The sequence below is a fragment of the Akkermansiaceae bacterium genome, from assembly GCA_024233115.1.
Lineage (GTDB): Bacteria > Verrucomicrobiota > Verrucomicrobiia > Verrucomicrobiales > Akkermansiaceae > Oceaniferula.
Genome location: JACKQB010000004.1, coordinates 461,372 through 667,366, shown reverse-complemented (window position 1 = coordinate 667,366; position 205,995 = coordinate 461,372). Strand labels below are relative to the sequence as shown.

Sequence of the window (205,995 nt, the reverse complement as noted above, 5' to 3'; positions counted from 1 at the left end):
TGGGCCTTCAAACTCGATTTGCACCTTGTATCGTGCGGCAAAATCCGCATGAGATACTACTGATACGGCAAAGAACATTATTAGGGAGTAGAATAGTGATTTCATTTTCTTATTATTGGCTAACGTAGAGCTCAACCGCCGGTGGGTCAACCGCCGCAAACCTGAGATGGTCAATACCTCTCACTCTTGGCAAACTGCTGGACGGTTAACGGTCGGATGAAGCGCCTTGTTCGGCCACGTGATTCGTAAACCTATGGAGCAACAGGAAGTCGTTGGATCGGAATACGCTTGCGAGGTGTAATTGATCGAGCCTCCTCAAAGAGCCGTATATTCAAGTCCCTCGATTTCAATATCTGAATAGCCTTATCTCTACTTGGCATAATCTTATCCAGAGCCTCATGCGACCGTGATTCTTCGATTAGTGTAATAACCTTAGACTCAAGATCAGAGCCTTGCAAAATCTCAACGGCATCAGGATCATTATAGCTCTCCTGTAAAAAGCAACGGCGATAATCATACTTCTCACCACCAATGGAAAAATCGAACCAGACGTAGATGATCTCTCCATTACCATTAATGAAACCCATGATTACTGAACCACCATCAGCAAACATATCGGATGTCCGGTAACTCCAATACTTCCCTCTATCAAGCAACTCTATAGCTCCTTCCTTCTCAAGGACTGGCTCCTCCTCTGCATCTCGGCAAGCAGATAGAACCAACAATACAGACATCAATGTTAGATAACGAGTCTTCATATTATTATTGCCGAACGTAGAGCTCAACCGCCGGCGTGTAAATGTCAGAAACCAGAAATGGTCATAAGCAAGCCGCCCGCAACAAACTCGCGGACGGTTAACGGTCGGATGAAGCGCCTTGTTAGACTAATATTCCTGTGATTTAGAGACCACTTGAATATCGTCTTCATATACAATCATACCTGGACGATTGGTCGTCAAGGTTCGAACTTGTATGTCTGAATCTTGCAGAATAGCTATAATATCTCGAAACACTGAAATCCATTCCTGCGCAGTATCTTTGAACCAGCATACACAGTCACTACTCCAATTACTCTCATCAAAGGGAGGACACGGCATATCGTTGTTAAGCTTCTCAAAGATTGTTGCAGCGTACTGCTTATGGTAATCTTCTAGTTTACCCTCTTCGCCCAAAATACGCAGGCTAGCTACTACACCGGTGCATCGCGTGGCACTTTCATGATCCGTGTTAACGATGAATCGGATGTATTTCATTATTCTTGTCTAACGTAAAGCTCAACCGCCGCTGAATCAACGGTCATAGACTGAGCATGGTTGTTTCGTCATTTACCGAGCGGAAGTCGAGCGCGGTTAGCGGTCGGATGCAGCGACTTGTTCGACCAGATTCTTCGCAAACTTACTCCGCCCCTGTGCGTGGTTCTCGCATGACATCTCTGATCCACTTAAAGAAGTAGCCCAAGCCCACACCAGCGAGCAATCCCCCAATCAAAGAAGCTATAGCGGGTCCGGCACCCTCTCTAGCTTCCACCGGGGTTACCGCTATAAAATCCACTCCGATCACAAGAAACCCAAGAGCCATTAAGCTGAAAAGTATTCTAAACTTTGGCAGCGGAATCCACATCAGCATCACAACGAAGCCGACCGATATACCAAGAAATGCGAACATAAGGATTCTTATTATTGTCGAACGTAGAGCTCAACCGCCGGTGGGTCAACCGTCGAAAATCAAGAATGGTCATAAGCAAGCCGCCCGAAACAAACTCGCGGACGGTTAACGGTCGGATGAAGCGCCTTGTTCGACGGCGATTCTGAATAGTCAGGATGTGCCGACTCGTGATCGCATCGTGCTGGCTCTCTCGCAACCCCGCCAAGAACCGCCGACAGCAAGTTTCTGGCACCGGAGGAAGCCGCGCTTAGTGAATCGACGCGATGTGCCAGTATCTTGCGAAACCCTTGCACGAACCACGCCCTTGCGCCCAAAAGTGTCACCTGGAGAATCTCATCCGCCGGAACCTGTGCCCTGCACGATGATGCCGTTCAAGACACCAGAGACGGATCAAGCAACCTGAGATCATCAGCGAAACCTTCCATCATGGTGCATCGAGAACCGCCAACTTCAGAAAATTCTTATTATTGGCGAACGTAGAGCTCAACCGCCGCCGGGACAACCTCCGAATCACCAAAAACGATTTTTCTCTCTATCAGGTTACGGAGTCGCGGACGGTTAACGGTCGGATGAAGCGCCTTGTTCGGCCACTTTTTATAACGAGCCTGCTGCGCTTGGATCTTTCTTCATTCTATATTCTCTATCCTTTACCGGATTCTTCACCTCTAATGTGTGATATCCCCTCATTAATAACAATCCGCCTTGAGAGTGTAGATAAATGCGTCCATCTGTATTAGAGTGTCTTGACCCTCTTCCCATCATATATTGGGGGACAGGTGCAACTCCATGTATAGGACTACCACTCTCATCGATAACTTTGATGCGTGTGAGCGGCTCTGATGCGCAACTTACCAAAATCATAGGAACGATATACAGGAATGTGGGTAAACGCCTCATTATTCAGATGTTAAAGGTTATTATTTATTCTTATAATTGCCGAACGTAGAGCTCAACCGCCGGTGGGTCAACCGTCGAAAACCTGAAATGGTAATAAGCAAGCCGCCCGCAACAAACTCACGGACGGTTAACGGTCGGATGAAGCGCCTTGTTCGGCCACATTTTTTGGATTAATCGATGAAAATGTCTAGTAGCGTTCCTGCCACAGAGCTGTCACGAAGCATATCGGCATCATAAAACTCTGTGAAACCACACTTGCGACAAGAAAGGGAAATATACGTGTTGTGCTGTATGTCTAACATCTTAGATAAACCAGTTCCCGTAGTGGCTATTCGCTTAGATTCCGCCCCCGTGGAGGAACACTTGGGACATGTAAACCTCCGAGCTAACTTCTCATCGATGGATTCCTCCCTTGCGTAGGTCTCCGGTGAAACACCAACCCCAGGCGATTCTCCTTCATCTGCTGAGCACTTCCAGCACGATGTAAACTGGTCTTCGTGCTCTTCACCGCATGTATCACATTTCCACATATTCTTGGGTCTTATTATTATTGCCGAACGTAAAGCTCAACCGCCGGTGAGTCAAACGCGACAAACCTCGAACGGATGATTGCTGTAAAACTGTGTGAAGTCGAGGACGGTTAACGGTCGGATGAAGCGACTTGTTCGGCAACCATTCTCTCAAACACCACCCGGCTCCCTTAAACGTCCCCCATCATTCACACCGACCGTCTCTGCAAGCGTGCGAAAGCCAGGCATGTCGACCGAAGCCGGAAACGCCAGAGTAACGATCACGGAGAGAACCGATGGGCAACATGGATCAAACCACCCTCAAACTATAAACCGACATCGATGGATCAAGGTAGAGCGAGCGCGGCAGCAGGAACATCCGGCATCGAACCTGATGACCATGATCAACCAATAACCCATTCATCTAACCAACGCGACAACATGCAACACAATGCGTGCATTCTTATTATGGCCGAACGTAGAGCTCAACCGCCGGTGAGTCAACCGCCGCAAACCTGAAATGGTCAATACCTCTCACTCGCGGCAAACTGTGGGGCGGTTAACGGTCGGATGAAGCGCCTTGTTCGACGGGGATTCTGAATAATCAACCCAAGCCGACTCGGAATAGTCCAGCACTCTGTCAGGGGAACGCCCGGAAACAAACCAAGGTGGCAATCGTATCAATCTAAATCTGTGTGCGCGAACGATCGATGATAGCCGGCTCTTGAAGTCGACTGAGCGGGATGATGAACGCGGAGACTCAATTCTTATTATTGGCGAACGTAAAGATCAACCGCCCGTGTGACAACGCTCAATAATCATTAACGCAAGATCGCTCTCGCCAGTCATCATGAAGTCGGGGGCTACAAGGGGTCGGATGCATCGCCTTGTTCGATCTACACAGATCAATGCGCCTTTAAACTGCCGTGGGTAACGTAGATCCTGAACCATTGGATGTGTCCATCACCGCCGCGTGAATCGAATCGTGCATCACACCGAAAACGGAATGCGAAACCAATCCAAACCATTCACGACAGATTCTTCTAAAATGTTATCAATGGCAGCGAACGAGAACCAAACCATCAATATCGAGCCAAATGAGCTAGAAACTCAAGCCGTTCCAGGAAGCGTTCATCGATCCAAAATCATTCAATAATAGCGGCATATCGGCGATGCCCCAGGGCAATACTGAACACGAAGAATCAATAATTATCGAACGTAAAGCTCAACCGCCGGTGGGTCAAACTCGATAAATCTAAAAGGGTTTTTTGCTCTATAACTCCGTGAAGTCGTCAACGGTTAACGGTCGGATGCAGCGACTTGTTCGACCACATTCTTCGCCAAAGCCACCTTCAAATATCACTTCGCCATCGCAGTCTCCCGACCGTCTCTGCCAGCCTCCGCGATAGCGCTGGAATCATCGATGCCAAACTACCGTTATACCTGAGAGTGATGAATTGAATGTCTGAATCTGTATAATCTCAATACCTGGATTCTGGTTAATCCATTCTTCAGCCTTGCGATGTGAGGCTTCAATCAAACCGTAATCGAATGTAACATTACCAAGGCGAGCACGTCTAGATTCGGTAAATACAGCCCTCCTAATAGGCTTCAATTTCTCGTCACTTTCCTTTTTAGGTGGGAATGGGGGGGGTGATGGCAGTTCCATATTCTTTATTATTGTCGAACGTATAGCTCAACCGCCGGTGGGTCAACCGTCACAAACCAGAAACGGTCATATGCAAGCCGCCCGTCGCAAACTGTCGGACGGTTAACGGTCGGATGAAGCGCCTTGTTCGGCCACATTCTTGCAAACACCGCATGCACGCAAAAACGTCACCGACCATTAGTCCCGACCGTCTCTGCAAATGTGCGATAGCCTGGCATATCATGCATCGAAGCCTGAAACCGCTGACCAACGATTATGGGGAAAGCCGATGAGCAACATGGATCAAACCAGCCTCAACCATCACATCTCCATCGAGGGATCAAGCAACGGCGAATGCGGCAGCAGGAACATCCGTCATCGAAACCTGAAGACAACGAGCAACCCCAAAACTCATTCGCCTAAGATACACGGAAACACGAAACACAATGCATGCATTCTTATTATTGCCGAACGTAGAGCTCAACCGCCGGTGGGTCAACCGTCGAAAATCAAGAATGGTCATAAGCAAGCCGCCCGCAACAAACTCACGGACGGTTAACGGTCGGATGAAGCGCCTTGTTCGGCCACTATTCTCAAATTGGGGACCACTCGCTATGCTTTAATTAATCTGAGAACTCAGCGAATGTTGCGATATGAAGCACTTAGACCCACATCCCGAGAGAAAATACGATTCGATCAACAAAATCATAATCCAGCTAATACGAATTATACTCAAGATCTACTGTTTCGACCCTGATTCCGCGACAAATTGGTATTTAGTGATTATTGATTTCATCATTGATAGTGGAATCCTGAACACCGCAATCTCAAGATTTAAAAAATTTACCAAGGAACGACGTAAAGTTAAAAAGTGTAGTAAAAGCCCTAAATAGAACAGCAGCTTTTATTATTCTTATTATTGCCGAACGTAAAGCTCAACCGCCGTCTGTAAAACCGCAATCAAACGAAAATGTCTCATTCCTGTAAAACCGGCTGGAGTCGAGCGCGGTTAGCGGTCGGATGCAGCGACTTGTTCGGCCAGTTTTATTGGAACCGTCAATGTCACTATTATGGGTAAAATCAAAACAAAAAGTATGCCTATCATCTGACCAGTTGAAAACAGCATGAATGATATTCCATCTCGCGAAAACGGCAAAACAACCCATGCTCCACAATATAGAAACAAGACCAGATAGAAATATAATCGCCGTCGTCTTTCAACAACAACGCCCTTCCAACCAAACCGTAACATCATTCGAATCGCCCAGATCACCAGAAATATGGGTATCACTAAAATCAATAATGCTGCAAAAAGATTCCAAGAAAACCCATGCGTATATTCTGTGCATATAGCGGCTAACCCTAACAATCCCGAGAAACACGCACAAGGTAATAGAAACAGCAGGAAGATCCCCAATATTGAATCGTGAACACGCATCATATTATTATTGCCGAACGTAGAGCTCAACCGCCGCCGAGTCAACCGCCGCAAACCAAAAACGGTCATCAGCAAGCCGCCCGTCGCAAACTCTCGGACGGTTAACGGTCGGATGAAGCGCCTTGTTCGGCAACTATTCTCATAACCCATCACCAGCACCTCAAACCGATGTCCAACCATTAACACCGACCGTATCTAGCCATGTTCGTTAGCCTGGCATGTCGACCGAAGCCGGAAACACCAGAGCAACGATCACGGAGAGAACCGATGGGCAACATGGATCAAACCACCCTCAAACTATAAACCGACATCGATGGATCAAGGTAGAGCGAGCACGGCAGCAGGAACATCCGGCATCGAACCTGATGACCATGATCAACCAATAACCCATTCATCTAACCAACGCGACAACATGCAACACAATGCGTGCATTCTTATTATGGCCGAACGTAGAGCTCAACCGCCGGTGAGTCTACCGTCGCAAACCATAAACGGCCATAAGCAAGCCGCCCGCAACAAACTCGCGGACGGTTAACGGTCGGATGAAGCGCCTTGTTCGGCCGAATTCTTCCACTTCATCATCAACTCAAAGAACGCTAAAGTATTCTTATTCATGCTCCATACGGGTGTTAGCCAAGGTGACTTGTTGGGTATCCATGGAACCACATAAACAGAATTAGAAGATACATCCGAAGAGTAACTAACATCTATATAATGCAGTGGGATGGGCTTTGCTGTTCTTGGAAACGTCCCAATCGAGATTTTACTGATGTCTGACTTCAATACATTCAGCGTAAGTGGGCCACCAGAAATTCGAATTTGGTCATCGGTAATATCCATCCATCCCTTACCACGGTAAATCCAACACCATCGACCAGAAAATGATCGATTATGTTCAGGGTCTGAGATGTAAATCTGGCGTTTCATAATTATTATTGCCGAACGTAAAATTCCATGGCCGCGTGTAGAACACCCGCCTACCATTCATGAGTTTAACTGTAAAACGTTCTCGGACTGCGAACGGTTAACGGTCGATGGCAATGACTTGTTAGGCCGCATTATTCTTCAGCTTACGATTCATTAGGGTGATCACAGCTGGAAGCCCCAAAAGAGGCAGCAATAAACTTAGCCTACTTGTCGAAAATAGCACAAAACTACCAGTTGAAGAAAACTGTTGTATGAGGATGTAACTAAGTCCTATAGCGGCTAACACTGCTAATGTTGTGCCAAGAAGCAAATGCTGTGCTGCCACTCTTTGACGCAGATACGTCGTAGCCACATAGAGAGGTGCTGCATAAATTAACCCCCTAAGTAGCTCTGGCGGGTGTATGATGCCAAACAGTAGGGAATAGCTATTCAACATGGAATAAACCAACCCTTGGAGTAATACTAGAAAGACTGCTCCAAGGCACACCGAAATAGCTAGGATGATGTATAATTGCGTATTTCTTATCATTTTATTGCCTAACGTATAGCTCAACCGCCGTCTGTAAAACCGAAAAGCGACCGAGAACGATTATCAACTGTAAACCCGAGCTGGAGTCGAGCGCGGTTAGCGGTCGGATGCAGCGACTTGTTCGACTGCAATTCTTGTTTCATCGTGCTGGAGATCAACCAAAATTAGATGATCTTAAAAACACCGTAAATTATTAATCCTGCGGAAAAAAGCATCTGCGTAGTGATTGCAAGCCAATATATGAATGGGTGTTCCATCTTGGTAACCTCGAATGGCCCCATTAGATCTGAAAACCATAACGGGTCCGATTCTTCACCACGGATGCTCCATAGCGTGAAAAGGAAGAAACCAATGCCAACTATCAGTGCAATCATATTATTATTGGCGAACGTAGAGCTCAACCGCCGGTGAGTCAACCGCCGCAAACCGAAAACGGTCATAAGCAAGCCGCCCGCAGCAAAATCTCGGACGGTTAACGGTCGGATGAAGCGCCTTGTTCGGCCTCATTCTTCTTATGATAAGGCCTTCAAACCCTTGCTAACATAGGCAATCCATTCGTCATTGTTGAGGATTCTATCTTGTCCGCTAGCACGCTTAGTGATGACTATCCTGCCATCTGACATGGCCTTAAGAACAACTTGATCGTCTGCATCAATAATACCAAAACCAGAATCTTGTGCCGCCAAACGAGCATCGCCCAACCATCGTTCGCGGAGAGACTCCTCCTTTCGATGCTTTGTCTTTCGCCATTGAATATGCTCAATAACTTTGTCTATCAATTCGTCTAGCATACGGATATTCTTATTATTGCCGAACGTAAAGCTCAACCGACCGCCCAAACCGAAAGGGCAAATCTCTGAGCAAAATTAAATCTCCGCTACGCCATCGAGTCTGAAGCGGTTAGCGGTCGGATGCAGCGACTTGTTAGCTTCATTTTTTGAAATTGAACTGTTTAAGCATATCATCCAAGTAACCACTACCGTTAAACTTCCATCGATCATTCTCATAAACGAAGAATGCCACATAATCTCCTTCGACATCACAAGAAACGACGATAATTCCTTTATTATTAACCTCCAATACACATCTCACACTGTGTGGATTATGGGGGTGGGTCAATGCGTAGATAATTCCAGCCCTACTCATCTTAGGGCATCGTATATCCTCAGCATCTTCATGCCAACTTTCAATTGCCATTCGCGGAGCATCATGCAAATCCTCTGGTAATTCGAGAGCTGGCTTTAAATAGTAACATCGTAATGCATACAAGATATACGCACACGTTAAGGCTACCAACCCCACGTATATCGCCAGTGCTCGCTTGCGCTTCATTATTATTAGCTAACGTAAAGCTCAACCGACCGCCCAAACCGTAAGGGCAAATCTATGAGCAAAGTTAAATGGTGACTACGCCCCGGACTCTGAGCCGGTTAGCGGTCGGATGCAGCGACTTGTTCGGTCACATTATTCACGCTAACCTTGTTTGTGTAAATTCACAGCTGATTTATATGTAGATCGCTCAATTCTAAAACGCCATATACTTGTGATAGACATAAATAACATGACGAGCGCACAGATAGGGATAAGTATTGATCCGGAATCAGACCAGATGGGCCGCGCAATGTTTTTTCTGTAAAAGTGGCTGATGGCTTTTGTTGAAGATTCGGTTTTTGTTTCTGTTTGTTTTTTTGTTAGTTGAGCTTGAGGTAGGATTTTCCTGTTTCCCAAGTCTCGGAGATTTCGACCAATACAGCGGTCACGAGCCGCAGTAGCGAGTCTTCGTTTGGAAAGAGTCCGACGACCCGAGTGCGGCGTTTGATCTGGCTGTTGAGTGTTTCGCAGGCATTGGATGTGCGCAAGCGCTTGCGATGTGCCTCAGGCAAGGTAAACACGGCAAAACCTTCAGGAATGTTCTCTTCGGCCCAGGCTGCGAGCTTTGGCTGGTCTTTGCGATAAGTGTTGACGAAGTCCTTGAGGCGTTCTTCTGCGTGCTCCCGACTGTCTGCATTGAAAACGGCTCGCAGATCTGCCGCGACCTTGCTTTTGAGGTGCTGTTTGGTGATGTAGTTCTGGGCGTTCTGCTGAAGGTGGAACTGGCAGCGTTGCCACGGACTGGCATTGAACGTGGCTTTGAGGGCTGCCCTGAGACCTGTGTGTGCATCGGATGTGATCATGTCGGGAATGCCGATGCCGCGCTCCTTGAGGTCGGTCAGGAACTCTCGCCAATGAATCTCTGCCTCGGAGAGGGCGCAGGAGACGCCAAGGATCATGCGTTTGCCGTCGTCACGTCTCACCCCGATGGCTTTCAAGGTGGCGCAATCCCTTACAGTGCCGTCGATGCGGACCTTGTAGTAGGTGGCGTCGAGCAGCAGATAGGCGACTTCGGGTAGAGGGCGTGAACGCCATTTTTTGAACTCGGCATCAAGCTCAGAGGTGAGCTTGGAGACCTGTGCTGATGAAACGTCAAAGCCGCAAAGTCCCTTCATGACCTGGGTGACACGGCGTGTACTGACTCCCTGCACATACATGGTGGCGATGGCGGCCTTGAGTGATCGGTCACTGCGCGAACCCTTCTCAAGCAGTGAGGTGCGGAATGTCGTGTCACTGTCACGAACCTGGGGAACCTGCAGGTTGATTTTGCCTACGGCAGTCTGGAAGGACCTCGGCTTGAAACCGTTGGCATATCCATTGCGCTCAACGGCGTCCCTTTCATAGGGGGCGGCTCCGATGTGGTGGATGCGCTCAAGCAGCATGGCGGTGTTCATGAGGAGTTCAGCGATCTTTGAGAGACTGTTTTCGAGTCCGTCGGCGAGAAGAAGGTTGATGATTTCGTCGTTATGGCTAGGATGTGTCTGTTCGTTCATTGCTTTTGTTTGGTTGTGTTAGAACCTTCATTCAAAAGCATTGGGCGGACGCTGGCAACCCCTGAGGGGGGATGGCGCGCCGCCGCAACGGCAGCCGATTCCGCTACGCTCCATCGCCTGCCGTTGCGGCGGGGTCAGGGTATAGCAGCTTTTACAGACAAATATTTACACTACCACCAGATGAAAAAAACGGAAAGCGCAGATATAAATATCGTCGTCAAAATTGAAAATATCATCTTACTTTTTAAGAGCACGAGGTTCGCTCTTTGCTCCTTTAAATACTGATCCATGTGAAGATTATCGCTCATGTTGTATTTATATTTTATTACCGAACGTATAGCTCAACCGCCGCCTCGTAAATGGTGAAAGGCTCTAAATAGTCGATTCGTGTAAACCCAAGCGGAAGTCGAGCGCGGTTAGCGGTCGGATGCAGCGACTTGTTCGGCCACTATTCTTTGTAGTAACCGTGTTCATGCCTGAAGAAGATCCTATGTTCTAATTCGTTAACTCTATCAGGAAATGGGGTAATGATCGCCTCCTGTTCGATGGTGATAGGCAATTCGTAATCAGCAATAATCTCTGTTCCTGCCATACTTGCTAATTCAAGGTCATCTTCTGATGCACCAGTATCAAACACACATCGCCACTTTATTGTATCACCCGTGCGCTCAATCGAAGCAGATCTTAAAGTGGGCGAAACATGTCCCCACAATGCTCTCAACGCTGATAGCTTGAGTATGGTGATCTCGTCTTCCATATTGTTATTGCCGAACGTAGAGCTCAACCGCCGGTGGGTCAACCGTCGAAAACCTGAAATGGTCGTCAGCAAGCCGCCCGTCGCAAACTCTCGGACGGTTAACGGTCGGATGAAGCGCCTTGTTCGGCCACTTTCTTATCTGTGTAGGTAGAACAGCAGAAACAGGATGCAAGGAACTAAAAGCAGCAAAAACCACCCTCCCCATCTAAGAAAGGTTGGATTTGATGGCTTGTCAATATACCGACCTCGGCCCAACAGAATACCTTTGTACTCACTCATAGCATCTGGAAACCAAATACATGCCATCGGGAGTGAATAGTAAATAAGTGATCGAAATACACCCGCTAAATGATCGGACCTAAAAGCCAAGATCACCCACACCGAGAGAACACATATTGATGCAATCCGGTGAATTCTCTGCCTTTTATCTACAGCGTAATTTGCCTCTTTGAACATGAATTCACGGTTTCTTATTATTATTGCCGAACGTATAGCTCAACCGCCGGTGAGTCAAACGCGACAAACCTCAAACGAATGGTGAGCTGTAAAACTCTGTGAAGTCGAAAACGGTTAACGGTCGGATGCAGCGACTTGTTAGCCCGATTTTTTGGATCGCATAGAATTAAGAAATGCATCCTTCTCCTTTCTCTCGCGCAGTAATTCCGCCTCGGAAAAAAACACGGATAAGTATTTGGGTTGTCCTGTCTTAGGGTCGATAGAATACACATAAATGCCCTTGGCAAATCTATGGCGGTGCTTTGATTCTACATATAGGTAGCACGTTCTACCGTGATATGCTCCCCAGACCCGAGTGGGCCAACCTACCTCCTTGAGCTTACCGCAAAAAAGTCGCTTCTTACCTCTATATACATCTATCACGGGTGAATTCCACCCCGGAAACCTCTTATAAATCGGATCCCAACATTGCACCTTCAAATCCACATCAGTAGATTCATGCCCAAATGATATTGTCAGAAGATCACGGAAGGAGCCCATGAACCTAGGAACTTTCTTTGCCGGCTCCTGGCCAGTAATCTCCTCATACGTCTTTGATGCAGCACCTTTCTTTGCTTTCTCAATACGCACAAAATCTTTAGCATGAGTGATACCGAACCCAAAGAGCAGAAATATCACGATGCGAGTGTAGTTTTTCATATTATTGGCTAACGTAGAGCTCAACCGCCGGTGTGTAAATGTCAGAAACGAGAAATGATCATAAGCAAGCCGCCCGTCGCAAACTGTCGGACGGTTAACGGTCGGATGAAGCGCCTTGTTCGGCCACTATTCTCGCAATAGGTTAGTGACTCGGTGTAGACGATGCAACCATAGCATGTAACAACGCTATGAGAACAAACAGCGGAAGTATAAACAGCACTCTCCATCTCACAAATAACTCTGTGTGACGGCCTCTAAAAAATTTGATGCGTGATACACCAAATATCACAATCATGTATAACAAACTAGATTCGTATATTGAAGCTGCAAATGGTGCCCACACATATCGAGGCAGGAAATCATGAATCTCTGCATAGCCATCAACAACGGACATGCGCCATACGAAGAAATATGCCACCTCGAACGCCAAAAATATAAACAGGAGGCGAACAATATCTAGGCGCTTGTATGTCACTAACGCGATAGCCGCAAACCTCAGAAAAACAAATAGATACCACGACGGCATATATCGGTTAAATGTGCATTGCGGACAACCTAGGATAGATGATAGATCTTCCATTCTTTTATTATTGCCGAACGTAAAGCTCAACCGCCGCCGAAGCAACCGTCAAACAATCTTAAAAGGTTCTTTCGCGTGTGACCGAGCGGACGTCGAGCGCGGTTAGCGGTCGGATGCAGCGACTTGTTCGACCACATTCTTATCTTAGGAGAGGTTCATGCCCAGCCCATAAAACATCAAGAATAGCTGCCGTCGTCATCCACGAAATGATCAGTATTCCGATCAAAGCAACGACTAAACTTATTCGATCCCACTTAGGGCCGCGAAATAAAATATATAATGCCATGAGTTGTAACGGGCCAAGAACATAAAGCGTCATGGCACTGAAATGACCACAAAGGCACATCGTGACACTACCCCAAACAAACCCAATGAAGACCAACGCCCATATGATCATCGAGCGATTAGAATTCAGGCGAACTAAGGATGATTTACCCCTGCTCTTTGCTTTCCTTGGCATTTATTATTATTGTCGAACGTAAAGATCAACCGCCTACGAACAATGTTAAAATACCGAAAATAGGTATACGCTCCGAAACAGATGCCCGACTATTAAACGGTAACGGGTCGGATGCATCGCCTTGTTCGATCAACACAGATCAATGCGCCTTTAAACTGCCGTGGGTAACGAAGATCCTGAACCATTCGATGTGTCCATCACCGCCGCGTGAATCGAATCGTGCATCACACCCAAAAAGGAATGCGAAACCAATCCAAACCATTCACGACAGATTCTTCTAAAACGTTATCAATGGCAGCGAACGAAAACCAAACCATCAATATCGATTCAAATGAGCTGGAAACTCAAGCCGTTCCCGGAAGCGTTCATCGATCCAAAATCATTCAACAATAACGGCATATCGGCGATGCCCCAGGGCAATACTGAACACGAAGAATCAATAATTATCGAACGTAAAGCTCAACCGCCGCCGAATCAACCGCTGAGAAATCTAAAATGGTCTTTCGTGAGTGACCGAGCGGAAGTCGAGCGCGGTTAGCGGTCGGATGCAGCGACTTGTTCGACCACTATTCTTGGGATTTACCCTTATCATGCCTCGATGCCGTCACGCCAACCTGACGCCCTGCTACACGTAGCTTTGTGATCTTGCGACTAGCTAAACGGCAAAAAATAATGGCAACACCTAACATAACTGCATACATGCCAGGGATCTCCAGAAAATAGGTTATCGCAAATAAAGAAACCACCACCGGCACACAAACACTGGCAGCAAAAAGAATAAGACGGGACTCTTCCTTCGATCTAGCATCACGATAGTATGTATATGCTACACCCAAACAGGCTAGGAGTGCCAAAACGGTCGCGGCAATACCAATGATAGAGGTGATATTCATTTCTTATTATTGTCGAACGTAAAGCTCAACCGACCGCCCAAACCGAAAGGGCAAATCTTTGAGCAACTTGAAATCTAAACTACGCCATCGACTTCGAGCAGGTTAGCGGTCGGATGCAGCGACTTGTTAGGCTGATTTTTTGTCTGTTGCATCAATATGAATTGCCCTTTCGTCATTAGGTATATGCAGCGGAATCAGCAGAGTCAATTGGCTGCCGTCATCAAAGATCAACCTCACACAAAGGTTTTTGGCGCATATATATTTGGCTGTCTCACCAGCAAGAAGCGATTTACTGCCAATCTTAATGTAGAATATCTCAGCGAAATATCGATCTTTGGTTCGGCTATTACCCATCCACTTATTTGAATCAAGATCTCTCCACCGGATGGAATCGTTATCCATCCCTTCATCGTCATCGACTAGCTTGTATTCTGCATCAACGATCAATTTATCTGACTTAATCTTTACCGGAACCTTGAATGATCCATGACGTTCTTCACCAATCGTGAACGTTACTACAAATAACACGCCCAAGATAAGTATGATTATGCCTACCGCTTTCTTCATTATTATTGCCTAACGTAGAGCTCAACCGCCGGTGGGTCAACCGTCGAAAACCTGAAATGGTCGTCAACAAGCCGCCTGGCGCAAACTGTCGGACGGTTAACGGTCGGATGAAGCGCCTTGTTCGGCCACATTTTTGTGTGCAGCCAACCAGTGCTGATTGCCCTCTAACTGACGATCAAAACCAGACGGTTCGAGCTCAGGATAATGCTCAAATACTCCGTCACCGTAGGAAGCTATCGAATGCATCCAATAGACCTCACGGTCAGTCTTCAGGTCCTGAGCAACCTTCTGAAATAGTCTAGGATTCTGGGAAAATGCCTCACCGACTAAAGCCATATGGTAGTATGCGTATGCTCCGTCTGATGGATAATTCAGAAAATCTCTCAATCGGTCTTCTGATGGGTTAGCCTCGTAGTCCTGTGCTAACTCATCAAGCTCCACATAGTGGTTAACATCGCCATAATACACGACAAAGGAAATAGGCAGAGCAACAAATATTACCACGAATAAAGCAATTGCAACTTTGACCTTTGATGCACTCATTCTTCTTATTATTGCCGAACGTATAGCTCAACCGCAGCTGAAACAACCGTTGAATATTTATATGGGTTTTTCGCGTGTGATCTCCGCGACTGTGGGACGGTTAGCTGTCGGATGCAGCGACTTGTTAGGCTGTTATTCACGGCGCTTCAATATATTGAGAACCTTTAGAATCGACGATAGTAAGATCATACACGAAATGCAATCTCTCGGCTTGAATATGAGCCCTTAGGTCAGACATTCTATCTTGGTAATAATCTTTATAGGACCGCCCGGGCCTGGGATCTTCTGGCTTAACAATATTCAGCGATATAATTGAATTACCCGAAGTCGAGTTGGAATAGCTCACTATATTATTTGGCCCTGCGTAATTTCCTAGATGAAGGCTTAACCTCTCCTTAGATGCTTGATCGATATTTTTATCGAACCGCAACACATATGAATAACCAGTCGACGGTACTACGACTTCGTCCTTAGTATGACAGCTGGTAAGCGTTAATAGAGTTAAACAAACGATATTTTTCAGTAAGGATGTCATGCTCTTATTATTGCCTAACGTAAAGATCAACCGCCCGTGTGACAACGATCAATAATCATTAACGCAAGATCGCTCTCGCCAGACATCATGAAGTCGGGGGCTACAAGGGGTCGGATGCATCGCCTTGTTCGATCTACACAGATCAATGCGCCTTTAAACTGCCGTGGGTAACGAAGATCCAGAACCATTGGATGTGTCCATCAGCGTTGCGCGGCCATGAATCGTGATCTACCAAACATCCTCTTTCGTTCCGCCTGGCAATCGCAGGGATGTTCCTGAGGAACGAAGGATCTTCCCGGAGAGCAGCCAGGCTAAACCCTTGCGCGTTCCATCGAGGAAATTATCAAATGTCACTTCACGTCATCACCGATCCCGTGGTGATGTGAGTCAGCGATACTGAACTCGCCAAATCGGGTGCCGAACATCACGACGAAAACCCTTGTATGTCCCACCGGAGATCCTGAATGCGTAGAATCCGAATTATTATTATCGAACGTAAAGCTCAACCGCCGGTGTGTAAACGACACAAACCACAAACGGATGATTGCTGTAAAACTGTGTGAAGTCGAAAACGGTTAACGGTCGGATGCAGCGACTTGTTCGGCCACTTTCTTCGCTTACGTGAGCTTCGCACAAACAAACCAGAAACAACCACTCCATGTGATTACAGCTAAAAGTATCAATGCAAGCGGTCGATAAAGGAAAACTCTGGTTATAGCCAAACAGAGTATTAAGAGCAGCAGAAATGCCAGAATCGCGAACAATATCAGGCACCATGCATGGTCTGTAATGTATCCATCCCAGATCCGGTTCAACCGGCGCATCAGAGCCGAAGAACCCAGTATCCATATCGGTAAGATAGCAAATGAACCAAGCCAATGCGCGGTATCTCGCTTGGTCGAAGATTCCATCTGGTAGTGTAAATATTTGTCTGTAAAAGCTGCTATACCCTGACCCCGCCGCAACGGCAGGCGATGGAGCGTAGCGGAATCGGCTGCCGTTGCGGCGGCGCGCCATCCCCCCTCAGGGGTTGCCAGCGTCCGCCCAATGCTTTTGAATGAAGGTTCTAACACAACCAAACAAAAGCAATGAACGAACAGACACATCCTAGCCATAACGACGAAATCATCAACCTTCTTCTCGCCGACGGACTCGAAAACAGTCTCTCAAAGATCGCTGAACTCCTCATGAACACCGCCATGCTGCTTGAGCGCATCCACCACATCGGAGCCGCCCCCTATGAAAGGGACGCCGTTGAGCGCAATGGATATGCCAACGGTTTCAAGCCGAGGTCCTTCCAGACTGCCGTAGGCAAAATCAACCTGCAGGTTCCCCAGGTTCGTGACAGTGACACGACATTCCGCACCTCACTGCTTGAGAAGGGTTCGCGCAGTGACCGATCACTCAAGGCCGCCATCGCCACCATGTATGTGCAGGGAGTCAGTACACGCCGTGTCACCCAGGTCATGAAGGGACTTTGCGGCTTTGACGTTTCATCAGCACAGGTCTCCAAGCTCACCTCTGAGCTTGATGCCGAGTTCAAAAAATGGCGTTCACGCCCTCTACCCGAAGTCGCCTATCTGCTGCTCGACGCCACCTACTACAAGGTCCGCATCGACGGCACTGTAAGGGATTGCGCCACCTTGAAAGCCATCGGGGTGAGACGTGACGACGGCAAACGCATGATCCTTGGCGTCTCCTGCGCCCTCTCCGAGGCAGAGATTCATTGGCGAGAGTTCCTGACCGACCTCAAGGAGCGCGGCATCGGCATTCCCGACATGATCACATCCGATGCACACACAGGTCTCAGGGCAGCCCTCAAAGCCACGTTCAATGCCAGTCCGTGGCAACGCTGCCAGTTCCACCTTCAGCAGAACGCCCAGAACTACATCACCAAACAGCACCTCAAAAGCAAGGTCGCGGCAGATCTGCGAGCCGTTTTCAATGCAGACAGTCGGGAGCACGCAGAAGAACGCCTCAAGGACTTCGTCAACACTTATCGCAAAGACCAGCCAAAGCTCGCAGCCTGGGCCGAAGAGAACATTCCTGAAGGTTTTGCCGTGTTTACCTTGCCTGAGGCACATCGCAAGCGCTTGCGCACATCCAATGCCTGCGAAACACTCAACAGCCAGATCAAACGCCGCACTCGGGTCGTCGGACTCTTTCCAAACGAAGACTCGCTACTGCGGCTCGTGACCGCTGTATTGGTCGAAATCTCCGAGACTTGGGAAACAGGAAAATCCTACCTCAAGCTCAACTAACAAAAAAACAAACAGAAACAAAAACCGAATCTTCAACAAAAGCCATCAGCCACTTTTACAGAAAAAACATTGCGCGGCCTTCCATCTTTTCACCCATCGCAATACGAGTGAGGATGCTGAATAATGCATTCATTATAATTATTGCCGAACGTAGAGGACAACCGCCGCGTGTAAAATAGTGGTGGTCCAAGTGAAATTCTTAACTGTAAAATGGCTGCGGACTACGAACGGTTAACGGTCGGATGCTCCGCCTTGTTCGGCCACTTTCTTGAGCACGAGGGTAGCTCCAATATTACTAAGAAAATCCAGCTCCAGTTTTTCGTTTCTTATGCGCCACTTAAAAGTATTAGTCCAATCTGAAGTCTGGTTCTTAAGATCATATAATACGATGATATCTTTTGAAATAGCGTAACGATGTTCGGATGCGGCCCCCTTAACTCCATCTTTACCTGCGGTCATTGTGGCAGTCCCATCGGGTCTTATAATCAATTCAAAGGTTACATTAGGGATAGGAGTATCCTTTGGCGTATTCTTGTGAAGCACAAACTTACCTTCACCCCAAGTACCAACTAGTTTTGCGGCTATGGCATTCCATTTCACTGTTTCGCCAGCATTACAAATGGTCATCAACGCTATTAATATTATTGTAGTATATGTTTTCATAGTTTTTTCTTATTATTGCCGAACGTAAAGCTCAACCGCCGTCGGGTCAACAGTCATAGGCTAAGCATGGTTGTTTCCTGTAAACCCGAGCGGAAGTCGAGCGCGGTTAGCGGTCGGATGCAGCGACTTGTTCGGCCACATTCTTTCTTCAATCATAGAGTCACCGTTACTACATGCATATCGCCAACAACAATAGGATATTGAATATTATCGGCAGCACCAGTAAAACTCTCCACATGCTCTTTATCGTAAAGTATGATCGAAACAGTATCCAGGTGTGAACTACAGACCAACATATTAGCACAATAGCTCGGTAAACTTCACCATGCGCATGATGCCTCATTCGAGCCGAAAAAAAGAGCGTAAATATCAGTATTACGGGTGTTAACCAGACAGCAATACTGAGAAATCTTCGCTCACACGATGAGAGCTTGCGCCCATATAACATGTCACTTGGATTCATATTATTATTGCCGAACGTAAAGCTCAACCGCCGGTGAGTCAAACTTGATAAATCTAAAAAGGGTCTTTCGCGCTAAATCTATGTAAAGTCGTTAACGGTTAACGGTCGGATGAAGCGCCTTGTTCGGCCACATTCTTTGAAAAGTGCGGTCAAAACTACAGGCTCTCAGCTTCTCTCCCTGCAAAATCTAATGCAGACGATCACTGAGTATACTAATGTCAGTATGGAGAATAGGATAAAAAGGTAAGATAACCAATTCAACTGAACCTCACCTACCCAATCGTCCTCCAACATAGAATGATCGATCTGCGAAACATCATCAGGAATAATATATCCATCTTTAGCCTTCACTACAGTCGCTGGAATAGCTGTAAATCCACCAAGAATGAATAACATAAATGATATTCCAATAAGCATTACGCCTTGCCGCAGTGTCTTCATATTATTATTGCCGAACGTAAAGATCAACCGCCCGTGTGACAACGCTCAATAATCATTAACGCAAGATCGCTCTCGCCAGTCATCATGAAGTCGGGGGCTACAAGGGGTCGGATGCATCGCCTTGTTCGATCTACACAGATCAATGCGCCTTTAAACTGCCGTGGGTAACGAAGATCCCGAACCATTGGATGTGTCCATCAGCGTTGCGCGGCCATGAATCGTGATCTACCAAACACCTATTTCGTTCCGCCTGGCAATCGCAGGGATGTTCCTGAGGAACGAAGGATCTTCCCGGAGAGCAGCCAGGCTAAACCCTTGCGTGTTCCATCGAGGAAATTATCAAATGTCACTTCAGGTCATCACCGATCCCGTGGTGATGTGAGTCAGCGATACTGAACTCACCAAATCGGGTGCCGAACATCACGACGAAAACCCTTGTATGTCCCACCGGAGATTCTGAATGCGTAGAATCCGAATTATTATTATCGAACGTAAAGCTCAACCGCCGCTTAATCAACAGCTGAGAAATCTAAAATGGTCTTTCGTGAGTGATCGAGCGGAAGTCGAGCGCGGTAAGCGGTCGGATGCTGCGACTTGTTAGGCTCATTCTTCTTGCTGCGGAAAATGTCTCTCTAGTGCATCCATATCAAAATGCTTCAGGTTATTCCTGATGTATTCTTGAACATTTGCAGGTGTAGCCCCACACTTCTTGATGCTCAATAACAACGATATTCCTGAGCCAATCCAATATGCCAGCATTCTATCGCCAAGCCACAACGACATCCCCCACGTAATCAGGGCGTAAATAATTGGAAGAATGATTAACGATAGTAAATATGAAGGAACCGGACCATTCCCAACAATTATCCCCATGCTCCTCAAGCGTGTAGAAAAGGGCATCCCAAATACCAAGATAATTATACATGGGACTATGAAAAACGCGCAAGCTAGAGATCCAACTAGCCATCCTATTATTATTTGTGTCATGTTCTTATTATTTATTGCCTAACGTAGAGGTCTGCCGCCGGTGGGTCAACGGTCGAAAATCTTAGATGGCCTTAACTGTAAAACGTCTCTCGACTACGAACGGTTAACGGTCGTCAGCACCGCCTTGTTAGGCATAGTTTTTGGTGAATCGGTAAATACGATCTTCGTCACCGTGAACCCTAAATACCGTGCTCCGGTGCAGGGTGACTTGCTCGCCCTTCTTAAATCTCAGAAAGATATAGAGAAACCCTTCATAATCGGGGTCTTCATCCTTCTGGAAGCCAATATCGAACTTATCATGAGTATCTATTATCTCACCAATCGGCACACCATCTACGAGAAACGCACCTGGGAGAATTACATCAACATCAGATTCAGCGATCAAAGTCTCCCCAGACATCCAACGATACTCTTCACCGTTCACACAAGAAATCGTGTTATTCTTAACTTTGCGTTTCCAGAACATATTCTTATATTGCCTAACGTAAAGCTCAACCGCCGGTGGGTCAAACTTGATAAATCTAAAAGGGTTTTTCGCTCTAAAACTCCGTGGCGTCGAGAACGGTTAACGGTCGGATGCAGCGACTTGTTCGGTTAGTTTTTTAGATCTTGCCGCTTAGACGTAGACACCGCCCTCCATATTATTAATGGAACAACTAAAGTTAAATATACTGCGACTAAAAACCAAGAGGCAATATATGTAAGTGTTCTAACGGAAAAGTCTTCGGATGTAGCCTCAACACTATAAGGCTTAGCAAACACAAACCAATTATCATTAAGTCGTTCGACGTAGTAAATCGAATCTCCAGGGTAGTTTTGGTCATCATGTATATCATATCCAAAGCCAAACGATCCTTCATATAATTCAACACAACCTACAAACCTCCCCCAACAGAACTCAAAGCTGCGATACATACTAGAGGAATCAAACCAAACCCATACTAAAAACATCAATGGGAATAGGGCAAACCATGCTAATCGGGACTTCAATACGCATAGAGCATAGCACCTTAATGTCATATTACTCATATCTAGATGACACTTCACCGAAGAGATTCTTATTTTTTACCGAACGTAGAGCTCAACCGCCGACAGGACAATCTTCGAATCACCAAAAATGGTCTTTATCTCTATCAGGTCGCGAGTCGTGGACGGTTAACGGTCGGATGAAGCGCCTTGTTCGATCCGCACAGATCAATACGCCATTCACAGGGCGTAGGTGAAAATGATCCAGAAACAATTCACCGTGACCAAATTCGCGAATTCACCAGAAAATGATTCCAACCATTCGACGACAAGAACCGCTCGCCTCCAGATACCATCACCATGCTCTCAACCGAAAAATTATGTAGGCGAAGAACCGATGTCACCCACCCCTTGCAATCGACTGAGCGAGATAATCAAACCGATCAACGGAACCATTCAACGATCACAACCAAAAACCACCAGCGGCATATCTAACGAAACATAAGGAAATTCTTTCTTATTATTATCGAACGTAGAGCTCAACCGCCGCCGAGTCAACCGCCGCAAACCAAAAATGGTCATCAGCAAGCCGCCCGTCGCAAACTCGCGGACGGTTAACGGTCGGATGAAGCGCCTTGTTCGGTCAATTATTATCTATAGCTGGCTTCCACTTCACCACCCTAATTAGATCCTTTAATTTAATCCAATCATTATTCCAGCGAAAAACTTTTTCGCCATTACGATCACGGATAACATAAAACTTCACACCATGATCACCTCGTAAACCAAGATAAATATGACCACGTATCTCATCTCCACTTGCCTGTGCACTTCGGCAACTCGCCTTAATCGCAATCTCCATCATTTGTGATGTGTCCTTATCTAGAGGTATCCCCAATGAGGTCTTCTTCTTAAACGAATCTTTGGTCGCATCATATTCTTCATAAATCACGATATAATCGTAATTCCGGAATTCCTCTAATCCTGCGAGAATATGGAGATTGCTAAATATCACCAAAAAAAATGTTATACCTGTAATCTTGGTCTTCATAATTCTTATTATTACCGAACGTAAAGCTCAACCGCCGGTGGGTCAAACGTGATCAATCTAAAAAGGTTTTTCACTCTCAGACTACGCGCGTCGAGAACGGTTAACGGTCGGATGAAGCGTCTTGTTCGGCCACTATCCTTGATTAGGCTAGTCATGTAAGGCTTTGAGGTGCTTCTTCGATAATGGCGTGCCGATAGGCTGCTTAGAATACCAATACCTCGTCTCAAGAAACCTTATCGGGGTATATAGTTGAGATGTGATGTTCTTGACCACAGCGCCAATGAACTTCCCCTCACCAGCGACGACAGAATGTTCTAAATAATTATTGGAGTGGTCGCGAACAACGGAATGAACAATGAATTCGCTCTTCCGTGCACCAACATATCCGATCAGGTAAATTCCCAGGATTAACGCAAGAACGGCACATCTCTTTCGACCAAACATCACGAGTTCTTATTATTATTGCCGAACGTAGAGAACAACCGCCGCGTGTAAAACAGCTGCCGATCATTCATGTTTTTAACTTAAAAAAGGTCTCGGACTCAGGACGGTTAACGGTCGGATGCTTCGCCTTGTTCGGTAAATTTTACTCTAACAAACGCCCAACACGGAAGACGATCACTGGCCATTCACTCCGACCGCTCTAGCCATGTGCAGAGGATATGCGGCAACGTCTGAAATGTCAAAATAGGATGGTGCCAAGTTCGGTGATGAAAGTTCCGGGGTGAACCGCCAAGCCATCAGGCACTTCTCAGAAGGATGTAGCTTATTCGACCATTCACCGCCATTCCGCATCATTTGTCCAACGACTGGAGGCTCGATAAACCAAAAATCCCTTCACTCTTCACCAACGCGAACGATCTGATCAAAAGGTCTTATTATTGACCGAACGTAAAGCTCAACCGCCGCCTCGTAAATGGTGAAAGGCTCTAAACGGTCAATTCGTGTAAACCCGAGCTGGAGTCGAGCGCGGTTAGCGGTCGGATGCAGCGACTTGTTCGGCCACATTTATCGCAAAACATGTTAGTTTTCAGAATGACTTTTGCATGACCTCAGCAACATCAATCCTTGTAAAAAGGCAACACACATGGCGAACACACCAATCTCCTTCGTATGCCTCAGATTAGAGATCATAGTAACCTTGTTAAGCTCGCGATTACTCGCCGCCATACTGCACATTGAGACAACTTCTGTATGCATATGAATTGTGTATTCCTTGCCAACCTCACGTATAAATCGCTCCTGAACCGCTTTAGAATCATAATCTGCTATTGCCTCAACTTGAGATGTAACCCTATATGCATCCCATCCCTCATACGCTAAGTATAGCAAAAAGGATAGAGTCAAAAGGTGTGCTGTAAACCGAAACATTCTAAATTTACCACTCATTGTTAGTATGCGTTTTTATTATTGCCGAACGTAAAGCTCAACCGCCGCCCCGTAAATAGTGAAAGGCTCTAAGCGGTCGATTCGTGTAAAACAGAGCTGGAGTCGAGCGCGGTTAGCGGTCGGATGCAGCGACTTGTTCTGCCGTATTATTCTTACGCGACTCGTGTAATCGCTCGGCAATCCATATTTTGATCAAAGCCTGTCGCGCTACGCCAACACGATCCGCTTCATGATCCAAGCGTGAAACCATCCATATAGGAAAATCGACGTTCACACGCTTGGCTTGATGACCTGGGCGAACGGCTTTACTCAAATCCAGATAAGGAAGAATGTCCTCCTCTCCGTCATCAAAAATCTTATCTAGTTCTTCAGCTTTCATATACTTCTATCTCCTTTGTTCTTGCTCGTCTTACAGAAATGATCCGAATTCTTTCTTCTCTCATCGTGTAGAATGCGGCCCACACCTTGCCACCAAAGCTTGCAAGCAAGGCAAACCGCTGTTCTGTCTCGCTATTAGCGGGAAAGACAACTCTGTCTTCGTCCTGCCACAAGGCTTGGGCTGATGTAAAATCGATTCCATGTTTTGATTCATTGCTCCGGCTTTTTTCTGGGTCAAACTCGAACGTCACGGTATACTTAATATACCGTAAATCGTTGTGTTTGCAACTATTATTATTATTGCAGAACGTAAAGCTCAACCGCCGGTGTGTAAACGACACAAACCACAAACGGATGATTGCTGTAAAACTGTGTGAAGTCGAAAACGGTTAACGGTCGGATGCAGCGACTTGTTCGGCCACTTTCTTCGCTTACGTGAGCTTCGCACAAACAAACCAGAAACAACCACTCCATGTGATTACAGCTAAAAGTATCAATGCAAGCGGTCGATAAAGGAAAACTCTGGTTATAGCCAAACAGAGTATTAAGAGCAGCAGAAATGCCAGAATCGCGAACAATATCAGGCACCATGCATGGTCTGTAATGTATCCATCCCAGATCCGGTTCAACCGGCGCATCAGAGCCGAAGAACCCAGTATCCATATCGGTAAGATAGCAAATGAACCAAGCCAATGCGCGGTATCTCGCTTGGTCGAAGATTCCATCTTTTCACCCATCGCAATACGAGTGAGGATGCTGAATAATGCATTCATTATAATTATTGCCGAACGTAGAGCTCAACCGCCGCCGAGTCAACCGCCGCAAACCAAAAACGGTCATAAGCAAGCCGCCCGCAGCAAACTCACGGACGGTTAACGGTCGGATGAAGCGCCTTGTTCGGCCGATTTTTTTGACCAGCATATAGCTTCGGATTCGCGTGGAAATGCCCCTTCTATCTGTGCTATCACTGCTCGATCAATATCAGGGAAATTTGTGTATACGTGCATACTGAATTCGTCCCATTGGTCATCGAGGTCTGTAATGAAAATGCCATTCACATCATCAACTATTAGGCGAAAGCCAAATGCATGAACAGAGAAGCAATCTCGTAACTCGGCCTTGATTACTCGAATGTCCTTCCATTCGGTAAATACACACCGCTCAAGTATGAGCCAGCGCCTCTCGCAAAGTGTGATCCCATGAGAAGAAAATTTGTAACGTATATGACGAGTTCCAGACACTAAATTATGCTGAGGGGATTCTTGTTATATTATTGCCGAACGTAGAGCTCAACCGCCGGTGAGTCAACCGCCACAAACCTGAAATGGTCAATACCTCTCACTCGCTGCAAACTGTGGGGCGGTTAACGGTCGGATGAAGCGCCTTGTTCGGCAAGATTATTTGGTAAGAATGCTCTCAACGATCTTCCCCGTCTCCAGAGAAACGCTACACGTCATACCTCCCCAACTAGCACATCTAAAGAAGTCCCCTTCCACAATAATGGGATTTGCATATACATCTCCATACATGGGCAACTCCGCCTCCCACAAAATGCCATCATCGCTTAGTAGGTAAATGTTCGATACACCTTTGGGATGGCCGTGGTATGCCTCACGGACTAATACACCATACTCTGTCTTGATGGCTTCTACTATCTCGGTGTGACGTGCGATCATGTCTTATTATTATAGCCGAACGTAGAGCTCAACCGCCGGTGTGACAAGGTCCAAGGCTATGCGTGGTTGATTCCGTGAAATGGTTTCTGGCCTGGGAACGGTTAACGGTCGGATGAAGCGCCTTGTTCGGCCACAATTCTTGTCTTCCGCTAGAGAAAGGCACTACCTTCAGCGCTTGAGCTTACAGATCCATTCGTCCCTCCAGCTCTATCATTTGGCACCCGATACAGGCAGAAATATAAAAATGGCCCGATAAACGGAAACCAGACCAATATCGACCATACAGTGCGCCGCAAAAACGGTATCTCACGGTGCTTGGGCAGCAGGAATAAGCCTAGGCAAACTCGTAATGAAACTACAAAGCTAATTGCTATCATCGCGCTAAACAATGGATTCTGTGTGATGTATTCATGCATTATATTATTATTGCCGAACGTAGAGCTCAACCGCCGCCGGGTCAACCGTCACTAGCCAAAAACGGTCTTTCACTCTTAAACTACGCGAGTTGAGAACGGTTAACGGTCGGATGAAGCGCCTTGTTCGGCCACATTCTCTGTCAGCGCGTTATCGTGACCAAACACCCGGTAGCCTATACGTGTCAGGGTTCCAAACATTAGAGGCAGTATCGGAATCAGCATGGCATACCAAAATGGCAGGCTTGCAGGTGTGCCGTCCGATGCCTTGGGAACATAATCCAACCAGTATAAATAAGAATATCCCAATACAGGCACAAGAGCCAAACCCATGAAACAGTATTGAAGCCTCCTATGCAGCCTATTATAGCGACCATCAATCCTGACCATCACCCAAACCATAAATATCCCAATAAATGCCAAGCACCAAGATAGCTGAAGCATGGTTGAAAATGATTCAGGCATCCCTTCGGAGGGATAAGCTGTCGCAATCGGATTCATTCTTATTATTGCCGAACGTAGAGCTCAACCGCCGGTGAGTCAACCGCCACAAACCTGAAATGGTCAATACCTCTCACTCGTTGCAAACTGTGGGACGGTTAACGGTCGGATGAAGCGCCTTGTTCGGCCACATTCTTGCAAACACCGCATGTACGCAAAACCGTCACCAACCATTAGTCCCGACCGTCTCTGCAAATGTGCGATAGCCTGGCATATCATGCATCGAAGCCAGAAACCGTTGACCAACGATCATGGGGAAAGCCGATGAGCAACATGGATCAAACCAGCCTCAACCATCACATCTCCATCGAGGGATCAAGCAACGGCGAATACGGCAGCAGGAACATCCGTCATCGAAACCTGAAGACAACGAGCAACCCCAAAACTCATTCGCCTAACATACACGGACACACGAAACGCAATGCATGCATTCTTATTATTGCCGAACGTAAAGATCAACCGCCCGTGTGACAACGATCAATAATCATTAACGCAAGATCGCTCTCGCCAGTCATCATGAAGTCGGGGGCTACAAGGGGTCGGATGCATCGCCTTGTTCGATCTACACAGATCAATGCGCCTTACAACTGCCGTGGGTAACGAAGATCCTGAACCATTGGATGTGTCCATCACCGCCGCGTGAATCGAATCGTGCATCACACCGAAAACGGAATGCGAAACCAATCCAAACCATTCACATCAGATTCTTCTAAAATGTTATCAATGGCAGCGAACGAGAACCAAACCATCAATATCGAGCCAAATGAGCTAGAAACTCAAGCCGTTCCAGGAAGCGTTCATCGATCCAAAATCATTCAATAATAGCGGCATATCGGCGATGCCCCAGGGCAATACTGAACACGAAGAATCAATAATTATCGAACGTATAGCTCAACCGCCGTCGGGTCAACGGTCATAGGCTAAACATGGTTGTTTCGTCTAAACCCGAGCAAAGTCGAGCGCGGTTAGCGGTCGGATGCAGCGACTTGTTCGGCCACTTTCTTTGCAGCGCGTCGCACCCCACAAGATATACTTGTGTTAAAAACATACGTGACGGCAATGAAGATGAATATAGTGCTTCTGAGGTATTCTCCTTCGAAGATTCTCAGTAGTGAATGCACACACAATGCTACCGCGACGATAGACATCACAAAAATTGCAGGAGCACTTAGAATATAGCCTCTTCTGTCATTAAGAACACCGTCTAACTGCACTTCAGATAGACCGACCCTAAGTTGACGTTTATAGCTGTGCGCCTCAATAACCATAGAGAATAAAAGCAACACAATGATCACCCCTGCTGTTATATACACGATCATATTATTATTGCCGAACGTAGAGGTCTGCCGCCGCATGTAAAACGGTGAGCAATCGAGGGAGGTCTTAACTGTAAAATGGCTTCCGACTACGAACGGTTAACGGTCGTCAGCACCGCCTTGTTCGATCTATTTTATTGCCTGTGCAAAAATAAGGTCGTCTCCTTCTCCTGGCACCTCTGAAAACTTACGATCCCTACCTGCCGACCAAACAATCATCTCACCATTGCCGATATATACACGGAATTTTGTCCCCCACGCGTCTTCAACATCGCGGTCGTCTAGGAACCTGATCTGCTTAGGTCCACCTTGGTTGAGAATATCCACCATCGGCTGATCTGTCGCAGATGGTCTCTCTCCATACTCAGACATCCAATTAAGGTAAGCTATGGCTATAGCATTAGACTTATTGTAAGTTCTTACCATCGAATGATCATGATGATGTGAGAATGATCTTATTATTGGCCATGCAACAAACATTGCTGCTCCCAAAAGCAGTAGCCCAACCAATAATTTCGTTTTCATAGTATTTATTCTTATCGAACGTAGAGCTCAACCGCCGGTGAGTCAAACGCGACAAACCTCGAACGGATGATTGCTGTAAAACTGTGTGAAGTCGAGGACGGTTAACGGTCGGATGAAGCGACTTGTTCGGCAACCATCCTCTCAAACACCACCCGGCTCCCTTAAACGTCCCCCATCATTCACACCGACCGTCTCTGCAAGCGTGCGAAAGCCAGGCATGTCGACCGAAGCCAGAAACGCCAGAGCAACGACCACGGAGAAAACCGATGGGCAACATGGATCAAACCACCCTCAATCTATAAACCGACATCGATGGATCAAGGTAGAGCGAGCGCGGCAGCGGGAACATCCAGCATCGAACCTGATGACCATGATCAACCAATAACCCATTCATCTAACCAACGCGGCAACACGCAACACAATGCGTGCATTCTTATTATGGCCGAACGTAGAGCTCAACCGCCGGTGTGTAAATGTCATAAACCAAATATGGGGCATCAGCAAGCCGCCCGCCGCAAACTCACGGACGGTTAACGGTCGGATGAAGCGCCTTGTTCGACGGCGATTCTGAATAGTCAGGATGTGCCGACTCGTGATCGCATCGTGCTGGCTCTCTCGCAACCCCGCCAAGAACCGCCGACAGCAAGTTTCTGGCACCGGAGGCAGCTGTGCTTCGTGAATCGATCCGCCGTGCCAGTATCTTGCGAAACCCTTGCACGAACCACTCCCTTGCGCCCAAAAAGTGACACCTGGGAATCTCATCCGCCGAAACCTGTGCCCTGCACGATGATGCCGTTCAAGACACCAGCAACGGATCAAGCAACCTGAGATCATCAGCGAAACCTTCCATCATGGTGCATCGAGAACCGCCAACTTCAGAAAATTATTATTATTGGCGAACGTAGAGCTCAACCGCCGGTGAGTCAACCGCCGCAAACCTGAAATAGACGATACCTCTCACCCGCGGCAAACTGTGGGACGGTTAACGGTCGGATGCAGCGCCTTGTTCGGCAACTATTCTCACTTCCCATGCCAGCGCCTGAAACCGATGTCCAACCATGAACCTCGACCGCACTTCTCAGCACACGCCTGCATGAAATAATGTGCCGGAAACCGCAGAGCCACGACCGAACCAGCCCAGGTGACAAAAATTCATGGATGAGTGGCTCAGTCATCGGACAGGTGGCGACGGGCAATCCAGATCGATCAACGGAAACCTAAACCGAACAGCACCGCCACAACACCAGAAATCTCGACCAGCCAAATCCCCCATCGACGTCACCGAAGCGAACAATCCATGGAACATCCATCTAATTATCGCCGAACGTAGAGCTCAACCGCCGCCGAGTCAACCGCCACAAACCGAAAATGGATCATACCTCTCAATCGCGGCAAACTCTCGGACGGTTAACGGTCGGATGAAGCGCCTTGTTCGGCCACATTCTTCTTATGATAAGGCCTTCAAACCCTTGCTAACATAGGCAATCCATTCGTCATTGTTGAGGATTCTATCTTGTCCGCTAGCACGCTTAGTAATGACTATCCTGCCATCTGACATGGCCTTAAGAACAACTTGATCGTCTGCATCAATAATACCAAAACCAGAATCTTGTGCCGCCAAACGAGCATCGCCCAACCATCGTTCGCGGAGAGACTCCTCCTTTCGATGCTTTGTCTTTCGCCATTGAATATGCTCAATAACTTTGTCTATCAATTCGTCTAGCATACGGATATTCTTATTATTGCCGAACGTAAAGCTCAACCGCCGGTGGGTCAACCGCCGCAAACCAAAAACGGTCATCAGCAAGCCGCCCGTCGCAAACTGTCGGACGGTTAACGGTCGGATGAAGCGCCTTGTTCGGCCACGTTCTTCTTCATCACAATATCCCGCAGGACATCATTCATCGCATCTTTCGGTATCTGTATGTGAGTCCTGTCTCGTGTATATAAGAATACATCACAGGCATCCTCTCTGACCTCACGCAAATCATCCTCGGTTCCGCTGAAGAGGATCTTACTATCCTTCTGTATCTTCACTACGCCACTACAGTTATCAATCTGCCATGTGACTTTCATCTTCTTGAACGCAGATATTCCGCCACCGACCAAGATTATAATGCCAAACACGACCAAAAGGTTAAAACCATGCTGATGCCAATATCGTAATAACTGAGACAGATAAAGCATCATCAGCACAATAGATATCACAAACTTCCAATGATGTGTTACTGTCATCTTCATTATTATTGCCGAACGTAGAGCTCAACCGCCGCCGGGTCAACAGTCGAAAATCAAGAATGGTCATAAGCAAGCCGGCCGTAGCAAACTCGCGGACGGTTAACGGTCGGATGAAGCGCCTTGTTCGGCAACTATTCTCACTGCCCGTGCCAGCGCCTGAAACCGATGTCCAACCATTAACACCGACCGTATCTGCAGATGTGCGACAGCCTGAATGAGTATGCCGGAAACCGCAAAGTCAGGACAGAGCCAAAGCGGGATGCAAAAATTCATGGATGAGTGGCTCAGTCATCGGACAGGTGGCGACGGGCAATCCAGATCGATCAACGGAAACCCAAGCCGAACAGCACCGATGCAACGCCAGGAATCTCAACCCGCCAAATCCCCCATCGATGTAACCGAAACGAACAATCCATGACACATCCATCTAATAATCGCCGAACGTAGAGCTCAACCGCCGGTGGGTCAACCGCGACAAACCTCGAACGGATGATTGCTGTAAAACTGTGTGAAGTCGAGGACGGTTAACGGTCGGATGAAGCGCCTTGTTCGGCAACCATCCTCTCAAACACCACCCGGCTCCCTTAAACGTCCCCCATCATTCACACCGACCGTCTCTGCAAGCGTGCGAAAGCCAGGCATGTCGACCGAAGCCAGAAACGCCAGAGCAACGACCACGGAGAAAACCGATGGGCAACATGGATCAAACCACCCTCAATCTATAAACCGACATCGATGGATCAAGGTAGAGCGAGCGCGGCAGCGGGAACATCCGGCATCGAACCTGATGACCATGATCAACCAATAACCCATTCATCTAACCAACGCGGCAACACGCAACACAATGCGTGCATTCTTATTATGGCCGAACGTAAAGCTCAACCGCCGTCGGGTCAACGGTCATAGGCTAAGCAAGGTTGTTTCGTGTAAACCCGAGCTGGAGTCGAGCGCGGTTAGCGGTCGGATGCAGCGACTTGTTCGGTCAGTTTTGATAGATATACGTAGGACTGACCTTTCACCCTCCCCTTCTCAAGGGTCAGTTGAATATTATGGGTCTTCGCGTATACTCGAATCTTCTCAAAATACGACGCGTCTGTCACACACCAAAAATGTAGTGAATGCTTGACCTTCTTCAGTGAAGAAAACTCTTGGGAATACACCCCTGTAGCTTTCGGAGGAAGTGGAAATGAATACACACACTTAACAAGGGGCAATGGAAATTTATCTCTATCCTCTAATGCTAGCTCCCATCGCTTGAGTTGCGATTCATACGCATACCCACCCTTCTGACAAATATAAGACCCCTTGCCATAAAAAAGGCTAGCACAACTGCTGCGATTCCAAACCGCTATGTTCTTACTCGGCTTTGATTCGTCATCCTTCTGACTAGAAACAGCCACCGCAAGGTTCTTACATACAGGGCAACTAACTTGGGCTTGTGCAACTATTGTAGTTCCAACCATTAGCAGTAGCATTAGCGTCTTCATATTATTATTACCGAACGTAAAGCTCAACCGCCGCCATGTAAAACGTCAAAGGCTCTAAACGGCTGATTCGTGTAAAACAGAGCAAAGTCGAGCGCGGTTAGCGGTCGGATGCAGCGACTTGTTAGCCCAAAGTTATTGTTTCTTGGGACTATTGGGAACTCGGTCTAAATCATTCGGAGCACGTCCATAGGCTAATCGGTCTAGTGCAATCGGGACTCGTCCAACCCCCTCGACAATCAAATCCGCATAAATCAATTCCAGCTTATCCATGTCAATTAGAAGCTTAAAAATAGCATTCTTATTCTTTGGCCTTACCACAGTTATAAGTATATGTGGCGGTATATCTCTCGGCAGGTCGCCCCAGGCTCCTTCAAATATGTAGGTATATGGGTAAGGTTTCATCTGTGGTGGTTCGTTACCAAATGGGCTATCGCTTGCATCATACATTAACAGCTCTCGGAGAGAGTTCGGAAAAACCAGCTTCTTCTTCCCAATACTCAGAGACAGTTTCTTCAAATCGAACGATGCTGGAGAATACTCCTTGGGCAACCCGATAAGCCTACCATTCTTAAGACTAAGTACTGCCTCTTCATGCCGAGGCGGACTTTCACGGGCAGTCACTATTGCACTCGAAGCGATAAGACACAATAGAGCTAGGTGTTTTATTATGCGTTTCATTTCTTATTATTGGCTAACGTAGAGCTCAACCGCCGGTGTGTAAATGTCAGAAACCTAAAATGGTCTTTCACTCTCAAACTGCGCGCGTCGAGAACGGTTAACGGTCGGATGAAGCGCCTTGTTCGGCCACATTTATTGAGGAAATGTAATTGCGTAAACAAGCTTTTGAGTACGGCTATAACTCCAATAGAGATTATACCCTTCATGCGACGACTTACAATAGATCCAATCTTCGTCAGAGGTCCAGCCATGTGAAATACTGCCAAAACTCACACCTCCCTCTTGCCAATCAGAATAGCCTTCGCTTCTGAGAATCCTATCTAAAGCCTCAAATTGTGCATCAGAAGCATGAAACCGATACTTGGGTGATTCAAACGGCTGCCAACTCATCAGCGGCTTAGTATCAAGTTCAAGCTGCTCTATCTCAGGCAACCCGAATACCTGACCACAGCCTACTAACCCCCCACGATCAGGCTTACTCAAATAACCAACCCCAACAACGAAGAGAAATACCGCTATCCAAATGAATACTGATTTTCGCATCTTATTATTATTGCCGAACGTAAAGCTCAACCGCCGCGCCCCACCGAAGGGAACAGCTCTGAGCAACATTAAATCTCAACTACGCCATCGACTCCGGGACGGTAAGCGGTCGGATGCAGCGACTTGTTGGGCTTATTTTGTTGCGGGCATCGCCATAGACAGCTCTTGTGTCCTGACTCTCGTCATCGATTCATGAACAGGTTGGCTATACTGACGATACTCGATACAAAAATATCTGTGAGCTATGCGCATAGGTAGACGAACTCTCACAGATATACTACTCTCTGGTTTAACCTCGCTAAAATCTATACCAGTGCCACAGTAACCAGTTGCTTGTTCTTCCCATATCTTAGACCTAGGTGCTCGTGTATAAATCCGAGGGTGGACATTCTGCAATCCATGTGCATATATCCAAAAGGATTTATTCGTAGTGTTCTTAATTTTCACTTCCCTATACATCAGCTTATGGATTTTACCTGAATTGGTATTGGTGACCTCGACTTCCTTCGCCTCTCCAAGAATTATATTTTCGGCGGCAACGGGAACCGCGGGAGCATCTCTCTCCAACCTAATAATGTTGTTCGAGCCTATCTCGGTGTAAAAGCTACGACATATGAGATAGCTAATACCTATTACAAGCAAGCCGCATACAATCGTGATATTAAGGTAACGACTTATTTTATCTGCAACGGTCATAATTTTATTGCCCAACGTAAAGCTCAACCGCCGTCGGGTCAACGGTCATAAGCTAAGCGTATTTGTTTCGTGTAAACCCGAGCTGGAGTCGAGCGCGGTTAGCGGTCGGATGCAGCGACTTGTTCGGCCAAATTTTTCGGCATTAGTACTGAGCCTGATGAAAGAAACACTTATTACTATTCTTAGAGAGATAGAGATAAGAATCGCTGAGGGACTCATCATTCTGTCTATAGGTTTCAACGCTTCCAATATTCTCAAACGGGACAACAGGCAGACGGCCTCCCGATGACTCATCTAGCTTCACAAAGGAACCGCCAGAAAGAAGATCATCTCTATCAGAAGCGTCCATAGTAAATTCTATATAAACATTACCACCTGCAAACGCAATACTACCATCCACGCTAATAATCTTAACCGAGCTTGGTATCGGTGAGCATACGAACTCCCTAAATACCTCTTCAGGGTTTTGTTGTGACATGTCCCGGGGCGTTAACACCAGATAGATACCATAGGCAAAGTATGCTATAACCACCGTTGTAAGGACTAGCGCTATGCCACAACCTAGACGCTTCTTCTTCATATTTTTATTGCCGAACGTAAAGATCAACCGCCCGTGTGACAACGCTCAATAATCATTAACGCAAGATCGCTCTCGCCAGTCATCATGAAGTCGGGGGCTACAAGGGGTCGGATGCATCGCCTTGTTCGATCTACACAGATCAATGCGCCTTGAAACTGCCGTGGGTAACGTAGATCCTGAACCATTGGATGTGTCCATCAGCGTTGCGCGGCCATGAATCGTGATCTACCAAACACCTCTTTCGTTCCGCCTGGCAATCGCAGGGATGTTCCTGAGGAACGAAGGATCTTCCCGGAGAGCAGCCAGGCTAAACCCTTGCGTGTTCCATCGAGGAAATTATCAAATGTCACTTCACTTCATCACCGCTCCCGTGGTGATGTGAGTCAGCGATACTGAACTCGCCAAATCGGGTGCCGAACATCACGACGAAAACCCTTGTATGTCCCACCGGAGATCCTGAATGCGTAGAATCCGAATTATTATTATCGAACGTATAGCTCAACCGCCGCCTCGTAAACAGTGAAAGGCTCTAAACGGCTGATTCGTGTAAAACAGAGCAAAGTCGAGCGCGGTTAGCGGTCGGATGCAGCGACTTGTTAGGCTCTTTCTTGTCTTTGACGCTAAATAGAAGATCTGCAATACAACCCCAACGCTAGACCAATCACGACACAAGACCACCACACCACACGCCCAGTATATGAAGCATTGCTGCTGTATTCGTCCATCCTATAAAATAGCCAACCGCAGACAAATACACCGCCAGCAAGGAAGGTAAATAGCATCGCCTCGCTATTGAAGCTCGAAAATATACGCTTCCCCATCAACCATCCAGATACTTGAAAAGTTAAAAATCCGACAAGTATCGGCAGAGGATTCCCCTTGGTGCTCATCATTACGATATCAGTGTCTTTTCTTATTATTGCCTAACGTAAAGATCAACCGCCTACGAACAATGTTAAAATACCGAAAACAGATATACGCTCCGAAACAGATGCCCGACTATTCAGCGGTAACGGGTCGGATGCATCGCCTTGTTCGATCAACACAGATCAATGCGACTTTAAACTGCCGTGGGTAACGAAGATCCTGAACCATTCGATGTGTCCATCACCGCCGCGTGAATCGAATCGTGCATCATACCGAAAACGGAATGCGAAACCAATCCAAACCATTCACGAGAGATTCTTCTAAAACGTTATCAATGGCAGCGAACGAGCACCAATCCATCAATATCGATTCAAAAGAGCTGGAAACTCAAGCCGTTCCCGGAAGCGTTCATCGATCCAAAATCATTCATCAATAACGGCATATCAGCGATGCTCCAGGGAAATACTGAACACGAAGAATCAATAATTATCGAACGTAAAGCTCAACCGCCGTCGGGTCAAACTCGATAAATCTAAAAAGGTTTTTCGCTCTTAAAGTCTGCGCGTCGAGGACGGTTAACGGTCGGATGCAGCGACTTGTTCGGCAACTATCCTTGGAACAGCTCCCGGAATGTAAAACCATCACCAACCAATAATCCCGACCGTATCTGGCAATGTGCGATAGCCTGATTTGAATAGTCCAGCACTCCATCCAAATTTCCGCTGCAAATCACACGGGCTTAATTCGTCTCAATCTCTAGCAATGTGCGCGAACGAACGATATGGCACCGATGACAAAGGTAAACTGAGCGGGATCAGAATAATCATCTGGGAAATATCTTATCAACCAAACCACCATCGCTCTCACTACGCCTAACAAACACCGATGAAAAAGTATTATTATAGCCGAACGTAGAGGACAACCGCCGCGTGTAAAATAGTGGTGGTCCAAGTGAAATTCTTAACTGTAAAATGGCTGCGGACTACGAACGGTTAACGGTCGGATGCTCCGCCTTGTTCGGCCACTTTCTTGAGCACGAGGGTAGCTCCAATATTACTAAGAAAATCCAGCTCCAGTTTTTCGTTTCTTATGCGCCACTTAAAAGTATTAGTCCAATCTGAAGTCTGGTTCTTAAGATCATATAATACGATGATATCTTTTGAAATAGCGTAACGATGTTCGGATGCGGCCCCCTTAACTCCATCTTTACCTGCGGTCATTGTGGCAGTCCCATCGGGTCTTATAATCAATTCAAAGGTTACATTAGGGATAGGAGTATCCTTTGGCGTATTCTTGTGAAGCACAAACTTACCTTCACCCCAAGTACCAACTAGTTTTGCGGCTATGGCATTCCATTTCACTGTTTCGCCAGCATTACAAATGGTCATCAACGCTATTAATATTATTGTAGTATATGTTTTCATAGTTTTTTCTTATTATTGCCGAACGTAGAGCTCAACCGCCGGTGTGTAAATGTCAGAAACCTAAAATGGTCTTTCACTCTCAAACTGCGCGCGTCGAGAACGGTTAACGGTCGGGATGAAGCGCCTTGTTCGGCCACATTTATTGAGGAAATGTAATTGCGTAAACAAGCTTTTGAGTACGGCTATAACTCCAATAGAGATTATACCCTTCATGCGACGACTTACAATAGATCCAATCTTCGTCAGAGGTCCAGCCATGTGAAATACTGCCAAAACTCACACCTCCCTCTTGCCAATCAGAATAGCCTTCGCTTCTGAGAATCCTATCTAAAGCCTCAAATTGTGCATCAGAAGCATGAAACCGATACTTGGGTGATTCAAACGGCTGCCAACTCATCAGCGGCTTAGTATCAAGTTCAAGCTGCTCTATCTCAGGCAACCCGAATACCTGACCACAGCCTACTAACCCCCCACGATCAGGCTTACTCAAATAACCAACCCCAACAACGAAGAGAAATACCGCTATCCAAATGAATACTGATTTTCGCATCTTATTATTATTGCCGAACGTAAAGCTCAACCGCCGCCGGGTCAAACTCAGATAAATCTTAAATGGTCTTTCGCTCTAAAACTCCGTGGCGTCGAGAACGGTTAACGGTCGGATGCAGCGACTTGTTCTGCGGAGATTATTGCCATATCAACCCGAGCGCGCAAGGAATAGTCCAGCACTCTGTCCAAATTTCCGTTGCAAATCATTCGGGCGGCATCCGTCTCAATCTCTGCAAATGTGCGCGAACGAACGATAAGCCACCGCTCACAAAGGTAAACTGAGCGGGATCAGAATAATCAACTGGGAAATCATTCATCCGATGTGCCAGGGAAAGCGAACCAACGCCAGCAATGCCGGGCAAAAAAATTATTATTGCAGAACGTAGAGCTCAACCGCCGGTGAGTCAACCGCCGCAAACCTGAAATGGTCGATACCTCTCACTCGTGGCAAACTCACGGACGGTTAACGGTCGGATGAAGCGCCTTGTTCGGCCACTTTATTCGAATGGTGGCTTCGCTATAAGTAGTCGAACTACACCATCTTCAGTCTTCGACCAATATCCCATATAAACCTTATCATTAACCGTAATCTTCAATACCTCAGCGGGTCGACCCCTAACAGACCCCGAGATGATATTTGGATATTTTGGGTATTGTTCTTCCAGCGGAGGCACGTCAGAAGGCCATGTAAACCAAGTATCAACTGGAACAGTATGACCAGAAGGCAACACCAACTCATCCCCATGAAAAGTTATACGCGTATCCCTCCATAAACGCTTCTTTGAAACGTATAAGCCAAGGTTGATTATGCCAATTACGACCACTACGACTAACCATCGTTTTTTCATATTCTTATTATTGCCGAACGTAGAGCTCAACCGCCGGTGTGTAAATGTCAGAAACCTAAAATGGTCTTTCACTCTCAAACTGCGCGCGTCGAGAACGGTTAACGGTCGGATGAAGCGCCTTGTTCGGCCACATTTATTGAGGAAATGTAATTGCGTAAACAAGCTTTTGAGTACGGCTATAACTCCAATAGAGATTATACCCTTCATGCGACGACTTACAATAGATCCAATCTTCGTCAGAGGTCCAGCCATGTGAAATACTGCCAAAACTCACACCTCCCTCTTGCCAATCAGAATAGCCTTCGCTTCTGAGAATCCTATCTAAAGCCTCAAATTGTGCATCAGAAGCATGAAACCGATACTTGGGTGATTCAAACGGCTGCCAACTCATCAGCGGCTTAGTATCAAGTTCAAGCTGCTCTATCTCAGGCAACCCGAATACCTGACCACAGCCTACTAACCCCCCACGATCAGGCTTACTCAAATAACCAACCCCAACAACGAAGAGAAATACCGCTATCCAAATGAATACTGATTTTCGCATCTTATTATTATTGCCGAACGTAGAGCTCAACCGCCGCCGAGTCAACCGCCACAAACCGAAAATGGATCATACCTCTCACTCGCGGCAAACTCTCGTACGGTTAACGGTCGGATGAAGCGCCTTGTTCGACGGCGATTCTGAATAGTCAGGATGTGCCGACTCGTGATCGCATCGTGCTGGCTCTCTCGCAACCCCGCCAAGAACCGCCGACAGCAAGTTTCTGGCACCGGAGGCAGCCGCGCTTCGTGAATCGACGTGATGTGCCAGTATCTTGCGAAACCCTTGCACGAACCACACCCTTGCGCCCAAAAAGTGACACCTGGGAAATCTCATACGCCGGAACCTGTGCCCTGCACGATGATGCCGTTCAAGACACCAGCAACGGATCAAGCAACCTGCGATCATCAGCGGAACCTTCCATCATGGTGCATCGAGAACCGCCAACTTCAGAAAATTATTATTATTGGCGAACGTAGAGCTCAACCGCCGGTGAGTCAACCGCCGCAAACCTGAAATGGTCAATACCTCTCACTCGCGGCAAACTGTGGGGCGGTTAACGGTCGGATGAAGCGCCTTGTTCGACGGCGATTCTGTATAATCAGGATGTGCCGACTCGTGATCGCATCGTGCTGGATCTCTCGCAACCCCGCCAACAACCGCCGACAGCAAGTTTCTGGCACCGGAGGCAACCGTGCTTCGTGAATCGATCCGATGTGCCAGTATCTTGCGAAACCCTTGCACGAACTACGCCCTCGCGCCCAAAAAGTGACACCTGAAAAATCTCATCCGCCGGAACCTGTGCCCTGCACGATGATGCCGTTCAAGACACCAGCGACGGATCAAACCACCTGCGATCATCAGCGGAACCTTCCATCATGGTGCATCGAGAACCGCCAACTTCAGAAAATTATTATTATTGGCGAACGTAGAGCTCAACCGCCGGTGAGTCAACCGCCGCGAACCTGAAATGGTCAATACCTCTCCCCTGCTGCAAACTGTGGGACGGTTAACGGTCGGATGAAGCGCCTTGTTCGACGGCTTTTCTGAATAGTCAGGATGTGCCGATTCGGAATAGTCCAGCACTCTGTCAGGGGAACGCCTGGATACGAACCAAGGTGGCAATCGTCTCAATCCTGATCCATGTGCGCGAATGATCGATAATAGCCGGCTCTGGAAGGCGACTGAGCGGGATGATGAACGCGGAGACTCAATTATTATTATTGGCGAACGTAGAGCTCAACCGCCGGTGGGTCAACCGGCGAAAATCAAGAATGGTCATAAGCAAGCCGCCCGCAACAAACTCTCGGACGGTTAACGGTCGGATGAAGCGCCTTGTTCGGCCACATTATTCAACAACCCGCGTGACCAACTTGCGCTTCTTCGCACTATCGCTGGGGAAAAACCCGCACACGACAACTACAGCGAAGCAAACAAATGGAATGACACCTAATATGGTAAGCCAGGGGGAATATCCACAGTCACGAAAACGCTTGGCCGTAACGGCGGCGAGAATCCATATCGTAGCCCAGGCGACTACGCCCAGAGCAATAGAGGCAAAGATATTCCTACCGGTCTCAAAAGAGGAAAACGCCAAAAATATAATTGATAGTTGGGACACTAATCCGGTTACCACAGATGTGACCCACCACTCAAAACGATCTGACTTCCCTGAAAATTTGAATACAGAAATCATATTATTATTGCCGAACGTAGAGCTCAACCGCCGCCGAGTCAACCGCCGCAAACCTGAAATGACCGATACCTCTCACCCGCGGCAAACTGTGGGACGGTTAACGGTCGGATGAAGCGCCTTGTTCGATCACATTATTCAGCAGAGCCCATGTCTTCCCCACAAGAAAAACAGATGTCAAAATTGCCCGGGTTAGACTCTCCACAGATGGCACATGTAACCTCGACCTCGGCATCCTTCGAGTTAGTCTCCATGGTGCGCTTCATGATCTCCCATGCTCTAGGATAATCCTCATCGTTCATTACACAGATATTCGGGTAGAACTCAGGAATAGGGATCTCCGATAATCCTGCCATTGTGGTGTGTTCATTCCGAAGCATAGTAGGAATACCTTCTGACTCTAAAATCGATTTGTAGTATGCCACAGTGGAGTGGTCTTTATGGCGATATATCTCTTTCATGCTCTTTTTTTATATTATTATCGAACGTAGAGCTCAACCGCCGCCGGGTCAACCGCCACAAACCTGAAATGGTCAATACCTCTCACTCGCTGCAAACTGTGGGACGGTTAACGGTCGGATGAAGCGCCTTGTTCGACGGCTTTTCTGAATAATCAGGATGTGCCGATTCGGAATAGTCCAGCACTCTGTCAGGGGAACGCCTGGATACGAACCAAGGTGAAAATCGTCTCAATCATGATCCATGTGCGTGAACGAACGATGATAGCCGGTTCTCGAAGGTGACTGAGCGGGATGATGAACGCGGAGACTCAATTCTTATTATTATTGGCGAACGTAGAGCTCAACCGCCGGTGAGTCAACCGCCGCGAACCTGAAATGGTCAATACCTCTCCCCTGCTGCAAACTGTGGGACGGTTAACGGTCGGATGCAGCGCCTTGTTCGGCAACTATTCTCACTTCCCGTGCCAGCGCCTGAATCCGATGTCCAACCATGAACCCCGACCGCACCACTCAGCACACGCCTGCATGAAATAATGTGCCGGAAACCGCAGAGCCACGACCGAACCAGCCCAGGTGACAAAAATTCATGGATGAGTGGCTCAGTCATCGGACAGGTGGAGACGGGCAATCCAGATCGATCAACGGAAACCTAAACCGAACAGCACCGCCACAACACCAGAAATCTCGACCAGCCAAATCCCCCATCGATGTCACCGAAACGAACAATCCATGAAACATCCATCTAATTATCGCCGAACGTAGAGCTCAACCGCCGGTGAGTCAACCGCCGCAAACCTGAAATGACCGATACCTCTCACCCGCGGCAAACTGTGGGACGGTTAACGGTCGGATGAAGCGCCTTGTTCGACTGCGATTCTGAATAGTCAGGATGTGCCGACTCGTGATCGCATCGTGCTGGATCTCTCGCAACCCCGCCAAGAACCGCCGACAGCAAGTTTCTGGCACCGGAGGAAGCCGCTCTTAGTGAATCGACGCGATGTGCCAGTATCTTGCGAAACCCTTGCACGAACTACGCCCTCGCGCCCAAAAAGTGACACCTGAAAAATCTCATCCGCCGGAACCTGTGCCCTGCACGATGATGCCGTTCAAGACACCAGCGACGGATCAAACCACCTGCGATCATCAGCGGAACCTTCCATCATGGTGCATCGAGAACCGCCAACTTCAGAAAATTATTATTATTGGCGAACGTATAGCTCAACCGACCCCGGGTCAACGGTGATCAATCAAAAGAGGTCTTCCGCTCAATCGGGTTGCAAAGTCGTGGACGGTGAGGGGTCGGGTGCAGCGACTTGTTAGCTTTGTATTATTGCTTTAGCCTCCTTGGCGTGAATTAAAATTATCGCGCCAGACTGAAACTCAAAAGCTCGCAACCAATTAGGCTCAGGCTCCCCCGATATAGTAAAAACGCCATCCGCCCAGTCGTCATCGCTCCAGAAACCAGCATCGGCTAAACAGTCATCCTCCGTAAATGGCATTTCCGGATCACGACGATGAAACTCGTAGCGATGAACTTCGCTGTAGATTAATTCAACTCCCTTGGGATGTGTAATATCCACCCAATCCCCATCACCACGACTCCACTTAAGCCTGACGGAGCGATTCTGTACCGAATATTCAATCTCGCTAAAATTATAATTATTATGCAGATCTAACGTCAATTCACCAATGACAAGATAAATCGAATCTTTGAGGGAAAAGTGTTCCTTCATATTATTAGCTAACGTATAGCTCAACCGCCGCGCGTCAACAAAACGTACGACTCCAAGCAACATTAAATCTCAACTACGCCCCCGACTCTGGGACGGTAAGCGGTCGGATGCAGCGACTTGTTCGATTTCTTATTTTGTGTCTTTGGTCAATTTGAAGACAATGACATGTAGATGATATGGGGTATCGTAACCCACATGATCTGTGACAGCTTCCTTATCAACAACAACCGCGCCAGACCCTTTGTATTCCTCCACTACATTTCTTATATATTCACGTGAATCTATGGTTAATTCATCTGCCGACATTAAAGAATACTTAGTGCTGATCACTTTAAGTCTTAAGATATCAGATACATATTCTACTCTATAACCCCAGCCGGAAAATCTCTTAACAAGCGCTTCTGGCACGCAGAATATCAGTAAGTTACTTTGGTTCTCTTTCATGGTTTTTTTGTATTATATATTTTTATCGAACGTAGAGCTCAACCGCCGGTGAGTCAACCGCCGCAAACCGAAAACGGTCATCAGCAAGCCGCCCGCGGCAAACTGTGGGACGGTTAACGGTCGGATGAAGCGCCTTGTTCGGCCACTATTCTTAGCTACGGTCGAATGGCCATTCCACAGATAAATGAGGTCTTAATCGTAACTTGAGCAAACCTCTGGCGCTATCAGTAGGAAACGTGAACATCATAACCGCTTCATTGGGATTCTGCTGTATCGTCACACCTTGAATCTCAAATATATGAGTATCAAACAGCCTCTGATCATCGGTATAAATACTGATCTCACATTCACCATCAGCGGGTTGCAATCTTACCATATAATGAATATCGCCCTTGCTGCCACGAAACGTAATACAGTTATAGAACCATGGTGTGCTCGCGGCCTCCACATCAGGTGCATGCTCAAAAAATGATACCAGATCGTGATCTTCGGGGAATGGTTCCATGCGATTCATTTCTAATTATTGCCGAACGTAAAGCTCAACCGCCGCCTCGTAAATGGTGAAAGGCTCTAAACAGTCGATTCGTGTAAAACAGAGCAAAGTCGAGCGCGGTTAGCGGTCGGATGCAGCGACTTGTTCGGCTTGATATTGGCTATATCTACTCTATCGCATTACCTGTTAAAACATCAACAGATCTATTAACTAGCAGGTATGTAGTCTCGCCAGATTCACGATACAACAATATAGGCTGGTAGGATACACCTCGCACCTTTGGCCCATAAATCTTCTCCCACTTCATGTCACCAATCTTATACTCAGAGGACTCACCCAAACCAAGAATATCCCCAGTAGGATATACCAGCCAATCACCTGTCACGCCATAGGGGTTGCTAATCTTAGCCTTGGCATACTTAGCTTTATAATGTGCAATAATATAGGATACCTCCTTAGCTTCACCAAATACTGATTCTATACGAAAATCGCTGTCTGTAGCATTCTTACTGCACGAGCAAACGACCATACTCATTAGAACTGCCAGCATTAGCTTTGTGGATATTTTGTTCATATTTTTATTGCCGAACGTAGAGCTCAACCGCCGCCGAGTCAACCGTCACAAACCTGAAACGGTCGATACCTATCACTCGTGGCAAACTGCGGGACGGTTAACGGTCGGATGAAGCGCCTTGTTCGACGGCGATTCTGAATAGTCAGGATGTGCCGACTCGTGATCGCATCGTGCTGGAACTCTCGCAACCCCGCCAAGAACCGCCGACAGCAAGTTTCTGGCACCGGAGGCAGCCGCGCTTAGTGAATCGACGCGATGTGCCAGTATCTTGCAAACCCTTGCTCGAACCACGCCCTTGCGCCCAAAAAGTGACACCTGAAATATCTCATCCGCCGAAACCTGTGCCCTGCACGATGATGTAGCCCAAGACACCAGCAGCGGATCAAACCACCTGAGATCATCAGCGGAACCTTCCATCATGGTGCATCGAGAACCGTCAACCTCAGAAAATTATTATTATTGGCGAACGTAGAGCTCAACCGCGCCGTGTAAACCAGTTTCGCATCATTAATGTTTTTAGCTCTGCAAGTTCATCGGACAACGAACGGTATCGCGTCGGATGAAGCGCCTTGTTCGGTCACATTATCCTCTTATATCGATCTGCGCCTCAATACTCCAACAACTACCTTGTGAGCTATCAACCAGACGATAAAGCCTAGAGCCAATGAGGTAACGACCAAGCTTAGTAGAAAGAGTGGCAGTCCATCCCCAAGAATATGACCGTAATCTATACCAGGCAAACGCTCAGCCAAACTGAATATAACCTCGCCGAGCCAGAAACCGGGTTCTCGAAAGATTGCAATGTCCCACCAAGGTGAAAAATCGCCTTCTGCCTCACCAAATCGCAGAGTTCCAAATGCTACGGCAAAAGATATCAACCAATATGTGGCGACGGCTATGCCCAATATAGATGGTATGCTCTTCATTCTTATTATTACCGAACGTAGAGCTCAACCGCCGGTGTGACAAGGTCGAAGGCTGTGAGTGGTTGATTCCGTGAAATGGTTTCTGGCTGAGGGCGGTTAACGGTCGGATGAAGCGCCTTGTTCGGCCATATTTTTCAGTGGTGTGGAACTTCTCGAATACGATCTTGATGCCACTCACCATCACATTCGATCAACACAGAAGTAGTAGGCAATTGTAGCATCAGTTGACCTTCAGACCACGACTCCACCTCGAAAGAAACCCTACCTTCGTATGGGTGAGTAAGTCTATAAAATATGTCATATGACGTTGGGGATACTGGCTTAGCATACTCTGATTCAGCATACCACTCTTCAACTGCACGCCGAGCATCAGCTTCTACATATGTATCAAAGAAAATTTTAGGTGCCATGTAAAAACTCCGCAAACAATACACAACGTATACCATGCAAGCGCAGAGAATGACAGCCAGCCATCCTATAAATTTTCTTCTTTTCATTCTTAATTCTTGCCGAACGTATAGCTCAACCGCCGTCGGGTCAACGGTCATAGACTGAGCATGGTTGTTTCGTGTAAACCCGAGCGGAAGTCGAGCGCGGTTAGCGGTCGGATGCAGCGACTTGTTAGCCTAAATTATTTGGGGATTAGGGTGACTGTGCACTTCTTGAAACCACTCTTGTCAGACATGGGGATATCGAACTTCAGGGATTTGGGCACAGCTAAAAATTTCACTTCGCCTATCGAGTATGAATTACCAGCTTCTTCGCTCTTGAGCTTCTTGCTAGCCCACATCGAAATGGTGCAATATAGCTTGCCCTTCTTCGGATAGACCACTCCAGCAATAGAACCAACAGTGTAACCCTTCTTCAGAGGGGCATTATCTAGAAAGAAATGAAAGTCATCACGAAATTTTACCGTTCTGTGCCATTTGTATTTAGGGCCTTCAAACTCGATTTGCACCCTGTATCGTGCGGCAAAATCCGCATGAGATACTGCTGATACGGCAAAGAACATTATTAGGGCGTAGAATAGTGATTTCATTTTCTTATTATTGGCTAACGTAAAGATCAACCGCCTACGAACAATGTTAAAATACCGAAAACAGATATACGCTCCGGAACAGCTGCCCGACTATTAACCGGTAACGGGTCGGATGCATCGCCTTGTTCGATCTACACAGATCAATGCGCCTTTAAACTGCCGTGGGTAACGAAGATCCTGAACCATTCGATGTGTCCATCACCGCGGCGTGAATCGAATCGTGCATCACACCGAAAACGGAATGCGAAACCAATCCAATCCATTCACGACAGATTCTTCTAAAATGTTATCAATGGCAGCGAACGAGAACCAATCCATCAATATCGATTCAAATGAGCTGGAAACTCAAGCCGTTCCCGGAAGCGTTAATCGATCCAAAATCATTCAACAATAGAGGCATATCGGCGATGACCCAGGGCAATACTGAACACGAAGAATCAATAATTATCGAACGTAGAGCTCAACCGCCGCCGGGTCAAACTTGATAAATCTAAAATGGTTTTTCGCTCTAAAACTCCGCGCGTCGAGGACGGTTAACGGTCGGATGCAGCGACTTGTTCGGCCACTATTCTGGATAAATCTCACGGTCACGCCTTGTCAGCCAATATGTCACACCCAAGATTATGACTGCCAAAATAGAGGTTATCACTGCACTACTATGATAGCCGACTCTAATAGTTATAAAGAAGGACAACGACAGTATGACCATTAAATCAGAACCAGTATTATCGTTAGTCATAAATCGGATCAACTTGTAGGCAAAAACCATAATTAGCGGGACTGCAACCAAACCCCACCAACCACTGAAAAATGCTACTATGACCAAATAGAAGGGGAAAAATAGAACCTGCCACGCTAGTAATTCCAGAGCTTCAAACCCACCACCAATAAAAACAGGTATAAATGCGCCGATACTACCGGCCACCCATACAGCGAGCACTCTCACGGGTGTCAGCGCGATAGAATTTACGAATACTTCTGACGGGTCCCACTTCATTTTTTATTATTGCCGAACGTAGAGCTCAACCGCCGGTGAGTCAACCGCCGCAAACCGAAAACGGTCAAAAGCAAGCCGCCCGCGGCAAACTGTGGGACGGTTAACGGTCGGATGAAGCGCCTTGTTCGGCCACTATTCTTAGCTACGGTCGAATGGCCATTCCACAGATAAATGAGGTCTTAATCGTAACTTGAGCAAACCTCTGGCGCTATCAGTAGGAAACGTGAACATCATAACCGCTTCATTGGGATTCTGCTGTATCGTCACACCTTGAATCTCAAATATATGAGTATCAAACAGCCTCTGATCATCGGTATAAATACTGATCTCACATTCACCATCAGCGGGTTGCAATCTTACCATATAATGAATATCGCCCTTGCTGCCACGAAATGTAATACAGTTATAGAACCATGGTGTGCTCGCGGCCTCCACATCAGGTGCATGCTCAAAAAATGATACCAGATCGTGATCTTCGGGGAATGGTTCCATGCGATTCATTTCTAATTATTGCCGAACGTAAAGATCAACCGCCTACGAACAATGTTAAAATACCGAAAATAGATATACGCTCCGGAACAGATGCCCGACTATTAACCGGTAACGGGTCGGATGCATCGCCTTGTTCGATCTACACAGATCAATGCGCCTGAAAACTGCCGTGGGTAACGAAGATCCTGAACCATTCGATGTGTCCATCACCGCCGCGTGAATCGAATCGTGCATCACACCGAAAACGGAATGCGAAACCAATCCAAACCATTCACGAGAGATTCTTCTAAAATGTTATCAATGGCAGCGAACGAGCACCAATCCATCAATATCGATTCAAATGAGCTGGAAACTCAAGCCGTTCCCGGAAGCGTTCATCGATCCAAAATCATACATCAATAACGGCATATCGGCGATGCTCCAGGGCAATACTGAACACGAAGAATCAATAATTATCGAACGTATAGCTCAACCGCCGTCTGTAAAACCGCAATCGGCGGAAAATGTCTCTATGTGTAAAACCGGCTGGAGTCGAGCGCGGTTAGCGGTCGGATGCAGCGACTTGTTCGGTCACTTTTTTGGAGAAACCGTCTCGTCCCATTTGCGCTTCGATAAAGGCACTACCGTTCCATCGAGCAAAATGATGACAATGTCTTTGCTCGCAAACATATCCCCTAATAGTTTCCGCCCATCACGATTCTGTGCCGTAACAACGTAGTACCAATATATAGGCTGCTCTCTCTTATCTTTGGGCTCATATAAATGCTCTACTGGCTGTAAAGTAATCGACCACACAATATAGCTTTGTGAAGGATCTCTCTTCCGCAGGTGGCCGCGCAATGTTTTTTCTGTAAAAGTGGCTGATGGCTTTTGTTGAAGATTCGGTTTTTGTTTCTGTTTGTTTTTTTGTTAGTTGAGCTTGAGGTAGGATTTTCCTGTTTCCCAAGTCTCGGAGATTTCGACCAATACAGCGGTCACGAGCCGCAGTAGCGAGTCTTCGTTTGGAAAGAGTCCGACGACCCGAGTGCGGCGTTTGATCTGGCTGTTGAGTGTTTCGCAGGCATTGGATGTGCGCAAGCGCTTGCGATGTGCCTCAGGCAAGGTAAACACGGCAAAACCTTCAGGAATGTTCTCTTCGGCCCAGGCTGCGAGCTTTGGCTGGTCTTTGCGATAAGTGTTGACGAAGTCCTTGAGGCGTTCTTCTGCGTGCTCCCGACTGTCTGCATTGAAAACGGCTCGCAGATCTGCCGCGACCTTGCTTTTGAGGTGCTGTTTGGTGATGTAGTTCTGGGCGTTCTGCTGAAGGTGGAACTGGCAGCGTTGCCACGGACTGGCATTGAACGTGGCTTTGAGGGCTGCCCTGAGACCTGTGTGTGCATCGGATGTGATCATGTCGGGAATGCCGATGCCGCGCTCCTTGAGGTCGGTCAGGAACTCTCGCCAATGAATCTCTGCCTCGGAGAGGGCGCAGGAGACGCCAAGGATCATGCGTTTGCCGTCGTCACGTCTCACCCCGATGGCTTTCAAGGTGGCGCAATCCCTTACAGTGCCGTCGATGCGGACCTTGTAGTAGGTGGCGTCGAGCAGCAGATAGGCGACTTCGGGTAGAGGGCGTGAACGCCATTTTTTGAACTCGGCATCAAGCTCAGAGGTGAGCTTGGAGACCTGTGCTGATGAAACGTCAAAGCCGCAAAGTCCCTTCATGACCTGGGTGACACGGCGTGTACTGACTCCCTGCACATACATGGTGGCGATGGCGGCCTTGAGTGATCGGTCACTGCGCGAACCCTTCTCAAGCAGTGAGGTGCGGAATGTCGTGTCACTGTCACGAACCTGGGGAACCTGCAGGTTGATTTTGCCTACGGCAGTCTGGAAGGACCTCGGCTTGAAACCGTTGGCATATCCATTGCGCTCAACGGCGTCCCTTTCATAGGGGGCGGCTCCGATGTGGTGGATGCGCTCAAGCAGCATGGCGGTGTTCATGAGGAGTTCAGCGATCTTTGAGAGACTGTTTTCGAGTCCGTCGGCGAGAAGAAGGTTGATGATTTCGTCGTTATGGCTAGGATGTGTCTGTTCGTTCATTGCTTTTGTTTGGTTGTGTTAGAACCTTCATTCAAAAGCATTGGGCGGACGCTGGCAACCCCTGAGGGGGGATGGCGCGCCGCCGCAACGGCAGCCGATTCCGCTACGCTCCATCGCCTGCCGTTGCGGCGGGGTCAGGGTATAGCAGCTTTTACAGACAAATATTTACACTACCCCGCAGGTGTGCCAACGCAATCTTGGAAATCGAAGATATATCCTTTGGTGGAGCCTTATCTGTGAGAGGATTATACCTCGACTTCTTTTTGATGATTTTCTCATCAATCTCCCATACCTTATTTACATTGGGATTACTATTTAAAGGTATTAGCTCTGCCATCAAAAGAGGGCTTATGATGACGCTCAATATAACTATTATGTATGTGTTTTTCATTTTTCTTATTATTACCGAACGTAAAGCTCAACCGCCGCCTCGTAAATGGTGAAAGGCTCTAAACGGTCAATTCGTGTAAACCCGAGCTGGAGTCGAGCGCGGTTAGCGGTCGGATGCAGCGACTTGTTCGGCCACATTTATCGCAAAACATGTTAGTTTTCAGAATGACTTTTGCATGACCTCAGCAACATCAATCCTTGTAAAAAGGCAACACACATGGCGAACACACCAATCTCCTTCGTATGCCTCAGATTAGAGATCATAGTAACCTTGTTAAGCTCGCGATTACTCGCCGCCATACTGCACATTGAGACAACTTCTGTATGCATATGAATTGTGTATTCCTTGCCAACCTCACGTATAAATCGCTCCTGAACCGCTTTAGAATCATAATCTGCTATTGCCTCAACTTGAGATGTAACCCTATATGCATCCCATCCCTCATACGCTAAGTATAGCAAAAAGGATAGAGTCAAAAGGTGTGCTGTAAACCGAAACATTCTAAATTTACCACTCATTGTTAGTATGCGTTTTTATTATTGCCGAACGTAGAGCTCAACCGCCGCCGAGTCAACCGTCACAAACCAAAAATGGTCATAAGCAAGCCGCCCGAAACAAACTCGCGGACGGTTAACGGTCGGATGAAGCGCCTTGTTAGCCTAAATTATTTGGGGATTAGGGTGACTGTGCACTTCTTGAAACCACTCTTGTCAGACATGGGGATATCGAACTTCAGGGATTTGGGCACAGCTAAAAATTTTACTTCGCCTATCGAGTAAGAATTACCAGTTTCTTCGCTCTTGAGCTTCTTGCTAGCCCACATCGAAATGGTGCAATATAGCTTGCCCTTCTTCGGATAGACCACTCCAGCAATAGAACCAACAGCGTAACCCTTCTTCAGAGGGGCATTATCTAGAAAGAAATGAAAGTCATCACGAAATTTTACCGTTCTGTGCCATTTGTATTTAGGGCCTTCAAACTCGATTTGCACCTTGTATCGTGCAGCAAAATCCGCATGAGATACTGCTGATACGGCAAAGAACATTATTAGGGCGTAGAATAGTGATTTCATTTTCTTATTATTGGCTAACGTAGAGCTCAACCGCCGGTGAGTCAACCGCCACAAACCTGAAATGGTCAATACCTCTCACTCGCTGCAAACTGTGGGGCGGTTAACGGTCGGATGAAGCGCCTTGTTCGGCAAGATTATTTGGTAAGAATGCTCTCAACGATCTTCCCCGTCTCCAGAGAAACGCTACACGTCATACCTCCCCAACTAGCACATCTAAAGAAGTCCCCTTCCACAATAATGGGATTTGCATATACATCTCCATACATGGGCAACTCCGCCTCCCACAAAATGCCATCATCGCTTAGTAGGTAAATGTTCGATACACCTTTGGGATGGCCGTGGTATGCCTCACGGACTAATACACCATACTCTGTCTTGATGGCTTCTACTATCTCGGTGTGACGTGCGATCATGTCTTATTATTATAGCCGAACGTAAAGAACAACCGCCGCGTGTAAAACAGTCGCAAATCATTCGTGGTTTTAACTCTTAAAGTTCTCGGATTGCGAACGGTTAACGGTCGGATGCTTCGACTTGTTAGCCCAAATTATTCTGTGGTTCTGTCGATTAAAGATTCGGGGCTATCAAATTTAACATCGACCACCTCGTCTTGTAACTCTTCAATTCGTCTGACGAAGATGTGTAAATCATCAACTTGAATATTCCTCGGTTCGATACCTGGAGCCAACCATGTAACACTGCCCTTAGCAGGGACAAAATCGTGAACTGTTCCATCCTTAAATCCTACCGTCAACTGACCAGTTCTTCCCTTGTGGCTCTGGCTATCTGGTATCTCTGCACAAATTATGACCCAATCGATCTCCTCCGGTCTATGACCATCCTTGCTCCAATGATGTTCAACGTACATGTTACCGAACCCTAGACCTGAAGACCCAGTCGAGTAACCACCGTTCTTACAGGCGGGAGTAACTATAGTGAGTAGTGCTATACCTACGATAATCGATAAATTGTGCATTTGTGGTCTTATTAATGGCTAACGTAAAGCTCAACCGCCGTCGGGTCAAACGTGATAAATCTCAAACGGTTTTTCGCCTCTGACCGAGCGGAAGTCGAGCGCGGTTAGCGGTCGGATGCAGCGACTTGTTCGGCCACATTCTTCTCTTCAAGGTCTGCCTTCAGTGTGGCATTCTGATCAGCGATCCTCTCAAACCTTCTAAGGAGACGCAAAGAATACAGAAGCGCCCCGATAGCTACCATCCAACCTGCTGACAGAACATTCGAGTAGTAATCACTAAATCTAAGCGCCCTCTGCTGAACTTTCAAAACGCGATTATGCCTCTCAATCTCATCGGGCGACTCATTCAGCGCCATCGTAGTTAATCTACGAACATCCTTCGATGCGTAGCCGCTAAGAAGCAAAGTCGTTAGCAGACCAACGACACAAAACGCTGTCAAAAATAGTAGCAGTGCTTGTCTCATCTTATTATTGCCGAACGTATAGCTCAACCGCCGTCGGGTCAACCGCTGCAAACCTGAAATGGCCAATACCTCTCACTCGCTGCAAACTGTGGGACGGTTAACGGTCGGATGAAGCGCCTTGTTCGGCCACGTTATTTGTAACTGGATGGCAACTTCTCTAGCACAAATGCAGGCGAACTTCGGTTAATCGCAATCTCGATAATCCCGCCAGATCTCTGAAAGCGAAGAAGATACTTATCGTCTACCTCGCGAATGAATCCAGCAGCAAGCAACTTGGGCATATCGAGTTCATACTTCCCCACAAGATGTGACTTCGACTGCTTCTCCTTCTTCCAGGTCAACGTCAATGAGACCTTGTGCTCAGTATGTGGCACACCTCCCAAATAGTGCTGGGAAATATCATCTCTGCCATTCCAGCAGCGATGCGTCTTAGATTCACCTGATATCTTTGTAATCATTTCTTATTATTGCCGAACGTAGAGCTCAACCGCCGCCGAGTCAACCGCCGCAAACCAAAAACGGTCATCAGCAAGCCGCCCGTCGCAAACTCTCGGACGGTTAACGGTCGGATGAAGCGCCTTGTTCGGCAACTATTCTCATAACCCATCACCAGCACCTCAAACCGATGTCCAACCATTAACACCGACCGTATCTAGCCATGTTCGTTAGCCTGGCATGTCGACCGAAGCCGGAAACACCAGAGCAACGATCACGGAGAGAACCGATGGGCAACATGGATCAAACCACCCTCAAACTATAAACCGACATCGATGGATCAAGGTAGAGCGAGCGCGGCAGCAGGAACATCCGGCATCGAACCTGATGACCATGATCAACCAATAACCCATTCATCTAACCAACGCGACAACATGCAACACAATGCGTGCATTCTTATTATGGCCGAACGTAAAGCTCAACCGCCGTCCGGTCAAACTCAGATAAATCTTAAATGGTCTTTCGCTCTAAAACTCCGTGGCGTCGAGAACGGTTAACGGTCGGATGCAGCGACTTGTTCTGCGGAGATTATTCCCATATCAACCCGAGCGCGCAAGGAATAGTCCAGCACTCTGTCCAAATTTCCGTTGCAAATCATTCGGGCGGCATCCGTCTCAATCTCTGCAAATGTGCGCGAACGAACGATAAGCCACCGCTCACAAAGGTAAACTGAGCGGGATCAGAATAATCAACTGGGAAATCATTCATCTGATGTGCCAGGGAAAGCGAACCAACGGCAACCATGCTGGGCAAAAAAATTATTATTGCAGAACGTAGAGCTCAACCGCCGGTGTGTAAATGTCAGAAACCTAAAATGGTCTTTCACTCTCAAACTGCGCGCGTCGAGAACGGTTAACGGTCGGATGAAGCGCCTTGTTCGGCCACATTTATTGAGGAAATGTAATTGCGTAAACAAGCTTTTGAGTACGGCTATAACTCCAATAGAGATTATACCCTTCATGCGACGACTTACAATAGATCCAATCTTCGTCAGAGGTCCAGCCATGTGAAATACTGCCAAAACTCACACCTCCCTCTTGCCAATCAGAATAGCCTTCGCTTCTGAGAATCCTATCTAAAGCCTCAAATTGTGCATCAGAAGCATGAAACCGATACTTGGGTGATTCAAACGGCTGCCAACTCATCAGCGGCTTAGTATCAAGTTCAAGCTGCTCTATCTCAGGCAACCCGAATACCTGACCACAGCCTACTAACCCCCCACGATCAGGCTTACTCAAATAACCAACCCCAACAACGAAGAGAAATACCGCTATCCAAATGAATACTGATTTTCGCATCTTATTATTATTGCCGAACGTATAGCTCAACCGCCGACTGTAGAACCGACGAAAAGCATTAACGATTGATTACTGTAAAACCGAGCTGGAGTCGAGCGCGGTTAGCGGTCGGATGCAGCGACTTGTTCGGCCACATTGTTGGAAAAATAGTACTCAACCCAACGACTCTTGTTCAAGTATATGTAGATAATTACAGCGGCTATGATTCCTGCAAAAAAATCCATTGTCCACAGCTCCCCAGTGTCAAAATAATGCAATGGTGAAAGGCTCGCAAGCGCGAGAGGTATAAGAATACGCACGACCTTCTTCCTGCAATAGATCATCAACGCCAAGCAAACTAAAATCAATCCCGTCGCTAATACCTCATACGCCCTACCGCTCTCCCACATCTGGTTATGGGTGATCATCTCGCCTGTCGCTTCATCTTCAAAATCAGAGCCAAAGATAATTGCAACAGTCAGTAGTGATCCACCAAACAAACCGAAAAAGAACATACCCTTCAGCCCGAAGGTCATCTTTCGAATACGAGTGATGATTCTTCTGATCATATTATTATTGCCGAACGTAGAGCTCAACCGCCGGTGGGTCAACAGTCGAAAATCAAGAATGGTCGATACCTCTCAATCGCGGCAAACTGTGGGGCGGTTAACGGTCGGATGAAGCGCCTTGTTCGGCAACTATTCTCACTTCCCATGCCAGCGCCTGAAACCGATGTCCAACCATGAACCTCGACCGCACCTCTCAGCACACGCCTGCATGAAATAATGTGCCGGAAACCGCAGAGCCACGACCGAACCAGTCCAGGTGACAAAAATTCATGGATGAGTGGCTCAGTCATCGGACAGGTGGAGACGGGCAATCCAGATCGATCAACGGAAACCTAAACCGAACAGCACTGATGCAACGCCAGGAATCTCGACCCGCCAAATCCCCCATCGATGTCACCGAAACGAACAATCCATGAAACATCCATCTAATTATCGCCGAACGGAAAGCTCAACCGCCGCCCAAATTAACTTATGAAACCAGAAACAAACAATACATCTAACCCGTCACCAAGTCGCGGACGGTTAGCGGTCGGATGCAGCGACTTGTTAGGCTTATTGTTATTGATGTGGGGATGGGTTAAAAAGAATGACCCCATGCTGATAATCTTGCGCCCAATATGTAGATTGCGAATCCCGTCATGGTGTAAATTAGTCATATCAATGGTCGTAGGATGGATAATTGGAGCATTCATTGCCGGTGTTATTATTACGGCGATGAAGTCAAAAGGTATCCTAAGTAAACACCACCAAGAGACCCCGCCAAAGTGCCAAGCACTCCCAGCCACGCAAAGAAGCGGCCACTACGAAGCTGTCTCTCCAGCAATCGACGATTCCACTCATGACAAGCCAGAATAAATTGAGCCGAGTCAACATCCTGATGACGCTGCCACAATGCCAGGTCTTTATCACTAAGGGCGGAGATGTCATCTGGGTTAAGATCAAGGAATGCTTGGTCATTCTCGGACTGCCGAAGATCATCAATGATTTGGTGTATTCGCATATTATTATTATTGCCTAACGTAGAGCTCAACCGCCGGTGAGTCAACCGCCGCGAACCTGAAATGGTCAATACCTCTCCCCTGCTGCAAACTGTGGGACGGTTAACGGTCGGATGAAGCGCCTTGTTCGACGGCTTTTCTGAATAGTCAGGATGTGCCGATTCGGAATAGTCCAGCACTCTGTCAGGGGAACGCCCGGAAACGAACCAAGGTGAAAATCGTATCAATCCTGATCGATGTGCGCGAACGAACGATGATAGCCGGCTCTTGAAGGCGACTGAGCTGGATGATGAACACGGAGACTCAATTATTATTATTGGCGAACGTAGAGCTCAACCGCCGCCGAGTCAACCGCCGCAAACCAAAAACGGTCATCAGCAAGCCGCCCGTCGCAAACTCTCGGACGGTTAACGGTCGGATGAAGCGCCTTGTTCGGCAACTATTCTCATAACCCATCACCAGCACCTCAAACCGATGTCCAACCATTAACACCGACCGTATCTAGCCATGTTCGTTAGCCTGGCATGTCGACCGAAGCCGGAAACACCAGAGCAACGATCACGGAGAGAACCGATGGGCAACATGGATCAAACCACCCTCAAACTATAAACCGACATCGATGGATCAAGGTAGAGCGAGCGCGGCAGCAGGAACATCCGGCATCGAACCTGATGACCATGATCAACCAATAACCCATTCATCTAACCAACGCGACAACATGCAACACAATGCGTGCATTCTTATTATGGCCGAACGTAGAGCTCAACCGCCGGTGAGTCTACCGTCGCAAACCATAAACGGCCATAAGCAAGCCGCCCGCAACAAACTCGCGGACGGTTAACGGTCGGATGAAGCGCCTTGTTCGGCCGAATTCTTCCACTTCATCATCAACTCAAAGAACGCTAAAGTATTCTTATTCATGCTCCATACGGGTGTTAGCCAAGGTGACTTGTTGGGTATCCATGGAACCACATAAACAGAATTAGAAGATACATCCGAAGAGTAACTAACATCTATATAATGCAGTGGGATGGGCTTTGCTGTTCTTGGAAACGTCCCAATCGAGATTTTACTGATGTCTGACTTCAATACATTCAGCGTAAGTGGGCCACCAGAAATTCGAATTTGGTCATCGGTAATATCCATCCATCCCTTACCACGGTAAATCCAACACCATCGACCAGAAAATGATCGATTATGTTCAGGGTCTGAGATGTAAATCTGGCGTTTCATAATTATTATTGCCGAACGTAAAGCTCAACCGCCGGTGAGTCAAACGCGACAAACCCTAAACGGATGGAAAGCTGTAAACTGTGTGAAGTCGAAAACGGTTAACGGTCGGATGCAGCGACTTGTTCGGCCACATTATTTCTTCTCCGGCTCAGCAAAAGGGTCATCGTCATCATTTTTATGGACTCTAACATTACTGAGATCGAAATTAAACATTCCATCACCACCCCACATTCCACCACTCCTTGTAAACATAGAGAACCGTGCCCTCTTGAGCAAGGACCGCTTAATCGTGAAATAGTAGTGGATCTTACCGTCTTTTGCCCGTCCTTCGACTTCCACGGAAAAAACAAGCTGCCTATCTTCCCATGCTTCTAGGGTCGGGCCAAACTTGGCGCTCATGAATTTCTTATCAACGATCAGCTCCCCCCTAACACGATAACCGTCTTCCTTTAAGATGCAGCGAACAGCTGGATTATCCGTCTTCCCGGTCTTACTTGAGGGGTCACCCTTGATTTTGGGCGTGATATGGTCCGCGCTACTGTTCCCTATTAATACAACAAACAAGAGGATAGATGTCAGTATTGTCTTCATATTATTATTGCCGAACGTAAAGCTCAACCGCCGTCGGGTCAAACGTGATCCACCAAGAATGGTCTTTCACTCTGAGTCTCCGCGAGTCGTGGACGGTTAACGGTCGGATGCAGCGACTTGTTAGGCTCATTTTTTAGGGGTTCTCGTGAACTTCGCTACCCTACCTTCTGTAAATTTAGTTGGCCTTGCTCCACCATCCTTGATCTCCCACTTGATATGTAATTCATCACCTACAAAGCGAAATATACCTAAACGCTTATCTTTCTTATTACCAGTGAGGCTATCTGACACATTCGCGGTAATCCAATGAGGGGTCTTCGATGTATCAATAACATAGGTCATTCTGCTTGCCTCCTCTCTTGTGTCAGTTGCAGTCACTACTACCTCGGACTTATCGAAAGTCCAGAAAACCTTCATCTTAGCTGCTACATCATACTTAACCCCTTCCAGCTTCTTTAACTTCCACTCACCAATAAGGGGATTCTTATTCTGCTCGCCATGAGCAAACCCGATCAGTAATATACCAGCCAATGTTGTTTCGCGAATGTATTTCATATTATTGCCTAACGTAAAGCTCAACCGCCGTCGGGTCAACGGTCATAGGCTAAGCATGGTTGTTTCGTGTAAACCCGAGCTGGAGTCGAGCGCGGTTAGCGGTCGGATGCAGCGACTTGTTCGGCCACATTCTTCGCCCTTCGGATAGGCTTAGGTAACACGATCAGAATCAACAACACATATAACACGAGACCTATCGGATATACAACCAGGCCTATCATCTCATACATGCCAGACATATCGTGCTCAGTCATATCTCTAGGTCCCCTATCACGCTGAACGAAAGCCGTAACGATGCTGCGGCACAGCCTGAATACCGAGGCCATCATCGCGATAGCAGCCGCAAAAATTACGATCTTCTCGAAGCGAATAGATATACGGCATCCATTATTACCTCTGGTGTAGATCAGACGGGAAAGGACGACCAACAATATAGCGATGATATAGGTCATTCTTATTATTGCCGAACGTAGAGCTCAACCGCCGGTGGGTCAACAGTCTAAAACCTGAAATGGTCGTAAACAAGCCGCCCGCAACAAACTCTCGGACGGTTAACGGTCGGATGAAGCGCCTTGTTCGACGGCGATTCTGAATAGTCAACCCAAGCCGACTCGGAATAGTCCAGCACTCTGTCAGGTGACCGCCTGGAAACGAACCAAGGTGGCAATCGTCTCAATCCTGATCGATGTGCGCGAACGAACGATGACAGCCGGCTCTTGAAGGCAACTGAGCGGGATGATGAACACGGAGACTCAATTATTATTATTGGCGAACGTATAGCTCAACCGCCGCCGGGACAACCTCCGAATGACCAAAAATGATCTTTCTCTCTATCAGGTTTCGGAGTCGCGGACGGTTAACGGTCGGATGAAGCGCCTTGTTAGGCCGCATTATTGTCTTATAGACTCCACTAGATGAATATCCCTTCCAGCAACAAAAACACGAAACTGAGCCGTTCCCATAATACTCTCGGGAAGATCGTTACGTATTGGTGTAGCCCCAAATCTAGATACCTCCCTTTCGTATGCCTTGGCCTCCAGTTCGGATTGAAAGACACCCACTAGATGCCAGTTCGATTGCTTGAGCATATGCTGAAGGAAGAAATCACATGCTTCCGATTCAGATTCAGAGGTGAAAATCGGATCGAAATCATATCCACGCTCGGTGTAATATACCTTCCATTGAGCGCCATCGTTATTCAGACAATATACGTCTGAACCACTAGATTCGATAGCGTAGTTGCATGGCGAACACCCCTCATCATAGAGTTTTTGTTTAAGCTCGGGTATTGTCATCTTATTATTGCCTAACGTAAAGATCAACCGCCTACGAACAACGTTAAAATACCGAAAACAGATATACGCTCCGGAACAGATGCCCGACTATTAAACGGTAACGGGTCGGATGCATCGCCTTGTTCGATCTACACAGATCAATGCGCCTTTAAACTGCCGTAGGTAACAAAGATCCCGAACCATTTGATGTGTCCATCACCGCCGCGTGAATCGAATCGTGCATCACACCGAAAACGGAATGCGAAACCAATCCAAACCATTCACGACAGATTCTTCTAAAACGTTATCAATGGCAGCGAACGAAAACCAATCCATCAATATCGATTCAAATGAGCTGGAAACTCAAGCCGTTCCCGGAAGCGTTCATCGATCCAAAATCATTCATCAATAACGGCATATCGGCGATGCGCCAGGGCAATACTGAACACGAAGAATCAATAATTATCGAACGTAAAGATCAACCGCCTACGAACAATGTTAAAATACCGAAAACAGATATACGCTCCGAAACAGATGCCCGACTATTAACCGGTAACGGGTCGGATGCATCGCCTTGTTCGATCTTCACAGATCAATGCGCCTGAAAACTGCCGTGGGTAACGAAGATCCTGAACCATTCGATGTGTCCATCACCGCCGCGTGAATCGAATCGTGCATCACACCCAAAACGGAATGCGCAACCAATCCAAACCATTCATGAGAGATTTTTCTAAAATGTTATCAATGGCAGCGAACGAGAACCAACCCATCGATATCGATTCAAATGAGCTGGAAACTCAAGCTGTTCCCGGAAGCGTTCATCGATCCAAAATCATTCATCAATAACGGCATATCGGCGATGCCCCAGGGCAATACTGAACACGAAGAATCAATAATTATCGAACGTAGAGCTCAACCGCCGCCGGGTCAACCGTCACTAGCCAAAAACGGTCTTTCACTCTTAAACTACGCGAGTTGAGAACGGTTAACGGTCGGATGAAGCGCCTTGTTCGGCCACATTCTCTGTCAGCGCGTTATCGTGACCAAACACCCGGTAGCCTATACGTGTCAGGGTTCCAAACATTAGAGGCAGTATCGGAATCAGCATGGCATACCAAAATGGCAGGCTTGCAGGTGTGCCGTCCGATGCCTTGGGAACATAATCCAACCAGTATAAATAAGAATATCCCAATACAGGCACAAGAGCCAAACCCATGAAACAGTATTGAAGCCTCCTATGCAGCCTATTATAGCGACCATCAATCCTGACCATCACCCAAACCATAAATATCCCAATAAATGCCAAGCACCAAGATAGCTGAAGCATGGTTGAAAATGATTCAGGCATCCCTTCGGAGGGATAAGCTGTCGCAATCGGATTCATTCTTATTATTGCCGAACGTAGAGCTCAACCGCCGGTGTGTAAATGTCAGAAACCTAAAATGGTCTTTCACTCTCAAACTGCGCGCGTCGAGAACGGTTAACGGTCGGATGAAGCGCCTTGTTCGGCCACATTTATTGAGGAAATGTAATTGCGTAAACAAGCTTTTGAGTACGGCTATAACTCCAATAGAGATTATACCCTTCATGCGACGACTTACAATAGATCCAATCTTCGTCAGAGGTCCAGCCATGTGAAATACTGCCAAAACTCACACCTCCCTCTTGCCAATCAGAATAGCCTTCGCTTCTGAGAATCCTATCTAAAGCCTCAAATTGTGCATCAGAAGCATGAAACCGATACTTGGGTGATTCAAACGGCTGCCAACTCATCAGCGGCTTAGTATCAAGTTCAAGCTGCTCTATCTCAGGCAACCCGAATACCTGACCACAGCCTACTAACCCCCCACGATCAGGCTTACTCAAATAACCAACCCCAACAACGAAGAGAAATACCGCTATCCAAATGAATACTGATTTTCGCATCTTATTATTATTGCCGAACGTAGAGCTCAACCGCCGCCCAATCAATGGTGAAAGGCTCTAAACGGTCGATTCGTGTATACCCGAGCAAAGTCGAGCGCGGTTAGCGGTCGGATGCAGCGACTTGTTCGGTCTTATTTTTTGTTAAGTGCAATGACACCTAACCACGAATAATTACAGCTTGATTGATCGCCTCCACCGCAGAGATGACAAACTCACGGGAATAAGAGCTTAAAATATCAACTTGCCCTCCGGCTGTAGATATCTTGACAGAATAAACAGCTTTCACACGAGTACACAACCAGATGCCCAATACCGCAACCAGAAATGATACGAAACCCAAAAACCAAGAACCATTCATAACTGACATGAGAAAAACAATGGAGCCTAGAATTATCAACGTAGAAGGCAGTCCATATGTCTTTGGGTGCTGATAACTGGAAACGGCAGTAATTCCGTTCAACGGGTAAGTCGTATTACCAGTTACTATTCGTGAAGAGGTCACCGTTATGAGATTATTGGAAAATATTGTCTGCTCAGTTGTTTGAGTAGGTGGCATGGCTGGTGGTGGTGTATTCATGATTCTTATTATTACCGAACGTAAAGCTCAACCGCCGCCGGGTCAAACTTGATAAATCTTAAAAGGTCTTTCGCTCCTAACATCCGCGGCGTTGAGAACGGTTAACGGTCGGATGCAGCGACTTGTTAGCCCCGTATTCTTGCTTCAGTTATAATCGCATCAACATCGGCAAACATCAACGTAAACTCGCCATCTATATCTAGCTTCTTAGCCAGAGTAAGATCTGACTCTACATCTTCAATCTCACAGCAAAGCCCCGCTGGCCACTCGTGAATAGCGTAGTTAAGACTACGACACGCTCGACCAAGGAGCTGCACTCTTACATCTCGAAAGTTCGGAGCGACTCGATAACAGGTTAACAATAGCGAGTAGTCCGACTGCCATTCTAGTCGTTCGTGAAATTCGCGAACATCGTAAACGTTCTGTATCGTGTCCGCGAGGAAGTATAGACACCATGGATCACCGGTTCGATAGCCAACAAGCAATTCTGGAAAAACAAGATCCCTGTAGAGTTCGTGGCGTATCTTGTGTCCATACTCTCCGTGCTCTAAAAACTCGCGAACCCAGGCACGTCGCTCGGCCTTACCCTCAAAAGAATCGACAAATTTACGAACGCATTCTGCTGCGCTACGCCGATCTCCTATATCTGCGAAATTGCGAAACTCGTTATAGAACGCGGCATTCATTATTATTGGCTAACGTAAAGAACAACCGCCGCTCAAACAACTCATGAAAAATGACCATATTCCCGACACCAGGAAAAAGGTAGCTGACTCGAAACGGTTAGCGGTCGGATGCTTCGACTTGTTGGCTGTTGCTTTCGGCGGAGGAACGAACAGCACGGCCATGCTCTGCGGATTCCGTGAAAGAGGGATCAAGCCCGACCTGATCCTGTTCGCGGACACGGGCGGGGAACTGCCGGAAACCTACGAGCATGTGATGGAGATGGATACCCAATGCCGCATCTGGTGGGGCGTTGGGATCGAGACCGTTAGGAAGAACTATCAAGGCAAATTCGAGGGGCTGGAAGGAAACTGCATACGAAAGAAGATGCTCCCGAGTCTCGCCTACGGACGTAAATCGTGCTCCATGAAATACAAGGTGCAACCGCAGACGGAATATATGATTCGATTCATGGATGCTCGCGGAGAAACGGAATGCGTGAAAGCCATCGGCTATGACGCAGGTGAAAGCCATCGCCAGATAACTAAAGGTCACCAAGTCCATGCCAAAGGCCGCATCGAGCGGTTCTGGTACCCGCTGGTCGAATGGGGATGGAGACGGCAAGAATGTATCGAAGCCATTGCCCGCCACGGACTCACGCAGCCGGGAAAAAGCGCGTGTTACTTCTGCCCGGCGATGAAGCGCGGCGAAATCCTCAAGCTCAAGCGTGAGCACCCCGACTTATTCGCCCGAGCCTTGAAAATAGAAAGCAACGCGATCCTCAAAAGCCCCGGTCGCGGACTAGGCGGGCAGTCTCTCCGTTGGGAGAATGTGGACGCCGAGGACGAGTCGCAGGGGAAGCTATGGGACTACCTCGACGCGAACGATGAATCACCAATACCGTGCGGATGCTTCGACGGGTAATTTTTTTTCAGCCAACGTAGAGGTCAACCGCCGGTGGGTCAACGGTCGAAAATCTAAAATGGTTTCAACTGTAAAACGTCTCTCGACTACGAACGGTTAACGGTCGGATGCACCGTCTTGTTCGGCCGCATTTTTGTATCCAGACCGAAACCCCGTAAAAGTGTTTCTAGCTATTACAAGAAAACCACAATACATCGGGCAAAAAATACCAGCTATCACTGCGCCAACTCCGATCATTCTGACATACGTTGAAGTAGGCAATCCGCCCCAATTCAAATTCGAGCCACCAAGCGCTAAATCACAAACCGACAATACACCAACAGCTACAACTAAGAACCAACACCAAAATACAGCATTCCAGTATGCCCTCTTGCGGAAAACCAAAAGCATCGGTACTAAAATGGCACCACAGAGACACGCATATGCAAAACTACCTAAGATTACAGGGTTATTCATGTCGCATCATGTCTTTATTATTATTGCCGAACGTAGAGCTCAACCGCCGGTGAGTCAACCGCCGCAAACCTGAAATGGTCGATACCTCTCCCCTGCTGCAAACTGCGGGACGGTTAACGGTCGGATGAAGCGCCTTGTTCGACGGCTATTCTGAATAGTCAGGATGTGCCGATTCGGAATAGTCCAGCACTCTGTCAGGTGACCGCCTGGAAACGAACCAAGGTGAAAATCGTCTCAATCCTGATCGATGTGCGCGAACGAACGATGATAGCCGGCTCTTGAAAGCGACTGAGCGGGATGATGAACACGGAGACTCAATTCTTATTATTGGCGAACGTATAGCTCAACCGCCGCCCGAGTGACGGCACAACAACATAAAAATATGACTACACCAAATAACGAAACAAACCATGAAGCGGTTAGCGGTCGGATGCAGCGACTTGTTAGCCTTATTGTTGAGCAGGATGATGGGATGCGAAGGAGAAGGGGTGGATTACTTGCTCTTGCCGGCCTTATCGGGATCGAAGGGGTAATCGCAAAAAGTGACAGGATACCAGTGGGGTGTCTTATATCCACCGCTCGGGGGTCTCTTGATTACAGGAAGATCGATGGTGCCGCCATCAATAGTATAAAGCAGCGAGTTAGTGGGATGGACGAATATCTCGCCAGCGTAGAGGAGAGCCGTGAGTGCTTCATAAGCATCTTTAGAAAGGGAATGCCAAAGAATAATGTTCGGGTCGTCGCCGTGAACCATGGTGATGTCACCGGAGAAGCCCGGAATGGCATGTGTCAGTTCAAGGAAGCTGACGTGCTGCCGCTCCCTGATGAGGTCGATGATGGATGTCTTCATATTATTGGCTAACGTAGAGCTCAACCGCCGCCGAGTCAACCGCCGCAAACCAAAAACGGTCATCAGCAAGCCGCCCGTCGCAAACTCTCGGACGGTTAACGGTCGGATGAAGCGCCTTGTTCGGCAACTATTCTCATAACCCATCACCAGCACCTCAAACCGATGTCCAACCATTAACACCGACCGTATCTAGCCATGTTCGTTAGCCTGGCATGTCGACCGAAGCCGGAAACACCAGAGCAACGATCACGGAGAGAACCGATGGGCAACATGGATCAAACCACCCTCAAACTATAAACCGACATCGATGGATCAAGGTAGAGCGAGCGCGGCAGCAGGAACATCCGGCATCGAACCTGATGACCATGATCAACCAATAACCCATTCATCTAACCAACGCGACAACATGCAACACAATGCGTGCATTCTTATTATGGCCGAACGTAGAGCTCAACCGCCGGTGGGTCAACAGTCGAAAATCAAGAATGGTCGATACCTCTCACCCGCGGCAAACTGTGGGGCGGTTAACGGTCGGATGAAGCGCCTTGTTCGGCAACTATTCTCACTTCCCATACCAGCGCCTGAAACCGATGTCCAACCATTAACACCGACCGTATCTAGCCATGTGCGTTAGCCTGGCATGTCGACCGAAGCCGGAAACACCAGAGCAACGATCACGGAGAAAACCGATGGGCAACATGGATCAAACCACCCTCAATCTATAAACCGACATCGATGGATCAAGGTAGAGCGAGCGCGGCAGCAGGAACATCCGGCATCGAACCTGATGACGATGATCAACCAATAACCCATTCATCTAACCAACGCGGCAACACGCAACACAATGCATGCATTCTTATTATGGCCGAACGTAGAGCTCAACCGCCGGTGAGTCAACCGCCGCAAACCTGAAATGGTCGATACCTCTCCCCTGCTGCAAACTGCGGGACGGTTAACGGTCGGATGAAGCGCCTTGTTCGACGGCTATTCTGAATAGTCAGGATGTGCCGATTCGGAATAGTCCAGCACTCTGTCAGGTGACCGCCTGGAAACGAACCAAGGTGAAAATCGTCTCAATCCTGATCGATGTGCGCGAACGAACGATGATAGCCGGCTCTTGAAAGCGACTGAGCGGGATGATGAACACGGAGACTCAATTCTTATTATTGGCGAACGTAAAGATCAACCGCCTACGAACAATGTTAAAATACCGAAAACAGATATACGCTCCGAAACAGATGCCCGACTATTAACCGGTAACGGGTCGGATGCATCGCCTTGTTCGATCTACACAGATCAATGCGCCTTTAAACTGCCGAGGGTAACGAAGATCCAGAACCATTAGATGTGTCCATCAGCGTTGCGCGGCCATGAATCGTGATCTACCAAACACCTCTTTCGCTCCGCCTGGCAATCGCAGGGATGTTCCTGAGGAACGAAGGATCTTCCCGGAGAGCAGCCAGGCTAAACCCTTGCGTGTTCCATCGAGGAGATTATCAAATGTCACTTCAGGTCATCAGCGATCCCGTGGTGATGTGAGTCAGCGATACTGAACTCGCCAAATCGGGTGCCGAACATCACGACGAAAACCCTTGTATGTCCCACCGGAGATCCTGAATGCGTAGAATCCGAATTATTATTATCGAACGTAGAGCTCAACCGCCGGTGGGTCAACCGTCGAAAACCTGAAGTGGTCAATACCTCTCACTCGCTGCAAACTGTGGGACGGTTAACGGTCGGATGAAGCGCCTTGTTCGACGGCGATTCTGAATAGTCAGGATGTGCCGACTCGTGATCGCATCGTGCTGGATCTCTCGCAACCCCGCCAAGAACCGCCGACAGCAAGTTTCTGGCACCGGAGGAAGCCGCGCTTAGTGAATCGACGCGATGTGCCAGTATCTTGCGAAACCCTTGCACGAACCACGCCCTTGCGCCCAAAAAGTAACACCTGGGGAATCTCATCCGCCGGAACCTGTGCCCTGCACGATGATGCCGTTCAAGACATCAGCAACGGATCAAGCAACCTGAGATCATCAACGGAACCTTCCATCATGGTGCATCGAGAACCGCCAACCTCAGAAAATTATTATTATTGGCGAACGTAGAGCTCAACCGCCGGTGGGTCAACCGCCGCAAACCGAAAATGGTCGATACCTCTGACTCGCAGCAAACTGCGGGACGGTTAACGGTCGGATGAAGCGCCTTGTTCGCTTAGATTATTCGAGTTCAACGCAACCAGATCGAGCTGCTGCTACTCGCATCAAACCAGCCACAAACGTATCGATCTCAGCTGGAGTAACTGCAAATGAAAATGAGGCTGACGCTTCCGTGTAATTGCGATTCATATCATCTGTCATTCTAATGCCAATGGCAGCGTGACCAGCTCCATCTGTACAGTAAAATCGGAACTCGATGTATCCTCCAGCAAAACCATCTTCTTCCGTTCCCAAAACGTAGTTTCGCGTATCACTCGCAGCCGAGGGAAAGCCCTCTATCACACGACCGAACTCGCTCAACTCATCCTCACTAGTGTATATCCTAGTCGAACCAGCATAACGCTCACTCGCTGCGTAAATCTCGATACCTAGATAATCGGGATCGGGGTCGACAACTGAAATTCGTAATATGCGGGGCATTTTCTTATTATTAGCGAACGTAGAGCTCAACCGCCGGTGAGTCAACCGCCGCAAACCTGAAATGGTCGATACCTTTCCCCTGCTGCAAACTGTGGGACGGTTAACGGTCGGATGAAGCGCCTTGTTCGGCAACTATTCTCACTTCCCATGCCAGCGCCTGAAACCGATGTCCAACCATGAACCTCGACCGCACCTCTCAGCACACGCCTGCATGAAATAATGTGCCGGAAACCGCAAAGCCACGACCGAACCAGCCCAGGTGACAAAAATTCATGGATGAGTGGCTCAGTCATCGGACAGGTGGCGACGGGCAATCCAGATCGATCAACGGAAACCCAAGCCGAACAGCACCGATGCAACGCCAGGAATCTCGACCCGCCAAATCCCCCATCGATGTAACCGAAACGAACAATCCATGACACATCCATCTAATAATCGCCGAACGTAGAGCTCAACCGCCGGTGGGTCAACAGTCGAAAATCAAGAATGGTCGATACCTCTCACCCGCGGCAAACTGTGGGGCGGTTAACGGTCGGATGAAGCGCCTTGTTCGGCAACTATTCTCACTTCACATGCCAGCGCCTGAAACCGATGTCCAACCATGAACCTCGACCGCACCTCTCAGCACACGCCTGCATGAAATAATGTGCCGGAAACCGCAAAGCCACGACCGAACCAGCCCAGGTGACAAAAATTCATGGATGAGTGGCTCAGTCATCGGACAGGTGGCGACGGGCAATCCAGATCGATCAACGGAAACCTAAACCGAACAGCACCGCCACAACATCAGAAATCTCGACCAGCCAAATCCCCCATCGATGTCACCGAAACGAACAATCCATGAAACATCCATATAATTATCGCCGAACGTAAAGATCAACCGCCTACGAACAATGTTAAAATACCGAAAACAGATATACGCTCCGAAACAGATGCCCGACTTTTAACCGGTAACGGGTCGGATGCATCGCCTTGTTCGATCCACACAGATCAATGCGCCTGAAAACTGCCGTGGGTAACGAAGATCCAGAACCATTGGATGTGTCCATCAGCGTTGCGCGGCCATGAATCGTGATCTACCAAACATCCTCTTTCGTTCCGCCTGGCAATCGCAGGGATGTTCCTGAGGAACGAAGGATCTTCCCGGAGAGCAGCCAGGCTAAACCCTTGCGTGTTCCATCGAGGAAATTATCAAATGTCACTCCGCATCATTACCGATCCCGTGGTGATGTGAGTCAGCGATACTGAACTCGCCAAATCGGGTGCCGAACATCACGACGAAAACCCTTGTATGTCCCACCGGAGATCCTGAATGCGTAGAATCCGAATTATTATTATCGAACGTATAGCTCAACCGCGCCGGGATTAAACGCTGAAAAACCAGAAATCATTCCATCCCTGAAACCGAGCGGAGTCGCGACGCTGTCAAGCGTCGGATGCAGCGACTTGTTCGGCCACATTCTTCGCCTACCATCCACTTGTATCTGTAGGATTATGATGCTTGTGCGAACATCGTAAATACGGGGTTCCGATAGGTGCTGAATACTTCTTCACCCAAGTATATACTCCCCCTGAAGGGCATTCAAATTCCTCATCAACCCCCCATTCTCGACAGACCTCATTAAAATCTACTGATTCACCAGATTGATATTTACTCGTCACACTCTCATACGATCTCAGTAATTGATGTGCGTTGCGTATATTTAGCATGCATTGAGCCCGATCTTTGCCTCGCTTATGCCAGCCATAAATTCCACATGATATTGCCGCTAGAGAAACAACAACGGTTATCATGACGAGTCGAGATTGCTTCATAATTATTATTGCCGAACGTAAAGCTCAACCGCCGCCTAAGCAACAGTCAAATATCTAAAATGGTTTTTCTCTCTATCATGCCGTGAAGTCGTGGACGGTTAGCGGTCGGATGCAGCGACTTGTTCGGCCACATTCTTGCTTCGAGATAAGCATCTTCCAAGAGTGTATGCTAGAAAAAGTGGCACCAAAGCAGTGATAACCCATGATGCGCTGACATTAGGGCCATCACCAAATGCCATCATATCATCTTCTGTGCGCGGCAACCCACCATGCACATCTATCCAGTGCACCTGGTGCTGAGTCAACGATGCCTGCAGGAATAAAAAGCCACTAATCCACATTAACGGCCAGTAAATAGACTTCACCATAAAACCCGAAGCGTGCCCAGTCCTCCAGAACCGACGAAAGATGAATACGAAAAGGAACGGTCCCAAATATGCAGCCGCTATGAAAAGCCATTTCAGTATCAATGCAGTCATTATTCTTATTATTGCCGAACGTAAAGCTCAACCGCCGCCATAGCAACAGTCGAATATCTAAAAGTCTCAATCCTGTAAACCAGATCGGCGTCGAGGACGGTTAGCGGTCGGATGCAGCGACTTGTTCGGCTTCGTTTTTGGTTTCATCGTGCTGGTATCATATCAACCGAGCAACACGATTCCATCTATCTAGCGCGCTGCAACGGCGATCAACTGGGAAAAGAATTTCAGGTCAAGCAACCATCATCGCCACAATTCATTCATCGATCGAACCAGAGAATATTCTTCTTAAGCGGTGCCAAATATCAGATGGAATTACGTAGGCCGATCTAACACGAGGCAACGATGAAGCAGGAAAAATACTAATATTGCCGAACGTAGAGCTCAACCGCCGGTGGGTCAACAGTCGAAAATCAAGAATGGTCGATACCTCTCACTCGCGGCAAACTGTGGGGCGGTTAACGGTCGGATGAAGCGCCTTGTTCGGCCACGTTCTTGGAAACCGCTCCCAGAATATCAAACCGTCAGCAACCAAGAATCCCGACCGTATCTGTAAGTGTGCGAAGCCTGATCATGAAACTCTCACTTCGTCATAACACCCGAGAACAGCGTATCTCATATGCGACCCTATGGAATCAGAATCAATTAGGCTCTGGTAAGCCTCTTTCGGAAAATTATGATACTCCCATATGCCTCCTCTAGTAAATACAGCTTCTAATATCTGATTCTTCTCATCGTAACCGATAGCGTATATCATACTGGAATCAACTTTCGTTAATGTGGTGATGTTACTCATGATTCTTATTATTGCCGAACGTAGAGCTCAACCGCCGGTGGGTCAACAGTCGAAAACCTGAAATGGCCGTAAACAAGCCGCCCGCAACAAACTCACGGACGGTTAACGGTCGGATGAAGCGCCTTGTTCGGCCACATTCTTGGTTTACTCTACAGCCTGTATGAGAGTGGATCCAGCCCTTCCCATACAAATCAGCATATATCCACCAAGAGCTATCAGAAGCACGATACCCGTTGAGACCGTCCACCGCTTAGAAAACCACTCGGCACGATTACGCTCGAACCAAATGGTGCAACAAACCCATGTCAACGGAATTAGAATTAGTAAAAATCCCCAATTGCGGATGACCACTAACTGAAAGGGCAACTCGGTAAAACGATCAGGATAACCCATCGTCTTGAGGATCGTAGCCGTAAGCAAACATCCACCAACAATGACCAAAGATTGTAGAGCTGCCAAGATACACTGTGCCGTATACTCTCCGTGGTGTTTCATGTCTTTCTTATTATTGCCGAACGTAGAGCTCAACCGCCGGTGAGTCAACCGCCGCGAACCTGAAATGGTCGATACCTCTCACCTGCGGCAAACTGTGGGGCGGTTAACGGTCGGATGCAGCGCCTTGTTCGGCAACTATTCTCACTTCCCGTGCCAGCGCCTGAAACCGATGTCAAACCATGAACCCCGACCGCACCACTCAGCACACGCCTGCATGAAATAATGTGCCGGAAACCGCAGAGTCACGACCGAACCAGCCCAGGTGACAAAAATTCATGGATGAGTGGCTCAGTCATCGGACAGGTGGCGACGGGCAATCCAGATCGATCAACGGAAACCCAAGCCGCACAGCACCGCCACAACACCAGAAATCTCGACCAGCCAAATCCCCCATCGATGTCACCGAAACGAACAATCCATGAAACATCCATCTAATTATCGCCGAACGTAAAGCTCAACCGCCGCTTAATCAACAGCTGAGAAATCTAAACTGTCTTTCGCGTGTGACCGAGCAAAGTCGAGCGCGGTTAGCGGTCGGATGCAGCGACTTGTTAGCCTAATTTTTTTTGTTCATGCGATATAGTTCACGCTTCCAAACTATGGGTAACGTCTTTGATAAAGCCGATGACTTCATTAACCATTCATCGTTGTGCTTAATAAACACACTTACCCCGGGTTGTCTAAATCTAATAGTTGATTCCTCTGCTTCTTCCCTTACAGCATATTCATAAATGATAAAAGCATCTCCCCTCTCACTATGGATTATACCATGAACAAAAATAGGTAGATACTTTTTATCCCCAGCAAAACTGGGCTCCAACTCAGCAGCCTTGTTACAGATGTTAACAAATACATCTTTATCGCTAAGAGGGGATGTCTTTGGATTACCGTTAATACCTATAACCTTAGACAGCGTTGCTGCCGAATAGGTCTTTCTCAACTTTTCATATTCGATACCCATGCGCTGCCTAAAAAAACGCAATGTAATGGGATGCTGTATATCCGCTAATTCAACAAACTTATGATTAAGTTGCGCCTCTAGGGCAGCGTTGAATTGATGCTTTATGATCGAGTCTTTGTCCTGTGCTACAAGATGAGATATTGATAACAGTAGAATAATGAATAGTCGTTGTTTCATATTATTATTGGCTAACGTATAGCTCAACCGCCGGTGTGTAAATGTCAGAAACCAAAAACGGTCTTTCACTCTCAAACTACGCGCGTCGAGAACGGTTAACGGTCGGATGAAGCGCCTTGTTCGGCCTCATCGGGGCAAGCTATCCATCCTGAAACGGGTCAAAGTCAACATTAACACCGACCGTTGGTTGCTGGCTGAAAACCTCCGCGTGAATCAATGACGCTGCGAAATACACAACACGAAATGTAGATCAAACCAGGAACGAAGGAAAACGGGATGCGAAAATTAATGGTTGAACAGTTCAGTCATCAGACAGGTCGCTGCAAAACATCCAGATCAATTAACGAGAATCTAAAACGAACAGTGCCGATCCAACACCTCAAATCGCAATCCACCAAATATCCAATCGATGTGACCGAAACGCAACATGCTAAGTCGCAATCTTCATAATAATTGCCGAACGTAGAGCTCAACCGCCGCCGAGTCAACCGCCGCGAACCTGAAATGGTCGATACCTCTCACTCGCTGCAAACTGTGGGACGGTTAACGGTCGGATGAAGCGCCTTGTTCGACGGCTATTCTGAATAATCAACCCAAGCCGACTCGTGATCGCATCGTGCTGGCTCTCTCGCAACCCCGCCAAGAACCGCCGACAGCAAGTTTCTGGCACCGGTGGAAGCCGCGCTTAGTGAATCGACGCGATGTGCCAGTATCTTGCGAAACCCTTGCACGAACCACGCCCTCGCGCCCAAAAAGTGACACCTGAAAAATCTCATCCGCCGGAACCTGTGCCCTGCACGATGATGCCGTTCAAGACACCAGCGACGGATCAAACCACCTGCGATCATCAGCGGAACCTTCCATCATGGTGCATCGAGAACCGCCAACTTCAGAAAATTATTATTATTGGCGAACGTAGAGCTCAACCGCCGCCGAGTCAACCGCCACGAACCTAAAATGGTCGATACCTCTCACTCGTGGCAAACTGCGGGACGGTTAACGGTCGGATGAAGCGCCTTGTTCGACGGCGATTCTGAATAATCAACCCAAGCCGATTCGGAATAGTCCAGCACTCTGTCAGGGGAACGCCTGGAAACGAACCAAGGTGGCGATCGTCTCAATCCTGATCCATGTGCGCGAACGAACGATGATAACCAGCTCTTGAAGTCGACTGAGCGGGATGATGAACGCGGAGACTCAATTCTTATTATTGGCGAACGTAGAGCTCAACCGCCGGTGAGTCAACCGCCGCAAACCTGAAATGGTCAATACCTCTCACTCGCGGCAAACTGTGGGGCGGTTAACGGTCGGATGAAGCGCCTTGTTCGACGGCGATTCTGAATAATCAACCCAAGCCGATTCGGAATAGTCCAGCACTCTGTCAGGGGAACGCCTGGAAACGAACCAAGGTGGCAATCGTCTCAATCCTGATCCATGTGCGCGAACGAACGATGATAACCAGCTCTTGAAGTCGACTGAGCGGGATGATGAACGCGGAGACTCAATTCTTATTATTGGCGAACGTAGAGCTCAACCGCCGGTGTGTAAATGTCAGAAACCTAAAATGGTCTTTCACTCTCAAACTGCGCGCGTCGAGAACGGTTAACGGTCGGATGAAGCGCCTTGTTCGGCCACATTTATTGAGGAAATGTAATTGCGTAAACAAGCTTTTGAGTACGGCTATAACTCCAATAGAGATTATACCCTTCATGCGACGACTTACAATAGATCCAATCTTCGTCAGAGGTCCAGCCATGTGAAATACTGCCAAAACTCACACCTCCCTCTTGCCAATCAGAATAGCCTTCGCTTCTGAGAATCCTATCTAAAGCCTCAAATTGTGCATCAGAAGCATGAAACCGATACTTGGGTGATTCAAACGGCTGCCAACTCATCAGCGGCTTAGTATCAAGTTCAAGCTGCTCTATCTCAGGCAACCCGAATACCTGACCACAGCCTACTAACCCCCCACGATCAGGCTTACTCAAATAACCAACCCCAACAACGAAGAGAAATACCGCTATCCAAATGAATACTGATTTTCGCATCTTATTATTATTGCCGAACGTAGAGCTCAACCGCCGGTGTGTAAATGTCAGAAACCTAAAATGGTCTTTCACTCTCAAACTGCGCGCGTCGAGAACGGTTAACGGTCGGATGAAGCGCCTTGTTCGGCCACATTTATTGAGGAAATGTAATTGCGTAAACAAGCTTTTGAGTACGGCTATAACTCCAATAGAGATTATACCCTTCATGCGACGACTTACAATAGATCCAATCTTCGTCAGAGGTCCAGCCATGTGAAATACTGCCAAAACTCACACCTCCCTCTTGCCAATCAGAATAGCCTTCGCTTCTGAGAATCCTATCTAAAGCCTCAAATTGTGCATCAGAAGCATGAAACCGATACTTGGGTGATTCAAACGGCTGCCAACTCATCAGCGGCTTAGTATCAAGTTCAAGCTGCTCTATCTCAGGCAACCCGAATACCTGACCACAGCCTACTAACCCCCCACGATCAGGCTTACTCAAATAACCAACCCCAACAACGAAGAGAAATACCGCTATCCAAATGAATACTGATTTTCGCATCTTATTATTATTGCCGAACGTAGAGCTCAACCGCCGGTGGGTCAACAGTCGAAAACCTGAAATGGTCGTAAACAAGCCGCCCGCAACAAACTCTCGGACGGTTAACGGTCGGATGAAGCGCCTTGTTCGGCAAATTTTTAGAATGTTCCTCCATTACTAATCGCGTAGAAAATCCTTAAGATGAAAAGTAAAAAGATTGCTACCGAAGTATGCAGAACACCAGCAATAAACTTAAGCCACCATGGCCATTCGAAGGGCTGCAAAATAATCGAGTAAACGAAAAACCCCACCATACTCATCCAACAAATCAATAAGTTTATCCATCCTTCATTATCAAGCTGTGACTGTGCTGCGCCACTCTGACCTCGAATTACCCAATCCACCGTCAGCAAAACAAGATGTAATAGGATGAATACAACCCACAGCTTAACCAACCCTTTCGCTGCGCTTTGTTGTGACGCATTCATTATATTATTATAGCCGAACGCAAAGCTCAACCGCCGCCCAAAATAACTTATGAAACCAGAAAATATAAATAACTCGCAACCCGTCGAGAAGTCGCGGACGGTCAACGGTCGGATGCAGCGTCTTGTTAGCTAAATTATTGAAATATCATGAATATTAAAAAACCCAGTAAAAACCGAGGATGTGAGTGTAAGATGCGTATCGGTTCAAAAGAATCCCCTCACGCGAAGGCGCGAGAATTGGCTAAAAAACACAAAAAGGATTACGGCGTCTATGAGTGCCCTTGGTGCGGCAAGTTTCATCTAACAACGAAGCTGGACAACAAAGAGCGATACAAACCCCTGATATATCAAACGCATTACTATTCTTAGCTAACGTAGAGCTCAACCGCCGCCGAGTCAACCGCTGCACACCGAAAATGGTCATAAGCAAGCCGCCCGCAACAAACTCTCGGACGGTTAACGGTCGGATGAAGCGCCTTGTTCGACGGCGATTCTGAATAGTCAGGATGTGCCGACTCGTGATCGCATCGTGCTGGCTCTCTCGCAACCTCGCCAAGAACCGCTGACAGCAAGTTTCTGGCACCGGAGGAAGCCGCGCTTAGTGAATCGACGCGATGTGCCAGTATCTTGCGAAACCCTTGCACGAACCACGCCCTTGCGCCCAAAAAGTGACACCTGAAAAATCTCATCCGCCGAAACCTGTGCCCTGCACGATGATGCCGTTCAAGACACCAGCGACGGATCAAGCAACCTGCGATCATCAGCGGAGCCTTCCATCATGGTGCATCGAGAACCGCCAACTTCAGAAAATTATTATTATTGGCGAACGTAGAGCTCAACCGCCGGTGGGTCAACCGCCGAAAACCTGAAATGGTCAATACCTCTCACTCGTTGCAAACTGCGGGACGGTTAACGGTCGGATGAAGCGCCTTGTTCGACGGCGATTCTGAATAATCAACCCAAGCCGACTCGGAATAGTCCAGCACTCTGTCAGGGGAACGCCCGGAAACGAACCAAGATGAACTCTCTCAACCCTGATCCATGTGCGCGAACGAACGATGACAGCCGGCTCTTGAAGGCAAGTGAGCGGGATGATGAACGCGGAGACTCAATTATTATTATTGGCGAACGTAAAGCTCAACCGCCGCTGAATCAACGGTCAAAAATCTAAAAGGGTTCTTTCGCGTGTGACGAGCGGAAGTCGAGCGCGGTTAGCGGTCGGATGCAGCGACTTGTTAGCCCAAATTCTTAGCAATACGCTTTCTAGAGATATAACCCAATCCACCAGATACCCCAAGCAGCGCTCCCACAATTATGATGCAGATACCAAACGCCATAAGTAATACGTATTGTATGCCATCAAATGGCCCCATGGGAATATGCGATTCATTCAGCGAGTAAGCTCGTACATATACAATAAATCCTCCGACTATGCCTAGTGAGCCAACTATGCCAAGCGCTCTGTAAATCCAACTGATACCATGAATACGTCGGTGCAGGATCAGAACCAATACACCGCCACACAAAAAGCCCACAAAATTGAGTATATTCCCATCAATGGGAAGATCGTCCCACCCGTATTGAACCAGTATAAAGGAAGTAACGCCCAGAGATATACCTCCAACCACCAGGGAAAGACATACTGTGGATAACGCTCTGTATAACGTATGCATTTATTATTATTGGCTAACGTAAAGCTCAACCGGCCGCCCAAACCTAACGGACAACCTCTGAGCAATGTAAAATAGTGACTGCGCCCTCGACTGTCGGACGGTTAGCGGTCGGATGCAGCGTCTTGTTCGACCAATTTTTGGTACTCAAGCAATGCCGAATCACCATTCGTAAGACGATGTGGTGAAAAAACGAATACACCTCCGTCTTGATTCTTCAGCACCACGTGTAGCTTGTCACCGATGATCTCATGCTCAAATACATCATCCGGCAGATGGAAAGCATCCTCGCTTCCCTTTGAATATCTCACAACCATTCTCTTAGTCTCGATCAACAGATCATAACACCAGAAACAGTGACGCACTAAAGATATCATCCATACCATAAACCCGCCCATGAAGACAGAGATGCCTAGCATACCCCAGAGTATGCCGTCACCATTAGTCAGCGAGAAGTATGCGGTGCATACAGACAAAAGAACCATCAACGACATCAGGGAGCATACAAGGTAATCCCGTAGCCAAGGCTTGTAGTGATAGATTTTCATTATTGTCGAACGTAGAGCTCAACCGCCGCCGGGACAATCTCCGAATCACCAAAAACGATCTTTCTCTCTATCAGGCTGCGGAGTCGCGGACGGTTAACGGTCGGATGAAGCGCCTTGTTCGGCCACATTTATGGCTTTTCGGTAGCATCACCTGAGTGCTTACTCAATGTGTATCGCAATACTACGCGATTACCGTCAGAAGATGTTATACCGTTAGTATCGATGAGTGACTGAATTCGCTCAAAAACCTGCGTTAATACATCTCCGATAGGCTCCAAATGCTCAGGCTCAAGCGCGTCGTTCCAACACTGAAAATTCACATCACCCGAAAATTCCGTATTAGTCCAATTCTCAACATGTCCATCCAAGATAGTGGCTAAATGCTCTTGCATCAAATCCGGACTGCTCACCTCAAGATAGGTAATATACCTCAATTGAGATTTACCGTCGATTTCCATTAACAAACCAGAGGGCATGTGGAATTCATTTTCATTACCTTGGGGCTGTTCTGAGCTGATGTCTTCATCCTTACTCAAAGTATAGCTCAACAATATGCGATTGCCCTCAGCTGAATCAGCTTCATTTGAATCTAGCATATCTTGTATCGCAGTGATGATTTCTGCTAGTGCATCGTTGACTGGATTCATACTCTCTTGTTCAAGCTGATCATTCCAACATTGGAAATGGACGTGACCTGAAAAACTGGTGTTAACCCATTTGTCTATATCTGCTTCTAAGATTGAGCCAATATGCGCTTGCGTCGCGTCAGTGCTACTAACATCCAGAAGTAGTATATAACGCAATTGTGTCTCACCTTCAATGTCAACGAGAAGGCTGGTTGGAATGTGAAATTTATCGTCACTCATGATTCTTTGTATATGTGTCGTGCTTATCGTGTCTAGATTATTATTGCCGAACGTAAAGCTCAACCGCCGCCTAAGCAACAGTCAAAAATCTAAAATGGTTTTTCTCTCTGACACGTTGTGAAGTCGAGGGCGGTTAGCGGTCGGATGCAGCGACTTGTTAGCCCTATTTTTCTTCTAACGTTCCCAAGTAGGACATGTCTGACATATCCTTCTCAGTCATAGAATCAGGGAACTTGACATAATCATGTCGAAACGTGCTAATGGGTTTCAGCTTCTTCTTAAGGTTAAGATATTCCTTGCTATCTCCCATAATACCAAGAACCCAATTTCCACTATTGATCCGACGGTTCTGATCGTTGACCAGAACATCGGGCAACTTGATTAGAACAAAAACAATTCCTGTCTTAGTAACAAAATATCTCTCACCCTTCTGCGTCAACTTCGATTTGTATATAACCTGCGTTTCGTCTACAGCTTTAGGATAAACTTTAATCTCAATCTCTTCTTCTCCGCGAGTCGTGTTCAGTTGGATATCACAAAATCGATGCACCTGAAATTCGTATTTCTCAGCATGTAAAAGGTTTGTGAACACCATTGATGCTAAAATGGCTATTATTGTTTTCATTATTGGCTAACGTATAGCTCAACCGCCGGTGTGTAAATGTTACAAACCTTAAACGGCTAATTGCTGTAAAACTATGTGAAGTCGTTAACGGTTAACGGTCGGATGCAGCGACTTGTTAGCTTTAATTATTCAGTAGCGAAGAACCACAATCACTGACTCCCTAGATCCTGTGTAGAGGCATAAAATACCTCTTTCAATTGATCTTTCATGATCGAAATACCGCGAGAATTCATGTGGGTTGTATCCAGCTTGGCTTAGCGTTCTATCACAAAGTTCACCTGTGTTCCCTCCTGGCGCTCCAACCGAAAGCTTCAGCCGTTCAATAATCCTTTCGGTGCCACCCTCTTCCAACGATCTGAATGATATTACACTATTACCATCTACTATCTTATGAGTCACAGAAGAGTATGCTGACCAATCACCATCAACATAGCCGTGAAAAATCTGCCGTGGTCGTAGCCAAAAAGTCCATACGAGTGATGCTATGCACACAACAACTACCGCGAGAACCATTAATTTATGACAGCGAGTCTTCATTATTATTAGCTAACGTAAAGCTCAACCGCCGTCGGGTCAACGGTCATAAGCTAAGCATGGTTGTTTCGTGTAAACCCGAGCAAAGTCGAGCGCGGTTAGCGGTCGGATGCAGCGACTTGTTCGGCCACGTTCTTGTTATTTAAGAATCGCTCCATGACCAAACCACAGAATATTCGCAAGATTCAGAGCCAGCACAATAGTGAGTAAAGCTATACCAATAAGAGCTAATATCGACCCTAAACTATTGCGTCTTGGGCCTCTGCGATAGAGCATCAACCCAAATATCCACGAGGGAATTGTTATTAATAAATGAAACCACTGTAGCCCACCTGATATAGGCATGGTCATAGAGCAGACAACTGCCGTGACTAATACTGTGACCCAAATACCTACAGTATGCTCACTACTACTCTTTGGTTCTGCTTTGGCCATAATGTAAGCAATCGTGGTCTTAATAATTATTGCCGAACGTAGAGCTCAACCGCCGCTGGGACAACAGCCGAATACCCTCAATGGTTTTTCATTCGCAAAAGTTCGCTGGCTAAGTACGGTTAACGGTCGGATGCAGCGCCTTGTTAGGCTTATTATTCCAGTGAATTAATGTCTTCATGCAGACAAACCCAGACACCATCTTCTATGCCAAAACCGGCAAAATAGTTATCATGGATCATGGAATAAATCAAAATCTCATTGGAATCATAGATCGCCAAACATTCCATGTCAGTCGGTGCATGTGGGTGTATTAGTGCATACAAGACGCTCTGTGAATTCATTGATAGCGTTGGGATATCTGCACTCTCATACCACTGATCGACTGCAACTTGCGCTTCTACTGGTACGGGTCTTATATATCTTAGCGACGGCTTAACGTAGAAGCAACGAAGAGAGTAGCTACAGTATGCTACAACCAGTGCAGTTAATACGCCGATTATTTTATATGCGCGATAGCGTTTCATATTATTGCCTAACGTAGAGCTCAACCGCCGCCGAGTCAACCGCCGCAAACCAAAAACGGTCATCAGCAAGCCGCCCGTCGCAAACTCTCGGACGGTTAACGGTCGGATGAAGCGCCTTGTTCGGCAACTATTCTCATAACCCATCACCAGCACCTCAAACCGATGTCCAACCATTAACACCGACCGTATCTAGCCATGTTCGTTAGCCTGGCATGTCGACCGAAGCCGGAAACACCAGAGCAACGATCACGGAGAGAACCGATGGGCAACATGGATCAAACCACCCTCAAACTATAAACCGACATCGATGGATCAAGGTAGAGCGAGCGCGGCAGCAGGAACATCCGGCATCGAACCTGATGACCATGATCAACCAATAACCCATTCATCTAACCAACGCGACAACATGCAACACAATGCGTGCATTCTTATTATGGCCGAACGTAAAGATCAACCGCCTACGAACAATGTTAAAATACCGAAAACAGATATACGCTCCGAAACAGATGCCCGACTATTCAGCGGTAACGGGTCGGATGCATCGCCTTGTTCGATCTACACAGATCAATGCGCCTTTAAACTGCCGTGGGTAACGAAGATCCTGAACCATTCGATGTGTCCATCACCGCGGCGTGAATCGAATCGTGCATCACACCGAAAACGGAATGCGAAACCAATCCAATCCATTCACGACAGATTCTTCTAAAATGTTATCAATGGCAGCGAACGAGAACCAATCCATCAATATCGAGCCAAATGAGCTGGAAACTCAAGCCGTTCCCGGAAGCGTTAATCGATCCAAAATCATTCAACAATAGAGGCATATCGGCGATGACCCAGGGCAATACTGAACACGAAGAATCAATAATTATCGAACGTAAAGATCAACCGCCTACGAACAATGTTAAAATACCGAAAATAGATATACGCTCCCAAACAGATGCCCGACTATTAAACGGTAACGGGTCGGATGCATCGCCTTGTTCGATCTACACAGATCAATGCGCCTTTAAATTACCGTGGGTAACGAAGATCCTGAACCATTCAATGTGCCCATCACCGCCGCGTGAATCGAATCGTGCTTCACACCGAAAACGGAATGCGAAACCAATCCAAACCATTCACGAGAGATTCTTCTAAAATGTTATCAATGGCAGCGAACGAAAACCAATCCATCAATATCGATTCAAATGAGCTGGAAACTCAAGCCGTTCCCGGAAGCGTTCATCGATCCAAAATCATTCATCAATAGCGGCATATCGGCGATGACCCAGGGCAATACTGAACACGAAGAATCAATAATTATCGAACGTAAAGCTCAACCGCCGTCGGGTCAACGGTCCTAGGCTAAACATGGTTAATTCCTGTAAACCCGGGCTGGAGTCGAGCGCGGTTAGCGGTCGGATGCAGCGACTTGTTCTGCGGAGATTATTGCCATATCAACCCGAGCGCGCAAGGAATAGTCCAGCACTCTGTCCAAATTTCCGTTGTAAATCATTCGGGCGGCAACCGTCTCAATCTCAGCAAATGTGCGCGAACGATAGAAGATCACACTGATGAAAAAGGATGACTGAGCGGGATCAGAATAATCATCTGGTAAATCATTCATCCGATGTGCCAGGGAAAGCGAACCAACGCCAGCAATGCCGGACAAAAAAATTATTATTGCAGAACGTAAAGCTCAACCGCCGCCTAAGCAACAGTCAAGATATCTAAAATAGTTTTTCTCTCTATCACGCTGTGAAGTCGCGGACGGTTAGCGGTCGGATGCAGCGACTTGTTCGGCCACTATTGTGCATTATGGAGACGCGGTCGAATAGACTCAAAAAGCCTAATCTCCTCTTCAAGGGCTGATCTCATCTCTGTAAGTGTTGCATCAACACCCGCCAGTGACCCCCTAACCGAAGATCCGATAGAATTAGCTAACGGCTCATCCCAAGATCCGTCCTTTAACAACGCGGCCTCAAACCTGTCAAGCATAGCATTCGTGTGCGCTGTATCTCTAAATGTTCGAGTAAGAACCAAAAATATATGTGGTGCTCTTTGATGCTGGATAATCTGTTCGCGAGCAGACCGAAAAAGATCGTCGTTAAATCGCTTAGTAATCGCTCCAAATTGCTTGCGCTGAAGCATCTGCTGAAAACCATCCTGCATCTCAGCTAGCGATGATAGTTGATGCTCTACTTCATCGTTCAATGCCGTGATCCAAGAAACCCAGTGTTCATATCTATCTAAGCTTCTACGATACCTGTCATAGTGCCAAGCCCAGGCTACGGGTATTAAAGCCGCACATATAGCCACGGACACAGTCATAAAGTTCCAAAATGCATTCATTGTTATTTGAGGTGTTTAATTATTATTGCCGAACGTAAAGCTCAACCGCCGGTGAGTCAAACGCGACAAACCTTGAACGGATGATTGCTGTAAAACTGTGTGAAGTCGAGGACGGTTAACGGTCGGATGAAGCGCCTTGTTCGGCAACCATCCTCTCAAACACCACCCGGCTCCCTTAAACGTCCCCCATCATTCACACCGACCGCCCCTGCAAATGTGCGATAGCCTGGCATGTCATGGACCGAAGCCGGAAACGCCAGAGTAACGACCACGGAGAAACCCGACGGCCAACATGGATCAAACCACCCTCAATCTATAAACCGACATCGATGGATCAAGGTAGAGCGAGCGCGGCAGCGGGAACATCCGGCATCGAACCTGATGACCATGATAAACCAAAAATCCATTCATCTAACCAACGCGGCAACACACAACACAATGCGTGCATTCTTATTATGGCCGAACGTAAAGCTCAACCGCCGGTGAGTCAACCGCGACAAACCTTGAACGGATGTTTGCTGTTAAACTGTGTGAAGTCGAGGACGGTTAACGGTCGGATGAAGCGCCTTGTTCGGCAACCATCCTCTCAAACACCACCCGGCACTCCTAAACGTCACCCATCATTCACACCGACCGCCCCTGTAAATGTGCGAAAGCCTGGCATGTCGACCGAATCCAGAAACACCAGAGCAACGACCACGGAGAAAACCGATGGGCAACATGGATCAAACTACCCTGGAACTCGTAATCGCGGACGATGGATCAGCCAACGACGCGCTCGATAGCAGGACCAACCAACACCGAAACCTGATGACCATGATCAACCAATAATCCATTCATCTAACCAACACGACAACACGCAACACAATGCGTGCATTCTTATTATGGCCGAACGTAGAGGTCAACCGCCGGTGGGTCAACGGTCGAAAATCTTGAATGGTTTCAACTGTAAAACGTCTCTCGACTACGAACGGTTAACGGTCGGATGCACCGCCTTGTTAGACCAATTTATTGTGTAGTGTCGATGTGAATTTCTGCATTGTCGTCGGGTAAGTTCAAAGGACAAATCACAGACAATTTGCGGCCATCGTCAAAAGACAATCTGATACAAATCTTTCTAGCACAAGTGTAATTATCCTCTGATAACATGCCACCTCTCATTACGTATGATACTGTGGCGACATAATTGCCTGTGCCGTTCTTCACGATCTCTCTCCAGTGACCAGACTCCTCAAGACTCTTTCCCTCGTACATAGATATATACTCAAGCTTAACTAGCGGCACATCGCTCTTTATCCGAATTGGTATATAGAATGCCCCACTGCGAAGATGCACTGGTATTAACATTAGAATTACTGAAATCGTCAAAATTGCGAATATAACGCCGATGATGATTTTTTTCTTCATTATTGTCTAACGTAAAGATCAACCGCCTACGAACAACATTAAAATACCGAAAACAGATAAACGCTCCGGAACAGATGCCCGACTATTAAACGGTAACGGGTCGGATGCATCGCCTTGTTCGATCAACACAGATCAATGCACCTTTAAACTGCCGTGGGTAACGTAGATCCTGAAGCATTCGATGTGTCCATCACCGCCGCGTGAATCGAATCGTGCATCACACCGAAAACGGAATGCGAAACCAATCCAAACCATTCACGAGAGATTCTTCTAAAACGTTATCAATGGCAGCGAACGAAAACCAATCCATCAATATTGATTCAAAAGAGCTGGAAACTCAAGCCGTTCCCGGAAGCGTTCATCGATCCAAAATCATTCATCAATGACGGCATATCAGCGATGCTCCAGGGCAATACTGAACACGAAGAATCAATAATTATCGAACGTAAAGCTCAACCGCCGTCGGGTCAACGGTCATAGGCTAAGCGTGGTTGTTTCGTGTAAACCCGAGCAAAGTCGAGCGCGGTTAGCGGTCGGATGCAGCGACTTGTTCGACCGATTTCTTTGCTCGAAACAACTCTATAATATGATTATTCGCGACCGATTTAGGGATCGCGATACCGTTCCCTTCGATGGGATAAATATAGAAACATTGGCTATCTTCTCTTACTTCCGAAAGATCATCAGAAGTGCCATAAAAAAGCTCTTCCCTGTCCACTATAATTCTACACTTGGAGCCTTCCTTGGTAATGTCCCATGTGTGCTTATAGCTCCTTGTAGCACGATATAAATACCAAGTTCCAGTAAGTAAACCCAGTAGACCTATAGCAATCTTACCTTGAGAATATTTGTCATACCCAGTGTAAACGAAAGAGGCTCCTAAAAGAAATAGCAGCACAAACAACCCTTTGTGGATACTCACAGATTTCATATTATTATTGTCGAACGTAGAGCTCAACCGCCGGTGAGTCAACCGCCGCAAACCTGAAATGGTCAATACCTCTCACTCGCGGCAAACTGTGGGGCGGTTAACGGTCGGATGAAGCGCCTTGTTCGACGGCGATTCTGAATAATCAACCCAAGCCGATTCGGAATAGTCCAGCACTCTGTCAGGGGAACGCCTGGAAACGAACCAAGGTGGCAATCGTCTCAATCCTGATCCATGTGCGCGAACGAACGATGATAACCAGCTCTTGAAGTCGACTGAGCGGGATGATGAACGCGGAGACTCAATTCTTATTATTGGCGAACGTAGAGAACAACCGCCGCGTGTAGAACACCCGCCAATCATTCATGGCTTTAACTCAAAAACGGTCTCGGACTCAGGACGGTTAACGGTCGGATGCTTCGCCTTGTTCGGCCACATTCTTCTTGTTAGGCCACCACCAAACTATTGCTGTCGATATCATCGAAGGCAGCATAAAGATAAAATTCAGACCGATGTAGAGCCATAAACGGCCAGGATTAGTCGCACGTGAATCCTCATAGTAAATGAAGTGACCATGGTTGACAGCAAACGATTCAGCCTCAGATGGTGGCGGCGGTGACGGATCTTCATATGAGGATATCTCAGAAATATTCTGAGCCGTTAACCACGGGATCGTCTTCATAAAAACATACATAGCTGACACAATCAAAATAGCCTGAATAACCAAGATTAACTTTCCGTATCGCAACGACAAAGCGCGCTTAAAATACTTGTGACTCAATATCATGTCTTTCTTATTATTGCCGAACGTAGAGCTCAACCGCCGGTGGGTCAACAGCCGAAAACCTGAAATGGACGATACCTCTCACCCGCGGCAAACTGTGGGACGGTTAACGGTCGGATGCAGCGACTTGTTCGGCCACATTTATTGGGGTAGCGGTGCGCCTTCCTTATACTTGGTCGCTACCAAAATCCAGTCACCATCAATAAGCTCTAGTTCAAAAATAACCCCATGTGTCAGAAAGTCCTGCTGGGTTGTAAATATACCGTTATGACTCTGCCAGCGCTGTATAGCCCACTGCTTATAAGTTCCTTCTGCCATATCGGGAGATCCAAATTCTTCAGTTGCAGCGTCGAGATATACAGCATAAGCATCACCCTCTATTATCGATGCCCAAATCTTGTCATCTGAGAGGCAACGACGCCAAATTCCTGAGATGCCGATAAGCACCATAGCCGTTAGTGCCGTTACGGTTAGAATTACCACACAGCGATAATTGCATTTCTTCATCATTATAGCCGAACGTAGAGCTCAACCGCCGGTGTGTAAATGTCAGAAACCGATAACGGTCTTTCACTCTCGACTCGTCTCGCGTCGGGACGGTTAACGGTCGGATGAAGCGCCTTGTTCGACCACATTCTTCTGCAATACCGTCATCCAACATTTAGTTAATATACCGAGAAATATGATGCAGGCTATAAAGGCTAAGGGGAATTGGCTAATCAAAACTAATACAGCTAACACGCTCATATACAGAAAACAGATGTGAGCAATCCATGCTAAAACGATGCGTGTTCTACGCCGGGATGACATAGCAGCTATAACACTAGCGATAAAATATACAACGAATGGGACCGTTAGCAAAACCGCGACCAACAATGGCTCTCCTACAGCATTCCCCGTTGATCCGTCACCCCAACCTGCAAAACTACAGAACAACCATGAGAAGCCCCCAACAGCGAGACATACCGCTACACCAGAGAGAGCAAAAAACGATGCCACACCACGAAGAGGTGGCATTTCAATGTGTGCTTGATCTGGGTTCATATTATTATTGTCGAACGTAAAGATCAACCGCCCGTGTGACAACGATAAATAATCATTAACGCAAGATCGCTCTCGCCAGTCATCATGAAGTCGGGGGCTACAAGGGGTCGGATGCATCGCCTTGTTCGATCTACACAGATCAATGCGCCTTTAAACTGCCGTGGGTAACGAAGATCCTGAACCATTGGATGTGTGCATCAGCGTTGCGCGGCCATGAATCGTGATCAACCAAACACCTCTTTCGTTCCGCCTGGCAATCGCAGGGATGTTCCTGAGGAACGAAGGATCTTCCCGGAGAGCAGCCAGGCTAAACCCTTGCGTGTTCCATCGAGGAGATTATCAAATGTCACTTCAGGTCATCACCGATCCCGTGGTGATGTGAGTCAGCGATACTGAACTCGCCAAATCGGGTGCCGAACATCACGACGAAAACCCTTGTATGTCACACCGGAGATCCTGAATGCGTAGAATCCGAATTATTATTATCGAACGTAGAGCTCAACCGACCGCCCAAACCGTAAGGACAAATCTCTGAGCAACTTGAATTGGTGACTACGCCGTCGACTCCGAGCCGGTTAGCGGTCGGATGCAGCGACTTGTTCGGTCAGATTCTCGCTACTAGCAATCTTAAGCCTCTCTATCTCGTCGTGTGCTTCTGATAGCCTGTATGAGAGAAACCAGTTCATGCCAATCGCTATAACGGTGAAAGCAGCCAAAATTACCAGACTCCATGTTAAAAGCGTTAGTTGGCTCTCAATCTTGGTAGCATATGATACTACGTAGCGCTTAAAACTGTCATCTGCTCCTTGAGAATCGAGCGTCCGTAAAAGCATATCGATGCCCTTTTGTGCGTATCCACCAAAAAGCAGCAACGAGAAGTATGAGAAAACCAATACTCCCATTATGCCCATTAAATATATGAAACTTCTAATGGTGTTCATCACATCAATTATTATTACCGAACGTAAAGATCAACCGCCTACGAACAATGTTAAAATACCGAAAACAGATATACGCTCCGAAACAGATGCCCGACTTTTAACCGGTAACGGGTCGGATGCATCGCCTTGTTCGATCCACACAGATCAATGCGCCTGAAAACTGCCGTGGGTAACGAAGATCCAGAACCATTGGATGTGTCCATCAGCGTTGCGCGGCCATGAATCGTGATCTACCAAACATCCTCTTTCGTTCCGCCTGGCAATCGCAGGGATGTTCCTGAGGAACGAAGGATCTTCCCGGAGAGCAGCCAGGCTAAACCCTTGCGTGTTCCATCGAGGAAATTATCAAATGTCACTCCGCATCATTACCGATCCCGTGGTGATGTGAGTCAGCGATACTGAACTCGCCAAATCGGGTGCCGAACATCACGACGAAAACCCTTGTATGTCCCACCGGAGATCCTGAATGCGTAGAATCCGAATTATTATTATCGAACGTAGAGCTCAACCGCCGGTGAGTCAACCGCCGCAAACCATGAACGGCCATAAGCAAGCCGCTCGTCGCAAACTGTCGGACGGTTAACGGTCGGATGAAGCGCCTTGTTCGATCACATTATTGTTAGGATATTAATCTGTCATACTGAGCATGACTTCCTATCCAGAACCACACCATAGCAGAGCCATCCTGAATTCCAAGGGCTCGATACTGAATGCCGACTCTCACAGACCAATAACTACCCACCTTCTTGAAATGCAAAGACGGATGAAATGGATCGCCCTTCAACAGCTCAAAATTGCGATCTGCTGCCTTCTGCACAGATGTCGGCAAAGAACCATATGCCTTCCAAAACTTTGAGGTCGCTACGTGCTTCATAGCTCCTTAGCACGACCGGCTCTGAAATCTGCCAAGGCTTCAGAAGCCAAGCCCTCTAGCTTCCCACTCACGATATCTCTCTCAATTTGGGCGTCCCACGTCGCTGCCTCGTAACTGGAAAACCAATCACGAAAAGCGGCGAGCTCATTCTTGCTGAGTCGCTCTACTGCTTCTTCAATGGCCTCTATGGTGCTCATGATCGTAATTTTACTCTATAATCCCGAATCGTCAATTTTTCTTATTCTTATCGAACGTAGAGCTCAACCGCCGGTGGGTCAACCGCCGCAAACCAGAAACGGTCATAAGCAAGCCGCCCGGCGCAAACTGTCGGACGGTTAACGGTCGGATGAAGCGCCTTGTTCGGCCACGTTCTTCTTCATCACAATATCCCGCAGGACATCATTCATCGCATCTTTCGGTATCTGTATGTGAGTCCTGTCTCGTGTATATAAGAATACATCACAGGCATCCTCTCTGACCTCACGCAAATCATCCTCGGTTCCGCTGAAGAGGGTCTTACTATCCTTCTGTATCTTCACTACGCCACTACAGTTATCAATCTGCCACGTGACTTTCATCTTCTTGAACGCAGATATTCCGCCACCGACCAAGATTATAATGCCAAACACGACCAAAAGGTTAAAACCATGCTGATGCCAATATCGTAATAACTGAGACAGATAAAGCATCATCAGCACAATAGATATCACAAACTTCCAATGATGTGTTACTGTCATCTTCATTATTATTGCCGAACGTAGAGCTCAACCGCCGGTGAGTCAACCGCCGCAAACCTGAAATGGTCGTAAACAAGCCGCCTGGCGCAAACTCTCGGACGGTTAACGGTCGGATGAAGCGCCTTGTTCGGCCGCTATTCTTTCGGGTATTCAACCACACCATCATACTCCCACTTGCCGCTTACCCTAGAAAAATGCACCGCCCCCTCCCATGGCTTCCAATAGAATTCTAGCGAGATCAATCTTCCCTCCCAAGAAATAGTATTATACTTCACCGGAACGGTTGGTCTCTCCGCATGAGGATGCATGAGTATATAAATATAATTAGCTGATTTAATCGAAGGGGGTCTTTTATACTTAGAATCGTTATACCACGTATCGATTACTGGACGGGCTTCTAGCGGCACGTCTGCATCATACGCTAATTCAGGTGTCAGATAAAACGGACGAAATGCATACGCGCAATACCCAACGAGTATCATAATTAACGTCAAAGCCAGATAGACTGCTTTCCTGCGTTTCATATTATTATTGCCGAACGTAGAGCTCAACCGCCGGTGAGTCAACCGCCGCAAACCGAAAATGGATAATACCTCTCACCCGCGGCAAACTGTGGGGCGGTTAACGGTCGGATGAAGCGCCTTGTTCGACGGCGATTCTGAATAATCAACCCAAGCCGATTCGGAATGGTCCAGCACTCTGTCAGGTGACCGCCTGGAAACGAACCAAGGTGGCAATCGTCTCAACCCTGATCGATGTGCGCGAACGAACGATGATAGCGAGTTCTCGAAGGCGACTGAGCGGGATGATGAACGCGGAGACTCAATTATTATTATTGGCGAACGTAGAGCTCAACCGCCGGTGTGACAAGTTCGAAGGCTGCGAGAGGCTGATTCCGTGAAATGGTTTCTGGCTGAGGACGGTTAACGGTCGGATGAAGCGCCTTGTTCGATGTCTTTTTTGTATTGTGGCAGCTCCTAAATATCTGGATCCAATAACACCGTTACTGGAATATTGTCGGTAACAGACTTCATCAATACTCGTCTTAAGTCATCAATCTTTTCTTGCTCAATGTGTAGATCCCCCAAATCAGGAATTAGCTTATCTAATATCGTTTGCGAACCGGGCGGATCAATAATATTGATTGATTTCAGATTCGTTGAAAGAAAGTGCTTTCTAAATTCAGCGTAGGCGGATACCAGCAAGTTAATTTCTTCATCCTCGAAATAGATATAGTCAGTTATTTGACCTGGGTGACCGATAGGGGTGATGTCTACTTGGAACTCGATTGGCATATATATTATTCTTATCGAACGTAGAGCTCAACCGCCGACGGGTGCGGGTCATAGGCTGGGCATGGTTCAATGTGTCAAAAGTTCGCTGGCTCAGGACGGTTAACGGTCGGATGAAGCGTCTTGTTCGGTCTGATTATTTTTTAGTAGTGTCCCACTTAAACTCTGAACTTCTAAGACATACGCCACCCCCACCATATACTAAACGTATTCTTGTAGCTTTACTTGAAACAAGACTGGGCAAATTCTCAACAACAAACCACCAATAATCCTTGTGTAGTTTAAATTCTTTGCTTTGACCCTGCTTGACTAACACATTGATACCACCAAAAGACCCCGGGAGCCGAGGAGGGCTTCGCCACTCCTTTAAATGGGGATCGTAATACTCGATCTCGAAATCAGGATATCCGACGGCACCACTCTTGGGGGATGTTAGTATATGTAGAGTTTCTTTAAACGGGTTTTTTAATTGAACCGACGTAGGCAATTTGGCTTTGTCATTCCAAAATAATTTTAAGTGTTCCTCAATTGTCATACCCTCTACAATCGGATCAGTCGCATTTGCATTGGGGTGTCTCTTCTCTTCGTCAGTTTCGTCAACCCGATCAACAGGCTTCGGCGAATCATTCTGAGCATACGAAGGAATTGTAAGCATAATAGCTAGGGCGACGATTATTTTCATATATCTGGTCATAGTATCATTACCGAACGTAGAGCTCAACCGCCGGTGAGTCAACCGCGACAAACCTTGAACGGATGATTGCTGTAAAACTGTGTGAAGTCGAGGACGGTTAACGGTCGGATGAAGCGCCTTGTTCGGCAACCATCCTCTCAAACACCACCCGGCTCCCTTAAACGCCCCCCATCATTCACACCGACCGTCTCTGCAAGCGTGCGAAAGCCAGGCATGTCGACCGAAGCCGGAAACGCCAGAGTAACGACCACGGAGAAAACCGATGGGCAACATGGATCAAACCACCCTCAATCTATAAACCGACATCGATGGATCAAGGTAGAGCGAGCGCGGCAGCGGGAACATCCGGCATCGAACCTGATGACCATGATCAACCAATAACCCATTCATCTAACCAACGCGGCAACACGCAACACAATGCGTGCATTCTTATTATGGCCGAACGTAGAGCTCAACCGCCGGTGGGTCAACAGTCGAAAATCAAGAATGGTCGATACCTCTCAATCGCGGCAAACTGTGGGGCGGTTAACGGTCGGATGAAGCGCCTTGTTCGGCAACTATTCTCACTTCCCATGCCAGCGCCTGAAACCGATGTCCAACCATGAACCTCGACCGCACCTCTCAGCACACGCCTGCATGAAATAATGTGCCGGAAACCGCAGAGCCACGACCGAACCAGTCCAGGTGACAAAAATTCATGGATGAGTGGCTCAGTCATCGGACAGGTGGAGACGGGCAATCCAGATCGATCAACGGAAACCTAAACCGAACAGCACCGATGCAACGCCAGGAATCTCGACCCGCCAAATCCCCCATCGATGTCACCGAAACGAACAATCCATGAAACATCCATCTAATTATCGCCGAACGTAAAGCTCAACCGCCGTCGGGTCAACGGTATAGGCTAAACATGGTTGATTCCTGTAAACCCGAGCGGAAGTCGAGCGCGGTTAGCGGTCGGATGCAGCGACTTGTTCGGCCTCAATTTTTGTTAGCAACCAAGCTGGGCTACTTGGGTAAGGCTTACCGAGATTCCAAAGTATAGCAAACTGCTCATCACTTATGCTAAGCGTCTTCTGTCCTGAATCTACGACAATTACTAAAACGTTATCAGCCTTCTCAAGCTTAATCTGACCTGAACGATGTTGAACTTCGATATTGTCCCTATAAATCCCCCAACCATCATAAGACTCACCCTTCTCACCAAGATAACTAACAACGGCATAGTTCAGCGAGTCATCACAATATATTACAACCCCATTATCATCATAGTCGATCCTATGACTCATAGTCTTGTCCTTACACGAGGTTGCAATGAATACCACGTTAGAAAGGAGAAGCAACACGCGCAGGTTACCCATGATGTAATCTTTAATCATAATTTCGAGTTTTGTTATTATTATTGCCGAACGTAAAGCTCAACCGCCGTCCGGTCAAACGTGATAAATCCAAAAAGGTCTTTCGCTCTAAAACTCCGTGGCGTCGAGAACGGTTAACGGTCGGATGCAGCGACTTGTTCGGCAACTATCCTTGGAACAGTTCCCGGAACGTAGAACCTCGACCAACCATTAATCCCGACCGTATCTGACAATGTGCGATAGCCTGATTTGAATAGTCCAGCACTCCGTCCAAATTTCCGCTGCATATCATTCGGGCTGAATACATCTCAATCTCGATATATGTGACGTGAACGATAACAGATCACATTGATGACAATCGATGACTGAGCGGGATCGGAATAATCATCTGGGAAATATCTTATCAACCAAACCGCCATCGAACTCACTACGCCTAACAAACACCGAGGAAAAAGCATTATTATAGCCGAACGTAAAGCTCAACCGCCGCCATGTAAAACGTCAAAGGCTCTAAACGGCTGATTCGTGTAAAACAGAGCAAAGTCGAGCGCGGTTAGCGGTCGGATGCAGCGACTTGTTAGCCCAAAGTTATTGTTTCTTGGGACTATTGGGAACTCGGTCTAAATCATTCGGAGCACGTCCATAGGCTAATCGGTCTAGTGCAATCGGGACTCGTCCAACCCCCTCGACAATCAAATCCGCATAAATCAATTCCAGCTTATCCATGTCAATTAGAAGCTTAAAAATAGCATTCTTATTCTTTGGCCTTACCACAGTTATAAGTATATGTGGCGGTATATCTCTCGGCAGGTCGCCCCAGGCTCCTTCAAATATGTAGGTATATGGGTAAGGTTTCATCTGTGGTGGTTCGTTACCAAATGGGCTATCGCTTGCATCATACATTAACAGCTCTCGGAGAGAGTTCGGAAAAACCAGCTTCTTCTTCCCAATACTCAGAGACAGTTTCTTCAAATCGAACGATGCTGGAGAATACTCCTTGGGCAACCCGATAAGCCTACCATTCTTAAGACTAAGTACTGCCTCTTCATGCCGAGGCGGACTTTCACGGGCAGTCACTATTGCACTCGAAGCGATAAGACACAATAGAGCTAGGTGTTTTATTATGCGTTTCATTTCTTATTATTGGCTAACGTAAAGCTCAACCGACCGCCCAAACCGTAGGGGCAAATCTCTGAGCAAGATTAAATGGTGACTACGCCCCCGACTCTGAGCCGGTTAGCGGTCGGATGCAGCGACTTGTTAGCTCAATTTTTTAGGGTGCTGTGTGCGGCTTACCCAGAGGTCTACCTCGAAACACCCACTTCGGATCATTAGCATCAATACCGGCGATATTCGTCTCATCAGTCACGCAAATCTCATATGCCGGCTTAAGCTTCTTGTCGGCTGGAAATAACGAATAATATATCCATCCCACCCCTGGGTTATTGGCCGACCACTCGATAGAATATACTGAAAATTCCACTTTCGAGGCATCTTTCACGATGCTGGAGGTTACAGCGGGTTCTGTAATATTAAATGTTCCTGCTCCATCTGATCTTGAGAACCACTTATAATCAGTGGTCTCAGGAGTAGTAGTCTGATTGGTAAGTATAAATGCTCCACGATAAAGACCCTGCCGAACAAGAACTACTTGCCCATCAGCAATAGGGGTTCCATGCGCGCGCGATTGTCCAACGTGTGCGCTTCGAGTTATTCTCTTACAACCGCTAACAAATGTTAAAGCGACGATTATTAAGACTAACCTTAGAGTGGTGATCATATTATTATTAGCTAACGTAAAGCTCAACCGCCGGCTGTAAAACCGAAAAGCGACCGAGAGTGATTATCAACTGTAGAACCGAGCTGGAGTCGAGCGCGGTTAGCGGTCGGATGCAGCGACTTGTTCGGCCACTATCCTTCTATAAAACTTCCATCAGGACAAATCAAAATAGACTCGCCAACGCTCGATAGGTAAACAGGAATAAATCCAAAAAGTGGCCGATGAGGAGATCTGTCTCCTACTCCATATACTCTAATAACCCCATCTGGCTCATCATCCCAATAGACTTGAATCTCAATCTGATAGCCCTCTCCTGAATCAAGATAACCTTCGTGAACATCTGGGTCAGATCGATCTACCATAGACTTAAGCTCCGCATAACTAAGCTGCCGATACGGCTCCAACAAATGCGAAAGTTTCTTGAGCAGTTCAGTCTTGATGCTGGTCTTCATTATTATTGCCGAACGTAGAGCTCAACCGCCGGTGAGTCAACCGCCGCAAACCTGAAATGGTCGTAAACAAGCCGCCTGGAGCAAACTCTCGGACGGTTAACGGTCGGATGAAGCGCCTTGTTCGGCCATTATTCTCGATGACCAGTGTAGCCACCCCATACGATCGCCAAACCGAGAATTAGTGGACCAAACGTGAATATGTATAACCCATGACCCAAGGCTAACAACGTAAATGGAGTAACTAAACCAACGACCACCATAATCCAACCGATTAATTTAAGAGGAAAGGTATATCGAAAAACATTATTTTTACCTTCATCCATTATTTCTTGAGCAACTCGTATTGCGTTAGATTCTTCTACGCCTTTTGAAATCAGAAACTGGGAAATTGTTACCACGCTTTTGCCGTTCTCTGCTTTTTGCAGAGCCTGTGGTCGCCAAAGCCGTATTAACTCATCCTGAGTGTATTCGGGTGTATTCATCTCTTATTATTATTGCCGAACGTAAAGCTCAACCGCCGGTGAGTCAAACGCGACAAACCCTAAACGGATGGAAAGCTGTAAAACTGTGTGAAGTCGAAAACGGTTAACGGTCGGATGCAGCGACTTGTTAGCTTAAATAGTGCTCACGCTTCTGTATCCAAAAGCAATATAGCCGATCTTCACCTGAGTGCGATAATACAGTATCTCTCATTCTTATAACCAAGGCGTCACCCGTCTCAGACCAGGCATCGATAACGACAATGTCTTCAGCCAACCTAGCATCTCCAACTACAATTACTCCATCATCAACCAGTGAGGAAATCATCGAAATTACCACATCTAGACGATCATCGTCTGAAAGAGGAGCAAAATACTCTATGGCTGTTTGATCAATCCAGTCATAATATAAGATGTCGCTTTCTAGTTGGTCACAGATGTCACCTTTCAGGGCAATCGTTGCACCTCGCGAAGCGTTATTCATATTATTAGCTAACGTATAGCTCAACCGCCGTCGGGTCAAACTTGATAAATCTAAAAAGGTCTTTCGCTCTAAATCGCCGTGGCGTCGAGAACGGTTAACGGTCGGATGCAGCGACTTGTTCGGCAACTATCCTTGAAACAGATCCTGGAACGTAGAACCTCGACCAACCAATAATCCCGACCGTATCTGGCAATGTGCGATAGCCTGATTTGAATAGTCCAGCACTCCGTCCAAATTTCCGCTGCAAATCACACGGGCTTAATTCGTCTCAATCTCTAGCAATGTGCGCGAACGAACGATATGGCACCGATGACAAAGGTAAACTGAGCGGGATCAGAATAATCATCTGGGAAATATCTTATCAACCAAACCACCATCGCTCTCACTACGCCTAACAAACACCGATGAAAAAGTATTATTATAGCCGAACGTAAAGCTCAACCGCCGGTGTGTAAACGACACAAACCACAAACGGATGATTGCTGTAAAACTGTGTGAAGTCGAAAACGGTTAACGGTCGGATGCAGCGACTTGTTCGGCCACTTTCTTCGCTTACGTGAGCTTCGCACAAACAAACCAGAAACAACCACTCCATGTGATTACAGCTAAAAGTATCAATGCAAGCGGTCGATAAAGGAAAACTCTGGTTATAGCCAAACAGAGTATTAAGAGCAGCAGAAATGCCAGAATCGCGAACAATATCAGGCACCATGCATGGTCTGTAATGTATCCATCCCAGATCCGGTTCAACCGGCGCATCAGAGCCGAAGAACCCAGTATCCATATCGGTAAGATAGCAAATGAACCAAGCCAATGCGCGGTATCTCGCTTGGTCGAAGATTCCATCTTTTCACCCATCGCAATACGAGTGAGGATGCTGAATAATGCATTCATTATAATTATTGCCGAACGTAGAGCTCAACCGCCGGTGGGTCAACAGTCGAAAATCAAGAATGGTCGATACCTCTCACTCGCGGCAAACTGTGGGGCGGTTAACGGTCGGATGAAGCGCCTTGTTCGGCCACGTTCTTGGAAACCGCTCCCAGAATATCAAACCGTCAGCAACCAAGAATTCCGACCGTATCTGTAAGTGTGCGAAGCCTGATCATGAAACTCTCACTTCGTCATAACACCCGAGAACAGCGTATCTCATATGCGACCCTATGGAATCAGAATCAATTAGGCTCTGGTAAGCCTCTTTCGGAAAATTATGATACTCCCATATGCCTCCTCTAGTAAATACAGCTTCTAATATCTGATTCTTCTCATCGTAACCGATAGCGTATATCATACTGGAATCAACTTTCGTTAATGTGGTGATGTTACTCATGATTCTTATTATTGCCGAACGTAGAGCTCAACCGCCGCCGAGTCAACCGCCGCAAACCTGAAATGGTCGATGCCTCTCCCCTGCTGCAAACTGTGGGACGGTTAACGGTCGGATGAAGCGCCTTGTTCGGTCAGTTATTTGTCTTTGCTGTCACAAATTGTCTACTTAGTTTCATAATTGAACCCTATGTCAATTCCCAGGTCATCCGATTGGATTTGATGAGCTAGTAGAAGGTTGTTGAGCGTCTCTAAGTCTCCTTCAGCGTGAAGTTTCTGACATGTAATCGACAGCGCATCGGAAACTAACGGTTGATGACTTGCTTGAGTTGCCCACGACAAGAGGACATACATGACGAGCATTACGTCGTGTTGGTCGCGGCATGTGTGATCGGGAAGAAAGTATACGCCTCGTCCGGTAAGGGCTTCATGAATATGGCCGCTTTCAATCCACTCAACGATTTCAGGGTTAAGGGTGTATGTTTTCATTCTTATTATTACCGAACGTAGAGAACAACCGCCGCGTGTAAAACAGCTGCCGATCATTCATGTTTTTAACTTAAAAAAGGTCTCGGACTCAGGACGGTTAACGGTCGGATGCTTCGCCTTGTTCGGTAAATTTTACTCTAACAAACGCCCAACACGGAAGACGATCACTGGCCATTCACTCCGACCGCTCTAGCCATGTGCAGAGGATATGCGGCAACGTCTGAAATGTCAAAATAGGATGGTGCCAAGTTCGGTGATGAAAGTTCCGGGGTGAACAGCCAAGCCATCAGGCACTTCTCAGTAGGATGCAGCTTGTTCGACCATTCACCTCCATTTCGCAGCATCTGTCCAACGCCTGGAAACTCGATGAACCAATAATCCCTTCACGCTTCATCAACGCGATCGATCTGATCAAAAAGTCTTATTATGACCGAACGTAGAGCTCAACCGCCGGTGAGTCAACCGCCGCAAACCTGAAATGGACAATACCTCTCACCCGCGGCAAACTGTGGGACGGTTAACGGTCGGATGCAGCGCCTTGTTCGGCAACTATTCTCACTTCCCGTGCCAGCGCCTGAAACCGATGTCAAACCATGAACCCCGACCGCACCTCTCAGCACACGCCTGCATGAAATAATGTGCCGGAAACCGCAGAACCACGACCGAACCAGCCCAGGTGACAAAAATTCATGGATGAGTGGCTCAGTCATCGGACAGGTGGCGACGGGCAATCCAGATCGATCAACGGAAACCTAAACCGAACAGCACCGATGCAACGCCGGGAATCTCGACCAGCCAAATCCCCCATCGACATCACCGAAGCGAACAATCCATGGAATATCCATCTAATTATCGCCGAACGTAGAGCTCAACCGCCGGTGGGTCAACCGTCGAAAATCAAGAATGGTCGATACCTCTCACTCGCGGCAAACTGTGGGGCGGTTAACGGTCGGATGAAGCGCCTTGTTCGACGGCGATTCTGAATAGTTAGGATGTGCCGACTCGTGATCGCATCGTGCTGGCTCTCTCGCAACCTCGCCAACGACCGCCGACAGCAAGTTTCTGGCACCGGAGGCAGCCGCGCTTAGTGAATCGACGCAATGTGCCAGAATCATGCGAAACCCTTGCACGAACCACGCCCTTGCGCCCAAAAAGTGACACCTGGGGAATCTCATACGCCGGAACCTGTGCCCTGCACGATGATGCCGTTCAAGACACCAGCAACGGATCAAGCAACCTGAGATCATCAACGAAACCTTCCATCATGGTGCATCGAGAACCGCCAACTTCAGAAAATTATTATTATTGGCGAACGTAGAGCTCAACCGCCGCCGAGTCAACCGCCACAAACCTGAAATGGTCAATACCTCTCACTCGTTGCAAACTGTGGGACGGTTAACGGTCGGATGAAGCGCCTTGTTCGATCTATTGTGATATCAGCTTTGCCTCTGCTTTTGTCCCATCACCTGAATTAATTATCAGGTATGGGTAGAGTGGGTTCTTACTGCTTGCGATTATTACATTATCAATAGCAAGCCATAAAGCGGTATCAATCTTTGACATAGGAGATACTTCCCATATTGATCCGTCTTCAAGCTGAATCATTGACCCGTTATCGATCTTCTTCTGAATCCAATGACCTTTTGCGCCTCCACGGTATAAACCTACTACTCTCTTAGCTGGTTGGGCGATAGGCTTTTTAGCTGCCTGCATTGCACGCAAGGTAAATTTTGTTAGCCAAATTTCAAGATTGGCTTTTTCTTCTTTCGTTAGCATGTTGATCCCACATTTTTTCTGGTCTTCTTTGGACATGACTTTGTCTAGTGACAAAGCCTGAGAGAATAGTGACGATGATAGAGCTACTAAAAGTGATATAATGAGTGTGGTTTTCATGGCATTTATTATTTTAATCGAACGTCAAAGGACACCAACCCCATACCGAGGGCGTCCGTTGACGAAAGATTATGTGGTTGTAGTTGTGGGAAGACTCGACTGCGTGGCGGGTATGGGGTTGGGTGCTCCGCCTTGTTGGCTGTTTACCGTTTCAGTGGTTGCCCCATCTCATTCATATTATCTGGGACATTTTCGGTCAGAACTCCTCGGACATCTCCTGGGTCGCCGTATTGCCACACCTTTACAGAAGCTACGGATACCTTGGATTCAGCCCAAGGTGCAGCTCCAGCCCAATCGGGAAACCAAGCTCCTATGCTAAGCTGTGCCGCCATCGCTGGAACGTGAGTTGGATTATTACCTACATACTTACCATCAATGTAGTGATCGACCTCCTTGCCCGCATAGACGGCATAGTGATCTTTTCCTAGTCTTTTAAGTGGATTGCCACGGTAAGATGCAAAGGGGATTGACTTGTCCTGAATCCACCAGAAGCCATCTGACTTAACCACTTGTTTGTCAGTGACTCCTTTGATAGGAACAAGATGCGTGCGCCAAATTGAGGTGAAGGTATGATATTTACCGTCAAGGACATGTTTGACAGGATACGTTCTGCTTTGGTGGTTAGCATTTAGAAAAACGTTATAGAGTCCAGTTCCCAGATCCTGATTCTTGCCGAATTCCGGCATATCGATTTCGGACCAGTATTCGTTTCTCATATGAGGATTGAACATGGGTTTGGCTCGGTTAAAAGATTTTGGAGAACCTTTCCCTGCTCCAACCCACTTGTAGGAATACGTCCAAATCGCTGGAACCATTCCAATCGGGCGTTTTGGGTCTTTTGGACCATTAGGGCTTATGTCGGTAGATCCGATTTTCATGACTACTTCATAACGCCCGGATGCAAAGAACTTCTTGGTTGCAAGCACTCCGCCAACTCTCGTTCCTTTGCCATTCCAGCCTACTACATCCCCCTTATACTCGTCTCCGTGACCTCGGCATACTAGGACATTCTGTTTTTTGCCATTCACCATGTCTTGGGCGATAAAGACATTTTTTCGCACCACCCCATGGTTGCCTTTTCCCCAACGTTTGTGGAGTGCATACCACTTGTCGGGGTTAATTCTTCCCGTCGACCAGTCTTCCTCAAAAACGAGTTTCGCTGTAGTGGGCATTTTGATCTCCGAAGCATTTGTGAGATTAGCAAGCATGGCTATAACGCCAACTGATATAATATATACTTTCTTTAGTTCCATCGTGTTTGTTTTTTGGCCAACGTATAGCTCAACCGCCGGTGTGTAAATGTTACAAACCTTAAACGGCTAATTGCTGTAAAACTATGTGAAGTCGTTAACGGTTAACGGTCGGATGCAGCGACTTGTTAGCTTTAATTATTCAGTAGCGAAGAACCACAATCACTGACTCCCTAGATCCTGTGTAGAGGCATAAAATACCTCTTTCAATTGATCTTTCATGATCGAAATACCGCGAGAATTCATGTGGGTTGTATCCAGCTTGGCTTAGCGTTCTATCACAAAGTTCACCTGTGTTCCCTCCTGGCGCTCCAACCGAAAGCTTCAGCCGTTCAATAATCCTTTCGGTGCTACCCTCTTCCAACGATCTGAATGATATTACACTATTACCATCTACTATCTTATGAGTCACAGAAGAGTATGCTGACCAATCACCATCAACATAGCCGTGAAAAATCTGCCGTGGTCGTAGCCAAAAAGTCCATACGAGTGATGCTATGCACACAACAACTACCGCGAGAACCATTAATTTATGACAGCGAGTCTTCATTATTATTAGCTAACGTAGAGCTCAACCGCCGGTGAGTCAAACGCGACAAACCTCGAACGGATGATTGCTGTAAAACTGTGTGAAGTCGAGGACGGTTAACGGTCGGATGAAGCGCCTTGTTCGGCAACCATCCTCTCAAACACCACCCGGCTCCCTTAAACGTCCCCCATCATTCACACCGACCGTCTCTGCAAGCGTGCGAAAGCCAGGCATGTCGACCGAAGCCGGAAACGCCAGAGTAACGACCACGGAGAAAACCGATGGGCAACATGGATCAAACTACCCTGGAACTCGTAATCGCGGACGATGGATCAGCCAACGACGCGCTCGATAGCAGGACCAACCAACACCGAAACCTGATGACCATGATCAACCAATAATCCATTCATCTAACCAACACGGCAACACGCAACACAATGCGTGCATTCTTATTATGGCCGAACGTAGAGCTCAACCGCCGCCGGGACAATCTCCGAATCACCAAAAACGATCTTTCTCTCTATCAGTCTGCGGAGTCGCGGACGGTTAACGGTCGGATGAAGCGCCTTGTTCGCTTTGATATTCGATGATTACATCTCTTACCGATTTGAGCCATGAAACATATGCATCACCAGAAATAGTTCTAGGTATGGAATAACTAATACGATCCGTGCCCAGAAAAACCCCAGCGCTCTCATTCAGGAAGATTATGTGATGCGTGTCTCTGGATCTAGTGACATAAGGTTCTTCATTCTTGTAGTCGCCAATCCCAGGTAACTCATGAAAGGCATTCCAAATCGCCTCACACCTCACAGAACTGATTGGGTAGAGCAACCTATTAGCGTTGGAGTCACTACGTCTGATATATGCAAGACTGCCATATAAATGCAGCTCGTAGGATTCATCCTTCGTCCAGATACCGAGCTTCCTATTCGGAAATTCATCTACGATTTTTTGCATCGCTTGAGCATTCAATCGATCCTTATCATCCAAGGATTTCTTGTGTTTATTGCATGAGCCACAGAACGTTGCAGCTAAGAGTAGAGTTGGAATAAGGAATTTCATTTATTATTAGCGAACGTAAAGCTCAACCGCCGTAGGGTCAACCGTGATAAATCAAAAAAGGTCTTTCGCTCTAAAACTCCGTGGCGTCGAGAACGGTTAACGGTCGGATGCAGCGACTTGTTCGGCAACTATCCTTGGAACAGATCCCGGAACGTAGAACCGTGACCAATCAATAATCCCGACCGTATCTCGCAATGTGCGATAGCCTGTTGAATAGTCCAGCACTCCGTCCGAATTTCCGCTGCAAATCACACGGGCTTAATTCGTCTCAATCTCTAGCAATGTGCGCGAACGAACGATATGGCATCGATGACAAAGGTAAACTGAGCGGGATCAGAATAATCATCTGGAAAATATATTTTCGATCAAACAGCCAGCGATCTCACTACGCCTAACAAACACCGAGGAAAAAGTATTATTATAGCCGAACGTAGAGCTCAACCGCCGGTGTGACAAGGTCGAAGGCCGTGCATGGTCGATTCCGTGAAATGGTTTCTGGCTTCGAAACGGTTAACGGTCGGATGAAGCGCCTTGTTCGGCCACTATTCTTCGTCATCGCAGCCTAGCTCGTATACCGCCATGCCGCCTTTATATATACCGACACCATTCTCCATGTAATCACCAACTGTCACAGCGGGCTTCCCTTCTGCATCACGAATGCAAAGGCCGTGCTTACTTATGGATACTCCATGAGGATTATGTAAACCATCCATACCGATCGTGACGTAACCATCTGGCTGTTCTTGAATCTGAAGGATCTTTCCTTTCTTGGTGGTTAAGACGATGTTGGTACCCACATCATTATCACCACCGTTCAATGTGATTCTTGGGTTACCGTCTGAATCCACCACGGTGATAGATCGAGCGATGATATGATCAGGATTATCTTTCATTCTTATTATTGCCGAACGTAGAGCTCAACCGCCGGTGGGTCAACCGCCGCAAACCTGAAATGGTCAATACCTCTCACTCGCGGCAAACTGTGGGGCGGTTAACGGTCGGATGAAGCGCCTTGTTCGACGGCGATTCTGAATAATCAACCCAAGCCGATTCGGAATAGTCCAGCACTCTGTCAGGGGAACGCCTGGAAACGAACCAAGGTGGCAATCGTCTCAATCCTGATCCATGTGCGCGAACGAACGATGATAACCAGCTCTTGAAGTCGACTGAGCGGGATGATGAACGCGGAGACTCAATTCTTATTATTGGCGAACGTAGAGCTCAACCGCCGCCGGGACAACCTCCGAATTACCAAAAACGATCTTTCTCTCTATCAGGTTGCTGAGTCGCGGACGGTTAACGGTCGGATGAAGCGCCTTGTTCGGCCTGATTTTTCTTAGGAGTAGCTTATAAATTTAACGGCTTGTGTGATTGAATATGACGAATGCTATCAATAGTAAAAATACTATACCTAGAATACAGTAGCTTATATGGAATGCTTTCATCTTACTGCCTTTGGGTCTGAATAAAGCGACGGCAGCTGAAACTCCAAGTGGTATAAAAAGAATACCCAATGTATACCCGATAGATCCAGATATTAAAGAGACCAAATTTCCGCTATACGAGCCACTTTGTGCTGATCTAATAAATCCACATATCAGGGCTAGACTGGATATTAATGTTGTTGTTTCTTTGTTCATGTTTATTTAGTGTATTGTGGTTGTATTATTGCAGAACACCTAATCCGTATTCTTGATGGCAAATAGCTATTCCTCACGATAATAGTTGTCTTCAGAAGATCCCTCACGCTCTGGATGAAACCAACCGTCATTCGATGACCTAGCAAAATTCTCACGATATGAACCTATCTCATCCCAGTAGTCGTTGATTCGATCTCTCATATCCATCTCATCTAACTCCTCGTCATCAGAGTCATCTTCTTCCTCATCTTCGGTTGGTGCATCATCATAATGGTCGAAGTATTCGTAGTCATGATTATGAGTTGGAGGGTCAGGAGAGATTGGTCCAGTGCGTCTAAATCGAGTTGGTGACTGGCATGCGCTTTGAGTTAAAGACTCAGGCGATAGACTAGACACCACCCACAGATCACCGTTGCGAACGATCTTCGTGGTGATTCGATTGATCATAGCCATATGCTTCGCAGCCGCCGAAGCATCCTTGAAGGTATTGTATGATTGCTGCTCCATATTATTATTGCCGAACAGTTAAATGGACGAACGGGGGTTGTTTATGGGATAGACGGTCGTTCGTCTATCCTGTGGAAAAGTAGGGGGTTTGGCTAGAATAGCAACTCTTATGGGCTGGTTTTCTTTGTTTTTGGTGTCCTAGGCTGGGGGAATTGGACTGCGGTACTGTGTGGAATTTCTCGGGAGATACTTATCCTGGTTACTTGTGAGCCCACACAACTGGTAGAACCTACTGGTAAGATCCGCTTGGCCTCTGAGCCGATGCCGGTGTTGTCAATCTCATTACGATATACCCGTATTACAATGGGTCGACGCCCAGGCCTGGCTGATAGATAAGCGGTCCGGGTTCTGCGGGTAACCGGATTTCGATTCATACGGGTTCTCACGGGTTGGTCTGCAGCTGTTTGTGGCAGGCTGTGGCTCTTTGTGACGGGTGACGGGTGACGGGTGACGGGTTTTTTGGGGGTAATTAGTTGTTGACTTGGGATGTTTTTGAACTATTCTAGTGAACATGTGTTCGTATGAGTATTTTCCTTCGACTGAAGCATTGGATCTTGGCTCGCCTCTGGTGAATGAGGTCGAGCAGTGGATTTTTCATCACAGGGTTCGTGAAGAGCGTGGGTTGGTGGCGGCTTTTTCCCAGGTATTTGGCATGGACTGGGTCCGGGTAAATGTCGATTTACCAAGGTGTTATGATCATTCTGGCAAGTCTCAAGATACGCTGGATGCGGATGATTTTAATGATACCCCTCATTGGGGAGATCGAGCTTGGTCTGTTGGGGAGGGTGCTGTGTCGGATGGGTTTTTATGTGAGGGGAGAGTGCCCTACGGATACACGGGGTCTGACGAGAGCAAGGGGGGAAGGGTGGCGGATGGGAGCAAGGGGGGACACCGGGGTATTGGTGATGGTGATGGTGTGGCAGGGAAGGGTGGTGTGGCAGGGAAGGGTGGTGTGGCAGGGAAGGGTGGTGTGGCAGGGAAGGGTGGTGTGGCAGGGAAGGGTGGTGTGGCAGGGAAGGGTGGTGGGGGTGAGGCGGCTGAGGGGGGTAATGATGTGGCGGAGCGTGCTGGCGGGAAATTGGGGGGGTCTGCTGCCGGCCGTGGGGGGGCGGGTGTCGAAGGTTTATCCGCTTCGCTGCGGGGCAGTGAGTTCTGGCAGGATTATCTGGTGTTGCTGGCCAAACGGAGGGTGCCACAGAGTTCTTATGTCTTTTTTGGCAGGCACCTGGAACGATGGGCCGATTTTTACCGGAACGAGGCGAGGTATGATATTGAATCACAGGGCGCGGTCGGCAAGATAGGGGAGCGGGAGCGGGAGCGCGAACGGACAGGTGCGCGTGTGCAGGAGGGGGCACGGGTGCGCGGTCGGGACAAAAGGTGGTGTGAAATGGCGGGTGACGAGCGGTTGATGGAGTGGGTGGACTTTATGGGTCGGGTGATGGAGCCGTGGCAGATGAAGCAGGCGGTGCAGGCGGTTTGTTGGGCACACCGTGATATTTTAAAAAGCAGCTGGGCGGTGGGGATGAATTGGAACCTTGTGTATGCCAGGATTGACCAATTTGAGCCTCTCCACAGTGAGTTAAGCAGGGAGCTGACGCGCGAGGAAAGGTTGAAGATCCTGGCGAAGGCCGGGTTTAAGGTTAGGAAACCGAGTGCTGGAATGCGGGGGGCAGGTGACGGGGGCCGGGGGGCAGGGCAGGGGAAACAGGAGACAGGTATCGGGTGCCAGGTATCGGGCGGAGATGGTGATTCATCACAACGAACAACTGGTGAATCGAGGGATACAGGTGTACGCGCTGGCGACCTTGAAGGGGGTGGCGGGCTACGAGGGGGTGGTGGAAGTGAGGCGGCGGGGGATGACGTTGTGGGGTGGCTGGAAGAGTTGATTATGAAATTGCGGGTGCGGAGGTATGCATTGCGGACGGAGGAGACTTATGTGAAGTGGGCGGTGGATTTTTTCCGGTGGTATCATGCGGAGGGGTTTGGTGATAAACCGGATGTTGATGCGGCGACGAGGTTTTTGACGTATCTGGCGGTGGACCGTCGGGTGGGTGCGAATACACAGAAGCAGGCGGTGAATGCGTTGTCGTTTTTGTATAAAGCGGTTTTCCTGGAACAGGATTTCAACCTCGGGGAATTTTGCAAGGGGTCGGGTAGGAGGGCCTTACCGGTGGTGATGACGGAGGCTGAGGTTGTGAGGGTGTTAGGGGAGATGCGGGGTGTACCTTTATTGATGGCGAAGTTGATGTATGGTGCCGGGTTGAGATTGATGGAGTGTATGCGTCTACGGGTGAAGGATATTGATTTTGAGAATGGTTATATTTCTGTTGTCAGGGGAAAGGGTGGCAAGTCGAGGAGGACTCCCCTGCCCCGTTCCATCGTGGACAAGCTCAAGAAACAGATCGAGTATGTTAGGACTGTTGTTGAAAAAGATGAGTTGGCTGGGACTGCGGGTGTATGGATGCCGGATGCGATGGGGGTCAAGGAGCCTAAGGCGGCCAAGTCGTTGACTTGGATGTGGTTGTTTCCAAGTGGCAAGCTATCCCAGGACCCGAGACTTGGGGTGATCAGGCGGCAGCATTTAAGCGAGAAGGTGGTGCAGAACGCGCTCAAGAAAGCTGTTAGTAAAACCGGGATACACAAACGGATCAGCTGTCATACATTGAGGCATTCGTTTGCGACGCACTTGTTACAACGTGGGCAGGACATCCGGACGGTGCAGGAGTTGTTAGGGCACTCGGATGTGAGTACTACGATGATTTATACGCATGTGTTAGATCGACCTGGGGATGCCGTGAAGAGCCCGTTGGATTGTCTTTAAGATTCAAGTTTTAAACTCCAAATACCAAGCTTGGGTTGGGGGCTTGGGTGGATCCTAGAATCCGCGGTTGGGTGCGTGTGGAACAGAATGTGGCGGCGGTTTAGAACCGCCAAGGCCTATGGAAGCATTGACCAGGCGGTTGCAAACCGCCGTCACGAACTGCGGATTCCAGGTTGGGGGCGGGCGGGACGCCCACGCTCCCCTGGGGGGGTTGTTCCTGGGTCGCTACCGCCCGTGGTCGATTCACTCAACATGAATGAAAACCACACTCTTTTCTTTCAACTAGTGTGGATCTAAACAGAAAACCGGTGGTCTAACCATTCAATTTTGGGGAAATTATTGGAATGGGGGGGCTTTGGATTGGTCGGATCTGAAGGGACGGCCGGATCTTGGTGGGGGGGGTTACTGAAGGGTGAGGGTGAGGGTGAGGGTGGCGGTGCAGGCGCTGGTGGGGTCCGGGCGTTGTTGAATGGATTGGTGGATGGAGGAGACAGTGCGGTTGACCATGCCCTGGAAGAGGGTTTTTCCTTGTGAGTCTTTGACGGTGAGTGGTTTATCGAGGTCGACGAGTTGGTCGGAAAGGCGCAGAGTGATGGTTGGAAGTGGAGCGTAGTCCCCTTTCCCCTTGAAGGGTGAGATAGCGGCTTTGGGTGTATTTTGAGCTTGGTAGATTGTGATGGTTTGGCCGTCGACTTTGGCGGTGATGAGCTGGTTTGGTTTCGGGCTTGGGTTGGCTAGCCAGAAGAAGCGGGTGTGGGTGACGTTGTCCTGGTGCCAGTGGAGAAACTTTGGCCACGGGTTGCGGGTGTGTTTTGCCATCCATGGAACGGCTTGTTTGCACTCGAGGTTCATCCAGTGGCCGTATTGGGGATAGACGATACATTTGTGGGGGTAGCCACCGGGATCGTCTTTAGCGAGTTGATCGAGTTTGCTGCCCCATTCCGCGGCGAGTTGATTGCGGTTGTAGGCGGCGTCTTTTCCTCCGCACTGGATGAAATAGGGTAGGTTTCTCAGGTTGTAGGTCTGGGCATCGCCGGGGTGGCCGGCCATCATGGCGGCACCGGCCCAACGGTCGGCCATACGGGGAGCGAGCTGGTAGGTGCCGTCGCCACCGGCGGAGTAACCCATGATGTAGACTTTGTTAGGGTTGATACCCTCGATGGCGATGAAGTTTTCGATGAGGCGGTCGAACAGAGGATCGATATGGTCTTGGTGCCAGAGGTCCCAGGTGTCGGTGGGGGCGCGGGGCGCGAGGTAGATTCCTTCGGCCGGCTGGTAGAGATTGATCTGGTTTTTCCACTGGCCGTCGTTGACCTGGGGTGGGGCGCCGCCGCCGCCGTGCATCGAGATATAGAGCGAATGGCCGTCGCTGGGTTTGTCACCGAACGTTTTGTATTCGTATTTGAGGGTTTTTTCCGAGCCGTTGTAATTGATGGTGATGGATTTGTTTTCGAACTCACTTTGGCGGTCGGCGCGCAGCGTTAGGGTCCGGTTGGCTAGAATGAGGTTGAGAGCTTCCTCGGCCTGGATTTTGGTGAGTGAGTTGCTGGCGAAGGCTTGTTGATCGAGAGCCGGTTGCTGGTTCGGTGCAAGTGAGAGATGTGAGCGTAGTTCTTCGATGGTGGTATCGACTTGCGGGTCTGTGTGTTTTTCTGTGTTTGACTGGTCGGCAGGTGGATTGTCTTTGCAGGATGAGAGGAGGGCTGACAGTAGGAGCAGGTGGAGAATTTTCATGGTCGTAGAGAAGCATGGATTGGACAGCACGGCACGGAAATTTATGGGTTAGGATTGCTGCCGAAAAATGGTTTGGGATGCTTTATTTGTTAGGTGGTTTTTAAGGGCTGTAGATTTTGATGGAGCGGGCAAGGGGTCAGGGGGGCTTATTTCGTGTGATTCTCAGGGTGTTAAATGGGGGCCTGAATAGGGGTTATGTTGTTTATGCAGAGGGGGTTATGCTGGTTTTGAAAAAGTGGGGTATTTTCGGGCATTTTAACCAGATATTGGGGTGTTTTTCTCTAACTGCTACCAGATGTAGTTTGAAACTGCGGATCGAGAGAATTTGATGTATGTTATGTGTGGGTGATGAAACGAGTATGGATCGCTGGGGGAGTGCTATGGGTTTATGAGGTCAAGTAAGCGCTGTATGGGTTTCGAGGACCGACTTTGATGTTGGGGGCTTGGGTTGATAGCGGGCGGGACGCCCACGCTCCCCTCGTTCGCTCCCCCCTTCCTTATTTGCGGAGGGCGATGGCCAGGATGGCGATGTCGGCGGGGGTGATTCCTGAGATGCGGGAGGCCTGGCCGATGGTGGTGGGGCGGATGGTGTTGAAGTGGTGACGGGCTTCGGCTTTGAGGCCGGGGACCTTGTCGTAGTCGAACGAATCCGGGATGCGCTTGTCCTCCATACGTTGGAGGCGGTCGATTTGAACCTGTTGGCGGTCGAGGTGGCCTGCGTATTTGAAGTCGGTTTCGAGTAGTGGCCAGAGGTGGGCGGGAGCCTGGCCGAGGATCTCCGTGGGTAGAGAGGTGTAGGAGTTTTCCGAACGTCGGAACCAGTGGTCGAGTTTGATGCCATCGTGGGAAATGGTGGGGATGATGGATTTGGCGACGGCGAGGTCGTTGATTTTCTGGCTGGTGCGGGTGGCGCGGAGTCCGGAGACGAGGCCGTTTTCGATGGCAAGTGGAGTGAGGCGAAGGTCGGCGTTGTCCTGGCGGAGGAGCAGACGGTATTCCGCGCGGGAGGTGAACATGCGGTAGGGTTCGGTGGTGCCCTTGGTGACGAGGTCATCGATCATGACACCGATATAGGCTTGGTCGCGGCGGAGGATGAACCCGGGTTTTCCGAGGACCTTGAGAGCGGCATTGGAGCCGGCCATCAGGCCTTGGGCGGCGGCTTCCTCGTAGCCGGAAGTACCGTTGATCTGGCCTGCGAAGTAGAGGCCGGAGACGCGTTTGGTTTCCAGGGTGGGGGAGAGTTGGGTGGGTGGGCAGTAGTCGTATTCGACGGCGTAGCCGGGTCGGATGATCTGGGCGTTTTCCAGGCCGGGGATGGAATGGATGAAGTCGAGCTGGACATCGTAGGGGAGGGAGGTGGAGACCCCGTTGATATAGTACTCGTGGGTGTGGCGGCCTTCGGGTTCGAGGAACACCTGGTGGCGTTCCTTTTCTGCGAACCGGACCACCTTGTCTTCGATGGATGGGCAGTAGCGTGGGCCCGGGCCTTCGATTTTCCCCGAGTACATGGGTGATTGGTCGAGATTGTCGCGGATGATCTCGTGGGTTCTTGGGGAGGTGTAGGTGATGTGGCAGGGGATTTGTTCCACGTGGAACGTGGGGGACTGCGTCCCGGTTATTCGTGATTGGTTATTTGTTATGAGTGAAGTTTGCGGAGCTTCGCTCCGTGAGTTTTGATCATGACCGGGACGGTCATGCCGCTGGGTGGGCAGGCCGTTGAGGGTGTGGATGTCGTTGGGACCTTTGGTCAGGGTGTCGGCGAGGTAGGAAAAGAAGGGTGGTGGGGTATCGCCGTATTGTGGTTCCGTTTTCGAGAAATCAATCGAGCGGCCATTGATACGGCAGGGGGTGCCGGTTTTGAATCGGGCCAGATCAAAGCCGAGGTGTTTAAGTGAGTCGGATACGGTGGATGTGGCGTCGCCCATACGGCCGCCGATTTCATTTTTCATACCCACGTGCATAAGGCCGCGCATGAAGGTTCCGGCTGAGAGGACGACGGAGCGGGCATTGATTCGCATGTGCAGGGAGGTGGTGATGCCGGTGATTTGATCGTTTTCTACGAGCAGCTCGGCGACATTGGCCTGGTGGAGGTCGATACCCGGGGTGGATTCGAGCGTGTGTTTGATGCGGAACTGGTAGTTTTTTTTATCACACTGGGCGCGCGGGGCGCGGACTGAGGGACCTTTACCGGCGTTGAGCATGCGGAACTGGATACCGGTGGCGTCGGTGTTCAGAGCCATGGCGCCGCCGAGGGCATCTATTTCGCGGACCATGTGGCCTTTGGCCAGACCACCGATGGCGGGATTGCACGACATGGCGCCGATGGTATCGAGGTTCTGGGTGAGGACGGCGACTCTACAACCGAGTCTGGCGGCGGCGAGGGCGGCTTCGACACCGGCGTGGCCGGCACCGATGACGAGGACATCGTATGTTTGAGGGTAGGTGAACACGGAGTGGTATTTAACTCTTAAACACCAAGTTTCAAACTCCAAATACCAATGTGTAGGTGCTGGTGGGGCGATCATCATGAAATCGTGAAGTCAAGAAGTGAGGATGGTGCCACATGTTCCACGTGGAACTTTGGGTAGGATGTGCGGAGGGTTTTAGAGGATTTGAGTATGCATGGGAGTTGTCTGAGCGGTGAAACAGTGATAGATTGTATCGCTATGAAAAAGATTGTGGCTGCGATTGATTTTTCCGATGCCAGCAAACCCATCCTTGAGGCGGCGGCACGGCTGGCTGTTGCGTTGAATGAAAAGCTTCACCTCGTTCATGTGGTTGAGGCCGAGCCGACGTATGCGGCGTATGGTTTTTCACCTGATGATTTTCCTGCCATGCACGAGATTCAGGAGGAATCTGTTTCGCGGGGTGAGATCAAGTTGAAGAAAATGGCAACCGAGCTTGGAGTGGAGGGTGTGGAGACGATGGTTTTACAGGGTCAGCCATTGCACTCGATACTGGAGTATGCCAAGGAGATCGGTGCGGACATGCTTGTGCTGGGTTCACATGGACATGGTTTTCTGGGAAGTTTGCTACTTGGTAGCGTGGCCGAGGGGTGTGTGAGGAAGGCTGAGATTCCCGCATTGATTGTGCCGGTGAGGAGGAAGGGGGAAGGTTAAGTTTTAAAGCCCACCTATGGCGCGGTGCTACGATGGCCGTGAAACTCCAAGGGGGTGAAACTCCAAGTTTAAAAATACAAATACCAAAGAAGGGGGCGGCTGACGCCGATGGTGAAAAAGCGGCCCGGGGGGATGCGCTAGGGCTTGCACATTGGTATGGGATAGGGCATGGATGTGGGTATATGTTTGAGGTTAGGGACAAACCGGAAATGGTTGAGCGCGCGTTGTTGATCCGTATTTGTTCGGACCGACGCGAGGAAGAGGAGGCGGTATCGCTTTTGGAGGAATTGGGTGAGCTGGTCGCCACACTGGGGATAGGTGTTGTGGAATCGTGTCTTGTTTTTACCAGATCCCTGCACAAGCGATTTCTATGTGGAACGGGCAAGGCGGAGGAAATGGTGGCGCTGGCCAGGGCACATGAGTGTGACTGTATAGTCTTTGATAACATGTTTTTGCCGTCCCAGCAGAGAAACTGGGAGGAGCTGGCGAATATCTGTGTGATTGATCGTGAGGAAGTGATACTGGATATATTTTCAAAGCGGGCGCAAACGAGGGAGGCCAGGTTACAGGTGGACCTGGCGAGGATGCAGTATTCGTTGCCGAGGCTTGCCCGGATGTGGGGGCACCTGGACCGTGAAGGTGGCGGAGCGGGCGGCGGCAAAGGTGGGGGCGGGGCGTCACGGGGTATGGGTGAGCAACAAATCGAGGTGGACCGGCGATTGGCCAGGACCCGGATTGACCAATGCAAACGCGAACTCGCAGAAGTCAGAAAACAGCGGAACACCAGACGCAAGGAGCGGGAAAAACAGGGGACGCCATGTGCCGCGATTGCCGGATATACCAACGCCGGGAAATCGACCTTGCTGAACCAGCTGTCGGACTCCGAGGTCATGGCAAAGGATATGCTGTTTGCCACGCTGGACACGACGACGAGGGCGATCGAGCTACCCGACGGGCAACCGCTACTGCTGACGGACACGGTTGGTTTTGTTAGAAACCTGCCGCACAGACTGGTGGAGGCGTTTAAGGCGACACTTGAGGAGTCGGTGCTGGCGGATTTTATCATCCACGTGCTTGATGCCTCTTCGCCTGAGGTGGAGAAATTTTATGCAACCACGGTGGAAGTCCTCCATGAGCTTGGGGCCGGAGATAAGCCGGTGATCACAGTGCTTAACAAAATAGATGTCCTGAATGACCCGGTGAAGCTAGCCGGGCTAGAGGTGTCGTTTCCAAACACCATTTCCGTGAGTGCATTATCGGGCCAGGGAATGGACGAGCTGCTGAAAAAGTGTAGTGCCATGCTTGCTGACCGGGTGCGCACGGAGACATACAGGATTCCACAAAGCCGTGGTGATGTCTCCGGTCTGCTCTACCGTGATGCCAAGGTGCTGGATACTGAATACGATGGGAATGATATCCTGGTGAGGGCTGTCGTTCCGGCCAGTATTGCTGGAAAACTGGAGTCTTATAAAATGTGATTTTCATACTATCTTAATATTCGCATTTACTAAATCATGTGGCATTGTATCTGGCGACGGTGTCTATTAGTAAAATGATGAAAGCATGGAATTATCTGTTAGTGTTGTTAGGTTGTGTGTCTGCCATGGCGGAGCAACCCATCACACCCGCTGCGCCCGTTGATCAGGCCAGCGATCCTAAGAGGGAAGCCGAAGGGAAGCACACCGACCCCGAGCCAGGCACTGGTGCCAAAATGGAGGATAGGGGTGAAAGTGCCCCTGTGGTTGGCAGCGAGGAGAAAGCCGTCGAACTTCCCAAAGGGGGTGAGGAGGCGGTGAGGTTACAGATTTTTCTCGATCAGAAGAATTTCGGGCCGGGCTTCATCGACGGAAAACCGGGTCAATTTACAAAATTGGCCATCGAGAATTACAACACGGGACTGGGAAGGGAAAAGGATGACGTCCGAGTCGTTGAAGAGTCGGTCAAAGCGGTAACCCAGACCTATGCGACGGCTATCATTCCGAGTAGTGTCGACCAATATGTCGATGCCACCCTGCCAACAAAAAAGGCGTTGCAGGCGACAAGAAAATCGATGCCGTACCGGAGTGTGGCTGAGTTTATGGCTGAAAGATACCACACGTCGGTGGATCTGTTAGTAGAGTTAAACGGGGCAAGCGTGGTGAGGAATGCAAAGGCACGCAGTGTGCTGAAAGTGCCCAACATCAATCCATTTAAAATAGAAGACCTCAAAGTTGGCCGGTCCCACAAGGCAGACGAGCACCTGAGTGCGCGGCACATCGTGGTGGATACCCATACCCGGCAAGTCTATGTCTACCAGCTTGTCCTGCCCAAAGAACCGGAGCAAACAGGTGGCGAGGTGACGCGTGTTGCACCTGTCAAACTGACTGTAGCCAAGCCAGTATTGGTGGCCAGTTTCCCGATCACACCGGGACAGGTCCGTTTTATCCCGAAGGGATTCTGGAATTTGAAAAACAGCGTTGAGCTTCCGGAGTGGCGTTATGACAAGAAGCTCCTCGAAACCGGGGTGCGCGGGAAGGAATACCTGAGTATCCCCCCCGGCCCTAACAACCCGGTCGGGGTCATCTGGAACGGCCTCACAAAGTCCGGTATTGGAATCCACGGCACGGACAACCCGAGAACCATCGGTAGGGCACAGAGTGCGGGTTGTATTCGGTTGGCGAACTGGGACGCCGCAAGAATACCGACCCTGGTCAGGCCCGGAGCGGTGGTGGTGGTGAAATAACCCTGCGAACACGAAGTCATTACGGCATGCTTAGCCCGAAGCCCATGGCGTCGTGCATGGTTGGTCGACTGCTTTATCAGACAAAGGGGAGAATGTATGTTAGTGATGAAAAATAAGCTCGTTACCCATGGCGTCTGTGTGTTTGACTGGCCGCAATGAGATTTCTCCTGATTAAATACACCAAACGCGTGGTCAGCGCGCCACTGCTATTAACCGCCTCACTCTCAGCCGGTGCCGTATATGCAGAGCCGGAACCCATCGCCCAGCCACACACCGTAGAACCGCTCACCGAGGTGCAGATTGCCCAGCGCAACCGTGGCTACGGCATGTTCATCCACTTTGGTATCAACACCTTCAACCAGGTCGAGTGGAGCGACGGCAAACTGCCTATTTCCAGTTACAACCCGACCAAGCTGGACCCCGGGCAGTGGGTGAAAATCGCCAAGCAGGCCGGCTTCCGCTACATCGTGCTGGTGACCAAACACATCGACGGCTTCTGCCTTTGGGACAGCAAGGACAACGACTACGACGTCGCCTCCTCGCCGGTGAAAACGGACGTCGTCGCCGAAGTCGCCAAAGCCTGTAAAAAACACGGCCTGGAGCTCGGCATCTACTACTCGCTGTGGGACCGCCACGCCCCCAGCTACCGCGACCCCGACCCCACCGTCTATCAGAAATACATGCGCGCCCATCTCGAGCAGTTGATGAGCAACTACGGCCCGATCTGCGAACTCTGGCTCGACGGCGGCTGGGACAAGGGCAACAACGACTGGGACATCCCCGCGCTGAGCAAACTGGTGAAATCCCTCCAGCCTAACTGCGCCATCTCGGTGAACTTCACCCTGCACCCACCTGGCAAACCGACCGCCAGACACCACACCGATGACTTTCAGAAAGAGGACCCGATCCGTTTCTGGCCGGTCGATTTCCGCCTCAAGGACCCGGAGATCGCCCGCTGGGACGATCCGCAGTTGTTCCGCTGGCACAAGGACCCAGCCGGCCAACTCAGGAGACTACCCTTCGAGCACACCATCTGCCTGTCGGAAAACTGGAACTGGTTCCAAAAAGAGGGCATCCGTCCGGTGCGCGGGCTCGATGAACTGGAGCAGATGTTCTACTGGTGCACCCGTGGCGACGGCACCCTGGTGCTCAACATCCCACCCGGCCAGGACGGGTTGATTCTCGACCACGAGGCACGCCGCGCCATCGAACTGGCGGAGCGACTCGGTATCGTCAACGGCGGCCCGCTCCCCACCGAACCCCGGAACCAACTGTGGACATCCCGGGCACGTGCCATCGATGACGGTGCGCCGAAAAATGAAAACCCAGCGTCAAATGCTGTCGACAGCAGTGTGCAAACCTACTGGGAGGCCAACAGCCGCACCCCCACGCTGGAGCTCACCTGCAAGGAAGCCATCGAATTTGACCAAATCATCCTGCATGAAAAATCCATCCCGCAACCGCTGCACCCCGGAGACAAGAGGGACATCTTCTCCAAGAAACACCTCTTCCACGTACGTGAATTCAAGATCGAAGCGTGCTCCGAGGGCAAGTGGACGACTATTCACCGCGGCAAGAACATCGGCCACGCGCTGAAAATCGACCTGCCCGGCAAAATGAAAGCGGACGCCCTGCGCCTGGTCATCGAACAGGCCGACGCACCGCCACGTATCTCCCACATCGCTGCCGCATTGAAATCAAGTGCCGGACTCAGACCCGTTTACAAGGTCGCTGAATAAGCTGCCGTAGCTCAAGTGGGTCATACGATCGAAGTGTTCGCACAGCGATTTTATCAACCACCCGGTTGCAATGGTGGCGAATATTCAAAAAAGTGGTCAGAATTATTTAACGATCATGTAAGGATTCGGACAAATGCACGCGTCCCGCCCAAAAAGATGCCATTAGTTGTGGGCAGTGCTTTACAAGTTGGGCAAAGTCGGCCTAAATCCTTCAAATTTAGCACTACCCGATGCCCAAAGACGAAAGTATCAAAAAAATTCTGGTGATCGGCTCCGGCCCGATCGTGATTGGACAAGGATGTGAGTTCGACTACTCAGGTGTCCAGGCGTGTAAAGCCTTACGTGAAGAGGGTTACGAGGTCATACTGGTCAATTCCAATCCGGCAACGATCATGACCGACCCGGAATTTGCTCCGCGCACCTACATCGAGCCGATTACACCCGCAGTGGTGGAAAAAATCATAGCGCGGGAAAAGCCGGATGCACTGCTGCCGACACTCGGTGGTCAAACCGCACTCAACACGTCGATGGACCTCTATAAATCAGGTGTCCTTGAGAAATATAACGTCAGGATGATCGGAGCCAACGCCGACGCCATTGACAAGGGTGAAGACAGACTTCGTTTTAAGGAAGCCATGCTGAAGATCGGCCTCGATTTGCCGCAAAGCGGTGTCGCCCACAACATGGAGGACGCCCGCATCATCAGCAAAGAGATTGGTGCTTTCCCACAAATTATCCGGCCCGCGTTTACGCTCGGTGGATCCGGCGGCGGTATCGCCTATAACAAAGAAGAGTTTGAAACCATCGTGGCACGCGGTATCGACCTATCACCCGTGGATGAAGTCTTGATCGAGGAAAGCCTGTTAGGATGGAAGGAATATGAAATGGAGGTCATGCGCGACTGTGCTGACAACTGTGTCGTGATCTGCTCCATCGAAAACCTCGACCCAATGGGAGTGCATACCGGAGACTCGATTACCGTCGCACCGGCACAGACACTAACAGACCGCGAGTATCAAATCATGCGTGACGCCTCCTTTGCGTGTATACGTGAAATTGGCGTGGAAACCGGCGGTTCTAACATCCAGTTCTCGGTAAACCCGGAAGACGGACGTTGTATCGTCATTGAGATGAACCCCCGGGTGTCCCGCTCCTCGGCCCTCGCGTCGAAGGCGACCGGATTCCCGATTGCTAAAATCGCGGCCAAACTTGCAGTCGGATACACCCTTGACGAGCTGCCTAACGACATCACCAGGGAAACGCCTGCATCCTTCGAGCCGACCATTGATTACGTCGTAACCAAGTTACCAAGGTTTACCTTTGAAAAGTTCCCGACAGCTGACCCAGTGCTAACAACACAGATGAAGGCGGTGGGTGAAGCGATGGCGATAGGCCGCACCTTCAAGGAATCGATGCAAAAGGCACTGCGGTCGCTAGAGACCGGAAGGTTTGGTTTTGGTTTCGATGGAAAAGGCAAGCCAGACCCCTCACACGAAGAGATCGAGCGCAAGCTCCATGTCCCGAATGCCGAGCGTATATTCTGGCTGAAAACCGCCTTCGAAAAAGGCTGGAGTGTCGAGGAAATATTTGACGCCACCGCCATCGACCGCTGGTTCCTGGAGCACCTGAAACAGATTGTGGACGAGGGTAACAACCTGGCCACCATGGATCTTCGTAAGGCGAAGCGCCTTGGTTTCTCAGACTATCAGATTGCGTATGCACGCGGCACATCCCAGGACGATGTGCGTGCGGAGCGCAAAGCCGCAGGGGTTATTCCAACGTATCGGCTGGTCGATACCTGTGCCGCCGAATTCGAGGCGCACACCCCGTATTATTACTCAACCTATGGTGATGAAAACGAAGCCCGTGAGACAGACCAGAAAAAAATAGTCATCCTAGGCGGTGGTCCTAACAGGATCGGCCAAGGCATTGAATTCGACTACTGCTGTGTGCACGCTGCGTTTGCCCTCAAAGAACTCGGCTATGAAACAATCATGGTGAACTCCAACCCGGAGACGGTTTCCACCGACTACGACACCAGTGACAAACTCTACTTTGAACCACTTACCTTGGAGGATGTGTTGAACATCTGCGACCAGGAAAAACCCGATGGCGTCATCGTCCAGTTTGGTGGCCAGACACCTCTCAATCTGGCGGCCGACCTCAAGCGTCATGGCGTACCGATCATCGGCACCTCACCGGAATCGATTGAGCTGGCCGAGGATAGAAAACATTTTTCCGCGCTCCTCGACCGTATTGGTTTGCAACAAGCCGAAGCCGGCACAGCTGTTAGTGCTGAAGAGGCGCTTGTGGTAGCCGAAAGAATCGGTTACCCCGTACTTGTTAGGCCGTCATTCGTCCTAGGTGGCCGGGCCATGATGATTGTCTATAATAACGAGGACCTGACACACTACATGAACGAGGCGGTGGATGTATCCCCGGATCGGCCGGTGCTGGTCGACCGCTTTCTGGAAAATGCTACCGAGGTTGACGTTGATTGTATCTCGGATGGTGAAACCTCTGTGGTGGGTGCCATCATGCAGCACATTGAGCAAGCGGGTATCCACTCCGGTGACTCGGCCTGTGTGATTCCGGCGTTCTCATTATCAGACGACATCCAGGCCCGGATACTCAGGGCGGCCAAGGATCTGGCGCGCGAATTGAATGTGCGCGGCCTGATGAATATTCAGTTTGCTGTTAAAGATGAGGAGTTGTATGTGATCGAAGTCAACCCGCGTGCCTCAAGGACCGTGCCCTTTGTGTCAAAATCGATCGGTGTCCCACTGGCCAAGCTCGCCGCCAAGATCATGGTCGGCAAGACCCTGAAGGAACTCGGGTTTACAGAGGAAATCCTGCCCGGTCACCACTGCGTGAAGGAAGCGGTGTTCCCCTGGCCACGTTTCCCCGGTATCGATATCGTGTTGGGACCCGAAATGAAGTCCACCGGTGAGGTGATGGGTATCGACCAGGATCTGGGTATGGCCTACGCCAAAGCCCAGATCAGCGCATTCAACCCGCTTCCCACGGGTGGTAATGTGTTTTTCTCGGTCAACGACCGTGATAAGGACCGCGCCGTGCCGATCGCGCAAAACCTGGCCGAACTCGGATTCACCATCTATGCAACCGGCGGCACCTACAAACGCTTCAAGGCGGAGGGCGTCGAGGTCAAACGCCTCTACAAACTTGCCGAGCAAAAACGCCCGAACGTCCTCGACATGATGAAAAACGGGGAGATCAACTTTATCATCAACACACCGAGTGGCCACGAGGCCCGGGCTGATGAGATTACCATCCGGTCGGGGGCCGTCGCCAATAAAATCTCCCACTGCACCAATCTATCAGCTGCCGAGGCATCAATCCTGGCGATCCGCTCACTCCAGGAAAAAGAGCTGACGGTAACGACCCTGCAGGAGTATCACGGGATCTGAGACCCGTGCAATTCGGCAATATCAGGGAGCTTGGGCGATGCTTTCAATAGGCGGCGCACAAAAGGTTTCATATTTTTAAAACCATTGCACCCACAAGTTTAGCCGGCTAGCGTCCATGGACGCCTGGATCACTCCGTCACCTCCGGCCCCATGGTGCCTTTGGTGGTTTCTGATTTTGGTGCCTGCTCGGGGGTAGTCCCGGTTTTCTCGAGTTCAATGCCTTCGGCAGCTGCGAAGTCGGCGAGTGCCATTTCTGCGAGGGCGTCCTCTTCGGCGACCTGCATATTGATATCGTCCATATTGATGCTGTCCCTGGCAACGCGGGCGCGGCCTGCGGCTTTGTTGCGCTCGTCGTCGACCATTTCCTCAAGACGATTGAGGGTATCCCCCGAGCCGCCGATTTCCGAGATCATACCGGACGCCATTTCGTTGAGTTCGGCCATGGCTTTTTGCACCTTCATATCGTCGATATTACGCGAGAGTTCCTCGATTTTCTTTTTCGCGGTCTTGACGCTGACGTCGCGGGCCTTGACCAGCTCCTTGTATCGCTGCTCGGCGGCCTCGAGTTGAGAGAGCATTTCATCGTGTTCTTTATCCACGGTTTGCAGCTTCATGGCATACTCGCCAGCGACCTTGCGATTACCCGCCTTGAGGTTGGCGGTGGTCTTGGCGCGCAGTTCCTTTTCCTCCTTGTCGAGTTTGTTTGTTTGGGAGATCAGTTTTTCGACCAGGGCGGCGTGGGTGGCGAGGCCTTTGTTAAACTCGGAGATCTGCTTGCGAAGGTTCTCTTTTTCCACATCCAGAAGCGCTTCCGGGTTGCGTTTTTCGATACCGCCGATGAACAGGCCGAAGAAGCCCTTGATAAGGTTGCCGATGCGTTTGAACATAATATGTTGGGTTGATTGGTGGGTATGATGGCGAAATTTATCCCACACGGCAAGTATAAGAGCGAGGGGATATTATAATTGAGCATCAACACACAAAAGCATTGAGCAGGATATCATCGCCGATGCGGGTGAATGTCTGGTTTCGTAGTTTGGTCCCACATGGGATACCGGCAAATCCGCTGTCGGGGCCACCGGTGATCATGGGCGCGTAGAAGATGGCGACTTCGTCTACCAGACCCGCGCTGAGAAACGCCGCCATCAGCGTGCCTCCGGCCTCGACGAGCACCGAGTTACATCCTTTATCGACGAGTGTTAGTAGCGCAGCCCGCAGGTCACCCTGTTCCTGTACCAGGGTGCGGTGTGCATGTGCATCCGTAAATAGTTGCAGGTTGTTAGGTAGGCTTGAGCTGGAGCCGCGGGTGATGACCATACGCCAGGGTTGCTCTTTGAGTGGCAGGCTGTTAGTCCTGACGGTGAGTGCGGGGTTGTCGCGGCGTAGTGTGTTCCCGCCCGTGATAATCGCGTCCGACTGGTGGCGAAGTTTTTGCACCACAGCCCGTGATTCCGGTGAGCTGAGCCATTGACCCTCACCCGGCGGGCGGGTGATCCGGCCATCCAGGCTGATGGCCGACTTTATGAGTACCCACGGCAGCCCTGTGCGTTGTCGTTTTGAAAACGGCCTGATCAGCGACTGACAATCCGTTTCACAGATACCGGAGGTAACCCGGACACCCTCCCGTTCGAGGAGTTGTTTTGCCCGGCCCGAGTGGTCTGGATTCGGGTCTTCGGCTCCATAGACAACGCGTTTGATACCGGCATCAAGGATACCCTGGGTGCAGGGTGGGGTTCGTCCATGGCTTGAGCAGGGCTCGAGGGTGACGTAGATGGTGGCACCGTGAATCTCATCGACCGGGTGTTGACTGAGCGCGTTGGCGATGGCTTCACGCTCTGCATGTGGTCTTCCCGCCCTGGTGTGCCAGCCCTTTCCCAACAACGTATCACCCTTGACAATCACAGCTCCAACCGGGGGGTTGGGAGATGTCAGGCCAATACCTTTGCGTGCCTCGTCAATGGCGAGCTGCATCCATTGGTCGTCGATTTTCCTCTCTGGCATGGTGGTCTCTAGGTTGCTTGCGGTCTGTGGATTCGAGCTGTGAACAAGCGGCCGCGCATTGTGGATAAGTTGTGGGGCGCCTGTTGCCTACTTCTTCGGGTTTCTAAAATAGCTTAGGTCATCGGGATGGCTTCGGTGGTAATTCGCAGTTTATTATTCCCGTGGAACACCTGTTGACATCACGTGAAACACGTCGTTTTCAAGATTATTCACATGGAGAAGAAGAAGAATTTACTGGGTTTATAAAATAAGAATTCATAAACACCGTGAATAAGTGACAAACCTGATCCTGATCGGAGTTGTTGAGACATTGTTTCTATGCATGGTAGGGTTTTATGACTCGCGGCTTGACCAATGCGCCCAGGTATGGAGTGATGTGTGCATCCACACTACCACGAGGACATTATGAAGAACGATGATTTGTTACACACTGAGAAAATACTCGCCGACCGCAAAACCTTCTATCTCGACCTCAAGGAAAATGCACGGGGTAAAGTGGTAAAGATCACGGAAGAGGTTTCTGGTAATCGCGACACGATCATGGTGCCAGCGGAAATACTTGCGGACTTCATTGATGCGTTGACTGACATCCAGGCGACAGCCAACGGGGAGTAGCCTCTGGCCGCCGTTGAAACGGGCCGTTTAGTCCCTGATGTTACGGATCTGGTCCCAGCGGTGATGCCAGTCTTCGGGCAGACGTTGTGGTTTTCCGACCTTGTCTTGATCCATAAGCACCATGGCCAGGGATTGCCGGCATGTGATGAGTGCTGTGTCATCCCCTTCGCGGGTCATCACGAAGGAACACCAGAAGCGGACACGCTCGAGCTTTTCCAGGCGGCCATGGATCACCAGCTTGTCGCCCAACTTGGCAGGCCGGCGGTAATCAATCTCGGTGCGCAGGACAACCGGATAGAGTTGGCTTTTTTCCATACTTGCAAAGTCCATCCCCATCTTGGCGCCGAGGCGGGTGCGACAGGTTTCAACCATCCTGAGGTAGGCGATGTTGTGCACGACACCAGCGCAGTCGGTATCGAAAAACATCACCTCTTCGTGCGTTGTGCATTCGGGTATTTCCATAACCGGATTATGACGTGGGCGGGGAACGAGGTAAAGAGGTGAGTGCGTATCTTCTTGATTATGAAAAGACCGTTCATAACCTCTGGCTGTGAGCCAGCTGAACCCAGACGACACGCACGATACACAAGACAGCGCAGCTCGACGCTCCATGGATGTCGGGTATGTCTTTCCATCCTTGAACCGTTCCGGCTGGCGCGGTTCTCTCAAAGACGCGCTCAACCGGGTGTTGGGCGTGCAACAAGCCTATCAGATATTTGAGCGCGCCGAGCAAAAACAGACCGAGGGCTGCACCAATGTGTTTCTGGCAGCCTTGGAAGAGGTTGCTATGACCATGGATTACGGCGACCTTGTCGACCGGATACCGTCGTCAGGCGCCGCCATCGTCGTGGCAAACCACCCCTTTGGCGGTGCAGACGCGATTGCGCTTACCGGGTTATGCGCCCGGAAGCGACCGGATACCCGTGTCCTGGCGAATGCGATCACGGCGGAACTACCGGGCACAGAAAAGTGGACGATACCTCTGGAAATTCTTGGGGAAACGGGAGCCACCCAATCAAACCGAGGGGCGATGAAACAGTCGCTGTCCTTATTGCGCTCAGGTGGTATACTGGTCGTCTTTCCTGCGGGCGCCGTATCGAGGTGGAGGCGTGATCTTGGTCGGGTTGCCGATCCGGAATGGACTGACCACGTGGCCCGGCTTGCGGCGAAAACAGGTGTGCCGGTGCTGCCGGTGCGCTTTTTTGGCAAAAACCCGCCCTGGTTTGAATTTCTGGGTGCGATCCATCCGATATTGCGCTCAGCTCTCATCGTCAGGGTGTTTCTGGCTGGTCGTGGCCAAAAGGTGATGTGCCGTCCGGGCAGCTCCATCGGCTCAGAATCCTTGGTTCGACTGGGTGACACGGCGAAGATGACCGCGGCAATCAGGTCGGCGGTGGAATCGATCCCCGAGCCGTGAACCGGGCATGATACAGCAGCATGGGCCGTTACAAATTGGGTCACGGACAGGAAACAGTTTGACTTGCCCATTTGAATACGATGCTTCATGGTGGAACCATGCGAAGAAAGACAGCTTTACGCTCAGTAAACACAGCGCGGCTGGTTTATCTGCTTATCTGTGAGTTGGCGGGCGCTGCGATTGCCAACCACGTCGGCGGCCCTGATAAAATCTGGCTGGGTATTGTGTCCGGCCTGGTTCTTGCCGCCTTCTTTATCCTGGTTGAATCGTTGATGAAGCAGTTTACCCTGCGCGGTTTCTCAAACGCCACGGTCGGCCTGCTCATCGGTGTCTTTTGTGCATGGCTGCTGTCGCGCGGCGTGGTCAGTGTGATCGAAGGCACGCTGGCAGGAAAGGTGCAGCAGCTCGACGCGATCATTCTGGGGGTCCACGTCATGCTCTATGCCACACTCGGTTTTCTCGGTGCCGTGCTGGCCTTACGCAGTGGTGGCGATGATTTTTCCCTACTCATCCCCTACGTTCGTTTCCACAAGGAATCGACTCCCGGGCCACCGCTGTTGATGGATGCACATGTGATTGCCGACAGCCGCTTGTTTGGTGTGTTGAATGCCGGTTTTATCGAGGGCAACCTGGTGATCCCCCGCTTTGTGCTCGAGGAGCTCCACATCATGGCAAACTCGCCGTCGTCCTCACGCCGGGCGAGGGGGCAGCGGGGCCTGGAAACCTTGGAGAGGTTGCAAGCCATGGATAAATTCAGGATCACGATCCACGACTCCGAAAGCGAATCGGGCTCGGACACCCACGACGCACGGTTGATGCACGCCTGCCGCTTACTGTCGGCCAAGCTACTAACAACCGATGAGAACCTGACCAAGGCCGCGCGCCTGCAGGGTGTGACGGTACTTAACATCAACGATCTCAACCAGGCCCTGAAGCCTAAGATCGCCGTCGGGGAGAGAATCCGCCTGCCTCTGGTGCGCGCCGGTAAAGACGAGCACCAGGCCGTCGGATACCTGCCGGACGGCTCGATGATTGTGGTGAACAACGCGGCTAACAAAATCAACACCACACAGGATGTCACCGTGATCAGCACACTCGAAACGGAAGCGGGAACCATGGTCTTTTCCGAGCTTTTTGAACGAGAGGATTAAGTCTCCCGAGACAAGATTAAGAGAAAACAAAATAATCACGGGAAGAAAAATCCGCCTTGCACCTCTAATCAAACCATGAAGGGACTCATCGAGGCGAACCTCCACTACCTGCAGCAGGCGGCCGCACTGGTCGATGCCCTGGAGGACGGCTCGTATGTCCGCGCCGAGCCCATGTTTTACAACTCGACCGTAGGTGGCCATCTACGCCATTGCCTGGACCACTACGAGTCGTTTGCCAGGGGTGTTAGTGAGGGGAAAATCGATTACGATTGCCGCTGCCGGGATCAACAGGTCGAAAACAAAACACACGTCGCCCGTAGTCGCATCAATACCATCATCGGGTTGCTTGAACGACTTGCGGACCAGACGCCCAACAAAAGCGTCCTGATAAAAATGGACTGCGGGGGTGCGTCACAACGGGGCCAGGACAATGCTAACAACTGCGCAGGCGGTGCCGGTGAGCTTTGGCAATCGTCTACCCTGGGTCGTGAGCTTCAGTTTCTCGTAAGCCACACCGTCCATCATTTTGCGATGATCCGCGGCATCTGCCAGCGCGCCGGAGAATCGCTCGACGCCGACTTCGGTATGGCGCCATCAACACTCCGCTATCGTGAGCAACTCGGTAACAACAAGCCCACCGCTGACTAGCCTGGCAACGCTGGCTCCGTCACGTTGCCGGCCGCACTGACCATCGATCTTGTCGATAGTGTAACAAAAACAATCTATTATCAAGATGCCGCATTGAGTCATAGAATGCAGGCGTCATGAAAACAAAAAAGCTAAGCGCGAAAACAAGGCAGGTCATGCAAGACTGGACACCCATTTCACCACCGGCTGACCCCTCGACCCTGAGGGAGGAGGTGGATGCACTCACGGCAAGCGGTCGGGGCGCCCTCGCCACGCAAGGTGGCCTGGAGGTCTACCTTGCCCCTGCGCCGTCCATCCCGGTGGTGATGCACGAGATCGGGCGACTCCGTGAAACCACCTTCCGCGAAGTTGGCGAGGGTACGGGAAAGGCGCTGGATCTCGATGAGTATGACCCGCATTACCTGCACCTGTTTCTGTGGGACCCGAAACTGGGGCAAATTGCCGGGGGCTACCGGATGGGTCGAACCGACCTGATCCTGGCGGAGTTTGGTCCCCGTGGCTTGGTGACGGCCTCGGGTTTTGAGTTCGAGCAGCCGTTTCTGGATTTCCTGAGTCCCGGGCTCGAGCTTGGCCGGGCGTTTGTTGCCGCCGGTTACCAGAGGTCGATGTATCCGCTCGCATTGCTTTGGAAGGGTATCGGCTCCTTTATTACCCGTTACCCGCGCTATCACAAACTTTTCGGCAGCGTGAGCATCAGTGATGATTACACCCGGATTTCCCAGGATATCATCGTCCGCTACATGCGTAACACCCACAAGAACCTGACGCTCGCGCGCTGGGTGCATCCGCTGCACGCGTACCATGAGATGCCGGATTTTCCTGAAGGGGATGATATCAGTGCAAGGCTCCAAAACATCGAGCAGGTGTCGGCCCGGATTGCAGCTGGCGAGCCCGACGGAAAAGGGGTGCCCGTCTTGCTGCGCCAGTACTTGAAACTCAATGCCACCTTGTTAGAGTTTTCCGTCGACCCGGAGTTCAACAACTCGTTAGATGCCCTGGTGTTGGTTGATCTCAAACAGGCACCCACAAGGATGGTCGAGCGCTATCTGGGAAAGGAGGGTTGCAAGGCACTGGGAATGCAGTAGCAAACCTGTGAAAGCCCGGGCTCGCTGGCTACGTTTTATCATAATGGACCGCCAGATTGATCGTCGTCATTTTCTCACCCAATCCTGTTTACTGGGTCTCGGAGCTACCATTCTTCCGTCGGGACAGGCTATGGCAGCACCCGCAAAGAAGATCCGTCACGCGTGTATTGGCGTCGGCGGGATGGGACGTGCCGATTTTGCGTCGATCTCGTCACACCCGGACGTCGAGGTCGTCGCCATCTGTGATATCGATACGGCACGGGCCCGGGATGTGCAAAAGCGGGTGCCCCAAGCCAGATTCTACCAGGACTGGCGCGAGCTTCTGGAAAAAGAGGACATTGATTCGGTCAACGTCTCAACCCCCGACCACATGCACGCGCCGATCACCATGACGGCGTTGTCGAAAGGGTGCCACGTCTACTGCCAGAAACCCCTGACCCATGACATTTACGAAGCGCGGATGATCGGTGCCAAAGCCGCCGAAACAGGACTGGTCACCCAGATGGGAACCCAGTTGACATCCACCATGGGTGAAAGAATAGCCGTCGAGTGGATTCGCAGCCAGGCCATTGGCAGAATCCGGGAGGTTTACCTGTGGTCGAACAAGCCACCTGAGCAATACCGCCCGAAAGGCCCCCGGCCCGCAAACAGCGATCCGGTCCCCGCCAATGTCGACTGGAATGGCTGGCTCGGTACCGCAGCGGAACGGCCATACGTCAAGGGCGTCTATCACCCGACCTGGTGGCGTGGCTGGCAGGACTTTGGCTGCGGTTGGCTCGGCGACATGGGTTGCCACATCATGGACATGCCGTTTCGCTCGCTCGGGCTGGGTATGCCGCTCTCCGTCAAGGCCGAGGTCGAGCCCGAATGGGCAGCCGATCCCGCCCGCCGCATCGAAACCTTCCCGCGCTGGCAGGTGGTTGAGTATGTTTACCCGGGGACCGACCAAACAACAGGCGACACCATCAAGCTCACCTGGTCGGATGGTGGAAAATACCCACCTGCCGGCCTGCGCAAGTTTATCGACGGCAATGAGTGGCCGCAGCAGGGGGTTTTGATGATTGGGGAAGACGGAGCCATGATGCTTGTCCATAGCGGCAGCCCCCGGCTTTTCCCCCGGGAAAAATTTGCCCAGGTCAGGCCGCCGAAGCTCGCGCCGCAACACCACTATCACCAGTTTATCGATGCCATCCTCGGTAAAAACGGGGGTAAGACCCACTCGTCGTTTCCTTATGCCGCCCGCGCGACGGAAATGGTGTTGATGGGAACCATCGCATTAAGGTTCCCCGGTCAGACACTCCACTGGCAGGCAGAACGTATGCGTTTTACCAACGTCCCGGACGCCAACCAGTTCGTGCGCCGCACTTATCGCAAAGGATGGGAGGTAGAAGGGCTGTAAGCCACCGCAGTAAAACGCCAAGGCACCATGAGCAAGTGTCTGGCCCTGCGATCGAGGGCTTGGAACCGGAGGCCGGGCGAGGTAAAGACAGACGATGAAAAAACCGAGGGTCACCATCGCCGGCATCCATATTGAGAGCGGCACATTCAGTCCGCTGATCACGCAGTATGATGATTTCCTGGCAACACGCGGAGATGAGATGCTTTGCCGCTACCCGTGGGTGGGTGGCGACGAGGCGTGGGCCAGGGGCATCGACTGGATACCGCTGGCACACTTCCGGGCCATGCCGGGTGGCGTGGTCAGTCGTGATGCCTACGAACGGATGAAGCGCGAAATCCTGGAACTCCTGTCCAGGCAGGAGTCGGATGGATTCTATTTCGATATCCACGGTGCTATGACCGTGGAGGGGCTTGATGATGCGGAGTTGGACTTGTTGTTAGGAATCCGGGAGCTGCTCGGCAAACGTACTCCCATTGCGTGTAGCCAGGATTTGCACGGTAATGTGTCCGCGGAACTGATCGCCAATTTGGATGCCATCACAGCTTATCGCACCGCACCCCATGTCGATGTCCTCGAAACCCGCCAACGGGCTGCCAGGATGTTAGAGCGCATCCTCAGCACGGGGGAGATGCCATCACGCGCCTGGGTGGGAATTCCTGTTTTGCTATCAGGGGAAATGACCAGCACGGAGGTTGAGCCGGGGCGTAGCCTCTGGGCGGGTCTCGACGAGATGACAGCTGATGCGGTCTGGGATGTATCCCTCTGGGCGGGGTATCCGTGGGCGGATCAGCCGCGCGCCATGGCATCGGTGGTGGTGACGGGAACTGACCGGAATAGCATTGCATCGATAGCCGGGGAGCTTGCAGCACGATACTGGAAGAGACGCAGTGAATTCCAGTTTCTCTCACCCGCGATGACGGTGGAGGCCGCGTTGAGGCAGCTCGACCGCTTGACGGCTCCGGTGTTTCTGAGTGATGCCGGCGATAACCCGACCGCCGGTGGCACCGGGGATACAACGGGGGTTTTACGATCACTGATAGAGTGTCCGGATACGTTGGAAAAGTCGGTCATTTTTGCCAGCATCCCTGATGCAGAAGCCGTGAATGCATGTGTTGCAGCAGGCGAAGGAGCGGAGGTGAGCCTTTCGCTTGGCGGTAAACTTGACCCGGTTCACAGTCGACCCTTGCTGGTGACGGGTTGCGTTTCCACAGTATCGGACCGCGATAAGCGCATGGGGCCGGAGGCGGTTGTGCGCGTCGGCAACGTCTCAATCATTCTCTCGGCACGACGCCGTCCGTATCATTTGCGCGAGGATTTTCTCGGCCTGGGACTCGACCCGTTAGAGTCCGATGTCACCGTGGTGAAAATCGGCTACCTGGAGCCCGAGCTCAGGGCGATGGCCGCCAGCCATGTTCTTCTGCTCAGCGAGGGGGGCGTCAACCCGGATATCAGGGGAATTGATTACCAGAACGTCGCCCGCCCGCTGTTTCCCCTCGATCAGGAGTTTGATTGGCAGCCAAATGTTAGATTGTATTAATCCGACACCTGGCATGATGGTGTCAGTCTAACATAAACCTCCTGAACGCCTGCCATTGACGGCGTGCCTCGGCCAGTGAAATAGAGGAAAAGCGGATGCGTGTCCCGGGTCGGGCCTGGGCAAGACGGGGGAGGTCGATACGGGCGATGCAACCGGGTTTGGGATAGCCCCCGAGGGTCTGGCGGTCGTTAAGGAGGATGATCGGTTGCCCGTCGGCAGGGATTTGAACAGCACCGAGAGCGATGCCTTCGGAGATGACGCCGCCTGTGGTGGAGGGGATCGGGTTTCCTTCCAGTCGGACACCCATGCGGTCACAGTCCTGGGTGACCGTGTAGACCGATCCATAGAACTGCCGTAGTGCTTCCGGCGAAAAATCCGCCACCTGACCGGACTCGATGACGCGCAGTTCGATCTCGTCGCTGTATTGCGGAATATAGCGGGCGGGCACATGACGTGCTGACCCGGGCTTGCAAACATCAGCCGACAAAAAATCACCCTCGGCAAGCAGGCTTCCTAACTGGTTGCGCACAACGGTAGAGACACTACCCAGCACAGGCACCGCATGAACCCCCCCTTGTACAGCGAGATAAGCTCGCATACCGCGGCTTGCTGCCTTCAGGGTCAGGCTCTGGCCGCGTTTGATGGAAAACGAACACCAATTTCCCACTGGGCTGTCATTGACCCGAGCCTGCATGTCGGCTCCGGTGATGGCGAGTTGCAGATCTGCCTCCGCGAGGAACCGGGCCATGCCGATGGTGATTTCAAGGGTCGCGCAATGCGCCGGATTTTCGAGCAGCTTGTTCGCCCAGGCGTGGGCGTGGAGGTCAACGGCTCCGCCTTGGCTCATGCCGTAGCGGGTACATCCGAAGCGCCCCAGGTCCTGCAGGCTTGTATGCACCCCTGGTCGTACGACGGTCAGGCCCGGCTTGTTATGTGCTCCCTTAGGCACGGCCACCCCTTTCCATGTAGGTGTCACGGTCAATTGGTACGAAGCGCACCCGGTCACCGATTTCAAAGGGACATGTGGGGGTGTTTCCAGGGTTGTAAAGTTGCTCCGGACAGGACCCTAACAAGTTCCAACCACCCGGGGATGCGTTGGGATAGACAGCCGTTTGCCGGTCGGCGATACCGACGCTGCCGGCCGGGACCTGCATGCGCGGTCGCTGGTGACGTGGCATGGCAATCCTCTCATCCACCTCGGCCAGAAAGGCAAACCCGGGCGCAAAACCAATCGCACAGACGGTGTAGTCCCTGCCCGAGTGAATGGCGATCACCTCGTCCACGGTAAGCATGGCATGATCGGCAAGCAGCTGTAGATCCGGCCCGACATCAGGGTGGTAATAGACGGGAAGCTCGATCAGTTTTCCTGACGGAACATGCTGTTGGGAAACCGGTCGATTTAACTCCTCACAGGCAATTTCTAACAATATATTCCTTGTGTGCTGCAAAGCGTCGCCTGTCGCTGATGTCTCCACGAGAATCGACGTATAGGACGGTGTTATTTCCAACACATCGCTGCACTCGGACTCAATCCTGTGAATGATTCGACCAATCACGGGTGCCAACGCGACATCGATCACCTCCGCCAGATACAGCATCATCGCGGTTTCAGACACATCCACCAACCTGACGGGTCCAGCCATTATGTTCTGAGTGACAGGTAGATTTGTTTCGCCGCCGCGATGGACGCCTCGTTGTCGCCGTGCACACAGATGGAGTCGGCCCGCAATGGCAGAACCTTACCGCTGGCCGTGGTCACGGAGCCCTGGCTGGCGATTTGTCGGGCCTGGGCAATCATGGGCCCGGGTGTCGTGAAAACAGCACCCTCCAGGCTGCGGTCCACCAGCGTCCCGTCATCTGTGTAAGCCCTGTCGGCAAAGGCTTCAAAGAGCAGCGGCACCCCGAATTTGAGCGCCAGCAGTTTCTCTGCAGCGTCCTGGGTCCGCGCCATCACCATCAAGGGGATTTTTCCAGCGAGCTTGCACAGCGCTTGCAGAATCTCCTCGAGCACATCCATCCGCTGCATCATATCGTGGTAGAGGGCACCATGCGGTTTGACATACTGCACCTGGGTCCCTTGCTCACGGCACACTGCATCCAGGGCTTCCACCTGGTCCAGCACCAGTCGCTCGATTTCCCCCGGAAGATGAGCCACGGACCGGCGCCCGAAACCCTCGCGGTCGCGATAACCCGGATGCGCGCCGACAGCGACGCCGTAGGTAACGGCGAGGTCCACCGTGCGCGCCATCAGGCCGGTGTCACCGGCGTGGTAACCACAGGCGATGTTGGCCATGTCAATCCAGCGGAACAAGGCCTCGTCATTACCCATACCCTCACCAACATCCGCGTTAAGCTTCATGGGTGACGAGTATGCAGCAGCCTGATCGGGTGATGAAGTCTAAATGAGGACTAAATTTTCTGGACCATGGGACCCCATCCCTTGCGTGGCTCGCGCCAGGCGAGATCGTTGATGGCGGGGTCGTTGGTGATCACACCCTGCTCGTTGAGCTCGAGTTTCTTGCCTGCCCGGGCACTGAGGTTGCCAAGCTGGATGTTGGCGGTCATGGGACCTGAGTAGGAAAAGTTCGACTTGCTGAACTCGCGCGGCTTGTCCCCGCGGCAGGCCATGAAGAATTCCTCGTGATGACCCGGTGACTGTTCAAGGAGTTGTTTGGGTCGACCGAATTGACGACGGAATGACTCGGGGATCAGACGTGGGCTGTTCCAGTAGTCGCCCTGCACCAGCATCTTGCCCTTGGTGCCGATGATCAGGTTTCCGGTGCGGGGCAGTGCCTTCTTATCGACTAACAGCTCCTCCGGTGTTGCGGGCATATTGTCACTGCCGTCGGCCTTTTTACCCTCGTACCAGTAGGTGGCAAATCCCGGACGGTCCTTGGTCGCGCGGTAGGTGGCCTTGACGCTCATGCCGCTGGGGAACTGGTCACCGACCGGTCCACTCATATAGAGCGGCTCGCTGGTGGCGGCGTACCCGGGGTCCATGATGGCGTAGATGCCGTCGGTGGTATGACACGCCATGTCACCGAGTGCACCGGAGCCGAAATCGGTCACACCACGCCACGCAAAGGCGTGATAGGCACCTTTTTTGAACGGACGCATCGGTGCGGGTCCAATCCATGATTCCCAATCGACATTCGGAGGAATGGGGTCGGATCCTTCCGGGCGTTTGCCGCCCTGCGGCCAGATGGGACGGTTTGTCCAGGTATGGAATTCGGTGATATCACCGAGCGCACCGGCCTTGACGTAATCGTAAACCATGCGCCATCCCTTGCCGGCATGTCCCTGGTTGCCCATTTGGGTAACGACTTTCGGGTTTGCCAGGTAGGCGGCGGTGAGCAGCTGGGCTTCTTTGACCGACCATGTCAGTGGCTTTTCCGTGTAACAGTGAATACCCATGGAAACGGCGGTCATGGTGGGTGCGAAGTGGGAGTGGTCCGGAGTTGCCACAAAAACGACGTCGAGCTCCTCGCCGTGGTTCTTGAACAGCTCACGCCAATCGCTATACCCCTTGGCGCCGCCCCAGCCTTTTTTATTGAGCGCGTTTTTCCATGCGTTTTTATCAATATCCGCAAAGGCTATACACTGAAGCCCGTGTTTGTGGCACTGGTTCAGGTGCTCGTTGGCCTTGCCTCCGGTGGCGACAAAGCCGACTTGTAACTTGCTGTTGAGGTTCTGTCCTCTGACGATGCTGGGAAACCCGAGGGTCGCGGCTCCGGCGAAGCCAAGCTTGGTGATGAATGTACGGCGGTTGAGTTGGGATGACATAATGTGGTGATGTTGAGTGGATCGGACCGGGCACGATAGCTCGGGTTATGTGTTATGTATAAGCGTATAGCCCAAACATTCTTACAAATCCATCCATAATTACCAGAAAACATCTCACAAAGCATGATCTTGGAATTATCGCACGTTCTGCTACAACCCCGGGCGTGGCAGATTCACTGTGGATGAGATTACGCGAGGTCCGCTGGGAGCAATACCAATCCTCCCCGGCGTCGAAAAAGCATGTACCGAAAATTCTCGAGAACCTGGCATCGCGCAAAGAGGCGCGTGCCATGAAGGCGAGCCACGATTTATGGCTGGCACTGTGTTCGGGTGGGGTTTATCCAGCCGCTGAGCCCTGTTTCCCATTTCTGATGGAGATCCTGGCTATCGCCGGGGTGGGTGTGCAGGCTGAGATACTGGACGTGTTGCTCAGCTTCGCCAAGGTGCCCAATGACGACACGGCGGAAGATTGGCAGAGGCGCCTGCGGATGCTGCTGGCCAAAGAACATCGTTTCCTCACCAAGCTGGGCCATAACCAGGATACGATCGTGGCCGACAAGGCGGTGCGGTTACTCGGTGTCATTTGATCGCAAAACCCAACCACCAACTGTCAGTGCGGGGTGTCCGGCTTGGCTCCTTTTGTAAAAAACCAGCGTATTTGCTAAGGAATGTTCGTCGGATGTGTCATAGTAGTAACCATGAAATCCATAAACCTGACCATTACCGCCTTCGCTGTGTGTCTGCTCACCGTCTTTGCCGATGAAAAGGCACCCGTCCCCACCAAACCCGCCGAGGTGCGGAAGCTACTTTCCAGTCACGTCACCCTGGCGACGTTCGACGGGATCCGTTTCCAAAAATGCCGCCACCTCACAGCCCTCTGCCCTGACAAATGCACCCATGGCGGCAAGGTGGCGACATTCACGGTCACCAAGTACCTCGATTACCAGAAACCCGGGAAATATGGCGACCCCAAGGCCACCACCTTTCTCACCATGGTGCAAGACCAGCTGGGTAACGCCAAGGTCCCGGATGACACCCTGGTCATCATCAATGCGCTGAAAAAAGGCGACGCGGTCCGGCTTTCGTGGAACCACGACTATGTTACGAAAAACGGCGCCTCCTACCCGGTGCGCACCATCACCAAGCTGGTCAGGATGGACGCCGCCGACCCCAAAGGCGAATAAGGCGAACAAGGCCAGGCGCGCGTCACTCCGCCGCGGCCTCGAACTCGACCCGGAACGCGCCACGCAGCTGACCCGTGGCATATCCCGTTGCCATGTCCCCGGGATAAAGCTCGGCCAGCCTGTCTGCAAGCTCCCTGGAGAAGGTCGCGGGATCGCCGTGGCATTTCATACATACATCCTGGGTCATGATGGCACGATAAAACACCGCTGACTTGTCGTCTTTGTAACGTATCACGTCGGCCGGCACCCCGGCACCACTGGCCACCTGTTTTTCCCAGGTGTGAAGCACCTCCTGGTCGAGCTCGTCCGCAGCGTTGTCGGGGTTCCGGGCTTTCAGGGAAACCCGGCTGATACTCAACCCTTCGAATTTACCGGACACCTCCCCCGTCGATGGCTGGGCGAGTTGTTGGCAGACCGTAAGCGCGTGCACCGGTCCCCGGGCTTGGAGTGCCGCCTTCAGTTTGGGGCCCAGTGAGCCCAGCAGGGCAGCTGATGCTTCGCCGCCCCGTGTAAGCAGTTCCTGTTCCCGACCGGATTCCGTTGTCGCTCCGGTGGCTGTATCACCGTGCGTTTGTTCCTGTTTTTTCTCCTGACATGCCGTGAACCCGGACAGCAGGGAGATGGCTAGAATATGATGGAGACACTTTTTCATCAGCGTATTTGTTAGGATTGGGTCTGGAGGTTTTCCAGTGACTCCAAGCAACACCCGTCACCACCAAAAAGCAAGCATGATCCCACCTTCTGGCTTGATTGATCCGGTTTCCAATCACATGGTGTCACCCTGATGAAAAAACACCTCACATCGTTCTGCATGCTTCCTTTTCTGGTCCTGATCGCACAGGGGCAAGAATCACGGCCAGCTGGCATCCTCGCGCCAGACGCCGTTGTCAAACAACTTGCCACCGGGATGAAGTTCACAGAGGGACCGGTCTGGCTGCCGGAAACCGAAAGAGTGGTTTTCAGTGATATACCTAACAGCATGTTAATGCAGTGGTCGGGAAAAGACGGCCTCAAGCCATTCCGCAAGGTCGCGCAGACCAATGGCAACCTGCTGGACCTCCAGGGCCGACTGCTCAGCTGCCAGCACTCGGGGCGCAACGTCATCCGGGCCGAAAATGACGGCGGCATCACGGTCCTGGCTGACAAGTTCGAGGGGAAAAAATTCAACTCGCCCAATGACCTGGCGATCAAGTCCGACGGTACGATCTGGTTTACCGATCCTTCATACGGGTTAAATGGTAAACCCGGAGAGATCCCCGGCAGGTGGGTGTTCCGGCTGGACCCCCGAACGAAAAACGTCACCGTCGTTTACAAGGGCTTCGACATGCCTAACGGAATCGCTTTCTCCCCCGATGAAAAACGTCTCTACATCGCAGACACCGGCAGGGTTGGGGTCATCAGGGTGTTTGATGTGTTGGAAAACGGGCTTGCTGAAAAACCCGCCTTTGAAATCCCGATCCGATGCGATGGCATGTGTATCGACACCAAGGGGAATATTTACACCACCTCCAAGGGCGGCGTGCATGTCTTTGACAAGGAAGGCAAAAAACTCGGCCTCATCCCCACCCTGGAACAACCCGCCAACGTATGTTTTGGCGGCAAGGAATTTGATACGCTGTTTATCACCGCGAGAACTTCCCTGTATGCGGTAAAAACCCTCGCCAAGGGCGCACTGCCACCTAAAAAGTAGGCGCCCGCCCCGCACTGCCCCGTCCCAGTATACCGCCGACTTCCATTGATGCCATTCATGAAAACCATCACTCTGTTCCTCCTCTCCTCCGTCCTTGCCTTTGCCGAAACCCAAAAACCCAACTTCGTGTTCATCCTCGCCGATGACCTCGGGATCATGGATCTATCCGGTGAAGGCTCGACGTTTCATGAAACACCTAACATCGACAGCATTGCGCGTGACGGGATGCGTTTCACACAGGGCTATTCCACCTGCCAGGTTTGCTCTCCGTCGCGGGCAAGTATCATGACGGGCAAATACCCGGCCCGGCACGGTGTCACCGATTGGATAGGCGCTGCGTCAGGAACAAAGTGGAACCGCAATGACAAGGTGTTACCAGCTGCATACAGCCATGAACTCGACCCAAACGATACCACCCTGGCCGAGGCCCTCGCGGCGGGAGGATACCGGACCTTCTTTGCCGGCAAGTGGCACATCGGTAAGCTCGGACCTGAACAACACGGTTTTCAAGTCAACCAGGGAGGCCATGACCGCGGCTCGCCGCCAGGGGGGTATTTCTCCCCGTATAAAAACCCCAAGCTAACAGACGGACCCGCCGGTGAGTCCCTGCCGATCCGGCTCGCTAATGAAACCGCGGCATTTATCAAAACAAACAAGGACAAACCCTTCCTTGCCTATCTTTCGTTCTACTCCGTACACGGCCCGATCCAGACCACACCCGCACTTTGGAAAAAATACCGTGACAAGGCACAGCAAAACCCACACAAGGGGGACCGTTTTCTCATCGACCGCACCATGCCTGTTAGACAGGTGCAGGACTGCCCGATCTACGCCGGTATGATGGAGTCGATGGACAACGCGGTGGGCATCGTTCTCAAACAGCTCGACGACCTAGGCCTCGCCGCTAGCACCGTGGTGATTTTCACCTCCGACAACGGTGGCGTTTCCTCCGGTGATGCCTTTGCCACCTCCTGCCTGCCATTGCGCGGCGGCAAGGGGCGCCAGTGGGAAGGAGGCATCCGCCAGCCGTACTACATCAAGGCCCCGGGTATGACCAGGGGCCAATCCACCTGCTCCACTCCGGTGACAGGCACCGATTTCTACCCCACCATGCTCGAACTGGCCGGCCTCCCCCTCCTTCCTAAACAGCACGTCGACGGCGTCAGCCTGGTTCCTCTTCTCAAGGGAAAAAGCATCAAAAACCGCGCGCTCTTCTGGCACTACCCCCACTACGGAAACCAGGGCGGCGAGCCATCGGCGATCATTAAAAAGGGCGATTGGAAACTGATCCATTACTACGAGGACGGTCGGGATGAACTCTACCACCTGTCCAAAGACATCGGTGAACAGAACGACCTCGCCGCCCAACAACCCGAGATCGCCCAGACCATGCGCAAGGAACTCAACGACTGGCTCAAGGAAACCGGCGCCCGCATCCCGAAGCCGGACAAACGTTTCAACGCCGGAAAACGAAAGGCGCAAGACAAAGCCGTCGCCACCAAAAAGAAGCCGGCCCTTGAGAAACAACACGCCCGTTTCCTCGACCCCGATTTCAAGCCTAACAAAGACTGGTGGGGCTCGAAAGTGACGGAGGATTAGCCGCCCGCGTCCTCCCCGTTCCCCTCGCCCCTATCGCGTAAGCCGAAGGCTTTACAGAAGGTCTGTCCCGTAGTAGTGCGCCTTCGGCCCCGGCAAAGTCGTCTACGTCTCCTGCAACCCCGCCACCCAGATGCGCGACCTCAAGGAGTTTCTAACCGCCGGATACCAACTCAAGGAAGTCCAGCCCTTCGACCTCTTCCCCCAGACACGCCACCTTGAGTGTGTGATCGTGTTAGAAAAATAAGTGCGTGGCGAAGCAATGCCGCAACACGTGGGATGTCACCCTCTTTTTAGCCGAAGGTTAACCCGTATCGCCGGGGCCGGTGGTGTGGGGGAGTTAGAACCTCCCACCCACCCGATTCGGCATTTAGCGGCGCGAACGTCCGAAGCCGAAGCCCAAACAGCCAATGCCAAGAAGGAGAATGGATGTGGGTTCAGGTATGGCAATACCAGTAAATTGTACTTCGGATAACTGCATGGAATTTGCATTGGATTCGTCACTGACCGTCGGGAAGTATAAAAGATAAGCAGTGTAAGATTCAGTGGCATCTACATGGATGCTTTGCTCCGTGAGTCTTGCTGAAAATGAGGGGACGGAGCCACTCGAAATAAGGTCATAGTCACTAACAGTCAGACTGCCATTAAGCATAGTCCCCATTAACACATAGGAGGCGGGGTCTCTTGATGGGGCATCGTTTGCGGAGGTTAGAAGAATTGATGAGATTTGTGTCAAACCAATTGTTGGTGTAATCAGTAACCCTGTATTGAACTTCGCAAAATTTAGATACTTGGTTGAAGTTAGGCCGTCAATGGCGAGTTCTGGTCCTTCAACACTAGACCAACTATTGTCACCTTGAGACGCGCTTGGGGTGCCGACTTCTATTATGTTTGAGGAGACCGTGATTCCTGTCACGCCATCAAAGGGAGTTAATAAAACAGCAGCAGGTGATCCTCCGGCGAGCGATCCGAATAGTGTTGTCGCGGCTGCCAGGGAACGCGCTTTGGTCATTGTGTATATCATGATGTAACATCTTATTCGCAATCTCTTTGCTGTGGTTACAAATTATTATGATTTTTTGGCTAAATGACCATGTAGTTTCCTGTAGCGAAGAGTCTATACTCTTCGTCGGTGAACGGGTCATCGAAGCGCTCACCGACGAAGGATGCAAATCCTTCGCTACACGAGCTGCGCTCCACACTGGCGCTAGCCGCTCCAACCGGTATACGATACCTGCTATGAACGTCCGCATGTCGATCGTTCCCATCTCATTCACGGGAGGGGCCGTCGGGTTGTTCCGTGTTTGGTTTGAGGGCAGCCAATGAGGAAAGGACAGCCCGGGCAATGGTTTCTCGCTTTGGCAGGTCAGCAAGGCGATGGGGGGTATCAATGTTCAAAGCGAAAAACACCGGTCCGTCTGGATGCTCCACCCAGCCGACCCACCATCCAATGGTGCCGCTCCAGCCGCTCTTACCGCGCAGTATCCAATCGCGCCCCGCCTCTATCAGCATGACATCCTTTACCAGTCGTTGGTTGGCAACGCTGAACGGGAGTTTGTTCCTGTAGAGTTTTTTGAGGAATGCTATCTGTTCTACGGCAGAGATCCGGAGGTTTCCCTCGACCCAAAACGGGTTTTTTCCTGTTGGGTCCTGGTTTCCGTATTGGGCCTTTTCCAAATAATCCCGCTCCTTCTGCTCACCCATTTCATGTGCGAATTTCTGATACACCCAGACAACGGAATGCCGCATGGATGAGCGGAGGTTCTGATCATGATTCCATGCAGGGGATGCCCTTACCTTACCGTCCCACTTGATTGTCTGGAATTCGTCCCGAATGGCCCCCGCCTCCAGGGCAAAAAGAGCGTGTGGTATCTTGAATGTCGATGCAGGTGAATATCGTTTTTTGGCGCGATGCGCGTTGAATACCATGTCCGACGCCGAGCCAGACCGTTCATCGGATACGACTATCGTGCCTTCGGCCTTATACCGGTTGAAGAACCCCGACCAGTCTGGCCGCACAGCGACCGCAGCGACAGACAACGGATGTGACAGCGTGAGGACGATGACACAGATGACCAGACCGGGATGGCGAACTCGTTGCTGCATGTCTGTTAGGGTGCCGTTGAATGCGTTGACCTTCTATCGGGTCATGGGTGATTATGCCAGACCAGAGCGCTCGAGCAGGGCGGTCTGGTCCGGGTCGCGGCCCATGAAGTCGCGGTAGAGTTCCTCGGCGGGAGCTGAGTTGCCCTTGCTGAGGATGCACTCCCGGAATGCCTGGCCGGTTTCCTGGTTGAGGATGCCCTCCTTCTGGAAACGGGTGAAGGCATCGGCGTCCAACACCTCTGCCCATTTGTAGGAATAATACCCGACCGCGTAGCCGGTGGGTGAGCTGAACAGGTGGCTGAATTTACGGGCGATTGTGGGGCTCGGTGTGGCCAGTGGCATTTTGTAATCGGCCAGGATTTCGCGGTCCACCTCGTCCAGGTCACGGCCTTGGTATTTGGGGAGGTCGATGTGGAGCGACAGGTCAAGTTTGCCATTGGCGAGCTGGTTCATGTAGGCCGCGGCGCTGCGGTAGTTTCTAGCTGCAATCATTTTCTGATAGAGCGTTTCAGGAATGGCTTCGCCGGTTGCGTAATGGCGTGCAAAGAGGTCGAGGCTTTCGCGGTCCCAGCAGAAGTTCTCCATGATCTGGGAAGGGAGCTCGACGAAGTCCCAGGCGACGTTGGTGCCGGAGAGGGACTTGATGGTGACGTTTCCTAACAAGTGGTGCAGCAGGTGGCCAAACTCGTGGAAGATCGTCTCAACCTCACGATGATCCATGAGGGCTGGTTTGTCGCCGATGGGTTTGGTCATATTGCCCACCATCAGGCCAAGGTGGGGCTCACGTGGTTGGTCGCCTACGGGTGGAAGCCCGGTTTCAAAGGAATTCATCCAGGCACCGCCGCGTTTGCTCTCACGCGGATGCCAGTCGGCATAGAACGACCCTAACAACTCTTCGGTAGCGTTGTCATAAAGATCATAGAACCGGCACTCGGGATGCCAGGTCTCGATGTCCCCGCCGGTCTGGCGTTCTTCGATACGGATGTTGTAGAGTTTGCTGACAATACCGAACATCCCGTCCATCACGCTGGGTAGAGGGAAGTAGGGGCGGAGTTCCTCTTCATCAAAATCGTACTCGGCCTTGCGGCGTTTCTCCGCCCAGTAGCCGACTTCCCACGGTTGCAGCAGGGCGGGCTCTTCACCGGTTTGGGCGGCCTTCCACGCCTGCAGCCCGTCGTTGTCCTCCTTGAATTGATCGACAATCCTGCGGTGTAGGTCGTCGGTGAATTGAACAGCGGTCGCACCATTGCCAGCCATCCGCCGCTCAAGCGTCAGGTCGGCGAAGTTTTGATAGCCCAACAACTCAGCCTTTTCCTGTCGGAGAGCCAGAATTTCCCAAATAATCCCGCTGTTGTCGTAATCCCCATCGCGACCGACGGTGCAGCTGGCTTCCCAGATTTCCTTACGCAGGGAATCATCGTCGGCGTATTGCATCACGGGCCCCATGGATGGGTATTGCAGGGTGAAACGCCACTTCCCTGCGTGACCCTTGGCGGCGGCATCGGCGGCGGCGCCAGCCTTGGCCGAATCGGGGAGTCCGGCCAGGCGGGACTCATCGTCGATGACCAGTTCCCAGGCGTTGGTTGAGTCTAACACATTCTCACTGAACTTCTGGGTGATCTCGGAAAGGCGGGCCTGCACCTCGGCGACGCGGGCCTTTTTATCGGCGGGAAGATCGGCACCCGACCGGATGAAGCTGGCACATGTTTCCTCGACAAAGCGTGTCTGGGTAGCGTCCAGTGACTTGGCGGCCGCGGACTCTGAGAAGGCTTTCAGTTTGGCCCAAATGGCATCATCGAGCGGGATGGCTGAGTAGAAGGCGGTGACCCTGGGCAGCACGGCATTGAGGGCGACGCGTTGCGCCTCGTTATTGCAGACCGAATCGAGGTGGTTCAGCCGTCCCCATGCGCGGTCGAGCGGCTCGGATGCGACCTCGAGGGCGGCAAAGGTATTTTCGTAAGTGAGCTCATCGACATGGAGCTTACGGAGTATATCGAGCTTCTCTTCGGCCAGTCGAAGGCCTTCGTCGATATCGGCCTCAACGTGGTCGGGGGTCAGTGTGGACCAGCGGATGTGGTAATCTTCAGCGAGAAATGGATGGCTTGTTGGCATGACCGGACGTTATGAAGTGAGCGGTTCGGTGCAAGCATGGATTCACCGACTTTTCAGATCACGCCGTCCGTGACCAGACTCCAGCTGTGGTGGCCCGCCATCTAATCGGTTGATTCGAAACAGCGGGCATCGCGGTTTTTCCTCACCTTCCCAGCGGGGAAAATCCGGCCGTTCATGGCGATATAGACGCCGGGCGGCATGGCCTGGACGGCACCGGTGGCACAGCCGATGTTGAATACGGCGTCGGTTTCGCGGAATCTTGACGGAGCCATGGCACCGGTAAGCACAATGGTTTTTCCTTCGATGCCTGCCAGTGCCTCGGCGGTGACCGTCATGGTATCGGTGCCGTGGGTGATGAGGATGTTGTTTTGTGTTGCCCGTTCACAGGCCTCGCGCACGCGCGCGCGGTCGGCATCATCCATTTCCAGGCTGTCCTTTCTCATCAGGGACACCATCTCATACTCCAGGCTCACACCGGCACTTTGATAGATATGGGGGACCGTGGGCTCCCCGACTTCGTATTCCGAGGTGGCATCGAAGTAGACCTTGTCGATCGTCCCGCCCACCGTGATAACGAGTAGCTGCATCTTGTTTAATTTGTTAGAAAATAACCACGTTGTTTCTCACTGATTGGCATCCGCAGTAGATCCATCACAGCCAGCATGTCTTCCCAGAGCTTGCGTTTCTCTGAGGTCGCCTCATTATGCAGGATGTAGGAGGGATGGTAAGTGACCCGGAGCGGAATCCCGGCGTAATCGTGAAAACATCCGCGCATGCTGCCAACCGGTTGATCACAATTCAACAACGCCTGCGCTGCGGTGCCGCCAAGCGCGATGATCACCTTGGGTGCCACCACCTTGACCTCCTCATGAATAAATGGCAAACAGGCATCCATTTCCTCCTTGGTCGGCTTGCGGTTATTTGTTGTCTGGTTGGGCATCGCCGGACGGAATTTGACAATGTTGGAAATATAGACACTCCTGCGGTCGATACCCATGGCCTTGAGGATACCGTCGAGTTTTTGACCGGCTTTGCCGACAAAGGGTTCGCCCAAGCGCTCTTCATCGTAACCGGGTGCCTCGCCGACAAGCATGACATCCGCCGACGGGTTGCCGACGGAGAACACCATCGTTTTGCGCAGGTCTTTTTGGGCCAGCACGGGTGCCCACCTGGTGACCTGTCGCTTGAGCGAGTCAATTTTTTCAGCCGGTGTGTTTCCTGTGACCACCAGCGCCGGGACTTGCGCTCGGGTCGACGTCGGCTCGTCAGTGGGTCGCGCGACGGCAGGCTTGGAGCCCTTGGGTGCGCGGGCTTGTTTTGCAGGGGTGCCAGCGCGCGCCCGGATGTAGAACGCACGCAGGATTTTACGTGACTCATCATCAATACTGACATGCGTCTGCCCCTGTGACTCCAGTTGACGAAGGTATTGGATCAGTGGCTCGGCTGCAGTGGACATGCCCTATGAAAACCACAGCTCCGTCCTGACTTCACGCACAAAATGATGAGGCGGCATCGAAGATTGCATTCCGGCTCATTGGGTCTTGAAAAAGATTGGCGTTCACCTACGTTGACACAAGTTATGACGGCTCAATTTTACCTTCGGCTCATCTGTGTATCCCTCGCCATGGTCTTGTTGCCCGGCTCGGGTCATGCCGCCGCATATATCAAGCCCGATGATTCGAAGGAGATCTTCAAACTCGAAAAAATACCACTCCAGGTCGACAGCATGAGGGAGTTGTCGAAACATCTTGTGGTGATAGCCCGTCGCGAGCATGACGCCTCACCCGCTGAGCAGCGGGCCACAGCACAACTCCTGGCGCTTGCGATCAGGCTCGACCCCGCCAGCCAGGACGCCCGTGAGACCAATGATGCCCTCGCTGGCAAAAAACACCTGCAGCCATCCGGTGAGTCGAGTATGAACACGGCCAAGGCACGGCTGCGCTTTTTCAGTCGCTGGCTAGCCAACCCCGAAGCCGGACAGGATGCCAACCAGCTCTCCGCCTACATCACCGATGCCACCAAAACCCTGAAGGCGGAGACGGCAGGCAATACCGACTTGGCGAACTGGTCGGGTATTGTCCCGGACGTGGATCGCTATGTGTCCTCCGGGAAACTCCCCAGGCCACCCAAGGATGACCGCACAGCCAACCCCGATCGCTCGTCCCCGGATGTGGGAAACGGTGGGCATGACCCGGACGACAAGCCCAAGCCACCGAAGGCCGGGTCCGATTTCCACCTCAAGGAGCAGACCGTCTCAGCGCCCTTTGCCCTACAGACGAAAATAAAGTACCGCGACCCCAAGGAGCCTGGCAAGGATTTGTACCGCACCAACTACTTCAGCAGGATAGCCACTGTCCGGTTACAGCTTTCCCCGTGCAAGCCGGATGACAAGGACCGCCTTTCGATCAAGGAGATTGCCAACAAAAGCCACGATGACAACTCGATGCATCAAAACCTGGGCAAACTGCTCTATACCCTGTTCGTCAGCCGTCACTCCAGCCTCCCCCACTATCGAAGCAAGGTCACCATTTCCAATGGCAGCTACCGAACGAGCAACGGACTCAGCCTCGCCACCCCGCTGGCCCTGATGTTTGAAGCATCCATCAGGAATACGCCGCTCAGGGAGGACATCCACGTCTGTGCCCTCATCGACGAAAAAGGAAGACTCAGCCAACCTGAGAACTTCTGGGAAATGCTCACCGCCCTGCGCGAATCCAAAGCCGGTGGCAGGCTGATCGTCTCACCCGAAAGCGCCAAACTGATGATTCAGGTGCTCGTCTACGATGAACCCGGTTTCTTTACACGCTGGGAAGTCTTTTCCGCCACCAACCTCGATGACGCACTCAAAGTCGCCGCCAAACACAGTGAGTCCGATCTGGAAAAAGCAGAAAAAATATTTGATTCCATCCAGAACCATGCCAGGAAAACCGACGTGACCAAGCTCGCCGTCAACCGCGTGGTGAGGCAGCGTCTCGCCGAGATCGCCGAACTCGCCCCTAACCACATCTCCGCCAAAATCCTGTCGCTGCAAGGAAGCGGTAAACGGCCCATGCGCTTGTCGGAAGAGGCACTCGCCCACGAGCTGATTCCCATCGTCCAACAGATGTACAGAGTGCTCACCGACAGCATCAGCGTCGATAAGATAAGCTCCTCCACATGCAAAGCCGCCCATGAGGCCGCCCGTGCGAAGCTTGATAAAATCGAGCGCCTGGTGGATCGCTCCCACGACAGCCTCTACAAAGACGCCTTGGACATGGCAAACGACTTCCGCCGACTTCAAACCATTGCCCGCAGGGCGGTCGATGTTAAAAGCAATGATTATAAAAAAGCCCGCGCGCTCTATTACGACATGGTTAGATCGTGCGAGGCGCTGCACAGTCGCGCCATGGTGGCGGCAGGGTTTCCTACACCGCTCAAAGCAGAGAAAAAATAACCGTCCGAGCATCCAGTCCACCTCCGCTTGAGGTGCTCCTGACCCCAACCATCACCAGATTCCGCTATCAAAAAAGAACCCTTCGCCGCGGATTTTCGCTTTGCATAAAGTATCATCAATAGGAATAATCCACCCACCATGACCCGCACCAAGACCCGCCGCCCTCACGTTCTCGTACAATGCTGCCTGTTTATGGCCGCCATTGGTCTGATCATTTCGTCCTTCCCTGTTGCCGCTGCCTATCGCCCGCCCGACATGGAAAAAAAGATCTTCAACCCCAAGGAGATCCAGCTCAATAAATTCGATCGCGCCGGTCTTGTTGGCGCCCTCGTCAGCGTGGCCCGCGATTTCAACGAAGAAGACCACAAGGTCGAGTATGACACCCGCTCGTATGCCCTCGCCATTGCCGGCCGTCTCGACCAGGACAGCATCAAGGTCAAGGACTGCCTCGAACAGCTGAAATCCAGCGGCGACACCATTGAAGAGGATGGTGCTGAGAAAAAACGCACCGCAAGCCGACTCTACTCCGGCATCCGCTCCCTGGTCCGCAAAAAAGACAACAAGGACAACCAGACCTGCGCCGCCTACTGCGTCGACATCGCGCTTCAATTCGACCCCGACGGTGAAAAAGCCGATAAACTGAAGGAAATCCAGGGCGAGCTGAGCAAGGCCGGGTTTAAAGCCAACTGGAAGGGGCTGCTGAAGGCCGCCGTCCACCACAACAACAACCCCTGGTCCGGTGGCCCGCAGGAATTCACGGAGGTGGAACGTGAAATGCCCGGCGGCACCGCCAAGAAATTCGCCCGTAAACAAACCAAGATCATCGGCCTCTCGGTGAGTAAACTCGCCAGCGGCAAACATGCCGGCTCCGCGCTTCCCATCCGCCTCACCGCGCTTGAGGAAGAGGGACAGGAAGGGATTCTGTTTAAATTCGACCAGAAAGTAGGGCCCATGATGGCCGGCTCCATTGAGGAGGTCATCAAGTTCTTCCGGGTGCGTTATGATAAAGACAAACGCCCCTCGGGTGTCGTGGTCGATATCACCCTGGGCGATAAAGGGCTCGTTGACGGCCCGTCCGCCGGCACCGCCTTTGCCCTCGCCGTTGACTCCCTGTTCACGGGGGATGAGATTGATCCGGCCTACGCTGTCACCGGCACCATCACCTCCGACGGGGATTCCGGTGTCATCGGCGGTGTTGCCGGCAAGATCCGCGGAGCCATCAACAAGGACTGCAAAATCGTCGGTATCCCGCACGGCAACGCCAAGGGGGTGTACGACTCCTACCTGCTCGACGGTCCCGCCCCCCTGCTCAAGATCAACGTCTTCACCCAGAAGAATTTCGATGACGCCTACAAGCTCTCCCGCGTTGAGAAATCCAGTGAGATCGTCACCGCCATGGAAACCTATCAGATCGTGGCAGACCTGGTGCAGGAAAGCGGCCTGTCCGTTCTCAAGGACGCCAAGGTGCAGGAACAACTGAAAAAAGTCCTCGAAAACGCACCCAACCACCTCTCCGCCAAGGTGCTGCTTGAGGTTGCCCAGGGGAAGGTTACCAATACCCTCTCACTGCGGGGAACCCTGGATGAAATTGACCAGGAGATGTCAGCCTTCGGATACGGTGGCCTCGGCGAGGAAACCAAAGCAACGGCGAAGGAGTCCGTTGCCCATCTCGATAAAATCAAGGACAAGATCGACAAACGCATGGAGGCCTATCACACCGCCGCAACCACCCTGTGCAAAGCCCTCCAGGCCGGACAAAAGGAAGGCGAGGAGAAAGAAGCCTACGCCAAGCGTATCCGCAGCCTGTTTGGCAAGGCAAGCGCTGCCCGTGGCAAGATTCTCGGCGATCCCAAGATTGTCGAGGAAATGAACAGCTAGTCATTGCCAACAGCCAACACTCCCCCGGCCGGTCCGAGGGAGTGTCTGTCCCCCCCCCTCACCCTTAGAATAAAATACCATGAATGACGGATTCCGACGCTTTCTTGTCTTGCTGGCCGTTTTTTGCATGGCCTTCCTCGCCGTCTTTGTCATCCGCAAACTGCAGAACGGCGACAGCTGGAAAGACATCCTGACAGGGCGTAGTTCCAGCAACGGTTTTGAGAGCGAGACCTACACACTCAGGGACAAACCGTCCGTCAACCTCAAGGACGTCGAAATCCTTGCCGCCATCAACAGCGAAAGCGCGGCACTCGTCCGCGCCGTGGTCCCCTCCGTCGTCAGCATCGATACCTCCGGTATCCGACAAGAACGGTTCCGCGACTTCTGGGGGCGCACCTGGGTGCAGCCCCGCGCCGTCCAGGGCCAGGGCTCCGGCGTCATCGTCACCAAAGAGGGCCACGTCCTGACCAACCACCACGTCATCCAGGGAAACCCGCGCATTCGCCTCACCCTGCATGATGGCACCGTCCACTCCGCCAAGGTCATCGGCGCCGACTCGACCGTTGATATCGCCGTGCTTAAAATCGATGACAAAGGCCCGTTCCAACCCCTCAAGTTCGGAGACTCGTCCAAGGTCGAGGTCGGCAACACGGTGTTTGCCATCGGTAGCCCCTTCGGACTCGGCACCTCGGTCACCGATGGCAAAATCTCGGCGAAAAAGCGACCGTTTTCAGATAGCCAGGTGGATCTTCTCCAGACCTCCGCGCCGATCAACCCGGGTAACTCCGGCGGGCCGCTGGTCAACATCCGCGGGGAAATCGTGGGCATCAACTCCCGTATTTACTCCACCGACAAAAAGAACCCCGGCTTCCAGGGGATCGGTTTTGCCGTGCCCTCCAATGCCGCCCTGAAAACCATGCAGGACATCCTCGCCCGCGGTCGTCCGGTCCGCGGTTTCCTGGGCATGGCCATGCAGGACCTCGATCCCTACGCCCGCAGTAAATTCAATTACCAGGAACGCGACGGGGTCCGCATCGTAGGCCTCGTCCCCGATTCCCCCGCCATCAAGGCCGGTCTGCGCAAGGACGATATCATCATCCGTTACAAGGGCGAAAAGGTCAACAGCATGCGCCGCCTGATCGCCCTGATCCAGCAGAGCAAGGTCGGCTCGGACGTCACCCTGGAAATCTGGCGCGAGGGGGCCAAACACACCCTGACCGCGAAAATCGGCGAGGCCGATGACTTCAACAAGGAAATCCTCAGCGCCGAGGAAAACGGCATCGACCCCCGCCTCGACGCCCGCACCGTGCTGTCCACCATCGGTATCTATGTCCGCGACGCCACCCCCACGGAACTCACCGCCGGCGTGCAGGGGATCATCATTTCCAGGGTCAGTGCCGAGAGCAAACTGAAGGGGCAGCTGATGATCGGCGATCACATCCTCGCCATCAACGGCAGGCGGGTGCAAAGCAGCAGCGATTTTCTGTCCAGACTCGCCGCCTCCGCCTCGGTGCAGGACACCGAGCTGCTCATCAAGCGCGGCGACCTGACATTCCGCATCACCATCTCCCGCGTGAGGACCCGGTGATGCGTTTGGCGTGCGCCGACCTGTTAGGCGTCCCATGGACTCCGGTGAAGGACGTTGTTTTAAGCAACGTTTAAGTAAACCGGTTTGCAGGTTTGTCAAAGCAATCGACCAGGAACAGGCCGTCCACGTCATGGATGCTCTGTGACCGGAGTGGATGGATTGACGTATTACCGAGCAATTTTTCAAGAATCCGCACAGACCCCGAGAAAAAAGGCGACCCCCTGCGGATATATTTGACACCAAGAGGGGCTTAATCTAGATTGGTGACTATCGAATTAGTCAAGTATGGCTTGTGAGCCAACGGATTCATTAAAATTCATCACCAACTCAAACCCCCATCCATCAAACCATGCAAAACAAACTAAACAAACTTACCATGGCCGCCGCCGCGCTGGCCTTGACTCTGGGAGCCGCCCATGCCGCCACCCTCGACCTGGGTACCCAGGTTTTCAGTACTACCCAGTCTTTGAACGATGAGTATTTCGTGGGCACCGGCGGGGATACATCAACCACCTGGACGATTAACTCGGGAGTGACCGTTACTTTTGGAGACACTTCTCTAGGCGGCATCTTCTTGGATGGTGAAACACTGACCATCTCCGGCCCCGGCACCCTTATTGGAACCATTTCCGATACTCGGGGTATTCGCTTCACCAATGGCGACAACCAGCACGGGATTGTTAACGTCACAGGCGGAGCAACAGTTGAGTTCAACGGGCTCAACGTCAGGATTTATGCGAAAAACCCCGGCAGTTGGACAGGCATGAGCGGTACTCTTAACATCGAGCAGGGCTCCTCCTTCAAGGCGGCGGGAACTTACAACAGCGGCACCGGTAAATTTACCTCATACAACACCAATGAGGTCGTGCCCATTGACGTGGCTGTTTATGGTGCGGGAACGCTTGTTGCGACGACGAATGGGGACTTCGTGACCTTCACTGTCGCAGTGCCCGAACCGTCATCCGCCGCGCTTCTCGGTCTGGGTGGTCTTGCCCTGATCTTGCGCCGTCGCAAGTAATTCCGCGAGGAAGATTTCCAAGCCCGCCCCGTGATCTGCGGCGGCGGGTTTTTTGTTATGGAACAAGGTAATCCTGGCTGTGGACGTTGATTTTTGACCGCTGAAGTAAATGTCTAACATGATCTGAGTAATGTGCTTCGTTTCCACCGACAACGTCGAGCTGCCCGTTTGTGCGTGGCGTGCCGACCCGGTGTGTCGGTCCAGCGGCCCGCGAGGTTTTGCCTTGGTTGCGACCATCTCGGTCATGGTCCTGCTGGTGCTGGTGGCGCTAGCGATGCTAGGCCTGGGCACGGTGGAGATGCGGGCATCCCGCCAGTCAAATGCCATGCAGCAGGCGCAGGCGAACGCACGTATGGCGCTGATGATCGCCATCGGCGAGCTGCAGAAACAGGCGGGGCCGGACCAGCGGGTGACGGCGACCGGGTGGATCACAGACGCGGATGCCGTCCACCGACACATGGCCGGGGTGTGGGACTCCTGGAGGCCGGACCCGTTCAATCCGCCGGCGGATTACGATGCGGAGAAAAACGGCAGGTTCAGGCGCTGGTTGGTGTCGAATGCGGATGATGCGGCGGTCAGCACGCCGTCCTTTGCCGTCGATGGCACGATAACCAACCCGGTCGGGATGTTGGGTGCGGGCACCTTGGGCGCGGAGGGGGCAACTGAAGATCACGTGAACGCGGGCAAGGTCCCGGTCGCGGGTGCCCATGCAGGCAACATGGCGTGGGTGGTGATGGACGAGGGGGTGAAGGCGCGGGTGGACCTGCCTCTTGTCAAATCCCCGGCAGACGCGTCGCTGGCGGAGAGAAGCGCGGTGCTGGGTTCGGCCGGGCGCGCCGCGCTGGAGAAAATAAATCCCGACTATAACCCTGATCCGGCGACGGCCCGACCGGGGAAAATGATCACCGTCGGCGAGATCGATTTAGACCCTAACATCAGCGGCGCGGCGTCTCCCGTGGACATGGGAAGGTTTAGTCACGATCTAACAGTATGGTCGCAGGGCGTGATGAGCAATGTGGTGGACGGTGGATTGCGCGAGGACCTGAGCCTGATGACAGGCGGTGCGACGCTACCGACCGAGTTCGCCGGGCAGAGGATTTACACCGGCCCCAACCCCGCCGCCACTCCGCCCGGGCCGATGCAGGCGTCGTGCCCGTATTGGCAGCAGATATTTGACTACGCCTCGCTCTACAAGCGGGTGCGCAGGGTGCCGGGTGCGGCCAGTGGCGACTTTCTACCCGAGATCGACGTCAGCGCGCCCGCCGGCTACGACGCTGTGCCGGGTTACCATGTGCAGGGGAAAATCTACAACCTGGCGACCGGGCAGATTGATAAAACCGTCTGGGTGCCTCATCTTGAGGCGCGTTATAACCGGTCGAATTTCCACGGCCCGACGCCCGGCGCAGCACCTGTCGAGGTGGCGAAGGAGTCGGCCGAGGGCGCAGTGCTGATGCCTGTCATCGCCAAGATCCAGATGATCTACAGTCTGGTGACGCGGGACGCCCACAACGAGTGGGGAAGGAAACACCCGGAGGACAAGCTCCGCAGGCAGACCGGCGATCCCAACCGCGACTACATGCTGCACATCGTCTACTCCCCGGTGGTCACCTTGTACAACCCGTACAACGTGGCGATGAAGTTCGACCGCTTGCGGGTTGATTTCCAGAATGTGCCGGTCGCCTTCAGGTTTTACCGCAACGGGCAGCCGCAGTCGAACGGATACCACCCCATCGTCGGCAATACCAGCAGTCACACCAAGTCGTTCCTGATGAGTCTGGATGGACGCAGCTCGCGGGACACGCCGAAACCCGTCACCCTGCTGCCGGGGGAGGTCCGGGTGTTTTCCTCGTTTTTTGAACCGAACTACTCATGGCAAAGCGAGCTGGCCCAGGGGCGCGGTGGCAACGGGACGTATTACTTCGATGTCAATGGCGACTACAATAAAATCACGCTCGACATCAAGGCGGTGCCCGGCTGGGCGGGCGAGGGTATCGGGTTTGAAACGGATTACCTGTTTCCTGTCAGTGACTCCACCCCTGCGCGCGTCGCGGAGTATTCGCACGATCCCTCGTGGAGTAACAGCCATGGTGTCATCGGTCTGCGTTGGGATGACGAGGTGAAGGTGGAGTACAAACCCGCCGCGCTGAAAAATGCAGAGGATCGGTTTATGGTGGTTGTCTCGACCGCCGATCCAGCCACCGGAGAACCCAGCCGCATCGGTGCGGTGGAGATGGATTTCGACAGCGAAGCCAAGCTGACGGCCATGTTGCCCGCCCCCGCCGGCAAGGCGTATATTTACCCGCAGCCTGGCGAGCCTCCGCTGACCTGCTCGGCGATGTATGAAAGCAACAACGAGCTGCTTGCCAACTACGCCGCCGCCCGCGCCTTCTGCGTATTCAGCGCCTACGGCAAAACCTCCTTCGGTGGGACCGCGGGAGGTGGCGAGGGGCGCTACGCCACCAAGGCGTGGTGCTTTGGAAATCCGCTCAGCGATATCAATTCCGCCGCGTTGAAAGACGAGCACGGCTCCCATCATTTTTATGAGCTGAACCTGGAGCCGATGCCGGGAAACACCATCAACCAGGTGCAGGTCAACGCGGAGAACCAGGGCAGGTTCATCACCGGACACACCGCCAACGCGGGGCTGAATTTCGGCGTCCACAGCGAGCTGCCGGTGGCGCCTGTGCAGTCGGTCGCCGGTTTGCAGAATGCGAACCTGAACGCGTCCGGCTACCTGCCGAAGTTCGATTACCCGGTGGCGAACTCGCAGGCGCATCCGCTGCTGCCTGCCGGGGCTGCCCATAGCGGCGAGATGCTCGACCACAGCTACCTGCTCAACCACCACCTCTTCGACCGGTTTTACTGCTCGACGGTGTCGGAGTATGCGGGCGGGATGTTTGATCCCGCCAACGCAAGAACGACCGCCGAGGTGTTGGAGGGTTTCCTCAACGGCGACAAACCGCTGCTGGACACCCGCTTCAGCGCCTGGACGGGTGGAAAATCGACCACGGATATTTCGGCGGATGTGCATGCGGCAGACGGATACAAAAAAATAGCCGCCTACCAGATGCTGCGGGGTGAGTGGAACGTGAACTCGGTTTCCAAGGAGGCGTGGAAGGCGGTGTTGGGGGGGCTGCACCACAGCGACTTTCCCGTTTATGATGCACTGACGAATTCCCTGGTCGCAAAATCCGCCGCCACCAACCCGGTGAGCCGCTTCCGGCTTCCTAACAGCCTGGGTGAGGCCGACGACGACCCCCTGCTTGCACGCCACCGCCACTGGAACGGCTACCGCGAGCTCGACGAGGATGAGCTTGATGAACTGGCGACGGAGATTGTCAGCGAGGTGCGTAAACGCGGACCGTTTTTGTCGCTGGCGGAGTTTGTCAACCGGAGGCTCAGTGGGCCGGACGAACTGACCTTGTCCGGCGCGCTGCAAGCGGCGATCGACAGGACCGATATCAACGCCGCGCTGAGTGGCGACGGCGTGAGAATCGGCGCGGGCGGCATTGATGTGAGTGGTTACGAATACGCCAATGTGAAGGCCGCGGAAGGCCACTCCACCCAGGCCGCGCCCGGTGGTGTCAGCCAGGGGCATCTGATGAATCTCCTGGGAAACACGGCCACGGTGAGGTCTAACACATTTACCGTGCGGGCCTACGGAGAGTCTGTGGATGCCGTCGGCAAAGTGCTCGCGCGCGCCTGGTGCGAGGCGGTGGTCCAGCGGGTGCCCGACTACCTCGACAGCGCCGATGCGAACGAAACGGGCACAGCCGCACTGACCAGCCCGGCCAACAAAATCCACGGCCGCCGCCTGCGCATGGTGAGCTTCCGCTGGCTCACCCGGGGCGGGGTGTAGTGCTGTGAAAAACAACGAACCACATTAAAATCATGAACCATTTTACTTTAAGAATAATGATCGGAGCCTTGGCGATGGTCGGCTGTCTGCCGGTCGCGGCGCAGACGGAGCGGTTGGTGAAGGCGCGCACGCTGTGTTTTGAGCGTGTCGCCGACAGCCCGGACATCCACGTACTCGGCGAGAAGGACGCGTATCAGATCCTGATGCCGGTGGAGGCGTTCAGCAACAGCTTCCCGTGTACCCTGCTCGACGGAGAGGCAGTGTTTTACAAAAAGGAGGGTCTGGATGCCGGGGGCGAGCCGAAGAAGGTGGTGGTGGCGCGTGCCAGGGTGGCGGACGAGCTGAAGGAGGTGCTGTTTTACTTCGTTCCGAGCGGGAAAAAAAACGGGTTGCTCTACGATGTGAGGGTGCTGAATGATGATTTGAAATCGTTCCCGCTGGGCTCTTCCCGGGTGTTGAACATGAGTGGCACGGAGGTGGCCTTCCAGCTCGGCGAGCATGTGCGGAAAATAAGCCCGGGTAAGTATGCGCAGGTTGGCGATGTGACAAAACGCACCGAACTCAACATGGCGCCGGTGGTGTTTAAAATGCTTTCCAACCAGGGCCACTGGCGGACCGTGGCGGAGACCAAGGTGCGTTTTACCCTGAGAACCCGCTTGTTCATCGTAAGCTACGTCCACGCCGAAACCAGGCAGCCCCTGCTCAAGGTTTACAAGGACATGCCGCCGCGCAAGGAGCCGGTCCGTACCGACCCGTGAGGGGAACACGCGCCGACCGGGCACACGGGAATTTTTTGACCCATGCCATCCACTTTAATATGATCTGAACCCAAAACTAACGACACGAAGTGAACAAATACCTGAGCACCCTAACATTAGCTGCAATCCTCTCCGGAATGACCACGATTAACGCAAAAGACGTCTGGCTCGACGAACTCGACCTGTCCGCCATGAGTTCCGGGTACGCAAAACCACAGGCGAAAAAATCCCTGGACGGCAGACCCATCAGCATCAATAAAAAAATCCATCTGCGCGGCGTCGGCACCCATGCCGATAGCCGCATGGTGATTAAGCTCGACGGCAAGGCCCGCGGGTTTCATGCCGTCGTCGGGGTGGACGATGAAGCCAACCTCAGCGCCACCGTACGCTTCACGGTGATCGCCGATGGCGAGATGCTTTTTGACAGCGGGGTGTTGAGGTTGTTCCAATCCAAAACCGTCGATGTCGATCTAACGGGTAAAAAATTTCTCACCCTCGTCATCGACGGGGGAGGTGACGGCATCACCGCCGACCACGCCGACTGGGCGGACGCCCGCATCAGCTACGACGGTGAAAAACCCGCCGCATACCTGTCCAAAACGCGGTGGACGATCGAGGGCGACGGCTCCATCCGCTGGACGATCAAGAACGACCCCCTCGCTCTCGGACACCACGATCACATCGAAATGAGTGGCCGCTACATCTCCATGATCGTCCGTTATGGCATCGAACCCGACGGCAGCCTGAAGCTGGGCCGTCACCTGGTCTGGCCGATGTTACGCATCCTGCCCAACGACACCCACGGGAATCTGGCCCGCGACTTCGAGGGTGCCCTGCTTCCGGAGATCCGGGTGGACGGGCAGCCGCTGGGGAGGGAGCGACCGATCAGCGTCACCCACCGCGGGCTGATGGGTATCCGCAGCGAGGTGGGCGATGGTCTTGTACTCACACGCGTCCTGTTTCCATGTATGCAGAAACCAGCCGCCGTTGAGCGCTTTACCATGGAGAATGTCGGGGACACTGCGCGGCAGGTTTCCCTCAAGGGTTTCAAAAATGAACACCGCACCGAAGCCGACAAGGGGGTGGACGGCGCCTATGTGATGACCAGCGAATCGACCGGCGACACCGAGGTGAAGCTGGCACCGGGAAAGTCGTTGCATTTTTCCGTCGTCCACAGTGCCCGCCGCGCATCCGCCCAGCCGCTCCGGCTTGACGCGGCGGAGGAGCTGCAAACGCGAGCCGACTACATCGCCGGCCTGGATCGCAGGTTGGAGTTCGAGTGTCCCGATCCTGTGTTGAACCGCACCTACGCCTTTGCAAAAATCCGCGCCGCGGAAAGCATTTACAAAACCAAGGGCGGCCTGATGCACGGCCCCGGCGGCGGTCGCTACTACGCCGCCATCTGGGCCAACGACCAGGCGGAGTATGTGAACCCGCTCTTTGCCTACCTGGGCGACCCCGACGGACGGGAGTCGGCCGAGAACGCGTTCCGGCATTTTGCCCGCTTCATGAATGACGAGTGGAAACCGATTCCGTCGTCGATCGTCGCCGAGGGTGACTCCATCTGGAACGGGGTGGGGGACCGTGGTGACGCGGCGATGATCGCCTACGGAGCCACGCGATACGCCCTTGCCAAAGGTGACAAAGACACCGCGGAGAAACTCTGGCCGCTGATCGAGTGGTGCCTGGAATTCTGCCGCAGGAAAACCAATGCGAACGGTGTCGTGGAGTCCGATTGTGATGAGCTGGAGCATCGTTTCCCCGCCGGCAAGGCCAATCTCTGCACCTCCAGCCTCGCCTATGACGCCCTAGTGTCCGCCGCCGCGCTGGGTCGTGATCTCGGTAAACCTGAAACGCAAATCAAACGATATCAGCAGGAGGCCGAGGCACTGCGCAAGGCGATCGAATCCCACTTCGGCGCCAACGTGGAGGGTTTCGAGACCTACCGCTACTACGAGGGCAACGAGGTGCTGCGCGCCTGGATTTGCATCCCCCTAACAGTTGGCATCAACGACCGCAGGGAGGGAACGATCAAGGCGCTCTTTTCCGAACGACTCTGGACGGATGACGGTCTTGCCACGGAAGCGGGTAAAAACACCTTCTGGGACCGCTCCACGCTCTACGGCTTGCGCGGCGTGTTCGCGACGGGTGAAACGGCCAAGGGGATCGAGTATCTCAAAAAATATTCCACGCGACGATTGTTAGGCGACCATGTCCCGTATGCGGTGGAGGCATACCCCGAGGGCAACCAGCGCCACCTTTCCGCCGAGAGCGGCCTCTACATCCGCCTGGTGGTCGAGGGCATGTTTGGGTTTCACCCCACGGGATTGCGCTCGTTCACCTGCCAGCCGCGTTTGCCGGAAGGCTGGCCATCGATGGAGCTGCGTAACATCGATGCATTCGGCACATCCATCGACATCAAGGTCACCGCCAAGGGGGCGGGAAAACACATCCTTGTGAAAGCCGGCGGCAAGACGGTCGTTTCCAGACCCTATGATGAGAAAGCACCCGTCCAAATCAACCTTATCCGATAAAATTGCCGACCGAATATGCCAATACCTGACTCTGGAATATGGAATAAGACCAAGCCCGATTTATCGTCTCGCACGATGAAACTTACCTGCCCATAAAGTGGTATATCATATCCGATATCCTTCACACAACCAGCCTACAAACACCATCTATGAAACACGTCCGCACCTCTCTCGTCCCCGCCACTTTGCTGCTGCTCACCTCGCTTTATGCCCACGCGTCTGATGCGGAGGCCCCGATCAGTGTGGAAATCAACTGGATGGATGAACTCCAGAAAGGTGGTCTAACAGGCATTGCGCTGATTGTTCTCGCCATTGCCGCCGTGGGTTTCACCATCGAGCGACTGTTGAACCTGCGCGCCAACCTGATCGTTTCCAAACCCCTGATGAAGGAGATCGCCCCGCTTGGAAAAGGCCACTACTTCGGCGAAATCCGCGACCGCTGCGCCAAGTCACCGTCGGTGCTTTCCAAGGTGGTCACCTACATCGTCAACCACCGCGGCAACGATCCCGAACTCTACATGGCAGGCGCCGCCGACATCGGCGCGCGTGAAATCGACAAACACCGCCGCAAGCTCGCACCCATCGGCATTATCGCCTCGCTCGCCCCGCTGCTCGGACTGCTCGGCACCATGATCGGAATGATCGAGGCCTTCGCCAAGTTTGCCCTGATCGAGGACAGCTCCGAGGCCTCCGTTGTGCTGGCCGACTCCATCGGCAAGGCACTGATCACCACCGCCATGGGCCTGGTCATCGCCATCCCCACCCTTGTCATCTATCACTACCTGCGCACCCGGCTGAACCGCTACTCCGAGGACCTGGAGGAGGCCGTTGAATCGCTTGCCAGCACCTGGTTCTTCCAGACCAGCGGGTTTACCAAGGACACCGAGCCGGAACAGCCCGTCAAGGAGCTGACGGACGAATCCACCGCATCCGTCTGATTCTTCTAACAACAAGATCCGATGAGACGCCGCCATCGCCGCCGTAAAAGCCTCCGGGAGGAAGAGCCAGAGGTCAGCATGTCCCCGCTGATCGACTGCGTGTTTCTGCTGCTGATCTTCTTTCTGGCCACCACCATGCTGAAGAAAAAGGAGAAGCAAATCCCCATCAGCATGCCGGACATGAACCTGAGTTCCGCCAAGGAGGCGACTCCCGAGATCCAGGTGATCGCCATGGGCCCCAGTGGTCGATTCTACACCCTGGGTAGCCGCCAGACCGACATCGGGCGCGTGACCTATCACCCGATCCAGGAAAAACTGCCCGAGTACCTGGGCAAGCTCAGCGCGTCCCAGCCGTCAAGCGACCCCCTCAGGCTGGATGTTCCCCGCGACACGCGTTTCGCCCTGATCGTGGAGCTGCTGGACCTTTTCCAGGAAAACAATTTCACCAACGTCAGCCTCCGCCTCCTCGACGAACAGTCGTCCAGGAGAATGCGCATGCAAGGCCAGTAACCTCCATCCCCATCCATTACCATGCGACTATCCGACCAAGACGATGAGGGCTTTGAGGTCTCCTTGTCACCACTCATTGATTGCGTTTTCCTGCTGTTGATTTTCTTTTTGCTAACCACCATGTTAAAAAAAGACAACCGGGACATCGCCATCAACCTGCCCAGCTCCACCTCCGCGCTGGAGCTTCCCGCCGATGATAAAAACACGGTCATCGGCCTGAACGCCGTCGGGGAAGTCCACGTCAACGGTGCGCCCTCCGATCTCAACGAACTCCGTATCACCCTGAAGGACCTCTACGTCACCAACGGCCCGGACCACCAGATTCGACTGGACGCCGACACAGACTGCCCCGCCTTCCGCGTTGTGGAGGTGCTCGACCTCTGCCAGTTTGTCGGATTTCACAATCTTGCTGTCAGGACCTACGATGAATTTTACAACCGCTAACAAGTAAGGCTAACTGAATTATGATACTCGATTCCATCGACCGCGCCCTCGAGGCCATTTACGCACGCCGCCGTCGGCTTGCCGTGTTTCTCTGCCTGCTGCTTGTCGGCTCCGCCGCCATCACCCTGAGCATTTATCCCGACCTGCTCAGCAGCATGCTGAAAGTATCGAAGCAGACGCAATCGGACGAGAGCAAGGCGGACAAAGCGAAAAAGAAGAAGAAAGTCACCGAGAAAAAACGCCGCCCGATGCCCAAGGAGCTGAAGGACCAGGTGGTGAAGAAAAAGAAAGACCAACTGCGCAAGCGTATGCTCAGGGAGATTGAGCGGATGAAGCGCCAGGTCGCCGAGATGGAGCGCATGGAGCGGGAGCGGATGGAGGAACTTAACAAGCTCCGCGACCCGAAGCAGGACATGATCGACCGCATCAATGAGATCGCCAGGATCGTCAAGGAAAAGGCCCACACCTTCAATAACAAGGACGACAGGAAAGAGGTCGATGACCTCGACAGGGAGGCGAGCGAACTGGCCAGGGAGATCGAGGAGGAGCTGAAGAAGACGGCGGAGGAAAAATCCCCCAAGGACCCCGGGGGCAAACCCGCCAACGAGGACAAGCTGAAGGAATTGGCCAACAAGGCGGACGACATTTCCAAACGACTGGACGAAGCGTCGAAAAATGCCGCCGAGGGTGAGCCCAAGGAGGACTCGGAGCAGGCGTCCGCCGCCGCCAAGGACGTCGCCGACGACTTGAAAAAACTCGCGGAGAACGACCTGAGGGAGATGACCGAAGGCCTGGCCGACAGTGAGACCAACCCGATGCGCTCGGAGCCCCGGCCGCTATCCGAACTGACTGTGAAGGAGCTGCACGACCTCGCCCAGGACCTCGCGGCGCAGGCCAACGACCTGTATGCCGACATCAAGGCTGCCGAAAAAGCCAAGAAGGATGACCTCTCGTTCAACGACTCGCTGGCCAGCCAGAAAAACCCGGACTATCAGAAAAACAAACTCGACGGCAAAACACCCTCCACCCCGAAGTCGCCCGACTCAAAAAACTCGGCGGAAAACCCCGAGGGGGAATCGCTGGACGACTTTGCCAATTTCACCAAGGACGCCATGAAGGGCATCCAGCAGGCGGCGCGGAGCATCAACCGGCACCAGCGGCTCACCGATCCTAACATGCGCGCCGCCGCTCTCGCCGCCGCCATGGGATCAGGGCAAGGCGGTCAGGGCCGGGGTCAGGGAACAGGCCTAAGCAAGAGGGGTGAAGGTTACGGCAACAAAATCAAGAGCGGCCCGGACGATCCGCTGCGGCTTGAATCGGGAGGCACGTTCGACCAGACCGGCATGAAATGGAAAGAGGCCCTGGCCGCGTCCAAGTATCATTTTTCCCACGATCAACTTCGCCAAATCCTGCCGGCCCGCCGCTTTTCCAAGGAAAGCCTGCGCAAGGGGTGGTTCTACATCGACTCCTGGTATCTCATCGGCCCGTGGAAGGCACCCTGGGCCGACGGCCGGGTCGATTACCGCGTCTCCTTCCCCCCGGAACGGGAAATCGACCTGGAGGCCAACTACGGCATCGGCCAGGACGGCAAACCGCTCACCTGGAAGTTCAAGCAGTTCGACAGCGTGCTCATGGCCATGGACCCGCAGTGGCGCGACTCCGCCTATTTCCTCTACACCGAGCTCTACTTCGAGGAGGATACCGACATGGTGCTGGCCATCGCCGCCGACGACACCGCCAAGGTCTGGGTGAACGACCAGGTGGCCATCGAGGAGGACACGATGTCGGACTGGGCACTGAACGAAAGTTTCAAGAAGGTCCGTTTTCACCGCGGGTTTAACAAAATCCTGGTGCGCCAGCAAAACGGCCCCGGCGAGTCGGACCTCTCGGTGATCATCTGCGCCGAGGAAATCATTACCAAATAGTTCCATGCGATTGTATCTCTTCTCAAACTGGCTGGTCGCCGCCCTTGTCCTGTCGTTTCTATCAGGATGTGGAAAAAATGACGACTCTGCGGGTGACGATTCCGCGCAAGCCAAGCCGCCGCTCAAGGCCGAGGACCAGGAAAACGACAGGAAGGCGCGGCGCGATCGCCTGCGCCGCGACAAGGAGCTCTACCTCGCCCGGCTTCAGGGCTCGGCCCGGGATTACGGTGCCAAACAATCGGCTCCCGAGGTCGAGAAGAACCTCAAGGTTTTCAAATACCGATATGAAGGCTACGTCCGGGAAGTCTACACCCCCGCCCTCCGGTCACTGGGGCTGACGCGCAACCCGTTTCCCGCCTCAATCGCACCCATCGACCCGAGTCTCAAGCAGCTGGGGGTGAATTTCTACACCGACGGCAGCTATGCCATTCCACGGGACCGCCAAGCCGGGGTGCCGGCGCTGCAGCAGGCGCAGTGGAACAACCTCAGCCACTCCCAGACACGCGCCCCGCAGGACGACACACTCAAGGGCAGCGCCACCAACCTGCACCTGGCCAGCGGCCAACCCGCAGCCGGACTGGAGCTGAGCTGGCAGGCCAACGAACTCACCAACGACAGGAACAACCCCCAAGCCGATGCGCCGGGCACCCTGCTGCTGATGAGCAGTTGTCTGGAGGGTGAGGATGTGGCGTTCACCCTCAAGGGCCTTGATCAGGCCGGCTTCCGCCGCTACGACCTCGTCATCTACCTCGAATACGCCCTTGACGAGCTCCAGCAGGACGGTGCCCAGCAGCCGGTCAGCCGGGTTGACCTGTGGGAGTCCGCGGAGAAAAAATCCCTGATTGCCTCCGACCTGGCAAGTGCCGTGAAGGTGGGCGGAAATGCGTATCCCGGACAAGTCCGGTCGTACACCCGGCAGCAGTACGACGATAGAAAGCTGCTGTGCTCCAACACCGGCAAGCCCGGGCAGTACGTCTATTTTGCCAACCTGACCGCAGCGAGCCTCTATTTCGAGTACGCACCTCCGGCATTTGGAAAAGTCAAACAATTCCGCCTTGCCGGATTGCAGGTCATCGAGCGGCCATAATGCCAGACGGTCCGGAAACTACTGGGCCGGCTGCGGTGCCGGGACCGCTTCCTGCACCGGTGGTGGTGCCGTGGCGGACTTCTTGTAAGCTGTGTTCTGCATACCCGAACCGAGGCTCTGGATGTCCTTACCCATACCGATAAAGGTGTTGCATGAGCTCATTGCAAGAGTTCCGGCGGCCAGAGGAATCAAATAGAAGGTTTTTTTCATACACAGGTCGATTAACCCATCCGGCCGATTTTGCAACCCGGAATTCTGCCATCCGGCGGATCAACAATCCCGAGCTTGCCAGTGGCTGGTTTTCCATTACATTGCCCACCACTCTAAGAACACGCACAGCCACCCCCGCAGCCACCCTTACCCCTACCTACCGAGACATGTCTTTTTTAATGCCCCTCTTTGTTATCTTCGTTGTCATCGTTATTTTCAACGTCATCATCTTTGTTCACGAACTCGGACACTTCCTCGCCGCCCGCTGGAGGGGGCTCGAGGTGGAACGTTTCCAAATCTGGTTCGGCAAGCCGATCTGGAAAAAAACCTACAACGGGGTGCAATACGGCCTCGGCTGGATCCCGTTCGGCGGCTTTGTCGCCCTGCCCCAGATGGTCACCATGGAAAAAATCGAGGGCGACAACATGACCGACAAGCCGCTGCCCCCGGCGAAACCCATCGATAAGATCATCGTCGCCTTCGCCGGCCCGCTGTTCTCCTTTCTGCTCGCCGTCCTCACCGCTTTTGCGGTCTGGGGGGTTGGCAAGCCCAGCTACAAGCTCAACAGCACCACGGTGGGTTATATCGATAAAGACAAACCCGCCGCCGAGGCAAAACCCGCCTTCCAGGAGGGTGACAAAATCATCGCGGTCAACGGCGTCCCCGTCGACCGCTGGCGTGGTGACACCGATACCGGCGTCAGTGAAAACATCATGCTCAGCGAGGGGAAAACCATCGAGTTCACCGTCGAGCGCGCAGGCTCCCCGGAGCCTATCGTTGTCAAATCAGGTTACCACATCCCGCCCACCAAGTGGTGGGAGCGGCGTGCGATGCGCCAGGTTGGCATCATGATGGGCTTCCGCACACTCGTCGGCGAGGTCATAGAAAACAGCCCCGCCGCCGAGGCCGGCATCCAGAAGGAGGATGAGATTCTAACCGTCAACGGCAAAAAAGCCCTCACCTACCAGCACGTCGTCGATGCCGAACTCTCGGGGGAGCCCACCACAGTTGTCGTTCTGAGAAAGGGCAAGGAGATGACCTTTACCCTCACCGCCCGCCAACCGGTGTCGCCGAAAGATGCCAAAGCGAGCTTTGGTATCCTCCCCGGCCCCGACCCCACCCTGGTGACATCCACCATCGAATACCCCACGCCGACCGAGCAGATCAAACACAGCGCGGGTATCATGTACACCACCATCACCAAGGTGATTTCAAGTGATTCGGATGTCGGCGTCCAACACCTCGCCGGCCCCATTGGGATCGGCAAAGGCTATTACCAGATGTTGACCTCTCCGGATGGCTGGAAGCTCGCCCTCAGCTTTACCGTGCTGTTCAACATCAACCTCGCCATCCTCAACATGCTGCCGTTCCCGGTCCTCGACGGTGGACATATCACGCTTTCCATCCTGGAAATCATCGCCCGCCGCCCTGTGCAACCGAGGGTCCTGGAGTTCGTCCAGACGGCTTTTGTGCTGATGATCTTCGGCCTGTTCATCTTTATCACCTCCAAGGACGTCGGCTCGTTTTTCGGTAGCGATGAGGCTTCCAAGAAGCCTGTGTTTGAAAAAATGGTTGCGCCAGGCGATTAACTGGGCATCACACCGCCAGCTGCCTAACAGCTTCATAAAGCACGATGCCGACGGATGTGGATAGGTTCAAGCTTCGAGTCGAGCCTTGTTTCATCGGGATGGTCAGACACTGGTCGGGATGCCGTGCTAACAGACTCTCCGGCAGCCCCTTGGTTTCCGAACCAAATACAAGGTAGTCGCCGTCCTCAAACCTCACCTGCCAGTGCGGCTGGGTGGTTTTGGTGGTCAGGAAATAGACCCCGGCGCCTGCCTCCACCGAGTCGGTAAACGCGGCCCAGTTTTCCCACACCACCACATCGACATCCTTCCAGTAGTCGAGCCCAACCCGTTTGACCTGCCGGTCGTCGAGCGAAAACCCGAGAGGTTTGACCAGATGCAGCCTGGTGCCCGTGGCCAGGCACAGACGTCCCGCCGCCCCGGTATTATGCGGGATTTCAGGAGCCACCAGAACAACGTTGAGCATGGCCCATGGCATAACCCATTCACTTCAAACTTGAAACTTCAAACTTGAAGCGACAGAGTGGAATTAAACCAATGAAACGTATTCTCACCGCTACACTCGCCGGCGCCGTTGCTGCCTTTGCCTGGGGTTTTGTTTCCTGGGTTTTACTGCCCTGGCACCAGATGGCTGACTTCAAGGACGATGCCGCCGTCGCCAAAGTGATCACGGAAAACGCGCCCGCCCACGGCCTCTATGTCCTGCCCAAACAGGTGGATGGCAAACCCGACCCCAAAGCCATCACCGACGGCCCCTTTGTCTATGCCGTCGTTCGGCCGGGTAAGCTGGCCGCCCCTTGGAGTGAAACCACGGCCCTGATCGGCTCGTTCTGCATCCAGCTCGCAGGGGCGTTGATTATCACAATCGCCATTCATAGGATACGCGCCACCCGCTACATCTCCCGGGCCAGCGTCGGACCGGCCATGGGCCTGTTTGCCGGTACCACCGTAGCCCTGCCGACCTGGAACTGGTTTGAACTCCCTGATACCCATACCCTTGCCCAGGTGCTCGACCCGTTGATCGCATGGACCATTGCCGGACTGATCATTGCCTCGATGATCAAACCACCGAAACGGCGCAGAATTTTTTCCTGACAAATCAAATCGCTGCCACCCTCTGGACTTGCACCCTCGCCAAAGTGGCTACAGAATGTCGCTGTAATTTATCTCAGGCATGCAAGCTACCAATGACAGACCAAGTCATATTGCCATCATCATGGATGGCAATGGACGCTGGGCAAACGCGCGGGGTCTTCCCCGGGCCGAGGGTCATCGCGCAGGCGCGGAAGCCGTCCGTGAAGCCGTGGAAACCTGCCGTCAGCTCGGCGTCGATTACCTGACCCTGTACGCCTTTTCCTCAGAAAACTGGAGTCGACCCAAAAAGGAGGTCGATGCGCTGATGAAGCTCTTGGAGCGGTTTCTACGCGAAAAGCTTCCCGAGTTACTCAAACAGAATGTCCGCTTCCACACCATCGGCCGACACGACAAGCTGCCCGCCAAGTGCCGCAAGCAGATTGAAAACGCCATCGAGCACACCAAAAACAACACCGGCCTCAACCTGATCCTGGCGCTTTCCTATGGCTCGCGGGAGGAAATCACCCATGCCGCGCGGACCCTTGCCACCAAGGCCGCCAAGGGCGAGATTGATCCTGCCGATATCACCAAAGAGCTTTTCGCCAAGCATCTCTATACCTCCGAATTCCCAGACCCTGACCTTCTCATCCGCACGTCCGGAGAACTCCGTATCTCTAACTTCCTTCTCTGGCAGATATCTTATGCGGAAATTGTCATCAGTCAGAAAAACTGGCCCGATTTCCGTAATGCCGATCTGCGTGAAGCCGTCGAGGAATACGCCCGGCGTCATCGACGCTTTGGCACGGTCTGACATCATCCATTTCCCCGTGCCTACCAACACCGCAGACCAAACGATTCTTCTGGTCGATTCCGATATTGATTATCTGGAATGGGCGACCAAGCACCTTGCTGCCAGGGGCCTGCGTATTCTGCGCTGCGACCATGCGGAAAAGGCGGCCAAGGTTTGTGACACCACCGCCGTGGACCTGGTCATCGCCGACCTGTCGTTACAACCCTTCGATGGCCTGGTGCTGCTGCGCCGGATCCGCGCCGCCCACCCTGGCGTGCTGGTCATCCTGACGGACGGTTTTCCCACCACCGCCCAGGTGATTGAAGCCACCCAGCAGGGGGCGCTGGATATCCTGAAAAAGGAATCCCTCACCTTCGAGTTGCGGCCCGTCGTTGAAAGCGCGTTGCAAGCCCTCGAACAACGCCGGACGGCGGGAGCGACCAACACCTCGGCACCCAATGCCGATGGCAAGGTCAAGATCATCGGTAACTCGCGCGCCCTGCAGGACGTCTTTAAAATTGTCGGCCGCGTCGCACGCACGGATGCCCCGGTGCTGGTCTCGGGTGAGAGCGGCACAGGAAAGGAGCTCGTTGCCAACGCGGTGCACGAATACTCACCCCGGGCCAAAAACAAGGTCATCGCCATCAACTGCGGCGCCATCCCCGAAAACCTGCTGGAGAGCGAACTCTTCGGTCACGAAAAAGGTGCCTTCACCGGCGCCATCAACCGGCGCGCCGGACTCTTTGAGCAATGCGACGGCGGCACCCTCTTTCTCGATGAAATAGGCGACATGCCCACACCCGTCCAGGTCAAGCTGCTGCGCGTGCTCCAGGACGGCACCTTCACCCGCGTCGGCGGGCAGGACTTGCAGAAATCCGATGTCCGGATCGTCGCCGCCACTAACAAAAACCTGTCCGAAGAGGTAGCGAAGGGAAATTTCCGCGAGGATCTGTTTTACCGGCTCAACGTTGTCGAGATTCATTTGCCGCCATTGCGGGCACGGACCGATGACATCCCGCTGTTAGCCGATTATTTCCTGCGCCTCACCGTCAAACGCAACGGCATCCCGCCACTCCGGCTCAGCGCCGAGGCCATGGACCACCTCAAGAACCACAGCTGGCCCGGCAACGTCAGGGAGCTGGAAAACACCATCGCCCGCGCCTGCGCCCTGGCCAATAGCGATGTCCTGCTTCCATCCGATATCGAGTTCACCCGCACATTTTCCTCGAACCTCGCGGACGACGAAGCCACGGACAGGGCCTTGAAACACCTCTTAAGCGTCGTGCCGAAGGGGCAGAAGCGGGTCAAATGGATCACCGACCGACTCGCCAAGCTCGAAGAGGCGTGAGGTGCTGGGCCAGCCCATTTTTTTGACAAATAATGTCAGGATTGCCCCCTGGCCGACATATATAGTATACCCGCTTGTCGGCCCCCCCGGGAAACCACCGTGTATATTTTTAGCTTGCGCAGGTTTCAAAAGCAATTATGGTAGTTGCGTATCTAGTAGATACATTGCATCTACCGTTTTCATTTCAGGCACCATGATTAACTCCCACAAATCTGCACGAGGCTTTGCGTTGATCGCCACCATCTCCGTGATGGTGCTTCTGGTGATGATCGCCTTGGCGATGCTCACCCTGTCGGCTATCGAAGCGCGCTCGTCTGGTGGTGACGACCAACAAGCCATCGCGCGAGCCAACGCACGTATGGCACTGATGCTCGCCATCGGTGAATTGCAAAAACACGCGGGCGCAGACCGACGGGTCACAGCTGAGGCATCTATCCTGGAGGACCCTGACGGAGCCACCACTCTGGCTAACAGACACTGGCTCGGGGTATGGCGGACCGACGGGTTAAAGGCGGAGTCCGTGGCAATTTCCCAACCATTGATCTACCGCAGCAAGGAAACCACAGGCTCATTTGCAAGTTCCTTGAAAGACAGGCGGGCCGATGGCACCTACCAGCCTGAAGCCGAGGTGCTCGACTGGCTGGTCAGCCATCCCGGGGCAGCATCCACGGTGGACCCCACACTTCCCCTTGCCAGTAACCAGCGTATCACCCTCGTTGGCGACAATTCCGTGGCGCAGACGACCGAACAAGTCCACGCCGGCAAGATCAATGTGATCCGCAACGGCAACCACGCCGGCAACCTGGCCTGGTGGGTGGGCGATGAAAACCTCAAATCCCGCTTTGATCTCGCGGAGCCTGATGCCGCCAACCTGGTGAACTCTAACATACCCGCCCAGAACAGTCCGAGTATTGTCTCCGAATACGGTGGCTACGAAACGCTCGATGCTGAAACCATTCCCAAGCTCATTACCCGCAGCAACGCGGACCTCTCCGGTCTGATGCCGGTTGCGGCTGCCCAAACGGCACGGCGCAAGTACTTCCACGACTTCACTTTTTCATCCCGCTCACTGCTCGTGGACACGCAGAATGGCGGGCTGCGCAAGGATTTGACCTCCTTTATCAATCAGGGAAGCGCACCCGACCTGCTGACCCATAAGGGGCTGACAGCTGATACCCCGATCCTGGATGCCACCAACCTCAAGGATATTTCCCCCAAGTTCGGTTTGATCCAAAAATGGGCCACCGCCGTGACCGGCTCCACCGCCTCGCGCGGGATAACGCCCATGGCCCCGAAAGGTATCAACGGAGGCTTTACCTGGGGGTGGAACACGAACTTCAACTACCCCTGCAACGCAATCAACCTTGCCAAGCAAGACACCCCCGCCATTCACCCGATCATGATCGACGCGGGCATTTCGTACGGCGCGTCACTGTAAAAGATAGGTGCCTCCAGTGGAGGGATAGGCACATACCGGATCAATATCCACTACTTCCCCCGTGTGGTGTTATGGAACCCGTATAATATCAAAATCGAGGCTGCCAAGTATGCCGTGAATATCAGTATGCCGCACACCTTTCAGGTCCGCCTGTTGATACCGGGAGAGCCCTCAAGGAATATCGGTTATATGAATCCATACCAACAGGGGTTCAATTCAACCAACCCGCCGCCGCGTCCTAGTTTTTCCATCCAATCGACCGCCTTCGAGCCCGGCGAGGCTCTCCTGTTCACTGCGGATGCTGGAAACTCACCATACGGGAACCGGTTCTGGGGGGACCCATACAGCGCTTTGTCGAACAATCTCGACAACTTCCAACTCTCCTGCAGTCAACCGGCACCCTTCCAAGGCAACTTCTACCTCAAGCCACCCACAACGGTCCTAATCCCAGACGCCAAGATAAACGATGTGGCTTACCAGGTGTATGCCCAGGGTGACGGCAATAACTACATTGGTTACAAGCTGTTTTTCTACCAACTCTTTCTTCACAAGGGCAGCAATAACAGAGCATCCGATGTCACCACGGACATGGGCAGCTTCGCCCCTCTGCAGACGATATCCCAGACAGAGGACGGCTCCTCCGGCTCGGACGCGCCTTGGTATGTCAGTATTCCCCCGAGCTCATCCGATCCCCTGCGCAGGATTGACCAGTACCCCGTCACGGCGCATTATCGCTTTAAATGGGGGCACCGTGTCCAGTGGCTCAACGATACGATTGAAAACCAGTCGGTCCGAGCTGGCCCATACAACACGCCCTACCTCGGTTACAATACCATTGCCAACCACAACATGCGGGCCCCCTGGCACATGCGCAGTCCCGTTGAGGTATGTTTCCGGGCCTCCGCAGCCGGCGGCCGTTACACCCACGGCATCACTCTCGATGACCCTTACGGCTGGGACTGGCGGGACACCACCCTGTACCCCGTGCCCGTGTCGGGAAAAAACCGCGTATCCCCCTTCGGTCGACCCGCCGACTACAACGGCCAGACCTTCCCCATGTTGGATATCCCCACCGAGGAATCACCGCTGGTTTCACTGGGTTCCCTGCAGCACGCACCGCTGTCGGTTTTCCCTTGGCACCCCACCTACGTCTTTGGCAATGGCATGGCAGATCCACGGGTGGAACGTAACGTGACAACCAACTATTTTTCCAGCTCGGAGTGGCAATATATTGGGATTCACAGCCAGAGGGATTGGAAGCGGGTTCGGCAGGTGAACGTCAACCCGTCTCTAGCGGATGACGCCTACCTCTATGATATCTCCTACGAGACCAACCACGCACTCTGGGATCGGTATTTTCTTTCCACCCTGCCCGGCACCAGCGGCTACAGCCCTGGTGACCCGCTGGCGAACCCGCGCCTCGTCCTCGCCAGCGACGTGGGCAGCCCCGAGCTGTCGGAGCTCAGGGATTTCCATCGTGCCGCCCGCCACTTCACCATCAAGGGAGGCTTTAACATCAACTCAACCAGCGAAACCGCCTGGGCTGCCTTGCTCGCTTCTTTCCGCTCCAACCCCGCCATGGAAATCACCCTGAACGATGGCACGAAACTCAGGGCCAACGACATTTATTCCCGCCTCCGCAACCCCTATGACATCAAGTACACCAATGCTGATGAAAAAGATGAAAGCATGTGGAAAGGATACCGACAGCTGACGGATATCCAGATCAACGAACTCGCCCGGGAGGTGGTCAGGGAGGTCAAGCGCCGCGGCCCGTTCGTCTCGATCGCGGATTTTGTCAATCGTCGACTGGTCGACCCACCGGAACGCAGTAACAGCGAGACACCCATCACCCGAACCGGCCTCAACGGTACTCTGCAGGCAGCCATCGACCGCACGTCCATCAACAACAAACACCTCGGCGATTTTAAAATTGATAAAACGGAATACAGCATGGGTACCTGGGAGAGGCAGGTGCAATACGGTACCAGCTACCCAGAACTCAGCTTTCCCGTGAAAAACGGAGGCTCGGGATTCGGTCCCAAGCCTGACCACAACCACTGGGCCGACAGCAAACTCGTCGGTGCCCCCTCCTACCTCAGCCAGGCAGACATCCTCCAGAAGGTCGGACCGGTGATCAGTGCACGCGGTGATACCTTTGTGATCCGCAGCTACGGCGAGGCACTCGGTAACGGCGGCAAGGTTCTCGCCAGAGCCTACTGTGAGGCGATTGTCCAGCGCACCCAGGATGCCATTGCACCCGATGATGCCGGACTCGACCCGGACCCCGATATCACAACAAATCCGCTTGCCGCGCTCGGCAGGAAATTTAAGATCGTATCGTTCCGCTGGCTTAATCCTGACGAAATCTAATGCTCCGCTCGACCGTAATACATACCGCTTTTATTTTCATCGCTCTATGGCTGACACCCAAGACCCTCTGCGCCCAGGACGAGGAAGAACAACCTGTGCGCACACTGCGGGTCATGATTGCCGGAACCAGGCCATTACCGGTCTTTGAAAAGAGCGGGAATGTCTACATCGAGGTGGATCCCCCGGTGAGTCAATTGCCGCCCACCTCCTTTGCCTTTGCCAATGCCGCGCACGCGCCCAAGGGGAAACCGGGGGTCGAGACGCAGACCTCGTTTTCCGCTTGGCCCAATGAGCTTGTTAGAATCAAAAACTACAAAGGCCCCGCCACCCTTCCGCTGACACTCCGGCGACCCTTGGTGCAGAAGGCGGGTGCAAACTGCGATGTGTCCTGCGAACTGGGGGAGGCACTGGACCCGCTGATTTTCATTCGTGCCAATCCGGGTTCCGCTGGCTGGTCTTCACCAGTGACCGAGGTCATTGATATGTCACCCGCCAGGATGCCCGCGAATTCGGCGGTGGTGGTCAACTATACCAAACTGCCGCTCGCCGTCTATTTTACGAAAAGGCCCCTCGTATTACGACCCAATTCCCATAAATCCACCCGCCTCCCTGTGGTTGATGGCCCGGTCCGGTATCGGATCGACACCTCCGTCAACGGCAAGACGGTCACCGTTTCTAACAGCAGTTACAAGCTGCAGAAAAATTCCCGTCTCATCATCCTGGCGCTGCCCTCCCCGGCCAAGGCCAAAGGAAACCCCGTGGCACTGCGCATGATCAACGATCCTCTCTAGGAATTGTATTCAAGGTGTTTGTCAATCACCTGGTTGCTACAAAAATGCATCGCGCGCGGAACTGTGCCGGATGCGACGGGAAAGACTTCCCCCTTGTCTCCGGGCTGCGGAAACGGCATGCTGTCCGCACCGTGAACCATCCTATCCAACACCCCGTGATCGACGACCGCATGACCCGGCTGCGGCAGCGTGATTGTACAACGTCGGACTTCCGCCGATACGTGCAGGAAATCGCCCAGCTGATGGTGCCCGCCGTCACCGCCAACCTGTTGACGCTGCCGGTGGAAGTGGAAACGCCCCTGGCCATCACGACGGGTAGAAAACTCGAACGGGAAATTGTCCTGGTGCCGATCCTTCGTGCCGGACTGGGTATGCTGGAGGGGTTTTTGAGGTTGTTGCCGGAAGCCTCCGTGGCACATATCGGTATGGCACGCAATGAGGATACCCTTGAACCCAAAAGTTATTATTTCAATGCCCCGGCCTGTCTCAGGGATGCCGATGTCCTGGTGCTCGATCCCATGCTCGCCACCGGCGGCTCTGCCGGCGCTGCTATTTCGGAGCTGAAAAAACACGGTGCCCGGCACCTCAGTCTCGCCTGCCTCGTGGCCGCGCCTGAAGGTTTGCAGACAATCAACACCCGCCATCCCGACGTCCCCGTGTATTATGCGGCACTCGACAAACGGCTCAACAACCACGGCTACATCATCCCCGGGCTCGGTGATGCCGGCGACCGGATCTTTGGCACCGTCAACCCGTAATCAGTCACTACCATGCGGTCAACACTCCCATGGTTCTTGTCGGCCATCGCCCTGACTGTGCTTCTGGCACGGTGTGCGCGACAGGAAAAGCCGGCGTCCTTGCCCTTGGAGCGATACACCTATCATCAGGCGATGATGGGAACCCGCTTCCAGATCACGCTCTACGCGCAAAGCAAAACCATGGCCGACGAGGCAGCCATGGCCGCTTTCCGCTACGCGGACCAGGTGAACACCGCCTGCTCTGACTACGATGTCACCAGCGAGTTGATGCAGCTCAATGACTCACCAGCTAACAAAACAATTCCCGTCAGCCCTCTGCTCTACGATGTGCTGGCAAAAGCACGCGATGTGGCTGCGGCCACTAACGGCGCATACGATCCCACCCTCGGTCACCATTCCTACAACTGGCGGATGGCACGAAGGAAAATGCAACTTCCCACGGCAGGAAAAATCAATCAGGCCAAAGCAAGTTCCGGTTGGCAGAAGTATCAACTCGACCCGACCAACCAGGCTGTCACAAAAACCATTTCTAACATGCGCTTTGACCTCGGTGGTATTGCCAAGGGGTATGCCGCCGACGGCATGCTGCGGATTCTGATGGCGCATCACATTTCCCAGGCTTCGATCACCGCAGGGGGGGAGGTTCGTTTGGGGGACCCTCCACCCGGTCGGGACGGTTGGGAGGTCACCCTCAGCACCCTCGACGCAAACCACCGGCTAAGCCCGCACACCCTGACCCTTTCCAACTGTGCGATATCGACCTCCGGGGACCTCCATCAGTCGATCACCATCAACGGCCAGCGCTACTCCCATATCGTTGATCCCGCAACCGGGCTCGGCCTGACAACGCGGAGGTCTGCCACGGTCATCGGGGAAACCTGCACCCAAACCGACGCGCTCGCCACCGCCCTTTGTGTCAACCCCGGCCTGAAGCCAGCCGGGTTCATGACCCTGGTTATTTTTGAAAAGCCAGACGGTCATCCGGGTGTCCTGCTGTCGGAGCGGTCAGAAAACTGGCCGCATGCCGCCGGACGATAGAAACCACCGGCGCCAGCTTACTTTTTCTTACTTCTTCTCCTCCACACTGCCGACAAGCGGCATCGATTTGATGTGAATGTCGGTTTGTGGGAAGGCGATTTCGATACCGGCCCGACGGAATCCCTCGTCGATTTGATAATGCAGGGAGCTCTGGGCCTGGATCAGCTTTTCCGGGCTGGCGACGTACCCGCGCAGGATGAAATCCAGCGTGCTGTTACCAAAGGCGACGAATAAGACCTCGGGCGAAGGCGTGTCCAGGACGTCGGCATTGTTGTCGGCAATCTCCAGCAGCACCCGGGTCGCCAGCGCGGTGTCGGAGCCGTAGGCGATGCCAACGGGAAGCTCAAAGCGGAGCAGGCTGTCGCGTAGCGTCCAGTTCACCAGCTGGCCGGTGATGAATTCCTTGTTAGGCACCAGAAGCTCCTTGTTGTTGAACTGGAGAATGGTTGTGGCGCGGATCTTGATCTGGGTGACCCGGCCCGATACCTCGCCGACGGTAACAACGTCACCCAGTCGGATGGGACGTTCAAACAACAGGATGATCCCCGCCACGAAGTTGGCAAAAATTTCCTGCAAACCAAAACCAATGCCCAGGGTGACCGCCGCCGCCAGCCATTGCACACTCGACCAGTTGATACCGATCCGGCCAAAGGCCAGAAGCAATCCCACCACGACGATGACATACCTCAGCACCGTTGTGATGGCGTAGTTTCCTCCCGCTTGTAATTCCAAGCGGCGCAGGACACAGAGCTCCAGCAGTCCCGGCAGGTTCCGGGCGGCCACAAACATCAGGCCGATGATCAGCAAGGTCATCAGGACATCCTTCAAGCTTACTCCCTTGGATTCAGGTTCGGCATGGGCGGGTTCCGCCTGGGGCTCTGCCTGGGTAGTGGTGGCACTGTCTTTGCCGGTATCGGCCTCCGCGCCTCCGCCGGTCAGGGTATTTACCAGCGATTTCCCATGACCGGCCTCCTCCTGGGAAGCTGGTTTTTCACCCCAGACCTTGATATCATCCAAGATGGAAAACGCAGGCAGCACAGGCGACCAGATGCCGAAAAAGGCAAAGGCCATGATCACCGTCGCCCCCACCTTGACCAGCCGCTTGGTCTGGGCCTCGACCGCGACAGGGCGCAGCGCGTTTGTTTCCAGCTCCTCCCAGCTGGGCGACGGCGGCTCGTTACCCGTTTCCTCGGCATCCTTCTCCTTGGCGAGCATCGCCTTATACTTCACGTTCGCCTGCTCGCGCACCATGTGTCGACGCGAAACCAGAATCCAACGCAGTAAAAACCGCACCACGAAGGTGACCAGCAGCGCCACCCCGAGCGTCGCGATCAGGCACAGCAAGATCGTTTGGACCGAGGTTAAATAACCGAAACACGAACCGACAGCCAGGGCGATCGGGATGGATAGGTAAAAGCCGTACTGCCACGTCTGGGTCCAGCGAGAAGACGACGACTTCTCATGCTGATGCAGCAGGGGACGGAGCAAAATGAGTAAAAAGACAAAAACAACCAGCATACAGGCGAGGAACGCAAGCCGACCCGCTTGCGGAACCTGGGATGAGCGCGGCAAGGCATACGCCACAAACAACAGCGCCGGCATCAGGTAAACAAACCAGGTCAGATGCCGGTACTGACGTGCTACTTTTTTACCGCTGATCTTGAAATGCCGGTGCAGCACCCCCTCCGGGTGAGCCAGGATGCGGTAGCTGCCAAACAGGGCGAAGAAACAGGCGCACATCATCAGACTGTAGGCCATCGAGCCCGGGCTATCCACCCGCCAGGCCAAAAAGGCCAGCAGCAGAGGCAGCGGCAGGGCCAGCAGCAAGGTGATGCCCACCGCCTTGAACGTGGGCGCGATGCTGGTGTTGTTGCCATTGCGGATCGTCGCCGCCGCCTCCAACAGGTGCCTTTTGTAAAAGGACCGCCTGGCAACAAGCCACATCCATAACGGGAAAAAGAGCACCCAGAGCACCGGACGTTTACTGAAGTCCACCCGTAGGTTCGACCACCAGCCCGGGATGTCGTTGCTGATGAATTCTTTGGTCGCCGTCACTTCCGTTGGAAAATCCCTGGCCGAAAAGTTTTCCGCACTGGGAATCCACAACAAGCGTTTATCGAGATATTGACTGTAAACCCCAACCTCCCGGATCGCCTCCTGGGTTGTCTGGTTGAGCGATTTCAAAACCTGTACGTAGTCCTTGTCCAGCTTTTGCACTTCCTTGAGTGCCGACCGCCGGTCATCGAGCAAGGTGATGATGAATTTTTCATCCAGTCCGTCGTTGGGTTCGATCGATTGATAGAGCGCCGCCGCCTGCTTTTTATGGTCAATGGGTAACTGGCCAAGCTCGTTCTTAAGTTCAAGCAACTGGAGCTGCACCTGCGTCAGCGTCTGGATGTTGGTTTCCAACATCTTCTGCAGACTCTTCTTCGTTGGCAGCTCGTTACGTTGCCTGCGCAGCAAGGCACCGGTCGCCGTATCGATCCTGATACCGGTTGATTCGTGTAGCCTGATACGCTCCTGGGCATTGGTCCTCTGCAGTTCGATTTCCTTGCGGCTCGCCCTCATTTTGGCCTCGCTCCTTTGCGCCGCCGAGCTCCGTGCCATCACCTGTGACTGCAGTTCGATGAGTTCTGTCGTTCGACGCGCGATGACCGCCAGCGGCTCAATGTGCCCCACTTTTTCGACCTGTTTTTTTGCGAGTTCCTTCAGCTTGTCGGCTTCGCGTGCCCGCAGTTTTTCCTGACGGGCCGTCCAGAAGGCGTATTCTTTATCGAGCCGGGTCGCCCGCAATGTTGCATCCTGCTCCTGAAGGGCAAAGAGTTCCTCGCTGGCGCTGTAATACCGCTGTTCCGCCGATAGCTCGGCGATGCGGGTCTGCCAGCGTTTTTGGCTGAACTGCAGCAGCTGATAGCGTAGCTTGTCCTCCTCTGACGCGCTCGCCAGGGGAGCCGTTGGCAAACCGCTTTGACTGAGCTGCAGTTCGGCCTGCGCCAGCTCCTGGGGGATGGCCTTTTTGCGCGCCGCGCGGGTTGCAGCCTCGGTGGAGATATCAGCCACCCGCGTCTTCGCCGCAGTCACAGCCGCCATCGCAGCACTGACCCGGTTTTCCACCTCGGTGTCACCCAACCCCTCCGCCGACTTCACAGTAAGCTCGGCCGGCGGGTTGGCCATCTTCGCGTTCAGCTCCTTGAGTTCCACCGCCACCCTCTTGGTCATGGCTTCATAAACATCCACCGCCTTCTGTGACACCTGGGTCTGCTGCTCAAGCTCCTTGACCCGCTTGCTGAGCTCTTCTTTGGATAACCCGGCCGGGTTGTTGGACATGCCCGCCGGGTTGTCCTGGTTTTTAGGGGTGGCCTCGTTGGTCGCCGCATCCTGAGCCGACAAGCCGGTGGGCACAGCCAACACCAGCCACGCGCCGATTAGACAAGCGAGGGAAGGGAGTGATTTTAAAAATTTAACAGCCATAAATAACAGGGTAAAGCGAGCCTGACCATTCTGTCAGCACCACCTACATAGAGCGGCCATGGTAGAAATCAACCGTGATTTAGCTCCTCAAAAAACCATTCATTCATTGATCCACTTATTCATTTACTCCCCTCCGCCCTCGGGTGGGCCGAGTCGTATGCCTCACGCATCCGTTCCTTGGTGACGTGGGTGTAGATTTGTGTGGTGGATAACGATGCGTGGCCTAACAAATGCTGCACACTACGCAGGTCGGCACCGTGATCCAACATGTGGGTGGCGAAGGTGTGGCGGAGTTTGTGGGGTGTGACATCAAACGCGATATCGGAGGCGGCGAGGTATTTTTTCAGCAGCATCTGCACCGACCTTGCCGATAGCCGCCTCTTGGCCGGGTCCTTGTTTTTATTGATAAACAACGGCCCCTCGTGCACTTTCGCCGCGCTGCGGTATTGCTGGATGGCCAGCATGGCATGCGAGCCTATCGGCACCATCCTCTCCTTGTTTCCCTTACCCACCACACGCAGTGTTTCCGATAGAAAATCCGCGTCCTCCACATCCAGGTCCACCAGCTCGGAAACCCGCAGGCCGCTGGAATAAAACAACTCCAGAATCGCCACGTCACGCGCCGCCTGCCACGGTAATGCCCTCGGGTCCGGCTCGACCTTGCGCGGCATTTCCAATAATTGCTCCATCTGGGGAAGCGACAACACCACCGGCAGTTTTCTATCCGGCTTGGGTAGCTGCACGTCGTTCAGCGGACTCACCCCAAGGCCGCGACGGTGGACCAGGAATTTGTAAAATGACCGCAGCGCGGCAAATCGCAGTCGGATGGTGGATCTCGCCATCTCTTGTTTCATCAACTCAAAAAGATAGGCCCGGAAATCATCAGCCGTACAGTCGCGCCACGATGTGAACCCATCCCCACGCCATTCCAGATAGGCATTCAGCGCGTGACTGTAATTGCGCAGCGTACGCACCGATGCATTGCGCTCAATACGCATAAACTCCAGGAATGCCTCCACAGGGTCGCTCATTACTACGGGACTCTAAATTATTTTTCCAAAAATCAAAACTCTGTTTATCGGAATCCTCAAGATTCCTGCTGCAAATCACAAAATAATCACCTATAGTGTCGCCCATGACGATGCGAGTCGCCATCATCCTGTTCCTGGTATCGTTTGCGAGCATCACCTGCTGGCTGCTTTGTCGTGAGCCCGCCGATAACTCCCTGGCACTGGGAGCACCGGTCCCACGGTCGGCGCCATCCCAGCCCGAACCGACACCCCGGGCCCAACCCCGGTCACCCGGGCGGGAAACGGAGGCTGAAAAAATCATCGCCCTCTCCGACGCTGAGCAATATCTACGGGACAAGATGACCAGGATCATCATCCCGTATGTTGATTTTGAAAACACTCCCCTCGAGGAGGCGCTCGACTTCCTTCGGTTGAGGGCGCGGGAACTTGACCCGACGGAGGACGACTCACAAAAAGGAATCGGTTTTGTGGTTCGCAAACCAGCCATCGTCCACGATGGCTTGCTGGATACCGAAACGGGTGAGACAGGCCGTCGGACAGCAGGCGTCACCGGTCGCCTGGAAAACAAGTCACTGGCCGAGGTGCTCGATATGATCTGCGAGCAATCAGGGTATCGCTGGCAACTTACGGAGCACAAGGTTCTGTTGCTGCCCCTTGACTAGGGAGGGTGGACACTCATGTCAACCGGCAACCCAGGCATGAAGTGGACAGGAGTGTCCACCCTTCCTAACAAACCTCTTCGAAAACACCACCGCCTAACAGTGTGCCGCCATCATAGAAGGCGCAGATCTGGCCGGGGGTGACCGCGCGCTGGGGCCTTACGAATTCGAGTGCCAGCTTGCCGTCATCGGTCGGGGTGACGGTGACAGGTTCACTCTTGGAGCGATACCTTGGCTGGGCCTCGACTTTGCAGGTCGTGCTGATCGGTTTGTTCACCCAGCTGACGGTGCCGACGGTACAGTTCCGCACGTAGAGTCCCGGAGTATCCGCCTGGTCCCAGCCGACCACCAGTTGGTTTTTATCAGGATTTTTCCCGACCACCACGTAGGCCATGCCCTCGCGCGGTGATGCCACGCCATGCCCTTTTCGCTGTCCCAGAGTGTAGAGGTGGAGTCCACGGTGTTTTCCTAACACCTTGCCGTCGAGATCCACAATATCCCCCGGACTGTCCGGCACATAGTGGCTGAGGAAATCCGCCATTTTCACATTGCCGATAAAACAGATCCCCTGGCTGTCCTTTTTCCCGGCCACGGGAAGCTTGAACCTTTCCGCCACTTCGCGGACTTGTGGTTTGAGCATTTCACCACACGGGAAACGTGCGTGCAGTGCCTGTTTCTGCTCCATCAGGGCGAGGAAATAACTCTGATCCTTGTTCGGGTCGGCACCACGCAAAATATCCGCGCTGCCATCACTCCGCTCACGCCGTCTGGCGTAGTGGCCGGTTCCCACCGACTCAAACCCCTGCGACAGGGCATAATCGAGAAACACCCCGAATTTCATCTCCCGGTTGCAGTACACATCCGGGTTCGGGGTGATACCGTTGCGATAGCCTTCCAGCAGGTAGTCGACAATCCGGTTGCGATACTGGTCGATGAGATCCACCACCCGGAACTCGATACCCAGCGCCTTCGCCACCGCATGGGCATCCTCGACATCCCGCTCCCACGGACAGTCACCGGCGATGCCGTCGTCGTTGATCCAGTTTTTCATATAACCCCCCGCCACCTCATGCCCCTGCTCCAGCAAAAGAGCGGCGGCAACGGCGGAATCAACACCTCCGGAGAGGCCTACGAGGATCTTGGACACGCTGGTTCTTTAAACCTTAAGTGCTAAACTCCAAATACCAAATTTGAAATTCTCCGGCTGTGACTGGTCATTTTTCCTGATTTTGGTATTTGGAGTTTGGAATTTAGCGTTTAATACCCCCCCATGTCGAAACCCACTCAGACAGAACAGGATTCCACGAAAAAATTCTCACCTTTCGCCGGGTGTTCTATATTCATCATCGCGGGTGTGCTGGCCGCAGGGATGATAGGTTTCACCATCTGGACGTATTTCAAGGTGAAGGACACCATCGCCGGGTTCACCGGTGAGACACCGCAGGCCATCGAGCTGGTCGATACCACCGGCAAAGAGACGGCCCAGACCGACCTGAAGGCCAAACTCGTCGGCTTCCGCCACAATATCGAGGCAAAACACAAGGCGCGGATGAGTCTGGACGCCGAGGAGATGAACCTCGCCATCGCCACCTTCGATATTCTCAAACCCCACCGGAACAACCTGACGATCACCTCGATCTCGGATGGTAAAATGGAGGCTGACATCGCATTCCCGGTGAAGTCCAGCATGGGCAGCGAGGAAATGCGTTACCTCAATGCCACCATCACCATCGTCCCGGAGCTGGTCGAGGGTGCCGCCTTCCCGCGTATCACAGCGGTCCGACCCAACACCGGCGGCGACCTACCGGAGCAGTTCAAGCAGTTTATTTCCGAAACCCTGTTACACCCGTTCCGCGAGGACAAGGAGCTCGGCCCCGTGTTCAACCGGCTCTCGGCGGTTGAGATCGTGGGCAACACCCTGGTCCTCCATACAGACCCGGATTACCACCTGCCGTCACAACCGAACGAAGAAAACAAGCAATCCATGTTCGAGCGTTTTATGACCGGCTTTGCCGTCATCGCCGTAATATTCCTTGCCATCGTCGCCTTCATCATCATCCTCTCCCGCCGCAAAGCGAAACAGTCTTAAAGTAGTTCGCCCCAGCGGACACAATCATCCCATTTCCCAATAACAAATAACTGATAACTACTCCCCATGCACATCAACGAAAACTTCCTCAAACTCAAAGCCGGCTACCTCTTTCCAGAAATCGGCCGACGCGTCACCGCCTGGACTGCGGCCAATCCTGAGAAGGCATCCCGGCTCATCCGCTGTGGCATCGGCGACGTCACCGAGCCCCTCCCGCTGGCGGTGCGCGATGCCATGCACGCGGCTGTCGATGAACAGGGGGTCGCGGAGACCTTCCACGGCTATGGCCCCGAACAAGGATACGGGTTTCTGCGCGAGGCCATCGTCGAAAACCAGTTTGCCGGACTCAATATCTCCGCCGATGAAGTCTTTATTTCCGACGGCTCGAAATGTGATACCGGCAACATCCTCGACATCTTCGGCAAGGGCAACAGGATCGCCATCACCGATCCCGTCTACCCCGTCTACGTCGATACCAACGTCATGGCAGGCAACACCGGTGAGGCGGATGCGAACGGCGCCTACGAGGGGCTGGTCTACCTGCCCTGCACCGCCGACAACGGCTTTGTCCCCGCCATTCCGGAGGAAAAGGTTGATATCATCTACCTCTGCTACCCGAACAACCCGACCGGCACCACGGCCACACGCGGGCAGCTCGAGGCCTGGGTCGCCTACGCCAAGGCTAACAACGCGCTCATCCTCTTTGATGCCGCCTACGAGGCGTTTGTGCAGGACGGCTCGGTGCCACGATCCATCTTTGAAATCGAAGGCGCCCACGACTGCGCCATCGAGTTCCGCTCGTTCTCTAAAAACGGCGGTTTCACCGGTGTGCGCTGCGCCTACACCATCATCCCGAAGACCCTGACCGTCACCGCATCGACCGGCCAGGAGGTCAGCCTGCACTCGCTTTGGAACCGCCGCCATGCCACCAAGTTCAACGGTGCCTCCTACCCGGTCCAGCGCGGTGCCGCCGCCGTCTTTTCCCCCGAGGGAAAAGCCCAGGTCGCCGCACTCATCGAGCACTACATGGGTAACGCCGCCCTGCTCCGCAAAGCCTGCCAGGACGCCGGTTTGGCTGTCTTTGGTGGTGAAAACGCCCCCTACGTCTGGGTCCAGTGCCCGGAGGGTGTCGACTCCTGGGGCATGTTCGACAAAATGTTGGAGGAAGCCCAGGTCGTGATCACGCCCGGTGCCGGGTTCGGTGCCGCCGGCGAGGGCTACTTCCGCATTTCCTCCTTCAACACCCGCGCCAACGTCGAGGAGGTGTGTCGCCGGATCGCCGCGATCTAACACGCAGCATAAACCATCACGAAAAACACCCCGCCGGAGTCATCCAGCGGGGTGTTTTGCAAATTGGGTTGGCGGTCCGGTTAGAACCAGGGTTTTTGATGGGTGATATAGGTATTCACAAACTCCTCATCGGATTTGGTGAGATACATGATTCCTTCGATCAGACCAATGATGCCCATTACCATTCCACCAAATCCACAGGTCAGAACAGTAACCAGAAGCATGATGAGTCCCTCTTTCTGGTACCCCAGGACAAACTTGTGGATACCAAGTGAGCCAATTAAAATACCGAGTATCCCAGCCAGCATTTTTTTGTCGGCACCGGGAGCTCCACCACCTGCGGGTGGCGTTGCGGGTGCTTCCTGGGCGGCTGGCGGCTCAGGTGTTTCGGCGGGTTGTTGTTGTTGCTCGTCAGACATAACTACTTTATAGCACTCCGTCCACAGGTTCCGCAAGCAGCAATCTCGCCACCAACACCATTGATTACCGATTACTGATTACTGATTACCGATTACCGATTACCGATTACCGACCACCGACCACCGACCACCGACCACCGACCACCGACCACCGACCACCGACCACTTTTCCCCATGAAACCCTACATCAAGATCGACGAAACCCGCACCCCCGAAGGTGAGCCGCTCGAACTGATCGAACACGACGGCACCTACATGATTTGCTCCCACGGTGAGCAGCTGATGACGAGCTTTTCCCATGGCTCCGAGGAAACCCTCGCCGAGCTCGCCTGTTCGCCGTTTCGACCCGTGAACCAGCCCAAGGTCCTGGTAGGTGGGCTGGGTATGGGTTACACCCTTGCCGCCGCCACCAGGGCACTACCCGGCAAACGCGCCCGGTTTGTGGTCGCGGAGCTGACGGCCGCCATCGAAAAGTGGAACCGCACCCACCTCAAACACCTCAACCCGGGCTTGCTCGATGACGAGCGGATCACCATCAAGATCCAGCCGGTGCAAAAACTCATCCGCCAGGCGGATGGCGACTACCATTGTATTTTACTCGATGTCGATAACGGTCCCTCCGCCTTCCACGGCAAGAAAAACGACAACCTCTACTCACTGCAGGGCCTGCGCGAAATCCAGCAAGCGTTGAAAGGTGGCGGTATTCTCGCCGTATGGTCTGCGCGCCCGGACAAGGCATTCACCAAAACCCTGCGCAAAGCGGGCTTCGACGTCAGCGAAAATGCCGTTGCCGCCGCCCACCGGGGCAGAAAAACCAGAACCCACACCATCTGGCTGGCACGGAAGAAAAGCCACTAATGTCATGAAGTGCATAGCTAAGTAGGTAAATGCGCCCGACAGCGACGCTATCACCACACATTCCCTTGCCCCTGCTTCCACCTTCTTTATTTTCCACATCATCACCACCTTCCATCACCAATATGCGCTACTCATTACTTCTCAGCCTGGCCCTCGTTTCACATACCGCAGCAGCGGACGAATACACGGTCGAGCCCAAGCCGTTTAACATCGAAACCACCCTCAACGCCGTTTTTTTACCCGCTGAGTCACAGGCCATTTCCATCAAACCCGAAGCTTGGTCGGACTTCACCATCACCTCGCTCGTGCCTCAGGGTGCGGTGGTCAAAAAAGGCGACACCCTGATCGGCATCGATACCCGGGCGCTGGACGACCACATCGCCGCCATGGAAAAAGCCCGTCAGGACGACGCCCTGTCGCTCGCCCAGGCGAAACACGACCTCGCCCAGCTCGAGATCACCACGCCACGCAGCCTCGAGGCCTACGCACGGGGCGAAAAAGAGGCTTTGGAAAACCTCGACTGGTACACCGGAACCGGCCACGCCAAGGAAATCGAGGAAACCAAACGCAGTGTGAAAACGGCGGAGTTCGCGCTCGAATACCAAAAAGAAGAGCTCAAACAGCTCCTCAAGATGTATGGTGAGGATCAAAAAACCGAGGAAACCGAGGAAATCATCCTCAAGCGCACACGCGAGGGTGTCGACCGCGCCGAGTTCGCCCTCAAATCCGCGAAATCCGATGCCGAGTGGAAGCTCAACACCAGCATCCCACGCAAGCTCAAATCGATGCAACTCGCTGCCGAGAATGCCAAGATTGCCAATGCGTCCGCCAAGGAGGATCTCCCGCGCACCCTGGAGCAGAAGCGTCTCGCCGTGGCCAAAGCCATCCACGACGACGCGGAAAAAGCCAAAAAACTCGCCAAGCTCAAAGCCGACCGCGCCATGATGAACATCGTCGCCCCGGCCGATGGCCTTGTTTACTACGGCGAACTACAAGACGGTCGCTGGAACCCCGCCAATGCGGTCAAGGTACTCAATATCGGTGGCAAACTCCCGGGCAGCATGACCCTGATGAGCTTCGTCCCCGCCAAGGCGCCACTCGTGCTCACCGCCTTTGCCGCAGAAACCAGTCTCTCCGCCCTCAGCCAGGGTGCCACCGGATACGCGATCACTCACCTCGATCCTTACCAGAGCTTCCCGGTCACCCTCACGGAACTTGGCGGCTACCCCGAAATCGATGGCTCCTTCCGTGCCACCCTGAAACCAACCCTGCCCAAGGGCCTTGCCGTGGTGCCGGGAATGAAGGCGACCACACGCATCATTACCCACAAGATGGACAAGGCGCTCAAAATCCCCGTCGGCTACCTCAGTCGGGCCGACGCCGGCGGATACACCGTGAAGGTCAAACTCGCCGATGGGAATACAGCCGACCGGGCAGTCACCACGGGCCCGTCTAACAAGGAGTGGGTGGTAATCACCAAGGGGCTCGAACAAGGGCAGGTGATTGTGAAGTAAACCTCAAGCTTCAAACTCCAACCACCAAGACTGTTCTGATGAAGGTTGTTATTTTTCTGGCTCTGCTTAGCCAATTCGCGCTGGCTGGTCAGCCTGAAATGGAAACCGCCATCACCAGAGGGGTGGATTACCTGGTTTCCCATCAGAATAAAAACGGCTCGTGGGGTGGACCCACACGCACCAAGGGGCTGAACATCCTGGCCCCCGTGCCGGATGGCCACCAGGCGTTCCAGATCGCAAGCTCCTCGCTGGCCCTGCACGGGTTGTTAGAATGCCGCGACCAGCGGCCGACGACACTCGCCGCGATCGGGAAAGCCGAGGCATGGCTGCTAGCCGTTCTGCCAACCAACCGCAACATCAACCGGCTCGCCACCTACAACGTCTGGTCGCACTCATACGGCCTGCGTGCGCTCGCCTCACTCTATCGTTACCACGATGATCCCGTCAAACGCGCCGAATACCGCCGCCAGGCCGCCATTCAAATTGCCAAGCTCAAATACATCGAGGATGTCAACAGTGGCTGGGGGTACCTGGACCTCGACGACTTGAAAACGGCCAAGCCCTCGGGAAAAACCATGAGTTTCACCACCGCCACCGCGATGCTGGCCATGCACGATGCGGCCGAAACCATGCAACTCGATCTCCCGCCCGTCCTCGTCAAACGCGCCGTCAAAACCCTCCAGCTCCAGCGCAACCCGGACTTTACCTACGCCTACTCCCTCGAGCACCGCTATTACCCGCGCAACCGGATCAACCGGCCCGCCGGCTCACTCGGCCGGTCCCAGGTCTGTAATGCCGCGCTGAGAAAGTTTGGCGACACCGCCGTGACGGACGAAGTCATCCGCACCTGGTTGCAACGCCTGTTCGACCGACAAGGCTGGCTCGACCACGGCCGTAAACGCCCCGTCCCCCACGAGGCGCCCGCCGGTGTCGCCGGCTACTTTTACTACTACGGCCACTACTACGCCTCCGAGTGCATCGACATCCTGCCGGAAAACGAACGCGGCATGTACAAACAAAAACTCGCGCAGCTGATGATCGACCGGCAGGAAAAAAACGGCTCCTGGTGGGACTACCCGCTCTACGACTACCACTACGCCTACGGCACCGGCTACGCGCTGGTCATTTTATCCAGGTGCAGGGAAGGAAAGTAGGGCGACTTTGCAAGTTGCCGACAACCTAAGTGATCGCATCCTGCCCGGCTTGCCCATTCCCAAGCCCGCCGCCAAGTTGGAAACCTAGCCTACCATAAAATTCATCGACTTTTCACACAGGCATCATCCTATTTTCTTGGTTGTCGGCTCTGATGGGGTTCAGCCATGACTTATAAATTCATCCTCCCTTCGTTGACCGAGGCCGACAGCCCGTTTTGGCGGCCGATCAAGTATTCGCTGTTTCCGCCGCTCGGGCTGGCGACGCTGGCGGGTTTTTTATCCCCTGACGACGAGGCGGAAATCGTTGACCAGCATGTGCAGAAGCTGGTGCTGGACGACGCGCCGGACGTGGTTGCCATCCAGGTCTATATCACCAACGCCTATCGGGCCTACGAGATCGCCGACCACTACCGTCGCCGTGGTGCATACGTGATCCTTGGTGGCCTGCATGTCACCTCGTTGCCGGAGGAGGCGGCACAACATGCCGATACCATTTTCATCGGCCCGGCGGAGGAATCCTTTCCCCGGTTCCTAGCCGACTTTCGCACGGGCAAGACCAGGGCAAGGTACGTTTCCAACACCCGAACCCTGCTCGGCATCCCGGCGGTGCGGCGTGATCTGATCGACAGAAAACGTTACCTCGTGCCGAACTCAATTGTCGTCAGCCGTGGCTGTCCGCACCACTGTGATTTCTGTTACAAGGATGCCTTTTTCCAGGGTGGCAGATCATTTTACACCCAGCAAGTCGATGATGCCCTCGCGGAGATCGACCGCCTGCCTGGTCGCCATCTTTATTTCCTCGACGACCATTTGTTAGGACACAAACGCTTCGCCCGCGATCTGTTTACCGGCATGCTGGGAATGAACCGCGTTTTCCAGGGGGCGGCAACGGTCAACTCCATCCTCGATGGCGACCTGATCGTACACGCCGCCGCCGCCGGGCTACGCAGTATCTTTGTCGGCTTCGAATCGATCAACTCCGGCAACCTGGTGCAAAGCAATAAACGGCAGAATCTGGGGCGCGACTACAACCGTGCCATCGAGCGCCTCCACGATCTCGGCATCATGATCAACGGCAGTTTTGTGTTTGGCCTCGACAGTGATGACCCGACCGTTTTCCAGCGCACCGTCGACTGGGCGGTGGAATCCGGGATCACCACCTCCACCTTCCACATTGCCACGCCCTATCCGGGCACGGCTTTCTATCAGCAGATGGAAAAGGCCTGCCGGATCACCACGCATGACTGGGATCTGTACGACACCCGCCACGTCACCTTCCAGCCCAGCGCCATGACCCCGGCCGAACTGGAAACGGGTTACCACCGCGCTTACCGCGATTTTTACAAGTGGCATGCCATTGTAAAAGCCTCCCTGTTCCACGGCTCCGCCAAACACCAGCTGAAGCACTTTTTCTACACCAGTGGCTGGAAAAAATTCGAGCCGCTGTGGAACTTCGCCATCCAGATGAAAAAGCTCAACCTGATGACGCCGATGCTTGAGGGGGTGTTGTCGAAAATCACCCCGAAACAAACCAAGCCCGTGGTGCAGTCAAGCACCCTGCCAGCTCAGTCCCGGCTGCCGAATTCAACCGCCTAATTTCACTATTCAAAATTCACCATTCTCCGCCCCTACCCCAGGATCTGTTTCTTCCGGTTGTAGGAAAACTCCTTGTTGAAGAGCATGTGCTCGATGTGCCTTTTGGTGAGTGCGCCCATGGTTTCGCAATCGGAGAAGATGTCGGTTTGATGCACCCGGTTCAGGCCGTTGCGAAGCCTGACAATATTCTCCACCGGTGCCAGGTCCTCGCGGGCCATGGTGCGCAGCAGGGCTTGTAAACGGGCCCGCTCAGCCCGGGCACGGCGCGCCATCTGGGTGCGCTCCTCCTCGGCATACTGGGCGATGGTCCGACGGTGCATCTCACGGAAACTGAGTCGGGTCACCGCCTTGTTACTGTCGAAGTGATACGCCATGTAGGTCTTCGCCCTGCCGTGGTAGCTTTGCTGGTCGAAGTCGATGGGCCGCACCCGGTACTGCACCGCCTCGAAGTCGGGGGTGATATCCAGCACGTAGTTCACCGACCGCATATCGCCTAACAGTCGGATAAAACAACGCTCGTTGAATTTTACAAACTCCTTGGCCACACGCACCTTGTTGACTTCGGGCATACGCAGGTGTTTTTTGATAAAGACGTCCCCTGGCACGCCGGCGATGTGTTCTTCGATCAGGGTATTGCCCCGGGCCAGGTAGTTGATCCTGTTGGGTGAGAGGATGTGTTCGAGCTCCAGGCCGTAGATGCGCGAGGCATCGGCGTGTTTGACGTAGAAGTAATCCGAGTTGTCGTTGTACTGGTTGGTGATCCGGATTCTGAAGGGCCGGGAGTTTCCAAACTCGCCGAAGTCAATCCGGTCGATGGTCAGGTGCTCGTGGTGCTCGGCATCGCCGCCAACCTTGAGCTCGGTGTAGATCCTGGTCAACTGCGGCCTGAGTTCCAGCATGACATCATGGGGGTACATCACCGTCAGCCAGAGGGTCTCCTTACCGTTGGGGTCCTCGTAGGGCACAGCGCCGGTGAAGCGCAGCAGGTCATCATAGACCAGCGGGATGTCTGAGTAGCGCCCGAAGTGGTAGAGATACTGCCCGAGCCAGGCCGTCGCCTCGTAATGGATTTTTTTGCGGGAAATCATCGCCATCAGGGTGCCATCCCGGGCCACGGACTGCAATGGCAATAGATAAAACCTGCCTCTGGCCAGAATTTGGGATTGTCTTGACGCAGGGCACCCGTGCCCCCTAGTATCCTGCCCATCGCAAGCAGCGGGGAGCCGTTTTCCAATGCTTGTTCACAACCAACCAATACTACTGTGGATCTTAAGGAAATTCGTAAAATCGTGGAACTCATGGACGAGCATGAGCTCAGCTATTTCCATCTCAAGGAAGAGGGGGTGGATCTGAAAATGAAAAAAGGAGCTGATATCGTGCAGGTGGCCCAGGCCGCCATGCCTGCTGCTCCCGCTGTAGCGCATGCCGCCCCCGTCGCTTCTACCGCCCATGCTGGCGCGGGTGCCGACGTAGCGGCTGGCAACGAGATCCCCGCCCCGATGGTTGGCACCTTCTACGCTGCCTCATCACCGGATGCCGCGCCGTTTGTAGCCGTGGGTGATACCATCAGCGAAGGCCAGACCATCTGTATCATTGAGGCGATGAAGGTGATGAATGAAATCAAGGCCGAGACTTCCGGCACCATCACGGAAATCGTCGCCCAGGACGGCGAGCCTGTCCAGTTTGGTGACGCCCTGTTCCGTGTGCAGTAAAAAAGTCATGATGTGGGTAGGTGGCTATATCTCACCGCACCCACAAACCCGAACGCTCCATGTTTAATAAAGTTCTTGTCGCCAACCGGGGGGAAATCGCCCTCCGCATCATCCGCGCATGCCGTGAACTCGGTGTGGAATCGGTCGCCGTCTACTCCGAGGCGGATGTCGACTCCATGCATGTCCAACTGGCTGATGAGTCGGTCTGCATCGGCGCCGCTCCGAGTAAGGACAGTTATCTGAAACCCGACCGCATCATCGCCGCCGCCGAGATCACCGGAGCTGATGCCATCCACCCTGGCTATGGCTTTCTTTCTGAAAACGCACGTTTTGTGGAGATCTGCGACAGCTGCAACATCAAGTTCATCGGACCCTCCGCCGAGGTGATCCGCAAGATGGGAGACAAGAACACCGCCCGTGCAACCGCCGTGGCCAATGGTGTTCCCGTGACCCCTGGCTCGGAGGGGATGTTGGAAGACGCCAAACACGGCCTCAAGCTCGCCCGGGAAATCGGCTTCCCGGTGATGATCAAAGCCACCGCCGGTGGCGGTGGCCGTGGTATGCGCCCCTGCATGAGGGAAGAGGACTTCATCGAGATGTATAACCAGGCCAGCAAGGAGGCGGTCGCCTGTTTTAACAACGGCGATTGTTATTTGGAAAAACTGGTGCTCAAGCCGCACCACATCGAGATCCAGGTGATTGCCGACACCCATGGCAATTTCATCCAGCTTGGCGAGCGCGACTGCTCGATGCAGCGCCGCAACCAGAAAATCATCGAGGAGTGTCCGTCGCCACTCATATCCCCGGATTTGCGCAAGCGTATGGCCGATGCATCGGTCAACCTGATATCCGCGATCGGATATGAAAATGCGGGCACGATCGAATACCTCGTCGATGAAAAGGCGGAAAACTTCTACTTCATGGAAATGAACACCCGCATCCAGGTGGAGCATCCCGTGACCGAGGAGGTGATGGGCTGCGAGCTGATCAAGGAGCAGATCCGCGTCGCCGCCGGCGAGCCCTTGTCCGACCACGTGCTCGACGCCACGCCCCGGGGTCATTCCATTGAGTGCCGCATCAATGCGGAGGACCCTTATAACAATTTTTGCCCCAGCCCGGGCACCATCAACCTCTGGTACACCCCGGGGGGAAAGGGCGTGCGGGTCGATACCCACGTCTATTCCGGTTACAGTGTGCCGCCGCACTACGACTCGATGATTGCCAAGCTCATCGTCACTGCCGCGACACGGGAGATCGCCATCGCACGGATGAAGCGCGCTCTCTCGGAGTTTAAAATCCATGGAATCAAGACAACCATTCCGTTCCAGCAGGAAATCATCGACCACCCGGACTTCATCAATGGTAAGTACGGCATTGAGTGGGTTGCCGATTTCATGAAGGAGCAGGGGTATTAAACCCCGGTTAGAGATTTTCCAAAACAGCACACCACGTACATGTCTGACGAACCGATCAACCCCTATATCGCCCCGGCAACCCAGGATGTTGTCGCACCTGACCTGACCGGAGAAACTGCATTGCCGGTGCCGGTATCCGCCGGGCTGCGGTTTGTCAACTACCTGATCGACGGCATAGTTTCCCAACTCGTGCTTGGCTTCGGGCTGGGACTGGTCATCGGCCTCGTCGGCGGCGATGACGGAGTCGAGTTCCTCCAGGGTATCGGTGGTAACCTGGTCGGCGTTGGTCTCTTTGTGGTCTACTACCTCCTGGTCGAAGGCTTTACCGGCCGGACCCTTGGCAAGCTTGTCACGGGAACCAAGGTCGTCGATGCCAGTGGCAACAGACCCTCCTTCGGAAAATTCGTCGGTCGTACATTCGCCCGCCTGATCCCGTTTGAGGCGTTTTCATTTCTCGGCTCGACGGCCCGCGGGTGGCACGACAGCATGACCGGCACCTACGTCGTGAAGTGCCGTTAGGCTTCCCCGACCGCAGATGCCCCCAGCCCGCATTGATATGCAAACCCTGTTCCCCACCATCCTGCTGCTGACCTGTCTGGCATTCCTGCAGAGTTGTTCGCCGGCGAAGCAGTATTACCAACCACTTACCAAGCGGCCTGAAAAACCATGGGAAGGAAGCTCGACATCGTGGGGAGGATTCAGCGAGAGATCACTGGACAAAAACCGCGTGCAGGTGAGCTTCGAGACCTTTAACAAACCCGGCCATGATTTTGCCAGCTATTTTGTCAGGGTGCGTGCCGCTGAAATCGCCCTTGCGCAAGGGCACGACACCTTTCTCCTCACCAACCTGGGCACGGAGCGATGGACCGAGACCAGCCACTTTCCGGGCTACATCGTCCCGGGCTACTGGGAGTACCGGGATCGCGAGGTCATACACTGCACCCACCATTGCAAAAAAGGTTGCCGTGAGCACATCGACATCATCCGCGAGCAGATCTGGATTCCGGACCAGTTTGTCCCACCGCACACCAGTGTCAACCAGCTCAGCAAAGCCGACGTGGTTGTTTCCCAGACAGGGGGAGGCACCCGGGTCAACGCCGCCCGTATCATCGCCGAGGCACTCAGTGGAAACCACGGCTTCGGGAAACCAAGACTAAGTCCACAGACGATGAAAAACTACCAGGCGCACTTGCCCGCGCCTTCCAGATAGAAGCTGACAAACCCTTCGCTACAGCACGCATTTGCTTTCACAAAACTTGGTGAGCTAATCACTCCTTGATAAGGGCTGTCGGATTGCCTTGGAGAAATCCCGCGAATCGTGTGCTTTCCCGGCGGCTTCATTGATCAGGCATCGTTGGCGCAATTCCGCGAAGCTTAGGCCGTGGGTTTTTAGTCGACCACGCTCGTAGAGCCACTCGTCCAACAACCCGTTGAACAGGATGCGGTGGTCCCAGGCGCCGCGTTTTCCCTTCGGCCTCTGCGCCCGCAGGCTGGTGGTGCAGTTGGCACTGATCACGTTATAAAACCTTGGTGTTTCCGCCAGCTCATTCTGAATGTCCACAGAAGTCAAAAACATCTCCCTGATTTCCTCAAGGGGGGCATCGATCTGATAGAGATAGACGGGTTCTTTTCTCACATTGGTGCGAAGGCGGATGCAGTCCTCTTCGGTGGCAAAAAGGTATTGCAGCTCAAACAGTTTATAGAGGCCGCCGAAGGGGGTGAAGGTCTCGCCTGTCTCGCGCCGGGTTTCCACAGACAGGCAAACACGGCCATCAGGCCCGAAGTCAAAGGACAAGATGGGGTGACCCATGAGATCCCCCATGAAGGTGTCGTGAAACAGATCGAGACCACGCAGGTTCGAGAGGTGGACGGTGCGGGTTTCCCAGCGGGGGCTCACCTCTCCGGCCTCTGTGTAGTCGAAGTTCCTCATGTTGTGCATGTAAACCAGATCACCCGCAATCCCGGTGTAGCCAGTGCGGGCGAATTCAGGACTCCATGGCCGGTCATTGGATGGCTGGATGCGACTGTAGGGAATGATGACCAGACCGACAGCGGTCGATACGGCTAACAGCTTGTTTTTCACCCCGATGACCCGACGATAGAGGGCAAGGCTGAGCAGCAGCCAGAGCGAGGCTAACAAAAAGTTGGCGGCACCTGCCTGGGAGAAGGGGCCGTTGTAGAACACCATGCCCCAGAGATACAAAGCCACGATGACTGCAAGCGTAAAGACCAGCGCGCGGCCTGCCAATCGGGATGATTTTTTCCAAGGCCAGGATTTGATAGCCGCCAGCCACTGGCCAAGCCGTGCATGTGGATTTGTTTGCAGACTTGCCTGTTCTCCGGGAGCTTGGGCACGGTCAGTCATTCTTGAGATGGAGGTGCAGGATGCGTGTTATCTCTTCGATCGCCTTCGGGTGTTCATAGGCGTTGTGTCCGGACGGCACGATCAGTTCAGAGCTTGCGCCATCCAAATGCGAGCTCTGGTAGTCGACGACGCCGTCTGAGCTGTTAGGCGTGTTTCCTTTGCCGCGATCCCCCATGATCGAATGATACTTGATGTGGTGGTAAATTGGACTGTCTGTCACAATTTTGAGTGTTGCGCTTTGTGATCGTAAAAGGGACAGGCTGTTTTCCTTTTTTTCTGTCCCGAACAGGGACCGGCCAAAATCGGTCAAGGCCGCCGCGGTCTCCGGCACCTTCAGGAAGAGCAGGTTTTGCGGTATTTTCACCAGCGATGTAAGCAGTCTGACAGGATAGACATCAGCCCTCCGGCTACCCTGGTGCGGTGTGGCGATAAAGATCACCCGCTTTACAAAGTGCGGGTCGGGTCCGTTGATCAGATATTGATACTCCTCCATCGCCCCGGCGTTCAGTTGCGTATGATCCACGGGGGTGCGGAACACCTTGCGCATCAGGCCTTTTTCGATGCGGCGGACATTGACACTTGTTAGGACGCCGCCGAGACTGTGGCCGACGATGACCATTTGCCGGCCCACATGCCCCCGCCCGGCTTTGGTATAGTGACCGTAGAGTTTGTTCAGCTCCCTTTTGAGAGCCGCACTCGGAATCCTGAGGGGAAGACCGGTCGGATAGTAAAAAGCCAGGATCTGGTACTTCCCACGGATGGTGGCATCACGGTTGAGCTCGTTCATCACGTCATGCCAGATCGTCGGGTCCGCCTTGAGACCATGCACCAGAATGAGCGGTATCTTGTCGGCGTCAAAGGGCGCGGTCATGTAAAGCTGCATATTACGGACAAAATGCATGGGAACAAAAACGCCAAACCACTTGAGCAGGGTGTCCTTCCATACCGGCGAGCCCTGCTCCAATGAAACGGCCAGCGGCATGGTCAAATGATTGGCGAGCGGCCGCCGTTTCCCCCAAAACCTGATGTCGGCATGCTTGGTGGGATCGTAGAACCGTAGCTGTGGCCGCTTCCCCGGGTTGAATTCGAGTACAGCCGTGGCCGGGTAGCTGAGTCCAATCGGGGTGGCCAGGATTTGATCGACCCCGGTGATGGCGTTTTTCTCCCGCCGGATCACCACGGGGGCGCCGACGCCGTCCTGCTTCACCATCGTCCGCCAGCCACGGGCCTTCAGGCAATCGGCGGGGATGATGTCGTGGATGCTTGCGAAGGTGCCGTCGGTGTTAGAAACGATGGTGATGCCGGAGGCCTTCCTGGCACCGGGGTGTTGCACCAGCATGTCGGCCAGCTGCCCGACCGCGTGGTTATAGAGGGGGAGGAGGGAGTCACTGCCACTCTCGTAGGCAATATCCGCCGCCGTCAGATAGTGATGGATCGACTCCGACGGGGCATGTTTTTCCTTTTTCCTGCCAAGTATGATCTGCTGGTAGGCTAAACGATAGGCCTGGGGGTAGACGTTGCCGTCGTGCAGACCACTGACGGGTTTGGCCAGCCTAACAACGGGAGCCCTTTTTTCGCTGACCCCGAGATCCGCACACTGGCTAAGCATTGCCATCAGGCAGCCTGTGAGGGCAAAGCGGCCCATCCTTGATGTAGTTGTTCTAGTCATTCCTGGTTGGCACTCTACTTCCAGACACCCATCTCTACCAGTTGCTTCTCTGCCTGTGGCTCCCAGCCACGGTTGGCCATCGGTGATGCCGGTGACGGGTGGAGGATTTTGCCGGTCTGGAATGTTTGGCCAGGAAAATACTCCGTGGCCGCCTCGATGAGCTTTTTCTCGGCATACGCGCCCACACCGACCAGCCACTCCGGCTCGATCGCGGAGATCACGGCGGCCAGGTGTTTGCGGCAAGCCACCTCGACCGGCTCCATCTCTGCTTTGGGCAACTTGTCAGGCGTGATGTTTTTTCCCGTTTCCCCCATCCAGACCAGAGGACAATAGTTGGCGATGAAATGGTTTTGAAAAAAAGTAGCCGGGTCGGGGAACTTGGAGGAAAACAGGCCCCAAAGCCTTTTGCCGCTGACCTCCGAGCGGGTGCAGGCGAATCCCTCCACCGGGCGTTTAGGGTGTTCATTGTCGGGTTTGCAAACCGGTCCTGAGATACCCATCCAGTCGCGGACAGCTGTAATCTCGCCAAAGGGCACACCGGTCTGCGCCATCCCCCACGGGCCCGGGTTCATTCCCAGCATCAGGACCCTTTTCCTGCCGGAGCCAAATTTTTCCAGATACTCGCGGTGTCGCTCCCATGCGTATTCGGTCGATAGATAGATATGGCTGACCGGATCATTGAAACGTAGGGGCTTCAGTTCACGTATCAGCACCTGAGCGGCATCGATCAGCTTGTTTCGGGTGGTTGCTGGCATGCCCCGATCACACACTGAAACTGCGCAACTTCAAACTTCAAACTTCGCTCAGTTTCCCTACACTGCCGCCCCACCCGATGTCTATCACCTCCGATTCCGTTTTTATCTACACCTTTTTATTGTGTGTGGCGCTCGCAGCCTGTGCTTTTCCCGTTTATGGCCTGATCCGTAAAAGTGCCCCGGGGCTTGGGTGGAACCGGCACGGAAATGTCAGCACGGAATGCCTGAACATCATCGACATCCTTGGTTTGTCGATCTTCTTTGCCATCTACGCCACGTTTCTCAAGGAATACCTGGACCCGCCGAAGCTCGATGACCATGGAGACCCGGTGTCGGTCAAGATCACCCCGCTGATCCTGACGGTGGGATTTATCGTTCAACTGGTGCCGCCGATGCTGGTGGTGGTCCTGCTGGTGTTCCGTCAAATCAACCTGGTGGATTTCCTTGGCCTGGCCTGGCGGAATGCCCGTTACCTGGTTGTCATTGCACCGGCCGGGGTCATTGTCACCTACCTCTTCCTTTTTGGTTTGGAAATGACTGGTTACAACGCGTGGCTCAGCGACTACTTTGGCGACCAGGCAAAGCTTCAGCAGACGGTTAAAACCTATCAGGAAACCAGTGCCGTCACCATCCGTGTGATGATTGCCGTCAGCGTGATCCTGATCGCACCAATCGCTGAGGAAATCGTATTCCGCGGTTACATCTACACCGTTACCAAACGCTACTCCGACCGCTTTTTCGCCGCCATCCTCTCCTCCTTGCTCTTTGGCGTGGTGCACTTCAACGTCATGGCTTTTGTGCCGCTGGTCTTCCTTGCGCTGGTCCTGGTTCTCGCCTATGAGCTGAGTGGTTCGATCTGGGCACCGATCTCCATCCATGCGCTTTTCAACGCCACCACGATCCTTTTTCAGGAAGCAAAATTCCACTAACAGACTCATGAACTTTCCTATCATCAAATGCAGCCTTACCGCCGGGCTTGTCCTCGTGCTTTGTTGCTGCGAAGACAAAAAGGCCGGCTCGGACGACGGACGCGATGCCTCACCTGAGTTTGAGCTGGTCACCGGCACCACCGGCGAGGCCCACCCGGAGCTCCATGCCGAGCTGGCAAAGCTGCCCGGGCAGAACGCCATCTCCAAACGCTGTCAGGAATGCCACAAGGCGATCCACCACCATTGGCAGGGGTCCGACCACGGACAGGCAAACCGACGGATTGATATGTCACTGGATACGGAACCCTTCTCAGGCCAAAGATTCGAGTCCGGGGCGGAAAAGTGGTCGTTCACCAAGGACCAGGGGGTACTCACGGTCACCGCCAACGGCAAAGACCACACCGCGGGCATGGTGATCGGTATCAAACCGCTGATCCAGTATCTTGTTGCCGCCAGTGGGGGGCGGTGGCAGACACCCAGCGCGGCATGGGACCCGAAGGAAAAGGAATGGTTCGACGTCTTTAACGGCGACATGCGCACCGAGCAGGACTGGGGTCACTGGACCGGCCGCGGCATGACCTGGAACACCCAGTGCGCCTGGTGCCACATGACCGATTTCCGCAAAAACTACGACCTCGAAACCGATACCTACAAAACCCACTGGAAGGAAATGGGCGTCGGCTGCACCCAGTGTCACGGGCAGGTCGCCGAGCAGGCGGATGGCAAAACAGGCTGCCTGATCGATATCGCCAAACAGCAGAAGCTGAAAAAGGAGCACCCGGACCGGATTTACGACAACTGCGCGACCTGCCACAGTCGGCGCGCCGAGTTCAACGATACCTTCCATATCGGCGACAAGTATGGCGACCACTACCAGCTCCAGCTGCCGACGCTGCCGCACCTGTATTATGCCGATGGCCAGATCCGCGATGAAGACTACGTCTGGACCTCCCTGCGTATCAGCAACATGGGCCACAAGGGGGTCCGCTGTGCCGATTGCCATGACGTGCACAGCACCAAACTCAAGCTGCCATTGGAAAACAACACCCTTTGTATGTCCTGCCACGGAGCTGGCTCCAATGGACGTATTCAGGGGGCTGTCATCATCGACCCCGCCGCCCACTCACACCACTTTGATGTCGGAAAACACAACGACGTCGGCTCCGGCCACTCCTGTGTGGATTGCCATATGACCGAGACCACCTACATGGGCCGCGACCCCCGGCGCGACCACGGGTTCCACGTCCCCGACCCGCAGCTTACCAAGGAGCATGCCATTCCCAATGCTTGTAACAAATGCCACACGGACAAGGATACCGAGTGGTCGATCAAGTGGACCGAAACCTGGTATGGCGACAAGATGCGCACTCCGGAGCGCGTGCGTCAACGCGCCAGGACCCGCGCCATCAGTTCGGTTTACGCGGGAATGCCCGACAGCCTCGAGCCCATGCTCAAGGCCTACGAACAAGAAACCAACCCCTACTGGCAAGCCACCTTGCTCCAGGTCATGCAACCCTACGCCACCGATCCACGGGTCCAGTATCTCGGTCGTCAGGGTGTCCACAGCAAGGAGTCACTGGTGCGCGCCGCAGCCTGTCAGGTGCTCGAGTTCAGCCCGGATAACGGGCCGTGGTTGGAGCCGATGCTGCAGGACCCGGTCAAGGAAGTCCGGATGGCCGCCTCCTGGGCGTGGCGCACACGCCTTTCCGAACGGTCGGAGATCCTCAAGGAGTTAAAAGCGAGTATCATCTTCACCGCCGACCAGCCGTCGGGTGCCATGCGTATGGCCCAGCTTGAATCCGAAGCCAACAACCTGCCGGAGTCAGAGAAGTGGATGAAAAAGGCGCTCGAACTCGATAAAACATCCCCCGGCACCCACGAGTATTACGCTATTTTGTTAGGTCAGATGCAAAGGCCCAAGGAAGCACTCGCCCAACTGGAGATCGCCGCCCAGCTCGATCCCCAGAATGCACGTTATCTCTACCTTCAGGCGCTCACCTACGCCGAGCTTGGCCAAAAGGACAAGACCGAGGAGCTGCTGCGGCAGGTGGTAAAAGTCAACCCGGGTCACGATCGCGCCTGGTATAACCTCGGGTTGCTTCTGGCGGGGCAGAACAAACTCAACGAAGCGATCGACAGCCTGCTCCGGGCCGAGCAGCTGAATCCGCGTGAAGTCAGCTACCCGTACGCCCGCGCCACCGTGCACCTGCGCAAGGGGCAGAAAATGGAGGCATTTGAAGCGTGCCGGAACTGTCTCGGCATCGACCGCAATTATCAGCCAGCCATGAACCTGCTCCGTCAGATCGGCAACCCTAACACCCCGTAGATTTTCCACCGGCAAAGCATGGAAACCCAACCTGTCATCGACACCACCATAGCTGAAAAGCTCAACAGGGTGTCACTGAGGGTTGTGGGCATATGACGGTTATGTGCCTGCCCTTTACCTTTCCCTTACATACGTATTGGTGATTGGTAGGGACATGGTGCTGTAGCGCCTAACCAGTATGAAAAGCGCAGAGTCCTCCTGATGTCGGGTTCTGCGCACTCCAAGGCTATGCACGCTATCAGCCCTGCCATCACTGGTCGCTTATCACAGAGACCAAACGCTTAAAGATCATCCACCTCGAACCAGTTCTTGCCGCGGTGTTCCCGGATGACGGTGAATAGCTCCGCCAGGCGGGCTGGTTGGTGGCCCCGGGCACGGTTTTGTGCCCCGGCCTCGTAGGCGAACCTCCACGCCCGGCATAAGTCGGTGATCCCTCTCCATACCGGGTAACCCGGCTGATAGATATGGGCCGGTTCACCGGTAACGCCATTGAACTCGAGGATTTTGATGTTTTTTCCGGCGCGGAGATCCTCGACGCTGGGCACACGGAGATCGTAGCGACCACAGTGAATCCCATCAGCCGAACGGGTAAGTCGATCGATGGCTTCTGTTAGTTGCGGCGTGATTTCCTTCCGGTCGTCGGTAAAGACGGCACCGCGAGCGTGGGTGCCGATTTCCGCCAGAATGACGGCTTCACCCTTGGCAGGTGTCTCGTCGAGGCGGTCGGCGAATTTTCTCAGATAATACCCCGCCATTGCCACCGCCCGCGGGTCTTCGAGGACGAGATGCTCGATGTTTTTGCGCCCGTCGCCGATGAGTTTTTGTGGGTGTTTGCCAGCCACGCTGTAAAGCCGACCCGTCATCTCATCCGGCATGCGGACGTAGTGGACACCGAATTCAAGCCCGCCGACATACTCCTGGGCAATCACTTCCTCATGGCAGTTCGCCAGGTAGTTGCGCGCCTGTTCCTCGGTTTTGATCACCGCCACACCCTGGCCGCGTTCACCGATGTCGGGTTTGAGCACGATGGGCCAGTCTAGGCTGGATTCCTCCATAAAACGCGTCAGCTCCTGCATGCGTGATTGACCGCACGGGAGGCGGGTATACGCCGGGAGCATCGGGCTGTTTTTAAAAAGTGCCAGCGTATCGCCCTTCGAGTCCATGGCAAAACCACTGTGTGCCATCGCCGGGTTTGCAACGGTAAACAGGGTGGGGCTCCGATGTTTGAGGGATAGCCAGAGGGCGTAAAGCCCCACAGGCAGATACACCACCGACGACGGCCAGAATTCCCATCGGCTCAAGCGTAGCCAGCGCCCATAAAGCATCCTTCTTCCCCGCCAGTTAAACATCGGCAGGACCAGCTTGAGCAGTGCCCAGATAAACAAGCCGGCGGCCAGTAGAATCCAGCCGACGGATTGCTCGTAGAGCTTCAGCCAGCCAATGACTGCTTTTCCCGTCAACATCGCGATACCGCAGAGTACGGGTGTCCAAACCATCGATGCCAGTGCCAGCACCAGGCAGAATTTTTTCAGGCTCCAACCGGTCGCACCCGCCGCCAGATAGGAAACCACGCGGGAGCCGGGGATGAACCGACTGACAAAGATCCAGCGGGCACCATACTTGTCGAAAAACCGGGCACCGCGTTGAATGCGGTCGGGTCGCATTTTTTTTGTCAGCCATTTCCATTGCAAAGCACCCTTGGTAAAGAGCATGCCGAGGCAATAGAGCGCCACGTCACCCGTCCAGATCCCCACGGCACAGGCCGCCGAGACGGCTGCAAACGATAACTCGCCACTGGCGGCGATGAGGCCGCCGGCGATACACGCCAGATCCTCACTGCCATAGGTCGCCAGGGCCAGGGCCAGGGCTAACAACCATGGTCGGTCGGACAGCAGGCGCAGCTCATCTAACAACGCAGAAACAGTATCGGCAACCAGACCCGGGTCCATCATCGGCGTATATCAAGTTTGGAGTGATGTTCGATGCTGTCGCCGGCGAGGTCCGGCATTTCCTCCAGATACCTCCAGGTCGCTTGTGACGGCCCAACGACGACGTGGGATCGGCTCCACGTCTGGGCATCCGGGCGGTTCATGCGCACCGTATACGCCGTTGGTGGGTCCTTACCCGACTGGTAATCACGCAAGGTGTCGGGGTGGATGATTTCCAGCTCCCTGTAGCGCTCGCACCGCGACTGTCTGACCTCCTGATAGCGGTAGGATGACGACGTCAGGGGTGCCTGTGGGATTTCGGAAGACATCGTCTTGCCGTCCCATGCCTCGACCAACAAGTCATGCCGGTCGATGGCCACCAGGGTAAACGCTTTGTAGGAGGCACAATCCGTGTTGCGAAGTTTTTTAATAACCTCCACCGCGTGACGCGCACCGGCAAAATCCAACACAAGCCGGCCGCGGCTGCGTTTGGTTGTGTTCCTTGCAGCCGTCTCGTGCCATCGGTTCAGCAGGCAGACGGTCAGACCCGATTCATTGACCAGCATCCACGTGCCACCGGCATCGGGGTCGGCGGGAGCCAGGAAGCGGGTGCCGTTATCCGCCACCCTCAACGCCGGCGGTAGTGCCCGGCACCGGGTTTTGAGTTCATCTCGATTAAAAAAGACCTCGTAGCCATTTTCATCACGCCACCATGTCATCGTACACATTGCAGGCTACAGGGTGGTCGTATTTTCTGTAAAAAGCAAGGCGGCCTGCCAACATGACAGACCGCCCCACATATGCTTGGAGGCCGGGTTACTTTTTCAAAGCGTCGCGAATCTCCTCGAGCAGGACTTCCTGCTTCGGTGGTGCTGCCGGTGTTTCCGCCTCCTTTTTCTCAAAGGCCGCGATAAATTTCTTCACCACAAGGAAGACGACAAAGGCAAGCAGACAGAACGAGATGGCATCGGTGAGAAATTGACCGTAGGCAATCTCGACGGCTTTGTTGTCGCCCTCGGCAGCTTTCAGTGTCCACTTCAGCTTGGTGAAATCGACACCTGCCAGCAGCAGTCCAAGTGGAGGCATAATGACATTGCTCACCAGGGATTTGACAACGGTGGCAAAGGCTCCGCCGAGGATGAATCCTACGGCCATATCAACAAGATTACCTTTGAAGGCAAATTCTTTGAATTCTTTTAGCATGGTATTTGGGCTTGGGTTGAGTTGTGCGCTGCTCTACCCGGGTATATAGCCTGAACCGACGGGGCTGCCAACCACTTTTCAAGCACCGTCAGGCCGCTTCGATGAGCAACCTGGCTTGGCAAAGCCGCCGAAATTATTCTTCACAAGAAACTGTTCCATCTCCTCGCCAAGCTTCACGATATTGTCGTGTAGCGGGCAAGGATCGTAGTTACCACACCAGCCCTCACCAAACGGGCACATCACGGCTTTGTTCTGTAGTTCGAAGTGTCTTACCACATCAAGCAGGCGGATGTCGGATGGCTCCATGGCAAGCTCATAGCCACCGCCGGGACCCGTGGAGCCTTTGATGATGCCTGCCTGTGAGAGGGTTGTCAGGATTTTTGCAGCGAGGGGTTTCGACAAGCCCCTGGCTTCAGCCACGGCTTGGGAACTCATGGGCCCAAGCTCATCGCGGTAACATTCCGCTAAATAACTAACGGCAGCGACTGCGTTTTGTGCTGTTTTTCCTATTTGCACGATGCCTGTTTAAGTTGGTTTACAAAAGCGGATTGTGGCCAATAAAGCAAAACTCGTGCTCTACGCGCACGACAACAAACACCCACCAGTAAAATAATCAAGCACCAATAAACGAAAAATTTTTATTTAATTCTTCTTTGTATCCGTATTTGTGTTACGAACTCATGCAACTCAAGCTCGAGTATGCAGTGGACATGGATATTAGTCTCAATGAGCAAGTATCTGATAGGGTTGTCAGCAATCCGGATGATCAGGCATCCAGCCCTGCGGAGCTATCGTTTTCCCCCATGTGTTGCTGGAAGCCTGATGAGATCGGACGGCATGGTAAACACCTGGCGATCATGCGGTACGCTTGTGCAAACAAGACCGACTAAGAACTGACTCGCATCAACACCAAGCTCTCTCACAAACTGATTAACCAACGAACCTACCAGATAACAACCATGAAACCACACAGCAAAACAGCCAACATCGCACTGTCGGCGTTCGCCCTGATGTCAGCCTCCAGCTTCACCGCCATGGCGGGTCCGGAAGTAGAGGTCCCAGCACCCGCAGCTGAAAAGGGGGGCTCCATCCTCGATAGCATCCACCTGTTCGGCACAGCACGGCTGCGCTTTGAATACGCGGATATGGACAATCTCGACGAAGCCTATGTCGGCTCGTTACGAGCCCGTTACGGTATTAAGACCGATGCCATAGCCGGCTTCAAATTCCTCGCCGAGGGTGAGAACACGGTGATCCTGACCAACGGTGGCAAATACACGCCGTTCCCCGGATTCATCAACAACGGGCGCTCGGTCATCGCCGATCCGGACAACTTCGAGCTCAACCGTTTGCAGCTGTCCTATAACATCGAGGCCATCGATACCAATATCACGGTCGGTCGTCAGTACATTACCTTCGGCGACCAGCGTTTCATCGGCGCCATCGGATGGCGCCAGAACGACCAGACGTTTGACGCGGTCGTGTTGGAAAACAAGTCCATCGAAAACCTCACCTTCACCTACGCTTATGTGGATCAGGTCAACCGCATCTTCGGCGACCAGACACCGGCGCAGGGACTTGACTTCTGGGATGGTGAAAGCCACCTCATCCACACAGAATACACGGGCATTGAAGACCACACTCTCCGCGCCTTTGCATATTTACTCAAGTTCGACAACTCCGCCCCTAACTCAACGGATACCTACGGCGTCGAGCTAGAGGGTAAAAACGGCAGCATCAATTACCTCTTTACCGTCGCGATGCAAACGGATGCGGATAACAACACGCTGGATTACCAGGAATACTACTTCCGGGGAAAAGTCGGCCAGAACCATGATTGCTGTAACTACGGTGTGGGCTTCGAGGTGATGACCAGTGACGGAAAAGGTGGCCAGTTCCTCTTCCCCGTCGGGACCAACCACGCCTTCAACGGCTTTGCGGATGCCTACCTTGGTACCAACCCACGCGGCCTTGGCCTCGTCGACCTCTACGGGTGGATCGGAACCAAGGCACTGGGCATGAGCCACACCCTTTCCGTGCACAACTACAGCGAGGAATCCGGCGGAGTGGACCTTGGCTGGGAAGTTGACTACGTGGCCGCCAAGCCAATTGGCGAAAACGCTAAATTCATTTTAAAGGCAGCCCACCTGATGGGGGATGGCCCGCAGATCGACATCACCCGCGCTTCCGCCGAGATCAACTACGATTTCTAGCCCGCTGCCGAACCGAGCTTCCTGGTACATCCAGCAGCAAATATCCCATACGGCCGTCCCATTCCGGGGTGGTCGTATTTTTTGTCTCCATGCATGCGATCTCCCACCCCCCGATCACTTAAACATAATTTAAGAATAAAATGTATTTTTTTCTTTATATACTGGGTGTGGGGTGTTATCTCGCGGCCATTGGCGGTGCTTGAGCTATCAACAAGCCCTTGCACCGTACAACAAATACCGGTGATACCCGTCACTGGCCAGAACCAGACCACACAATGAAATACACAAAACACATCCTCATAGCACTCGCCGCCGGCATGGCCGCCGTGCTTCCCACCGCCTGTGAAAAGACCGAAGCAGAGCCTTCCACTGGCAGTAATTCCAGCGGCCAGGACAAAGCCAAGACCGTTGTCACAGAAGAACTCAAGGGCGAAGAGGTCGCCGTCCTCACGGATGCGCCCAACGTGCCGCCGCCGATCACACGCAAGCACCGCACCAAGGTCATTGTGAACCTGGAGGTCACCGAAGTGGTCAAGAAGATGGCTGATGGTGTC

General features: G+C 52.2%; 190 protein-coding genes and 1 pseudogene (1 of these 191 running past the window's edge). 65 read left to right on the top strand and 126 right to left on the bottom strand.

What is annotated here, in order from left to right; all coding sequences use genetic code 11:
- Nucleotides 1–251: 251 nt before the first annotated feature.
- The 10 genes from H7A51_13890 to H7A51_13845 all read right to left on the bottom strand — a co-directional run bounded on the left by H7A51_13890 (nucleotide 252) and on the right by H7A51_13845 (nucleotide 12,389).
- Nucleotides 252–758, bottom strand: coding sequence for a hypothetical protein (locus H7A51_13890; GenBank protein MCP5537308.1), 507 nt, complete (start codon nucleotides 756–758; stop codon nucleotides 252–254).
- A 126-nt stretch (nucleotides 759–884) separates the two neighbouring features.
- Nucleotides 885–1,253 (bottom strand): hypothetical protein, encoded by a 369-nt coding sequence (locus tag H7A51_13885; GenBank protein MCP5537307.1) that lies wholly within the window; start codon nucleotides 1,251–1,253, stop codon nucleotides 885–887.
- 142 nt (nucleotides 1,254–1,395) lie between these two features.
- On the bottom strand, nucleotides 1,396–1,665 hold the full coding sequence (locus tag H7A51_13880; protein MCP5537306.1) for a hypothetical protein: 270 nt from the start codon (nucleotides 1,663–1,665) through the stop codon (nucleotides 1,396–1,398).
- A 1,067-nt stretch (nucleotides 1,666–2,732) separates the two neighbouring features.
- Entirely contained in the window at nucleotides 2,733–3,092 is a 360-nt protein-coding gene (locus H7A51_13875) for a zinc ribbon domain-containing protein (protein MCP5537305.1), read from the bottom strand.
- 2,636 nt (nucleotides 3,093–5,728) lie between these two features.
- Entirely contained in the window at nucleotides 5,729–6,343 is a 615-nt protein-coding gene (locus tag H7A51_13870; protein ID MCP5537304.1) for a hypothetical protein, read from the bottom strand.
- A gap of 345 nt (nucleotides 6,344–6,688) precedes the next feature.
- Nucleotides 6,689–7,084, bottom strand: a complete 396-nt coding sequence (locus H7A51_13865) for a hypothetical protein (GenBank protein ID MCP5537303.1) — start codon at nucleotides 7,082–7,084, stop codon at nucleotides 6,689–6,691.
- 1,041 nt (nucleotides 7,085–8,125) lie between these two features.
- Nucleotides 8,126–8,404 carry a hypothetical protein gene (locus H7A51_13860; GenBank protein MCP5537302.1) on the bottom strand — a complete coding sequence of 93 codons (279 nt, stop codon included), beginning with the start codon at nucleotides 8,402–8,404 and terminating at the stop codon, nucleotides 8,126–8,128.
- 900 nt (nucleotides 8,405–9,304) lie between these two features.
- Nucleotides 9,305–10,477, bottom strand: coding sequence for an IS256 family transposase (locus H7A51_13855; GenBank protein MCP5537301.1), 1,173 nt, complete (start codon nucleotides 10,475–10,477; stop codon nucleotides 9,305–9,307).
- A gap of 448 nt (nucleotides 10,478–10,925) precedes the next feature.
- Complete coding sequence (locus H7A51_13850) at nucleotides 10,926–11,234, bottom strand: hypothetical protein (protein MCP5537300.1); 309 nt, start codon at nucleotides 11,232–11,234, stop codon at nucleotides 10,926–10,928.
- A 594-nt stretch (nucleotides 11,235–11,828) separates the two neighbouring features.
- Nucleotides 11,829–12,389: a hypothetical protein gene (locus H7A51_13845; GenBank protein MCP5537299.1), complete on the bottom strand. Its 561-nt coding sequence runs from the start codon at nucleotides 12,387–12,389 to the stop codon at nucleotides 11,829–11,831.
- Nucleotides 12,390–13,760: 1,371 nt separating this feature from the next.
- On the opposite strand from H7A51_13845, the gene H7A51_13840 reads away from it, so the two are divergent.
- Entirely contained in the window at nucleotides 13,761–13,967 is a 207-nt protein-coding gene (locus H7A51_13840) for a hypothetical protein (GenBank protein ID MCP5537298.1), read from the top strand.
- Between the two features lie 28 nt (nucleotides 13,968–13,995).
- Here the strand turns inward: H7A51_13840 and H7A51_13835 are convergent, their stop codons facing one another.
- The 4 genes from H7A51_13835 to H7A51_13820 all read right to left on the bottom strand — a co-directional run bounded on the left by H7A51_13835 (nucleotide 13,996) and on the right by H7A51_13820 (nucleotide 16,984).
- Nucleotides 13,996–14,322: a hypothetical protein gene (locus H7A51_13835; GenBank protein ID MCP5537297.1), complete on the bottom strand. Its 327-nt coding sequence runs from the start codon at nucleotides 14,320–14,322 to the stop codon at nucleotides 13,996–13,998.
- A gap of 126 nt (nucleotides 14,323–14,448) precedes the next feature.
- The gene (locus H7A51_13830) at nucleotides 14,449–14,889 is read right to left on the bottom strand and encodes a hypothetical protein (protein ID MCP5537296.1); all 441 of its coding nucleotides are present in this window, start codon (nucleotides 14,887–14,889) and stop codon (nucleotides 14,449–14,451) included.
- Nucleotides 14,890–14,985: 96 nt separating this feature from the next.
- Nucleotides 14,986–15,432, bottom strand: a complete 447-nt coding sequence (locus H7A51_13825; GenBank protein ID MCP5537295.1) for a hypothetical protein — start codon at nucleotides 15,430–15,432, stop codon at nucleotides 14,986–14,988.
- Between the two features lie 1,021 nt (nucleotides 15,433–16,453).
- Complete coding sequence (locus H7A51_13820; protein ID MCP5537294.1) at nucleotides 16,454–16,984, bottom strand: hypothetical protein; 531 nt, start codon at nucleotides 16,982–16,984, stop codon at nucleotides 16,454–16,456.
- Nucleotides 16,985–17,055: 71 nt separating this feature from the next.
- Here H7A51_13820 and H7A51_13815 point away from each other — a divergent pair, with 71 nt between their 5' ends.
- The gene (locus tag H7A51_13815; GenBank protein MCP5537293.1) at nucleotides 17,056–18,228 is read left to right on the top strand and encodes an IS256 family transposase; all 1,173 of its coding nucleotides are present in this window, start codon (nucleotides 17,056–17,058) and stop codon (nucleotides 18,226–18,228) included.
- Between the two features lie 231 nt (nucleotides 18,229–18,459).
- On the opposite strand, the gene H7A51_13810 is transcribed toward H7A51_13815, so the two are convergent.
- The 25 genes from H7A51_13810 to H7A51_13690 all read right to left on the bottom strand — a co-directional run bounded on the left by H7A51_13810 (nucleotide 18,460) and on the right by H7A51_13690 (nucleotide 46,811).
- Nucleotides 18,460–18,891, bottom strand: coding sequence for a hypothetical protein (locus H7A51_13810; protein MCP5537292.1), 432 nt, complete (start codon nucleotides 18,889–18,891; stop codon nucleotides 18,460–18,462).
- A gap of 1,507 nt (nucleotides 18,892–20,398) precedes the next feature.
- Nucleotides 20,399–20,695: a hypothetical protein gene (locus tag H7A51_13805; protein MCP5537291.1), complete on the bottom strand. Its 297-nt coding sequence runs from the start codon at nucleotides 20,693–20,695 to the stop codon at nucleotides 20,399–20,401.
- Nucleotides 20,696–20,909: 214 nt separating this feature from the next.
- A complete protein-coding gene (locus H7A51_13800) occupies nucleotides 20,910–21,248 on the bottom strand; it encodes a hypothetical protein (GenBank protein ID MCP5537290.1) in 339 nt (112 codons plus the stop codon).
- Nucleotides 21,249–22,391: 1,143 nt separating this feature from the next.
- The gene (locus H7A51_13795) at nucleotides 22,392–22,799 is read right to left on the bottom strand and encodes a hypothetical protein (GenBank protein ID MCP5537289.1); all 408 of its coding nucleotides are present in this window, start codon (nucleotides 22,797–22,799) and stop codon (nucleotides 22,392–22,394) included.
- Nucleotides 22,800–24,300: 1,501 nt separating this feature from the next.
- Entirely contained in the window at nucleotides 24,301–24,567 is a 267-nt protein-coding gene (locus tag H7A51_13790; protein MCP5537288.1) for a CopG family transcriptional regulator, read from the bottom strand.
- Entirely contained in the window at nucleotides 24,557–24,817 is a 261-nt protein-coding gene (locus tag H7A51_13785; GenBank protein ID MCP5537287.1) for a BrnT family toxin, read from the bottom strand. Before H7A51_13785 ends, H7A51_13790 begins: the two co-directional genes overlap by 11 nt.
- Nucleotides 24,818–26,757: 1,940 nt before the next feature.
- Entirely contained in the window at nucleotides 26,758–27,120 is a 363-nt protein-coding gene (locus tag H7A51_13780) for a hypothetical protein (GenBank protein MCP5537286.1), read from the bottom strand.
- A 1,001-nt stretch (nucleotides 27,121–28,121) separates the two neighbouring features.
- Nucleotides 28,122–28,469, bottom strand: a complete 348-nt coding sequence (locus H7A51_13775) for a hypothetical protein (GenBank protein ID MCP5537285.1) — start codon at nucleotides 28,467–28,469, stop codon at nucleotides 28,122–28,124.
- Between the two features lie 132 nt (nucleotides 28,470–28,601).
- Complete coding sequence (locus tag H7A51_13770) at nucleotides 28,602–28,997, bottom strand: hypothetical protein (GenBank protein ID MCP5537284.1); 396 nt, start codon at nucleotides 28,995–28,997, stop codon at nucleotides 28,602–28,604.
- Nucleotides 28,998–30,444: 1,447 nt separating this feature from the next.
- Complete coding sequence (locus tag H7A51_13765; GenBank protein ID MCP5537283.1) at nucleotides 30,445–30,723, bottom strand: hypothetical protein; 279 nt, start codon at nucleotides 30,721–30,723, stop codon at nucleotides 30,445–30,447.
- A gap of 107 nt (nucleotides 30,724–30,830) precedes the next feature.
- Nucleotides 30,831–31,238: a hypothetical protein gene (locus tag H7A51_13760; protein ID MCP5537282.1), complete on the bottom strand. Its 408-nt coding sequence runs from the start codon at nucleotides 31,236–31,238 to the stop codon at nucleotides 30,831–30,833.
- Nucleotides 31,239–32,854: 1,616 nt separating this feature from the next.
- Complete coding sequence (locus H7A51_13755; protein ID MCP5537281.1) at nucleotides 32,855–33,400, bottom strand: hypothetical protein; 546 nt, start codon at nucleotides 33,398–33,400, stop codon at nucleotides 32,855–32,857.
- A gap of 132 nt (nucleotides 33,401–33,532) precedes the next feature.
- Entirely contained in the window at nucleotides 33,533–33,943 is a 411-nt protein-coding gene (locus H7A51_13750) for a hypothetical protein (protein ID MCP5537280.1), read from the bottom strand.
- Nucleotides 33,944–34,781: 838 nt separating this feature from the next.
- On the bottom strand, nucleotides 34,782–35,219 hold the full coding sequence (locus tag H7A51_13745) for a hypothetical protein (GenBank protein MCP5537279.1): 438 nt from the start codon (nucleotides 35,217–35,219) through the stop codon (nucleotides 34,782–34,784).
- A gap of 1,859 nt (nucleotides 35,220–37,078) precedes the next feature.
- A complete protein-coding gene (locus tag H7A51_13740) occupies nucleotides 37,079–37,510 on the bottom strand; it encodes a hypothetical protein (protein ID MCP5537278.1) in 432 nt (143 codons plus the stop codon).
- 139 nt (nucleotides 37,511–37,649) lie between these two features.
- Nucleotides 37,650–38,060 (bottom strand): hypothetical protein, encoded by a 411-nt coding sequence (locus tag H7A51_13735; protein MCP5537277.1) that lies wholly within the window; start codon nucleotides 38,058–38,060, stop codon nucleotides 37,650–37,652.
- 980 nt (nucleotides 38,061–39,040) lie between these two features.
- Nucleotides 39,041–39,451, bottom strand: coding sequence for a hypothetical protein (locus H7A51_13730; protein ID MCP5537276.1), 411 nt, complete (start codon nucleotides 39,449–39,451; stop codon nucleotides 39,041–39,043).
- A gap of 1,345 nt (nucleotides 39,452–40,796) precedes the next feature.
- Nucleotides 40,797–41,144: a DUF805 domain-containing protein gene (locus H7A51_13725; protein MCP5537275.1), complete on the bottom strand. Its 348-nt coding sequence runs from the start codon at nucleotides 41,142–41,144 to the stop codon at nucleotides 40,797–40,799.
- A 131-nt stretch (nucleotides 41,145–41,275) separates the two neighbouring features.
- Nucleotides 41,276–41,602: a DUF2007 domain-containing protein gene (locus H7A51_13720; GenBank protein ID MCP5537274.1), complete on the bottom strand. Its 327-nt coding sequence runs from the start codon at nucleotides 41,600–41,602 to the stop codon at nucleotides 41,276–41,278.
- A 1,316-nt stretch (nucleotides 41,603–42,918) separates the two neighbouring features.
- Nucleotides 42,919–43,335, bottom strand: a complete 417-nt coding sequence (locus tag H7A51_13715) for a hypothetical protein (protein MCP5537273.1) — start codon at nucleotides 43,333–43,335, stop codon at nucleotides 42,919–42,921.
- A gap of 129 nt (nucleotides 43,336–43,464) precedes the next feature.
- The gene (locus H7A51_13710; protein ID MCP5537272.1) at nucleotides 43,465–43,779 is read right to left on the bottom strand and encodes a hypothetical protein; all 315 of its coding nucleotides are present in this window, start codon (nucleotides 43,777–43,779) and stop codon (nucleotides 43,465–43,467) included.
- 151 nt (nucleotides 43,780–43,930) lie between these two features.
- On the bottom strand, nucleotides 43,931–44,284 hold the full coding sequence (locus H7A51_13705) for a hypothetical protein (GenBank protein ID MCP5537271.1): 354 nt from the start codon (nucleotides 44,282–44,284) through the stop codon (nucleotides 43,931–43,933).
- 154 nt (nucleotides 44,285–44,438) lie between these two features.
- The gene (locus H7A51_13700) at nucleotides 44,439–44,846 is read right to left on the bottom strand and encodes a hypothetical protein (protein ID MCP5537270.1); all 408 of its coding nucleotides are present in this window, start codon (nucleotides 44,844–44,846) and stop codon (nucleotides 44,439–44,441) included.
- Between the two features lie 1,060 nt (nucleotides 44,847–45,906).
- Complete coding sequence (locus H7A51_13695) at nucleotides 45,907–46,320, bottom strand: hypothetical protein (GenBank protein ID MCP5537269.1); 414 nt, start codon at nucleotides 46,318–46,320, stop codon at nucleotides 45,907–45,909.
- Between the two features lie 83 nt (nucleotides 46,321–46,403).
- Nucleotides 46,404–46,811: a hypothetical protein gene (locus H7A51_13690; protein MCP5537268.1), complete on the bottom strand. Its 408-nt coding sequence runs from the start codon at nucleotides 46,809–46,811 to the stop codon at nucleotides 46,404–46,406.
- Between the two features lie 332 nt (nucleotides 46,812–47,143).
- On the opposite strand from H7A51_13690, the gene H7A51_13685 reads away from it, so the two are divergent.
- On the top strand, nucleotides 47,144–47,296 hold the full coding sequence (locus H7A51_13685) for a hypothetical protein (protein ID MCP5537267.1): 153 nt from the start codon (nucleotides 47,144–47,146) through the stop codon (nucleotides 47,294–47,296).
- Between the two features lie 80 nt (nucleotides 47,297–47,376).
- On the opposite strand, the gene H7A51_13680 is transcribed toward H7A51_13685, so the two are convergent.
- Both H7A51_13680 and H7A51_13675 read right to left on the bottom strand, forming a co-directional pair.
- On the bottom strand, nucleotides 47,377–47,808 hold the full coding sequence (locus tag H7A51_13680) for a hypothetical protein (GenBank protein MCP5537266.1): 432 nt from the start codon (nucleotides 47,806–47,808) through the stop codon (nucleotides 47,377–47,379).
- Nucleotides 47,809–47,946: 138 nt separating this feature from the next.
- On the bottom strand, nucleotides 47,947–48,300 hold the full coding sequence (locus H7A51_13675; protein MCP5537265.1) for a hypothetical protein: 354 nt from the start codon (nucleotides 48,298–48,300) through the stop codon (nucleotides 47,947–47,949).
- 340 nt (nucleotides 48,301–48,640) lie between these two features.
- Between H7A51_13675 and H7A51_13670 the strand changes: the two genes are divergently transcribed.
- Nucleotides 48,641–49,018, top strand: a complete 378-nt coding sequence (locus H7A51_13670; protein ID MCP5537264.1) for a hypothetical protein — start codon at nucleotides 48,641–48,643, stop codon at nucleotides 49,016–49,018.
- Between the two features lie 191 nt (nucleotides 49,019–49,209).
- On the opposite strand, the gene H7A51_13665 is transcribed toward H7A51_13670, so the two are convergent.
- Nucleotides 49,210–50,382, bottom strand: a complete 1,173-nt coding sequence (locus H7A51_13665) for an IS256 family transposase (GenBank protein ID MCP5537263.1) — start codon at nucleotides 50,380–50,382, stop codon at nucleotides 49,210–49,212.
- Between the two features lie 71 nt (nucleotides 50,383–50,453).
- On the opposite strand from H7A51_13665, the gene H7A51_13660 reads away from it, so the two are divergent.
- On the top strand, nucleotides 50,454–50,825 hold the full coding sequence (locus tag H7A51_13660) for a hypothetical protein (GenBank protein ID MCP5537262.1): 372 nt from the start codon (nucleotides 50,454–50,456) through the stop codon (nucleotides 50,823–50,825).
- 612 nt (nucleotides 50,826–51,437) lie between these two features.
- On the opposite strand, the gene H7A51_13655 is transcribed toward H7A51_13660, so the two are convergent.
- The 11 genes from H7A51_13655 to H7A51_13605 form a co-directional block, all read right to left on the bottom strand.
- Nucleotides 51,438–51,845, bottom strand: coding sequence for a hypothetical protein (locus tag H7A51_13655; protein MCP5537261.1), 408 nt, complete (start codon nucleotides 51,843–51,845; stop codon nucleotides 51,438–51,440).
- A 547-nt stretch (nucleotides 51,846–52,392) separates the two neighbouring features.
- Entirely contained in the window at nucleotides 52,393–52,713 is a 321-nt protein-coding gene (locus H7A51_13650) for a hypothetical protein (protein MCP5537260.1), read from the bottom strand.
- Between the two features lie 212 nt (nucleotides 52,714–52,925).
- Nucleotides 52,926–53,285, bottom strand: a complete 360-nt coding sequence (locus tag H7A51_13645; GenBank protein ID MCP5537259.1) for a hypothetical protein — start codon at nucleotides 53,283–53,285, stop codon at nucleotides 52,926–52,928.
- Nucleotides 53,286–54,667: 1,382 nt separating this feature from the next.
- Nucleotides 54,668–55,078 carry a hypothetical protein gene (locus H7A51_13640; GenBank protein ID MCP5537258.1) on the bottom strand — a complete coding sequence of 137 codons (411 nt, stop codon included), beginning with the start codon at nucleotides 55,076–55,078 and terminating at the stop codon, nucleotides 54,668–54,670.
- 101 nt (nucleotides 55,079–55,179) lie between these two features.
- Nucleotides 55,180–55,626: a hypothetical protein gene (locus H7A51_13635; protein ID MCP5537257.1), complete on the bottom strand. Its 447-nt coding sequence runs from the start codon at nucleotides 55,624–55,626 to the stop codon at nucleotides 55,180–55,182.
- A 706-nt stretch (nucleotides 55,627–56,332) separates the two neighbouring features.
- Nucleotides 56,333–56,626, bottom strand: a complete 294-nt coding sequence (locus H7A51_13630) for a hypothetical protein (protein MCP5537256.1) — start codon at nucleotides 56,624–56,626, stop codon at nucleotides 56,333–56,335.
- Between the two features lie 835 nt (nucleotides 56,627–57,461).
- Entirely contained in the window at nucleotides 57,462–57,857 is a 396-nt protein-coding gene (locus H7A51_13625) for a hypothetical protein (GenBank protein ID MCP5537255.1), read from the bottom strand.
- Nucleotides 57,858–57,989: 132 nt separating this feature from the next.
- Nucleotides 57,990–58,448: a hypothetical protein gene (locus H7A51_13620; protein ID MCP5537254.1), complete on the bottom strand. Its 459-nt coding sequence runs from the start codon at nucleotides 58,446–58,448 to the stop codon at nucleotides 57,990–57,992.
- A gap of 126 nt (nucleotides 58,449–58,574) precedes the next feature.
- Nucleotides 58,575–59,003 (bottom strand): TIGR03067 domain-containing protein, encoded by a 429-nt coding sequence (locus H7A51_13615; protein MCP5537253.1) that lies wholly within the window; start codon nucleotides 59,001–59,003, stop codon nucleotides 58,575–58,577.
- 95 nt (nucleotides 59,004–59,098) lie between these two features.
- Entirely contained in the window at nucleotides 59,099–59,455 is a 357-nt protein-coding gene (locus H7A51_13610) for a hypothetical protein (GenBank protein MCP5537252.1), read from the bottom strand.
- A 438-nt stretch (nucleotides 59,456–59,893) separates the two neighbouring features.
- Nucleotides 59,894–60,298 (bottom strand): SPOR domain-containing protein, encoded by a 405-nt coding sequence (locus H7A51_13605; GenBank protein MCP5537251.1) that lies wholly within the window; start codon nucleotides 60,296–60,298, stop codon nucleotides 59,894–59,896.
- Nucleotides 60,299–60,627: 329 nt separating this feature from the next.
- On the opposite strand from H7A51_13605, the gene H7A51_13600 reads away from it, so the two are divergent.
- Nucleotides 60,628–60,882: a hypothetical protein gene (locus H7A51_13600; GenBank protein ID MCP5537250.1), complete on the top strand. Its 255-nt coding sequence runs from the start codon at nucleotides 60,628–60,630 to the stop codon at nucleotides 60,880–60,882.
- Between the two features lie 179 nt (nucleotides 60,883–61,061).
- Entirely contained in the window at nucleotides 61,062–61,256 is a 195-nt protein-coding gene (locus H7A51_13595) for a hypothetical protein (protein MCP5537249.1), read from the top strand.
- 6 nt (nucleotides 61,257–61,262) lie between these two features.
- On the opposite strand, the gene H7A51_13590 is transcribed toward H7A51_13595, so the two are convergent.
- The 4 genes from H7A51_13590 to H7A51_13575 form a co-directional block, all read right to left on the bottom strand.
- The gene (locus H7A51_13590; GenBank protein MCP5537248.1) at nucleotides 61,263–61,625 is read right to left on the bottom strand and encodes a hypothetical protein; all 363 of its coding nucleotides are present in this window, start codon (nucleotides 61,623–61,625) and stop codon (nucleotides 61,263–61,265) included.
- Nucleotides 61,626–61,792: 167 nt separating this feature from the next.
- The gene (locus H7A51_13585) at nucleotides 61,793–62,203 is read right to left on the bottom strand and encodes a hypothetical protein (GenBank protein MCP5537247.1); all 411 of its coding nucleotides are present in this window, start codon (nucleotides 62,201–62,203) and stop codon (nucleotides 61,793–61,795) included.
- 157 nt (nucleotides 62,204–62,360) lie between these two features.
- Nucleotides 62,361–62,780 carry a hypothetical protein gene (locus H7A51_13580; GenBank protein MCP5537246.1) on the bottom strand — a complete coding sequence of 140 codons (420 nt, stop codon included), beginning with the start codon at nucleotides 62,778–62,780 and terminating at the stop codon, nucleotides 62,361–62,363.
- 125 nt (nucleotides 62,781–62,905) lie between these two features.
- Nucleotides 62,906–63,466, bottom strand: a complete 561-nt coding sequence (locus H7A51_13575) for a hypothetical protein (GenBank protein ID MCP5537245.1) — start codon at nucleotides 63,464–63,466, stop codon at nucleotides 62,906–62,908.
- A gap of 43 nt (nucleotides 63,467–63,509) precedes the next feature.
- Here H7A51_13575 and H7A51_13570 point away from each other — a divergent pair, with 43 nt between their 5' ends.
- Complete coding sequence (locus H7A51_13570; GenBank protein ID MCP5537244.1) at nucleotides 63,510–64,367, top strand: phosphoadenosine phosphosulfate reductase; 858 nt, start codon at nucleotides 63,510–63,512, stop codon at nucleotides 64,365–64,367.
- Between the two features lie 96 nt (nucleotides 64,368–64,463).
- Here H7A51_13570 and H7A51_13565 read toward each other — a convergent pair whose 3' ends face one another.
- The 8 genes from H7A51_13565 to H7A51_13530 all read right to left on the bottom strand — a co-directional run bounded on the left by H7A51_13565 (nucleotide 64,464) and on the right by H7A51_13530 (nucleotide 76,091).
- Nucleotides 64,464–64,823 (bottom strand): hypothetical protein, encoded by a 360-nt coding sequence (locus H7A51_13565; protein ID MCP5537243.1) that lies wholly within the window; start codon nucleotides 64,821–64,823, stop codon nucleotides 64,464–64,466.
- 493 nt (nucleotides 64,824–65,316) lie between these two features.
- The gene (locus H7A51_13560) at nucleotides 65,317–65,673 is read right to left on the bottom strand and encodes a hypothetical protein (GenBank protein MCP5537242.1); all 357 of its coding nucleotides are present in this window, start codon (nucleotides 65,671–65,673) and stop codon (nucleotides 65,317–65,319) included.
- A 2,216-nt stretch (nucleotides 65,674–67,889) separates the two neighbouring features.
- Nucleotides 67,890–68,309 (bottom strand): hypothetical protein, encoded by a 420-nt coding sequence (locus tag H7A51_13555; protein MCP5537241.1) that lies wholly within the window; start codon nucleotides 68,307–68,309, stop codon nucleotides 67,890–67,892.
- 2,865 nt (nucleotides 68,310–71,174) lie between these two features.
- A complete protein-coding gene (locus H7A51_13550) occupies nucleotides 71,175–71,399 on the bottom strand; it encodes a KTSC domain-containing protein (GenBank protein MCP5537240.1) in 225 nt (74 codons plus the stop codon).
- 1,051 nt (nucleotides 71,400–72,450) lie between these two features.
- The gene (locus tag H7A51_13545) at nucleotides 72,451–73,032 is read right to left on the bottom strand and encodes a hypothetical protein (GenBank protein MCP5537239.1); all 582 of its coding nucleotides are present in this window, start codon (nucleotides 73,030–73,032) and stop codon (nucleotides 72,451–72,453) included.
- A 1,637-nt stretch (nucleotides 73,033–74,669) separates the two neighbouring features.
- Nucleotides 74,670–75,080: a hypothetical protein gene (locus H7A51_13540; GenBank protein MCP5537238.1), complete on the bottom strand. Its 411-nt coding sequence runs from the start codon at nucleotides 75,078–75,080 to the stop codon at nucleotides 74,670–74,672.
- 133 nt (nucleotides 75,081–75,213) lie between these two features.
- Entirely contained in the window at nucleotides 75,214–75,624 is a 411-nt protein-coding gene (locus tag H7A51_13535) for a hypothetical protein (protein ID MCP5537237.1), read from the bottom strand.
- 137 nt (nucleotides 75,625–75,761) lie between these two features.
- Nucleotides 75,762–76,091, bottom strand: a complete 330-nt coding sequence (locus H7A51_13530) for a hypothetical protein (GenBank protein ID MCP5537236.1) — start codon at nucleotides 76,089–76,091, stop codon at nucleotides 75,762–75,764.
- Nucleotides 76,092–76,238: 147 nt separating this feature from the next.
- Here H7A51_13530 and H7A51_13525 point away from each other — a divergent pair, with 147 nt between their 5' ends.
- The gene (locus H7A51_13525) at nucleotides 76,239–76,460 is read left to right on the top strand and encodes a hypothetical protein (protein ID MCP5537235.1); all 222 of its coding nucleotides are present in this window, start codon (nucleotides 76,239–76,241) and stop codon (nucleotides 76,458–76,460) included.
- An 866-nt stretch (nucleotides 76,461–77,326) separates the two neighbouring features.
- Here the strand turns inward: H7A51_13525 and H7A51_13520 are convergent.
- The 6 genes from H7A51_13520 to H7A51_13495 form a co-directional block, all read right to left on the bottom strand.
- A complete protein-coding gene (locus tag H7A51_13520) occupies nucleotides 77,327–77,764 on the bottom strand; it encodes a hypothetical protein (GenBank protein ID MCP5537234.1) in 438 nt (145 codons plus the stop codon).
- A 101-nt stretch (nucleotides 77,765–77,865) separates the two neighbouring features.
- Nucleotides 77,866–78,309 carry a hypothetical protein gene (locus H7A51_13515; GenBank protein MCP5537233.1) on the bottom strand — a complete coding sequence of 148 codons (444 nt, stop codon included), beginning with the start codon at nucleotides 78,307–78,309 and terminating at the stop codon, nucleotides 77,866–77,868.
- 128 nt (nucleotides 78,310–78,437) lie between these two features.
- A complete protein-coding gene (locus H7A51_13510; protein MCP5537232.1) occupies nucleotides 78,438–79,175 on the bottom strand; it encodes a hypothetical protein in 738 nt (245 codons plus the stop codon).
- 163 nt (nucleotides 79,176–79,338) lie between these two features.
- A complete protein-coding gene (locus tag H7A51_13505) occupies nucleotides 79,339–79,800 on the bottom strand; it encodes a hypothetical protein (protein ID MCP5537231.1) in 462 nt (153 codons plus the stop codon).
- A 672-nt stretch (nucleotides 79,801–80,472) separates the two neighbouring features.
- Nucleotides 80,473–80,769 carry a hypothetical protein gene (locus tag H7A51_13500; protein ID MCP5537230.1) on the bottom strand — a complete coding sequence of 99 codons (297 nt, stop codon included), beginning with the start codon at nucleotides 80,767–80,769 and terminating at the stop codon, nucleotides 80,473–80,475.
- 152 nt (nucleotides 80,770–80,921) lie between these two features.
- Entirely contained in the window at nucleotides 80,922–81,293 is a 372-nt protein-coding gene (locus H7A51_13495) for a hypothetical protein (GenBank protein ID MCP5537229.1), read from the bottom strand.
- 756 nt (nucleotides 81,294–82,049) lie between these two features.
- Here H7A51_13495 and H7A51_13490 point away from each other — a divergent pair.
- Both H7A51_13490 and H7A51_13485 read left to right on the top strand, forming a co-directional pair.
- Nucleotides 82,050–82,433, top strand: coding sequence for a hypothetical protein (locus H7A51_13490; protein MCP5537228.1), 384 nt, complete (start codon nucleotides 82,050–82,052; stop codon nucleotides 82,431–82,433).
- 50 nt (nucleotides 82,434–82,483) lie between these two features.
- A complete protein-coding gene (locus H7A51_13485; GenBank protein MCP5537227.1) occupies nucleotides 82,484–82,639 on the top strand; it encodes a hypothetical protein in 156 nt (51 codons plus the stop codon).
- Between the two features lie 47 nt (nucleotides 82,640–82,686).
- Here H7A51_13485 and H7A51_13480 read toward each other — a convergent pair whose 3' ends face one another.
- The 26 genes from H7A51_13480 to H7A51_13355 all read right to left on the bottom strand — a co-directional run bounded on the left by H7A51_13480 (nucleotide 82,687) and on the right by H7A51_13355 (nucleotide 105,580).
- Complete coding sequence (locus H7A51_13480; GenBank protein ID MCP5537226.1) at nucleotides 82,687–82,947, bottom strand: hypothetical protein; 261 nt, start codon at nucleotides 82,945–82,947, stop codon at nucleotides 82,687–82,689.
- A gap of 134 nt (nucleotides 82,948–83,081) precedes the next feature.
- Entirely contained in the window at nucleotides 83,082–83,627 is a 546-nt protein-coding gene (locus H7A51_13475; GenBank protein ID MCP5537225.1) for a hypothetical protein, read from the bottom strand.
- A gap of 1,008 nt (nucleotides 83,628–84,635) precedes the next feature.
- A complete protein-coding gene (locus tag H7A51_13470; GenBank protein MCP5537224.1) occupies nucleotides 84,636–85,034 on the bottom strand; it encodes a hypothetical protein in 399 nt (132 codons plus the stop codon).
- A gap of 526 nt (nucleotides 85,035–85,560) precedes the next feature.
- Nucleotides 85,561–85,956: a hypothetical protein gene (locus H7A51_13465; GenBank protein MCP5537223.1), complete on the bottom strand. Its 396-nt coding sequence runs from the start codon at nucleotides 85,954–85,956 to the stop codon at nucleotides 85,561–85,563.
- Nucleotides 85,957–86,365: 409 nt separating this feature from the next.
- Nucleotides 86,366–86,749: a hypothetical protein gene (locus H7A51_13460; GenBank protein ID MCP5537222.1), complete on the bottom strand. Its 384-nt coding sequence runs from the start codon at nucleotides 86,747–86,749 to the stop codon at nucleotides 86,366–86,368.
- A 138-nt stretch (nucleotides 86,750–86,887) separates the two neighbouring features.
- Entirely contained in the window at nucleotides 86,888–87,256 is a 369-nt protein-coding gene (locus tag H7A51_13455; GenBank protein ID MCP5537221.1) for a hypothetical protein, read from the bottom strand.
- A gap of 90 nt (nucleotides 87,257–87,346) precedes the next feature.
- Nucleotides 87,347–87,790, bottom strand: coding sequence for a hypothetical protein (locus H7A51_13450; GenBank protein MCP5537220.1), 444 nt, complete (start codon nucleotides 87,788–87,790; stop codon nucleotides 87,347–87,349).
- Nucleotides 87,791–88,365: 575 nt separating this feature from the next.
- Nucleotides 88,366–88,731, bottom strand: a complete 366-nt coding sequence (locus H7A51_13445) for a hypothetical protein (GenBank protein MCP5537219.1) — start codon at nucleotides 88,729–88,731, stop codon at nucleotides 88,366–88,368.
- Nucleotides 88,732–89,601: 870 nt separating this feature from the next.
- Nucleotides 89,602–89,802, bottom strand: coding sequence for a hypothetical protein (locus H7A51_13440; GenBank protein MCP5537218.1), 201 nt, complete (start codon nucleotides 89,800–89,802; stop codon nucleotides 89,602–89,604).
- A 138-nt stretch (nucleotides 89,803–89,940) separates the two neighbouring features.
- Nucleotides 89,941–90,348, bottom strand: a complete 408-nt coding sequence (locus H7A51_13435) for a hypothetical protein (protein MCP5537217.1) — start codon at nucleotides 90,346–90,348, stop codon at nucleotides 89,941–89,943.
- A gap of 128 nt (nucleotides 90,349–90,476) precedes the next feature.
- A complete protein-coding gene (locus H7A51_13430) occupies nucleotides 90,477–90,866 on the bottom strand; it encodes a hypothetical protein (GenBank protein ID MCP5537216.1) in 390 nt (129 codons plus the stop codon).
- A gap of 453 nt (nucleotides 90,867–91,319) precedes the next feature.
- Complete coding sequence (locus H7A51_13425; protein MCP5537215.1) at nucleotides 91,320–91,637, bottom strand: hypothetical protein; 318 nt, start codon at nucleotides 91,635–91,637, stop codon at nucleotides 91,320–91,322.
- 133 nt (nucleotides 91,638–91,770) lie between these two features.
- The gene (locus H7A51_13420; protein ID MCP5537214.1) at nucleotides 91,771–92,316 is read right to left on the bottom strand and encodes a hypothetical protein; all 546 of its coding nucleotides are present in this window, start codon (nucleotides 92,314–92,316) and stop codon (nucleotides 91,771–91,773) included.
- Nucleotides 92,317–93,278: 962 nt separating this feature from the next.
- Nucleotides 93,279–93,707, bottom strand: a complete 429-nt coding sequence (locus tag H7A51_13415; protein ID MCP5537213.1) for a hypothetical protein — start codon at nucleotides 93,705–93,707, stop codon at nucleotides 93,279–93,281.
- A 567-nt stretch (nucleotides 93,708–94,274) separates the two neighbouring features.
- A complete protein-coding gene (locus H7A51_13410) occupies nucleotides 94,275–94,820 on the bottom strand; it encodes a hypothetical protein (GenBank protein ID MCP5537212.1) in 546 nt (181 codons plus the stop codon).
- A gap of 139 nt (nucleotides 94,821–94,959) precedes the next feature.
- On the bottom strand, nucleotides 94,960–95,466 hold the full coding sequence (locus H7A51_13405; protein ID MCP5537211.1) for a hypothetical protein: 507 nt from the start codon (nucleotides 95,464–95,466) through the stop codon (nucleotides 94,960–94,962).
- Nucleotides 95,467–95,597: 131 nt separating this feature from the next.
- Nucleotides 95,598–95,918: a hypothetical protein gene (locus tag H7A51_13400; protein ID MCP5537210.1), complete on the bottom strand. Its 321-nt coding sequence runs from the start codon at nucleotides 95,916–95,918 to the stop codon at nucleotides 95,598–95,600.
- A gap of 128 nt (nucleotides 95,919–96,046) precedes the next feature.
- Nucleotides 96,047–96,400 carry a hypothetical protein gene (locus H7A51_13395; GenBank protein MCP5537209.1) on the bottom strand — a complete coding sequence of 118 codons (354 nt, stop codon included), beginning with the start codon at nucleotides 96,398–96,400 and terminating at the stop codon, nucleotides 96,047–96,049.
- 127 nt (nucleotides 96,401–96,527) lie between these two features.
- On the bottom strand, nucleotides 96,528–96,881 hold the full coding sequence (locus tag H7A51_13390) for a hypothetical protein (GenBank protein ID MCP5537208.1): 354 nt from the start codon (nucleotides 96,879–96,881) through the stop codon (nucleotides 96,528–96,530).
- A gap of 1,105 nt (nucleotides 96,882–97,986) precedes the next feature.
- The gene (locus tag H7A51_13385; GenBank protein ID MCP5537207.1) at nucleotides 97,987–98,211 is read right to left on the bottom strand and encodes a KTSC domain-containing protein; all 225 of its coding nucleotides are present in this window, start codon (nucleotides 98,209–98,211) and stop codon (nucleotides 97,987–97,989) included.
- A gap of 161 nt (nucleotides 98,212–98,372) precedes the next feature.
- Entirely contained in the window at nucleotides 98,373–98,696 is a 324-nt protein-coding gene (locus tag H7A51_13380) for a hypothetical protein (GenBank protein ID MCP5537206.1), read from the bottom strand.
- 1,425 nt (nucleotides 98,697–100,121) lie between these two features.
- The gene (locus H7A51_13375; GenBank protein MCP5537205.1) at nucleotides 100,122–100,589 is read right to left on the bottom strand and encodes a hypothetical protein; all 468 of its coding nucleotides are present in this window, start codon (nucleotides 100,587–100,589) and stop codon (nucleotides 100,122–100,124) included.
- Nucleotides 100,590–100,732: 143 nt separating this feature from the next.
- Nucleotides 100,733–101,842 carry a glycoside hydrolase family 16 protein gene (locus H7A51_13370; GenBank protein ID MCP5537204.1) on the bottom strand — a complete coding sequence of 370 codons (1,110 nt, stop codon included), beginning with the start codon at nucleotides 101,840–101,842 and terminating at the stop codon, nucleotides 100,733–100,735.
- Between the two features lie 1,072 nt (nucleotides 101,843–102,914).
- Nucleotides 102,915–103,433: a hypothetical protein gene (locus H7A51_13365; GenBank protein ID MCP5537203.1), complete on the bottom strand. Its 519-nt coding sequence runs from the start codon at nucleotides 103,431–103,433 to the stop codon at nucleotides 102,915–102,917.
- Between the two features lie 542 nt (nucleotides 103,434–103,975).
- Nucleotides 103,976–104,326, bottom strand: coding sequence for a hypothetical protein (locus H7A51_13360; protein MCP5537202.1), 351 nt, complete (start codon nucleotides 104,324–104,326; stop codon nucleotides 103,976–103,978).
- A gap of 813 nt (nucleotides 104,327–105,139) precedes the next feature.
- A complete protein-coding gene (locus tag H7A51_13355) occupies nucleotides 105,140–105,580 on the bottom strand; it encodes a hypothetical protein (protein MCP5537201.1) in 441 nt (146 codons plus the stop codon).
- 820 nt (nucleotides 105,581–106,400) lie between these two features.
- Between H7A51_13355 and H7A51_13350 the strand changes: the two genes are divergently transcribed.
- Entirely contained in the window at nucleotides 106,401–108,401 is a 2,001-nt protein-coding gene (locus H7A51_13350; protein MCP5537200.1) for an integron integrase, read from the top strand.
- Nucleotides 108,402–108,803: 402 nt separating this feature from the next.
- On the opposite strand, the gene H7A51_13345 is transcribed toward H7A51_13350, so the two are convergent.
- Both H7A51_13345 and mnmG read right to left on the bottom strand, forming a co-directional pair.
- Complete coding sequence (locus H7A51_13345; GenBank protein MCP5537199.1) at nucleotides 108,804–110,135, bottom strand: alpha/beta hydrolase; 1,332 nt, start codon at nucleotides 110,133–110,135, stop codon at nucleotides 108,804–108,806.
- A 497-nt stretch (nucleotides 110,136–110,632) separates the two neighbouring features.
- Complete coding sequence (mnmG, locus tag H7A51_13340) at nucleotides 110,633–112,660, bottom strand: tRNA uridine-5-carboxymethylaminomethyl(34) synthesis enzyme MnmG (GenBank protein MCP5537198.1); 2,028 nt, start codon at nucleotides 112,658–112,660, stop codon at nucleotides 110,633–110,635.
- Between the two features lie 141 nt (nucleotides 112,661–112,801).
- On the opposite strand from mnmG, the gene H7A51_13335 reads away from it, so the two are divergent.
- From H7A51_13335 to carB, 5 genes are all read left to right on the top strand, one after another.
- Nucleotides 112,802–113,254, top strand: coding sequence for a universal stress protein (locus tag H7A51_13335; GenBank protein ID MCP5537197.1), 453 nt, complete (start codon nucleotides 112,802–112,804; stop codon nucleotides 113,252–113,254).
- Nucleotides 113,255–113,436: 182 nt separating this feature from the next.
- Nucleotides 113,437–114,732 (top strand): GTPase HflX, encoded by a 1,296-nt coding sequence (gene hflX, locus H7A51_13330; protein MCP5537196.1) that lies wholly within the window; start codon nucleotides 113,437–113,439, stop codon nucleotides 114,730–114,732.
- A 74-nt stretch (nucleotides 114,733–114,806) separates the two neighbouring features.
- Entirely contained in the window at nucleotides 114,807–115,976 is a 1,170-nt protein-coding gene (locus H7A51_13325; protein ID MCP5537195.1) for a L,D-transpeptidase, read from the top strand.
- A gap of 155 nt (nucleotides 115,977–116,131) precedes the next feature.
- Nucleotides 116,132–117,715, top strand: coding sequence for an alpha-L-fucosidase (locus tag H7A51_13320; protein MCP5537194.1), 1,584 nt, complete (start codon nucleotides 116,132–116,134; stop codon nucleotides 117,713–117,715).
- 230 nt (nucleotides 117,716–117,945) lie between these two features.
- Nucleotides 117,946–121,143, top strand: a complete 3,198-nt coding sequence (carB, locus tag H7A51_13315) for a carbamoyl-phosphate synthase large subunit (protein ID MCP5537193.1) — start codon at nucleotides 117,946–117,948, stop codon at nucleotides 121,141–121,143.
- Between the two features lie 128 nt (nucleotides 121,144–121,271).
- On the opposite strand, the gene H7A51_13310 is transcribed toward carB, so the two are convergent.
- Nucleotides 121,272–122,030 carry a PspA/IM30 family protein gene (locus H7A51_13310; protein MCP5537192.1) on the bottom strand — a complete coding sequence of 253 codons (759 nt, stop codon included), beginning with the start codon at nucleotides 122,028–122,030 and terminating at the stop codon, nucleotides 121,272–121,274.
- An 85-nt stretch (nucleotides 122,031–122,115) separates the two neighbouring features.
- Complete coding sequence (ribD, locus tag H7A51_13305; protein ID MCP5537191.1) at nucleotides 122,116–123,144, bottom strand: bifunctional diaminohydroxyphosphoribosylaminopyrimidine deaminase/5-amino-6-(5-phosphoribosylamino)uracil reductase RibD; 1,029 nt, start codon at nucleotides 123,142–123,144, stop codon at nucleotides 122,116–122,118.
- Nucleotides 123,145–123,549: 405 nt separating this feature from the next.
- Between ribD and H7A51_13300 the strand changes: the two genes are divergently transcribed.
- Nucleotides 123,550–123,759 (top strand): RNA-binding protein, encoded by a 210-nt coding sequence (locus H7A51_13300; GenBank protein MCP5537190.1) that lies wholly within the window; start codon nucleotides 123,550–123,552, stop codon nucleotides 123,757–123,759.
- Nucleotides 123,760–123,786: 27 nt separating this feature from the next.
- On the opposite strand, the gene H7A51_13295 is transcribed toward H7A51_13300, so the two are convergent.
- The gene (locus H7A51_13295) at nucleotides 123,787–124,185 is read right to left on the bottom strand and encodes an acyl-CoA thioesterase (protein ID MCP5537189.1); all 399 of its coding nucleotides are present in this window, start codon (nucleotides 124,183–124,185) and stop codon (nucleotides 123,787–123,789) included.
- Nucleotides 124,186–124,309: 124 nt separating this feature from the next.
- On the opposite strand from H7A51_13295, the gene H7A51_13290 reads away from it, so the two are divergent.
- The 6 genes from H7A51_13290 to H7A51_13265 all read left to right on the top strand — a co-directional run bounded on the left by H7A51_13290 (nucleotide 124,310) and on the right by H7A51_13265 (nucleotide 130,996).
- Nucleotides 124,310–125,176 (top strand): 1-acyl-sn-glycerol-3-phosphate acyltransferase, encoded by an 867-nt coding sequence (locus H7A51_13290; GenBank protein MCP5537188.1) that lies wholly within the window; start codon nucleotides 124,310–124,312, stop codon nucleotides 125,174–125,176.
- Nucleotides 125,177–125,274: 98 nt separating this feature from the next.
- Complete coding sequence (locus H7A51_13285) at nucleotides 125,275–126,327, top strand: hypothetical protein (protein MCP5537187.1); 1,053 nt, start codon at nucleotides 125,275–125,277, stop codon at nucleotides 126,325–126,327.
- 75 nt (nucleotides 126,328–126,402) lie between these two features.
- Complete coding sequence (locus H7A51_13280; GenBank protein ID MCP5537186.1) at nucleotides 126,403–126,975, top strand: hypothetical protein; 573 nt, start codon at nucleotides 126,403–126,405, stop codon at nucleotides 126,973–126,975.
- Between the two features lie 116 nt (nucleotides 126,976–127,091).
- Nucleotides 127,092–128,060 (top strand): GNAT family N-acetyltransferase, encoded by a 969-nt coding sequence (locus H7A51_13275; GenBank protein ID MCP5537185.1) that lies wholly within the window; start codon nucleotides 127,092–127,094, stop codon nucleotides 128,058–128,060.
- A gap of 43 nt (nucleotides 128,061–128,103) precedes the next feature.
- Nucleotides 128,104–129,459 carry a Gfo/Idh/MocA family oxidoreductase gene (locus H7A51_13270; protein MCP5537184.1) on the top strand — a complete coding sequence of 452 codons (1,356 nt, stop codon included), beginning with the start codon at nucleotides 128,104–128,106 and terminating at the stop codon, nucleotides 129,457–129,459.
- 94 nt (nucleotides 129,460–129,553) lie between these two features.
- A complete protein-coding gene (locus H7A51_13265; GenBank protein ID MCP5537183.1) occupies nucleotides 129,554–130,996 on the top strand; it encodes a M81 family metallopeptidase in 1,443 nt (480 codons plus the stop codon).
- 22 nt (nucleotides 130,997–131,018) lie between these two features.
- On the opposite strand, the gene H7A51_13260 is transcribed toward H7A51_13265, so the two are convergent.
- Genes H7A51_13260 through H7A51_13245 form a run of 4 tightly spaced genes read right to left on the bottom strand, consistent with a single transcriptional unit; the run spans nucleotide 131,019 to nucleotide 134,779 of the window.
- A complete protein-coding gene (locus tag H7A51_13260; protein MCP5537182.1) occupies nucleotides 131,019–131,915 on the bottom strand; it encodes a biotin-dependent carboxyltransferase in 897 nt (298 codons plus the stop codon).
- Between the two features lie 22 nt (nucleotides 131,916–131,937).
- Nucleotides 131,938–132,639, bottom strand: a complete 702-nt coding sequence (gene pxpB, locus H7A51_13255; protein ID MCP5537181.1) for a 5-oxoprolinase subunit PxpB — start codon at nucleotides 132,637–132,639, stop codon at nucleotides 131,938–131,940.
- The gene (locus H7A51_13250; GenBank protein MCP5537180.1) at nucleotides 132,639–133,355 is read right to left on the bottom strand and encodes a 5-oxoprolinase subunit PxpA; all 717 of its coding nucleotides are present in this window, start codon (nucleotides 133,353–133,355) and stop codon (nucleotides 132,639–132,641) included. Before H7A51_13250 ends, pxpB begins: the two co-directional genes overlap by 1 nt.
- A gap of 50 nt (nucleotides 133,356–133,405) precedes the next feature.
- Nucleotides 133,406–134,779, bottom strand: a complete 1,374-nt coding sequence (locus H7A51_13245; protein ID MCP5537179.1) for a Gfo/Idh/MocA family oxidoreductase — start codon at nucleotides 134,777–134,779, stop codon at nucleotides 133,406–133,408.
- A 164-nt stretch (nucleotides 134,780–134,943) separates the two neighbouring features.
- Between H7A51_13245 and H7A51_13240 the strand changes: the two genes are divergently transcribed.
- Both H7A51_13240 and H7A51_13235 read left to right on the top strand, forming a co-directional pair.
- On the top strand, nucleotides 134,944–135,366 hold the full coding sequence (locus H7A51_13240) for a hypothetical protein (protein ID MCP5537178.1): 423 nt from the start codon (nucleotides 134,944–134,946) through the stop codon (nucleotides 135,364–135,366).
- Between the two features lie 111 nt (nucleotides 135,367–135,477).
- Complete coding sequence (locus tag H7A51_13235; protein ID MCP5537177.1) at nucleotides 135,478–135,963, top strand: hypothetical protein; 486 nt, start codon at nucleotides 135,478–135,480, stop codon at nucleotides 135,961–135,963.
- A 22-nt stretch (nucleotides 135,964–135,985) separates the two neighbouring features.
- Here H7A51_13235 and H7A51_13230 read toward each other — a convergent pair whose 3' ends face one another.
- Nucleotides 135,986–136,615 (bottom strand): DUF3365 domain-containing protein, encoded by a 630-nt coding sequence (locus H7A51_13230; protein ID MCP5537176.1) that lies wholly within the window; start codon nucleotides 136,613–136,615, stop codon nucleotides 135,986–135,988.
- Between the two features lie 159 nt (nucleotides 136,616–136,774).
- Between H7A51_13230 and H7A51_13225 the strand changes: the two genes are divergently transcribed.
- The 3 genes and pseudogenes from H7A51_13225 to H7A51_13215 all read left to right on the top strand — a co-directional run bounded on the left by H7A51_13225 (nucleotide 136,775) and on the right by H7A51_13215 (nucleotide 139,496).
- The gene (locus H7A51_13225) at nucleotides 136,775–137,653 is read left to right on the top strand and encodes an SMP-30/gluconolactonase/LRE family protein (GenBank protein ID MCP5537175.1); all 879 of its coding nucleotides are present in this window, start codon (nucleotides 136,775–136,777) and stop codon (nucleotides 137,651–137,653) included.
- A 57-nt stretch (nucleotides 137,654–137,710) separates the two neighbouring features.
- Nucleotides 137,711–139,252, top strand: a complete 1,542-nt coding sequence (locus H7A51_13220) for a sulfatase (GenBank protein MCP5537174.1) — start codon at nucleotides 137,711–137,713, stop codon at nucleotides 139,250–139,252.
- A gap of 79 nt (nucleotides 139,253–139,331) precedes the next feature.
- Nucleotides 139,332–139,496, top strand: a pseudogene (locus H7A51_13215) (SAM-dependent methyltransferase).
- A 123-nt stretch (nucleotides 139,497–139,619) separates the two neighbouring features.
- On the opposite strand, the gene H7A51_13210 reads toward H7A51_13215, so the two are convergent.
- From H7A51_13210 to H7A51_13190, 5 genes are all read right to left on the bottom strand, one after another.
- Nucleotides 139,620–139,910, bottom strand: a complete 291-nt coding sequence (locus H7A51_13210) for a PEP-CTERM sorting domain-containing protein (protein ID MCP5537173.1) — start codon at nucleotides 139,908–139,910, stop codon at nucleotides 139,620–139,622.
- Between the two features lie 608 nt (nucleotides 139,911–140,518).
- Complete coding sequence (gene blaOXA / locus H7A51_13205; GenBank protein MCP5537172.1) at nucleotides 140,519–141,355, bottom strand: class D beta-lactamase; 837 nt, start codon at nucleotides 141,353–141,355, stop codon at nucleotides 140,519–140,521.
- Between the two features lie 51 nt (nucleotides 141,356–141,406).
- The gene (locus tag H7A51_13200) at nucleotides 141,407–143,467 is read right to left on the bottom strand and encodes a M3 family metallopeptidase (GenBank protein MCP5537171.1); all 2,061 of its coding nucleotides are present in this window, start codon (nucleotides 143,465–143,467) and stop codon (nucleotides 141,407–141,409) included.
- A gap of 101 nt (nucleotides 143,468–143,568) precedes the next feature.
- Complete coding sequence (locus tag H7A51_13195; GenBank protein MCP5537170.1) at nucleotides 143,569–144,054, bottom strand: asparaginase; 486 nt, start codon at nucleotides 144,052–144,054, stop codon at nucleotides 143,569–143,571.
- Nucleotides 144,055–144,059: 5 nt separating this feature from the next.
- Complete coding sequence (locus H7A51_13190; GenBank protein ID MCP5537169.1) at nucleotides 144,060–144,923, bottom strand: uracil-DNA glycosylase; 864 nt, start codon at nucleotides 144,921–144,923, stop codon at nucleotides 144,060–144,062.
- 123 nt (nucleotides 144,924–145,046) lie between these two features.
- Here H7A51_13190 and H7A51_13185 point away from each other — a divergent pair, with 123 nt between their 5' ends.
- The 12 genes from H7A51_13185 (at nucleotide 145,047) to H7A51_13130 (ending at nucleotide 163,439) form a co-directional block, all read left to right on the top strand.
- Nucleotides 145,047–146,900 (top strand): hypothetical protein, encoded by a 1,854-nt coding sequence (locus H7A51_13185; protein MCP5537168.1) that lies wholly within the window; start codon nucleotides 145,047–145,049, stop codon nucleotides 146,898–146,900.
- A 138-nt stretch (nucleotides 146,901–147,038) separates the two neighbouring features.
- Nucleotides 147,039–148,778: a hypothetical protein gene (locus H7A51_13180; protein MCP5537167.1), complete on the top strand. Its 1,740-nt coding sequence runs from the start codon at nucleotides 147,039–147,041 to the stop codon at nucleotides 148,776–148,778.
- A gap of 79 nt (nucleotides 148,779–148,857) precedes the next feature.
- On the top strand, nucleotides 148,858–150,366 hold the full coding sequence (locus tag H7A51_13175; GenBank protein MCP5537166.1) for a trypsin-like peptidase domain-containing protein: 1,509 nt from the start codon (nucleotides 148,858–148,860) through the stop codon (nucleotides 150,364–150,366).
- A gap of 349 nt (nucleotides 150,367–150,715) precedes the next feature.
- Entirely contained in the window at nucleotides 150,716–151,384 is a 669-nt protein-coding gene (locus H7A51_13170; protein ID MCP5537165.1) for a PEP-CTERM sorting domain-containing protein, read from the top strand.
- Nucleotides 151,385–151,514: 130 nt separating this feature from the next.
- Nucleotides 151,515–155,243: a hypothetical protein gene (locus H7A51_13165; protein ID MCP5537164.1), complete on the top strand. Its 3,729-nt coding sequence runs from the start codon at nucleotides 151,515–151,517 to the stop codon at nucleotides 155,241–155,243.
- 32 nt (nucleotides 155,244–155,275) lie between these two features.
- Entirely contained in the window at nucleotides 155,276–156,001 is a 726-nt protein-coding gene (locus H7A51_13160; protein MCP5537163.1) for a hypothetical protein, read from the top strand.
- Nucleotides 156,002–156,090: 89 nt separating this feature from the next.
- Nucleotides 156,091–158,535, top strand: a complete 2,445-nt coding sequence (locus H7A51_13155; GenBank protein MCP5537162.1) for an NPCBM/NEW2 domain-containing protein — start codon at nucleotides 156,091–156,093, stop codon at nucleotides 158,533–158,535.
- A 149-nt stretch (nucleotides 158,536–158,684) separates the two neighbouring features.
- Entirely contained in the window at nucleotides 158,685–159,473 is a 789-nt protein-coding gene (locus H7A51_13150) for a MotA/TolQ/ExbB proton channel family protein (GenBank protein ID MCP5537161.1), read from the top strand.
- 21 nt (nucleotides 159,474–159,494) lie between these two features.
- Nucleotides 159,495–159,983 (top strand): biopolymer transporter ExbD, encoded by a 489-nt coding sequence (locus H7A51_13145; GenBank protein MCP5537160.1) that lies wholly within the window; start codon nucleotides 159,495–159,497, stop codon nucleotides 159,981–159,983.
- 21 nt (nucleotides 159,984–160,004) lie between these two features.
- On the top strand, nucleotides 160,005–160,427 hold the full coding sequence (locus H7A51_13140) for a biopolymer transporter ExbD (protein MCP5537159.1): 423 nt from the start codon (nucleotides 160,005–160,007) through the stop codon (nucleotides 160,425–160,427).
- Between the two features lie 20 nt (nucleotides 160,428–160,447).
- Entirely contained in the window at nucleotides 160,448–162,352 is a 1,905-nt protein-coding gene (locus H7A51_13135; GenBank protein ID MCP5537158.1) for a hypothetical protein, read from the top strand.
- A gap of 4 nt (nucleotides 162,353–162,356) precedes the next feature.
- Nucleotides 162,357–163,439 (top strand): hypothetical protein, encoded by a 1,083-nt coding sequence (locus H7A51_13130; GenBank protein MCP5537157.1) that lies wholly within the window; start codon nucleotides 162,357–162,359, stop codon nucleotides 163,437–163,439.
- Between the two features lie 18 nt (nucleotides 163,440–163,457).
- Here the strand turns inward: H7A51_13130 and H7A51_13125 are convergent, their stop codons facing one another.
- Nucleotides 163,458–163,631 carry an entericidin A/B family lipoprotein gene (locus tag H7A51_13125; GenBank protein MCP5537156.1) on the bottom strand — a complete coding sequence of 58 codons (174 nt, stop codon included), beginning with the start codon at nucleotides 163,629–163,631 and terminating at the stop codon, nucleotides 163,458–163,460.
- Nucleotides 163,632–163,816: 185 nt separating this feature from the next.
- Between H7A51_13125 and rseP the strand changes: the two genes are divergently transcribed.
- Nucleotides 163,817–165,238, top strand: coding sequence for an RIP metalloprotease RseP (rseP, locus tag H7A51_13120; GenBank protein MCP5537155.1), 1,422 nt, complete (start codon nucleotides 163,817–163,819; stop codon nucleotides 165,236–165,238).
- A 7-nt stretch (nucleotides 165,239–165,245) separates the two neighbouring features.
- Here rseP and H7A51_13115 read toward each other — a convergent pair whose 3' ends face one another.
- Nucleotides 165,246–165,701, bottom strand: coding sequence for a tRNA (cytidine(34)-2'-O)-methyltransferase (locus tag H7A51_13115; GenBank protein MCP5537154.1), 456 nt, complete (start codon nucleotides 165,699–165,701; stop codon nucleotides 165,246–165,248).
- A 71-nt stretch (nucleotides 165,702–165,772) separates the two neighbouring features.
- Here H7A51_13115 and H7A51_13110 point away from each other — a divergent pair, with 71 nt between their 5' ends.
- The 8 genes from H7A51_13110 to H7A51_13075 all read left to right on the top strand — a co-directional run bounded on the left by H7A51_13110 (nucleotide 165,773) and on the right by H7A51_13075 (nucleotide 174,845).
- Nucleotides 165,773–166,330, top strand: a complete 558-nt coding sequence (locus H7A51_13110; GenBank protein ID MCP5537153.1) for a hypothetical protein — start codon at nucleotides 165,773–165,775, stop codon at nucleotides 166,328–166,330.
- A gap of 79 nt (nucleotides 166,331–166,409) precedes the next feature.
- Nucleotides 166,410–167,120, top strand: coding sequence for an isoprenyl transferase (locus H7A51_13105; protein ID MCP5537152.1), 711 nt, complete (start codon nucleotides 166,410–166,412; stop codon nucleotides 167,118–167,120).
- Nucleotides 167,056–168,447: a sigma-54-dependent Fis family transcriptional regulator gene (locus H7A51_13100; GenBank protein MCP5537151.1), complete on the top strand. Its 1,392-nt coding sequence runs from the start codon at nucleotides 167,056–167,058 to the stop codon at nucleotides 168,445–168,447. The genes H7A51_13105 and H7A51_13100 overlap by 65 nt, the downstream gene beginning before the upstream one ends.
- Before the next feature lie 193 nt (nucleotides 168,448–168,640).
- The gene (locus H7A51_13095; GenBank protein ID MCP5537150.1) at nucleotides 168,641–169,885 is read left to right on the top strand and encodes a hypothetical protein; all 1,245 of its coding nucleotides are present in this window, start codon (nucleotides 168,641–168,643) and stop codon (nucleotides 169,883–169,885) included.
- Between the two features lie 189 nt (nucleotides 169,886–170,074).
- The gene (locus H7A51_13090; protein MCP5537149.1) at nucleotides 170,075–172,258 is read left to right on the top strand and encodes a hypothetical protein; all 2,184 of its coding nucleotides are present in this window, start codon (nucleotides 170,075–170,077) and stop codon (nucleotides 172,256–172,258) included.
- Complete coding sequence (locus H7A51_13085) at nucleotides 172,258–173,049, top strand: hypothetical protein (GenBank protein MCP5537148.1); 792 nt, start codon at nucleotides 172,258–172,260, stop codon at nucleotides 173,047–173,049. Before H7A51_13090 ends, H7A51_13085 begins: the two co-directional genes overlap by 1 nt.
- Nucleotides 173,050–173,180: 131 nt before the next feature.
- The gene (gene upp, locus H7A51_13080; protein MCP5537147.1) at nucleotides 173,181–173,807 is read left to right on the top strand and encodes a uracil phosphoribosyltransferase; all 627 of its coding nucleotides are present in this window, start codon (nucleotides 173,181–173,183) and stop codon (nucleotides 173,805–173,807) included.
- A gap of 12 nt (nucleotides 173,808–173,819) precedes the next feature.
- Nucleotides 173,820–174,845: an FAD:protein FMN transferase gene (locus H7A51_13075; protein MCP5537146.1), complete on the top strand. Its 1,026-nt coding sequence runs from the start codon at nucleotides 173,820–173,822 to the stop codon at nucleotides 174,843–174,845.
- A 27-nt stretch (nucleotides 174,846–174,872) separates the two neighbouring features.
- On the opposite strand, the gene H7A51_13070 is transcribed toward H7A51_13075, so the two are convergent.
- A complete protein-coding gene (locus H7A51_13070; GenBank protein ID MCP5537145.1) occupies nucleotides 174,873–178,316 on the bottom strand; it encodes a mechanosensitive ion channel in 3,444 nt (1,147 codons plus the stop codon).
- A 119-nt stretch (nucleotides 178,317–178,435) separates the two neighbouring features.
- Nucleotides 178,436–179,347 carry a tyrosine recombinase XerC gene (locus H7A51_13065; GenBank protein MCP5537144.1) on the bottom strand — a complete coding sequence of 304 codons (912 nt, stop codon included), beginning with the start codon at nucleotides 179,345–179,347 and terminating at the stop codon, nucleotides 178,436–178,438.
- 104 nt (nucleotides 179,348–179,451) lie between these two features.
- Here H7A51_13065 and H7A51_13060 point away from each other — a divergent pair, with 104 nt between their 5' ends.
- Nucleotides 179,452–180,009 (top strand): hypothetical protein, encoded by a 558-nt coding sequence (locus tag H7A51_13060; GenBank protein MCP5537143.1) that lies wholly within the window; start codon nucleotides 179,452–179,454, stop codon nucleotides 180,007–180,009.
- Nucleotides 180,010–180,073: 64 nt separating this feature from the next.
- Here the strand turns inward: H7A51_13060 and mnmA are convergent, their stop codons facing one another.
- Nucleotides 180,074–181,153, bottom strand: coding sequence for a tRNA 2-thiouridine(34) synthase MnmA (mnmA, locus tag H7A51_13055; protein MCP5537142.1), 1,080 nt, complete (start codon nucleotides 181,151–181,153; stop codon nucleotides 180,074–180,076).
- Between the two features lie 123 nt (nucleotides 181,154–181,276).
- Here mnmA and H7A51_13050 point away from each other — a divergent pair, with 123 nt between their 5' ends.
- Both H7A51_13050 and H7A51_13045 read left to right on the top strand, forming a co-directional pair.
- A complete protein-coding gene (locus tag H7A51_13050; GenBank protein ID MCP5537141.1) occupies nucleotides 181,277–182,095 on the top strand; it encodes a hypothetical protein in 819 nt (272 codons plus the stop codon).
- 66 nt (nucleotides 182,096–182,161) lie between these two features.
- Complete coding sequence (locus H7A51_13045) at nucleotides 182,162–183,385, top strand: LL-diaminopimelate aminotransferase (protein ID MCP5537140.1); 1,224 nt, start codon at nucleotides 182,162–182,164, stop codon at nucleotides 183,383–183,385.
- 80 nt (nucleotides 183,386–183,465) lie between these two features.
- Here the strand turns inward: H7A51_13045 and H7A51_13040 are convergent, their stop codons facing one another.
- On the bottom strand, nucleotides 183,466–183,804 hold the full coding sequence (locus H7A51_13040) for a TM2 domain-containing protein (protein MCP5537139.1): 339 nt from the start codon (nucleotides 183,802–183,804) through the stop codon (nucleotides 183,466–183,468).
- Between the two features lie 174 nt (nucleotides 183,805–183,978).
- Between H7A51_13040 and H7A51_13035 the strand changes: the two genes are divergently transcribed.
- From H7A51_13035 to H7A51_13020, 4 genes are all read left to right on the top strand, one after another.
- On the top strand, nucleotides 183,979–184,662 hold the full coding sequence (locus H7A51_13035) for a hypothetical protein (protein MCP5537138.1): 684 nt from the start codon (nucleotides 183,979–183,981) through the stop codon (nucleotides 184,660–184,662).
- 122 nt (nucleotides 184,663–184,784) lie between these two features.
- The gene (locus tag H7A51_13030) at nucleotides 184,785–186,176 is read left to right on the top strand and encodes a hypothetical protein (GenBank protein MCP5537137.1); all 1,392 of its coding nucleotides are present in this window, start codon (nucleotides 184,785–184,787) and stop codon (nucleotides 186,174–186,176) included.
- Between the two features lie 38 nt (nucleotides 186,177–186,214).
- On the top strand, nucleotides 186,215–187,330 hold the full coding sequence (locus tag H7A51_13025) for a hypothetical protein (protein MCP5537136.1): 1,116 nt from the start codon (nucleotides 186,215–186,217) through the stop codon (nucleotides 187,328–187,330).
- A 165-nt stretch (nucleotides 187,331–187,495) separates the two neighbouring features.
- Nucleotides 187,496–188,926 carry a B12-binding domain-containing radical SAM protein gene (locus H7A51_13020; GenBank protein MCP5537135.1) on the top strand — a complete coding sequence of 477 codons (1,431 nt, stop codon included), beginning with the start codon at nucleotides 187,496–187,498 and terminating at the stop codon, nucleotides 188,924–188,926.
- Between the two features lie 32 nt (nucleotides 188,927–188,958).
- On the opposite strand, the gene H7A51_13015 is transcribed toward H7A51_13020, so the two are convergent.
- The gene (locus H7A51_13015) at nucleotides 188,959–190,020 is read right to left on the bottom strand and encodes a hypothetical protein (protein ID MCP5537134.1); all 1,062 of its coding nucleotides are present in this window, start codon (nucleotides 190,018–190,020) and stop codon (nucleotides 188,959–188,961) included.
- Nucleotides 190,021–190,188: 168 nt separating this feature from the next.
- Between H7A51_13015 and accB the strand changes: the two genes are divergently transcribed.
- From accB to H7A51_12995, 4 genes are read left to right on the top strand one after another with little or no spacing between them, the layout of a single operon-like run.
- Nucleotides 190,189–190,638 (top strand): acetyl-CoA carboxylase biotin carboxyl carrier protein, encoded by a 450-nt coding sequence (accB, locus tag H7A51_13010; GenBank protein ID MCP5537133.1) that lies wholly within the window; start codon nucleotides 190,189–190,191, stop codon nucleotides 190,636–190,638.
- A 59-nt stretch (nucleotides 190,639–190,697) separates the two neighbouring features.
- On the top strand, nucleotides 190,698–192,053 hold the full coding sequence (gene accC / locus H7A51_13005) for an acetyl-CoA carboxylase biotin carboxylase subunit (GenBank protein ID MCP5537132.1): 1,356 nt from the start codon (nucleotides 190,698–190,700) through the stop codon (nucleotides 192,051–192,053).
- 39 nt (nucleotides 192,054–192,092) lie between these two features.
- Complete coding sequence (locus tag H7A51_13000) at nucleotides 192,093–192,572, top strand: RDD family protein (protein MCP5537131.1); 480 nt, start codon at nucleotides 192,093–192,095, stop codon at nucleotides 192,570–192,572.
- Between the two features lie 16 nt (nucleotides 192,573–192,588).
- Entirely contained in the window at nucleotides 192,589–193,263 is a 675-nt protein-coding gene (locus H7A51_12995) for a hypothetical protein (GenBank protein ID MCP5537130.1), read from the top strand.
- 54 nt (nucleotides 193,264–193,317) lie between these two features.
- Here the strand turns inward: H7A51_12995 and H7A51_12990 are convergent, their stop codons facing one another.
- Genes H7A51_12990 through H7A51_12980 form a run of 3 tightly spaced genes read right to left on the bottom strand, consistent with a single transcriptional unit; the run spans nucleotide 193,318 to nucleotide 196,842 of the window.
- Nucleotides 193,318–194,418, bottom strand: a complete 1,101-nt coding sequence (locus H7A51_12990; protein MCP5537129.1) for a DUF4105 domain-containing protein — start codon at nucleotides 194,416–194,418, stop codon at nucleotides 193,318–193,320.
- Nucleotides 194,411–196,063 carry a hypothetical protein gene (locus H7A51_12985; GenBank protein ID MCP5537128.1) on the bottom strand — a complete coding sequence of 551 codons (1,653 nt, stop codon included), beginning with the start codon at nucleotides 196,061–196,063 and terminating at the stop codon, nucleotides 194,411–194,413. The genes H7A51_12990 and H7A51_12985 overlap by 8 nt, the downstream gene beginning before the upstream one ends.
- A 38-nt stretch (nucleotides 196,064–196,101) precedes the next feature.
- Nucleotides 196,102–196,842, bottom strand: coding sequence for a single-stranded DNA-binding protein (locus H7A51_12980; GenBank protein ID MCP5537127.1), 741 nt, complete (start codon nucleotides 196,840–196,842; stop codon nucleotides 196,102–196,104).
- Nucleotides 196,843–196,919: 77 nt separating this feature from the next.
- On the opposite strand from H7A51_12980, the gene H7A51_12975 reads away from it, so the two are divergent.
- Together H7A51_12975 and H7A51_12970 are read left to right on the top strand one after the other, a co-directional pair.
- Nucleotides 196,920–197,771: a CPBP family intramembrane metalloprotease gene (locus H7A51_12975; GenBank protein MCP5537126.1), complete on the top strand. Its 852-nt coding sequence runs from the start codon at nucleotides 196,920–196,922 to the stop codon at nucleotides 197,769–197,771.
- A 7-nt stretch (nucleotides 197,772–197,778) separates the two neighbouring features.
- On the top strand, nucleotides 197,779–200,097 hold the full coding sequence (locus H7A51_12970; GenBank protein ID MCP5537125.1) for a tetratricopeptide repeat protein: 2,319 nt from the start codon (nucleotides 197,779–197,781) through the stop codon (nucleotides 200,095–200,097).
- A gap of 281 nt (nucleotides 200,098–200,378) precedes the next feature.
- On the opposite strand, the gene H7A51_12965 is transcribed toward H7A51_12970, so the two are convergent.
- From H7A51_12965 to H7A51_12950, 4 genes are all read right to left on the bottom strand, one after another.
- Nucleotides 200,379–202,049, bottom strand: coding sequence for a VTT domain-containing protein (locus H7A51_12965; GenBank protein ID MCP5537124.1), 1,671 nt, complete (start codon nucleotides 202,047–202,049; stop codon nucleotides 200,379–200,381).
- On the bottom strand, nucleotides 202,046–202,753 hold the full coding sequence (locus H7A51_12960; GenBank protein ID MCP5537123.1) for an NRDE family protein: 708 nt from the start codon (nucleotides 202,751–202,753) through the stop codon (nucleotides 202,046–202,048). The genes H7A51_12965 and H7A51_12960 overlap by 4 nt, the downstream gene beginning before the upstream one ends.
- Nucleotides 202,754–202,841: 88 nt before the next feature.
- On the bottom strand, nucleotides 202,842–203,228 hold the full coding sequence (gene mscL, locus H7A51_12955; protein ID MCP5537122.1) for a large-conductance mechanosensitive channel protein MscL: 387 nt from the start codon (nucleotides 203,226–203,228) through the stop codon (nucleotides 202,842–202,844).
- A gap of 78 nt (nucleotides 203,229–203,306) precedes the next feature.
- Complete coding sequence (locus H7A51_12950; protein MCP5537121.1) at nucleotides 203,307–203,744, bottom strand: Rrf2 family transcriptional regulator; 438 nt, start codon at nucleotides 203,742–203,744, stop codon at nucleotides 203,307–203,309.
- Between the two features lie 443 nt (nucleotides 203,745–204,187).
- Between H7A51_12950 and H7A51_12945 the strand changes: the two genes are divergently transcribed.
- The gene (locus H7A51_12945) at nucleotides 204,188–205,441 is read left to right on the top strand and encodes an alginate export family protein (GenBank protein ID MCP5537120.1); all 1,254 of its coding nucleotides are present in this window, start codon (nucleotides 204,188–204,190) and stop codon (nucleotides 205,439–205,441) included.
- Between the two features lie 317 nt (nucleotides 205,442–205,758).
- On the top strand, nucleotides 205,759–205,995 hold the 5' portion of the coding sequence (gene nirK, locus H7A51_12940; protein ID MCP5537119.1) for a nitrite reductase, copper-containing. 1,236 nt of this gene lie beyond the right edge of the window; the window shows 237 of its 1,473 coding nt (coding positions 1–237); its start codon is at nucleotides 205,759–205,761; its stop codon lies off the right edge, out of view.

Excerpts from the sequence above, each read along its gene's own strand:
- H7A51_13890 (MCP5537308.1), bottom strand. The coding sequence starts at position 758 with ATGAAGACTCGTTATCTAACATTGATGTCTGTATTGTTGGTTCTATCT.
- H7A51_13885 (MCP5537307.1), bottom strand. The coding sequence starts at position 1,253 with ATGAAATACATCCGATTCATCGTTAACACGGATCATGAAAGTGCCACG.
- H7A51_13880 (MCP5537306.1), bottom strand. The coding sequence starts at position 1,665 with ATGTTCGCATTTCTTGGTATATCGGTCGGCTTCGTTGTGATGCTGATG.
- H7A51_13875 (MCP5537305.1), bottom strand. The coding sequence starts at position 3,092 with ATGTGGAAATGTGATACATGCGGTGAAGAGCACGAAGACCAGTTTACA.
- H7A51_13865 (MCP5537303.1), bottom strand. The coding sequence starts at position 7,084 with ATGAAACGCCAGATTTACATCTCAGACCCTGAACATAATCGATCATTT.
- H7A51_13860 (MCP5537302.1), bottom strand. The coding sequence starts at position 8,404 with ATGCTAGACGAATTGATAGACAAAGTTATTGAGCATATTCAATGGCGA.
- H7A51_13855 (MCP5537301.1), bottom strand. The coding sequence starts at position 10,477 with ATGAACGAACAGACACATCCTAGCCATAACGACGAAATCATCAACCTT.
- H7A51_13850 (MCP5537300.1), bottom strand. The coding sequence starts at position 11,234 with ATGGAAGACGAGATCACCATACTCAAGCTATCAGCGTTGAGAGCATTG.
- H7A51_13845 (MCP5537299.1), bottom strand. The coding sequence starts at position 12,389 with ATGAAAAACTACACTCGCATCGTGATATTTCTGCTCTTTGGGTTCGGT.
- H7A51_13840 (MCP5537298.1), top strand. The coding sequence starts at position 13,761 with ATGAGCTGGAAACTCAAGCCGTTCCCGGAAGCGTTCATCGATCCAAAA.
- H7A51_13835 (MCP5537297.1), bottom strand. The coding sequence starts at position 14,322 with ATGAATATCACCTCTATCATTGGTATTGCCGCGACCGTTTTGGCACTC.
- H7A51_13830 (MCP5537296.1), bottom strand. The coding sequence starts at position 14,889 with ATGAAGAAAGCGGTAGGCATAATCATACTTATCTTGGGCGTGTTATTT.
- H7A51_13825 (MCP5537295.1), bottom strand. The coding sequence starts at position 15,432 with ATGAGTGCATCAAAGGTCAAAGTTGCAATTGCTTTATTCGTGGTAATA.
- H7A51_13820 (MCP5537294.1), bottom strand. The coding sequence starts at position 16,984 with ATGGCGCGCCGCCGCAACGGCAGCCGATTCCGCTACGCTCCATCGCCT.
- H7A51_13815 (MCP5537293.1), top strand. The coding sequence starts at position 17,056 with ATGAACGAACAGACACATCCTAGCCATAACGACGAAATCATCAACCTT.
- H7A51_13810 (MCP5537292.1), bottom strand. The coding sequence starts at position 18,891 with ATGAAAACATATACTACAATAATATTAATAGCGTTGATGACCATTTGT.
- H7A51_13805 (MCP5537291.1), bottom strand. The coding sequence starts at position 20,695 with ATGCCCTTTTCTACACGCTTGAGGAGCATGGGGATAATTGTTGGGAAT.
- H7A51_13800 (MCP5537290.1), bottom strand. The coding sequence starts at position 21,248 with ATGTTCTGGAAACGCAAAGTTAAGAATAACACGATTTCTTGTGTGAAC.
- H7A51_13795 (MCP5537289.1), bottom strand. The coding sequence starts at position 22,799 with ATGAAGACCAAGATTACAGGTATAACATTTTTTTTGGTGATATTTAGC.
- H7A51_13790 (MCP5537288.1), bottom strand. The coding sequence starts at position 24,567 with ATGAAAGCTGAAGAACTAGATAAGATTTTTGATGACGGAGAGGAGGAC.
- H7A51_13780 (MCP5537286.1), bottom strand. The coding sequence starts at position 27,120 with ATGCCTGAATCATTTTCAACCATGCTTCAGCTATCTTGGTGCTTGGCA.
- H7A51_13770 (MCP5537284.1), bottom strand. The coding sequence starts at position 28,997 with ATGAAAACGAAATTATTGGTTGGGCTACTGCTTTTGGGAGCAGCAATG.
- H7A51_13765 (MCP5537283.1), bottom strand. The coding sequence starts at position 30,723 with ATGCTAGACGAATTGATAGACAAAGTTATTGAGCATATTCAATGGCGA.
- H7A51_13760 (MCP5537282.1), bottom strand. The coding sequence starts at position 31,238 with ATGAAGATGACAGTAACACATCATTGGAAGTTTGTGATATCTATTGTG.
- H7A51_13755 (MCP5537281.1), bottom strand. The coding sequence starts at position 33,400 with ATGAAACGCATAATAAAACACCTAGCTCTATTGTGTCTTATCGCTTCG.
- H7A51_13750 (MCP5537280.1), bottom strand. The coding sequence starts at position 33,943 with ATGCGAAAATCAGTATTCATTTGGATAGCGGTATTTCTCTTCGTTGTT.
- H7A51_13745 (MCP5537279.1), bottom strand. The coding sequence starts at position 35,219 with ATGAAGAAGAAGCGTCTAGGTTGTGGCATAGCGCTAGTCCTTACAACG.
- H7A51_13740 (MCP5537278.1), bottom strand. The coding sequence starts at position 37,510 with ATGAAAACATATACTACAATAATATTAATAGCGTTGATGACCATTTGT.
- H7A51_13735 (MCP5537277.1), bottom strand. The coding sequence starts at position 38,060 with ATGCGAAAATCAGTATTCATTTGGATAGCGGTATTTCTCTTCGTTGTT.
- H7A51_13730 (MCP5537276.1), bottom strand. The coding sequence starts at position 39,451 with ATGCGAAAATCAGTATTCATTTGGATAGCGGTATTTCTCTTCGTTGTT.
- H7A51_13725 (MCP5537275.1), bottom strand. The coding sequence starts at position 41,144 with ATGATTTCTGTATTCAAATTTTCAGGGAAGTCAGATCGTTTTGAGTGG.
- H7A51_13720 (MCP5537274.1), bottom strand. The coding sequence starts at position 41,602 with ATGAAAGAGATATATCGCCATAAAGACCACTCCACTGTGGCATACTAC.
- H7A51_13715 (MCP5537273.1), bottom strand. The coding sequence starts at position 43,335 with ATGAAGGAACACTTTTCCCTCAAAGATTCGATTTATCTTGTCATTGGT.
- H7A51_13710 (MCP5537272.1), bottom strand. The coding sequence starts at position 43,779 with ATGAAAGAGAACCAAAGTAACTTACTGATATTCTGCGTGCCAGAAGCG.
- H7A51_13705 (MCP5537271.1), bottom strand. The coding sequence starts at position 44,284 with ATGGAACCATTCCCCGAAGATCACGATCTGGTATCATTTTTTGAGCAT.
- H7A51_13700 (MCP5537270.1), bottom strand. The coding sequence starts at position 44,846 with ATGAACAAAATATCCACAAAGCTAATGCTGGCAGTTCTAATGAGTATG.
- H7A51_13695 (MCP5537269.1), bottom strand. The coding sequence starts at position 46,320 with ATGACCGTTGACCCGACGGCGGTTGAGCTATACGTTCGGCAAGAATTA.
- H7A51_13690 (MCP5537268.1), bottom strand. The coding sequence starts at position 46,811 with ATGAAATCACTATTCTACGCCCTAATAATGTTCTTTGCCGTATCAGCA.
- H7A51_13685 (MCP5537267.1), top strand. The coding sequence starts at position 47,144 with ATGAGCTGGAAACTCAAGCCGTTCCCGGAAGCGTTAATCGATCCAAAA.
- H7A51_13680 (MCP5537266.1), bottom strand. The coding sequence starts at position 47,808 with ATGAAGTGGGACCCGTCAGAAGTATTCGTAAATTCTATCGCGCTGACA.
- H7A51_13675 (MCP5537265.1), bottom strand. The coding sequence starts at position 48,300 with ATGGAACCATTCCCCGAAGATCACGATCTGGTATCATTTTTTGAGCAT.
- H7A51_13670 (MCP5537264.1), top strand. The coding sequence starts at position 48,641 with ATGAGCTGGAAACTCAAGCCGTTCCCGGAAGCGTTCATCGATCCAAAA.
- H7A51_13665 (MCP5537263.1), bottom strand. The coding sequence starts at position 50,382 with ATGAACGAACAGACACATCCTAGCCATAACGACGAAATCATCAACCTT.
- H7A51_13660 (MCP5537262.1), top strand. The coding sequence starts at position 50,454 with ATGGCGCGCCGCCGCAACGGCAGCCGATTCCGCTACGCTCCATCGCCT.
- H7A51_13655 (MCP5537261.1), bottom strand. The coding sequence starts at position 51,845 with ATGAAATCACTATTCTACGCCCTAATAATGTTCTTTGCCGTATCAGCA.
- H7A51_13650 (MCP5537260.1), bottom strand. The coding sequence starts at position 52,713 with ATGTACGTTGAACATCATTGGAGCAAGGATGGTCATAGACCGGAGGAG.
- H7A51_13645 (MCP5537259.1), bottom strand. The coding sequence starts at position 53,285 with ATGAGACAAGCACTGCTACTATTTTTGACAGCGTTTTGTGTCGTTGGT.
- H7A51_13640 (MCP5537258.1), bottom strand. The coding sequence starts at position 55,078 with ATGCGAAAATCAGTATTCATTTGGATAGCGGTATTTCTCTTCGTTGTT.
- H7A51_13635 (MCP5537257.1), bottom strand. The coding sequence starts at position 55,626 with ATGATCAGAAGAATCATCACTCGTATTCGAAAGATGACCTTCGGGCTG.
- H7A51_13630 (MCP5537256.1), bottom strand. The coding sequence starts at position 56,626 with ATGCGAATACACCAAATCATTGATGATCTTCGGCAGTCCGAGAATGAC.
- H7A51_13625 (MCP5537255.1), bottom strand. The coding sequence starts at position 57,857 with ATGAAACGCCAGATTTACATCTCAGACCCTGAACATAATCGATCATTT.
- H7A51_13620 (MCP5537254.1), bottom strand. The coding sequence starts at position 58,448 with ATGAAGACAATACTGACATCTATCCTCTTGTTTGTTGTATTAATAGGG.
- H7A51_13615 (MCP5537253.1), bottom strand. The coding sequence starts at position 59,003 with ATGAAATACATTCGCGAAACAACATTGGCTGGTATATTACTGATCGGG.
- H7A51_13610 (MCP5537252.1), bottom strand. The coding sequence starts at position 59,455 with ATGACCTATATCATCGCTATATTGTTGGTCGTCCTTTCCCGTCTGATC.
- H7A51_13605 (MCP5537251.1), bottom strand. The coding sequence starts at position 60,298 with ATGACAATACCCGAGCTTAAACAAAAACTCTATGATGAGGGGTGTTCG.
- H7A51_13600 (MCP5537250.1), top strand. The coding sequence starts at position 60,628 with ATGAGCTGGAAACTCAAGCCGTTCCCGGAAGCGTTCATCGATCCAAAA.
- H7A51_13595 (MCP5537249.1), top strand. The coding sequence starts at position 61,062 with ATGAGCTGGAAACTCAAGCTGTTCCCGGAAGCGTTCATCGATCCAAAA.
- H7A51_13590 (MCP5537248.1), bottom strand. The coding sequence starts at position 61,625 with ATGCCTGAATCATTTTCAACCATGCTTCAGCTATCTTGGTGCTTGGCA.
- H7A51_13585 (MCP5537247.1), bottom strand. The coding sequence starts at position 62,203 with ATGCGAAAATCAGTATTCATTTGGATAGCGGTATTTCTCTTCGTTGTT.
- H7A51_13580 (MCP5537246.1), bottom strand. The coding sequence starts at position 62,780 with ATGAATACACCACCACCAGCCATGCCACCTACTCAAACAACTGAGCAG.
- H7A51_13575 (MCP5537245.1), bottom strand. The coding sequence starts at position 63,466 with ATGAATGCCGCGTTCTATAACGAGTTTCGCAATTTCGCAGATATAGGA.
- H7A51_13570 (MCP5537244.1), top strand. The coding sequence starts at position 63,510 with ATGAAAAATGACCATATTCCCGACACCAGGAAAAAGGTAGCTGACTCG.
- H7A51_13565 (MCP5537243.1), bottom strand. The coding sequence starts at position 64,823 with ATGAATAACCCTGTAATCTTAGGTAGTTTTGCATATGCGTGTCTCTGT.
- H7A51_13560 (MCP5537242.1), bottom strand. The coding sequence starts at position 65,673 with ATGAAGACATCCATCATCGACCTCATCAGGGAGCGGCAGCACGTCAGC.
- H7A51_13555 (MCP5537241.1), bottom strand. The coding sequence starts at position 68,309 with ATGCCCCGCATATTACGAATTTCAGTTGTCGACCCCGATCCCGATTAT.
- H7A51_13550 (MCP5537240.1), bottom strand. The coding sequence starts at position 71,399 with ATGAGTAACATCACCACATTAACGAAAGTTGATTCCAGTATGATATAC.
- H7A51_13545 (MCP5537239.1), bottom strand. The coding sequence starts at position 73,032 with ATGAAACAACGACTATTCATTATTCTACTGTTATCAATATCTCATCTT.
- H7A51_13540 (MCP5537238.1), bottom strand. The coding sequence starts at position 75,080 with ATGCGAAAATCAGTATTCATTTGGATAGCGGTATTTCTCTTCGTTGTT.
- H7A51_13535 (MCP5537237.1), bottom strand. The coding sequence starts at position 75,624 with ATGCGAAAATCAGTATTCATTTGGATAGCGGTATTTCTCTTCGTTGTT.
- H7A51_13530 (MCP5537236.1), bottom strand. The coding sequence starts at position 76,091 with ATGAATGCGTCACAACAAAGCGCAGCGAAAGGGTTGGTTAAGCTGTGG.
- H7A51_13525 (MCP5537235.1), top strand. The coding sequence starts at position 76,239 with ATGAATATTAAAAAACCCAGTAAAAACCGAGGATGTGAGTGTAAGATG.
- H7A51_13520 (MCP5537234.1), bottom strand. The coding sequence starts at position 77,764 with ATGCATACGTTATACAGAGCGTTATCCACAGTATGTCTTTCCCTGGTG.
- H7A51_13515 (MCP5537233.1), bottom strand. The coding sequence starts at position 78,309 with ATGAAAATCTATCACTACAAGCCTTGGCTACGGGATTACCTTGTATGC.
- H7A51_13510 (MCP5537232.1), bottom strand. The coding sequence starts at position 79,175 with ATGAGTGACGATAAATTTCACATTCCAACCAGCCTTCTCGTTGACATT.
- H7A51_13505 (MCP5537231.1), bottom strand. The coding sequence starts at position 79,800 with ATGAAAACAATAATAGCCATTTTAGCATCAATGGTGTTCACAAACCTT.
- H7A51_13500 (MCP5537230.1), bottom strand. The coding sequence starts at position 80,769 with ATGGCCAAAGCAGAACCAAAGAGTAGTAGTGAGCATACTGTAGGTATT.
- H7A51_13495 (MCP5537229.1), bottom strand. The coding sequence starts at position 81,293 with ATGAAACGCTATCGCGCATATAAAATAATCGGCGTATTAACTGCACTG.
- H7A51_13490 (MCP5537228.1), top strand. The coding sequence starts at position 82,050 with ATGAGCTGGAAACTCAAGCCGTTCCCGGAAGCGTTAATCGATCCAAAA.
- H7A51_13485 (MCP5537227.1), top strand. The coding sequence starts at position 82,484 with ATGAGCTGGAAACTCAAGCCGTTCCCGGAAGCGTTCATCGATCCAAAA.
- H7A51_13475 (MCP5537225.1), bottom strand. The coding sequence starts at position 83,627 with ATGAATGCATTTTGGAACTTTATGACTGTGTCCGTGGCTATATGTGCG.
- H7A51_13470 (MCP5537224.1), bottom strand. The coding sequence starts at position 85,034 with ATGAAGAAAAAAATCATCATCGGCGTTATATTCGCAATTTTGACGATT.
- H7A51_13460 (MCP5537222.1), bottom strand. The coding sequence starts at position 86,749 with ATGATATTGAGTCACAAGTATTTTAAGCGCGCTTTGTCGTTGCGATAC.
- H7A51_13455 (MCP5537221.1), bottom strand. The coding sequence starts at position 87,256 with ATGATGAAGAAATGCAATTATCGCTGTGTGGTAATTCTAACCGTAACG.
- H7A51_13450 (MCP5537220.1), bottom strand. The coding sequence starts at position 87,790 with ATGAACCCAGATCAAGCACACATTGAAATGCCACCTCTTCGTGGTGTG.
- H7A51_13445 (MCP5537219.1), bottom strand. The coding sequence starts at position 88,731 with ATGAACACCATTAGAAGTTTCATATATTTAATGGGCATAATGGGAGTA.
- H7A51_13440 (MCP5537218.1), bottom strand. The coding sequence starts at position 89,802 with ATGAGCACCATAGAGGCCATTGAAGAAGCAGTAGAGCGACTCAGCAAG.
- H7A51_13435 (MCP5537217.1), bottom strand. The coding sequence starts at position 90,348 with ATGAAGATGACAGTAACACATCATTGGAAGTTTGTGATATCTATTGTG.
- H7A51_13430 (MCP5537216.1), bottom strand. The coding sequence starts at position 90,866 with ATGAAACGCAGGAAAGCAGTCTATCTGGCTTTGACGTTAATTATGATA.
- H7A51_13425 (MCP5537215.1), bottom strand. The coding sequence starts at position 91,637 with ATGCCAATCGAGTTCCAAGTAGACATCACCCCTATCGGTCACCCAGGT.
- H7A51_13420 (MCP5537214.1), bottom strand. The coding sequence starts at position 92,316 with ATGAAAATAATCGTCGCCCTAGCTATTATGCTTACAATTCCTTCGTAT.
- H7A51_13415 (MCP5537213.1), bottom strand. The coding sequence starts at position 93,707 with ATGATTAAAGATTACATCATGGGTAACCTGCGCGTGTTGCTTCTCCTT.
- H7A51_13410 (MCP5537212.1), bottom strand. The coding sequence starts at position 94,820 with ATGAAACGCATAATAAAACACCTAGCTCTATTGTGTCTTATCGCTTCG.
- H7A51_13405 (MCP5537211.1), bottom strand. The coding sequence starts at position 95,466 with ATGATCACCACTCTAAGGTTAGTCTTAATAATCGTCGCTTTAACATTT.
- H7A51_13400 (MCP5537210.1), bottom strand. The coding sequence starts at position 95,918 with ATGAAGACCAGCATCAAGACTGAACTGCTCAAGAAACTTTCGCATTTG.
- H7A51_13395 (MCP5537209.1), bottom strand. The coding sequence starts at position 96,400 with ATGAATACACCCGAATACACTCAGGATGAGTTAATACGGCTTTGGCGA.
- H7A51_13390 (MCP5537208.1), bottom strand. The coding sequence starts at position 96,881 with ATGAATAACGCTTCGCGAGGTGCAACGATTGCCCTGAAAGGTGACATC.
- H7A51_13385 (MCP5537207.1), bottom strand. The coding sequence starts at position 98,211 with ATGAGTAACATCACCACATTAACGAAAGTTGATTCCAGTATGATATAC.
- H7A51_13380 (MCP5537206.1), bottom strand. The coding sequence starts at position 98,696 with ATGAAAACATACACCCTTAACCCTGAAATCGTTGAGTGGATTGAAAGC.
- H7A51_13375 (MCP5537205.1), bottom strand. The coding sequence starts at position 100,589 with ATGAAAACCACACTCATTATATCACTTTTAGTAGCTCTATCATCGTCA.
- H7A51_13370 (MCP5537204.1), bottom strand. The coding sequence starts at position 101,842 with ATGGAACTAAAGAAAGTATATATTATATCAGTTGGCGTTATAGCCATG.
- H7A51_13365 (MCP5537203.1), bottom strand. The coding sequence starts at position 103,433 with ATGAAATTCCTTATTCCAACTCTACTCTTAGCTGCAACGTTCTGTGGC.
- H7A51_13360 (MCP5537202.1), bottom strand. The coding sequence starts at position 104,326 with ATGAAAGATAATCCTGATCATATCATCGCTCGATCTATCACCGTGGTG.
- H7A51_13355 (MCP5537201.1), bottom strand. The coding sequence starts at position 105,580 with ATGGAGCAGCAATCATACAATACCTTCAAGGATGCTTCGGCGGCTGCG.
- H7A51_13345 (MCP5537199.1), bottom strand. The coding sequence starts at position 110,135 with ATGAAAATTCTCCACCTGCTCCTACTGTCAGCCCTCCTCTCATCCTGC.
- mnmG (MCP5537198.1), bottom strand. The coding sequence starts at position 112,660 with ATGATCGCCCCACCAGCACCTACACATTGGTATTTGGAGTTTGAAACT.
- H7A51_13335 (MCP5537197.1), top strand. The coding sequence starts at position 112,802 with ATGAAAAAGATTGTGGCTGCGATTGATTTTTCCGATGCCAGCAAACCC.
- hflX (MCP5537196.1), top strand. The coding sequence starts at position 113,437 with ATGTTTGAGGTTAGGGACAAACCGGAAATGGTTGAGCGCGCGTTGTTG.
- H7A51_13325 (MCP5537195.1), top strand. The coding sequence starts at position 114,807 with ATGATGAAAGCATGGAATTATCTGTTAGTGTTGTTAGGTTGTGTGTCT.
- H7A51_13320 (MCP5537194.1), top strand. The coding sequence starts at position 116,132 with ATGAGATTTCTCCTGATTAAATACACCAAACGCGTGGTCAGCGCGCCA.
- carB (MCP5537193.1), top strand. The coding sequence starts at position 117,946 with ATGCCCAAAGACGAAAGTATCAAAAAAATTCTGGTGATCGGCTCCGGC.
- H7A51_13310 (MCP5537192.1), bottom strand. The coding sequence starts at position 122,030 with ATGTTCAAACGCATCGGCAACCTTATCAAGGGCTTCTTCGGCCTGTTC.
- ribD (MCP5537191.1), bottom strand. The coding sequence starts at position 123,144 with ATGCCAGAGAGGAAAATCGACGACCAATGGATGCAGCTCGCCATTGAC.
- H7A51_13300 (MCP5537190.1), top strand. The coding sequence starts at position 123,550 with ATGAAGAACGATGATTTGTTACACACTGAGAAAATACTCGCCGACCGC.
- H7A51_13295 (MCP5537189.1), bottom strand. The coding sequence starts at position 124,185 with ATGTTTTTCGATACCGACTGCGCTGGTGTCGTGCACAACATCGCCTAC.
- H7A51_13285 (MCP5537187.1), top strand. The coding sequence starts at position 125,275 with ATGCGAAGAAAGACAGCTTTACGCTCAGTAAACACAGCGCGGCTGGTT.
- H7A51_13280 (MCP5537186.1), top strand. The coding sequence starts at position 126,403 with ATGAAGGGACTCATCGAGGCGAACCTCCACTACCTGCAGCAGGCGGCC.
- H7A51_13275 (MCP5537185.1), top strand. The coding sequence starts at position 127,092 with ATGAAAACAAAAAAGCTAAGCGCGAAAACAAGGCAGGTCATGCAAGAC.
- H7A51_13270 (MCP5537184.1), top strand. The coding sequence starts at position 128,104 with ATGGACCGCCAGATTGATCGTCGTCATTTTCTCACCCAATCCTGTTTA.
- H7A51_13265 (MCP5537183.1), top strand. The coding sequence starts at position 129,554 with ATGAAAAAACCGAGGGTCACCATCGCCGGCATCCATATTGAGAGCGGC.
- pxpB (MCP5537181.1), bottom strand. The coding sequence starts at position 132,639 with ATGGCTGGACCCGTCAGGTTGGTGGATGTGTCTGAAACCGCGATGATG.
- H7A51_13250 (MCP5537180.1), bottom strand. The coding sequence starts at position 133,355 with ATGAAGCTTAACGCGGATGTTGGTGAGGGTATGGGTAATGACGAGGCC.
- H7A51_13245 (MCP5537179.1), bottom strand. The coding sequence starts at position 134,779 with ATGTCATCCCAACTCAACCGCCGTACATTCATCACCAAGCTTGGCTTC.
- H7A51_13235 (MCP5537177.1), top strand. The coding sequence starts at position 135,478 with ATGAAATCCATAAACCTGACCATTACCGCCTTCGCTGTGTGTCTGCTC.
- H7A51_13230 (MCP5537176.1), bottom strand. The coding sequence starts at position 136,615 with ATGAAAAAGTGTCTCCATCATATTCTAGCCATCTCCCTGCTGTCCGGG.
- H7A51_13225 (MCP5537175.1), top strand. The coding sequence starts at position 136,775 with ATGCTTCCTTTTCTGGTCCTGATCGCACAGGGGCAAGAATCACGGCCA.
- H7A51_13220 (MCP5537174.1), top strand. The coding sequence starts at position 137,711 with ATGAAAACCATCACTCTGTTCCTCCTCTCCTCCGTCCTTGCCTTTGCC.
- H7A51_13210 (MCP5537173.1), bottom strand. The coding sequence starts at position 139,910 with ATGGGGACTATGCTTAATGGCAGTCTGACTGTTAGTGACTATGACCTT.
- blaOXA (MCP5537172.1), bottom strand. The coding sequence starts at position 141,355 with ATGCAGCAACGAGTTCGCCATCCCGGTCTGGTCATCTGTGTCATCGTC.
- H7A51_13200 (MCP5537171.1), bottom strand. The coding sequence starts at position 143,467 with ATGCCAACAAGCCATCCATTTCTCGCTGAAGATTACCACATCCGCTGG.
- H7A51_13195 (MCP5537170.1), bottom strand. The coding sequence starts at position 144,054 with ATGCAGCTACTCGTTATCACGGTGGGCGGGACGATCGACAAGGTCTAC.
- H7A51_13190 (MCP5537169.1), bottom strand. The coding sequence starts at position 144,923 with ATGTCCACTGCAGCCGAGCCACTGATCCAATACCTTCGTCAACTGGAG.
- H7A51_13185 (MCP5537168.1), top strand. The coding sequence starts at position 145,047 with ATGACGGCTCAATTTTACCTTCGGCTCATCTGTGTATCCCTCGCCATG.
- H7A51_13180 (MCP5537167.1), top strand. The coding sequence starts at position 147,039 with ATGACCCGCACCAAGACCCGCCGCCCTCACGTTCTCGTACAATGCTGC.
- H7A51_13175 (MCP5537166.1), top strand. The coding sequence starts at position 148,858 with ATGAATGACGGATTCCGACGCTTTCTTGTCTTGCTGGCCGTTTTTTGC.
- H7A51_13170 (MCP5537165.1), top strand. The coding sequence starts at position 150,716 with ATGCAAAACAAACTAAACAAACTTACCATGGCCGCCGCCGCGCTGGCC.
- H7A51_13165 (MCP5537164.1), top strand. The coding sequence starts at position 151,515 with ATGTGCTTCGTTTCCACCGACAACGTCGAGCTGCCCGTTTGTGCGTGG.
- H7A51_13160 (MCP5537163.1), top strand. The coding sequence starts at position 155,276 with ATGAACCATTTTACTTTAAGAATAATGATCGGAGCCTTGGCGATGGTC.
- H7A51_13150 (MCP5537161.1), top strand. The coding sequence starts at position 158,685 with ATGAAACACGTCCGCACCTCTCTCGTCCCCGCCACTTTGCTGCTGCTC.
- H7A51_13145 (MCP5537160.1), top strand. The coding sequence starts at position 159,495 with ATGAGACGCCGCCATCGCCGCCGTAAAAGCCTCCGGGAGGAAGAGCCA.
- H7A51_13140 (MCP5537159.1), top strand. The coding sequence starts at position 160,005 with ATGCGACTATCCGACCAAGACGATGAGGGCTTTGAGGTCTCCTTGTCA.
- H7A51_13135 (MCP5537158.1), top strand. The coding sequence starts at position 160,448 with ATGATACTCGATTCCATCGACCGCGCCCTCGAGGCCATTTACGCACGC.
- H7A51_13130 (MCP5537157.1), top strand. The coding sequence starts at position 162,357 with ATGCGATTGTATCTCTTCTCAAACTGGCTGGTCGCCGCCCTTGTCCTG.
- rseP (MCP5537155.1), top strand. The coding sequence starts at position 163,817 with ATGTCTTTTTTAATGCCCCTCTTTGTTATCTTCGTTGTCATCGTTATT.
- H7A51_13115 (MCP5537154.1), bottom strand. The coding sequence starts at position 165,701 with ATGCTCAACGTTGTTCTGGTGGCTCCTGAAATCCCGCATAATACCGGG.
- H7A51_13110 (MCP5537153.1), top strand. The coding sequence starts at position 165,773 with ATGAAACGTATTCTCACCGCTACACTCGCCGGCGCCGTTGCTGCCTTT.
- H7A51_13105 (MCP5537152.1), top strand. The coding sequence starts at position 166,410 with ATGCAAGCTACCAATGACAGACCAAGTCATATTGCCATCATCATGGAT.
- H7A51_13100 (MCP5537151.1), top strand. The coding sequence starts at position 167,056 with ATGCCGATCTGCGTGAAGCCGTCGAGGAATACGCCCGGCGTCATCGAC.
- H7A51_13095 (MCP5537150.1), top strand. The coding sequence starts at position 168,641 with ATGATTAACTCCCACAAATCTGCACGAGGCTTTGCGTTGATCGCCACC.
- H7A51_13090 (MCP5537149.1), top strand. The coding sequence starts at position 170,075 with ATGAATCCATACCAACAGGGGTTCAATTCAACCAACCCGCCGCCGCGT.
- H7A51_13085 (MCP5537148.1), top strand. The coding sequence starts at position 172,258 with ATGCTCCGCTCGACCGTAATACATACCGCTTTTATTTTCATCGCTCTA.
- H7A51_13075 (MCP5537146.1), top strand. The coding sequence starts at position 173,820 with ATGCGGTCAACACTCCCATGGTTCTTGTCGGCCATCGCCCTGACTGTG.
- H7A51_13070 (MCP5537145.1), bottom strand. The coding sequence starts at position 178,316 with ATGGCTGTTAAATTTTTAAAATCACTCCCTTCCCTCGCTTGTCTAATC.
- H7A51_13065 (MCP5537144.1), bottom strand. The coding sequence starts at position 179,347 with ATGAGCGACCCTGTGGAGGCATTCCTGGAGTTTATGCGTATTGAGCGC.
- H7A51_13060 (MCP5537143.1), top strand. The coding sequence starts at position 179,452 with ATGACGATGCGAGTCGCCATCATCCTGTTCCTGGTATCGTTTGCGAGC.
- H7A51_13050 (MCP5537141.1), top strand. The coding sequence starts at position 181,277 with ATGTCGAAACCCACTCAGACAGAACAGGATTCCACGAAAAAATTCTCA.
- H7A51_13045 (MCP5537140.1), top strand. The coding sequence starts at position 182,162 with ATGCACATCAACGAAAACTTCCTCAAACTCAAAGCCGGCTACCTCTTT.
- H7A51_13040 (MCP5537139.1), bottom strand. The coding sequence starts at position 183,804 with ATGTCTGACGAGCAACAACAACAACCCGCCGAAACACCTGAGCCGCCA.
- H7A51_13035 (MCP5537138.1), top strand. The coding sequence starts at position 183,979 with ATGAAACCCTACATCAAGATCGACGAAACCCGCACCCCCGAAGGTGAG.
- H7A51_13030 (MCP5537137.1), top strand. The coding sequence starts at position 184,785 with ATGCGCTACTCATTACTTCTCAGCCTGGCCCTCGTTTCACATACCGCA.
- H7A51_13025 (MCP5537136.1), top strand. The coding sequence starts at position 186,215 with ATGAAGGTTGTTATTTTTCTGGCTCTGCTTAGCCAATTCGCGCTGGCT.
- H7A51_13020 (MCP5537135.1), top strand. The coding sequence starts at position 187,496 with ATGACTTATAAATTCATCCTCCCTTCGTTGACCGAGGCCGACAGCCCG.
- H7A51_13015 (MCP5537134.1), bottom strand. The coding sequence starts at position 190,020 with ATGGCGATGATTTCCCGCAAAAAAATCCATTACGAGGCGACGGCCTGG.
- accC (MCP5537132.1), top strand. The coding sequence starts at position 190,698 with ATGTTTAATAAAGTTCTTGTCGCCAACCGGGGGGAAATCGCCCTCCGC.
- H7A51_13000 (MCP5537131.1), top strand. The coding sequence starts at position 192,093 with ATGTCTGACGAACCGATCAACCCCTATATCGCCCCGGCAACCCAGGAT.
- H7A51_12995 (MCP5537130.1), top strand. The coding sequence starts at position 192,589 with ATGCCCCCAGCCCGCATTGATATGCAAACCCTGTTCCCCACCATCCTG.
- H7A51_12990 (MCP5537129.1), bottom strand. The coding sequence starts at position 194,418 with ATGACTGACCGTGCCCAAGCTCCCGGAGAACAGGCAAGTCTGCAAACA.
- H7A51_12985 (MCP5537128.1), bottom strand. The coding sequence starts at position 196,063 with ATGGGCCGCTTTGCCCTCACAGGCTGCCTGATGGCAATGCTTAGCCAG.
- H7A51_12980 (MCP5537127.1), bottom strand. The coding sequence starts at position 196,842 with ATGCCAGCAACCACCCGAAACAAGCTGATCGATGCCGCTCAGGTGCTG.
- H7A51_12975 (MCP5537126.1), top strand. The coding sequence starts at position 196,920 with ATGTCTATCACCTCCGATTCCGTTTTTATCTACACCTTTTTATTGTGT.
- H7A51_12970 (MCP5537125.1), top strand. The coding sequence starts at position 197,779 with ATGAACTTTCCTATCATCAAATGCAGCCTTACCGCCGGGCTTGTCCTC.
- H7A51_12965 (MCP5537124.1), bottom strand. The coding sequence starts at position 202,049 with ATGATGGACCCGGGTCTGGTTGCCGATACTGTTTCTGCGTTGTTAGAT.
- H7A51_12960 (MCP5537123.1), bottom strand. The coding sequence starts at position 202,753 with ATGTGTACGATGACATGGTGGCGTGATGAAAATGGCTACGAGGTCTTT.
- mscL (MCP5537122.1), bottom strand. The coding sequence starts at position 203,228 with ATGCTAAAAGAATTCAAAGAATTTGCCTTCAAAGGTAATCTTGTTGAT.
- H7A51_12945 (MCP5537120.1), top strand. The coding sequence starts at position 204,188 with ATGAAACCACACAGCAAAACAGCCAACATCGCACTGTCGGCGTTCGCC.